This is a genomic window from Haloferula chungangensis (assembly GCF_042664875.1).
Classification (GTDB): domain Bacteria; phylum Verrucomicrobiota; class Verrucomicrobiia; order Verrucomicrobiales; family Akkermansiaceae; genus Haloferula; species Haloferula chungangensis.
In genome coordinates this window covers 1-230,686 of the sequence record NZ_JBHTBS010000002.1, presented here as the reverse complement: position 1 = coordinate 230,686, position 230,686 = coordinate 1, and the positions used below count along the sequence as shown (strand labels likewise).

At 58.9% G+C, this 230,686-nt stretch carries 158 protein-coding genes and 1 tRNA gene (1 of these 159 cut by a window edge); 76 read left to right on the top strand and 83 right to left on the bottom strand.

What is annotated here, in order from left to right:
* Window positions 1–27: the 3' portion of an HAD family hydrolase gene (locus tag ACFQY0_RS04885; RefSeq protein WP_379709783.1), read on the top strand. 582 nt of this gene lie to the left of the window's left edge; the window shows 27 of its 609 coding nt (coding positions 583–609); the start codon falls outside the window, past its left edge; it ends in the stop codon at window positions 25–27.
* On the opposite strand, the gene ACFQY0_RS04880 is transcribed toward ACFQY0_RS04885, so the two are convergent.
* Window positions 24–1,058: a glycosyltransferase gene (locus ACFQY0_RS04880; protein ID WP_379709781.1), complete on the bottom strand. Its 1,035-nt coding sequence runs from the start codon at window positions 1,056–1,058 to the stop codon at window positions 24–26. The two genes, ACFQY0_RS04885 and ACFQY0_RS04880, sit on opposite strands and share 4 nt — an antisense overlap.
* Window positions 1,059–1,106: 48 nt before the next feature.
* Window positions 1,107–4,535 (bottom strand): tetratricopeptide repeat protein, encoded by a 3,429-nt coding sequence (locus ACFQY0_RS04875; RefSeq protein WP_379709779.1) that lies wholly within the window; start codon window positions 4,533–4,535, stop codon window positions 1,107–1,109.
* Window positions 4,536–4,650: 115 nt separating this feature from the next.
* Here ACFQY0_RS04875 and ACFQY0_RS04870 point away from each other — a divergent pair, with 115 nt between their 5' ends.
* On the top strand, window positions 4,651–5,718 hold the full coding sequence (locus ACFQY0_RS04870; protein ID WP_379709777.1) for an ROK family protein: 1,068 nt from the start codon (window positions 4,651–4,653) through the stop codon (window positions 5,716–5,718).
* Here the strand turns inward: ACFQY0_RS04870 and ACFQY0_RS04865 are convergent.
* Window positions 5,691–6,263: a Uma2 family endonuclease gene (locus ACFQY0_RS04865; protein ID WP_379709775.1), complete on the bottom strand. Its 573-nt coding sequence runs from the start codon at window positions 6,261–6,263 to the stop codon at window positions 5,691–5,693. The two genes, ACFQY0_RS04870 and ACFQY0_RS04865, sit on opposite strands and share 28 nt — an antisense overlap.
* Before the next feature lie 152 nt (window positions 6,264–6,415).
* Here ACFQY0_RS04865 and ACFQY0_RS04860 point away from each other — a divergent pair, with 152 nt between their 5' ends.
* Entirely contained in the window at window positions 6,416–7,429 is a 1,014-nt protein-coding gene (locus ACFQY0_RS04860; RefSeq protein ID WP_379709773.1) for a glycosyltransferase family protein, read from the top strand.
* A 10-nt stretch (window positions 7,430–7,439) separates the two neighbouring features.
* On the opposite strand, the gene ACFQY0_RS04855 is transcribed toward ACFQY0_RS04860, so the two are convergent.
* Together ACFQY0_RS04855 and ACFQY0_RS04850 are read right to left on the bottom strand one after the other, a co-directional pair.
* Window positions 7,440–8,105 carry an esterase/lipase family protein gene (locus ACFQY0_RS04855; RefSeq protein ID WP_379709771.1) on the bottom strand — a complete coding sequence of 222 codons (666 nt, stop codon included), beginning with the start codon at window positions 8,103–8,105 and terminating at the stop codon, window positions 7,440–7,442.
* A 134-nt stretch (window positions 8,106–8,239) separates the two neighbouring features.
* Complete coding sequence (locus ACFQY0_RS04850; RefSeq protein ID WP_379709769.1) at window positions 8,240–8,665, bottom strand: hypothetical protein; 426 nt, start codon at window positions 8,663–8,665, stop codon at window positions 8,240–8,242.
* Between the two features lie 186 nt (window positions 8,666–8,851).
* On the opposite strand from ACFQY0_RS04850, the gene ilvB reads away from it, so the two are divergent.
* The 3 genes from ilvB to ACFQY0_RS04835 all read left to right on the top strand — a co-directional run bounded on the left by ilvB (window position 8,852) and on the right by ACFQY0_RS04835 (window position 12,226).
* The gene (ilvB, locus tag ACFQY0_RS04845) at window positions 8,852–10,579 is read left to right on the top strand and encodes a biosynthetic-type acetolactate synthase large subunit (protein WP_379709766.1); all 1,728 of its coding nucleotides are present in this window, start codon (window positions 8,852–8,854) and stop codon (window positions 10,577–10,579) included.
* 110 nt (window positions 10,580–10,689) lie between these two features.
* Entirely contained in the window at window positions 10,690–11,232 is a 543-nt protein-coding gene (gene ilvN / locus ACFQY0_RS04840) for an acetolactate synthase small subunit (protein ID WP_379709764.1), read from the top strand.
* 319 nt (window positions 11,233–11,551) lie between these two features.
* On the top strand, window positions 11,552–12,226 hold the full coding sequence (locus tag ACFQY0_RS04835; protein WP_379709761.1) for a hypothetical protein: 675 nt from the start codon (window positions 11,552–11,554) through the stop codon (window positions 12,224–12,226).
* A gap of 104 nt (window positions 12,227–12,330) precedes the next feature.
* On the opposite strand, the gene ACFQY0_RS04830 is transcribed toward ACFQY0_RS04835, so the two are convergent.
* Entirely contained in the window at window positions 12,331–13,368 is a 1,038-nt protein-coding gene (locus ACFQY0_RS04830) for a serine hydrolase (protein ID WP_379709758.1), read from the bottom strand.
* A 119-nt stretch (window positions 13,369–13,487) separates the two neighbouring features.
* On the opposite strand from ACFQY0_RS04830, the gene ACFQY0_RS04825 reads away from it, so the two are divergent.
* Complete coding sequence (locus ACFQY0_RS04825) at window positions 13,488–15,122, top strand: ABC-F family ATP-binding cassette domain-containing protein (RefSeq protein WP_379709755.1); 1,635 nt, start codon at window positions 13,488–13,490, stop codon at window positions 15,120–15,122.
* 12 nt (window positions 15,123–15,134) lie between these two features.
* Here the strand turns inward: ACFQY0_RS04825 and ACFQY0_RS04820 are convergent, their stop codons facing one another.
* On the bottom strand, window positions 15,135–15,521 hold the full coding sequence (locus ACFQY0_RS04820; RefSeq protein ID WP_379709753.1) for a hypothetical protein: 387 nt from the start codon (window positions 15,519–15,521) through the stop codon (window positions 15,135–15,137).
* Window positions 15,518–15,997: a hypothetical protein gene (locus ACFQY0_RS04815; RefSeq protein WP_379709751.1), complete on the bottom strand. Its 480-nt coding sequence runs from the start codon at window positions 15,995–15,997 to the stop codon at window positions 15,518–15,520. The genes ACFQY0_RS04820 and ACFQY0_RS04815 overlap by 4 nt, the downstream gene beginning before the upstream one ends.
* A 251-nt stretch (window positions 15,998–16,248) precedes the next feature.
* Here ACFQY0_RS04815 and ACFQY0_RS04810 point away from each other — a divergent pair, with 251 nt between their 5' ends.
* The 12 genes from ACFQY0_RS04810 to ACFQY0_RS04755 all read left to right on the top strand — a co-directional run bounded on the left by ACFQY0_RS04810 (window position 16,249) and on the right by ACFQY0_RS04755 (window position 29,498).
* Window positions 16,249–17,070 carry a hypothetical protein gene (locus ACFQY0_RS04810; RefSeq protein WP_379709749.1) on the top strand — a complete coding sequence of 274 codons (822 nt, stop codon included), beginning with the start codon at window positions 16,249–16,251 and terminating at the stop codon, window positions 17,068–17,070.
* A gap of 323 nt (window positions 17,071–17,393) precedes the next feature.
* Window positions 17,394–19,925 carry a M16 family metallopeptidase gene (locus ACFQY0_RS04805; protein WP_379709747.1) on the top strand — a complete coding sequence of 844 codons (2,532 nt, stop codon included), beginning with the start codon at window positions 17,394–17,396 and terminating at the stop codon, window positions 19,923–19,925.
* Complete coding sequence (locus tag ACFQY0_RS04800) at window positions 19,922–20,395, top strand: TspO/MBR family protein (RefSeq protein ID WP_379709744.1); 474 nt, start codon at window positions 19,922–19,924, stop codon at window positions 20,393–20,395. The genes ACFQY0_RS04805 and ACFQY0_RS04800 overlap by 4 nt, the downstream gene beginning before the upstream one ends.
* A gap of 48 nt (window positions 20,396–20,443) precedes the next feature.
* Window positions 20,444–21,316 (top strand): peptidyl-prolyl cis-trans isomerase, encoded by an 873-nt coding sequence (locus tag ACFQY0_RS04795; protein ID WP_379709742.1) that lies wholly within the window; start codon window positions 20,444–20,446, stop codon window positions 21,314–21,316.
* Entirely contained in the window at window positions 21,313–22,308 is a 996-nt protein-coding gene (locus tag ACFQY0_RS04790; RefSeq protein WP_379709740.1) for a HupE/UreJ family protein, read from the top strand. Before ACFQY0_RS04795 ends, ACFQY0_RS04790 begins: the two co-directional genes overlap by 4 nt.
* 485 nt (window positions 22,309–22,793) lie before the next feature.
* Window positions 22,794–24,338, top strand: coding sequence for a DUF1254 domain-containing protein (locus ACFQY0_RS04785; protein WP_379709738.1), 1,545 nt, complete (start codon window positions 22,794–22,796; stop codon window positions 24,336–24,338).
* A 69-nt stretch (window positions 24,339–24,407) separates the two neighbouring features.
* Window positions 24,408–25,913, top strand: a complete 1,506-nt coding sequence (gene cls, locus ACFQY0_RS04780) for a cardiolipin synthase (protein ID WP_379709736.1) — start codon at window positions 24,408–24,410, stop codon at window positions 25,911–25,913.
* A 381-nt stretch (window positions 25,914–26,294) separates the two neighbouring features.
* Complete coding sequence (locus ACFQY0_RS04775; protein WP_379709734.1) at window positions 26,295–26,678, top strand: hypothetical protein; 384 nt, start codon at window positions 26,295–26,297, stop codon at window positions 26,676–26,678.
* Window positions 26,679–26,798: 120 nt separating this feature from the next.
* On the top strand, window positions 26,799–27,452 hold the full coding sequence (locus ACFQY0_RS04770) for a discoidin domain-containing protein (RefSeq protein ID WP_379709732.1): 654 nt from the start codon (window positions 26,799–26,801) through the stop codon (window positions 27,450–27,452).
* Window positions 27,453–27,524: 72 nt separating this feature from the next.
* On the top strand, window positions 27,525–28,196 hold the full coding sequence (locus ACFQY0_RS04765) for a hypothetical protein (protein WP_379709729.1): 672 nt from the start codon (window positions 27,525–27,527) through the stop codon (window positions 28,194–28,196).
* 32 nt (window positions 28,197–28,228) lie between these two features.
* Window positions 28,229–28,816, top strand: a complete 588-nt coding sequence (locus ACFQY0_RS04760; RefSeq protein WP_379709727.1) for a PEP-CTERM sorting domain-containing protein — start codon at window positions 28,229–28,231, stop codon at window positions 28,814–28,816.
* A gap of 28 nt (window positions 28,817–28,844) precedes the next feature.
* Window positions 28,845–29,498, top strand: coding sequence for a hypothetical protein (locus ACFQY0_RS04755; protein WP_379709724.1), 654 nt, complete (start codon window positions 28,845–28,847; stop codon window positions 29,496–29,498).
* 39 nt (window positions 29,499–29,537) lie between these two features.
* Here the strand turns inward: ACFQY0_RS04755 and ACFQY0_RS04750 are convergent, their stop codons facing one another.
* Window positions 29,538–30,773: an alpha/beta hydrolase gene (locus tag ACFQY0_RS04750; protein WP_379709722.1), complete on the bottom strand. Its 1,236-nt coding sequence runs from the start codon at window positions 30,771–30,773 to the stop codon at window positions 29,538–29,540.
* A 231-nt stretch (window positions 30,774–31,004) separates the two neighbouring features.
* Between ACFQY0_RS04750 and ACFQY0_RS04745 the strand changes: the two genes are divergently transcribed.
* The 6 genes from ACFQY0_RS04745 (at window position 31,005) to aqpZ (ending at window position 43,282) form a co-directional block, all read left to right on the top strand.
* Window positions 31,005–32,156: an efflux RND transporter periplasmic adaptor subunit gene (locus ACFQY0_RS04745; RefSeq protein ID WP_379709719.1), complete on the top strand. Its 1,152-nt coding sequence runs from the start codon at window positions 31,005–31,007 to the stop codon at window positions 32,154–32,156.
* A 30-nt stretch (window positions 32,157–32,186) separates the two neighbouring features.
* The gene (locus tag ACFQY0_RS04740; protein ID WP_379709717.1) at window positions 32,187–35,312 is read left to right on the top strand and encodes an efflux RND transporter permease subunit; all 3,126 of its coding nucleotides are present in this window, start codon (window positions 32,187–32,189) and stop codon (window positions 35,310–35,312) included.
* 157 nt (window positions 35,313–35,469) lie between these two features.
* Entirely contained in the window at window positions 35,470–36,429 is a 960-nt protein-coding gene (locus ACFQY0_RS04735; RefSeq protein WP_379709714.1) for a choice-of-anchor A family protein, read from the top strand.
* Between the two features lie 795 nt (window positions 36,430–37,224).
* Complete coding sequence (locus ACFQY0_RS04730) at window positions 37,225–39,015, top strand: NHL repeat-containing protein (protein ID WP_379709712.1); 1,791 nt, start codon at window positions 37,225–37,227, stop codon at window positions 39,013–39,015.
* A 47-nt stretch (window positions 39,016–39,062) separates the two neighbouring features.
* Window positions 39,063–42,266, top strand: a complete 3,204-nt coding sequence (locus ACFQY0_RS04725; RefSeq protein ID WP_379709710.1) for a putative Ig domain-containing protein — start codon at window positions 39,063–39,065, stop codon at window positions 42,264–42,266.
* Window positions 42,267–42,562: 296 nt separating this feature from the next.
* On the top strand, window positions 42,563–43,282 hold the full coding sequence (gene aqpZ / locus ACFQY0_RS04720) for an aquaporin Z (protein ID WP_379709708.1): 720 nt from the start codon (window positions 42,563–42,565) through the stop codon (window positions 43,280–43,282).
* A 170-nt stretch (window positions 43,283–43,452) separates the two neighbouring features.
* Here aqpZ and ypfJ read toward each other — a convergent pair whose 3' ends face one another.
* Entirely contained in the window at window positions 43,453–44,331 is an 879-nt protein-coding gene (gene ypfJ, locus ACFQY0_RS04715; RefSeq protein WP_379709706.1) for a KPN_02809 family neutral zinc metallopeptidase, read from the bottom strand.
* Between the two features lie 528 nt (window positions 44,332–44,859).
* Here ypfJ and ACFQY0_RS04710 point away from each other — a divergent pair.
* Window positions 44,860–45,840, top strand: coding sequence for an HAD family hydrolase (locus tag ACFQY0_RS04710; RefSeq protein WP_379709704.1), 981 nt, complete (start codon window positions 44,860–44,862; stop codon window positions 45,838–45,840).
* A 47-nt stretch (window positions 45,841–45,887) separates the two neighbouring features.
* Here ACFQY0_RS04710 and ACFQY0_RS04705 read toward each other — a convergent pair whose 3' ends face one another.
* From ACFQY0_RS04705 to ACFQY0_RS04695, 3 genes are all read right to left on the bottom strand, one after another.
* Complete coding sequence (locus ACFQY0_RS04705) at window positions 45,888–47,183, bottom strand: hypothetical protein (protein ID WP_379709702.1); 1,296 nt, start codon at window positions 47,181–47,183, stop codon at window positions 45,888–45,890.
* An 8-nt stretch (window positions 47,184–47,191) separates the two neighbouring features.
* The gene (locus tag ACFQY0_RS04700) at window positions 47,192–48,505 is read right to left on the bottom strand and encodes a hypothetical protein (protein ID WP_379709700.1); all 1,314 of its coding nucleotides are present in this window, start codon (window positions 48,503–48,505) and stop codon (window positions 47,192–47,194) included.
* A gap of 287 nt (window positions 48,506–48,792) precedes the next feature.
* Complete coding sequence (locus tag ACFQY0_RS04695; RefSeq protein WP_379709698.1) at window positions 48,793–49,797, bottom strand: AraC family transcriptional regulator; 1,005 nt, start codon at window positions 49,795–49,797, stop codon at window positions 48,793–48,795.
* A 135-nt stretch (window positions 49,798–49,932) separates the two neighbouring features.
* Here ACFQY0_RS04695 and ACFQY0_RS04690 point away from each other — a divergent pair, with 135 nt between their 5' ends.
* Window positions 49,933–51,480, top strand: coding sequence for a DUF1254 domain-containing protein (locus ACFQY0_RS04690; RefSeq protein WP_379709696.1), 1,548 nt, complete (start codon window positions 49,933–49,935; stop codon window positions 51,478–51,480).
* Between the two features lie 226 nt (window positions 51,481–51,706).
* Window positions 51,707–52,510 carry a transporter family protein gene (locus tag ACFQY0_RS04685; protein WP_379709694.1) on the top strand — a complete coding sequence of 268 codons (804 nt, stop codon included), beginning with the start codon at window positions 51,707–51,709 and terminating at the stop codon, window positions 52,508–52,510.
* A gap of 23 nt (window positions 52,511–52,533) precedes the next feature.
* Here ACFQY0_RS04685 and ACFQY0_RS04680 read toward each other — a convergent pair whose 3' ends face one another.
* Window positions 52,534–53,604, bottom strand: coding sequence for a helix-turn-helix domain-containing protein (locus tag ACFQY0_RS04680; RefSeq protein ID WP_379709692.1), 1,071 nt, complete (start codon window positions 53,602–53,604; stop codon window positions 52,534–52,536).
* A 92-nt stretch (window positions 53,605–53,696) separates the two neighbouring features.
* On the opposite strand from ACFQY0_RS04680, the gene ACFQY0_RS04675 reads away from it, so the two are divergent.
* Complete coding sequence (locus tag ACFQY0_RS04675; RefSeq protein ID WP_379709690.1) at window positions 53,697–55,232, top strand: arylsulfatase; 1,536 nt, start codon at window positions 53,697–53,699, stop codon at window positions 55,230–55,232.
* A 188-nt stretch (window positions 55,233–55,420) separates the two neighbouring features.
* Window positions 55,421–57,964 carry a fused MFS/spermidine synthase gene (locus ACFQY0_RS04670; RefSeq protein ID WP_379709688.1) on the top strand — a complete coding sequence of 848 codons (2,544 nt, stop codon included), beginning with the start codon at window positions 55,421–55,423 and terminating at the stop codon, window positions 57,962–57,964.
* 11 nt (window positions 57,965–57,975) lie between these two features.
* Here ACFQY0_RS04670 and ACFQY0_RS04665 read toward each other — a convergent pair whose 3' ends face one another.
* Entirely contained in the window at window positions 57,976–58,179 is a 204-nt protein-coding gene (locus tag ACFQY0_RS04665) for a hypothetical protein (protein ID WP_379709686.1), read from the bottom strand.
* A gap of 197 nt (window positions 58,180–58,376) precedes the next feature.
* On the opposite strand from ACFQY0_RS04665, the gene ACFQY0_RS04660 reads away from it, so the two are divergent.
* From ACFQY0_RS04660 to ACFQY0_RS04625, 8 genes are all read left to right on the top strand, one after another.
* The gene (locus ACFQY0_RS04660; protein WP_379709684.1) at window positions 58,377–59,150 is read left to right on the top strand and encodes an SDR family oxidoreductase; all 774 of its coding nucleotides are present in this window, start codon (window positions 58,377–58,379) and stop codon (window positions 59,148–59,150) included.
* A 51-nt stretch (window positions 59,151–59,201) separates the two neighbouring features.
* A complete protein-coding gene (locus ACFQY0_RS04655) occupies window positions 59,202–60,482 on the top strand; it encodes an NTP/NDP exchange transporter (RefSeq protein ID WP_379709682.1) in 1,281 nt (426 codons plus the stop codon).
* A gap of 104 nt (window positions 60,483–60,586) precedes the next feature.
* Window positions 60,587–62,068: an alpha/beta hydrolase gene (locus ACFQY0_RS04650; RefSeq protein ID WP_379709680.1), complete on the top strand. Its 1,482-nt coding sequence runs from the start codon at window positions 60,587–60,589 to the stop codon at window positions 62,066–62,068.
* A 76-nt stretch (window positions 62,069–62,144) separates the two neighbouring features.
* Window positions 62,145–63,752, top strand: coding sequence for an esterase/lipase family protein (locus ACFQY0_RS04645; RefSeq protein ID WP_379709678.1), 1,608 nt, complete (start codon window positions 62,145–62,147; stop codon window positions 63,750–63,752).
* 245 nt (window positions 63,753–63,997) lie between these two features.
* Complete coding sequence (locus tag ACFQY0_RS04640; RefSeq protein WP_379709676.1) at window positions 63,998–66,019, top strand: DUF1549 domain-containing protein; 2,022 nt, start codon at window positions 63,998–64,000, stop codon at window positions 66,017–66,019.
* Between the two features lie 100 nt (window positions 66,020–66,119).
* Window positions 66,120–67,439, top strand: coding sequence for a DUF1501 domain-containing protein (locus ACFQY0_RS04635; protein WP_379709674.1), 1,320 nt, complete (start codon window positions 66,120–66,122; stop codon window positions 67,437–67,439).
* An 89-nt stretch (window positions 67,440–67,528) separates the two neighbouring features.
* The gene (locus tag ACFQY0_RS04630; protein ID WP_379709672.1) at window positions 67,529–69,097 is read left to right on the top strand and encodes a mechanosensitive ion channel family protein; all 1,569 of its coding nucleotides are present in this window, start codon (window positions 67,529–67,531) and stop codon (window positions 69,095–69,097) included.
* 65 nt (window positions 69,098–69,162) lie between these two features.
* On the top strand, window positions 69,163–69,867 hold the full coding sequence (locus tag ACFQY0_RS04625) for a 3-keto-disaccharide hydrolase (RefSeq protein ID WP_379709670.1): 705 nt from the start codon (window positions 69,163–69,165) through the stop codon (window positions 69,865–69,867).
* Window positions 69,868–69,973: 106 nt separating this feature from the next.
* Here ACFQY0_RS04625 and ACFQY0_RS04620 read toward each other — a convergent pair whose 3' ends face one another.
* A complete protein-coding gene (locus tag ACFQY0_RS04620) occupies window positions 69,974–70,756 on the bottom strand; it encodes a hypothetical protein (protein WP_379709668.1) in 783 nt (260 codons plus the stop codon).
* A 281-nt stretch (window positions 70,757–71,037) separates the two neighbouring features.
* Window positions 71,038–71,595 carry a hypothetical protein gene (locus tag ACFQY0_RS04615; RefSeq protein ID WP_379709666.1) on the bottom strand — a complete coding sequence of 186 codons (558 nt, stop codon included), beginning with the start codon at window positions 71,593–71,595 and terminating at the stop codon, window positions 71,038–71,040.
* 191 nt (window positions 71,596–71,786) lie between these two features.
* Between ACFQY0_RS04615 and ACFQY0_RS04610 the strand changes: the two genes are divergently transcribed.
* Complete coding sequence (locus ACFQY0_RS04610; protein WP_379709664.1) at window positions 71,787–72,800, top strand: NHL repeat-containing protein; 1,014 nt, start codon at window positions 71,787–71,789, stop codon at window positions 72,798–72,800.
* Between the two features lie 153 nt (window positions 72,801–72,953).
* Complete coding sequence (locus ACFQY0_RS04605; RefSeq protein ID WP_379709662.1) at window positions 72,954–73,802, top strand: FKBP-type peptidyl-prolyl cis-trans isomerase N-terminal domain-containing protein; 849 nt, start codon at window positions 72,954–72,956, stop codon at window positions 73,800–73,802.
* Window positions 73,803–73,884: 82 nt separating this feature from the next.
* Here ACFQY0_RS04605 and ACFQY0_RS04600 read toward each other — a convergent pair whose 3' ends face one another.
* Window positions 73,885–74,511 carry a polysaccharide biosynthesis/export family protein gene (locus ACFQY0_RS04600; RefSeq protein WP_379709660.1) on the bottom strand — a complete coding sequence of 209 codons (627 nt, stop codon included), beginning with the start codon at window positions 74,509–74,511 and terminating at the stop codon, window positions 73,885–73,887.
* Window positions 74,512–74,604: 93 nt separating this feature from the next.
* Between ACFQY0_RS04600 and ACFQY0_RS04595 the strand changes: the two genes are divergently transcribed.
* Together ACFQY0_RS04595 and ACFQY0_RS04590 are read left to right on the top strand one after the other, a co-directional pair.
* Window positions 74,605–75,585 (top strand): alpha/beta fold hydrolase, encoded by a 981-nt coding sequence (locus ACFQY0_RS04595; RefSeq protein WP_379709658.1) that lies wholly within the window; start codon window positions 74,605–74,607, stop codon window positions 75,583–75,585.
* A 259-nt stretch (window positions 75,586–75,844) separates the two neighbouring features.
* Window positions 75,845–76,165: a hypothetical protein gene (locus tag ACFQY0_RS04590; protein ID WP_379709656.1), complete on the top strand. Its 321-nt coding sequence runs from the start codon at window positions 75,845–75,847 to the stop codon at window positions 76,163–76,165.
* Here the strand turns inward: ACFQY0_RS04590 and ACFQY0_RS04585 are convergent.
* Window positions 76,152–76,517, bottom strand: coding sequence for a hypothetical protein (locus ACFQY0_RS04585; RefSeq protein ID WP_379709654.1), 366 nt, complete (start codon window positions 76,515–76,517; stop codon window positions 76,152–76,154). The genes ACFQY0_RS04590 and ACFQY0_RS04585 overlap by 14 nt on opposite strands.
* An 82-nt stretch (window positions 76,518–76,599) precedes the next feature.
* Between ACFQY0_RS04585 and ACFQY0_RS04580 the strand changes: the two genes are divergently transcribed.
* On the top strand, window positions 76,600–77,850 hold the full coding sequence (locus tag ACFQY0_RS04580) for a class I SAM-dependent RNA methyltransferase (protein WP_379709652.1): 1,251 nt from the start codon (window positions 76,600–76,602) through the stop codon (window positions 77,848–77,850).
* Window positions 77,851–77,962: 112 nt separating this feature from the next.
* On the opposite strand, the gene ACFQY0_RS04575 is transcribed toward ACFQY0_RS04580, so the two are convergent.
* Window positions 77,963–79,114: a phosphotransferase enzyme family protein gene (locus tag ACFQY0_RS04575; protein WP_379709650.1), complete on the bottom strand. Its 1,152-nt coding sequence runs from the start codon at window positions 79,112–79,114 to the stop codon at window positions 77,963–77,965.
* Window positions 79,115–79,216: 102 nt separating this feature from the next.
* Between ACFQY0_RS04575 and ACFQY0_RS04570 the strand changes: the two genes are divergently transcribed.
* On the top strand, window positions 79,217–79,819 hold the full coding sequence (locus ACFQY0_RS04570) for a class I SAM-dependent methyltransferase (RefSeq protein ID WP_379709647.1): 603 nt from the start codon (window positions 79,217–79,219) through the stop codon (window positions 79,817–79,819).
* A gap of 391 nt (window positions 79,820–80,210) precedes the next feature.
* Here the strand turns inward: ACFQY0_RS04570 and ACFQY0_RS04565 are convergent, their stop codons facing one another.
* Window positions 80,211–80,891, bottom strand: a complete 681-nt coding sequence (locus ACFQY0_RS04565; RefSeq protein WP_379709645.1) for a hypothetical protein — start codon at window positions 80,889–80,891, stop codon at window positions 80,211–80,213.
* 158 nt (window positions 80,892–81,049) lie between these two features.
* Window positions 81,050–82,180: a serine hydrolase domain-containing protein gene (locus ACFQY0_RS04560; protein WP_379709643.1), complete on the bottom strand. Its 1,131-nt coding sequence runs from the start codon at window positions 82,178–82,180 to the stop codon at window positions 81,050–81,052.
* A 407-nt stretch (window positions 82,181–82,587) separates the two neighbouring features.
* On the opposite strand from ACFQY0_RS04560, the gene ACFQY0_RS04555 reads away from it, so the two are divergent.
* Complete coding sequence (locus tag ACFQY0_RS04555) at window positions 82,588–83,898, top strand: CCA tRNA nucleotidyltransferase (RefSeq protein ID WP_379709640.1); 1,311 nt, start codon at window positions 82,588–82,590, stop codon at window positions 83,896–83,898.
* Window positions 83,899–83,934: 36 nt separating this feature from the next.
* Here ACFQY0_RS04555 and ACFQY0_RS04550 read toward each other — a convergent pair whose 3' ends face one another.
* From ACFQY0_RS04550 to ACFQY0_RS04530, 5 genes are all read right to left on the bottom strand, one after another.
* Window positions 83,935–85,497 carry a response regulator gene (locus tag ACFQY0_RS04550; RefSeq protein ID WP_379709637.1) on the bottom strand — a complete coding sequence of 521 codons (1,563 nt, stop codon included), beginning with the start codon at window positions 85,495–85,497 and terminating at the stop codon, window positions 83,935–83,937.
* Window positions 85,494–86,087: a chemotaxis protein CheB gene (locus ACFQY0_RS04545; RefSeq protein ID WP_379709635.1), complete on the bottom strand. Its 594-nt coding sequence runs from the start codon at window positions 86,085–86,087 to the stop codon at window positions 85,494–85,496. The genes ACFQY0_RS04550 and ACFQY0_RS04545 overlap by 4 nt, the downstream gene beginning before the upstream one ends.
* The gene (locus ACFQY0_RS04540; RefSeq protein ID WP_379709633.1) at window positions 86,084–86,917 is read right to left on the bottom strand and encodes a CheR family methyltransferase; all 834 of its coding nucleotides are present in this window, start codon (window positions 86,915–86,917) and stop codon (window positions 86,084–86,086) included. Before ACFQY0_RS04540 ends, ACFQY0_RS04545 begins: the two co-directional genes overlap by 4 nt.
* Complete coding sequence (locus ACFQY0_RS04535) at window positions 86,914–90,009, bottom strand: response regulator (RefSeq protein ID WP_379709631.1); 3,096 nt, start codon at window positions 90,007–90,009, stop codon at window positions 86,914–86,916. The genes ACFQY0_RS04540 and ACFQY0_RS04535 overlap by 4 nt, the downstream gene beginning before the upstream one ends.
* Before the next feature lie 222 nt (window positions 90,010–90,231).
* Window positions 90,232–90,639: a hypothetical protein gene (locus tag ACFQY0_RS04530; protein WP_379709628.1), complete on the bottom strand. Its 408-nt coding sequence runs from the start codon at window positions 90,637–90,639 to the stop codon at window positions 90,232–90,234.
* 414 nt (window positions 90,640–91,053) lie between these two features.
* Here ACFQY0_RS04530 and ACFQY0_RS04525 point away from each other — a divergent pair, with 414 nt between their 5' ends.
* The 3 genes from ACFQY0_RS04525 (at window position 91,054) to ACFQY0_RS04515 (ending at window position 94,189) form a co-directional block, all read left to right on the top strand.
* Window positions 91,054–92,160: an Lrp/AsnC family transcriptional regulator gene (locus ACFQY0_RS04525; protein ID WP_379709626.1), complete on the top strand. Its 1,107-nt coding sequence runs from the start codon at window positions 91,054–91,056 to the stop codon at window positions 92,158–92,160.
* A gap of 80 nt (window positions 92,161–92,240) precedes the next feature.
* Window positions 92,241–92,918 carry a response regulator transcription factor gene (locus ACFQY0_RS04520; RefSeq protein WP_379709623.1) on the top strand — a complete coding sequence of 226 codons (678 nt, stop codon included), beginning with the start codon at window positions 92,241–92,243 and terminating at the stop codon, window positions 92,916–92,918.
* 2 nt (window positions 92,919–92,920) lie between these two features.
* A complete protein-coding gene (locus tag ACFQY0_RS04515) occupies window positions 92,921–94,189 on the top strand; it encodes a sensor histidine kinase (RefSeq protein WP_379709620.1) in 1,269 nt (422 codons plus the stop codon).
* Window positions 94,190–94,295: 106 nt separating this feature from the next.
* Here ACFQY0_RS04515 and ACFQY0_RS04510 read toward each other — a convergent pair whose 3' ends face one another.
* Window positions 94,296–95,528, bottom strand: coding sequence for a glycoside hydrolase family 57 protein (locus ACFQY0_RS04510; protein ID WP_379709617.1), 1,233 nt, complete (start codon window positions 95,526–95,528; stop codon window positions 94,296–94,298).
* 20 nt (window positions 95,529–95,548) lie between these two features.
* Window positions 95,549–96,841: a glycosyltransferase gene (locus ACFQY0_RS04505; RefSeq protein WP_379709615.1), complete on the bottom strand. Its 1,293-nt coding sequence runs from the start codon at window positions 96,839–96,841 to the stop codon at window positions 95,549–95,551.
* A gap of 191 nt (window positions 96,842–97,032) precedes the next feature.
* On the opposite strand from ACFQY0_RS04505, the gene ACFQY0_RS04500 reads away from it, so the two are divergent.
* Window positions 97,033–99,513, top strand: coding sequence for a glycoside hydrolase family 31 protein (locus ACFQY0_RS04500; protein WP_379709612.1), 2,481 nt, complete (start codon window positions 97,033–97,035; stop codon window positions 99,511–99,513).
* A 10-nt stretch (window positions 99,514–99,523) separates the two neighbouring features.
* On the opposite strand, the gene ACFQY0_RS04495 is transcribed toward ACFQY0_RS04500, so the two are convergent.
* Both ACFQY0_RS04495 and ACFQY0_RS04490 read right to left on the bottom strand, forming a co-directional pair.
* Window positions 99,524–101,698 (bottom strand): sulfatase/phosphatase domain-containing protein, encoded by a 2,175-nt coding sequence (locus ACFQY0_RS04495; protein WP_379709609.1) that lies wholly within the window; start codon window positions 101,696–101,698, stop codon window positions 99,524–99,526.
* A 53-nt stretch (window positions 101,699–101,751) separates the two neighbouring features.
* Window positions 101,752–103,194: a phospholipase D-like domain-containing protein gene (locus ACFQY0_RS04490; RefSeq protein WP_379709606.1), complete on the bottom strand. Its 1,443-nt coding sequence runs from the start codon at window positions 103,192–103,194 to the stop codon at window positions 101,752–101,754.
* Window positions 103,195–103,336: 142 nt separating this feature from the next.
* Between ACFQY0_RS04490 and ACFQY0_RS04485 the strand changes: the two genes are divergently transcribed.
* Together ACFQY0_RS04485 and ACFQY0_RS04480 are read left to right on the top strand one after the other, a co-directional pair.
* Entirely contained in the window at window positions 103,337–103,648 is a 312-nt protein-coding gene (locus ACFQY0_RS04485; protein ID WP_379709603.1) for a Dabb family protein, read from the top strand.
* 19 nt (window positions 103,649–103,667) lie between these two features.
* A complete protein-coding gene (locus ACFQY0_RS04480) occupies window positions 103,668–104,066 on the top strand; it encodes a hypothetical protein (protein ID WP_379709600.1) in 399 nt (132 codons plus the stop codon).
* Between the two features lie 80 nt (window positions 104,067–104,146).
* On the opposite strand, the gene hrpA is transcribed toward ACFQY0_RS04480, so the two are convergent.
* The gene (gene hrpA, locus ACFQY0_RS04475) at window positions 104,147–107,842 is read right to left on the bottom strand and encodes an ATP-dependent RNA helicase HrpA (protein ID WP_379709597.1); all 3,696 of its coding nucleotides are present in this window, start codon (window positions 107,840–107,842) and stop codon (window positions 104,147–104,149) included.
* 413 nt (window positions 107,843–108,255) lie between these two features.
* Here hrpA and hpf point away from each other — a divergent pair, with 413 nt between their 5' ends.
* The gene (gene hpf / locus ACFQY0_RS04470) at window positions 108,256–108,843 is read left to right on the top strand and encodes a ribosome hibernation-promoting factor, HPF/YfiA family (RefSeq protein WP_379709594.1); all 588 of its coding nucleotides are present in this window, start codon (window positions 108,256–108,258) and stop codon (window positions 108,841–108,843) included.
* 361 nt (window positions 108,844–109,204) lie between these two features.
* Window positions 109,205–110,509, top strand: coding sequence for a BNR repeat-containing protein (locus ACFQY0_RS04465; protein WP_379709592.1), 1,305 nt, complete (start codon window positions 109,205–109,207; stop codon window positions 110,507–110,509).
* 407 nt (window positions 110,510–110,916) lie between these two features.
* On the opposite strand, the gene ACFQY0_RS04460 is transcribed toward ACFQY0_RS04465, so the two are convergent.
* Window positions 110,917–113,931, bottom strand: a complete 3,015-nt coding sequence (locus ACFQY0_RS04460; RefSeq protein WP_379709590.1) for a UvrD-helicase domain-containing protein — start codon at window positions 113,929–113,931, stop codon at window positions 110,917–110,919.
* On the bottom strand, window positions 113,915–116,644 hold the full coding sequence (locus ACFQY0_RS04455) for a PD-(D/E)XK nuclease family protein (protein WP_379709587.1): 2,730 nt from the start codon (window positions 116,642–116,644) through the stop codon (window positions 113,915–113,917). The genes ACFQY0_RS04460 and ACFQY0_RS04455 overlap by 17 nt, the downstream gene beginning before the upstream one ends.
* A 505-nt stretch (window positions 116,645–117,149) precedes the next feature.
* Between ACFQY0_RS04455 and ACFQY0_RS04450 the strand changes: the two genes are divergently transcribed.
* Window positions 117,150–117,782 carry a transposase gene (locus ACFQY0_RS04450; RefSeq protein ID WP_379709584.1) on the top strand — a complete coding sequence of 211 codons (633 nt, stop codon included), beginning with the start codon at window positions 117,150–117,152 and terminating at the stop codon, window positions 117,780–117,782.
* Window positions 117,783–117,902: 120 nt separating this feature from the next.
* Here the strand turns inward: ACFQY0_RS04450 and ACFQY0_RS04445 are convergent, their stop codons facing one another.
* The 8 genes from ACFQY0_RS04445 to ACFQY0_RS04410 form a co-directional block, all read right to left on the bottom strand.
* Window positions 117,903–119,084, bottom strand: a complete 1,182-nt coding sequence (locus tag ACFQY0_RS04445) for a cysteine desulfurase family protein (RefSeq protein WP_379709581.1) — start codon at window positions 119,082–119,084, stop codon at window positions 117,903–117,905.
* 132 nt (window positions 119,085–119,216) lie between these two features.
* Window positions 119,217–119,975 carry a tetratricopeptide repeat protein gene (locus ACFQY0_RS04440; RefSeq protein ID WP_379709578.1) on the bottom strand — a complete coding sequence of 253 codons (759 nt, stop codon included), beginning with the start codon at window positions 119,973–119,975 and terminating at the stop codon, window positions 119,217–119,219.
* Window positions 119,975–121,750 (bottom strand): BatD family protein, encoded by a 1,776-nt coding sequence (locus tag ACFQY0_RS04435; RefSeq protein ID WP_379709576.1) that lies wholly within the window; start codon window positions 121,748–121,750, stop codon window positions 119,975–119,977. The genes ACFQY0_RS04440 and ACFQY0_RS04435 overlap by 1 nt, the downstream gene beginning before the upstream one ends.
* A 5-nt stretch (window positions 121,751–121,755) precedes the next feature.
* Window positions 121,756–123,714 (bottom strand): VWA domain-containing protein, encoded by a 1,959-nt coding sequence (locus ACFQY0_RS04430; protein WP_379709574.1) that lies wholly within the window; start codon window positions 123,712–123,714, stop codon window positions 121,756–121,758.
* A 76-nt stretch (window positions 123,715–123,790) separates the two neighbouring features.
* Window positions 123,791–124,798: a vWA domain-containing protein gene (locus tag ACFQY0_RS04425; protein ID WP_379709572.1), complete on the bottom strand. Its 1,008-nt coding sequence runs from the start codon at window positions 124,796–124,798 to the stop codon at window positions 123,791–123,793.
* Window positions 124,798–125,415: a hypothetical protein gene (locus ACFQY0_RS04420; protein WP_379709570.1), complete on the bottom strand. Its 618-nt coding sequence runs from the start codon at window positions 125,413–125,415 to the stop codon at window positions 124,798–124,800. Before ACFQY0_RS04420 ends, ACFQY0_RS04425 begins: the two co-directional genes overlap by 1 nt.
* Complete coding sequence (locus tag ACFQY0_RS04415) at window positions 125,412–126,344, bottom strand: DUF58 domain-containing protein (RefSeq protein WP_379709568.1); 933 nt, start codon at window positions 126,342–126,344, stop codon at window positions 125,412–125,414. The genes ACFQY0_RS04420 and ACFQY0_RS04415 overlap by 4 nt, the downstream gene beginning before the upstream one ends.
* Window positions 126,345–126,444: 100 nt before the next feature.
* Complete coding sequence (locus ACFQY0_RS04410; protein WP_379709566.1) at window positions 126,445–127,458, bottom strand: AAA family ATPase; 1,014 nt, start codon at window positions 127,456–127,458, stop codon at window positions 126,445–126,447.
* 299 nt (window positions 127,459–127,757) lie between these two features.
* On the opposite strand from ACFQY0_RS04410, the gene ACFQY0_RS04405 reads away from it, so the two are divergent.
* Window positions 127,758–131,438 carry an Ig-like domain-containing protein gene (locus ACFQY0_RS04405; protein ID WP_379709564.1) on the top strand — a complete coding sequence of 1,227 codons (3,681 nt, stop codon included), beginning with the start codon at window positions 127,758–127,760 and terminating at the stop codon, window positions 131,436–131,438.
* A gap of 14 nt (window positions 131,439–131,452) precedes the next feature.
* Window positions 131,453–132,532, top strand: a complete 1,080-nt coding sequence (locus tag ACFQY0_RS04400) for a hypothetical protein (RefSeq protein WP_379709561.1) — start codon at window positions 131,453–131,455, stop codon at window positions 132,530–132,532.
* Between the two features lie 109 nt (window positions 132,533–132,641).
* Here ACFQY0_RS04400 and sucD read toward each other — a convergent pair whose 3' ends face one another.
* From sucD to ACFQY0_RS04360, 8 genes are all read right to left on the bottom strand, one after another.
* Complete coding sequence (gene sucD, locus ACFQY0_RS04395) at window positions 132,642–133,538, bottom strand: succinate--CoA ligase subunit alpha (RefSeq protein WP_379709559.1); 897 nt, start codon at window positions 133,536–133,538, stop codon at window positions 132,642–132,644.
* Between the two features lie 24 nt (window positions 133,539–133,562).
* A complete protein-coding gene (gene sucC, locus ACFQY0_RS04390) occupies window positions 133,563–134,747 on the bottom strand; it encodes an ADP-forming succinate--CoA ligase subunit beta (RefSeq protein ID WP_379709556.1) in 1,185 nt (394 codons plus the stop codon).
* Window positions 134,748–134,928: 181 nt separating this feature from the next.
* Window positions 134,929–136,296: an exodeoxyribonuclease VII large subunit gene (xseA, locus tag ACFQY0_RS04385; RefSeq protein WP_379709554.1), complete on the bottom strand. Its 1,368-nt coding sequence runs from the start codon at window positions 136,294–136,296 to the stop codon at window positions 134,929–134,931.
* A 42-nt stretch (window positions 136,297–136,338) separates the two neighbouring features.
* Window positions 136,339–136,752, bottom strand: a complete 414-nt coding sequence (locus ACFQY0_RS04380) for a DUF2721 domain-containing protein (protein ID WP_379709552.1) — start codon at window positions 136,750–136,752, stop codon at window positions 136,339–136,341.
* 832 nt (window positions 136,753–137,584) lie between these two features.
* Window positions 137,585–139,111, bottom strand: coding sequence for an RtcB family protein (locus tag ACFQY0_RS04375; protein WP_379709549.1), 1,527 nt, complete (start codon window positions 139,109–139,111; stop codon window positions 137,585–137,587).
* Between the two features lie 246 nt (window positions 139,112–139,357).
* The gene (locus ACFQY0_RS04370) at window positions 139,358–139,909 is read right to left on the bottom strand and encodes a GNAT family N-acetyltransferase (protein ID WP_379709547.1); all 552 of its coding nucleotides are present in this window, start codon (window positions 139,907–139,909) and stop codon (window positions 139,358–139,360) included.
* Between the two features lie 60 nt (window positions 139,910–139,969).
* The gene (locus ACFQY0_RS04365; RefSeq protein WP_379709544.1) at window positions 139,970–140,548 is read right to left on the bottom strand and encodes an HNH endonuclease; all 579 of its coding nucleotides are present in this window, start codon (window positions 140,546–140,548) and stop codon (window positions 139,970–139,972) included.
* Window positions 140,549–140,563: 15 nt separating this feature from the next.
* Window positions 140,564–140,637 (bottom strand) — tRNA-His (locus ACFQY0_RS04360).
* Window positions 140,638–141,216: 579 nt separating this feature from the next.
* Between ACFQY0_RS04360 and cls (ACFQY0_RS04355) the strand changes: the two genes are divergently transcribed.
* Window positions 141,217–142,647: a cardiolipin synthase gene (gene cls / locus ACFQY0_RS04355; RefSeq protein WP_379709542.1), complete on the top strand. Its 1,431-nt coding sequence runs from the start codon at window positions 141,217–141,219 to the stop codon at window positions 142,645–142,647.
* A 7-nt stretch (window positions 142,648–142,654) separates the two neighbouring features.
* Here cls (ACFQY0_RS04355) and ACFQY0_RS04350 read toward each other — a convergent pair whose 3' ends face one another.
* Window positions 142,655–143,209, bottom strand: a complete 555-nt coding sequence (locus ACFQY0_RS04350; RefSeq protein WP_379709539.1) for a DNA-3-methyladenine glycosylase I — start codon at window positions 143,207–143,209, stop codon at window positions 142,655–142,657.
* Window positions 143,210–143,350: 141 nt separating this feature from the next.
* On the opposite strand from ACFQY0_RS04350, the gene ACFQY0_RS04345 reads away from it, so the two are divergent.
* Window positions 143,351–145,177 carry an SLC13 family permease gene (locus ACFQY0_RS04345; RefSeq protein WP_379709537.1) on the top strand — a complete coding sequence of 609 codons (1,827 nt, stop codon included), beginning with the start codon at window positions 143,351–143,353 and terminating at the stop codon, window positions 145,175–145,177.
* A gap of 7 nt (window positions 145,178–145,184) precedes the next feature.
* Here ACFQY0_RS04345 and ACFQY0_RS04340 read toward each other — a convergent pair whose 3' ends face one another.
* The gene (locus ACFQY0_RS04340; RefSeq protein WP_379709535.1) at window positions 145,185–146,111 is read right to left on the bottom strand and encodes a calcium/sodium antiporter; all 927 of its coding nucleotides are present in this window, start codon (window positions 146,109–146,111) and stop codon (window positions 145,185–145,187) included.
* A 284-nt stretch (window positions 146,112–146,395) separates the two neighbouring features.
* Here ACFQY0_RS04340 and ACFQY0_RS04335 point away from each other — a divergent pair, with 284 nt between their 5' ends.
* Window positions 146,396–147,976, top strand: a complete 1,581-nt coding sequence (locus ACFQY0_RS04335; protein ID WP_379709533.1) for a glycine--tRNA ligase — start codon at window positions 146,396–146,398, stop codon at window positions 147,974–147,976.
* A gap of 89 nt (window positions 147,977–148,065) precedes the next feature.
* Here ACFQY0_RS04335 and ACFQY0_RS04330 read toward each other — a convergent pair whose 3' ends face one another.
* Complete coding sequence (locus tag ACFQY0_RS04330) at window positions 148,066–148,374, bottom strand: EF-hand domain-containing protein (RefSeq protein WP_379709530.1); 309 nt, start codon at window positions 148,372–148,374, stop codon at window positions 148,066–148,068.
* An 83-nt stretch (window positions 148,375–148,457) separates the two neighbouring features.
* Here ACFQY0_RS04330 and ACFQY0_RS04325 point away from each other — a divergent pair, with 83 nt between their 5' ends.
* A complete protein-coding gene (locus ACFQY0_RS04325; protein WP_379709528.1) occupies window positions 148,458–148,898 on the top strand; it encodes a 23S rRNA (pseudouridine(1915)-N(3))-methyltransferase RlmH in 441 nt (146 codons plus the stop codon).
* Between the two features lie 7 nt (window positions 148,899–148,905).
* On the opposite strand, the gene ACFQY0_RS04320 is transcribed toward ACFQY0_RS04325, so the two are convergent.
* The 3 genes from ACFQY0_RS04320 to ACFQY0_RS04310 form a co-directional block, all read right to left on the bottom strand.
* On the bottom strand, window positions 148,906–149,097 hold the full coding sequence (locus tag ACFQY0_RS04320) for a hypothetical protein (protein ID WP_379709526.1): 192 nt from the start codon (window positions 149,095–149,097) through the stop codon (window positions 148,906–148,908).
* 69 nt (window positions 149,098–149,166) lie between these two features.
* The gene (locus ACFQY0_RS04315; RefSeq protein ID WP_379709523.1) at window positions 149,167–149,964 is read right to left on the bottom strand and encodes a hypothetical protein; all 798 of its coding nucleotides are present in this window, start codon (window positions 149,962–149,964) and stop codon (window positions 149,167–149,169) included.
* 35 nt (window positions 149,965–149,999) lie between these two features.
* The gene (locus ACFQY0_RS04310) at window positions 150,000–150,785 is read right to left on the bottom strand and encodes a hypothetical protein (RefSeq protein ID WP_379709521.1); all 786 of its coding nucleotides are present in this window, start codon (window positions 150,783–150,785) and stop codon (window positions 150,000–150,002) included.
* A 140-nt stretch (window positions 150,786–150,925) separates the two neighbouring features.
* Here ACFQY0_RS04310 and ACFQY0_RS04305 point away from each other — a divergent pair, with 140 nt between their 5' ends.
* Genes ACFQY0_RS04305 through ACFQY0_RS04295 form a run of 3 tightly spaced genes read left to right on the top strand, consistent with a single transcriptional unit; the run spans window position 150,926 to window position 154,597 of the window.
* On the top strand, window positions 150,926–152,695 hold the full coding sequence (locus ACFQY0_RS04305) for an ABC transporter ATP-binding protein (RefSeq protein WP_379709519.1): 1,770 nt from the start codon (window positions 150,926–150,928) through the stop codon (window positions 152,693–152,695).
* 14 nt (window positions 152,696–152,709) lie between these two features.
* Window positions 152,710–153,786, top strand: a complete 1,077-nt coding sequence (locus ACFQY0_RS04300) for a TlpA disulfide reductase family protein (protein ID WP_379709517.1) — start codon at window positions 152,710–152,712, stop codon at window positions 153,784–153,786.
* 4 nt (window positions 153,787–153,790) lie between these two features.
* A complete protein-coding gene (locus ACFQY0_RS04295; RefSeq protein ID WP_379709515.1) occupies window positions 153,791–154,597 on the top strand; it encodes an alpha/beta hydrolase in 807 nt (268 codons plus the stop codon).
* Here the strand turns inward: ACFQY0_RS04295 and ACFQY0_RS04290 are convergent.
* A complete protein-coding gene (locus ACFQY0_RS04290) occupies window positions 154,594–155,379 on the bottom strand; it encodes a GYF domain-containing protein (RefSeq protein WP_379709513.1) in 786 nt (261 codons plus the stop codon). The two genes, ACFQY0_RS04295 and ACFQY0_RS04290, sit on opposite strands and share 4 nt — an antisense overlap.
* 162 nt (window positions 155,380–155,541) lie before the next feature.
* On the opposite strand from ACFQY0_RS04290, the gene ACFQY0_RS04285 reads away from it, so the two are divergent.
* The gene (locus ACFQY0_RS04285; RefSeq protein WP_379709510.1) at window positions 155,542–156,525 is read left to right on the top strand and encodes a phosphotransferase; all 984 of its coding nucleotides are present in this window, start codon (window positions 155,542–155,544) and stop codon (window positions 156,523–156,525) included.
* Window positions 156,526–156,593: 68 nt separating this feature from the next.
* Here ACFQY0_RS04285 and ACFQY0_RS04280 read toward each other — a convergent pair whose 3' ends face one another.
* Window positions 156,594–158,342, bottom strand: coding sequence for a sodium:solute symporter family transporter (locus ACFQY0_RS04280; RefSeq protein WP_379709508.1), 1,749 nt, complete (start codon window positions 158,340–158,342; stop codon window positions 156,594–156,596).
* Between the two features lie 345 nt (window positions 158,343–158,687).
* Here ACFQY0_RS04280 and ACFQY0_RS04275 point away from each other — a divergent pair, with 345 nt between their 5' ends.
* From ACFQY0_RS04275 to tmk, 5 genes are all read left to right on the top strand, one after another.
* Window positions 158,688–160,283 carry a chitobiase/beta-hexosaminidase C-terminal domain-containing protein gene (locus tag ACFQY0_RS04275; protein WP_379709506.1) on the top strand — a complete coding sequence of 532 codons (1,596 nt, stop codon included), beginning with the start codon at window positions 158,688–158,690 and terminating at the stop codon, window positions 160,281–160,283.
* A gap of 9 nt (window positions 160,284–160,292) precedes the next feature.
* On the top strand, window positions 160,293–162,287 hold the full coding sequence (locus ACFQY0_RS04270; protein WP_379709503.1) for an FG-GAP repeat domain-containing protein: 1,995 nt from the start codon (window positions 160,293–160,295) through the stop codon (window positions 162,285–162,287).
* A gap of 8 nt (window positions 162,288–162,295) precedes the next feature.
* A complete protein-coding gene (locus tag ACFQY0_RS04265; RefSeq protein WP_379709500.1) occupies window positions 162,296–163,936 on the top strand; it encodes an outer membrane protein assembly factor BamB family protein in 1,641 nt (546 codons plus the stop codon).
* A gap of 11 nt (window positions 163,937–163,947) precedes the next feature.
* On the top strand, window positions 163,948–167,502 hold the full coding sequence (locus ACFQY0_RS04260) for a PEP/pyruvate-binding domain-containing protein (RefSeq protein ID WP_379709498.1): 3,555 nt from the start codon (window positions 163,948–163,950) through the stop codon (window positions 167,500–167,502).
* 383 nt (window positions 167,503–167,885) lie between these two features.
* Window positions 167,886–168,458, top strand: a complete 573-nt coding sequence (tmk, locus tag ACFQY0_RS04255; RefSeq protein WP_379709495.1) for a dTMP kinase — start codon at window positions 167,886–167,888, stop codon at window positions 168,456–168,458.
* 113 nt (window positions 168,459–168,571) lie between these two features.
* Here tmk and ACFQY0_RS04250 read toward each other — a convergent pair whose 3' ends face one another.
* The 16 genes from ACFQY0_RS04250 to ACFQY0_RS04175 all read right to left on the bottom strand — a co-directional run bounded on the left by ACFQY0_RS04250 (window position 168,572) and on the right by ACFQY0_RS04175 (window position 203,591).
* Window positions 168,572–171,853 (bottom strand): type I restriction endonuclease subunit R, encoded by a 3,282-nt coding sequence (locus ACFQY0_RS04250; protein WP_379709492.1) that lies wholly within the window; start codon window positions 171,851–171,853, stop codon window positions 168,572–168,574.
* Window positions 171,850–172,746 carry a nucleotidyl transferase AbiEii/AbiGii toxin family protein gene (locus ACFQY0_RS04245; RefSeq protein WP_379709490.1) on the bottom strand — a complete coding sequence of 299 codons (897 nt, stop codon included), beginning with the start codon at window positions 172,744–172,746 and terminating at the stop codon, window positions 171,850–171,852. The genes ACFQY0_RS04250 and ACFQY0_RS04245 overlap by 4 nt, the downstream gene beginning before the upstream one ends.
* A gap of 3 nt (window positions 172,747–172,749) precedes the next feature.
* The gene (locus tag ACFQY0_RS04240) at window positions 172,750–173,349 is read right to left on the bottom strand and encodes a type IV toxin-antitoxin system AbiEi family antitoxin domain-containing protein (protein WP_379709487.1); all 600 of its coding nucleotides are present in this window, start codon (window positions 173,347–173,349) and stop codon (window positions 172,750–172,752) included.
* Window positions 173,350–173,516: 167 nt separating this feature from the next.
* The gene (locus ACFQY0_RS04235) at window positions 173,517–173,705 is read right to left on the bottom strand and encodes a hypothetical protein (RefSeq protein ID WP_379709485.1); all 189 of its coding nucleotides are present in this window, start codon (window positions 173,703–173,705) and stop codon (window positions 173,517–173,519) included.
* Between the two features lie 10 nt (window positions 173,706–173,715).
* Complete coding sequence (locus tag ACFQY0_RS04230; RefSeq protein WP_379709482.1) at window positions 173,716–175,374, bottom strand: UvrD-helicase domain-containing protein; 1,659 nt, start codon at window positions 175,372–175,374, stop codon at window positions 173,716–173,718.
* Complete coding sequence (locus ACFQY0_RS04225) at window positions 175,371–177,302, bottom strand: ATP-dependent nuclease (protein WP_379709480.1); 1,932 nt, start codon at window positions 177,300–177,302, stop codon at window positions 175,371–175,373. Before ACFQY0_RS04225 ends, ACFQY0_RS04230 begins: the two co-directional genes overlap by 4 nt.
* Complete coding sequence (locus ACFQY0_RS04220; protein WP_379709477.1) at window positions 177,299–178,681, bottom strand: restriction endonuclease subunit S; 1,383 nt, start codon at window positions 178,679–178,681, stop codon at window positions 177,299–177,301. Before ACFQY0_RS04220 ends, ACFQY0_RS04225 begins: the two co-directional genes overlap by 4 nt.
* Complete coding sequence (locus ACFQY0_RS04215; RefSeq protein WP_379709475.1) at window positions 178,671–180,245, bottom strand: type I restriction-modification system subunit M; 1,575 nt, start codon at window positions 180,243–180,245, stop codon at window positions 178,671–178,673. Before ACFQY0_RS04215 ends, ACFQY0_RS04220 begins: the two co-directional genes overlap by 11 nt.
* A gap of 325 nt (window positions 180,246–180,570) precedes the next feature.
* Window positions 180,571–183,081 carry a VWA domain-containing protein gene (locus ACFQY0_RS04210; protein WP_379709473.1) on the bottom strand — a complete coding sequence of 837 codons (2,511 nt, stop codon included), beginning with the start codon at window positions 183,079–183,081 and terminating at the stop codon, window positions 180,571–180,573.
* Window positions 183,082–183,084: 3 nt separating this feature from the next.
* Window positions 183,085–184,854: a BatA domain-containing protein gene (locus ACFQY0_RS04205; RefSeq protein ID WP_379709471.1), complete on the bottom strand. Its 1,770-nt coding sequence runs from the start codon at window positions 184,852–184,854 to the stop codon at window positions 183,085–183,087.
* Window positions 184,851–185,717, bottom strand: coding sequence for a DUF58 domain-containing protein (locus ACFQY0_RS04200; protein ID WP_379709468.1), 867 nt, complete (start codon window positions 185,715–185,717; stop codon window positions 184,851–184,853). Before ACFQY0_RS04200 ends, ACFQY0_RS04205 begins: the two co-directional genes overlap by 4 nt.
* A gap of 96 nt (window positions 185,718–185,813) precedes the next feature.
* Entirely contained in the window at window positions 185,814–186,800 is a 987-nt protein-coding gene (locus tag ACFQY0_RS04195) for an AAA family ATPase (RefSeq protein ID WP_379709466.1), read from the bottom strand.
* Window positions 186,801–186,825: 25 nt separating this feature from the next.
* A complete protein-coding gene (locus ACFQY0_RS04190) occupies window positions 186,826–188,517 on the bottom strand; it encodes a hypothetical protein (RefSeq protein WP_379709463.1) in 1,692 nt (563 codons plus the stop codon).
* On the bottom strand, window positions 188,514–197,240 hold the full coding sequence (locus tag ACFQY0_RS04185; protein ID WP_379709461.1) for a tetratricopeptide repeat protein: 8,727 nt from the start codon (window positions 197,238–197,240) through the stop codon (window positions 188,514–188,516). Before ACFQY0_RS04185 ends, ACFQY0_RS04190 begins: the two co-directional genes overlap by 4 nt.
* A gap of 403 nt (window positions 197,241–197,643) precedes the next feature.
* Window positions 197,644–200,130, bottom strand: a complete 2,487-nt coding sequence (locus tag ACFQY0_RS04180) for a DNA translocase FtsK (RefSeq protein WP_379709459.1) — start codon at window positions 200,128–200,130, stop codon at window positions 197,644–197,646.
* Between the two features lie 86 nt (window positions 200,131–200,216).
* Window positions 200,217–203,591, bottom strand: a complete 3,375-nt coding sequence (locus ACFQY0_RS04175; protein WP_379709457.1) for a mechanosensitive ion channel domain-containing protein — start codon at window positions 203,589–203,591, stop codon at window positions 200,217–200,219.
* A gap of 127 nt (window positions 203,592–203,718) precedes the next feature.
* On the opposite strand from ACFQY0_RS04175, the gene ACFQY0_RS04170 reads away from it, so the two are divergent.
* Complete coding sequence (locus tag ACFQY0_RS04170; RefSeq protein WP_379709455.1) at window positions 203,719–204,651, top strand: type I phosphomannose isomerase catalytic subunit; 933 nt, start codon at window positions 203,719–203,721, stop codon at window positions 204,649–204,651.
* Window position 204,652: 1 nt separating this feature from the next.
* Window positions 204,653–205,000 (top strand): EF-hand domain-containing protein, encoded by a 348-nt coding sequence (locus tag ACFQY0_RS04165; protein ID WP_379709453.1) that lies wholly within the window; start codon window positions 204,653–204,655, stop codon window positions 204,998–205,000.
* Window positions 205,001–205,069: 69 nt separating this feature from the next.
* Here ACFQY0_RS04165 and folD read toward each other — a convergent pair whose 3' ends face one another.
* Genes folD through ACFQY0_RS04150 form a run of 3 tightly spaced genes read right to left on the bottom strand, consistent with a single transcriptional unit; the run spans window position 205,070 to window position 206,843 of the window.
* A complete protein-coding gene (gene folD / locus ACFQY0_RS04160) occupies window positions 205,070–205,945 on the bottom strand; it encodes a bifunctional methylenetetrahydrofolate dehydrogenase/methenyltetrahydrofolate cyclohydrolase FolD (RefSeq protein ID WP_379709451.1) in 876 nt (291 codons plus the stop codon).
* Entirely contained in the window at window positions 205,942–206,619 is a 678-nt protein-coding gene (locus ACFQY0_RS04155) for a lysophospholipid acyltransferase family protein (RefSeq protein ID WP_379709449.1), read from the bottom strand. The genes folD and ACFQY0_RS04155 overlap by 4 nt, the downstream gene beginning before the upstream one ends.
* Window positions 206,619–206,843, bottom strand: coding sequence for a hypothetical protein (locus ACFQY0_RS04150; protein ID WP_379709447.1), 225 nt, complete (start codon window positions 206,841–206,843; stop codon window positions 206,619–206,621). The genes ACFQY0_RS04155 and ACFQY0_RS04150 overlap by 1 nt, the downstream gene beginning before the upstream one ends.
* A 148-nt stretch (window positions 206,844–206,991) precedes the next feature.
* On the opposite strand from ACFQY0_RS04150, the gene ACFQY0_RS04145 reads away from it, so the two are divergent.
* Together ACFQY0_RS04145 and ACFQY0_RS04140 are read left to right on the top strand one after the other, a co-directional pair.
* Window positions 206,992–207,768, top strand: a complete 777-nt coding sequence (locus ACFQY0_RS04145) for a DUF4328 domain-containing protein (protein WP_379709445.1) — start codon at window positions 206,992–206,994, stop codon at window positions 207,766–207,768.
* 48 nt (window positions 207,769–207,816) lie between these two features.
* A complete protein-coding gene (locus ACFQY0_RS04140) occupies window positions 207,817–208,278 on the top strand; it encodes an iron-sulfur cluster assembly scaffold protein (RefSeq protein ID WP_379709443.1) in 462 nt (153 codons plus the stop codon).
* A gap of 4 nt (window positions 208,279–208,282) precedes the next feature.
* On the opposite strand, the gene ACFQY0_RS04135 is transcribed toward ACFQY0_RS04140, so the two are convergent.
* Entirely contained in the window at window positions 208,283–209,308 is a 1,026-nt protein-coding gene (locus tag ACFQY0_RS04135; RefSeq protein ID WP_379709441.1) for a beta-ketoacyl synthase N-terminal-like domain-containing protein, read from the bottom strand.
* Window positions 209,305–210,549, bottom strand: coding sequence for a beta-ketoacyl-[acyl-carrier-protein] synthase family protein (locus tag ACFQY0_RS04130; protein ID WP_379709438.1), 1,245 nt, complete (start codon window positions 210,547–210,549; stop codon window positions 209,305–209,307). The genes ACFQY0_RS04135 and ACFQY0_RS04130 overlap by 4 nt, the downstream gene beginning before the upstream one ends.
* Window positions 210,550–210,616: 67 nt before the next feature.
* Between ACFQY0_RS04130 and ACFQY0_RS04125 the strand changes: the two genes are divergently transcribed.
* The gene (locus ACFQY0_RS04125; protein WP_379709435.1) at window positions 210,617–211,855 is read left to right on the top strand and encodes an AMP-binding protein; all 1,239 of its coding nucleotides are present in this window, start codon (window positions 210,617–210,619) and stop codon (window positions 211,853–211,855) included.
* A 316-nt stretch (window positions 211,856–212,171) separates the two neighbouring features.
* Here the strand turns inward: ACFQY0_RS04125 and ACFQY0_RS04120 are convergent, their stop codons facing one another.
* On the bottom strand, window positions 212,172–212,588 hold the full coding sequence (locus ACFQY0_RS04120; RefSeq protein WP_379709432.1) for a 3-hydroxyacyl-ACP dehydratase FabZ family protein: 417 nt from the start codon (window positions 212,586–212,588) through the stop codon (window positions 212,172–212,174).
* A 115-nt stretch (window positions 212,589–212,703) separates the two neighbouring features.
* On the opposite strand from ACFQY0_RS04120, the gene ACFQY0_RS04115 reads away from it, so the two are divergent.
* On the top strand, window positions 212,704–213,540 hold the full coding sequence (locus ACFQY0_RS04115) for a lysophospholipid acyltransferase family protein (RefSeq protein ID WP_379709430.1): 837 nt from the start codon (window positions 212,704–212,706) through the stop codon (window positions 213,538–213,540).
* Between the two features lie 271 nt (window positions 213,541–213,811).
* On the top strand, window positions 213,812–214,951 hold the full coding sequence (gene carA, locus ACFQY0_RS04110; RefSeq protein ID WP_379709428.1) for a glutamine-hydrolyzing carbamoyl-phosphate synthase small subunit: 1,140 nt from the start codon (window positions 213,812–213,814) through the stop codon (window positions 214,949–214,951).
* Between the two features lie 95 nt (window positions 214,952–215,046).
* On the opposite strand, the gene ACFQY0_RS04105 is transcribed toward carA, so the two are convergent.
* The 3 genes from ACFQY0_RS04105 to ACFQY0_RS04095 are packed head-to-tail and all read right to left on the bottom strand — an operon-like array spanning window position 215,047 to window position 230,624.
* The gene (locus ACFQY0_RS04105; RefSeq protein ID WP_379709425.1) at window positions 215,047–217,920 is read right to left on the bottom strand and encodes a S8 family serine peptidase; all 2,874 of its coding nucleotides are present in this window, start codon (window positions 217,918–217,920) and stop codon (window positions 215,047–215,049) included.
* A gap of 9 nt (window positions 217,921–217,929) precedes the next feature.
* Window positions 217,930–218,730 (bottom strand): PEP-CTERM sorting domain-containing protein, encoded by an 801-nt coding sequence (locus ACFQY0_RS04100; RefSeq protein WP_379709422.1) that lies wholly within the window; start codon window positions 218,728–218,730, stop codon window positions 217,930–217,932.
* Window positions 218,731–218,735: 5 nt separating this feature from the next.
* Window positions 218,736–230,624, bottom strand: coding sequence for a CARDB domain-containing protein (locus ACFQY0_RS04095; protein ID WP_379710589.1), 11,889 nt, complete (start codon window positions 230,622–230,624; stop codon window positions 218,736–218,738).
* Between the last annotated feature and the right edge of the window lie 62 nt (window positions 230,625–230,686).

The window sequence follows — 230,686 nt, the reverse complement described above, 5'->3', positions numbered from 1 at the left end:
GCCTCCGAACTGGACCGCGGACTTTAGTCCGCTCTGAGCACCCGCGCGTATACCGCCGAAACCTTCCGGGTCATCGCCTCAAGCGTGACCTCATTTGCCACCAACTCAAACGAGGGCTCGCACAGCTTTTTCAATCCCGGCAGATCCGCCATCGCGAGCTTCAGGCCGCGCACCAACTCAGGGATCGAGTGCGTTTCCATCATCACCTCCGGCGGCAGGAATTCCGCCGCGAATCCGACCCGTGTCGATAGGCTCGGCACCCGCATGTGCAGGGCTTCCGCCAAAGTGTATGGACCGCCCTCGTTTCGCGACGCCACAATGAAAAGCTCCGCACAGCCCATCAGGCCCACCGCATCATCCCGATGACCCGCCATCCACACCCGGTCGCTCAGACGATGTTTCGCGATGATCGCCTCAAGCTCCTCGCGCTGGTAGCCCTCTCCCACCAGCCACAACTTGAACCCCGGCACTTCCGCCATCGCTTCTAACAACAAGTCCATCCCCTTCGCCGGGACCAATCGTCCCACCGTGCAGAATACCGGTTCATCGCCATCGAGAAACGGTGGTTTTGTCGCCAGTGCCGCCTCCTTCGTCCCCGCCGGGGGCGGTGCGATCGAATTCCAGATCACCGTCGCCGGAATTCCTCCCAGCGAATCCTTCACCTGCGCCGATGCCGTGATCACCGCATCATAATCCCGGAAGGGCTTACTGCTGCTCTTGATGTTCTGGACCGTCGCCACGCGCTTCACTCCCGGCAAAAAACCGCGCAGCGACCTCACCATTGCCCCCGCCTTGTTTGCATGAGCATGAACGATCTGCGGATTCGAACTTAGAATCCGTGATCTCAAGCCGATCAAATTAAAGGGATTCATCCGCCCGCCACTCATGGGATGGGCGAGGAATCGTACCAAAGGATTGAAATACTCCCTCATCGTTTCATCCGCCACCGCACTCACCTCGTGACCCAGCCCGGCCTGACAATTTGCCAGCTCGATCACATTTTTTTCCAGCCCACCTTTTTCCCCCACGCTGGCCAGCACATGACAAATCCGAAACACGCCCCAAGCCTCGATTCCCGCCTGTGACCTGCCAAGCCTCAAAAAGGATCATTTCCTACGCTCATCCGCGAGTCGCTTCCCGAGTTCCTTCAGGTACCAACTTTCCCATTCCTTCCTCCGTTCCTCTAGCACCCGCTTCTCCACCGCTTGCTTCACGTTTCCATCCTCAAGCGTGAGTTCCTTCCCGCCACGACGATCGTGAACGCTCACGAGGAACCAATGGCCCGGTCCTTCGATCAATTCGGTCACTCCTCCGATCTCGGCTTCGAAAACCGGTCCCTGCAGCAACTCCACCAAATCATCCCTCAGGTTCCAAACCCGTGCTCCGACGTGGACCCGTCCCTCAGCCACCAGTGCTTCGGTCATCTCTTCCACCGACCGGCCCTCGATCAGTCCCTGGCGGATCTCCTCCAGTCGCTTCCTGGCACCATCGCCCTTCGCCACCGAAATAGTCGTCATCTCACGCTCCAGGAAGAGCTGGCGCAATTCCTCCTGATGAAGCGCGAAGTAGTCCTGCACTTCTTCATCTCGAGCCACACAACTGCAAACGATCTCGCTGAGAACACTCAAGTGCTCCTTTTCCTCCTGCGAATTCCCATCGCCCAGAATGCGGATCAGCTCCTTTTCAGCCGCCACCTGAGCAGACAATTCATGCTGCTTCTGCGCAACATGCTTGGCCACCGACTCCTCGTTCCATCCGCTCGCATCCTGTGCTTTCCACAGGTTTTCTGCTTCGCCAAACCTGCCTAACAGCCTCAGGGAATCAGCGTTCAGGATGCTATCAGAACTGTGGGGTCCGCCAACTCGCTCCGCCTCGATGAAGTTCCTTTGACCCTCTTCCATTCGTCCATGCACCAATTGCATCCATGCGAGTTCAAACCGGGGTGCCCAAAGCCCGGGTGCAAGCTCGATCGCCTTCTCAAATGACTCTTCCGCCAGATCAAAATCCAAATTCCGCAGGAGCAGGGAGCCAAGCAAGGCATGCAGTTGCCCCTCATCGGGGCGCTTCGCCAGCGCCTCTTTCGCAATCTCCAGACCCTCGTCAAAGCGGTCTGCCTTCTTCAAGAGAGCACAGAGGTGTTCGACGTTGCCGATGGTCGGATCCTCATTCAAGCGATAGGCCTTGAGAAACTGATCCGCCGCCTCGGAGAACTTGCCGGAATCCCGGTAAGCCCGACCCAGTTCGGCATGGAGCATTTCCGAATCAGGCTTCGCCTTGACGGCTTTTTCGAACTCAAGCGCCGCTGCTTCGTAATCTCCTTCCAGCATCAAGCGCTGCCCGATTGCCGCAGGGGATTCCTCCTCATCTCCCATCATTTCGGACAGCATCACCAATTTTCCCCCAGCTAGTTCCCCAAATTCACGCTCTCTGTTTAGGCGAACACAGGCGCGGAAGTGCTCACGCGCTTGTGCCAGTTGTCGCGTCTTCACGAAATGGAGGCCGAGGAAATAGTGCACCCTTTCGCTCTCTGGATTTCTCTCCAGCGATTCCTGCAACAGTGCCTCTATCTCCTCCGGTTTTCCTTCCATGAGCGCCGACAATTGAGCGCGACCCAGCAACACATCCCAGCGCCCAGGATCGACCCTCTCCGCATGATCAAAACACTCGCCTGGCCGCTTCAATTCATCGTTTTCCAGATAGATCACCCCTAAGACCATCAAAATATAAGCACTGTCGGGATACAGAAAATTGGCGATTTCCGCAGGCTCAATTTTCTCTGTCTCGCTTGCCTCTTGAGACATCTGCAAGGCAACCGCCTGCACATCATCCACCAACGTGAATTCCCGATGCGGAACCCCGAACCACTCATAGGTCGGATCCACCAGATAGCATTCATCCCCCAGAAAAACCGCAGCACAGGCGTGATAGACCGGGCGACCGGAAAAGTCGCGTTCAAGAAGGACATAATAGGCATCGAGCCCGACCTCCCGAGCCAGCACGATGAACAGTTTGGCATGCTCCTGACACGAGATGCGCAACTCCGGATCATCCCACGCTTCGAAAAGCTCGCGGGAAGTCCGAATGCCGCCGCTCCCCGGTCGTTGAGGACGAAAGGCCAGCGTTTCAAAAATCTTCCGCGCCTTCGCTTCATCACCATCGACGCCCTCCACCACCTTGCTTGCCCATGCTTTCATCTCAGGCGTCACCTCCAGTGGATCGACGACCATGGCCAGTTGCGACTCATCCAGTTTCGAAGCGAGAGCTTTCCACAATTCCCCGGTCGTATAGTCCCGCGGTCGCACCGCCTTCACCGAATTCGCTTCCAGCCGCTGTTCCACTCCATCGGCCATCGCTTGAATCTCGTCGATCATCCGCTGCGCGATGCCCACCTTCCTGGCTCCCCGGATGGATCGACGAAAAGCCTTCAAGGCCGTCGGGTAGTCCCCGAGTTGCTTGGCCACATGGCCGATATTCGCCTCATCGTTTATCAACGGAGGTTCGCCTGCGGCAAAGGTAACCGCACTCTGCAGACTGCGCTCCGCCGCCACCCGGTTCCCCAATCGCAATTGGCAGGAAGCGATCGTACAGGCCACCATCGGATCGCGCGGCTCCAATTCCTGAGCCTTCCGGAGAACCTCCATCGCCTCCTCGAGTTCATTCTCAGAGGCTATCAGAAAGCCGCCATAGATGCTCAACACCTCACTGTTAGTCGGCTCCAGTTCGAGGCAGCGCATGAACTCCTGCTTCCTGTCTCCGGGTGCCAGCTTTGCGATGTTCTGCCGGATGAATTTGATCCGTGCCAGATCCGGCTCCAGCTCCATGGCTTTCGTCATCGCTTCGTCCGCTTCCTCTGGCTTGTCCAGATTGAAGAGCACCATCGCCTTCAGAATCCAAAGTCGGCCGCAATCCTCATCGAGTGCGAGCCCTTGGTTCACCAGTTCCTCGGCATTCTCGAGATTCGTTCCGGTGGCATCCGCTTCGAGGAAGCGCGCCATCAGCGGGATCACCTCAGGATTGCTGGTCCACCGGACGTAGATTCGCTCCTCCGCATCCTTGTCCGGCTCAATTTTCAATCGGGCAAAGACCTCACGCAGCAGACCATCCCTCAACGCCCACCAGTCCGCGCCCTTCACTTCAAACTTCCCGCCTTCCCCGCTCGCGGTGTTCAGCAGTTCCGCATTCGCCGCCCAGCCCCCACCATCGCGTCGCAGTTCCCCAAACAAAATCCTCGGAGCTTCGACCAGCCTCCCGATCTCGATCGCTTGCTCCCGATCAGCCGACTCCTCCGGCTTCAGACCGAGCTGACGTCGACCATAGCTTGTCGAGCGCCATTGAACCCGATGTGAGACTGCGAAACTCCTTCTTAGCTCCTCCTTCAGCGTGAAGCCCATGCGCTTCAAATCAGGATCTCCCTCTTCCGTCGTGAATGCCAACACCCCCAGCACCGGTTGCGATGTCTCCTCCGACCTCAGCGCCGCACCCGGCACCACGAGCAACAGCACGACCCAAAACCAGACGGCCCATCCTTTTTTCATTCTCTCCAGTCTGAGTCCTCCCTGAACCACGTCAATCTTCCCTGCGAGGGGATACCGACACTTCCATTGGCACGGGACTTGGCAGCCATGAACTCCTCCCCTAGCTTTTCCGCCCATGAGCGACTCCCTTTTCCTCGGCATCGACAGCGGCGCCACCACCTCGAAAATCGCCGCGGTTCGTGACGATGGCTCCGTTTTTCCGAGTGAGCTCCTGCAGCGACCGACAGGGTCCGAGGGCGGTCCGGAGGGGGTCATCAGAGCCTGGATGAGAGCCATCGACGAATACATGGCCGAACACGGAATCAAATGGTCGCAAATCGCCGGCGTCGGCCTCGCCGTGCCGGGACCACGTCGCAGCTACGGCGTCCTCGACAGCGGACCGAACCTCCCCGACAGCTTCAACGGCTGGAACGTCGAACAGGATCTCATCTCCGCCCTCAAACAGGCATCCGGTCGGATGCTCCCGCTCGCCCTTGGCAACGACGGCAACATGGGCGGCGTCGCCGAAGCCCATCATGCCATCGGTGATCAAAGAGCTGGCGTCGTCATGCTCGCCCCTGGCTCGGGACTCGGCGGTGCCTACATCGATCCCACCGGCATGTGCCTCGATGGCGACCACCTCGCCGGCATGGAAGTCGGCCACATGGCCGCCCCGCTCCACTTGTTAGACGTCCCCGCCCTGACCTGCGGCTGTGGCCGCACATGGGGATGTTTCGAAATGTACACCGCCCTCGCCGGCCTGCCCGATCTCCTGAACCTCGCCCTCCCCCGCTACCCCGACCATGTCCTTGCGGATCCTTCCCTCGGAAAAAAGGAACGCGTTCTCAAGCTTCGCGGACTCGCCCAGGACGGCGACGCCCTCGCTCTTGAGCTCTTCGATCTTCAGGCCAAAGCCATGGGCCTGCTGGTCGGTCAGCTCGCCATGGCCGTTGATCCCGCCTGCTTCGTCATCGGCGGTGGTCTCATCGACCCCGATGCCACCACCGAAGCCTTCCGCAGCCGCTACCTTGGTGGCATCGAAAGCGCTGCCCTCGCATACCTCTGGCCCACCCAGCGCGAAACCCTGCGCATCGTTCCCGCCTCCCTCGGCGAGCAATCCCAGGCCATCGGCGCCGCCCACGTCGCCCGCCTCACCGTCAAAGCAGGATCATCGGTTCAGCCCTTCAGCTCCACATCGCGATAAAGTTCCGCAAATGGAATCGAAAGCGAGACTTCCGATAGATCGAGCACCGCATCGATCCCACCGATCACTTCGCGAACAAAGCTTTCCCCGACTCGCCGAAAGACCGTGACCCGCGCGAGGTCGCTTTCCGCAAGCAGATACACCTGGAGACTGGGAATCGTAATGTAGTCGCGGAATTTCTGCACCTCGTCGATCCGACGGGTCGAAGGACTGATGACTTCAAGAATTACCGTCGGATCATCCGTAAACTGCGCATCCCCAGCAAGCGGAGTGCAAATGATTGTCGCATCCGGATAATAAAACGCGCAATCTTCCCCGAGCTTCACCCGCACCTTGAAATCGCTATTCGTCGGACGGCAGGGCTTCCCCACAAGTTGGTTGCCCGCTTGGCAGAGAAAATTCGTCGCCACCGTCTGATGATTCAGCGATCCGCCCGACATCGCATAGACCTGTCCAGCGACATATTCATGCTTGATCCCTGAAATAAGCTCTCCATCGAGATACACCTTCTCCGCGATCAATGACTCGGAAACCGGCAACTCCATAGAGCAAAGCTAATCCACCGCCAAAAAATGAGCAAGCCGGAGATTCCCTGGCTCCCATCCCTCAAAGGTCTACTACACACATGAGGCGAAGCCTTCCACGCGACCGAACTTGGAACTTGGAACATGGAAGCGCACAGCCGTAGCCTCCCGACATGCGCATCGTCCACGCCGCCAACCTCCAGCTCGACAAGGACGGCGCGCACCTATGGAACCAGGACCAGAAAATCCACCACGGCCTGATCCGCCTAGGACACTTCGTCTACCCCTTCTCAATCAACGATCGCGCCCGCATGCTGTCGCCCACCGGCAGTAAGACCTTCGGCAAAGGCAAGACCAACAAGGCCCTCATCGAGACCTGCCGAAACGTCCACCCCGACCTCCTGATTCTCGGCCACGCGCAGTACATCAGCGCCGACACCCTCCGGGAAATCCGCTGCATTCTCCCCGAGATCCGCATCGGTCTCTGGTATGTGGACCCGCTGTGGGACGAAGAGCCCGTCCGCCACCTGCGCGAGCGCACCGCCGTCCTCGACGCCCTTTTCTGCTCCACCGGCGGCCCTCTGTTAGAAAGCTTTGCCACGGCGAATTGCCCGGCTCACTTCATTCCCAGCGCCGTCGATGCCGGCATCGAATGCCACCGCGCCTTCGAGACTCCCGACGAGGAAATCCTTCACGACCTGCTTTTCTTCGGTCGCGACAAAAACCAGCCCGACCGCCGCGCCTTTCTCACCAAGCTGCGCGACCAACTCCCTGATCTCCGAGTCGGTTTCTACGGCTGCCTCGACCAGCCGCTCATCATGGGCTGGGAAAAAGAGCAGGTCATCCGGCGCTCAAAAATGGCGCTCAACCTTTCGCGCCGTAACGACGTCGAACTCTATTCCTCGTCGCGCATCGCCGAGCTCATGGGCAACGGCATTCTCACTCTAACACCTCGCGGCGCCGGCCTCGAACAACTCTACGCCGAAGACGAAATCGTCTACTACGACGCCCTTGAGGACCTCAGCGAAAAGATCCGCCACTACGCCAGCGACCGGGATGCCCGAAACGCCATCGCCCAAAAAGGCTGGCAGCGGAACCACCGTGACTACAGCGGCACCGAAGTCGCCCGCATCATCGTGGATGCTACAGTGGCTGGAGCATCCCGCTCCCTCCCCCCCTCTCAATAAAAAGTCGGAGTCATCCTGCTGGAAACTCGAAGCGCTTCAGCAGATCTTTCCGCAACTTTGGAGAAAAGGTCATCAAAGGATGGAGTGGACATGGGATACAGATGTTTTCCGCAAGGCCCCAAACCGAACTATCAGCTGGAACGACGATCGCGTCCATCGGCGTTCTGTAGGAAACAATCGGCATCTTCCCCATACGGCTCTCACTATCTTGCAGAGCCTTTAAGAAAACACTCCCAGGCCGCATCTCCGCCGCGCCCTTTCCCCAGTGAAATTTCGCCATCTTGGTTCCATGATGCGGTGTAGAAATCGTCACGAACGCCTCACAACGATCCGCACCACCCAAATCCTGCAAATAGCAGCGAGCGACCAATCCACCCATACTAAAACCAACCAACAGAATTTCCTGTTCCTCACCAAACGCGGCATTCACCTCCTTCTTCAACTGCTCGGCCATCAAAGCCATTCCGGCACGCCCATCAGTCGGCTTGAGACTCGGAACGATTACTTCAACGCCCCGCGCTTCAAGGTCACGTCGAAGAAACCCGAAACATCGAGCCTCAGATTGCCAGATCCCATGAACCAAGACTGCATGGGTGACTTTCAAAGGATCAGACTCTGCAATGGAGTCTTGGACGAAAACCCCGAAAATCCCGAGCAATAGTATGACCCTAATCATCGGACTGAAATTGCTCTGACAGAATGGCTCATACAAGAAACAAGAGGCCCTCCTCGCGCGTCGTGAACAGACTAAAAAGCCTCAATCCTTCTTCTCGATGATTTTGAGAGAGCCCAACTCTTGGTTCACCATTCCTAATTTCCACCCATGCCGAGCAACTCCTTCGGCACCCCGTACTGCTCCACCCAGATGAGATAAAACACATCACTGTGGCCAAAGCTGTAATCCACCACGGTCCAGCCGTCGCGAGTCCTGATCCATAGCCCGACCGCATCGTCATTGGCATGCGGAGGATGCGTCACCGACTTCCCTTCGCGATCGACGGTTCGCCCGGTGAACAGCGCCCAATTCCGATACGCCTTCAAGCTCCCTTCAAAAAGCACCTCCTTCTTCGTCTTCGCCCTCAGCTTATCGAAGAGAGCTCCACGCAACTCCGAACCACGAGCCAGCTCGGTAGGCTTCTTATAGGGAGGATCGAAAATTCCATCCAAGACCTCAGCCGACGCCGGAGACACCAATGCAGCAAGGAACCAGAGCCATAAAACCGCGAACTTTCTCATCACCGCCACACTGCCCGGAGGTCCGCGAAGCGACAAGCCCCCGCTTTCAAACTCCAAACTTTCACAAAAATCGGCAATTTTCAGGCAAGACGACCATCGAAATTCAGCAACTTTCACATTAATCGGCAATTTTCAGATTGCCATTCCCCGAAAACCGCTCAACTTCCCGCCCCAACCCCAATCTTCATGAGCAAGGAACAACTCGACGGCGCCCAAGCGCTCATCAAAACTCTCGATGACCTCGGCATCGAGTACATCTTCGGCTACTCCGGTGGCGCAGCGATCCCGATTTTCGACGCGCTGGAAACGGTGAAGACGAAAATGAAGTTCATTCTCGTCCGTCACGAACAGGGCGCCGTTCATATGGCCGATGGCTATGCCCGTGCCACTGGCAAGCCCGCCGCCGTGCTCGTTACCTCAGGACCAGGTGCCGGCAATACCGTGACGGGCCTCATGACGGCAATGATGGACTCCGTTCCGATGATCGTGCTCTGCGGACAGCAGGTCACATGGATGCTCGGCAAGGACGCCTTCCAGGAAGCGGACATTTTCGGCATCACCATCCCGGTGGTGAAGCACAACTATCTCGTCAAGGACACCGATGCCCTGCCGCGGATCGCTCGCGAGGCTTTCCACATCGCCACCACCGGCCGCCCCGGCCCGGTGCTCATCGATGTGCCCAAGAACATCTCTCAGGGTCCTTTCAACGGCGACCTCAACCCAAGCTTCGATCTTCCCGGCTACGATCCCACAACAGCCTTCAACATCGATCCCGCACAGATCGCCGAAGCCGCTGAAATGATCAGCATGGCCAAGCGCCCTGTGATTCTCGCCGGTCAGGGCGCGATGATCGCACGTGGTGCCGAGGAACTCCTCAAGTTCGCCGAGCGTCTCAACTGCCCGGTGACCTCCACCCTTCTCGGAAAAGGCGTTTTCCCGGAAACCCACCCGCTTTCCCTCGGCATGCTCGGCATGCATGGCACCGCCTATGCCAACAAAGCGATGTGCGAGTGCGACCTACTGATCAACATCGGCTCGCGCTTCGACGACCGGATCATCGGCCAGGCCGACAAATTCTGCGCCAGCGCCAAGATCATCCACATCGACATCGACCCGGCCGAGATGAACAAGATGATCCGTCCGGATCTTCAGATCGTCGCCGATGCCAAAGCCGCCCTTGTGGAACTCAACAAGCACGCCGAAGCCCTGCCGACCAGCGACTGGCTCGCCAAACTCGACGGCTACAAAAAGAAATTCCCCCTCGCTTATAAGAAGCAGGGTGGTCTGCGCATGCAGCAGGTCATCGACGAACTCTATCAACTCACCGAAGGCAAGGCGATCGTCTCCACCGACGTCGGCCAGCACCAGATGTGGGCTGCGCAGTTCTATAAGAACCACGAGTCCTACCACTGGCTCTCGTCCGGTGGTGCCGGCACCATGGGCTTCGGCTTCCCCGCCGCCATCGGCGCCCAGCTCGCCTGCCCGGACAAAACCGTCATCTCGATCTCCGGTGACGGCGGATTCCAGATGACGCTTTTCGAACTTTCGACTGCCGCCATTCACAAGCTGCCGATCAAGATCGTGGTGCTCAACAACCACTACCTTGGCATGGTTCGCCAGTGGCAGGAGCTGTTCTTCGAAAACCGCGAATCCGGAGTCGACCTCGAAGGCAACCCGGACTTCTGCAAACTCGCTGCCGCCTATGGCATCCCGAGCGTGAACATCAAGCGCCCGGCCGACGTCACCAAGCAGCTTCAGAAGGCGCTCGACTACAACGACGGCCCAATCCTCATCCACGCCGAATGCGTGAAGACCGACAACGTCTTCCCGATGATCCCCGCTGGTGCCGCCCTCGAGGACATGCTCACCGAGCCACCGAAGCACAAGATGGCCAAGCCAACGGGATCCACCTGATCCTGAGACATTTGATATTAGAGATTGGATGATTTGGCTTTAGAGTTCGGCGCGAAGCCGGCTTTCCCCCAATCATCCCATCTCCCAATCCCCTAACTTCCAAGAACACCGTGTCTACCATCACCACCACCGATTCCCCACCTGCCGAAACGAAGCTTCCTAGAGGCTCAGGCCACACCCTCTCCGTGCTCGTCAACAACGAGCCCGGCGTCTTGATGCGCATCTGCCAGGTCTTCTCACGGCGCGCCTTCAACATCGACTCGCTCGTTGTTTCCGAAGGCCGCAGCCGCTGTTTCTCGAGAATGACCATCGGCATCACCGGCGACCCCGCCGGGCTTGATCAGATCATCAAGCAGGTCAGCAAACTTATCGACGTGATCCATTGCTTCGAGCACACCAGTGACGATGCCGTGACCAAGGAGATGATCCTTCTCAAGATCAAGTGCTCACCCGAGCAGCGCTCTGAAGCCCTTCAGATCTGCGAGCACTTCTCAGGCAAGACCGTCGACCTCACCCCGATTTCGATGATTGCCATGTTCACGGGCGACAGCATCAAGATCGACGCCGCCCTCACCATGTTCTCTCAATTCGAGATCATCGAGACCGTCCGCACAGGAAAGGTCGTCATGGCACGCGGCGAGCAACCGACCTGAGAAAGGCGAGGTTCTCAATATTTTAAAAGAAAAAGGCCACTCATTGAGTGGCCTTTTTTTGTTCTTCCAAGCAGCAAAAATCTCGAATGCCTAGTACATCACCAACTTTCGGCACCGCTCCTCCCAACCGGAAAAGCGATCCGGAACCGTCGGGCTCGAAAACTCAAGTTATCCAAACTTAATTAGCTTTTAGGGTATCTTCCCACTTCCGGAATGATCCCTGCTTGACGTCCTAGTGACGAATTCGTCTCCTTCAAGTAATTCGAAAAAGATTCGCCAGCAGCATAGATCTCAACCCAATCCCCTCGCAACGCGCCAAATGAAGTCCAAAAAAGCCTCCCTGCTTGGAGTAATTGCAGGCTCAGCCCTCGTCACTACTTCCCCCTCAGCAATTATTATCAGCCAGTATGTCGAGACCAATAGTGGAACGACACCGAAAGGCATCGAACTCTGGAACACAGGAGCGTCTACTATCGATTTCTCCGTTGATAATCTGATCGTCAACAAAGGTGTAAACGGGGATCCTCTGGAAGACGACTTTACACTCACAAGCGGAACAATGGCGCCAGGTGAGATCATCGTGATTGGAACGTCTGATATGGGCACCTATCTGGACAACACGTTCGGTAACGGGACCCAGGGAAGCAGTCCGGTTCAGTTCTTCAGCAAATCTTTTACTTTCAACGGTGACGACTCTCTGTCGATCCAAGTCGGTATCAATACCGAAGATATCTTTGGAACGCCTGGCACCGACCCTGGATCTTCGTGGTCGGAATTTGGTGTAAGCACTGCCAACCAAAACATCGGACTCAATCCCGGAATAACCACGGGGAGCAGTGGTTTCACCGATCCTTCAATCCGGTTTTCCACCGTATCCACGGACCCTTCTGGCGAAAACGGCCTTGAGGGTTTCGGCGTCGCTCCCATCCCCGAGCCATCCATCGCCTTGCTCGGTGGCCTTGGTCTACTCGCTTTGATCCGTCGCCGTCGCTAGGAATTTCCCCCTGCAACCATCTCCCCCTAACACTCCCCCCACCCACTAACGACCCCGATGGGCCATTCGGCCTGTCGGGGTCGTTACTTTTGAAGAGCATCCGCTCAGAGCACGGCCATCAGGGGCAGATCCTTCCAGCTTCTGGAGAATCCCAGGCGCGCCACCACCCTGCCCTCATCTGGCCAGATGAAGATCCGCTGACCGGCTGAGCCCACCAGCGACACCATCGAAGCGGGTTGCCGATTCGAAAGACAAGCATTCCGCCAGAACGAGGCATCCTTTGGCGGGTCCAGCACATCCTCGATCTCCACCGGCCGACCGCGTCCGGCATTCCGGTTCCTCCACAGACCACCGCCAAAGATTGGATTGGCCGACGAGCTTCTCGTCATCGTCTTAAAATCCCTCGCAAAGAAGCCCGCTGTATCCCGACCGGATAGCAAATCGAGCAAGGTTCTCCCAAGCCGCCCCAGATCCGTCACGCTCAGCTCCGCACCCGTCGAAAGAAAGAACCGCCCCTTCCCATCGGACCGCCAATCGCGGCTGTGCAATCCAATCGGCCGCATCACCCCGCGATGCAGGAATTTCTCCAAGGTCTCACCACGGGCCACGGTCTTGCGCTGCAGCAACTCCGCGAGCACCTCCCAGCAGGCCGGCCCATAGCGGAACTGCGCCCCCGGCGAATCCACCAGACGCAGACCGACCGCCACCTTGCCCTTGTCGGAAATATTTCCCCGATAGAGCGCCTTCGCCCCGCCTTCGAGACCCGCCGTCATCTGCAGCAGCATCTGCACGGTCACCGCTTCCTTGTCGCCATCTCCCTGCCATTCGGAAATCGTCAGCGCCACCTTCTCATCGGCGCTCAGCCAGCCTTCCCCAGCCGCCTTGGCACAGGCCAATGCCGCCAGCACCTTGGTGATGCTGAGAATTCCCCCGCTCTCCTGAGTCCGCCAGGATTCCTTCAAACTCCCCTGCTCCCAGGCCCCCCAGCCACGGCAGCCATTCCTTTGAATCACCGTGTCGATCGAGCTCAGGGCCTCGCTCGTCCACTTTCGTCCGGAGCCTCCTGACGAAGACGTCCCACACCCGCTCAGGCCCATCGCGGCTCCCCCTCCGAACACCCTCATCCATTCCCGTCTCTTCACAGCCATTTCCTACCCATCCGGCCGCCGATTCGCAAGCCCGTCCAAGCTTCCCGGCAAATCCGCACTCCTTCTTTGAAGTTTAGAGTTTAAAATTTCGGATTTCCCGCCTACCCCGCCGCGTGCTCACGATTAAGAAGCTGACCAAGACACTCGGAGGACGGACCCTTTTCCGCGATGCGGACATGACCATCAACTGGGGGGAACGCATGGCCCTTGTCGGCCCGAACGGCGCCGGCAAGTCGACCCTCTTCAAGATGATCCTCGGTAGCGAGGACATCGACAGCGGCACCATCGATCGCGACGAATATGCCATCACCGGCAGCCTCGCTCAGGAAGCGGGCGATCCGGGCGACGAGACCATCCTTGAAATCGCCATCGGCATCACTCCGGAGGTCGTCGGCTATCTCCGCACCATGCGTGAGTGCGAAGCCAAGGGTGACCACGCCTCCAAGGAATACGCCCACGCCCAGGATCAGTTCACCGCCCTCAACGGCTACCAGCTCGAACCGAAGGCCAAAAAGATTCTCGCTGGCCTCGGCTACAAACAGGAAGACTTCAACAAGCCCGCCCGCGAGTATTCCGGCGGCTGGGTGATGCGCGCCTACCTCGCCCGCCTGCTCGTCATGGAGCCCGATCTGTTGATGCTCGACGAGCCGACCAACCACCTCGACCTGCTCACCCTGATCTGGTTCCAGCGCTATCTCTCGAACTACCCCGGTGCCATCCTCCTTATTTCGCACGATCGCGACTTCATGGATGCCATTATTGAAAATGTCGTCGAGATCGACCCCGATGCCGCCGAGCTCATCGCCTACACCGGCAACTATTCCGACTACCTCGAACAACGCGAAGCGCGATACGAACAGAAGGTCCAGGCCTACCGCAACCAGCGGAAGGAAATCGAAGGCCACCAGGAATTCATCGACCGCTTCCGTCAGGTCGGTTCGAAAGCCGCCCAGGTCCAGTCGCGCATCAAGCTTGTCGAGAAAATCGACATCATCGAGAAGCCACGCGCGCCACGCAAACCCTTCAAGTTCGCCTTCCCTCAGCCTGCCCGCTCGAACCAGAAGGTCGTCGACCTTCAGAAAGTCGACTTCGCCTACGGCAATGAAAAGGTCATCTACAAGGGCCTCGACCTCACCATCGAGCGCGGCGACAAAATTGTCCTGGTTGGACCGAACGGCGCCGGCAAATCGACCTTGCTGAAAATGCTCTCCGGGCAGCTCGAAGTCACCGGCGGCACTCGCGAGGTCGGCTACCTCACCAAGATGGGCTACTATTCGCAGCACCGCAGCGAAACCCTCAACGTCGACAACACCGTCCTCGAAGAAGTCCTAGGTTCCTGTGACACCCTGCGCGAAGAAGACGCTCGCGCCATCCTCGGCACCTTCCTTTTCCGTCGAGCCGATGTCGAGAAGCGCTGCGGCATCCTTTCCGGTGGTGAAAAGTCACGTCTCAACCTCGTCAAGTTCCTCGTCGATCCCCCGAACCTCCTCCTCATGGACGAGCCGACGACTCACCTCGACATCCTCTCCATCGACTCCCTCGTCAACGCCCTCAAGAGCTACGAAGGAACGCTCGTCTTCATTTCCCACGACGTGCACTTCATCCGCAACCTCGCGGAAACGACCCTGCACATTGCCCGCTCCGAGGACGACAGCCACAGCGTGCTCACCCGATACACTGGCGGCTACGACTACTTCCTCGAGAAGTCCGGCCTTAACGACGACCGCAGCGCCGTCACGGCGGAGTAGGAAGACGCGCCTTCACACCAGCGCCCCCAAGAGCGCCAGCAGGAAGACTCCTGCCGACACCACCAAGCCTGCCGCAAAGATCAACTTCCGCCCCTGACCAATGGGCTCTCCATTTCTGAAGATTGCCCGGAAATACAGCTCGGTCAGCGGGCCCAGGAAGTAGGCCATGTTGGCCCCGATCCCGACCATCATCGCGCCGACGACTCCGACCCTCACCGGCATTTCGTGCCGTAGGACCATTAGCGACACGATGATCAGCCCTGGAAGCAGGAGAATCAGGTTGTAAATCCACCGCATCTTCTCCCAGGCCACGACCACTTCCCTGAGGGCGGACGGTTCGTGACTCGTCGCAGCGGGCTCACCGCTACTCGGAGGTGCGTAGGGATCTGCCGTCATCATTCTCCAAACCCTGCAGGCGGAGGCGGAGGAAGCCTCAAGCGATCACGCAGTAGTAAGGCTTCGTAGGATCGCCCGATCGCCTGCCCAAGTCGACCGGCCATCTCCTTGTCCTTATCTGAAACGGCGAACAAGATGGTATTGGGTTCATTGCCGACCCGGAACTCCGCACTATCTTTGAGCATAACTAGCGCCGCATCCGCATCCGCCACGCCCCAAAAGGCGACCAAATCAAGATCATCGATGACGGGTCTCAGGACCTCATAACGATCGAGCTTCTCATTTTCATTCGCTAGATACTCTTCAAGTTGTGACCCATTGAGTTCCCGAGTGAGCGTGAAAACCCTCGTCACCTCCCAGCGTTGGGCCTCAGCACGATTCTTTTGCCGTTTCCACAACTTGTAGCCTACAAAAGCTCCGCCGGCGAGAAACACAGCCAGCACGCCGACCCATAACCAAAGAGCACCTTTCCCTTTCACTCCGGCAGGCTAGCCCGTCCCGATCAGCATCCAAGCCCCAAGTCGGCCATCCCGCAGAGAATCCAGCCCTGATCATGGGGCTGAGAGCACAATCGATTCCGGGGCAATTTGCTTGCCCAGTCGGAAAAGCACGATTATAGCGCGCTCGCAACGGTCGAATCTTTCGATTACCCCCTCCCCCACTCCATCATTTGATGGCGATTGCTTCAGGAAGGATATCTGAAATTTTATCGGCTCTACCCCCAACCCCTATGAAAGCACAAACATTGTTCACCCTGGCCGCCATCGCCACCTTGCAGCACTCATACGCCGCGGTGAGCTGGGTTCCGGCCGGTCCACCAACAGTCTCAGCAAACTTTGCGAACTCTTCCGCAGCCGCTTCCGGTGGCTGGGATGAATTTGCCGGGACATTCACCCAAACCAATCTCCCGGGTGCAGACGGAGCCAATGGATTCATGATGCTCAAGGATACCGACGGCTTGGATGGACCCAATGATAATTTCACTTTCAGCCGCCAGGGACGGACTTCCACCTTTCCAGGAAGCTATGCAGTATTGACCTCCATCTACCTCGACAATACCTGGTCGGCGGGTTCCGGATTCGACTATTCCACTGCCATCAACAATTCCACCGGTGTCCACCTGCGGGATTTCGCCACATCCGTGGGCTTTGACGGCACAAATTTCTTCTTCGCCGCCAGTAACAACGTCGATTTCAATGCGATTGGTGCCCTCAACCCTTCCAAGAAGCCGATCAATCTGGGTGCCCTCAGTAGCGGCTGGTACAACCTTCAAACCGTGTTCTACGACGTCAATGGATTCCTCACTTCGGACATGAATCTCCTCGATTCGTCCGGTAACATCCTGGCCACCAAAACCATCACCACCCAGGACGCCATGAGCGGTGTCGGCGGCCACCGCTACGCGTGGATGACCGGAATCAGCACGGACAATGACAATCAACTGGCGATCGATAACTACCGCATTCAGAACATCCAGATCATTCCCGAGCCCAGCATCGCGTTTCTCGGCAGCCTCGCCGGATTCCTGCTCTTGCGTCGTCGCAGGGCTTGAATGCTTCAACTGACTTGAGCCCATCGCTGTTGCCCGTCGTCACCCTTGAGGGAAGCGACGAACAGCGATGCGACTCGGGTCGACTTCGACCTCAGATTTTGATCTGACGGCTCGTCAGCCGAGTTCCCAGCGGACTTCGCCATTTGATCATGCTCCAAACTCGGAGCCTCACCCAAAGAGGGGTCCCCACCGTGACCCCAGCTTTTTGAGCACGCCTCCCTTGAAAGGCACTCGCTCCCCTCTCGTTCTCTTCCGGACGACAAAAACCACCTGGCCTGACGCCTTCCGCATTGGACCTTCGTCAAACATGCTTCATCCTTGGCATGTTCATGGAATTTCCCGTCACCTCTGCCACCGTCCGCATCCTTCCAAACGGTCTCACGATCATCCTCGATCCGGATGATTCGGCGCCCGTCGTCTCATCCCAGCTCTGGGTCGAAACCGGATCCATCCACGAAGCCCGCCTGCTCGGCTCCGGCGTCTCCCATTTCCTTGAACACATGGTCTTCAAAGGTGGCGGAGACTTCGGCCCCAGCGACCTTGCCGAAACCGTCCAGGCAGCCGGCGGCCACTGGAACGCCTACACCTCCTTCGACCGCACCGTCTATTACATCGATGGCCCGGCGAGCGGACTGAACAGCTTCCTCGATGTCCTCGCGGCGATGGTCTTCCACCCGCATCTTCCGGAGTCCGAGTTCGAGAAGGAGAAGGATGTCATTCGCCGCGAAATCGACATGGGCCTCGATGATCCGGACGATACCAATCATCGCCTGCTATTCAACACCGCCTTCAGCCGTGATGCGCGACGCCAGCCCGTCATTGGCCACCGGCATCTGTTCGACAAGATCACCTACGACGACCTTCGTACTTACCACGCCACCCGCTACACGCCGGAGCGCGCGTGCCTCTGCCTCGCCGGCGATTTCGATCCCGCCGTCATTCTGGGAAAAATCGACGCCCTCTTTGCTTCGATCCCCCGCGGTTCAGGAGAGGAGCCTCTCATCCCCGTCGATCCCGCCCAACTTGGACCACGTCGTGGTCGCGATACCTTCGCCGTCCCCACCTCACGCATCACCCTGAGCTGGAAAATCCCGTCACTCGGTCACCCGGACATCCCGGCGCTCGATATCGCTGCCGCCATTCTCGGTCGCGGTCGCTCCGCCAGGCTCTACCGCAGCATCCGCGAGGAAAAGGAACTCGCCCTCGAGATCTCCGCCTGGTCGTGGTCCCAATCCGCCTGCGAAGGACTCTTTGCCGTCTCGGCAGAAACCTCGCCCGAGAAACGCGAAGCCCTGATCGCCGCGATCCGCGAAGAACTTGCCGCTTTCCCGAACTCGGCGCTTGAAGACGACATTGCCAAAGCCAAGCGACAGATCGCCGCCAGCCAGTTCCGCACTCTAACCACCATCTCGGGCCGTGCCAGCGACCTCGCGTCAAACTGGCATGAAGCGCGTGACCTCGATTTCACCCGCAGCTACCTCGCCCAGCTCGATGCGGTCACTGCGGCCGACATTCGCCGTGCCTTCACCCATCTAACTGACTCCGTCGAGACGCTGACCATCCTCGATCCCGAAGGCACTCCCGCACCCGCCTCGATTGCCGCCAGAAAGCGTCGACGCCCCGAGCCGGAAACCTTCACGCTCGCCAACGGAACCACCATTGCCCTGCTTCCTGATCCCAAGGTCCCGGTGATCGCTCTTCAGGCAGCCGTCCGCGCCGGAGCCGCTTCGGAAACCCCGGGCACCGCCGGCCTCAACCGCCTGCTCGCCTCCGCACTTCCAAAAGCGACCCGCCACCGCTCCGCCGCCGAACTCGCCAACACGCTCGAGTCCCTCGGAGCCGCCATTGGCGCGTCTTCCGGCAACAACTCGCTGCTCATTCAGCTATCTGGTCTCAGCCCCGATCTCGCCACCCTGATCCCCCTCTTCGGCGAAGTCCTCTGCGAACCGGCGCTGGACTCCGCTTCCATCGAGCGCGAAAAGTCCTCCCAACTCGCCAGCCTTCAGGAGTCCCTCGAAGACCCGCTCTCCGTCGGCTTCCGCAACCTTCGCAGTCGCCTCTTCGGCAAGAGCGGCTTCGGCATTCCATCGCTCGGCGATGAATCATCGCTCACCAGCCTCAACCGGCTCTCCCTCGCCGCCCATCACTCCCTCCATTTCCGGGGCCCCAATGTCTGCCTCGCCCTCGCCGGCGACTTCGATCCGGCCGAAGCAAAGGAACTCCTCACAGCCGCCCTTGATCCGCTTCCCGGCGGCGATGCCTGGCACCCCTCACGCTCCGAAGTACTAGATCCATCGGAACTCGTCGTTCCTCTCGATAAGAAGCAGGCCGTCCTCGCCCTCGGCTACCCCGGCTGCGCCGCCCTCGACGAGCACCGCCACGCCTTGCGCATGCTTCAGGAATGGAGCAGCGACATGGCCGGCCCGTTCTTCACCCGAATTCGCGAAGAACTCGGACTCGCCTACCAAGTCGGTGCCACGCAATTCCACGGCCACGACACCGGCCTGTTCGCCTTCTACATGGCCACCAACCCGGACCAGATCGAGCTCGCCGAGGAAGAGCTCCGTTCCCAGATCGCCCAACTCGGCAGCGAAGGCATCCCCGACGAAGCCTTTGAGCGCGTTCGCTCCACCGTCCTCAGCGCCACCGCCATCGAGCAGCAGGCTCCCGGCTCGATCGCCCGCCACGCGGCCATCGACCTGCTCTTCGGCCTTCCCGCCGATCATTTCCGTCAGCTCACCGGCATCTACGAGACCATCACACCCGATGAAGTTCGCACGGCAGCCCACCAACTTCTCGCCCACCGCCTGCCCGTCCTTATTCGGGTCCTTCCACCAAGCGATCCCACCGCATGAAACTCTGGCAAAAAATCCTCCTGTGTGTTGTCGCCGTCGAACTGCTTGGCAGTCTCGGCGGTCTGCTCACCGCCTCCTCCATCAAGGACTGGTATGACTCTCTAACAAAACCACCCGGCACCCCGCCGAACTGGCTTTTCGGCCCGGTCTGGACCATTCTCTACGCCATGATGGGCATCTCGTTTGCGCTGGTCTGGCATCATGACGAAAAAGGAGCACTGAAACGAAAGGCCTACGTCATCTTCGCCGTTCAGTTCCTCCTCAACCTCGCCTGGACGCCTCTCTTCTTCGGCGCCCACCTCATCGGAACCGCCCTCATTGTCATCTCTCTTCTCCTCGCCAGCATCTTCCTAACCATTCGCCGCTTTCGTCCGATCGATCGGACGGCATCCCTCTTGCTCGTCCCCTATTTTCTCTGGGTCGGATATGCGACCTATCTCAATGCCGGCTACTGGCTCCTGAACCGTTAGCCACTTCGCCTTGACCTAACCTTCTTCCACTCTGCCAAAATCACTCTCATGAAGCTTCTCCGCGACCCTCTTGTCGTCTTCCTCCTCATCGGTGGCGGCATCTTCCTGCTGTATTCCAAGCTCAATCCCGAGGAGTCCAGCGACGAGGCAAACGCCGATCGCATCGAAGTCACCAGCGACATCCAGAACATGCTGATCTCCGAGTGGAGCTCCCGCTGGAACCGGCCTCCAACTCCCGAGGAGTTCCAGGCACTGCTCGATGAACACATCAAGGAAGAGATTCTTTTCCGCGAAGCCACCAAGCTCGGACTCGATCAGGCCGACACCATCATCCGTCGCCGCCTCGCCCAGAAAATGGAGTTCCTCACCGCCGATGTGGCGAGCCTCGAGGAAGTCTCAGACGAGACGCTGCAGTCCTACTATGAGGAAAATTCGGCTAACTACCGAGTCGAACCCGAGATCGGCTTCCGCCATCTCTATTTCTCCACCGACAAGCGCAAGGACCAGGCTGCCAGCGATGCCAGCGCCCTGCTTCCTCCCCTGAACGACGGCTCCCTGAGCTTCGAGCAGGCCGTCGAACAAGCCGACCAGACCTTGTTGAGTGCCGAGTTCACTCCGACGGCCATCTCCCTGCTTGGCCGCCAGTTTGGCAAGGACTTCGCACCCGCCATTGCCGAAGCCGAAGAAGGCGAGTGGTTCGGCCCCGTCACTTCCGGCTACGGCCTCCACCTGGTGAAAGTCACGGAGCGCGTGGACGGACATCTCCCCGAGCTTGAAAGCATTCGCGAGGAGGTGATCAACGATTACCGCTACGATCAGCGCGAGAAGCTCAACAAGCAGATGCTCGATTCGTTGCTCGATCAGTATGAAGTCGTCATCGACGAACTCGTCCCCGAAACGGAGAACACTGAAGCGCCATGATTCGCCGTCTCACCCTCCTCGTCATCGCGCTCTTTTCGCTGGTCGGCACTCTCGTCGCCCACGAAATGCAGCCTGCCTACCTGGAGCTCAAGGAAACGCCGGAAGGCAGCATCGACGTCACTTGGAAAGTCCCTTACTACAAAGGTCGGCTCCTTCCGATCCATCCAATCTTTCCGGATGCGTGGCAAAACCTCAACGAGCCCACAGCCACGCCACTTGGCAACGCCACGCTTTCCCGCTGGCGGGTCAATCCCGGTGACACTCCGATCGACGGTGCCAAAGTCACTATCGAAGGTCCGCGCTCCCAACTCACCGACATCCTCCTCCGCGCCCAACTCAGCGATGGTCGATCCCAAATCAGCGTGCTTCGTCCCGAGGCACCCTACGTCACCATCCTCTTCGATCAGGAGGAAAAAGCACTGCTCTGGGATTACATCATCATCGGCGTTGAACACATCATCTTCGGCTACGACCACCTGCTCTTCGTCCTCTGCCTTGTGCTCATCGTACGCGACCGCTGGACGCTGGTGAAAACCATCACCGCCTTCACTCTCGCTCACTCCGTCACGCTCGGGATCGCCACCCTCGGCTGGATGGAGATCCCCGGACCGCCGGTCGAGGCCGTCATCGCCTTGAGCATCCTCTTCCTGGCCCGCGAGTTGCTTGTTAGAACCGACGAGAACCCCGGCCTCACCGAGCGCTACCCTTGGCTTGTCGCGCTCAGCTTCGGCCTGCTCCACGGCTTCGGTTTCGCCGGCGCCCTCTCCGAAGTCGGTCTGCCTGAAGATCAGATCCCGCTCGCCCTGCTGAACTTCAACATCGGCGTCGAACTCGGCCAACTCGCCTTCGTCGCCGTCATCATCGCGCTCACCGCCCTTACCCGGAAGATCACTCCGAAGATCAACGAAGCCGCCTTCAAGCCGGTTGTTTACGCCACCGGCATCATGGCCGCCTTCTGGTGCGTCGAGCGCATCTCCGGCTTCTGGTCCTGATCGGCGAAAGCTCGCCCCCCAAGGTAGCAGGGGCATTCCTGTCCTGCTCGCTTAGGCAAGACTCAAGCCCCACGAAGAACGAAGCGTTTTTTGAACAGGAGCAAGCAGAGGAAGCAGAGAGAAAACCCATTTTAATCCCCACAACCCAAGCTCCCCTTCTTCCCCTTCCTCCTGTAAAAAATCCATCGTCCAAGTCTTCGCAGTTTGAAACACGAGCGTGCAGAGCCAAATTTTGAAATCATGGTCCTCAGTTCAGGCTAGAATTGAGGTTCAACCATGACGATCATCACCAAGATAATGGGATTTCGTTGTCTTCATCCTATTTATCCCATCCATCCTGGTCCAATTTCTTCCCAAGCTTGATCGCCCTGAGAGTCCTTCCCAGCGATTCACCTTGCACCACGGATCATTCCCCTCTTTGAATGGATGCAATCGTCGGTTTCTCTAACAGAGCCCTGCGGTTTTCAACCACTATTCCGACCGTCATGAAATCCGCGTCCTTTATCTCCGCCGCACTTCTCGTCGTCGCCTCCGCCGAGGATCCCACTCCCGGCTACAATCACAAGATCCCGGACAAGATCATGACTCCGGACACGGTCGAAACCTCGATCGGCACCCTCGAGTTCTTCGATGGCATGCCGAAGCCGGAAACCGTCGACAAGCTCTACGACAACCTTCTGCTCATGCGTGGCACTGAGGCATTTCTCAACGGCATTCCCGCCACCTCGATCGAAGGCCTGCGTCTCGGACACCTTGATCTCGGAGCCGACTCGTCGAACCGCTTCATCATCGCCGAGAAACTTTGCGACTCGAACCCGCTGTTCCTCACCGCCAACACCGACACCGTTTACTGCTCGGGTTTTCTGAACTTGAAACAGGACGGCCCCACCGTTGTCGAAGTTCCTGCAAAATGCGGACCCGGAACGGTCAACGACGCCTACTTCCGCTTCGTCGTCGACATGGGAGCACCCGGTCCTGATCGCGGTCAGGGCGGCAAGTATCTCATCCTTCCTCCGGACTACCAAGGCGACCTGGAGGGACCGATCGGTGGCGAGGAAACCGAGATCGACGGCGAAAAGTATTTTGTTGTTCAGTCACCAAGTTATGTCAACTGGGTCATCCTCCGCGGCTTCCTTGTCGACGGAAAGACCGACTTCTCGAACGCCATGTTCAAGGAGGGCCTCAAGGTCTATCCGCTGGCAAAGAAAGAAACCCCACCGGCCATGGAGTTCATCAGCATGTCGGAAAAGTCCTTCAACACCATTCACGCCAACAACTTCGAGTTCTACGAAGAACTGCACACCGTGATCGACCGCGAACCGGTCAGTTTCCTTGATCCGGAAATTCGCGGCCTGTTTGCCGCTGCCGGCCTTGAAAAAGGCAAGCCTTTCGAGCCGGACGAACGGGAGAAGAAGGTCCTCACCGAGGCCGTCGCCATCGGCAACGCCACCGCCCGTGCCATCGTCTTCCGCAACAAGTTGGAAGGTGCCGACCTTTACTCAGAAAGTGCCTGGAAGACCGCCTTCGTTGGCGGCAGCTACCAGTGGCTGAAGGATGATGGAGTCGGAGGACGCAACCTCGACGCACGCACACTCTTCTTCTACGGAGCAACCGTCAACACACCCGCGATGGTGCTGAAGATGATCGGCAAGGGTTCGCAGTATGCCTATGCCGCGACGGGCAGCAATGGCGACTACCTCGATGGTTCGAAGTCCTACACGCTGAACATTCCCGCCAACGTGCCCGCCAAGGATTTCTGGTCCGTCGTGGTCTATGACCCGCAGACACGCTCCGAGCTGCAGACCAGCCAGCCTTTCCCGAGCCGCAACAACAAGCGCGACGATCTGATCGAAAACGCAGACGGATCGGTGACCCTTCACTTCGGACCCAAAGCCGCCGAAGGAAAAGAGAACAACTGGATCCAGACGGTTCCCGGCAAAGGCTGGTGGACAATTCTTCGCCTCTACGGCCCGCTCGAACCATGGTTCGACAAAACCTGGCGCCCCGGCGAGTTCGAGCTCGTTGAATGAGGAACCCCTGTCGCTTGCCGCGTCTCTTTCCTCTCGACATCACCGACCCTTCGGCGCGATGGCTTCAGGATGACGCTACGCGCATCCTGCAGGAACTGGCTGGCTCGGCATCCGAGACTCCAAAGGTCAGCCCGCTTCTTGAAACGCCATCGCCGCCGGATCACCGGCACCGTCGTTTTCGTCGCCCACCTCCTCGGAGCACTGACCTCCGTCCGAGCGATCATGGAAACCCGCACCTCACAAGGGGCGATCGCTTGGGCGATCTCGCTAAATACTATGCCCTACGTGGCGGTGCCCGCCTACTGGGTCTTCGGCCGGTCCGACTTCAATGGCTACATCACCGCCCGCAGGACCGAGCGGGAAAGCCTCAAACCCTTCTGGCGGAATTTCGATTCGACCCTTCGGGAGCGCTCTTTGGTTCCTGAACCTGGCAACTCAGGCACCACTGTCGTCGAGCGACTCGCGAAACTCCCCGCCACCTCAGGCAACCATGCTGAACTGCTGATCGACGGCGAGCAAACCTTCCCATCGATCCTCGAAGGGATCGCCCGCGCCGAGCACTACATCCTTTTCCAATTCTACATCATTCGCGATGACCCGACGGGGCGGGAAATCCGCGACGCCCTTATTCAGCGCGCCCAAGCCGGCGTCCGCTGCCTGGTCCTTTACGACGAATTCGGAAGCAAGCCGCCCGATGACTACCTCGCTCCCCTGCGCGATGCCGGCGTCCGAATCTTCCCCTTCAACACCACCCAGGGTGACGCCAACCGTTTCCAGATCAATTTCCGGAATCATCGAAAGATCGTCGTCGTGGATGGCCTGGAGGCGTGGGTCGGCGGTCTCAACCTTGGCGACGAATACAAGGGGCTTGATCCCGAGGTGGGGTACTGGCGCGACACCCACATCCGGGTCGAGGGACCGGTGGTCCAGACCGTTCAGGTTTCCTTCGCCGAGGACTGGTACTGGGCGGCCCGGGAAGTCCTCGAAGGACTGAACTGGGATCCGCAGCCGGCCAAGAACGGCGCGGACATGCGAATGCTCTGCCTACCCTCCGGACCGGTCGACCCACTGGAAACCTGCACCCTCTTTTTTCTCCACGCCATCAACACGGCCGAGCATCGCCTATGGATCGCCAGTCCCTACTTCGTCCCCGATGCGCAGTTCATCAGTGCCCTCCAGCTCGCCGCCTTGCGCGGCGTCGATGTCCGGATCCTGATTCCGGATGAGAGTGACAATGGCCTCGTGGATCTATCCTGCTGGTCCTACCTTCCCGAACTGCACGCTGCCGGAATCGAAGTCTATCGCTACGAGAAAGGCTTCATGCACCACAAGGTTACCGTCATTGACGACCGCTACTGCACCATTGGCACCGCCAATTTCGACAACCGCTCCTTCCGTCTGAACTTCGAAGTCACCATGGGCGTCGAAGATGAATCCTTCACCGGCGAGGTCATCCGCATGTTAGAGACCGACTTCTCCCATTCCAGAAAAGTCGTCCCCGGTGAATTTGGGGAGAAGAGCGCCTGGTTCCGCTTTTGGTCCCGCGTCGCCCGCCTAACTGCCCCCGTCCAGTAGACCCAATGACATGCGCCCTTACCCCAACACCAACTGCCGCCCCGACACCACATCGTAACTATGGAGACCCTAGTAGATCGAACTCTATCCACCATCCACCATCCACCATCCACCATCCACCATCCACCATCCACCATCCACCATCCACCATCCACCATCTACCATCTACCATCTACCATCTACCATCTCATCTGATGACTGAACCAGATGCCAGCACAGGAGAGAATCCCGTTGAGTCAACGGTGACATTCTGCTTCAAAAAAAGCCTTCCCAAATCAGCCAAAACCCCCAATGCTTCCATCACGATTTCCGTGAACTCCACTTAACTCGGAGTTCCAGTTCGACCTATTCTAATTCTCGCAACACTTATTACAGAATATCATGAAAGCGCCACTCCAGATCTCGCTCGTCCTGCTCGCTTCCTTTTCCGTCACCAGCTGCATCATCGAGGACCCGAATATGAACGCCACCCAGCTTCCAGGCCAGGCCCCATCCTACGGTGGCTCGCTCAGCGCTGAGAAAGGCAATGGCGCCGTCACCATTCGCCAAGGCGGACAGGTCGTGACCTCCGTCCGCACCGCCGCGCCAAACGTCGAGCAGACCAGCTGGTATGCCGGGCAGGAGCAGATCGTCGTCAAATCCCGTGGCAACCACGGCCCCGCCACCGTCGAGCTCTTCAACAGCCGCACCGGCGCCAAACTGGGCACCGTGATGGCCTACGAAGCCGCCAGCGGCCCCGCCTGGGCACGCAGCATGGCTGAATAAGCGTTTCGTCCCGTACTACCTCTTTCAATTTGGCCATCAACCTTGGGTTGCGCACGTCGCGCTTTCCACCTAGAAGCCGACTCCCTAACCTCCATGATTACAATTCCAAGATGCCCAAAGATGTTCGCGCTCCTCAGCGCGCTTGCCACCTGCCACGCTCAGGCCGGTGTGATTCTCATGCCGGATTCAGCTTACACCACCTCGATTGATGGCGGGACCACGCCCCCGATGGGAAGTCTCACGGGCTTCGAGGAATTCCAAACCGTCAATCAATCCGGGCTGACGACTCCCTACATGAGCGGAGTCACTGACTTCGACGCCTACATCGCCAGTGCTCCGACCCACGGGTCCAGTCTCGATTACAACTCCTGGAGAAGCGATCTTGGCTCCCCCACGGTGGGGTTCCTGGACTTCGATCTGGGCGCTACCTTTACGATCGAATCGATGGCCCTCTGGAACTACGGAGGAAACCATGAGCAGAATGTCGCGGTGTTCGATCTCAAAGTTGCCGACAACCCGGATTTCACTGGCGCCACCAGTTTCACCACCGACGTCGTCAACACAAACACGGGTCCATCAACCGCGGTCTTGCCTCAGGTCTTTTCAATCACCCCGACGGCGGGCCGCTATGTCCGCATGGAAATTCTGGCAAACAATGGGAGCCCGGACTTCACGGCAATCGGAGAGGTCGCCTTTGAAGTGGTTCCGGAACCTTCTACCACGGTCCTGATTGGACTCGCAGCCGGCCTTTTTGCAAGACGGCGGCGACCCTAAACCCATCTCGGCACCGTCCCTGCTTCAGGATCGAATCCAGTCTCCTGAATCAAACCTACCTATCCAACCACGATGAAATACAAACAGTTCCTCGTTCCCACCCTCGTCGCCGCCACGCTCTCCACGCTCTCCACGCGTTCCGATGCCGCAATCGTATTCAACATGTTTGAGCAGGGTGAGGACCTGGTCGTCACGGGAGTCGGGAGCCTCAACCTCGGATCCGCAACCCCAAGCTCCACCACAGCCCCACCGCAAGGCCCCCCAACGATAACCCTGTCGCCGCCTGCCGGCCAGATCAGCATCGGGGACTCCACTGGAGGGCAGGTCGACCTCTACGATATTACAATCACCGGACCGAGCAATTTCGGACCTGGTCCAGGAGGCGCTGGCGCTCCCGTCAACAGCATCGGAACGGCGATCTTTTTCAACCGCGCAGGCGAATTGATTGGTGTGCCTACGGGCTACGCGTCCGGTGGTGCTCTCGACGCGACCAGCACTTTCCTGGTTCAATCCGTTCAGGCCATTGACGCCGCCCCGGGAACCTATGTTTGGAACCTCTCAATTCCCCAGCCCGGTGGCGGCGCCACCACCGACACCGTGACCCTGAATATCGTCCCCGAGCCATCGGCAGCGCTGCTCGGTGCCCTTGGAGCACTGGGATCGGTGCCCTTGGAGCACTGGGATTCATCTGCCGTCGTCGCCGCGCCTGATCCCGCTTTCTTCCGATTCGCACGCTTCATCTAATTCCTCAGTCCAACCTAACAAAACAATTCACTATGAAGAATACACACTCGCTCGTCCCCGTTTTCGCGGCCGCCGCTCTCGGCCTCCTCGCCACCCACTCCGAAGGTGCGGTCACCTTCACGATTTTCGAAACTGGTTCGTCCCTGGTTGTGGACGCCACCGGATCGATCAATCTGGGGTCGGCGACTCCGGTCACCACTGTGACCTTCCAGACCATCCAATCCTCGGCGCCCGACGCGATTGTCAGTGCCGGGGATGAAACCGTCCAAGCCGATTTGTATGCCATTACGGTCGGCGGACCCGCCGCTTACGGCGTCGGGGGAGCCACATCCGATCCGACGATTTCGACCGGCACCCCGGTCATGCTCAATCTGGTGGTGGACCGTCTGGTGGTTCCAGCAGGCTACGTGTCCAATGCCTCGCTCAGTGCGACCACGACCTACTCAAACCTAACGCTGCAGAACCTTGGTGCGACCCCGGGTAGCTATGTGTGGACGATTTCCGCCGACGGGGGCACCACCACCGATACGGTGACCTTGAACGTCATCCCGGAACCGTCGTCCGCGCTGTTGGCGGGTCTGGGCGGCCTGGCACTGCTGCGGCGGAGACGCCGGGCCTGAACCCGGAAACCCTTCGAGAAATTCCACCATGTTCCGTTCTTTCTTCCATCCCGCCCTGCTCGTCCTCGGTGCCGTGCTCGTATCGACCGCCGCCGCCGACCAAACCACCACCAAACGCGTCGAGTTCAAGAAAGGCACGGACCACGCGGTTCTCAGCGGCAAGATCACCGGCCGGGAGACCGTACTCTACAAGCTCAACGCGAAGAACGAGCAGTTCCTGCAGGTCACCGTCCTTCCGGGCGGGGAGAGGGCCGACTTCAACATCTACATCCCGGGTCGTGGACCCGGCGATGAGGCCTTGTACACCTCCGCCAACGGAGGGATGAAATACCTCGGCCAGCTCTACAAGACCGGCGATCACACGATCTCGATCTTCCAGAACCGGGCCGCCGCCCGGCGGGGTGAAGTGGCCGATTACAAGCTGATGGTGCGCGTCACCGACGAGCAACCCGCCGAGGAAGAGGTCCCCGCGACCGGACCGGTCCCGCAGAAAGTAATCGACGACTGCCTCACCGCCCTCCGCAAGCAACTCGGCAACGAAACCGGCATGAAGGTCATCAAGTCGGAACGCGGCGAGAACAGCTTCATCATCGACGTGAAGGCCGAGAGTGCCGAGAAGCCATGGCGCTGCTACCACGACGGCACCAAGGTGACCGGCACCGAGTACCAAGGCGAAGGATAATCGCGCGCCGTCCTCGCATTTCGATTTGCCGGATTAGATCTACCATTGACCGTCGGTCAACCTACGGCCGACATCCGACAGGGAGTCCGAGTAGCCCGTTCCGAAGTACCACACCCGCTCCAGCGGCGTCGCCGTCAGTCCGCGCTGCTTCGCCCCGGCCCCGGTCCTCAGCGCCAGGATCAGGTCGCTGTTGACCCATGGATGCTGGAACCAGTAACGGTGCCCGGTGATATCAAATCCTCGTTTCAACTTGCCGTAGGAACTGTCGACCACCTCCAGTCTGGCCATCGTTTCCAAAATCTTCTTTTCTTCCTCGCTGAGAGCTCTCGGTTCCAGCCCGAGACGCGGACCTCCGCCCATCAAACGCGGGGCCCAGCGCAAGGCGCTGTCATCGTCCGACATGTAGACCAGCACCCGGTCGCTCAGGCCATGGATCGCCGGTAGCCGCTCGACGAAATCGCGGCGGGGCACATCGCTGGCGGCAAACACCACATTGCCGAGCCGGCAGCGCCGGCGAGCTTGACTCACATCGTTCCCGGCCAACTCCACCATTGCCCGCGACAAGACCCGTGCGCCAGCACTCCACGACACCACGTGGATCCTCCGTGCCGAGGTCCGCGCCGCGAGAATTTCCAGCGTCTCGGCCAGACGGGCGGCTGAACGACGCGCGTGGTCGACGTCGGCCCCGTCGATATAAGAGAAAATTTCCTGATGCGTCGGCCAATCAAAAGCCACCGGCGTGAAATCGCGCCCGGCGAAATGGCTCAACTCCGCAGCAAACGCGCAGGAGTGCTGAAAGCCCACCTTTGCCCCATGGACGTATAAAATCAGCTCACGGGTTTCGGTTTGATTGATCGCGCCATCCACTCTTGCTGCCCACTGAGCCAGCACGCTCTGCTGCCGATCGTCGCTTATTTCCTCATGGTCCACCAGCCGGACTGGCATTGGCTTGGGGCGCGGATGGGTGGTTGAAACCTCCACCAAGGTCTCCCAGTCGTCACCCGGTTCGCCAATTTCCATATGCGCCACCCCGAACCTCAGGGCGTCGCCAACTCCATTGCTGTAGTGATCCCCGTCTCGTTTGCGATTCGTCAAATAAAACACCTCCGTCGAGGTATGCCTGTCCCTCGCGGGCAAGTGATCAAAGGGCTTCACCTGTCCATCCAGATAAAGCACCGGCGTTGGCATCAGCCACTGCGGCTTCGGACCGCCGCAGGAAACGAGACAAACCATCACCAAAGATCCCATCAACGACCGCACGAATGTGCCCTCCATTCGAAGCATGGAAGCTTCTACTACCGGTCACCTACCCGCTCAAGCTTCCCTTCCCGGCAATCCCTTCAAGAACCAGCAGCCTCAAGCTCGGATGGTGACTTCAACTTCCTGATTGCCGAAGAGTTTCCGGGAATAAAACGATCGGGGTTGAATCCAACAGCCTGCGAGGGCTTCTTCCGAGGTCTTGACCGTCCCATTTGCCATTTTCAATTCCTGTTATCTGATTTCTCCATGACTTCCCCTAGAGCCCTTCGACCGCCTTTTGCTAAGATTCCGCGTCGAATCAGCCGGAAACTGAGCACCCAAACCCTCCGGATCTCTCTGGGACTTGGCGTCACATTCCTTTCCGCCTGCAAGGATGGCAGCGAAACCGCAGCCGCAGCACCCAAGCCACCGGCGCAGGTGGTGGTTTACAAAGTGGAGACCCGACCCTTCGCCGACACCACCACGGCCGTCGGCACGCTGCGCTCCAACGAGTCCGTGGAAATCTCCGCCGCCGTGACCGAACAGGTCGAAGCCCTGCACTTCGAAGATGGTCAAACAGTCAAGAAGGGCGACCTGCTGGCGACGCTCACCAGCCATGAGGAAATCGCCCAGATGGCCAATGCCAAGGCGATCCTCGCCGAGGAAGAACGCGAACTGAAACGCCTCAGTGGCCTGAGCGAAACCGGCTCCGTTGCCAAGGTCACGGTCGCCGAGCGAACCACCCGCGGAGTCCTCGCCAAGGCGGGCATTGACCGCATTCAGGCGATGCTCGACGACCGCAATGTCCGCGCCCCTTTCGATGGCGTGGTCGGCCTCCGACGCATCAGTGTGGGTGCCACCGTCTCGCCCGGCACGGTGATCACCACCCTCGACCAACTTGATCGCATGAAGCTCGATTTCACCGTTCCCGAGGTTTTCATTTCGCAGCTTGGAAAGGGATCCGCCATTTCCGTTAGAGCCGCCGCCTATCCCGACCGGACTTTTGAAGCCACGGTGGAAAACGTCGATTCCCGCGTCGACCCCGTGACCCGCTCGATCACCGTGCGCAGCATCATCGACAACAAATCCCACGAATTGTTACCCGGAATGCTGATGAGCGTGAACCTCCAGCGCAACCAGCGCGAAGCGATCACCGTTCCCGAGCGGGCGCTCGTGCCACTGGGAAAAAGCCAGGCGGTTTTTCGTCTCAAGGAGGACTCAAGCGTTGAGCGGATCGGGGTGCAAATCGGAGCCCGCGTGCCGGGATTCGTCGAAATCACCGAAGGCCTCAAGGTCGGCGATCAGGTGATCAGTGATGGAGTGGGCGGACTGAGCAACGGTGCCGCCGTCAAGGTCAGCGAAAGCTTCTCCGGACCAGCCGAGATGTTCAATCCGAGTGCTGACGCGGAAGCCCGCTGATCCCTCCATTTTCTCCCACTCTGATTCGCCGTGCTCCTTTCTGATATCTCCGTCCGCCGTCCGGTGCTTGCCGCCGTGATGAGTCTGCTGATTGTCGCTTTCGGCATCGTCGCCTACCAGCGCCTCCAGGTCCGGGAATACCCGGACATTGACCCGCCGATTGTCTCCATCGAAACGGTCTACCCAGGCGCCTCGGCCGCCGTCGTGGAACGGCGCATCACTCAGCTGGTCGAGGATCAGATCAGCACCGTCGAGGCGATCCACAACGTCTCCTCCACCAGCGTCGACGAGGTCTCAACCGTCGCCGTGGAATTCAAGATCGACCGCGACATCGACGCCGCGGCCAACGACCTGCGGGAGGCGATTTCCGGTCTGCTCGACGATCTTCCCGACGAATCCGACCCACCGGAAATCACCAAGCAGGACGCCTCCACCGAAGTGATGCTGTGGCTGAACCTGACTGGCGAAGGCATGACGCCCCTGCAGCTGGCCGACTACGCCGACCGCCACATCCAGGACCGGCTCTCGGTGCTTCCCGGCGTGGCCCGCATCCGGATCAGCGGTGCCTCACGTTATGCCATGCGAATCTGGCTCGATCGCGAGGCGCTCGCAGCCCGATCGCTGACGGTTTCCGATGTCGAGCAGGCACTCCGCGAACAGAACGTCGAGTTCCCCGCCGGAGCCGTGCAGTCGCTGGACCGCCAGTTCACCGTCCGCCTCGAACGCGAATTCCGCAGCGCCGACGACTTCCGCTCGCTGGTGATTTTCCGGGGGGATGACGGCTATCAGGTGCGCCTCGGCGAAGTCGCCCGAGTCGAGGTCGGCGGCGAACAACCGCGCCTGTCCTTCCGCGGCAACGGCGTGCCGATGGTTGGCGTGGGCATCATCAAACAATCCCGAGCCAACACCTTGGAGGTCGCCCGCGCGGCAAAGGACGAAGCCGAAGAAATCCGCAAATTGCTGCCGAGCCACATGCAGCTCCGCCAAAGTTACGACACTTCGGTGTTCATCGAGGCCAGTTTGAATGAGGTCAAAAACACGCTGCTCATCGCCGTCGGCCTGGTGATCGCGGTGATCTACCTTTTCCTCGGCAGCATCCGCGCCACGCTGGTGCCGGCCGTCACCGTGCCCGTCTCGCTCATCGGCACTGCCATCCTGCTCTACGCCTTCGGCTTCTCGATCAACGTCCTCACCCTGCTCGCTCTCGTGCTGGCGATCGGCCTGGTTGTCGATGACGCCATCGTCGTTCTGGAAAACGTCTACCGTCGTCTGGAGAATGGTGAATCCCCACTGGTTGCCGCCTATCTCGGCACGCGCCAGGTCGGCTTCGCGGTCGTCGCGACGACCCTTGTGCTCGTCGCGGTCTTTCTTCCGATTACCTTTCTATCAGGTGACACCGGCAAGCTCTTCACGGAGTTCGCCGTGACCATGGCGGTGGCGGTGATCTTCTCGAGTTTCGTCGCGCTGACCTTGTCCCCAATGCTCGCCTCGAAGGTGCTGAGCGCCAAGAATGCGACACGCAGCAACCCGCTGACCCGGCTGATGGACTTCCTTTTCCAGAAGCTAGAGGCGGCTTACCGCTGGCTCTTGAAACGCGTCGTGCGTGCGGCATGGCTGGCCGCTCTGCTGGTGATCGGCGTGCTCGGCGCGAGCTGGTGGTTGTTCAAGGAAATCCCTTCGGAATTCACCCCCAATGAAGACCGCGGGGCCTTCTTCGTTGTCTCGAAAGCCCCGGAAGGCGCGAGCTTCGGATACAGCGTCGGCATGGCCGCGGAAATCGAGGAACGCCTGATGTATCTCGTCGACCAAGGCGAAGCCGAGCGTCTGTTAGTGCGAGTGCCGCGGGGATTCGGCAGCGCGCTCGACTACAATCAGGTGGTTTCCATCGTGGTCCTCAAAGACTGGGCTGAGCGCCGCCCTGCCGATGACATCATGACCGAAGTGCGCCAGAAGCTCGCCTCACTGGAAGGCATGCAGCACTTCGTGATCATGCGCCAGGGCCTGACCCGCGGGCTCGCCAAGAAGGTGCAGTTCGTGATAGGAGGACCGGACTATGAGACTCTGGCGGAATGGCGCGACACCCTTCTCGAGGAAGCCGCCAAGAACCCCGGGCTTGTTGGCTTGGACTACGATTACAAGGAGTCGAAACCCCAGCTGGGCGTCGATATCGATCGCACCCGTGCATCCGATCTCGGCGTCTCGATTGCTGAAATCGGGCGCACTTTGGAAACCTTGCTCGGCTCGCGGCGAGTCACGACCTACACCGAGGACGGCGAGGAATACGACGTCATCGTCGAAGGCGATTGGAAGAACAAGCGCTCGCCCACCGATCTCGACGAAGTCTTCGTCCGCTCCGAGCGAAGCCGTGAGTTGATCCCGCTTTCGAACCTCGTGACCCTCACTGAGTTTGCCGATTCCGGCAGCCTCAACCGCTACAACCGGATCCGAGCCATCACCATCGAGGCCAATCTCGCCGAGGGCTACACACTCAGCGAAGCGCTGGATTTCCTCGACCAGGTCGCCGCAGAAAAGCTGCCCGGCGATGCGGTGATCGACTACAAGGGAGAATCACTCGACCTGCGCGAATCCAGCGATTCGGTGCTGTTCGTCTTCGGCCTCGCCCTGCTGGTGGTCTTCCTCGTGCTGGCGGCCCAGTTCGAAAGCTTTGTCCACCCCTTCACCATCATGCTCGCCGTGCCCGTCGCCGCCGGTGGCGCGCTCTTCGGGCTCTGGATTACCGACACCGCTCAGAGCATCTACAGCCAGATCGGCATGATCATGCTGGTCGGCCTGGCGGCCAAAAATGGCATCCTCATCGTTGAGTTCATCAACCAGCAACGTGCCGAAGGACTCGGCTTCGAAGAAGCCGTCGTCGAGGCCAGCACGCTGCGCCTCCGTCCGGTGCTGATGACCGGTCTCACCACCGTGATGGGCTCTCTGCCACTCATTCTAACAAGTGGCGCCGGCAGTGAGACCCGGATTGTCGTCGGCACCGTGATCCTCTTCGGCGTCGCCATCTCCACGCTCTTCACGCTCCTCGTCATCCCGATCGCCTACCGTCTGCTGTCGCGGAAAAGCGCTGAGCCCGGCGCCACCTCGCGTCGCGTCGATGAAGAACTCACCGCCCACCGCGCGGCCACTGAAGCCACCTCCTGAGTGCGCCGGCTTTCTGAACCTCGGGGCCTCAGCCTGGATGGCTGAGGCCGATCTCCTTGCCTTGATCCCTTGACAGCAAATCGGTGATATCTAAGTTTGCCGCACTGTCACCAGAAGTCACTTTCCCATCACCTTTTCGATCCCTGAAATGAATGCGATGAAGTCCCTTTCCTCAAGCCGCCTGCCACTTTGTCTTTTCGCTGCCGCTATTTTCCAGTCCGAAGCGGGTGCCACCACCGTGCTCGACCTGCTTTCCACGTGGAATGTCGCCGCCAACAACTACGACATGGGGGGTGAAACTGAAGGCCCTGTCTTCGTCGGAAACACCTTTACAGTGAATACAACTCAGCAGGTTGGATTCAACAACGCAGTCGACGCGAACGACTACGCGCTGTGGCTCAACAATGGCATCGCCGGAACAGGACAGGTTAATGTCCAATCCGGCAGCGTCGTTTCCCGGCAACCCGTCGATAGCGGCCGCTTCCAATTCAACGGAGGGGCAGGCACCTCCCTGCAAGAAGGGGACGCCGCCTGGCAAAACGCCCTCTCCGAAGTTGGGCTGAATTCGGGTGCCGAAGCACTCGGCATCTACGTCGACGCCTCGAACTACTGGGCAAGTTTGGAGGCGAATAGCACCGCCGTAGTCGACGCGAACAGTGCGAATTTCACCGCAACACCCGAGCTAGTCCAAGGTCACCAGGTGGCGATCTTCCACGTAACTGCCGAGAATTTTGTCACCTCAATCGGTCAATTCTCAGGCAGCGGTTTTGGAAGTGCGGAGGGGATCCTCATCAATGTCGCCGGAACCGGAGATTACACGATTAGCGGCAATTTCATCGGTGACTTTCAAAACAACGAATCGAAGGTTATCTTCAACTTTTACGAGGCGAACTCCGTTTCCTTTAACAGCCCGGTCGATGGTTCGATTTTCGCACCCAATAGCACGATCAATCAGACCGGCGGGAATGTGGAAGGTAACATCGTCGCCAGCAATTTTGTCCAACGGAATGGTGAAGTTCACGACTTCCGCTTTGATGGCTTCGCACCCATCCCCGAGCCATCGGCCGCCCTGCTCGGCAGCTTTGCTGGACTCCTCCTATTGCGACGGAAGCGCTAGCTTTGATCGAAGCTTGGCTTCTTCCTCGTCTCCCTCCAATCCGCATCCCCCTCCCGATGCGGAAATGAGTATGGGTATCGAGTCACATTCTCCGACCATCTGCCACCCGCTTTCTCGGATCCCTGGACTCGAGGTTGCGGGTGTTCCAAGTTCTCGTCTTCGATTGCTTGAAGAAAGGATCGCTGGGAGGTCAGCTATACCGGCGTGGCGGAGAGTTTTCGTGCCAGCGGAGTCACGGTGACCCCCTTGCATTTTTCATGAAAGATGAGATCGGGGAGGCACGGTCGTTATGCCGGATTTCATAGCAACCGAGCTTGCTCGGTTTCGGACTTCACTCTTGTCACGCTGGCATGGTTTCAGGAGCCGGCAGAGATCTTCGGGATGGAGATCGGCAAGATGGGCGTGCCCCTTCAATCACGATCGCTCCGCATGAGCCTACTCCCGTAGAGGGAGACCTCAACGAAGGGCTTGTGCTTCGGTTCGGCGCGCATTTTCAGGACCGAGAAGATCCGTTTGTTGACCCGTCTTCCAGCTGCCGAGATTACGTAGTTTCGGGGGTAGTCCTACCGGATTTTGAGCATCTAGCATTCTCGATAAAAGATGCCTCACAGACTTCAGACGGTGCGCGGCGTAGGCCATCATGCTGTTTGGCACCTGCCCAAGAAAATCCGCTCCCTGATTAAAACCGAATCACGCCATTCTTGAATCAGCCTCCATCAACCAAAAACTCATCTTCCACCAACTATGAATGCCCAAACGTTCCCTTTTTTCACCCGGCCAGGTAAATTTTTCCAATTGGCCACACTGCTGACGTTCACGCAGCTTGTCCCACTTCAGGAGGCCGCCGCACTCGCGCCGCAGGACTCCACCCACCTCGCATCAACTATCGAGAAATTGCCGGACGAAATAGCGTGGCATAACGTCAAAGTCGCGAATCAGCGGGTATACTACACAACCACTTACTATGGAGGAGCGGATGGCACGGGGAAGATTCGAGCGCGCAACTTCGTTGGCGATCTGGTCTTTGACCTAGCGGACCCGAAGGCTCGGCCAGACATGGGTTATGGTGTGTCCTCAGACGGACGGTTGTATCACTTCATTAGTACACCCCAGCAATATACACTTCGGGTCGCGATTGTCGCTCCGGACGGAACCCGCTTGGGAGATTTCGGCCCCACTGGCCAAACGGCGGGCACCTTCGATACCGGCAATGGCACTCCGCCTGAGATCACCGTGTCACCAGCCACGGGGAGGATCTATGTTAGCGACGAGAATGCAGGATCAGGATTCGATCCCGCGAAAAAGGGCTCAATCCGGGTGTTCGACAGGGACGGAAATTTCCTCCATGAATTCCAAACCACCGGAATTCTTGCATCCACTTTGGAGGGTTCCATTTCACATCTCTTGGTACGCGGTGACGCGCAGGGTAAGGACGAACTCTTCGTCGTCGACACCTACAGTGGCGGTAATGCCAACTTCAAGGTGTTTGGCGGAGACGGGCAGTTCCGCAGGCTGGTGACCGGGGGCATTTTTGGACCCGCTGGCGGTTCGGGTCCCTTGAATAAGGCGTTCCTTTGGGGCGATCGATTGGTGATACCTGTGAATGCCGGGTATAATAATAACAAGATACACATCGCTCCGGCGACGGTCACCGACGGCAGCGAGGTCTTGACGTCGATTTCGATCTCAACCTCGGTATATGTGGTGGGAATGCACGACTCGGGAGGGTGGATTGGGGTTGGAGGAGCCGGCGCAAGCGGAAACGGGAACGACTATGTCAGAGTATATTCCTATCCAAACTTCTCGAACTTCGACGCCGTCACGCGGAATGCAGTTCCCAATCCCTGGGTGCTCAGGGTGACTCAACGGCCCGGCAGCGGGATCGTCGACCTCGACTATCAGGTAGACGATCTGAATGACTCGAAGGTGACTACGGCGCTGATCGGCTTTGCGGATGGCGTGGCGAGCCTGAACAACGTGCTCCCCCTCAAAACCGTCATCGAGGGGACTGCCGGACGCATCGGGGCGAACCAGCCAAGCGGTGTGGTCCAACGGGTGACGTGGAACGCGGGTGCGGACTGGAATGTCGACTTCGGCACGCTGCGGGTGATGGCCTTGGCGCGCGACAGCCGCAGCCACTGGTTCGATGTCCATCTGGTCGAGATCCCTGCGGACGGACAGCGGCCTGCGGTAACCATCAGCCGCAATCCGTTACGCGAATCCGATTTCCTCGCCCAGTTCTTGTGGCTTGTCGCGACGAAGGATGCCTCGGTGGAACTAATCGATGGAGTGCTCTTCGGCACGAGCGGTGCGTATGACGGGGTTATCCTGGCGAATGGTAGCACCGCAACTGCGGTTGGCCGGGAGTTTCTGCTGAAGCGGGATGGCTTGCGGGTCGCGACTGCCGCGGAGATCACGCGTGCCCGGGAGGGCGCGACGCCGGGCTTCGAGGTGAAGTTGACTCCGCCGGTGCAGATGCAGCGCACCCATCCAGAAGGCTCGTTTCCTGATAAGATCAATGAGTTCGGCGTGGAGTCCGGCAGTATTGGGACGGCATGGTATGTCGTTAGGGAGAGCGCCAACTGAGCGCCGCTGATCTCAATTAACGGCAAAAGCCCAACTTGCGTCTCAACATGAAGAATCCACGAACCCATGGGGGCGGTGTTTCCCTGTGGCTACAGGCCCGTTCGCTCTTGCTGCTGGCGTGCATGGCCAGCCCTATGTCCGCAGAGGAGTTCGAGTTCCGAGAGAGCTCGAATCCCGCCGGCTTGATCCCGTCGTGGACAAGTAAGGTGGAGGGCGGGTCAAGCCAGCGGGTGCGGAGTTTTTCCCCGGTCTCGGGTAATTACCGATTTGGTTTCTGGACGATCAATGGCTCGCGCCAGGCCTTTCCAAGCGGCCAAGCCTATCTCTATCCGGAGGTCACGGTGAATGGTGCGGTCGATGCCGTCGCCCATTTCTTCCCGGTGAGCGAGGACGGCGACGGCGACCGTCTTGCCGACTGGTGGGAGTTCTGGATGTTTGGCGACCGCAGTCGCGGTCCACAGGATGACGAGGATGGGGACGGACGCAGCCACGAGGAAGAGTTCCGCAATGGCTTCAGCGCTCGCTTTCGCGATGATGTGAGGGCTGGTGGATTGTCCTCGCGTTTGTCGGCACCCTTGAGGTTGATCGTGCGCAATCGCTTGCGCTACACCCTGCGATCCGAACCGCGTGGGTTGACCTCAGCAGAGGGAGAGCTGACTCCCGGCGGAAGCTATACCACGCCCCATTTGTTAGGTGACCAAAACGGTTACACCTTTGTGGGATTCGAGGTCGACGGCCAGCCGGTGCGGAGTCCGTCCGGCTATTATCTCAATCGCATCACGGTCACTCCTACGGCGGATACCACGATCGTGGCACGTTATGTCCCGGCGGGTTCTGACAGCGATGGTGATGGAATCCAGGATGCGGTGGAATACCAGAACTTTGGGAATCTAACGTACGACCAGAGCTCGGATCCGGATGGTGATGGCTACTCGCTCGCCGCGGAACTGAAGCAGGGATTGAGCCTGATTGCCGTCGACCGCGTGATCAGTGGTGGGATTTCCGCGCGGCTTTCGGGTCCATTGGAATATGACCGCGTGCGATCGCGCTATGCGGTGAGCAGCCTTCCGCTCGGATTGGTTCCGACAACGACGGAAAAGGTTGTAAGCGGGAGCGAGCGGACATCACCCCATCTGAGCACAGGCTTGGTTTCGGGATATGCCTTCGGCTATTGGAGCGTCAATGGTCTGCGGGTGGCGGGTCCGGAGGGCATCGCGAAACGGCAGGTGAAAATGACGGTGAACGGCCCCACAGACCTGGTCGCGCACTTCTTCCTGCCAGATCAGGACGTCGACGGCGACAGCCTTCCGGACTGGTGGGAGTGGAATTTCTTCGGGTCCCTGGATCACGACGAAGACGGAGACCCGGACGGCGACGGCTGGACGATTGCAGTAGAGCGAAGACTCGGACTCGCGGTGGCGAACTGGGACCTGGTATCCGACGGCGGCATCTCTGCCCGGCTTTCGGCGCCGCTCAACTATGAAACCGGGAGCCGCAAGCGCCTTGCGGTACGCAGCTCGCCCTATGGCATCCTGGCCGCGCGGCAGCAATATCTCGCGCCGCAGTCGGAGGTGATCTCCGAACATTTCTACTTCACCCAACTCTATAGCGGATACTATTTCACCCACTGGACGCGGAATGGCGAGCGCGTGAGGGATGAGGCAGGCTCAAGCCGCAACCGCACGGTATTCTCCCTCGAGGAAGACACCGAATTGGTCGCTCACTTCGTCATGCCGGACGACGATGCTGATGACGACGGAATTGCGGACTATCTGGAATACCGCTTGGTCAATGATCTCGAAGACCTGGGCCCCAAATCGGATCTCGACGGGGACAGCTTGACCTACGCAGCCGAACGGCGACTGGGACTCTCACCGCTCTTGCTCGACTCGATCCACGACGGCGGAGTCTCGTCGCGCCTATCCGCTCCGGTGGCGATGCAATTCAGCATGCCGCCCCTGACGCTGGTTCCGGAGTGGTTGCAAACGGTGAACGGTGCGCCGGCGGGTGCGAGAGTGGGCGTGCTATCGCTATCACCTGCCATGCCCGGGCGGAGCTATCAGTTCGAACTCGAGTTAGGGCATGGTGGCGACGACAACAACCGTTTCGTCATCGTAGGAAACGAGTTGCGGTTGGCTGCCATACTGCAGGTGAGTGCAGCGGTTCTGCGAATCCGGATCCGGGCCACCGACGATCAGGGCGTTTCCCGTTCTTGGGCTACCACCGTGGCGGTGCTTGATTCATTGATCGCACCCATCGAGTTTCTCACGGTGGCGGAAGGGTCACGCGTGGAAGTGCGACCGCAAATCGCCGTCCCGGGAATGGCTAACAATGCGATGGTGATCACGCTCGTCTCCGCCCCTAAGGGATCTCAGTTCAACGCGGCGACAGGTATCTGGAGTTGGACACCCACTGAGGCCGACGGCCCGGGTGTGTTTGCGGTGACGCTTCGAGCCAACAACGGCTTGATGACGAGCGAGCGGAGCTTCCATGTCACCGTGACCGAGACGAACCTGCCCCCAACGGTCGAGCCCGTAGCATCGCAAAAGGCGGCGGTGGGCGAGCCGTGGTCACTGCAACTGGTAGCCTCCGATCCGGATCTCCCCGCCAACACGCTCTCCTTCTCCCTGGTCAATCCCCCGGCAGGAGCGACGATCGATCCGGCCACCGGTCGGGTGAGCTGGACGCCGGGGGTCGAGCACGCCGGGACCACGGTGCAGTTTCAGGCAAGTGTTCAGGATGGTTTCGCGAGTGCGACGATTCCCCTGGAGATCGAGGTGCCCGAGTCTGCGGTTGCCCATTACCAGGGATGGGTGCAAAGCGCGTTCAACGCGGCTCAGGCTTCGGATCCATCGATCAGCGGACCCGAGGCCGATCCTAACAACAACGGCATCCCCAACATCATTGAGTTCGTCGTCGGCGGAGATCCCTTGAGCGTGGAGAACCAGAATCTCTTGCCGACCATTGAGCTGATCAATGATCCCGGAGGTTCAATGCCGGCCGGTGAATACTTGTGCTTCAGCTATCGCCGGGTCCCTGCCGCCGCCTCGCTGGATACGGGAATGGAATTCAACTCCGACATTGGCGGGACATGGACTCAGGCAGCTGACACTCCAGGTGTGGTCGAAGTTGTCACTCCCAATTTCTTCTCAAGCCCCAAGTTGGCGGATCGAGTGGATGTCTTTGTCCCAACCGCCAAGCACGCTTCGAATGGTCGCTTCTTCAGCCGACTGCGTGTCGAAACTCCGTGATCATCGGCAAAGCCTGCTAAATTACCCCGCATCGAAAGCGGCGTCTTCGAGTTCCAGCCGGTGTTTTCCTTTCCCATCGATGAACCCCTGCGTTCTTAAACCCTTCACCAGCCGAGGTCTTTGCTCATCGGGCTATAATTTTCGTCATCACTACCAAATCTCAGCCACAGTTCGGCAAATATTTGGTGGCGACGCCACAGAAAGACCTCCCAAAGCACCATGAAACATGAACTATTGAGGCAACGGTTCGGAGGGAGTGCTCTTTCGAGCCGTTAGCTCACTATTAGAACAATATCATGAGAAACAAACTAATCGCCGAATTCTTCGGCACCTTCTGGCTCGTTTTCGGTGGTTGCGGCAGTGCCGTGCTCGCCTCAGCCTTTTTCTCGATCGAATCGCAGACACCCATCAACCTCGGAATTGGCTTGGTCGGTGTCGCTTTCGCTTTCGGTCTCACCGTCTTGACCATGGCCTATGCCATCGGACATATCTCAGGGTGTCACCTGAACCCGGCCGTCTCCATCGGCCTCGCAGTGGGCGGCAGGCACCCGTGGGGCGAAGTCGGCCCCTACATCGTCGCGCAGGTTCTCGGTGGTGCAGCCGGTGCCGGCGTGCTGGGAATCATCGCCAGTGGCCAGGAAGGCTTCGCCTTCTCAGACGGATTTGCCGCCAACGGATATGCCGACCACTCGCCAGGCGGCTACACCCTGCTCGCCTGTTTGGTTGCCGAAGTCGTGCTTACCTTCTTCTTCCTCCTCATCATCCTCGGAGCAACCGACAAACGCGCCCCCGCAGGCTTTGCGCCGATCGCCATCGGCCTCGGTCTCACCCTGATCCACCTGATCGGCATCCCGGTCACCAACCTCTCGGTCAACCCTGCCCGCAGCACCGGACCCGCTCTCTTCGTCGGCGGCTGGGCCCTTCAGCAGCTCTGGCTCTTCTGGGTGGCACCGATCGTTGGCGCGGCTCTTGCAGGTGTCGTGTATCCCCTCTTCGCTGGAAAAGAGGCCAAGTAATCACATCCCAATTTCTTGAGTTTACCAAGGGAGGCAGGGCCACGAATCGTGGCTCTCGCCTCCCTTCTTCCTGGCTGGGAGAAGGAGCCTACAACTCCCTCCGGCAAACGGACTTACATCCTCCTTCGCCGAGGCTAAGGTGGACAGGAAGCCCGTCGCCCTACTTCCGATCAGAGATCCCGGTAAGGCATTGAGAAGGTATCACCATCCTCGATCTTTCCGCTCTTCAAGCCCTTCATGAACCAGCGCATCCGCTGCTCGGAGGTTCCATGGGTAAAGGAGTGTGGGACCACGTGACCCTGCTGCTTTTGCTGGATCGCATCGTCACCGATGGCATTTGCCGCGCGCATCGCCTCCTCGATGTCTCCCTCCTCGAGGTATTCCCTCGAATGATTCGCCCACACGCCGGCGAGGTAGTCCGCCTGAAGCTCAAGTCGCACCGAGTATTCATTGTAGTCGGGCTGCCCACGCTTTGCCGCCACCTTTTCGGAGATCCCCAACAGCTTCTGCACATGATGTCCGACTTCGTGCGCGATCACATAGGCCTGCGCGAAATCTCCGGGCGCATTGAAGGTCCGCGCCAACTCATCATAGAAACTCAGATCGATATAGATCTTCTGATCCGCCGGGCAGTAGAACGGTCCCATCGCCGCGCTTCCCACACCGCATCCCCCCGTATTCACCCGGTCACGGTAAACGGCCATCGATGGCAAGACATAGTTTCTTCCAATTCGGTCAAACTCCTCCGTCCACACATTCTCGGTATCTTTCAGGACCACCTTCACGAATTCGAAGCGCTCCTGCTCTTCGGGACTCTGCTGCACCGGACCTGATGTCGTCGTCGATCCGCCACCTAACAGCATGCTCGGATCCACGATCCCCATTTTCCAGGCGATGACTCCGATCACGACCGCAACGATGACACCCTTGAAGCCAAAGACCCTGAGGATCATCGTCAACAAACCAAGCCCTCCGCCTCCGCCTCCGGAGCTCCTCTGACCCCTGACATCCTCCACATTGCTACTCTGGCTCCGTCCTTTCCACTTCATAAGCTGTGTATAGTGAATTGAAATACCCCTCGGATTCTCATCGCGGGAGCCTGACCCTAAGCGAATTCCCCCTGCCTCAACAATCTCCAATCCTCATCTCCGGGTGACTTTTCGGTTCGTTCCAACTCCCTTCCTTCTGTTAGGTCACGATGCGGACCGACCCACCCACATTCTTTTGATTATCAGCCTCTTCGCCAACAAAGCCGGGGGCAAGAGCTCAATCGTCTGGCACCTGGACACTGGTGACGATCCGTGAGTCAAACCAGAAACTTCATGAAGACCCCCATCAAATACGTGCCGCGCAAGCTGCAGAGCGAGACCTAAACGGGTCCGACCACCATCTCGAAGTACCAGCGCTTCAAGGGGGTTCGTGAGCGAGTTCACAAGGACGCTGTCAGCATCCCGGTCCCGACCGGAAACTGATCTTGTGATCCGATACTGAACCACGCAGCTTGTCCATGCCGGACGAGCTGCGAAATCAGAACCGAATCACCGGTTTCACCCGTCCACCACAAACCAACCATTACCATGATTCCAAGCACACTTCGAAACATTGCCATTTCGAGCGCCCTTGTCCTCACGGCATTCGCCGCCGATCCGCTACCTTCGTGGAACGAGACTGACAGCAAGAAGGCCATCACCGACTTCGTTGAAAAGGTCACCAAGGAAGGATCTTCCGATTTCGTCCCCGTTCCCGAGCGCATCGCCACCTTCGACAACGATGGCACTCTCTGGACTGAGCAGCCGATGTATTTCCAACTCTTTTTTGCCATCGACCGCGTCAAGGAGATGGCTCCAGATCATCCGGAGTGGAAGACCAAGGAACCCTTCGCCTCCCTTCTCAAGGGCGACATGAAAGGCGTCGCTGCCTCCGGCGAAAAAGGCATTCTCGAGATCGTCGCCGCCTCCCATGCCGGTATGAGCACCGATGAGTTCGAGAAACTCGTCACCGCCTGGCTGGCCACCGCCAAGCACCCGAAGACCGGAAAGCCCTTCACCGAGATGATCTTCCAACCGATGCTCGAATTGCTCGAGTATCTTCGCGAGAACGACTTCAAGACCTTCATCGTTTCCGGCGGCGGCATCGAATTCATGCGCCCCTGGACGGAGAAGGTCTACGGCATCCCGCCTGAACAAGTCGTCGGCTCCAGCATCAAGACCAAGTTCGAGATGAAGGACGGCAAACCCCTTCTCATGCGCCTGCCGGAGGTCGACTTCATCGACGACAAGGTCGGCAAGCCCGTGGGTATCAACAGCCACATCGGCCGCCGCCCGATCTTTGCTGCCGGCAACTCCGACGGCGACCGCCAGATGCTCGAGTACACCCAAGGTGGCGACGGCGCGCGCTTCATGCTGCTCGTCCATCACGACGACGCCGAGCGTGAGTATTCCTACGGAGCGGACTCCAAGATCGGCACCTTCAGCGACGACCTCGCCGCCGAAGCCAAGAAGAGCATGTGGACCGTCGTCAGCATGAAGGACGACTGGAAAATCGTTCATCCGGAATAGGCCATCCTTCAGCTTGTTCGACACCCAGGCTCCAACTTCGAACCAGCTCAGTCGATCCCCTGCGTCGCCGCGAAGTTCGCGGCGGCACCTTCGTCCTTCTTTTTCCACTCATTGTAGACTTGCTTGATCAGGCGATCCCGCGGACGTCCCTCAGGCAAGGTCAAGGCCCACTGCGCTGCCGCCTGAGGTTCATAGGGTGCCACCGTCTTTGCATAGGACTCAATGGCGGCCGTTTTAACCGCCCCTTCCTGCGCATCATTGAGCCAGTTGCCTGCGGCTTGAAAATCGTTGTGGGTCCACTGAACCATCATCTCCGCCGCCTTGCTTGAGGCTTCTTTTTCGGAAAGGTTTTCGTCCACCCAGCCGAGCCAATTCCCGGTATCTTCAAGGGTATGTTGATAGGATAGCTCCGCGCTGAACGACTCAAGTTCCTCCTCATTCAGCTCTGCCTTCTCCAGCCATTCCTGAGAAGTATCAAAGCCGCTTTTCTGAAGCTGCTCGCCCAGCGATTCCAGCACGCTCTCCTGCAATCCGCGCGATTCCCCGTCGAGAGCCCGCAGGCTTTCCAACAATTGGAGACGCTTCTCCGAGGTGTCCGCTGCGATTGCAATCCCGTCGGCAGCTTGTGACTTATCCTTAATCTCAAGTTCCTTCATCAGCGTGATCGCCATGGCAGGATCCTGGCGGGCCGTTCCTGCGATGAGCGCTGACTTGATATCATCCGAGATGAGATCAGGCTTACTCTTTCCATGCTCACGAAGCCAATCGATTGCCGCAAAAGGATCCCGTTCTGCCAGACGGCTGAGCGAAGCCTCGATCACCTTCTCGTCCATCCCTTCAACTCCCTGCCCGCCCGACGCGCCGGCGTAAAGCGCCAGCACCACTTCGGGGCTTTGATCGGCAAGCATCATGATGGAGAAGCCGATGATTCCCTTCCGCATGTCATCGCCGATCTCGGTGCTTTTTTCGAGCGCCGCAATTACCCCCTGCAACTGCCCTTCATCTAGATCGAGGAAACGGCTGATCATCTCCATCGTTTCCCTTTGCATATCCTCACCATCCCCACCTCCGTCTTGCTGCCGATCCTCCAGCTTTTTGAGAAAGGCAATGAGCTCCGTCGCAAACAACCTCATCTCAGCCTCGCGATCCTTTTTCTCACGATCCAGCGGCCTCCTCAGAGCAAGTCCTTGCCCAGGCCCTTCAGTGGAAAGTCCCAGCTCGATCGCTTCATCGACGAGCAGGCGATGTTCGATGGTGACCCTCTTCAGCTCCTCGTGATTTCGCCAGCCGAACAAGGCAGCCACCGCGATGATCAGAAGCGACACAATGATGGAATACTTCATGACGGAGGCTATTTCTGGTTGATCGATTCACCCCGCCCATCCGAAGGCGGCGAAGGATCCGAGCCGCCCCTGAGGGTGCCTAACAGCTTCTCCCGTTCGGCCTGATCACGAACCTGAGCTGCCAGGGATCTCACCAGTTCACGGGGCTGTTGTCTTTTCTGGCTTTCCCTAACAAATGAGACAAGCAGGTCATCGCTGGCGCCTTCTGAATGCAATTCTTCAACAATTCTCGCCCGGTCATCGAAGCTCGACGTCTCACCCCAGACATTGGCCAGCGACTTCCCGGTGATCGCATCGGCATTCTCGGGTGATTGAGTTGCCGCCCAGGAACGGATATCATCCACCGCCGTCCGATTGATCCTGCCCTCCCGCGAAAGTTTCTGGATACCGCTCTCCGCTGCCCGGGTCACGATGGCTGCCTTTTCTCCTTCGCTAGCATCGATTTTCAAAATAAAGCCATCCACCTTGTCGAATCCCTTTCCCGCCAAATGGGAAACCGTGGAATGGTAGGCCTCGCCCTGATCGCCCTCAGGCACCACCGCTCTCACCAGGTCGGCAAAGCTTCGATAAGAGTCCTCCTTCAATCCCGACAGCATCCCCAAATTGAAGACCTGCTTGCGCTGGTCCTCCGGCAAGGCCTCGATCCGTCGTCTCGCATCATCAGGATCACTGCCAAGCAGATGACGAAGCGCCACCGCCTCAAAGCGGAGTCGAGAATCACTTTTCCCATCCAATTTCCTGCTGTCGAAACTCCCCTTGGAGATTTCGGAGTCGAACCATGCCAACGCTGCCGCAGGGTCCTGCTTCTGCCACTCCTTGTAGGCATTCGAAAGCTCCCATGACATGCGGTTCCCCTGCTCACTTGCTTCGACAAGAAAGCGGTCGAGCGCGGCCTTGGGATCCTTCTTCACCAGCATCTCGACGAACACACGATTGAGAATGTTCCGCACGTCCTTTGAGAGATCAAGCGCATCGATTTTCGCAAGTTCAGCAAGGAGCTCATCGCCACTCAGGCTCATCAATGTGGTCTTAAGTTCCAACATCGTCCGCATCTCCGCCGCATTGCCGCGTTCGCTTTGTGCGATCTTGCTGCCGAGCTCCTTCCAATCAAACTCGCTCCCGTTTGCCTCCTTTTTGTCTTTCAGTCGACCCACCAGGGATTGATCCGCACCGCCCCTCATGCTTAGCCTCGTCATCTCGATCCTCTCCTGCAAGACCTGCATCTCGGACTTGAGTTCGCCGATCGACGAACGTTGCCTGCCCAGTAAAACACCGGCAACCGCCATCGCGGTCAAAGGAGGAATGAGGAACCGGACATTCATGGGTCAAAAGCGCTCCAACTTAACCATTACGATATCTCGCGTCCAATCCATTCCCTGTGAAAGCAGGGCGACCTCGCTTTGAAGCGGCTTGGAAGACCGCAAATCCTCATGGGAACTCCGGCTTCAGCCCAATGCCTTTGAGGATTCGATGTTCGGATCGTGCATCTCGATCCCGGCAGGGATCATCGCTTGTAGCCCCGGGTCGAGGAGCCTTGGCGACGACCACCCGGGGACCCGCGTAGAGGAATCAATTCAACCCCGGAAGCGGGTCGCAGCGGGCGCGGATGTCAGTGGCGGATCAGTGGAGCGACCTGCGCCTTTGCTCTTTGGGGAGGCTGGCGCAACGTGGCGGACGGCAATATCCCGAAGTAATGCCGATACAGTGCGGAAAATCTCCCCAGTTCGTGAAATCCATAGTGCGTCGCGATCGACGCGACGGTCCGGCTTGAGCCATCCGCCTCGATCAATTCCAGACGGCACTGTTCCAGCCTGCGCAGTTTGAAGTAGGTATTGGGCGGCGTGCCGAGGCACTGCTTGAAGGTGTATTCAATGGTCCGCCTGCTGATTTTGAGCGAATGACTGATCTCAGCCACGCTTGCCGAGAAGGCGGACTGCTCTGCCATGAGCAGAACCCTTTCGATCACACCGCCACCCCGTACCGACGGCCGGAGGTTCTCGACAGGCAGAACGATCGCATCAACCAAGGGCGAGACGATGTCCGCAATCCCGAACTCACAGATCCTCGATTGCTTCGAAGCCGCGAGATACGACCTCCATCGAGTCAGCAGATGAGGGATGCCATCTGGCCTGACGACAATGAACCGGCCGCCCTTCAAGACCTCGTCTGAGACAAGTCCCGTGAGGTTGAGGAAGATTTCGCGGAAATCGTCCTCGATCATCGCCAGTGTCGTGACCACCTCCCCAGGTTCGGTGAGCAGGTCGAGTTCATCGCCCGAACGCGCGTAAGGAAGCCGACCGCTGAGCAAGGGCCCGCCCCACCAGCGACCACCGATCTCCGGTCTCTCCGGGATTCCAAAAACGATCATGCCCGGCAGCAGTGAACCGACCGCCTGGAGCCGCTGCGCCCAGGATTCCCGGTAAAGAACAAACCGATCTCCCGCCAGGTAGTCAATTGCCGCCCCCAGAGGCCCAGCGCTGAGTTGCACAAATGAGGCATCCCACGAGCTGCCTAACGCTTCCGAGTATTCGCCAAGCCCGGCACCTCGGATCGACCCACGCAGACAGCGCTGCGCGCCGCGCTGAATCGCCACGTGATTTTGCGCAGACTGCATACAGCAAAGAGCCATCACCTGTCATACTCCCCCCTGCAAGCCGAAAGTCCGACCTCGGGTGGATGGCCAAGCTCCTGATTAAGCGGTCGAGAAGGCCATCAATTAGAGATCCCCATACCAAAGAAAACAAACGCCATGAAACCAAACACCATCGCCCCGACGGCTTTCGCTGCCGTTGCTTTCAGCCTAACATGCGGTTCTGCCTTGGGGCAGGACACGCCGGGCTACAACGAAAAGATCCCGGCCAAGATCATGACACCCGACAAGGTCGAGACCAGCATCGGAACGCTCAGATTTGCCGATGGCATTCCCGATGCCGAAACCACGCAGAAGCTCTACGACAACCTCGACACGCTCCGCGCGGTCGAGACCTTCCTCAACTTCATTCCCGCCACTTCCATCGAAGGGCTACGTCTGGGCCAGATCGCGCGAGGCGCCACCGAGTGCCACCAGGTGCTGATTTTCCAGGACTTGTTGGATTCCAATCCGCTGTTCCTCACCGGCAACACCGATACCGTCTATTGCCTCGGATTCCTTGATCTCAAAAAGGACGGACCGACCGTCGTCGAAGTCCCTCCGGGTTGCGGACCTGGCACCTGTGATGATGCCTTCTTCCGCTTCGTCATCGACATGGGGATTCCCGGTCCCGATCGCGGGCAGGGAGGCAAGTATCTCATCGTGCCTCCCGGCTATCAGGGCGAGGTGCCCAAGGATAAAAAGGACGGAGGCGATTACTACGTCGCGCACTCACGGAGTTATGTGAACTGGGTGCCGCTTCGCGGATTCCTCGTCGACGGCAAGCCCGACGCCGCCGTGAAGATGTTCAAGGATGGAGTCAAAATTTACCCGCTGAGCAAGGCCGACAATCTTCCGGCCATGGAGTTCATCGACAGCTCGAGAGCGGATTTCAACACGGTCCACGCCAACAGCTACGAGTTCTATGAGGAACTCAACACCGTCATCCAGCGGGAACCCATCGGATTCATCGACCCGGAGCTCCGCGGCATCGCCGCCTCCATCGGCATCGTCAAAGGCGAGGCATTTGCCCCCGACGCGCGGATGAAGAAGATTCTCACCGACGCGGTGGCCCTTGGCAACGGCACCGCCCGCGCGATCGCCTTCCGCAACCGCGATCCACGCGCAAAAATCTACGAAGACAGCCAATGGACGACCGGCTTCATCGGCGACGACTATCGCTGGCTCGATGGTAACGGTCTATCAGGCCGCGATCTTGATGCCCGCACCTACTTCTTCTACCTCGCCACGGTGAATACGCCGGCGATGGCCATGAAGATGGTCGGCAAGGGCTCACAATACGCGCTCGCGTTCGTCGACAAGGAAGGCGAGCCATTTGATGGATCGAAGAACTACAAGCTCCACATTCCGGCGAACGCTCCGGCCAAGAATTTCTGGTCGGTCGTCGTTTACGATCCGCAAACCCGCTCCGAGCTCCAAACCAGTCAGCCTTTCCCCAGCAAGAACAACAAGCGCGATCACCTCGTCGAAAACGCCGATGGCTCGGTCGATCTCTACTTTGGTCCCAAGGCCCCCGAGGGCAAGGAAGCCAACTGGATCGCCACCGAGCCCAGCAAAGGTTGGTTCACCGTCCTCCGCCTCTACGGCCCGCTGGAGCCGTGGTTCGACAAGACCTGGCGTCCCGGTGAGGTCGAACTCGTCAAGTAGTTGCCCGCCTAATTCAGCTGAAAAACTCCACGGGCTGCTTTCACATGAAGGGAGCCCGCTTTCGCTTCCGAACTCTCACTCAAATCTTCTCCGACATGAATCCGATTCACGCCAGGCACTCGTCCCCACCGCTCCACCGCAGGAGATTCGAGAACAATCGCGATGCCTAGTGTTGATCTGATCTCGACTCGATGCCCTCTCTCAACTACTCACAACGAATACCACCATGATCACCCGTTCCACCAAACACCTGCAGGCCCTCGCCCTGCTCACCATCCCCCTCGTCTCCACCACATCGCTCCACGCCGAGGATGCCGAGCTGGCCAAAAAACTCGCCAACCCGGTCGCCGCCATGATCAGTGCTCCGGTCCAGGGCAACGTTGACTTCGGTGTCGGCCCTGGCGACGGCACGCGATCCGTCACCAACATCCAACCGGTCGTTCCTTTCGAACTCAGCGAGCACTGGAACCTGATCTCGCGCACCGTCCTTCCGGTCATTGATCAGGATGGCATCGACCTACTTGACTCGACCGACGCCTTTGGCCTGGGTGATACCTTGCAGACCTTTTTCTTCTCGCCCAAGGACCCGAATCCTTTCATCTGGGGTATTGGCCCGGCGATCTATCTGCCCACCGCCACCGACTCCCGCCTCGGACTCGACAAATGGGGTGCCGGTCCCTCTCTTGTCGCCCTCAAGCAATGTGACGGCTGGACCTACGGCGTGCTTGCCAACCACCTCTGGGACTTCGCCGGAAATGGGAGCCAGAGCCTGAACTCGACCTTCATTCAGCCATTCCTCAACTACACCACCAAGAGCGCCACCAGCTTCATCCTCAACTCCGAAAGCACCTACGACTGGCAGACCAGCGAGTGGACCGTGCCGGTCAATTTCATGGTCGCCCAGATGGTGAAATTCGGCGACCAGCCGGTTCAGTTCTTCGGCGGTGCCCGCTACTATCTCGACAAGCCCGCGAACGGCCCGGAGTGGGGTCTGCGTCTCGGCTTCACCTTCCTTTTCCCGAAGGGATAGGATTGCGACGAGATCCGTTGCGCTTAGCGAGCGATGCCGACGATCGTCACGGCGCCTCGCTTGCGCAGCGTCTCGGAGGGCAACTCCCCGAAAAGCTCGCGGTAGCGCACCGCAAATCGCCCGAGCTCACGGAATCCCAGACCGAGCGCGATTTCCTTCACGCTCGATTCTCCCACTTGGCCGATTTCCAATCGGCGCTTCGCCTCGTTAAGTCGGCGCAGCTGAAAGAAGCGGTGCGGCCCGATGCCGATGCTTTTTTGAAATGCCGCCTGCAGGGTGCGGGGACGGACATGGAGCTCCGTGCATAGCGTCATCACGTTCGGAAAGATTTTCATCCGGTCGTGCACCTCGATCGCCCGCTGCACCAGCTGGCGCTTCCCGCCGGGCGTCATGCCCTCGGCCGGCCCATGATCCAGGATCGCCAGAGCGGCACCGAGAAGCAGGCGATCAAGCTCCTCTCCACTGACCATGTGTCTCCCACGCACCGCGGCATCAATTGTCTCCGCCAGTTTCCCCGACAGATGGCGCAGGGAGTCATCGTGAAATTTCATCATTCGATGCTCCCGACCGAACTCGATCGACCGGATGGCTTCATCGGAGAAGTCTGCTTTCACCAGCGCCTGCTGCAACTTTGCATGCTCGAGCACCATCACCATATGCCGGTGGCCGGGGGCAAAGCGCACGTCGATGAGCTCGCCACTCACGCTGCTCGGAACCAGCGAGCCTTCCCTTTCCTGGCCCCACCAGCGCGTTCCGCGTTCCATCACCGGAATCGCCAGGGCAAATTTCTGCTCTTTGAGCGAGCCTAACGCAAAGGTCCCCGAGTCGTAGCATTCGCGGTAAACGATGCTCGATGGGGTCGCCGCGAAATCCACTTCCATCCGCGTTTCGCCTGCCTCCAGTTGGGTGAACTCCAATTCATACAACTCACTGAGCGAGCGACCGTGAGACTCAATATTTCCCTCCAGGCGCCCGCTCAGGACTCCCGGGGTGATCGCTTCTTCGGCTGACTTGCTTGACTCGCTCTCCGCTGCCACCCGCGGATCATCCCGTTCGATATCCTGCGCGTCAACACCCCTCTGCGCATTTTGCATACCCTGCACCCTTGTCATATCCCGCTGTCAATTCAGGGTGGCTACGGTGAAGGGATGATCCATCCCTGATCCACTTATCCATCCATTAACATATGAAAGCAAACATCGGAGCGCTCCTGCTCTTCGCAACCGTCGGGCTTTCGGCTGCTCAAGACGCCGAAAAACCCAACATCCTCGTGATTTTCGGGGATGACATTGGAACCACCAACGTCTCCGCCTACGGCTTGGGGATCGTCGGCTACCAGACGCCAAATATCGACCGCATCGGCCGCGAAGGCGTGATCTTTACCGATTACTACTCCGAGCAGAGCTGCACCGCCGGTCGTTCAACCTTCATCACCGGTCAGTGCACCTACCGCACCGGCATGTCGAAAGTCGGCCTCCCCGGTTCGCCGATCGGCCTCCAGAAGGAAGACCCGACCATCGCCGAACTCCTCAAACCACAAGGTTACGCGACTGGCCAGTTCGGTAAGAACCACCTCGGTGACCTCGATGAGTTCCTGCCAACCGCCCACGGATTCGATGAGTTCTTCGGCAACCTCTATCACCTCAACGCCGAGGAGGAGCCCGAGCAGTTCAACTACCCGCAGGATCCGGAATTCAGGAAGAAATACGGACCGCGCGGCGTGATCAAATCGTCTTCCGACGGCAAGATCGAAGACACCGGCCCGCTCACCAAGAAGCGGATGGAAACGGTTGACGACGAAACCTCCGCCGCAGCCATGGATTTCATGGAACGTCAGGTGAAGGCCAAAAAGCCGTTCTTCTGCTGGTTCAACGCAACCCGCATGCACATGTTCACCCACGTTCGTCCTGAATACCGCGACAAGCCGGGTCTCACCGCGCGCACCGAGTATGCCGACGGCATGATCGAGCACGACGGCCATGTGGGCACGCTTCTCAAGAAGCTCGACGACCTCGGCATCGCCGACAACACCATCGTCATCTACACCTCGGACAATGGCCCTCACAAGAACTCCTGGCCGGATGCGGGTCTCAGCCCGTTCCGCTCGGAGAAGGAAACCAACTGGGAAGGCGCCTTCCGCTCTCCTGCGATGATCCGCTGGCCCGGCAAAATCAAGCCAGGTCAGATCTCCAATGAGATCGTCAGCGGTCTGGACTGGTGCCCGACCCTGCTCGCCGCCGCCGGCAATCCCGATGTCAAGGATCAGCTCCTCAAGGGCTACAAGATCGGCGACATGAACTACAAGGTGCACCTCGACGGCTACAACATCCTTCCTTACCTCACCGGCAAGGAGAAGGAGTCACCGCGTCGTGAATTCATCTACTTCAACGATGACACCGAACTGGTGGCCATCCGTTTCGAGAACTGGAAGCTCGTCTTCCACGAACAGCGCGCACCCGGCACACTCCGGATCTGGGCTGAGCCGTTCACCGATCTGCGCATGCCGAAGTTCTTCGACCTTCGCGCCGATCCTTATGAACAGGCCGACATCACCTCGAACAGCTACTACGATTGGGTCCTTCGCCGGACTTACATGATCGTTCCTGCACAGCAGATTGCCGCGAAATTCCTTAGCACCTTCAAGGAATACCCACCGCGCCAAGCTCCCGCCTCCTTCAACCTCGATTCCATCATGAGGGAGATGAACGAAGCGAAGAAGTAAGCCAGCCTTACAACTGAAGCAATTCCCTCCGGGTGGGTCCAGCAATGGGCCCACCCGGTTTTGTTTTCCGGAGGTATCGAATCGTTCTCCAAGCCGATCGACCCGCGATTGCGGCACTCTCAACTTTACCCGCCGCTCGACCACTCCCACTCTCGCCGCAGCCAGCCACGGCCAGCCCATTTTCCCACATGAAAAAGAAGACCGCCAAACGGGCGGCCCGCCCATCTCCGAAGTCCACCTCCGTGGAAACAGCCCCGCCTGTTAGCCGTCTGCGACTGCTGTCTCCGGCTGCGCTGCTCTTTGCCTCCGGATTGGCGGCGCTCGTCTATCAGATCCTGTGGATCAAACAACTTTCGCTCGTGGTCGGGGTGGACGTCCATGCCGTGAGCACCGCGGTCAGCGCGTTCTTCGCCGGACTCGCGCTCGGCAGCCATGTCTTCGGCCGCCGCGCCGACCGCATCGCCCGCCCGCTGCGACTCTACGCCTTGCTTGAAGTCGGCGTCGCCCTGCTCGGCGTGGGAGCTACCCTCGCACTTGCCCACTCCGCCTCGCTCTTCGCGCAACTCGAACTCCGCACCGGCCCGCTTGCCTGGCTGCTGCCATTTCTACTCGTCGGGGCGCCCGCCTTTCTGATGGGCGGCACACTGCCGGTGCTCGTCCGTTCCCTGGCTCCAACAAAGGACCAACTCGGCACCGCCGGTGGACGCCTCTACGCCGCCAATACCGCCGGTGCGATTGCCGGAGCCTTGCTCACGTCCTTCTATCTGATTCCCGCCTTTGGGGTCATCGGCTCGTCGCTATTTGCCGGGGCCATCAACCTGCTCGCGGGCCTCGCTGCTTTCCTTCTCGTCCAGAAATCACAGCCGCAGGCGGTCGAAAGCGATCAGCCCCCGACTTCATCGAAAACCCTGGCGCTGTGGCTCTACGCCGTCGCCGGCGGCATCGCCATCGGCTACGAAGTCATCTGGTCACAGGCCATCGTCCAATGGACCAGCACCCGGACTTTCGCCTTCGCGGTGGTGCTCGCCACCTACCTGCTCGGACTCGTCCTCGGCAGCGCGTTCTTCGCCCGCCGCGCGGATCGATCCCGCGATCCGTGGAGCACCTTCGGCCTGCTGATCGCCGCCGCCGGTGTGACCGCCTTGCTGGCGCTGGTCCTTTCGGGCGAATGGCTGCGGGATTTCCAGGGCGTCGTCGGCGACTGGGTCTTCAAAATGACCACCGTCGAAAGTCTCGCCCGCGCCTCCGCCTTCGTCGCCGCCGCAGGGTGGTTGGTGCTGGTTCCGACCATCCTGTTAGGTGCCGCCTTCCCCGCCGCGCTGCGCTTGATCGTTGATCCCGCCAGCCCGGGAAAAGACACCGGACGGATCGTCGCCTACAACACCGTCGGCGGCATCGTCGGCACCCTGATCACCGGCTTCGTGATCGTGCCCTGGCTCGGCGTCGAACGCGCGCTCGCGCTGATGGCCGTGGCCGCTGCCGCCGTCGGCATCATCGCGGTGCTCCGCGGCAATGGCGTGCTGGCTTTCGGCCGTCGCGCGACCCTTGCCTGCGCGGCCGTCGCCGTGATCGCCGCCCTGCTGCTACCCAGCGACCACCTTGCCCGACTGCTCGTCAAATCACGCGGCGGCGAAGTGGTTTTTCACGAGGCCAGCAGCGGCGGAACGGTCGCCGTGCTCGAACAAACCAAGGGCACCAACCGCTTTCGGCGACTCTACATCTCGGGCGTGTCGAACTCCGGCGACTCGATGACTTCTCAACGCTACATGCGCTTGCAAGCGCTGCTGCCGCTCATCATCCACCGCGGTGAACCGAAGTCCGCGCTGGTCATCGGTCTCGGCACCGGCATCACGGCGGGCAGCCTGCTGCACTACCCCGACCTCGAAAAACGCGTCTGCGCCGAGCTGCTTCCGGCGGTCGTCCGCGCCAGCGAGGAGTTTTCGGGAAATGCCGATGTCGCCAAGGACCCACGCATCGACCTGCGGGTGCGCGACGGTCGACGCGAGCTCCTGCGCAATCCGGAAAGCTACGACCTGATCACCCTCGAACCCCCACCACCTTCCGCCGCCGGTGTGGTGAATCTTTACTCGAGCGATTTCTATCAGCTCGCCGCCAAACGCCTCAACCCGGATGGCCTGGTCGCCCAGTGGCTGCCGCTGCCGACCCAGACCAACGACGACAGCCGCTCGCTGGTTCGCAGCTTCCTCGACGTCTTCCCCTACGCCTCCGTCTGGACGACCGAGCTGCACGAAATGCTGCTGATCGGCTCGCTCACGCCGATGGAACTCGACGTCACCCGCATCAGCGAGCGCTTCCAACAGCCCGAAGTCGCCACCGCCCTCAGCGAAGTCGGCATCCGCACGCCCGCTCAACTCCTCGCCACCTGGGTGACCGATCGTGCCGGCCTTGAACGCTACGCCGGCGACATCCTGCCGACGACCGATGACCAGCCGCGCATCGAGTACGGTCCCTGGGTCGTGCCCGGCGAATTCACCCACTCACTGATCGCCCTCAATGACGAATACGTCCCGCCGCCTCTGATCCATGCCGACGCCTCGCTACTCGCCGAGATCGAGCGCGACCGCGAAATCCTGCTGCGTTTTTACGAGGCCGGAATCTACGGCTACCAGCAGGATCCCGAAAAGGCCCGCAAGGCCCTGATCTGGGTCATGCGCCGCGATCCGGATAACCCGTATTTCCGCTGGTTCACCGGAGCCGGGCCTGGCGAATGATCTCGGCGGTCTCACCAGCCGAGCTCGCGTTCCCTCTCCTCGACTTCCTGCTCCTTTTTCTGCTCGCTCTCGAACGGATTCTCCACGACCGGCTTCTGATAGATCACCTGACCGGAGCTATCGGTCACCGTCTGCTCCATCAGGCAGCCACTGACTGACAGGCCGCTCACAAGTATGATTGAAAGGCCAGCCGCCTTGGTGATGATCATTTTCATGAGCCCCATCGCATAGAGATCTTCCCCGGAACTCAAGCGTAGAGAAAAGCATGGCTTCAGGCCTCCATGGCATCACTCCGCGTCCCTCACAGTCCACGCTTGTCCCCGGTTCCAGACCTTTCCAAAGCGGATAGCGCATCGGCTTCGTAAGAAATGCCTCAGTCATTTCGTAAGCTGCGCCCCAAGCACACTCTGCCATGAACCTGAAATCGACCTGGACTCTAACATTACTTTTCACGATTTTCTCGATCACACTCCCTGCAGGAGCCGCCGAGGATATCAAAACAGTGCTCATCACCGGAGCCAACCGCGGTCTTGGCCTGGAATTTGCGAAGCAGTTCTCGCAAAATGGCTACAAGGTGATCGGCACCGCCCGTTCACCGGAAAAGGCAACCGAGCTCAAAGCCACCGGAGCCGAGGTCCTCAAGCTCGATGTCACGAGTGAAGAAGACATCGCCGCCGTTGCGGAAGCGCTGAAAGGCAAGCCGCTCGACATTCTTCTGAACAACGCCGGCTACTTCGGCCCGACGCTTTCCGTGGGAAAGGGAAACGCCAAGATCAATAATATCACGAGACAGGAACTGCTTGATTGTTTTTCTGTCAACACCATGGGGCCGATTTTCCTCACCCAGGCGTTGCTTCCCAGCCTTCAGCTATCCAAGAGCCCGAAGATCATCAACATCTCCACACGCTCCGGCCAACTCAGCACACCAAGAAGCAAGGCCTGGGGATACAGTGTGAGCAAGGCCGGAGTCAACATGGTCACTTCGAACCTTCACGGCGAACTCAGCAAAAATGGCTTCATCGTCATCTCCCTCGCGCCCGGCCACAACCAAACCGACATGGGCACCGAGCGCGGCCAACTCAAGCCGGAGGAAAGCATTGGAAAGATGATCCCACTCATTGAAAACCTTACCACGGACCAGTCCGGGAGATTCTGGTATTACAATGGCAAGGAACTTCCCTGGTAGGCCGAGCGCCCTGATCTAACAAACCCATCAACTGCTCCCCCAAGCCTTCAGATGAGCCACAAGCCTCTCTTTACCCAGCTTACTCAGGTTGAGCCTTCTGAAATCAAGGGGGCTCTGACCTCCTTCCTCTTCATCTTCCTCCTGATGGCTTCATACACCATCATGAAGCCGGTGAGGGACGCTCTTCCCAGCGACTGGGGAGATGTAAGTTTGGCGCGGCAATGGACCTACACCTTCATCGTCTCCACCATTGCGGTCTCGCTCTACAACGTCATCGCATCGAAAATTTCCCTGATGCGCCTTGTCCCCGGGGTATTCATATTCTTCGCTGCGACCTTTTTCGGCATCTACCTGGCCTATCAATTCGGTGTTCGACCAACGCTGTTAGGTAAAGTCTTCTACGTCTGGAGCAGCGTCTTCAGCTTGTTCCATGTCTCGGTCTTCTGGAGCTTCATTTCGCAGCACTATACGAAAAGCGAGAGCAAAAGGGTCTTCGGCTTCATCAATACGGGTGCCAGCGTGGGCGCCATCGTCGGACCCTTTCTCATCATCCGGCTACCCAGCAGTTTCAGCGTTGAGAACATCCTCGTGATGACCAGCGCCGTGCTGCTTCTCACACTTCCGCTGATCAGGATCCTCAACAACTACTTTCAGGATAAAGAGAGCGACGGACAAAAAAAGATGGTCCTGAGCTCCAATCCCTTCTCCGGGTTTCAGGAGTTGCTCACGCACAAACGCCTGCTGGGAATCGCCGCCTTCCTCTTTCTCTTCACCGCAATCAGCGCATTCCTCTATTCCACCCAGAAGAACCTGCTTGCCGAATTTGACGAAGAGAAGCGGAAGCAGATGCTCGGTTACGTCGAACTGGCCACCAACTCTCTGACAATCATCATCGGCATTTTTGCCACCAACCGCATCGCCAAGAGGTTTGGAATGCCGACGGCTCTATCGATGATTCCCTTCATCGTCGCACTGCTGATTCTTCTGCTCAGCATGAATCCGGCAATCATGCTGGTTCTGCTGCTTCAGGTGCTTCGCAGATCCGGCAACTACGCGATTACCCGGCCGGCTCGCGAAATCCTCTTCACCGCCGTCGATCGTGAAGCTCGCTTCAAGACCAAGCCAATCATTGATGTGGCCGTCTATCGCGGGGGCGACGTCTTCTGGATCTGGATCGTGGCGCTCTTGGGGGACGGTTACTTCAATTTGGGAACCTCCGCGATCCTATGCATCGGAGCGGCCGTGTGCATCGTTTGGGGATTCGTGGGAGTTTATATCGGCCGACAACACGAGCGATCTGAAGCCACCGAGGAGCCATCGCCAACACACTGAGGAAAGGTTTCCCCATCGCCTCTCAATTCTCGCCGATCGACGATTGCACCGACCCTCTCAGCTTCGCCTTTCCGTCCGGCTCCGGCCATGCTACGCCCCCCTGCATGAAGAAGCTCGCGAAGGAGACGGTTACCATCATTCGGCGTACCCTCGGCTACGGACTGCTCGTCACCATCGCCTCGCTGGTCTCGATCGCCGTCTACGTACTCAACCAGCGCTCCGACCTCAGCATCTGGCACGAAGTCGACCTTGATGAGGAATTTGAAGCTAAATCCGACGTCACCGATTTCGCCGGCTACCTCGAGCTTGAGGATCGCCTTTTCGCCCAGCTTGAGGAGGAGGTCTATCAGCAATTGCCACCCGGCAATGCCAGATCCATCAACCGCTACCAGAAGGGCAGCATGGTGGATCCCACCAGCATGTCCACCAACTGGAACCGCAGCTTCGAACTCAAGCAGGCGGAGCCCACCGCAGGCGTCCTCCTTCTCCACGGACTGTCGGACTCTCCCTATAGTCTGAAAACCCTCGGCGAGTCCCTGCATGCCTCCGGAGCCAGCGTCATCGGCCTGAGGATTCCCGGCCACGGCACCGCCCCCAGTGGCCTCGTCGAGATCACCTGGAAGGACTGGGCAGCCGCCGTAAAAATCGCTGCCAAACATCTGAAAGGCAGCATCGGCGACAAGCCGCTTTATCTCGTCGGCTACTCCAACGGCGGAGCCTTGTCCGTCGTCTACGCCCTCCAAAGCCTCAACGACGAATCGCTCCCAATTCCCGACGGCCTCGTCCTGCTCTCCCCTGAAATCGGCATCTCGCGCGCCGCCGGGCTCGCCGTCTGGCAAGGCCGCATCGGTCACTGGCTCGGACTTGAGAAGCTCGCCTGGAACTCCATCTCGGTCGAATACGATCCCTTCAAATACGGCTCCTTCGCCGTCAATGCCGGCGATCAGGCGTATCGCATCACCGCCGAGATCGACAAGCAGCTCGATAAAATGTCGAAAGCCGGAGCACTCGCCAATTTCCCCAAAACCCTGGCTTTCCAATCTGCGGTCGACGCCACCGTCTCCGCCCCCGCTCTGGTCACCCGTGTCTTTGAACGCCTTCCCAAGAACGGTCACGAGCTCGTGCTCTTCGACATCAACCGCGTCGAACTCATCGAACACCTGCTCAGCAAGGACCCGGCCGATGACCTCGACAAACTCCTCAACGGTCCCCAGCGGAACTTCGCCCTCAGCGTCGTCACCAACGCCCCCGACAACGGCAGCGCGACCTTTGACGTGCAGATCAAACACCGCGCGGCAGGACAGTCGGAAATCACCTCGGAATCCACCGACATGAGCTGGCCCGACGAGGTCTTTTCCCTTTCGCACGTCGCCCTTCCGTTCCCCGAATCGGACCCGCTCTACGGCACCGGGGATGGAGGAAAGACTCCAACGCTGGGCAACCGGGCTTTGCGAGGAGAACGCGGCACCCTGCTCATTTCCCCCAACGACATGCTCCGTCAGAAATGGAATCCCTTCTACCCCTGGCTCGAAAAACACAGCCTTGAATTCATCAATCTGGTTCCCAAAGTTCGGCCCGCACCCTAGGCCTTCGAGCGCAACCTCTTGACACTCTCCGTTCGCCAACAATTCTTCCCCCAAATCGCCACCCGGCACGATGTCCATGATCCGTCTCCACCTCACTCTGCTCCTCTGTCTCACCCTCGTCAGTTGCTATGCACCGATCTACGTCCACGAGGTAAAACCGGACCGGCCCGCATCCGTGGTGGTCAGCGAAGCCTCGCTCAAGGCCGCCTCAAAAACCTCGAGAAATGCCCCCCTGGATCAAGCCGCCGCCACCCTGGAAGACGTCCGCATTGCCTATGATCGCCTTGCCGCCGGCGATTCCAGCGCGCTGCACGAATACAACTACCTGACCGCACGCTTCATCGAGCAGATCAGGGAATCCGGCGTCAAACCATGGATGAATGAAGTCCAGCTCGCCGGGCCAAGAACCCGCTTCGTCCTCCGCGGGGAGCAGCCTTCCGACCTCAATGCCGAAAAGCGCGATTTCATTGCCTCCGACTCCATCGAGTTCGCAGGATCCCTCGCCCAGAAGCCGTCGATCGAAGTCGGCGCCGGCGCCCCCTTCCTCGCGCTGCTCAGCGCTCCCCCCACCGAGAATGAATCCTTCGATCAGAACATGCGCTATCGCAACATCACGGCGCTCATTCATTTTCAAGGTAACAAGGCGACCGTCGAACTCAAGGACCCCTACGACGTCGATCAGGTGACCATCGGAGGTCATCGCTACCCGCTGCATGCCGACTTCGGCACCAACGTCTCTTACGCCCTCTCCACCACACGCGTCGACAAGCTCGGTCTGGCCCGACTTCTCAATCCCCAACGTTTCAGCAACACGTGCCGTCTGACCCGTCTCCAGCCCTACGATCCGGACCGCATCCCCGTGCTGATGGTCCACGGCCTCCAGAGCACCCCCGCCACCTGGGTGCCGATGTATTTCGAGCTCATGAAGGATCCGCAGATCCGCAAAAAGTATCAGTTCTGGGTCTTCAGTTACTCCAGCGGCTACCCCTATCCGTACTCCGCCGCCCTGCTCCGAAAGGAGCTGGACCGCATGAACCGTGCCTTCCCCGGCCACAAGGACATCGTGATGATTGGCCACAGCATGGGCAGCCTCTTGACCCGACTCATGATCACCGACGTCGATGACAAATTGTGGGTCAGCTACTTTGGTGAGCCGCCTTCGGCGACCAAAATCACGGGTGAAAGCCGTCACATCCTCGAGGAGTCCCTGATCTTCAAATCACGCCCGGAAGTCTCCCGCGCCATCTTCTTCTCCGGTCCCCACCGGGGGAGCATCATCGCTACCAGCTGGATCGGCAGATTTGGAGCCAAACTGGTCCGCGCCCCCGCCTTCATCGCTGATGCCCGGGACTCCATGGTCAGCATCGCCAGCGCCGACCCCGCCGCTCTCGTCCTGAACCGCGCCCCAAATAGCATCGACACCCTTGCGCCGAACAACCGCTTCATCCTGGCGATCAACAAGCATCCGATCGACAGCCGCGTTCCCTTCCACTCGGTCGTGGGTGACCGAGGAAAGGGCGACACCCCGGACTCCAGCGATGGCATTGTTGCCTACTGGAGTTCCCACCTCGACACCGCGGTCTCCGAAAAAATCGTCCCCTCCCATCACAGTTCCCACCAGAACCCGGAAGGCATTCAAGAAGCCCGTCGCATCCTCCGCGCACACGCGGGTTTGAAAAACTAGGTATCCTGATCTCAGCTCTGAGTTTTAAACCACCGATGCCCAGTCCCCCAACCATCTCGGCCTGGGGCAGCCTGTGGTGCTTGGATGGCCGGTCCACGGTGGCCGGGAATCCTGTCGGCATCAGTTGGTGCGGACCCACGAAGCTTGCCGTCACATTTGAAACGGCTTCGTGAGCCTTTCCCCCTCGGAAACTTTCCGAGCGCTTGAAAAGATTCCCTCATTCATCCGGTAACCATGGGCTACGGATGAAAGCACTCCCCTTCCTGCTACCCCTTTCGCTGCTGATCGCTTCTCCGACCAGCGGCCAAGCGCTTTCCCATCAGCAGGCGCAGCAGGCCGCTGACCGCATTGACTCGCTCCTCAACGCCGACCTCCAAAAGGCACACCTCAAGCCCAACGGCCTGATCGACAACGCCACTTTCCTCCGCCGCGCCTACCTCGGCATCATCGGCCGCATTCCCACCGAGGACGAAGCGCGCCGATTTTACGAAGAAGGCTCCGCCGACAAACGCGCCAGGCTCGTCGAGGAACTTGCCGCATCACCCGGCTTCGATTCGCACCTCTTCAACTGGGCCGGCGACCTCCTGCGGCTCCAGACCAGGCAGGAACAGTTCGGTCTCGGCTGGCACGTCTGGCTGCGTCAATCACTCGCTGAAGACAAGCCATGGAACCAGACCGTCGGTGAAATGCTCAGTGCCACGGGCCACGCCGCCAGCAACCCCGCCGTCGGCTACTATCTGCGTGATCGGAACATGCAACTCGATAACTTCAGCAACACCATGCAGGTCTTTCTCGGCCGCCAGATCGGCTGCGCTCAGTGTCACGATCATCCCTTCGATGAGTGGACCCAGTACGAGTACTACCAAATGGCCGCCTTTGGTGGCGGCTTCACCTATCGCAGTCAAGATGTCGCCAACACCATCAAGCGGGTTGGCTCAGACCTCCATGGCTCGGAGGGAAAAGGAAACTTCAAAGGCAGAAAGACCGCCGCCCAGGCAAAGAACAAACAAAGAGAGGCCCAGAACCGCAATCGCAAGCTCGGCAACCAGCTCCGGCCAGTCTTTAAGGACTTCAATAAGAACGCCATTTTCGACAATCCAAAGCAGCAGCTTTTCCTCCCCGAAGACTATCAATACAACGACGCGCAGCCGAAGGAAGTCGTCGACCCTGAAACGCTCTTCGGCACCCATCTGGAGAATGTCGCACCAGAGGACCGACGCCAGGCCTTTGCGGCCTGGGTCACCGCCGATGACAATCCCTACTTCACAAAGGTCATCGTCAACCGCCTCTGGGCTCGCACCTTCGGACACGGATTGCACGACCCCATCGATGACTGGAGTTCCGATAGCGAGCCTGCCCATCCGGAGGTTCTCGCTCACTTGGAAACCATCATGAAGGACGTCGGCTATGACCTCCGCCAGTTCCTCCGGGTTCTCTATCTAACCAAGCTTTTCCAGCGTGAGTGTGAATCCGAAGAACCCGCCCTCGGCGTCCCTCACCTCGTCCGCGGTCCGGCACTCCAGCGCATGAGTGCCGAGCAACTCTATGATTCCTTCCTCGTCCTCACCCACGGTGATGTGGACGACACCCAGCTCAAATCTCACGCCAGCAAATGGACCGCCTACCGCGAACAAGTCGCGAATCTTCTCAATGCCGATTCCCGGGACCTGATGCGTCGCGCCGAATCCACCCGCCAAGCTGAACAAGAGTTCCGGGACGCTCAAGCCAAGGTCCGTGAAGCTCAGAAGCAGCTCGCCAGCGCGAAGACCCAAGCCGAGCGTAAGCAACTGCAAGCAGCCTATCAGGAGGCCCGCAACGAACAGAGCGAAGCCCGCATGCAGCGCGAACCGCTCAGCATGATGAACATGATGGGTCAAGGCATGCAGAAGCGTGACAAAGGCTTCATCGCCCGCGCCTCGGAGCAGCCCGCTCCCTTCAATCCCAGCACGCTCGTTCGGGAGTTCGGCGGTTCCGACCGGGAGACCCCATCTTCCAGCAATACCACCGCCACCGTTCCTCAAGCCCTCGCCCTGCTCAACGACCCCAAGACCGACATCGCAGCCAACAGGAAGAGCCCGCTCGGGAAGCGACTACTCCAATTGGACTCTCCGAAGGAACGCCTCGAAACCATTTTCCTCACCCTTTACTCCCGCGAGCCGAGCTCCGCCGAGATCGAGCGCTTCACCCCCCTCGCAGCCAATCCCGAAACCCTGCGCGACCTCACCCGCGCCATGCTCACTTCCAACCAATTCATCTTCATCCAGTAAGCAATCCGGACCGCGCGTTCAGCAAGTCCACTCTAACACCTTTCCTAAAACTTGGCGCTCTTGGCGTCCTGGCGTTTCAAAAACCTCAAAGATTTCCACCATGAACCCGAATCAGCTCAACGAAGTCTCACGTCGCGAATTCCTCGCTCGCACGGCACGCACGTGTTTCGGGCTCACCATTGGTGGTTCCGCCGCCAGCCTCTTCAGTCCTCAAGCCCTCGCCGCCGATCCAGCCGTGATCAAAGCGGGGGGAGGAAAAGCCAAGCAGGTCATCTACCTCTACATGTCCGGGGGTATGACCCACATTGACACCTTCGACCCCAAGCCCGATGCCCCCTCCGAGTATCGCGGACCGACCGAGGCCATCTCCACCAACGTCGATGGCATCCAGCTCGGTCATTGCCTGCCGCTGCTGGCCCGACACATGGACAAGGTTGCCCTGATCCGCTCCCTGAATACGACCCAAGGTGCGCATGCTGAGGGAAAATACCTGATGCACACCGGCTACGCCCCACGCGGCACCATCAGCCATCCCTCCTCCGGCTCATGGGTCTCGAAGCTCGCCGGCGGCATCAATGATACCCTCCCCTCGTTTGTCCTCATTGGCGGTGGCAACCGCCACCCCGGCGGCGGCTTCTTTGAGCCTCAGTTCTCCCCGCTTCCCATCGGCGATCCCGCCCAGGGGCTCCGCAACGTCAAACGACGCGGCAACACCGACGACGAATCCTTCCAACGCCAGCTCACCCTACGCGAGGAACTCGACCACGACTTCGACACCAAATACCACAAGGGTCAGAAGTCGGTTAGAGCCTATACCGAAGTCTACGACTCCGCCGTGAAGCTCATGAAAAGCGAAGACCTCGAAGCCTTCGATCTCTCCAAGGAAAGCAAGACCACCCGCGCCGCCTACGGCAACCAGCGTTTCGCTCAAGGCGTGCTTCTCTCTCGCCGCCTCATCGAGAGAGGCGTGCGCTTTGTCGAAGTGGAATACGGTGGCTTCGATTGGCATGCCGACAACTTTGAGCAAATGGAAGATAAAATCCCGGTGCTCGACCAGGCACTCTCCGCTCTTTTCACCGACCTGGAGTCGCGCGGGTTGTTGGACAGCACCCTCATCGTCGTCGCCACCGAGTTTGGTCGCTCCCCGAAAATCGTCGCCGACAAAGCCGGCCGCAACCACTACCCCAAAGCCTTCTCCTGTCTGATGGCCGGCGGCGGGATTCGCGGCGGTCAGGTTTATGGGGAAACCGACAAAACCGCCTCCAACGTCATCAAGGATCCCGTTGGCGCCGCTGACTTCAATGCCAGCATCGCCTTCGCCCTCGGGCTCCCCCACGACCTCCCTGTCATGTCACCGACCCGCCGACCCTTCCGGATGGGTGGACTCAAAGGACTGCCTATCACCTCGATTTTCTCCTGAGGATCGCGATCACCGGTGGCCGGGATTACGGCGATCCCACCCCACCGGCGAGCTTGACTCCATGGGAATCCAAGCACCATAGATCGCTTGTGATTCGGTTACACCTCGTCGTACTCTTCCTGTTCCTTTTCAACGCTCCACTTTTCGCAGAGGATCGTGCGGACAAGGAGAACACGCCCGAGCCCGCCGAGCTCGTCGTCTGGCAACGCGACATCGTCACTTTCCGCGCTTCCATCGCCACCCTCAGCCCTACCATCCGGCGGGACACCGCTCTACGCCGAATTCAGGAGCTTCCCGAGTTCTCCCTTTACGATCCCGTCACCGCCCAGTCGGTCAAACTTGGTGACCTGAATGGTGTTTCATTCCTTTCCGGAAAGCGGCTCCTCTTCACCTTGGTCGAAGGAGATATCAATAGTGCCGATGGAGAGACACTCGAGGGCCTCAGCAGTAGCGTCGTCACACGGCTGGACGCGCTTCGCATCGCCCGGCTCGAGCAGCGCAACTGGAAAATCAACCTCAAGGGCTTCGGCATTTCCGTCCTCGCCACCCTCGTCCTCGCGGCCTTCCTCTACGGGCTCCAGAAGCTCAACCGCATCATCCGCCGATTCTTCGTCCGCAGCACCTCCAAGCTCTCCACTCTCAAGCAACGCGACCTCGACCTCCGTCCCGCTTTTCTGCAGATTTCCCGTCGAATCACCGCCATCCTCATCTCCGTCATTGGCATCGGTGCCTGCTACCTCTGGATCACCGCCGTTCTCGGCCAGTTCCCCTTCTCCGCCCCTTGGGCCGCCGTTCTTGGCAAGCACGTGACCCACCTCGGCGGCGAATTTTTTTCCAGCGTCCTCGCATCCATCCCCAACCTCCTGATGGTGGTGCTCATCTTCTTCCTTACCCGTGGAACCGCCCGCATCACCACTCAGGTGCTGCGCAGCTTTGAAGGAGAGACCGAGAGCGACAGCGCCTTTGCCAAAGACACCGCACGCGCCACCCGCCGCATCGCCTCCGTCCTCATCTGGATCTTTGGCCTCGTCATTGCCTACCCCTACATCCCCGGATCGGACTCCGATGCGTTCAAGGGTGTCGGCGTCCTCCTCGGTTTGATGATTTCGCTCGGCTCCACCGGTCTCGTCAATCAGCTCATGAGCGGATTCGTCGTCCTCTACTCGGGCGCGGTCCGCACCGGCGAGTATGCCCGCGTCGGCGATGTCGAAGGCGTGATCACCGACATTGGTCTGCTCTCGACCAAAGTGCGCACCCCGAAGAACGAATACGTCACCGTTCCGAATGCCGTCCTCATTGCCAAGGACACCTTGAACTACTCCCGCCTGGTCGATGACCAGCGCACCGAACTTTGCACCGCTGTCACCATTGGTTACGACACACCCTGGCGTCAGGTTCACGAACTTCTCCTGCGTGCCGCCGACCGCACCCCGGGAATCCGGGAAAACCCCGAGCCAAAAGTTGTCCAAACCGCCCTCTCCGACTTTTACGTCGCCTACGAACTCCGGTTTGTTCCTGCCGACATCACCCGCAAGGGAGCAGTGCTTTCCGATCTCCATCAGCGTATCCAGGACGCATTTGCGGAAGCCAAGGTCCAGATCATGTCCCCGAACTTCGTCGCCCAGCCCGAGGCCCTCGTGCTTCCTCCGGAGGAGTAATATCCCGGGTTGCTCCGTTTGTTTCCAGTTTGACACTTCTCTCAGGACCCGTAGGTCTGGGAGAGATGAAGACCCTTACGACGCTTTCGTGCACGTTTCTGATCCTGCTCAGCAGTTTTGTCTCGGCTGAGTCCGCTCAGGACGACTCCGAACCGAAGCTGAAGGGAGACAAGGTGATTACCCTGATCTCCGATCAATCTCTGAAAGGCTGGCAGGTCCCCTCCTCGCGGTGGTCGATCAAGGACGGAGTCATTACGGGCGACACCAAAGGAGAAAAACTCCAGACTCCCGAATGGATCTACACCACGGCGAAGTTCGCTGACTTCGTCTTTTCCGCTGATGTTAGATTGAGTGGAGGACCGAGGGCGAACTCGGGGATCTACTTTCGGGTGAAGCCCTTCACCTTCAAGCGAGGCAAACCTGGAACCCGTTATGAGGCGCCCTCCGGATACGAATTCGATGCGGGACTTGCGAGCAGGCACAACGGCTCACTTGGAGATTGGTATGCCCGCCCTTCACTGAGAATCTCCGCCGATCAGAAAGTCATGGAAAAGGTCTTCAAAGCGCAAGACTGGAACCGCATGACGATTCGCGCCAAAGGCAATCGAATCGAGTACTGGATGAACGGCACCAAGATCATCGATTACACCGACAACGATCCCAAACGATCCAAAGAAGGGCTGATCGGTATCCAGATGCACGACCAACTCGAAATGAAGGTGGAGATCAGAAACGCCCTCCTCATCCCCCTCGTCGATGATCAGGGCTGAGCTTCGGGATCGCCCCGTTCCACCTAACGAAAGAAGGGCAGCAAAGTTGCTGCCCCTGTTTTAATCGATGGAGAATGTGAGGATTTCAGATCCCCTCGGCACCCACTCAGAAGCGGAACATGATTCCAAGGTTCGGGCCGTAGGTCTTGGTGTTGTAGAGGAAATTGTCGTCCCGGTAGTCCACGCCAATGCCGCGATAGGCCAGAGCGATCGATGAGTGCTCCGTCATGTGATAGGCAATACCGCCAATGAGCTGCCAATATTCGTCCGACCCTACGCCAAAGCCACCATAAGAGGCACTCCCAAAGACCGACCAGTTGTCAGCAAAGCGATGTCTCGCACGGAGACCCACGATGGGATCAATCCAGGTTTCGGAACCTCCAATCGTGCGGGAGACCGGTGGACGCAAGGCAGGGAAAGTGGTGAAATCGACGTCCACATCGAGACTGGTCACCGCCAGACCTCCAAAGATGTCGAAAACCGTCGACTCATCCTCATAGAGTTCAAAACCGGTGGTCAGCGTGCTCATGAACTGCTCCTGCTTGAAGCCGAGATACGAATTGGGACCCGGGTAGGATGAGGATGACATCTTGAGCCACATGATGTCGCCATTGATCGACCAGCGGTTTCCACGCGCCTCGAAGCTGGAAAAGAAACCTCCGTCGAGGGATTCGAGGATCTCTGAAAATGGAATGTCCACCGTTCCGACCACGGGTCCCACGCCGACCGTTCCATCCATGCCCATCATCGGGCCATAGATGGCGAGGCGGAATTCCCAGCCGTCCGATGCCGAAGGCGCCGGGGTAAGGACAGGTTCGACATCGGGAGTCCCGGCAAAGGCCGGAGCAGAGAGAAGGGCGACAGAAGTAAGGACGGTGCGGAGTTTCATGAATCGAGCCAGTTGACTATCCCCGTCACCACCGGATATCAACTGGAAACCGTGCCGTCGAAAGCCCCAAGGGTGCCGATCGAGCGAATCACGAGCCACGTTCGATGCCCCTGACATTCTGAGCGGGACCTTCCGTTGAAAACAGGGGTCTTAAGCTCAAGGTGCCGTCACGGGGGAGTCGTCGCTTCAATCAGAACCTGCGAGAACCCGCCTCAAGTGAGCTTCATGGGCTCCCGCATTGCCCGACATCCCGACTGCCAAAACGACCTTCTCGCGAGGTCTCAATTCCAGCTCCTTATATCATCGGGCGTATTGAGCTTTCCGTCCTTTCCCGGACTGTACGCGGCCACCCCCTTGCCGCGCAGCATCACATTCTGGTCACCATATTGAAAAACCAGCGAATCCTCCTTCTTCGCATTGAGGATCACCATGTAGGGATTTCCAAACGGGTCATAAATTGCCTTCACACGATCATCTGGTCCGTAAACCAACCCCCCTTTGCGATCCTTCGCTTCTTTACCCTGCAAGAAGACGATCGAACGCAGATTCTGAAGATCCCTTTGAGATTCTTCCGCACCGGTCAAAATTCCCAAGAACATCTCACCCGCAGGTCCGTCACTAGGGATCTGAACCGCTCCTATGTCGGGCAAGCGATCGTATTCCATCTGAAAATTCTCGACGGCCTTCACCAGTGAATTGACCAACACCAACCCTTCGATTCTTTTCGCTCTATCGACGGCACGTGTCGAATCGCTGAAATACCAGACGGCGACGAGAAGCAGGAGGATGCCTGCGACGAGGACCCAGCGTCCCAACGACCTTTTCTTTTTCTCAGCCATAACAGGAACCTTACCCTCCCTGTCAACCCACCGGGACCTCCGAATCCCCACAGATGAAGACCAAGGCAAACGGAACCGCTTCCTCGACATCCCCAATCCCCGCCGTCTGCTCTCACTTTGAAAAAAACATCGATCCCACCCCGAATTTAGAGTTCCCCCTACCGCAAGCCCTCCCTTTCACTCTTCTCAACATGAAGCCGATCATCCTTCTTCTCCTCCCTAGCCTCGCGTTCGCCCATCCGGACAATGGCACGGCTCCAGGCAAGGGTCCCGAGTCTCCCGTCCGCACCGGCAATGGCACCTGGACCTATGAGGCCGTCCCGCACTGGGGCGAACTCCCTGATGGCAAGCCCATCGGCCCGACCCACGGCGGGGTGGTCGTCGACCCAAAAAGCGGCCTGATCTACGTCTCAACCGATGCCGAACACGGCGTCCTTGTCTATCAACCCGACGGCAAACTCGTCAGGAGTTTTTCGCCTGAGTTCAAAGGTTTCCACGCCATGGACATCGCCGAGGAAAATGGCAACACCGTGATCTACGGTGCCCAGCTCAGCGGCCCGAAACCATTCCGCGTCGTCAAACTCGACACCGACGGTAAAGTACTTCTCGAAATCTCCAAAGCCACCAACGGTCAGATTCAGGGCGGTTGGAAAGGACTGACAGGTGTCGCGGTCGCCCCCGATGGTTCGATCTTTTGTTCCATGGGATATGGGGCCAACTTCATCCACAAATTCGACGCCAAGGGCAAACACCTCAAGAGCTTCGGAGGGAAGGGCAAAGGCAGGAAGGTCGCCACCACCACCAGCCACAGCCTCAAGGTCGATCTCCGCTACGGCACGCCTCGTCTGCTTGTTTGCGACCGTGAGAATCGCCGTCTTTTCCACACCGACCTCGAGGGCAACTGGATTGGCGAATACGCCACCAACCTTCGTCGCCCCTGCTCGGTTTCCATCCACGGACATCATTGCGCCGTCGCCGAACTCGAGGCCCGAGTGACGATCCTCGACAAGGCCGGCACACCCGTCGCTTTCCTTGGCGACAATCCGGACAAAAGCCAGTGGGCCAAATTCCCCGTGCCTCCCAACGAGATGAGTCTCGGTATCTTCACCGCACCCCACGGACTGTCGTTCGACAAGGAAGGCAATCTCTATGTCGAGGACTGGAACAAAACCGGCCGCGTCACCAAGTTAGTAAAACTCAAGTGATCCGAAGATAGGCTCAGCCATCGCAGGCTTCGTCAAGGATTCGGAAAGGCGCGATTTCCCGAAGAGAGGCACCTTTCTTATGACATCGGGCCCCTTCATCTCCCCTCACTCCCCTCTTGCATCCGCAGGATTCGCCCCTAGCCTCCTCGCGACATGAAACCTCAAATCATCCCCGGCGTCCTGGCTCTCAGCCTTGCTGCGTCACTCGCTGCAACCGCCCAAGACGAAGCCGCTCCCGCCGCGGAAAAACCCAAGGCTGTTTCTCCCCCAGTCGCCGTGCCACCCCCAGCCGCTCCTCCCATGGATCCGGCTGAAATGAAGACCCAGTCGTCCTACGGTCTCGGCTACCGCACCGGTGGCGAATTCGGCCAGCGCTGGGGCAGCTTCGGCGTCACGACTGACGACATCGACAACGCCAAGTTCCTGGAAGGATTCATGGCCGGCTTCCAAGGCGATGAGCCAGGCATCGATGCCGAAAAGCTTGGCGCCGCCATGCAGGCCCTCGGCAACATGCTGCAGGAGCGTGAAAAGGCCCTCGGTGAAAAGAATGCCAAGGATGGTGCTGCTTTCCTCGAAGAAAACGGCAAGAAGGACGGCATCGTCACCACCGACAGCGGACTCCAGTATCAGATTCTCGAAAAAGGCGGCGACACCAAGTATGCCGCACCCAAGGAAGGCGAAGCTGAAAAGCAGTTCCTGGTGAACTACAAGGGTTCGCTCATCGACGGCACCGAGTTCGATGCCTCACCGGAAGGCCAGCCGGTCCCGATGACACTTCAAGTTGTCGAAGGCTTTAAGGAAGCCCTGACCATGATGCCTGTCGGTGCCAAGTGGAAGCTCTTCGTTCCCGGCAAGCTTGCTTACGGCGAGCAACGCCGCTCCGCCGACATCGGCCCCAACCAGACCCTCATCTTTGAACTTGAGCTCGTCTCCATCGAGGACGCGCCAGCTCCCCAGCATCCGGGCGGCATGCCATTCCCGATGCCTGGTCAAGGGCAGTAAAGTCCTTTGCGACCACCAGCGGGTCTGACAGAATCCCATCAACCCCATGCCTTTAACAGGGCATGGGGTTTTTCTTTGCCCCTCAATTCGCCAACAACGGCTTCACCGCTTCGTCGCTCCCCTTCCAGCGATCGATGAAAGCCGGCTTCATCTCCACCTGGATCGAATCGTTCGCTCTCAATACGATGCCCTTGTGAGCGAGTTGCTTGAAGTCGATGCAGTACTGCTTTCTGCCTCTGAGGAGCAGCATGTTGCGCCCCGCATACTGATCCCTTCCGCCCGCCGCATCCAGCGCCTGAATCACCGTCATCCCCTGCCGGAATGGCACCTGACCCGCACGTTTCACATGGCCGCCCACGCTCACGATCGCCCCGTCCTGCACCACACCCTTCTTCGCCACCACATCGATCGCCGGCGATGCATAGATCCCGCCATCCTTGTAGGCTTTTTCCACCGCTCGTGCAAATCCACCAGGACTCAACCCCGCCGCCTGCACCAGATGATCCAGCAGAGGCATGCTCACCTTTCCATCATCACCAACCGTGTACTCACCGTTGATCTTTTCCTGCTCCACCGCTCCCACACCTCGCAGTGTCAGCCGGAACGCATCACCCGGATTCAGCGTCTCCGCCGTTGCCGCAAGACCCAGAGCGAACCAGGTCGCCACCATCCATCGTATTATCAGCATCTTCATACGCTCGAAATCCATGCCGATATTTTTACTTTGTGTCAAAAAGTTAATTCCATGATCCCGCAAACGAGGCATTGCCTTAGCGGAATTGCTGGCGATACTTCCCTTGAAATGAAACGGCAGATCCCCCAAACATGCCGGCTGATTCGACTCGCCACAGGACTCCTGTTCGCCCTTCTGATCGCGAACTGCGCGCCCTCGTACACCCTCGTCAAGCATAGCCCCAACGAAGAGCTACGCCACGAGACCTTTCAATACCGCAAGTGGCTGCGCAGTGGCAGCAAGCCCGACACCGTCATCATCGCCCTCCACGGATTTTGCGGCGCTTCGATCGACTACGAGAACCTCGCCAAGCACCTTCTCAAGAACCAGCCCGAGACCGCCGTCTACGCCTACGAAGTCCGCGGCCAGGGACGTGACCCTTTGAAAGAGCGCCGTGGTGACATCGACGACCCCGCCAACTGGTCCACCGACCTCCTTGCCTTCACCCAGCTCGTCAAGAAAGAGAACCCAGACGCTCGGATCGTCTGGTTCGGCGAGAGCATGGGCTCTCTAATCGTCTCCCACACCTACAACGACATGGTCAGCAAGGGCGGAGCCGCCCCCTGCGATGCCATCGGCGTCACCTCACCGGTCGTCGCCATCCGTGGGGATTTCCCCACATGGAAAAAGGAACTCGTCCGCGGCTTTTCGAAACTGGCCCCCGGCGCACGCGTTTCCATCGATGCCCTCTCCGGCGGCGAACCCGTTCAGATGACCGAGGACTCGATTCACTCCGAGCAGTCCGAAACGAACTCATGGCACGTCGACAAGCACACCTTGCGACTTCTCGTCACCCTCGGCGACATGATCGAGACCATGCCCGAGTGCGCCTCCCACTACCAAGTGCCCACGCTCGTCCTTCACGGCGGACAGGATTTCTTCACTTCGCCGGACGACGTCAAATCCTTCGTCTCCCAAGTCCCGGCGTCCACCGACCTCACTCGCAAGTACTATCCGAAAGGCCACCACCTGCTAATGTATGACTCCATCAAGGACGAAGTGATCGAGGACATCGCCACCTGGCTCGACGAACTCCGCGACCAAGGCTGAGCCCTGAAAAACCATCTTGGCGCTCTTTGCGCCCTGACATTAGAGACTTCAGTCGATTCAGCCCCCTGATTCTCCAATTTTCGCGTAATTCCGCGCGATTCGTCTGCTGCATCCATGGCTTCAGTGTCGGAGGGTTGCCCCCACTATCACCAACCCCGTCTCTCCTTGGCATCCTACTGCCACACGAGCCCCCCACCAACGCGAGACAGGCTCATCACTTGCCAAGCTCTTCCTCCCGCGTCAATCTCTCCGCCTGTCCATGAAGTTCGCTCCACTCTTTGCCATCGCAGTGCTGACACTCGGCTCCTGCGCGCCCAAGGCCATCGTGCTCTCCGAAGGATTCGATCTGAACCTTTCCAACCAGCAAAGTGCTTCATCGGAGGCTTCCAGCGAGAACAGCGCCGAAGTTCCGGCACCACCGCAGGTTCCTGCGAACTTCAAGCCAGACGACGGACTCCTCGATCCCTCCGGCCTCACCGCCATGCCGCAGGATCGGGACATGAAGCCCGCCGTCGAGGAGCCCACCAGCAACGCCGTGATCGCCAAACCGCCGGAACAAGCGAAGCCTACCAGCGAATAATCACGCGGGATCCCGCCCGAAACGACGCGCGGTAGGGGCGATGGAATCCCGAGTAAAAACGCGGACTGAAGCAGCCATAGCGCCCCCGAACGTAGGTGCCGGTCGTCCACCCCCAGCTGCGGCTCCCCCAGTCGCCTATTCCGTCGTAGAAAGGGTCGGTATTTCGGTAATTCATCCGGTCTCGCCTCTCGATCTCCCGCTTCCTCCACTCCGCCACAAAGGGCTGCTCGGTCGGCACCGCATCCGGACCTTCCACCAGCACCACCTTTCCCTCGGAGTCATACCAGGTCGTCTCATCCACCTCCTCCGCCATCAGCGGCAGGGCGAAAACGAGCATCCAGAGCACCTTCATTTATCCAAGCTGCCATCAAGTTCCCGCTCTCGCAAGTTCACTTCCCGCTTGGAAGCTTCCCAATCTCACCTAAACCCATCCCGTGCCGCGACCACCCAAAAAGTTTCACCCTCATCCCTTCGAGTATCACCAGGAACTCGAAGTCACGATCGATTCCCTCACCAACCTCGGCGACGGCATCGCCCGTGTCCCCATCCCTAGCAGCGAAGACCCCACGCAGTCCACGGATTGGGTGGTCTTCGTCCCCTTCACCCTCCCCGCCGAAAAGGTCCGCATCCGCGTCTTCCGCAACGACAAGAACCACTCCCGCGCCGACCTCCTCGAAGTCCTCGAAGCCTCACCCGATCGCGCCACTCCCGCCTGCCCGCTCTTCGGCGAGTGCGGCGGCTGCCAGTACCAGCACTTCACCTACGACGCCCAGCTCGCCTGGAAAACCCGCCAGGTCGCCGAGCTCCTCGAACACATGGCCGGCATCACCCATGAAGTCCTGCCCTGCCACCCTTCGCCAAAACTCTGGAACTACCGTTCCAAAATCACCCCCCACTTCGATCGGCCCAAAAACGACGTCATCGGCCCCATCGGCTTCCTGCCAAATGGCCGACGCTCCGGGCAAATCGACGTCGTCCAGTGCCCGATCGCCATGGACGAAATCAACGCCGCCCTCCCGCGCCTCCGCGATGAAACCCGCCAGCGTGCCAAGTCCTACAAGAAAGGCGCCACCCTGCTCCTCCGCGCCACCGATGGCCGCGTCGAAAGCAACCACAACGCCGTCGCCACAGAAAAGGTCGGCAAGCTCACCTTCGACTTCCTCGCCGGCGACTTCTTCCAGAACAACCCCTTCATCCTTCCCGACTTCACCGGCCACGTCGCCCGCGAAGCCTCCGCGGGAAATACGAGGTTTCTAGTAGATGCCTACTGCGGCTCCGGCCTCTTCGCCCTGACCCTCGCCGAGCACTTTGAAAAAGTCGCCGGCGTCGAAGTCAGCGAAACTTCCGCCGACTGGGCGCGTCGCAATGCCGAGACCAACGGCATTACCAACGCCACCTTCCTCGCCTCCTCGGCCGAAGCCATTTTCAAGGACATCCAGTTCCCCGCAGCCGAGACCGCCATCGTCATCGACCCGCCGCGCAAGGGCTGCTCGCAGGAATTCCTCGACCAGCTCATCGCCTTCGGCCCCGCCCGCGTCGTCTACGTCTCCTGCAACCCCGCCACCCAGGTCCGCGACCTCGCCATCCTCACCGAAGCCGGCTTCAAACTTGAAAAAGTCCAACCCTTCGACCTCTTCCCCCACACCCGCCACTTGGAGAGCGTCATGACCCTCGTCCGCGCCTAGTTCAAATTTGGACTGCGGTGGCAGAGTGAGTCTTCGAACGGCGACACCGCTTTCGAGCGACCTGCGATGGACTTCGACCACAAGAACTCATCAACACAGAAATTACCCGGCGTCACCCATCCGAATCTCTCGCACCACACGACAGGGTTTTCACTCTATCAAGCACACACGCCTCCATCTCCCCCATCTTCCCCTCAAGCTCCGCCACCAACCTCAACTGCGCCCGGCACCTCTCAAGGTTGTGTCCCGCATGGTGGATCTTGAAATAACGATCACCCTCCAGGTGATCCGTTAGAAAGCGCATCGCCACCTCCAGCGTGATCAGCTTCGCCGAGAACGCCAGATTCGTCACTTCCGAGTCATTGAGAAACCCACCCGCGCTGCTCAAATAACCATCCACCAGCGCCTCGAAGATCGGCATCCTCACCACGATCTTCGAAAGCTCCGTTTCATCCTCCTCCGCCGGACTCACCGCCGTCCGAACGAGATCACCGAAGTCGTAGAGCACTGAGCCCGGCATCACCGTATCGAGATCGATCACGCACACCGCCTCATCGCTCGCCTCGTCGATCATCACATTGTTGATCTTCGTATCGTTGTGCGTGATCCGCAGCGGAATGTCGCCACGTCCTAACAAGTTTAGCACCCGATCCACCTCCCCCTCGCGTTCCCGAATGAACGCCAACTCCTCCCCCACCTCAGCCACTCGTCCACAAGCATTCTCCTCCACCACCGCCATCAAGTGCTCGTAGCGCGATCGGGTATCGTGAAATCCCGGAATCGTCTCCACCAGCAACTCAGGCGAAAGATCACTCACCAAATCCTGAAACGCCCCGAAGGCCCGCGCCGCCTGATACGCCTGCCCCTCATTCTCCACCACATCATAAGTCCGACAGCCCTCGATGAAATTGTAGCAGCGCCAGATCCCGTCCGCCTCATCCGGCACCCAGAACCTCCCATCGCGACCCGGATAAAGCGCCAGCGTCTGACCACTCACATCCTCCTTCTTCCGCATCACCCGCTCGTTGATGTGCCGCGTCACCCGCTCGACATTCCGCATCACCCCCATCGGATCCTTGAAAACCGACGCATTGATCCTCTGCAAAATAAATCGGCGCACCTCCCCGTCCTCCGTCTCGAATCCCACCTTCCAGGTCGAGTTGATGTGCCCTGTCTCGATCTCCTCCGCGCTCGTCAATTTTCCTTCAATCGCAAACTTCAGTGCAATTCCTGTGACCGCTTCGAGACCAATCAATGACGACATGCCCGGAGCATGAAATCCTCACTCAGGAAATCCAGCAAAGAGAGTTCTTCAAAACCATCCTATTCATCCGATCCATCCTGGTCCAAAAACCAACCCGTCAAAATGCTCCCTGCCAAACCCTTCAGCTACCCCGGCATCGACGGCGATATCGCACGCCTCTCCAAGCTTCTCGCCATCGGCCTGCAGACCGCCACCTGGAATCCGCCCGAAAGCCCCGCCATCCTCAACCTCGCCTGCGGCCGTGCCGATGAAACCGGCACCCTTCTCAGCCACCTCGCCCCCACCGCCAGCCGCCTCTTCTACCTCGGCATCGACCTCCGCGCCCCCGAGATCAATGAAGCCCGTTCCCGCTGGATCCCCACCGCCCCGCTCGGCTGGGACCTCGACTTCCGTGTCGGCGATGCCTCCCGCACCGACCGCATGAAGCAGCTCCCGCCCTTCGACTTCATCTTCATCCGCCACCAGAACTTCTGGAACGACGCCCCCATCTGGACCGACCTCTACGCCAACGCCCTCGCCGCCCTGAAACCCAACGGCCTCCTCGCCATCACCTCCTACTTCGATCGCGAACACGCCCTCGCCACCGCCTGCCTCAAGCAACTCGGCGCCGAGCTTCTAACAAGCATCCGCCACCCCGAAAGCCGCCCCCTAACCGACGCCCCCGGAAAATCCGTCGACCGCCACCTCGCCATCTTCAAAAGGTAGCTCCCAATTGGAGCGCGGACTTCAGTCCGCTTATCAAGCCAAGCGACTCTCCATCCCGGGCGGACTAAAGTCCGCGGTCCAATTCACCCCCCAAAAAGCGCGTCCACCAGCGTCGTGCTCCTTCTCCCCGGCATCACATTAAGCTCCATCTGGTTCATCGTGTAGGCAAAGCTCAAGCCTAACTCTGGATCGCCAAGGCATGGCTCCCGCCCGCCCCTGGATGTCCGGGAGCTTCTGTGTAAAAGGTGTCCATTTATACGGACGCCCTCGGAAAATGCGTCGACCGCCATCTGGCGATCTTCAGAAAGCAGAATCGCCCCGATGGATGGCCCCACCAAGCCAGCGAAAAGGAGGGAACAACAGCGTATTCAATGAAATCCACTCTCTTTCCCTAACCTTCTAACTCGTTGGCCTGATTCACAAAAAACGTGCGCTGCCTATCGGTCAAAGGCTTCAACCATTTTGTTTCATCGAGCCACCTACCAATCACAACCTTCAGCTGATCCAAACTGACCGGACTGTAGCGCTGTTCACTCCACTCACAATTCTTGATACAATAGTTCAGATACATCCTACTTGTTCCCTTTATTCCTTCCATACAATACCCATCGGTCACTAGGATGGGAATCCCGTCATAAATTTCGATCGGCGAAAGATACCACCTTTCCAAACTTTTTTGGCCCATGTATACAGGCCGACCAAGAAGGGGCGCTTCAAAATCCTGTTTACGTTTGGTAGTGAAAAGCATCCGGCAGAAAATTATAATCTGATCTTCGTGATTTCCCGAATCGGCCCAAGACTCCAGAATTCTGATCGCTTCTTCCTTCCCCATCATTTGAAGGTGGGCCGCTACAGCGATGTAAGGAGCAACCTTGTAGTTCCAGCCGATTTCATTGCACGGACCGGACATCCCCCCATTCACAGGAAGATTCAGCGGCATAGAATCACCCACATAAACATCATCAGTACTAACCACCCTCCCTGATTCCTCGACAACATCCGACTGCTTTTGATCACAGCCGCAAGCCAACAGTACCAGCGGAAAAGCCATTCGATGGTAAAAACGTCTCATCGCTTCATTTGGCCTCAAAAATCAATCGACGTAAAGAGCCTGATCACCCACCTAATGCAACCTCCCCAGCATCACATCGATCAGGATCATGCGATGTTCTTAAGATGATCGTAGGACCTACCGAGATCCATCCAGAACCCAAACGTCAAATTTCAGTTCTAAAGTTTCCCAAAAAGCGCGTCCACCAGCGTCGTACTCCTTCTCCCCGGCATCACATTGAGCTCCATCTGGTTCATCGTGTAGGCAAAGCTCAGCCCCAACTCCGGATCCCCAAAGGCATGGCTCCCGCCCGCCCCCGGATGCCCGAATGCCTCCGCATCCGGACCGTAAAGCTCTCTCTCCTTCGTCCCATCCGCATCCACCGGATCAAGCTGACACCCCGCCGAAAACGCCGTCGGCTGAATCAGCACCTGATCATCCCCCTCCACTCGGCGGGTTGCCAGCGCCTTTCTAACAGACTCACTCAACGGACTCTCGATCGCGCCAATCGCCGCCTGATAAAACTTCGCCAACGCTGTCGCCGTTCCCACCCCACCCGACGCCGGAAAGCCCGCCGCCCAGGCCTTCGGATCATTCATCTCCTGCACCGAGCGCAATCCCCTCGGCGAACCAAAAGTCCGACGCGTCAAACTCCCCTCGCGATTGAACTCGTGATAGAACCCGCTCGCAAAATCCCCCGCTGATGCCTTCCCGGGATACAGCTCCGCCACCCGTGCCCACTCGCTTTCCGGCAGGCCGATCCAAAACTCCAAGCCCATCGGCTGCGCGATTTCCTCCCACCAAAGCTGGCCCAAAACTTTACCCGTCAGCCGTCTAACAGGTTCATCCACCAGCGTGCCGAAAGTCCGCGCATGATAACCATGCCCCTGACCCGGCCGCCATGCCGGCACCTGCGCCTCGATCGCCGCCACCACCTCATCGTGTTCCCAGATGCTCGCCGCCTGATCGAGCGCCGAGAGCCCGCATTGATGCGAAAGCAGATCCCCGAAACTCGCCTCCTCCACCGGGAACGCCGGCCACACTTCCCTCACCATCGTTTCCACCCCGAGCCCCCTCTTCTCCAAAGCCAGCAGCAGTGTCGCCGCCGCCAGCGGCTTCGTCGCCGAATACACCGGCACCAAAGTATCCTTCGTCCAAGCCCGCTTCTCGCCCTTTTCGCACCACCCTTTCCCCAACGATAGAATCTCCTCGCCCTTCCACCAGATGCTTACCGAAGCGCCAATCTCACCCCGCGTGCGAAAATTCTCCTCAAAGGATTGTACAACCGTTTCGAATTCCGATGCCCCCATGCCCTTCGCTAAGCCCGACCACCCTCCGATAAAAGCCAAATTCACCATTCACCCCGCTCAAGACGGCCGAGCTGCGGGAAAACCGGACCAAGATGGATAGGATGGATAGGATGGGTGGGATTTTGGGATTGCTGATCCGATTCACGAAGGAGTTTCAAGCGTCTGTGATGATTGTGGCATTTCAGCTGATTAGATTTGTGAATTTCATCCAATCCATCCAATCCATCCAATCCATCCAATCCATCCTATCCATCCTATCCATCCTATCCATCCTATCCATCCTATCCATCCTATCCATCCTGGTCCGAAAATCACCCGAGACCTAGTAGTCTGACCATTTCCAAAAATCTTCATTCTCCATCCGTGCAATCCGTGTAATCCGTGGTTCAGCAATTTCGCGAAAGCCCATGACCCCACGCCAATCCGCCACTGAACTCGCCCGCCAGCTGCGTGAGGCCGGGCATGTGGCGTATTTCGCCGGTGGCTGCGTGCGCGACCAGTTCCTCGGCCACGAACCGAAGGACTTCGACATCGCCACCTCCGCCACCCCAAGCGAAGTCCTCGCCCTTTTCCCGAAAGCCAACGAAGTCGGAGCCCACTTCGGGGTGATCATCGTTCGTCACGAAGGACACCACACCGAGATCGCCACCTTCCGCACCGATGGCTCCTACAAAGACGGCCGACGCCCCGAAGCTGTCACCTTCTCCACCCCGGAAGAAGATGCCCAGCGTCGCGACTTCACCATTAACGGACTCTTCCAAGACCCTGACACCGGTGAAATCATCGACCACGTCGGCGGTCTCGCTGACCTCCAAGCCGGCGTCCTCCGTGCCATCGGCGACCCCGTCGCGCGCTTCACCGAAGACTCCCTGCGCCTCCTCCGCGCCATCCGCTTCGCCACCCGCTTCGGCTTCGCCATTGAGCCCGGCACCTGGCAGGCGATCAAGGATCAGGCTCACCTGTTAGCTCGCATCTCGCCCGAGCGCATCCGCGACGAATTCTCGCGCATCATCACCTGCCCGAACCGCGCCAATGGCCTCGACCAGCTCGTCGACTCCGGCCTCATCGAGCAGTTCATGCCCGAAGTGCTCGCCCTCATCGGTTGCGAACAGCCCCCCGAATGGCACCCCGAAGGTGACGTCTACGTTCACACCCGCATCATGCTCGGAATGATCGGACCCGATGCCCCGCTCGAGCTTTGCCTCGCCGTTCTGCTCCACGACATCGCCAAGCCTCCGACCCAGACCTTCGACGAAGAAGCCGGCCGCATCCGCTTCAACGGCCACGACGCCCTTGGCGCCACCATGTCCGAGGAAATCCTTCGTCGCCTGAAGTATCCGAACCATGTCATCGAGGAAGTCGCTTTCATGGTCTCGCGCCACATGCAGTTCATGAACGTGCAGCAGATGCGCACCGCGAAAGTGAAGCGCTTCATGTCCGCTCCGACCTTCCCGCTCGAACTCGAACTTCATCGCGTCGACTGCGCCTCATCCAATGGCTTCACCGACAACCTTGAGTTCCTCATCGAGAGGCGCGAAGAATTCGCCGCCGAGCCGCTCATCCCTCCACCGCTGATCACCGGCGGGGACCTGATCAATGAGGGTTTGACCCCTGGTCCTCGTTTTAAGGTCATTTTGGAAGCCGCCCAGACCGAGCAACTTGAAGGTCGCCTCATCGACCGCGAACAGGCCCTGGCATGGTTGAAGGCTCAGTTATGACGCCACGTTGATCTTCGGAGTTCGTCGGAGGAGCACCTAACAGATAAGCGAGAGAAACTGCCTCAAATCCTCAGGCTCAACCGGCTTCACCGCATGACCGTCAAAGCCCGCTTCCTTTGACCGGCGCTTGTCCTCTTCCCGTCCCCATCCACTCACCGCGATCATGATCACATCGGGGTCCAGCTTTCGGATTTCTTCGGCTGCCTGGTAGCCATCCATCTTCGGCATGCCGAGATCCATGAAAATCATCTCAGGCTTGAACTCGCGCGCCACCCTCACGGCTTCCTCTCCATTGTAAGCCACCCGCGTTTCCATTCCCTCGAGATTGAGAAACATCACGATGATGTCTGCCGTGCTTTTGCCGTCGTCCACGACCATCACCTTGGCCGGCGCGAACTGCCGGTTCTCCGGCCGATTCAGAATCACCGGTTTCTCTTCTTTCCTCTGAACCAATGCAGGTAACCAAATCCTGAATTCGCTGCCCTTCCCCAGACCCTCGCTCGTTGCCCCGACCCCTCCGCCGTGAAGCTCCATCAGATTCATCACCAGGGTCAGACCGATACCCAAACCTTCCTGCCGCGAGGAATCCACCTGTTCGAACATCTCGAATATCTTCGGAAGATTTTCCTCAGAAATCCCCTCACCATTGTCCCGCACCGTCACATAAGCGTTCCCGTCCCCATCGATTCCAGACTTTACATCGATCTTGCCATTGGGCGGCGAGTACTTCGCTGCGTTTGAAAGCATGTTCGAGACGACCTGAAAGAGTCGGTGTCGATCACCCTCCACCGCCAGGGAATCATTCTCGCTCACGAAGCTTAGTTCATGCCCCCGGCTGTCGATGAAAGTCCGGGCCGACTCCATCGCCTCCGTGACCACCTCATTGATATCCACCCGCTCCATCCTTAGCGCGATCTTGCCGGTGTTGATTCGGGAAACATCGAGCAGGTCGTTGATGAGATGAACCATCTGCCCAATCTGACGGCGCATCATCTCCGCCAAGTCTACAATCTCCTTCGGGCAGTTATCCGCCGTCACCATCATTTCGAGGCCGGTCAGGACCGGTGCGATTGGATTCCGCAGTTCGTGAGCCAGCACCGCCAGAAAGCGGTCCTTCTGCACGCCTGATTCCGCGAGCTCCGCATTCTTCCGCTCGAGCTCCTCGTTCGCAGCCCTCAGCCGCGCCTCGCTTTCGCGTAATTCCTCACGCCGTTTCGCCAGCTCGAAAAATGTCGTCGCCTTGTTCAGCAGGATTTCCGGGTCGATGGGCTTCGGCAGGAAGTCCACGGCTCCCGTTTCATATCCCCGGATTCGCCGCTTCTGATCCACCGTCCCCGCCGTCAGGAAGATGATCGGCACATCCCTTGTCCTCTCCGTCCCACGCATCAGCTCCGCCAACTCAAAGCCGCTCATCTCCGGCATCTGCACATCCAGAAATGCCAGTGCCACCTCGTGCTCTAACAAAATCTCCAGAGCCTCCCGTCCGGAACGTGCCATCAGCAATTCAAGCCCGGGTCTCTCTAACAGACCCGCCAGCGCCACCAGATTGGCATCCAGATCATCGACAAGTAGAAATTTGATGGAACGGGTGGATGTCATTTCAAAATCAGGGGAAATTCGTTTGCGATAAATTGGGCGATCTCGTCCAGACTCAGGCTTCGTGCATCCTGACAGGCTTCGAGCGCGGCCATTGGCATTGCCATCCCTTCCGCGGTTTCGGGGTCCTGGACGAGGGTCGCGCCTCCAGCGGATTCCACGGCACGCAGCCCCAACGCTCCGTCCTTGCTCGCACCTGTTAGAACCACTCCCAGCAGGCGGTCACCCCAGGCGTCTGCTGCCGTCTCGAAGAGCGGATCGATCGCCGGACGTGAGTAGTGCACCGCCTCTTCGTTCGAGAGTGAGACGGTACAATCGGGGTCGACCAGAAGATGGTAGTCGGAGGGCGCAAAATAAATTGTTCCCGCCCGAATCGCCTCGGTGTCCTCAGCCTCCTTGACCGGCATCCGGCAGCGCTCGCGGAACAACTCAGGCAAGGCAGACCTCCCATCTGGCGGCACATGCACCACCACCAACACCGGCAAGGGATAGTCATCCGGCAGCTCCGGCAGAATCCTCAACAAGGCTTCCACTGCACCGATCGAGGCTCCGATCACCACAGCTCCAACATCCTTTCCTTTTTCGACCTTCATTCCGTGCCTTTCTGGTAGATACGTTCCTTGGCTTCGAATTCAGAAAACTCCGCGACATGATCGTTGAAACGCAAGGTCTCGCGGGATCCCAGACCGAGGAACCCGCGCCTTACCAGCGAATCCTTGAACAATCCCACCGCTCGGTTCTGCAGGTCGCGATTGAAGTAGATCATGACATTGCGGCATGAAATGAGGTGAGTCTCCGCAAATACCGCATCCGATACCAGACTGTGATTTGCGAACACGGTCCGTTCACGCAGGCTGCGATCGAACTTGGCCCTGCCGTATCCCGTCGAATAGTAATCGGAAAGCGATGTCTTGCCACCCGAGAGGCGGTGATTTTCGGTAAACTGGGCGACCCGATCCATCTCGTAGACGCCTTCCTCGGCCTTCCTCATCGCTGCCTCATTGATATCTGTGGCATAGAACATGGTGCGCTCTTCAAGACCCTCTTCGCGAAACAGGATGGCAAACGAATGGAGCTCTTCACCCGCGCTGCAACCCGCGATCCAGACCTTGAGCGAAGGGTAGGTCTTCAAATGAGGAATCACCCGCTCCCTCAAGGCACGGAAGTAGGACGGGTCGCGGAACATGTCGCTCACCTGCACCGTTAAAAAAGGCAGCAGCTTCGAGATCACATCCGGCTCATGTAGAATCCGGTGCTGGAGTTCAGAAAGGCTTGCACAGGCGAAGTGCTCCTTCGCCTTCATCATCCGGCGCTTCAGCGATGCCTCCGAATAGCCGCGAAAATCATGATGATACTTCCTGAAGATCGCCTCGGTCAGGAGCTTCATCTCAATCTCCTCGGTTGCGGAAAGGTCGCTCTTCATCGCGGCATCCAGACTCGAATTAAGGACAGCAGCTTATCGACGTCCAGAGGCTTTGCGAGATAATCGTTGGCCCCGGCGGAGATGCATTCCTCCTGATCGCTCTTCATCGCCTTTGCAGTGAGGGCGATGATCGGAAGCTTCTTCCACTTCGCCTGCTTGCGGATCTCCCTCATGGCCGTAAGGCCGTCCATCTCGGGCATCATGATGTCCATCAGCACCAGATCCACCTTCCCTTCAGGCTCCGCATCGGACTTCTCCAGCATTTCCAGCGACTCGCGGCCGTTGCGTGCGATCTTCAGCTGGACCCCGCGTCCTTCAAGCAGGCTCGACAGTGCGAAGATATTTCTAACATCGTCTTCGACCACCAGGATTCGCCGCCCCTCCAGAGCCGAATCACGATTACCGGCCTTCTCCAGCATCTGCTGTTTTTCAGGGGGAAGCTCCGAAACCACCTGGTGCAGGAACAGCGAAACCTCGTCGAGCAGACGCTCATGGGATTTGGCGCCCTTGATGATGATCGACTTCGAATACTTCCGCAGCCGCTGCTCCTCTTCACTACGCAGCTCTCGCCCGGTGTAGACGATCACCGGCGGAAACGAGTAGGTATCGCCTTCGCTCAAGGTCTCCAACAGAGAAAAGCCCGTCGCGTCGGGCAGACTGAGGTCCAGCACCATGCAATCAAAGGTGGTGGTTCGAAGCTGCTCCAGACAGTCCGCCGCCGTTTCCACACAAACCGTCTCGACATCGCGCGATCCGAGCAGGCCGCGCATCGCCTCCTGTTGGGCAAAATCGTCCTCCACCACCAGCACGCGGCGCAGGGTCTGCGTGAAGCGCGTCTCCAGTTTCCTGAACGCCTCCACCAATTGTTCGCGCTTCACCGGCTTGAGCATGTAGCCCACCGCCCCCAGTGCCAGCGCTGTCTGGGTGTAGTCACTCCCGGAAACCACGTGCACGGGAATATGCCGGGTCCTCGGATCACCCTTCAATCTCTCAAGCACAATCAATCCGGAATTATCCGGCAATCCCACATCTAACACCACGGCATTGGGAAGATGGTCCGAGGCCAGAATCAGGGCTTCCTCCGCCGTGGTGGCGATCAGGCATTTGAAGCTCATCTCACGCGCCAGGTCATACACGATCTTGGCGAAGGTGATGTCGTCTTCCACGGTGAGGATCACGCGGTCCGATTCGATCAAGACCTCCCGATCATCAGGCACGCTTCCCATCTCCACCACCTCGGGCTCGCGCTCTTCGGTCTCCGTGATCGGCGCTTCCTGCGGGGTGTCACTGATCTTGATCTCTTCCTCTGCACCTCCCTCATACGTCACCGGCACCACTACCGTGAAAGCGCTGCCCCGACCCGCTTCGCTCGATAGCTGGATCTCCCCGCCCAGCAGACGCGTCAGATTTCGGGAAATCGACAAGCCGAGCCCCGTTCCCCCGTACTTCCGGCTGGTCGTGCCATCGGCCTGGAAGAAGGGGTCGAAAATGATCCGTTGTTGCTCCGGGGTGATGCCGATGCCCGTGTCGCTCACGACAAAGCCAACCCGTCCCCCTGGCACGGGACTCACCCGCACCATCACTTTCCCGTTCTCGGTAAACTTCAGCGCATTCGAAAGGAGGTTTTTCAGGATTTGTTCGAGACGCTGCGAGTCGCTCTCGATGCTCTTGGGGACACCGGGCTCGATTTCCATTCGCAACTCGAGCGATTTCTTGGCGGCGACCGGTTCAAAGGTATTTCGCAACCCCTCCACCAACTCCTCGACCTCGATCGGCTCCGGATGGATCTCCATGTGCCCTGCCTCGATCTTCGATAAATCAAGCACATCATTGATCAGCGTCAGCAAATCGTTGCCAGACGACTCGATCGTCTTGGCGTACTTCACCTGCTCTTCAGAAAGATTGCCGGAGCGGTTCTCAGCCAACAGCTTGGCAAGAATCATCGAGGAGTTCAGGGGCGTCCGCAACTCATGCGACATGTTCGCAAGGAAATCCGATTTGAAGCGGCTTGCCTGCTCCACCTCGCGAGCCTGACGCTCGAGTGTCATCTTTGCCTCCAGCAAATCCTGCTTCTGCTTCTCCAGGAAATTCGTCTGCTCCTCAAGCTGCGCATTGATCTGCTCCATCTCGGTGTGCTGGAGCTCCATCCGCGCATGCGATTCCTGCAAGGCCCGCGATTGTTCCTCGAGTTCCTCGTTTGAGACCCGCAGTTCCTCGCTCTGAGCCTGCACCTCCTCGGATTGTTGCTGGGTTTCCTCGAGGTAATCCTTCAGTCGCATCCGGTATTTCACCGCCTGCACAGCAGCCCCTAACGATTCTTCCACCCGATCGAGGAACATGAGGTCTGTCGACTCCGTGGCCCCCAGGAAACCAAGCTCCACCACCGCGGTCACCCTCTTGTTGTGACGGATGGGAATGATCAACACCTCCCGCGGTGACACCTCGCCGAGACTCGACTTCGCCCTCAGAAAGTCAGGCGGCAGATCGCTGGCGTGAAAGATCTTCTCATCCTTCACCACCTGCCCCAGCAGCCCCTGACCTGGCGCGAAGCTTTGTGGAACGTCGCCCTTTTCCACCCCATAGGTTGCGCAGCACTCGAATCCCTTTCCTGCTCCGATATACATCGCGCCGGTCGAGGCGCCCAAATGCGAGCTCAGCATCTGCAGCACATTGTCGCCCAACTCTGATAACTCCTGCTCACCGACCAGACATTCCGCCATCTGGGCCTGACCTTCCTTGAGCCACGATTCCAGACGCGATTCGACCCGGACATTGATCAGACGGTAGCCAATCGCCGTCATCACCCACAAGGTCACGATTCCCAAGCCGCGATTCCAGCCGACAATCTGGTAATTGGTTCCCTCTGGTGCGGTGAAGTAGTGCACCGTGATCAGAATGCTGGCAATCATCGCCGCAGCGGGCGCGCTCGCCGGCTTCAGCGTCCAGAACGTCAAGGCAATCGGAATCGAATACAGAACGAAAATGGCATAGCCCAAAGGCAGGAGGAAATCGATCAGCGCCACTACCACCGTCAGTGCCGCCGCAGCTGGAAGAATGAATCGCTCGGAGCGGCTTTCGAATCGTTTGGTCATTCAGATTTAAGTTGCTCCACCCTCAGGCAGCACCATTCCCCCGTCAAGTCCCCCGCCGCGCCCTGATGGCCCCGCCGCCGAGCGTCCCGGCGCCGCCTAACGGAACCCATAGGGGAGCTTCACGAGCTCAATGAAAAGGGCGTTGCCCAGCCAGGAGGTGGAGATTGACCCTTCATTCCTTCACGATACTCTGTAAGCAGCAACAGCGAGGGACCAGGAGTTTCACTCCCTCCAAACAATCCCAGGCTTCTTCCCCTCAACACCAGGATAAATAACGATCATTAGAGCCGGGTATTCTCCCGGAGGTTTGAACCCGCTTGGAATTGGCATGCCATCCCATTCAATCTCAATGATGTCCTCCTTGGGGTAGTCCTTCATCAACCCGAATTCAAACTCAACGGGTGGGTAAGCTTTCCCTTCCTCCAAATATAATCCGCCTCCGTGCAACGCGAAACTACCGGGCTTTACACCACCAAACGAGTATTCTCGTCCGTTGAATCTAACCGTGATCGCACGCGTATCGAGAGTCCCATCGTTTCGAACTCCAATACCGCATTCCATCTCCGTTCTAGTGGATGGCCTACACGAAGCCATCATCACTACAAAACTGGCCAGCCAAAGGGTTTTCATGTTATTCTATTCTTCCCCGTTTTACGGGACGCCTGAATGACCTCCAAAAGCAGTCACCTGTGGCTTCGAACCGTCAAGCGTTGCCCATGACGCTCGTGCAATATCGACCGAATTACTCGCATTGCCGATCAGAAAACTCTACCAGCCCAAACTCTCAATTTGATCCCGGCTCCAGCAACCGCGCCCGATATCACCAAAAGCCGAGGAATCACGTGAGCCAAAGAGCCCGTTTCGCGGAAATCACCTCAACAGGAGCCCTCTACGCGGGAATCACGTGAGCCCGAGGGCCCTCTACGCGGGGATCGCGTGAGGCGAAGCCTTTTACGCGACGCGACGCGACGCCACCGCATTTCCCGCCCCAATTCCCGCAATTTCCGCGTGGCGGCCCCGGCAATCTCCTCCTAGCTTCCCGGCATGCAGACCGTCCCCGTCGAACACAACGACCCGATCAACGCCAAAATCCTCGCCGTTTCCGAAGACCTCGTCGCCGGATTCCAGGAAAAGCCCTTCCACGTCATCGCTGAAGCCAGCGGCGTCGATCTCGACACGGTCCTCGAACGCATCAAGGCCATGCAGGAAGCCGGCGTGATCCGCCGCGTCCGCCAGACCCTGCTCGCCACCAAGCTCGCCCACGGCGCGCTCGTCGCCTGGCGCCTACCGGAAGAAAAGCTCAACGCCGCCTTCGATTTCATGGCAAAAGAGGACCCGTTTTCCGGCCACGTCGTGATTCGCTCGACCGATACGGAAGTTTCCGGCTCGGGCTACCGCCTCTGGACCACGCTCAAGGTGCCTGTCGGCGAGTCCCTTGACCACCACGCCACCGTTTTGAAAAACCTTGTCGGCGCCGACGAATACCTCCTCATGCCGGCGAACGGCGTCTTCGCTCTCGGGGTCGGCCATGTTCGCCGCAAAGGTCTCGAACCCGGTGCCAAACTCGACGAACCCGCCGTCATGATGACCACCGTTCCTGCGGATCTCACTGACGAGGAATGGAAGGTGCTGCTTTCGCTGAAAGAAGAACTCACCCTCGACGAGATCATCGCCGACCCGTGGACCGGTCGCGCCGAGGTTGCCGGCGTCTCCCGCGAGCGCTTCTGTGAGGTCGCCCGTTCGCTCAACGAGAAACAGGTCATCGGCCGTTTTTCCACCTTCCTCGAACACGTCAAACCCTCCTCGACCGGCGAACGCGTCACGCGCTTCAACGGCCTCTTCCACTGGGCCGTGCCGAAAGGACGCGAGCAGGAAGCCGGCAGTGAAGTCGGCCGTCACCACTGCATGACCCACGCCTACTGGCGCGAGGGCGGACCGCAGTTCGGAAATGTCAACATCATGGGCGTGGTCCACGGCACCGAAAAAGACAAGGTGCTCGAGCACAAAGCAGCCATCGACCGCCATCTCGAGTCGGTCGGCATCCCCGTTTCCTACACCAACGTCTTCTGGGGAGGTCGCTCGGAAATCAAGCCGTCGGAGATTTCGCCGAAGATCTACGCAGAGTGGCACGCCAAAGTCGCCGTCCAGTAGGAACTCGCTGCCGATTGCGACAATTTCGTCACGGATCACCCGTTTGACTCGTGACACATTCGCCCTAATCAATCGACCGAATGCAGCGAGTTCTGATCATTGAAGACGAACGAGACATTGCCGATCTGATCGGCTTCAATCTCGAGCGGGCCGGTTTCGAGGTTTCCAAGGCACATGATGGCATCGAGGGCGCCAGCATGGCGCTCCACCAATGCCCGGATCTGGTCATCCTCGATCTGATGCTTCCCGGAAAGGATGGCTTCAAGGTCTTTAAGGAAATCCGGAGGGACGCCCGCACCCGCGAAGTTCCCGTCATCATGCTCACCGCCCGCGCGCAGACCGAGGACCGCATCAAAGGGCTCGAGGCCGGTGCCGACGACTACCTGACCAAACCCTTCTCACCCAAGGAGTTGATGCTTCGTGTCCAGGCTGTCTTGAAACGCTCCGAGGCCGCACCAGGTTCCGTGTCCTTCGAATACGGCCCCTTCCGATTCGATAAGAACGACCTCAAATTCTACCTCGATGGCGAACCGGTCGATCTGACCTCCACGGAGTTCAAGCTCCTTGTCTTCCTCTCCGAGCGAGCGGGCAAGCCCCAGGACCGCAACGACCTGCTGCGTACCGTCTGGGGCTATAGCGACGATGTCCACAGCCGCACGCTGGACACTCACATGAAGCGACTCCGTCAGAAACTTGGTGAACATGCAGCGATGGTTGAAACCGTACGCGGGATCGGTTACTGCGTCTCATCCCTCTGAGGATGAACGAAACTCTCGCCAATCTATCCATTGCCGCAGCCCTCGCGGCATTGTTTGCCCTTGCTCTCGTGGCACTTCGCCTGCGTCGGGCACGTCGCGAGTTCAAACAAGAAGTCACCACCTGGAAATCGCGTCTGGACCTCGACCTCAAGCAAGCACGCAAGGACCGCAATCAGCTCCTCGATGCGCTCGACGAAGGATTCCTGCTGGTCGACTCGGATGCCACGATTCTTTTCGCCAACAAAGCCGCCCAGCAACTCTTCCGAGGCCGCGAACTGGTCGGACTCTCCGTCCAGGAAGCCTTTCTCGATCGCCGCATGACCGAAGCCCTCACGGGCTGCCTGGAAACCGGCGAAGCGAGCAACAGCCGTATCATTCTCCCCCAACAGGCCTCCCCCCTCGGCGACCTCGAACAGCGAGGCGTCAATGCCTGGGTGATCGATGCCGCCCGCGTCCCGGGAAGCCCGAAGGAAAATCCAACGACCCGCGTGGTCATTCGTGACGTGACCAGCGAACACCAAACCGAGCAGATCCGAAAAGACTTCGTGGCGAATGCATCCCACGAACTGAGGACCCCCCTTGCCATCATCAACGGCTACCTGGAAAACCTGCTGGACGACGGCCTGTTAGAAGATCCTGCCATCACCCGGCGTTTCCTCAGCGTCATGCGCAAGCACTCCGAGCGGATCGCGCGGATCGTCGAGGACATGCTGGTCATTTCCCGACTTGAGTCCGGTGAAGCCGCAGCGCTCACCGTGAAACCCTTCAAGGTCCGTTCCTGCATCCAGGACGTGCTCGAACGTCTCGAACTCGTCATTCAGAACCAGCAAGCCCACATCGTCATCGAGATGCCTGATGAAAAGCTGATCCTCCAGGGTGACCGCTTCTACTGGACCCAGGTGCTCTTCAATCTCGTCGAAAACGCCCTCAAACAGAACCCGCGCAAAGGTCTGACCGTAACCATTGGCTGCGTTCGCGAAAACGGCGTGACCCGCATCTGGATCGCCGACAACGGTATCGGCATTCCAAGCGCCGATCTCGCCCACATTTTCCGTCGCTTCTACCGCGTGGAAAAGCATCACTCCCAGGATGACATCAAGGGCACCGGACTCGGACTCTCAATCGTCAAGCGCGCCATCGAAGCACACGGCGGAACCATTTCCGTCACCTCCACGCCCGGCGATGACACCCGCTTCACCATCGAAATCCCCCTCGATGCGGAAGCCCGCCTCACGGATACTGATTCAGAGGAGTCCCTACCCGCCTCCTAGATCCCTGGCGCCCGCGGGGAGGGTCGACCTTCTCAGATCAAATCCCATCCCATCAGGCGCAGCGCGTCCCTTCCCCCAGCGTTGTCTGCTGAGGAGAGCCCCGAGCCTAAACGATCTTCTTTTCGGCATCGTTTTTCACAGGTCCATTTGTCGCCGCCTTTTCCCGGATGCGTGCCAAGCGGACCTGCAAATCAGCCAGCGTGTTCATGAAATAGATGTAGGCATCGTACGCCGATCCGTAGGGTGAGAAATACTGATGGACGCCACCATCGGTCCCTCCCTTCGTCGACATCCAGTAGAAGTGATCGGATGTCTGAAGCTTCGCCCACACATGGGTCAGGTCCTCATCCTTTGCCTCGATCACTTCCTTTTCCAGCTTGTGAATCTTCCCGATCGCCTCCTGCTGCATCACATTCCCCATCCACGCGCTCAGGTCGCGCTCGCCATCCGCCCATGAGGTCGGCCAGTGGCAGTCATACACCTTCGAAGCGCGGTAAAGATCGACGACTTCACTGGGAGTCACCCAGCGGATGTCCTCCTCCATGATCGCTTCCGGCAAATCCCTCCAGAACTCGAAGATGCCGGTATCCTCCCACTGGTGTTCGCCAATCGATTCGTAATCCATGAAGAGGTTCACCACATCACCCTCTGCCTCCGCGATCCACCTCGCGAATTTTTCCGGGGTTAATGGCCACTCACTCCAGTTCCTGTCGGAGAAACGGAAACCGACATCATCCGAAAGACCGGGATTCCGGAGAATCGTCTTCACCTGCGAAACCTCCGGGCTTCGATACAGGAAGTTCGGGGACTTGCCATTAAGCGACCAGCCGACGCCCTCTGCCAGGATCCCGTCAAATCCCATCGTCTCCGCCTGCGCCGCCACGGCATTGTTATAGATCAACTCGGTATTGCGGAACACCCGTGGGCGGACTTGAAACACCTCCTCCATCAGGTCGAGGTGCAACTCCACCTGGCGTTCGAATTCCTTCTTCGAATGCAGATAGGCCAGCGAATGATAGTAGGTCTCGGCGAGGAGTTCGACGTGTCCTGTCGCCACCAGACTCTGGAAGGACTTCAGCACATCCGGCCGATGCGCCTTCATCTGCTCGATGACCGTGCCACTGATGGAAAGGGCGATGCGGAAGCTGCCTTTGTGCTTCTTCAGCAATTCCTCGAACATGGCGTTCGCCGGCAGATAGCACTTCTCGGATACCTTTGAGAGCACTTCCGCATTCAGCAGATCGTCTTCATAGAACGCATGCTCACCGATCCGAAAGAAATCGTAAGGGATCAGGCGGTTCGGCTGATGCACCTGGAAGTAGAGGGATACGTCCGGCACTGAGGCTGGTGGTTTGACTTTCAAGGAACAAGTTCGCGATAGACTTTCACCACCTTCTCGGCCGCCGCATCCCAAGTCGACGACGCAATGTCCTCGGCCGCCTGACGCACGACTTTTTCCCGCAGCACTTCATCGTTGAGCAAGTCACTGATGTGCTTTGCCATCAACTCGGTATCCCAGAAGTCCGCTACCAGCGCTCCCTGAATGACCTCCGCACACCCGGATTGCTTCGAAATCACCGCCGGTATCCCGAACTGGGCAGCCTCAAGGGCCGAGAGACCGAAGGGCTCTGATACCGAAGGCATGCAGTAGACATCGGTCATCGAGAGCAATTCGTTGACCTTCTCCTTGTTAAGGAAGCCCGTGAAATGGAAATAACCTCCAAGACCCCGGAACGCCCCACTCTCGATCAAAGGCCTCAGCCTTTCCCCCGTTCCGGCCATCACGAAGCGCACGTCCTTGTTCTTTTCGAGCACCTTGCTCGCGATCTCGAGGAAAAACTCCGGTCCCTTCTGAGCGGTTAGACGACCCAGGAAGAGGACGAGCTTCTCGGGAAATTTCTTCTTCGTATGGAAAACATCCACCGGGTCGGCGCCATTATGAACCGGACGGATCTTCCCCGGGTCGATCCCATAGTGGCCGGCACACACATCACCCGTGTACTGGCTTACCGGAATGACCCGGTCCGCTTCCTCCATTCCGTATTTTTCCACCTCATAGATCCATCCGCGCGCGTCCGCGCCCGCCCGGTCATATTGTGAGGCATGGACGTGCACCACTAGCGGCTTGCCTGTGGCTTTCTTCACCTCGACACCCGCGAGATAGGTCATCCAGTCATGGGCATGGACGATGTCAAAATCCTGGAGCATCGCCAACTTCGCCGCCACCTTGGAGAACTCGATCACCTTCATTGCCAGATCACCACCGTAGAGGTCATCCATCTTGAAACGATCGAGCTGAACTTGCGTCGTCCTGGCAAAAGCCACTTCGCCCCCCGGCTCCATGCGGATCCTTTCGACAGTGGTTTCATCGCTGGAATAGGGGTCGAGGTGAATCGGCACCCGCTCGATTCTCGCGAAACTCTCATAGCGGTATTTTTCCTCGGTCGTCAGAAGTTCCGTCGCCTTGAGGTTGTTGAGTCCGGTCAGGGAAAAACCTTCAAATTGCACGTCGGGTGCGCTTTTTGGCACGATCACGCTGAGATCCACATGTTTGGCCAGCGCCTTCGAGATCCCGAGACATGCGATCCCGAGTCCACCATTGATCAACGGAGGAAACTCCCAACCAAGCTTCAAAATTCGCAACCGTTTCATAGCGAAGAGAGATAATACGCAGCCAAACCCTTTAACCTCGATTCCACCATAGCAACCCCTGAGCATCCGCTGCGCCAAAGTCCAGAGAATTTGCGAGGATTCACGTATCGTCACGCGTCCCCTTGCTCTTCACCTCCGACTCTGGAGCTTGGCACGATCCACGCTCCACTTTAGATTAACCCACACAGTCCATGGCTTCCGAAGATTTTTCAGGCAATTACATGGAGAAGGCGCGCACCACCAAAGGTGTCGCGGACTTCTCCCCCGGTAGCATGACCGAGTTCCGCCAACTCGGAAACGGCGTGTTCGAGTTTCTCACCGACAATGGCGTGCTCCTTCGCGTCTCGCTTGTCGACGATGGTGTGGTGCGTTTTCGCTTCACCCCGGAAGGGCGTTTCGAAAGGGACTTCAGTTACGCCCTCGATCCCGATTTTCAGCCGGAGGTTCCGGTTCACGAAGTCGTTGAATTCGGCGATGGTGTCGCCATCAAAACCGGCAACCTTTCGATCCGGATCAATCGCGGCGGTCTGAAAACGACCGTGACTGATACCAATTCCGGCGTGATTCTCAGTCAGGATGAAAAGGGCTATCACTGGCAGGAGAACAAGCAATATGGTGGCGAAATCGTCAAGATGAGCAAGGTCTGCCAGAACGGCGAATACTTCTACGGCCTCGGCGACAAATCCTGTGATCTCAACCTGCGCGGTCGCCGGTTTCAGATGTGGGGTAGCGACACTTATGCCTACACCTCCGACACCGACCCTCTCTACAAAAACATCCCCTTCTACATCAGCCTCTGCAAGGGCTCGGCACACGGCATTTTCTTCGACAACACCTTCCGCACCAGTTTCGACCTCGGCGCGGAACGTCCGGAAGTCACGTCGTTCTTCTCCCAGGGCGGTGAGATGAACTACTACTTCATCAACGGTCCCGAACCACTCGATGTTATCCGACGCTACACGCGCCTAACAGGCCTGGTCAACATGCCGCCGCTATGGACGCTCGGCTACCATCAGTGCAAGTGGAGTTATTATCCCGAGGCCGTTGTTAGAAACATTGCCGATGGCTTCCGCTCGCGCCGCATCCCCTGCGATGCGCTCTATCTCGACATCGACTACATGGACGGCTACCGCTGCTTCACCTGGGATGCCGAGCGGTTTCCTGACCCGAAAAAGATGGTCGCGGATCTGGAGAAAGACGGGTTCAAAACCGTCGCGATCATCGATCCCGGCCTGAAGATCGATCCAAATTACCCTGTCTGGCAGGAAGCCTACGACAAGAACTACTTCTGCCGACGTCAGGACGGCGCCCTATTCAAGGGCTCCGTTTGGCCGGGACTCTGCCATTTCCCGGATTTCACCAATCCCAAAGTTCGCGACTGGTGGGCCGGACTGTTCCACGATCTTATCGCCGAGACCGGGATCCGCGGCATTTGGAACGACATGAACGAGCCCGCCGTCTTCGAGGAAGGGACCTTCCCGCGCGATGTCCGCCACGATTACGACGGCAACCCCTGCTCTCATCGCAAGGCGCACAACATCTACGGCATGCAGATGGTCCGCGCCACTCAGGAGGGCCTGCGCCGCCACAGCAATGGACGTCGGACTTTCTCGATCACTCGATCCGCCTACGCCGGCACCCAGCGCTTCGCCTGCGCCTGGACCGGCGACAACGTCGCCTCATGGGAACACCTCAACATGGCCAACCTCCAGTGCCAGCGGCTCGCATCCAGCGGAATTTCGTTCGTCGGTTCGGACGTCGGGGGCTTCATCGAAACACCGACTGCCGAGCTTTACCTGCGCTGGGTCCAGCTCGCGGTATTCCATCCCTTTTTCCGAACGCACTCGTCAGGAGACCACGGTGACCAGGAGCCATGGTCCTTTGACAGGAAGACCACGGAGCTCGTGCGCGACGCCATCGAACTCCGCTACCAACTTCTCCCGACCGTCTACACGACCTTCCGCCAGTACGTCCGCGATGGCACTCCGATGCTCCGTTCGCTGCCCTTCGTGGATTTCAACAATCCCGATGCTTACTGGCGAAGCGCCGAGTTCTTCTTTGGCGATCACCTCTACGTCGTGCCGATCATGGCCGAAGGCGAGGAGGGACGATTCCTTTACCTGCCGAAAGGTGACTGGTTCGCTTACCACGACGACTCTCATCCGAAAGCCGTCGCTAAAGACATCTGGATCGAATGTCCGCTCGACCGCATCCCGGTCTTCGTCCGCAGCGGTGCTGTGATTCCCCACTGGCCGGTTCAGCAATACGTCGGCGAGGTCGAACACCCCGAACCCGAACTCCGGATCTGGACGAAGAACGGTAAGGAAGTCAGCGAATGGTACGAAGACGAAGGCGATGGCCAGGCCTGGAAAGACGGCGGCTTTCGCGAGTCAAAGATCCGCCTGGAAGGCGGGCCGGGGAATCTCTCGCTCCACCGCGAATGGCAAGGCCGCTACGAGCCCGGCTACGAAACCATTCACCTCACCTTTTGCGGCATCGACAGCGAAGAAGCCGACATTCGGGTCGTCATCGACGAGCACGAACAGCGCGCCGTCCGCGGCGACGACGGTCGCTACCGCGTCAACACCCATCGCAATTTCTTCTCCGTCAAACTCGAGTGGAAACCCGCGAAGAAGGCTTCCCCAAAAAGCATTGGCACCCCAGGAAAGTGAGTAGGATGTCTCAATCCTTCATCAACTCCTTGATCTTCGGCTCCATCGCCTCGGCCCACATCTCATAGCCAAGCCCTTTCGGATGGAGGCTGTCCGGCATGGTCGTCTTCGGAAGGATGCCGTCGTCATCGAGAAACACGTCCGTCAGGTCGAGCCAGTGGATCATCTCACCATCCGCCATCGGTTTGATGAGCTCGTTGACTCCCTCATTGATCTTCCTGTGCTTCCCATCGGGTTTCTCATCCCGGGGAAAAACGGAAAGCAGCAAAATCTTCGCATCGGGATTCCGGTCACGCAGCAGATCGAGGATCAGGCGAATCCCAGACGCCGTCTTTTCCGGCGCATCCTGGCGGTGCCCGGTGTTGTTCGTTCCAATCATCAGCACGAACAACTTGGGGTCCACATTCTCGATCTCCCCGCTCAGCAATCGCCACAGCACATGCTCGGTGTGATCGCCCGAGAATCCGAGATTCAGAGCCTTGCGATCCTTGTAATACTTCTCCCAGGTCGCCTTGCCAGCTCCCTCAAATCCCTGGGTGATCGAGTCTCCGATGAATACCATATCGTAGCCGCCCTTCTTCGCCTCCAGCCGTTTGGCGGCATGACGATCCTTCCACCATTTCTCACCTTTTCGGTTTGCAGGCAGGGTCGCCTCGTTCATTTGATATTCCGAACGCAGATTGTCATAGAGCTCCTTCATCTTCTCCAGAACCGGGGCGTACTCCGGGTCGTCGTGCACTGATTTCATTTCCTGAGGATCCTTTTCCAGATCGAAGAGGTTCCATTCGTTTGTCCCTGGGAAACGCATCAGCTTGTATCGCTCGTCCCTTACCCCATCGTGCGCCGCCACCTGATGGGTCTGCTCGCCACTATAGAAGTAGTAGATTCCCTCACGCCAGTCCTTCGGCTTCCCGCCTGAGGCATTCAGCACCGGCAACAGACTTCGTCCTTGAATCGTTTCAGGGATCTCCACACCAGCGATCTCGAGAAAGGTCGGCGCGTAGTCGATATTCTGAATCATCGTCCCCGAGCGAGATCCCGGCTTCACCACCCCGGGCCAGCGAACCAGGAAAGGCATGGCCAGACTTTCCTCGAACATCCAGCGCTTGTCATACCATCCATGCTCACCAAGATAGAAACCCTGATCGGAGGAATAAATCACGATGGTGTTATCCCGCAGACCGTTTTTGTCGAGATAGTCCAGCACGCGGCCCACCCCCTCATCCACCGCCCGGATGCAACGCAGGTAGTCTTTGATGTAGCGCTGATATTTCCAGCTGGTGATGCCATCTCCCTTGAGTTCACCCGACTTCACCTTCGAGATCATCTCCTGATTTCGCGATTCATAGGAAGCATCCCAAAGCTTCTTCTGCTCATCATTCATCCGAGTGTATTCCCCATTCGCCATGCCGCTCGCGAAGCTCTCAGGAAACGGATTCTCGCCATGAATCTTCATGTCGTGAGACCAGTGCATGTCTTTCGCGATCGACATCTTCTGTTCCTTCAATGTGACGCTGCGACCGGAGTAGTCATCAAACAATGTCTCCGGTTCAGGGATCGTCTCTCCTTCGAAGAGGTCATAGTGACGGGGTGCCGGACTCCAGTTCCGGTGCGGTGCCTTATGCTGGCACATCAGAAGGAACGGCTTGTCCTTGTCCCGCTGATCAAGCCACTCAAGGGCCCGATCCGTGATCAGGTCCGTGCAATATCCCGTGTAACGCTTCTTCGTCCCGTCCTGCTGAAGAAAGTCCGGGTTGTAGTAACTCCCCTGCCCCGGGAGGATTTCCCAGTAATCAAACCCCTGGGGATCCGAAACCAAATGCCACTTGCCGACGATCGCCGTTTGATATCCCGCCTTCTGGAGCAACTTCGGAAAAGTCGTCTGGTTGCCGTCAAAGGCCGAGTTGTTGTTATCAAGATAGCCATTCACGTGGCTGTGCTTGCCTGTCAAAATCGCCGCGCGCGAGGGACCACAGATCGAGTTACTGCAGTACGAGCGGGTGAAAATCGCGCCCTCGTCCGAGATCCGATCGAGATTGGGGGTCGGTGCAATTTCCTTCAGCGGTCCACCATAGGCAGAAATCGCATTCAGCGCATGATCGTCCGAGAAAATGAAAAGAATATTTGGCTTCTCGGCGGCGAACACCGTCGAGCAGAGGAATCCAAGAAGCAGGAACTGACGCATGGAGGGGATTACGCCCTCCACCCGGCGCCCTTACAAGGGAATCCGTCAGCGGATTAAAGTTGATCAGCCACCGATTCGACGAAGGGCGCCATCGGCGACTCCGTATCCTCCAGCTTGACCCGTTTCGAGCGACGGAAATCAGGAAGAAAGATTGAGTCAGCCAGATCCGCGACACTTCGCTCGTCGGAGAATGCCAGATTCAATTCGCGATTGAGCCTCATGCTCAGCACATCGAAATTCGCCGAGCCGACCGTTGCCCACCCATCGCAAATCATTGCTTTCAAGTGAGTCATCACCGGGTAGTGATAAACTTTCACCCCCGCCGAAATCAATCCGCGTGCCGTTTCCAGATTCGAGAGTTCCATCAGCCGGGAATCATTCTCCAACGGAAAAATCACCCGCACGTCCACTCCCCGCCGCGCCGCATCCTGAGCTGCACGAGCGAGATCATCAGACGCAAAGTAAGGATTTTGAATCCAGATTCGCTCCCGACTCGCCCGCATCGCTGCGATCGAGGCCTCGAGGACTTCCGAGCGCCCTGATGGGGCATCCGTCCTCAGAATCCGAAGCGGCACGTCATTACCCACCACATCCGGCCACTGAATTTTTCTTCCCGGGAAAAGCCCCGCCAGATCTCCCCACGGTCCCGCCTTCCGCCAGGCCGACTGGAACTCGCGTGCCAGACTTCCGACAATTGGCCCCTCCACCTTCAGCATCAGGTCATGCCACTCCGAGTAGTACTCCCGGCCGATATTCATCCCACCCAGAATCGCCGTCTTGTCGTCAAACACCAACAGCTTCGTATGGTCCGCCACCAGCCATGGATTCAAGGTCCGCCTAACAGCCACATTCGAGCCATCCTTCAGACAGGCTTTCATATCCTCCGGCGGCAAAAAGCCATCCGGAGCCGGTGTCAAAGGTGGCGCCATGATCGCCGTATTCGTCCCCATGTCGTCGAAAAGCACCCGCACCGGCACCGTCGACGACTTCCTTGCCAGCTTCTGCGCGTAGCGCACCCCAATGTCGTCATTGTCAAAGATGTAGATCTGCACATCCACTGACCGACTCGCCTTTTCGAGCTGGCGATCGAACTCCCCGAAAAATCCCGGCCCATCCACCAGACACTTCACCCGGCCCAACTCACGCTTCGGCAGGCCCTCGCCATCAAGAAATCGTTCGAAGGCCTCGGTTCCCGGCTGCTCCTCCGGCAACTCCATCAACGACATGGAGACCGGTACGTTCCCCACCACAACCTCGCGCGAGCGGTGCCAGAACATCGCCAGCCCGGTCCTTGTCGAGGTCACCGGCTGACGCAGCGTCGCCACCACCGTCGCCCGAAATGCCGTCTGCCCGAGATTCGCCGTGGTCGTCAATGAGTCAGTCGCCGGTGGCAACCCTTCGAGTGATTGAGCCCCACGTTCCACCATGCTGCCACAACCGAGCAACAAAGCACCACCAAGTCCCACCCATGCCATCCGAAGCAGTCGACCAACCATGGCGCTAGGCTCGTCTCAAAACCACTCAAGCGCAAGGTCCGGCCGGATCCATCATCCATGAAAATCGATTGCCGCCACTTGCCACCATCGGCGCCACCATCCCACCCTTGCTCTCCAGCGCTCATGCCGCTAACACTCGGGCATGGAACATCACGTCTACTTCTGGTTGAAGCCCGAACATAAAAACGACAGCGACCGCGCCGCCTTCGAAGCCGGCCTCGACGCTCTTTTCAAGATCCCCCAAGTTGAAGGTGGCATCTGGGGAAAACCCGCCCCCGTCATGGAGCGTCCCGTGATCGACCAATCCTGGGACTACGCCACGTCGATGCGCTTCAAATCCGTCGCCGACCAGGATGCCTATCAGGTCCACCCCGACCACGACAAGTTCATCGCCAACTTCAGCACCTGGTGGGAAACCGTCCAGGTCCGGGACTTGCTTTCCAGCCAAAAATAATTCTCGTCGTCCCAGTAAGATGTTCGGTCGCAAATCAAAGCCGAACCCAACGATCTGGGTCGATGGTATAGTGCTAACATTCGACTTGAAGCATTCCTGGTGGACCTTCACCTATCGAGGTCTCGACTTTATTAGCTACGAATCAAGATTGAATCTACCTCTTCAAGAAGAACTCGATTCGATTCTAGCCAACGTGAGCTCAATTGAAGGTGAGATGAAGAGTCGCATAGCGACCTACTTTCAATCGACTCCGGAAATCAAAGCGAGTAGCGGTCAATTGACTCATGTGAATATCGCATCCTTCGCGGATAGCAACACCGTTGGCGTTTTTTGGACAGGAGATGCCTCTTGGGGAGACATGGCCGTAGAATTTACTATCCGCGAAGAGCAAATTATCGATGAGACTTGGGGGGACTAAATTCAACGCCCCCTGATCCACAGCATCAGCTTGGCGAACTTTGCGCCTTGGCGTTTCGATTCTTCACTGACTTTCACTTTTCACTCGCCACTTGGGGCCCGCCACTTCTCCAACACCTTCTCACTTACCTTTTCCCTCACCCCCACATCCGGGGCAAAAACCGAGATCCGAAACTCCTCGAGCTTCCATCCGTAGTCCCACAGCCCCGGATCCTCGGGGCGGCGGATCAACTCTGCATACCAGGGCTCCCAGTACTTCCGCACCCGATCCATCTTTTCCAGATCCTTGACGATCGGCAAACTCTTCAGGCGCCCAAGCCGCGACTGAATCCCCTTCAGGTAGCGCTCATAATCGATCACCCGCGCATAGCCCGAGCGCCACGCAAAGCGCGAGCGGAACAACCAAACAAGCTGCTCCTCCAAATCATCCGCGATCTCACCCAAGTGCCGATCGTTCCGGTTTTCATGCAGCCACTCGCGCACCAGCTGCATGCCATCAATGCTCGCATCAAGGGCCGCACCGATCTTCGTTGCCGCCTCCCACCAATTCCCTCGCGCCACCTCGGCGCGCCTGGAGAATTCCTCCTCCGTCGAAATCCTTCCCTGGCCCAGCGCCCCTTCCGCTGCCAGCGCGATGATATCCTCCATCGGACACTTCATCTTCGGCAGCTCGACCTTCGCCATCAACCCCAGCGGCATCCGCTTCCTCACATAGGCCACCTGCTCCGGCTGCGCCATCATCAGCAATCGCGCCACACCCGCCCGATGCGACTGCGCCGCGTCTTCCAGCCTGGAAAATGCCCGTGTCCCGACGCTTTCCAGCTCGTCCACCAGGGCCGGATAAGCCACGCCAGCCGACGTTTCCGCCTCTTCCGGCACTTCGCCCGGCCACTCCATCCAGCCACTCTGCTCCCACTCCTCGTTCGCCGCTTCCTCGAAGCGCTCCTGCACCACACTCCCCAGCTGCAGTTTCAGCGCCGCCACATCCGTGCCAAATGCCAGCTCCTTGCCATCGTCGTCGCAGACCCAGACCTTGGTAACCAGATCATCCGGCATCCGCGCCACATCGAAGTCCTGTGGCCGCACCTCGAAACCGCTGACCTGACTCAAGTACTGCGCCAGCCGTACTTCGTAAAAACCATCCTTCTCCCGATCACGCCACTCGTCGGAAAATTCATCCGCCCGCCCTGCCACCGGTTGACATTCCCGACGCAGATCCTTCGGCAATGATCGGATCATCCACTCCGTCCGGTACCACAGGTCTCCCGGCACCCCCCATCCCGGCAGCCAGTCCGGCAGGCCGGGCAACTGATCCACGTGCACGCCGAATGTCACGCCATCATCCCGCTCACCCGGCGCACAGCGATAGTAGAGCGCATACTCCTGGTCCCCGTGCCGCATCCCATCCGGATGCCCGGAAAGATCAAAGTCCTCGAGGTCCTCCAACACCACATCTTCACGCGTCGGAAGATTCGCGTCCTCATGCTTTGCCCGCCAGCGATGGTACGCCTTCGCCGTGCACATCCCCTCGGGCAGCCGGCTTTCGAAAAACTCCACCACCGCCTCATCGCTCCACAAACCGCCGCCACGACGCAGCTTGTCCTCGATCGACTCGATTTCCTCTTTCAACTCCGCCAGTCGCGCAATCGCCTTCGACTCCCCCTTGACCCCGCCCTGCAGCAGCCCTTCCCGAATAAAAATCTTCCGCGCCGCCACTGGATCGATCCGCCCGAAATGCACCCGCCGTCCAGCAATGATCGGCAGTCCTCCACAGATCACCGACTCCTTCGCATACACCGCCCCCTGATTTTCATCCCAATGACCCTCGCTGTAGCGCACCCGGCAAAGATGCGGTGCCACCTGCTCGACCCATTCCGGATCAATCTTCGCCACACGACGCGCCCACAGCCGCGTCGTCTCCACCAGCTCCATCCCCATCACCCAGTCGGTCCGCTTTCCTCCGAACAAACCCGACCCCGGAAAGACCGCAAAGTATCCGCCGTTCGCACTGCGGTAGCTCTTCGATTCCCGGTCCCACAAACCAAACTGCTTTGGCGCTCCCGCCAAAAGCGAGCGGTGAAACGATGCCGAATCGACCTTTCCAGGCGTTCCCTTCTCTCCCACATCCCACTTCAACTCCCTTTTGAGCAGATCCCGCAGTTCATCATGCACATTCGCCCATTCCGTGACCCGGCGGTAGTTCAAAAACCTCACCCGACAGAACTTGCGCAGCTTGTTCCCCTGCCAGTTCCGCCCCTTCCGGAACTCCTGCAGATCCGTCCACAATCCCAGCATCCCGAGGAAATCACTATCCTCGTTCCGCCACTTCTCATGCGCCTTGTCGGCCTCCTTCGCCTTCTCCGCCGGGCGCTCCTTCGGGTCATTCGACTCCAGCCCCGCCACCACCGGCAGCACCGCCGCCAGCACCCCTTCCTCGTTCGCCTCCATCAGCATCCGCGCCAGGCGGGGATCCACCGGCATGCGCGACATCGCCCAGCCGCGTTCTGTTAGATTGCGATGCTTATCCAGCGCTCCCACCTCCCGAAGAGCCCGGTACCCCTCCGAAATCGCCTTCGATGCCGGCGGATCGAGAAATGGGAACTCCTCGATGTCCGGAAGCCCCAGCGACTTCATTCGAAGAATCACCCCTGCCAGGGAACTTCGTCGTATCTCCGGATCCGTGAACTCCGCCCGTTCTTCCAGTTCCTCTTCGGAATAAAGCCTTACACAGACCCCTTCTCTAACACGTCCACATCGCCCTTTCCTTTGACGCGCACTCGCCTGCGACACCCCCTCGATTTGCAAGCGCTGCACCCCGCGTCCCGGACTCCATCGGCTCACCCGCGCCAGACCCGAATCCACCACGCAGACGATTCTTGGAATCGTCAGCGAGGTCTCCGCCACATTCGTTGCCAGCACGATTCGCCGTTTCGGTCCCGGGTGGAAAACCCGTTGCTGATCATCCAGCCCCAGCCGCGCGAAAAGCGGCAGCACCTCCGTATTCGGATAGCGTCGGCCCTCCAGCGCATCCGCACACTCACGAATCTCCCTTTCACCCGGCAGGAAAACCAGCACATCACCCAGCTCGCCAACATCGCCCAGCCAATCCGTCGCCCGCAGCACGCCATCCACCGTATCCTCATCCTCCCGCCCCGGCATGAACACCTCCTCCACCGGAAAGGTCCGTCCTTCCGCTTCAATCACCGGCACCGGAGGAGCGGCTTCCAAGCCACCCTCAAAAAACCTCGCAAACGCCCCCGCATCCAAAGTCGCCGACGAAATCACCAACTTCAGATCCCTGCGCTTCTCCAGCAGCCGCTTCAGGTAACCTAACAGGAAGTCAATGTTCAGCGAGCGCTCATGCGCCTCATCCAAAATCAGCGCCGCATAGCCGCGTAAATCCGGATCCCCCTGCGTCTCCGCCAGCAGGATCCCGTCCGTCATGAACTTCACCCGGGTCTCCTTTGTCGTCCGATCCTCGAAGCGCACCTGATACCCCACGAATCCCCCCAGCGGCACCTTCAACTCCTCCGCCACCCGCTCCGCCACACTCGCCGCCGCGATCCGCCGCGGCTGCGTGCAGCCGATGATTCCCTTCACGCCCGTCCCCACCAGCGCCTCCGCCACCATCTTCGGCAGCTGCGTCGTCTTTCCCGAGCCCGTCTCGCTCACCACCACCACCACCTGATGATCACGGATCGCCGTCACGATATCTTCGCGCCGCGCCACCACCGGAAGTTGTTCCGGGTAATTCCAATCTGGTAGACCCACAGCCATCCCTGCGCGGAGTAAACCCGCCCCCAGCTTCCCCACAAGCCCGAACCCATCCTCAAACGCCAGTTTTCCCGCCCTTTGCGATCAAGCACTTTTCCAACCAGACCACTCGATTCATGCTCATCGATCACCTCTTGCACTGAAAACTTTACGCTGAAACTAGAGCTTCCACCGCCTAAATTCACCGAACCCACTCTGTTCCATAAACTTCCGTGTATTCCGCGTATTCCGTGGTTCCCCATCGGACATTCCTCGTGTTTCCACCCCAAACACACCCAAACCCCCGAAACTCAAGCGATGCCACAGATTCCTCAAGAACGGCGTGGCGTTTCGACGGATTCTGGTTCAGCTTACTAGGTGGATAAGGACGGATAAAACCGCCATCCATTGGACCCCAAACAACAAGCAATAATACGATGCAAACTGAAAACGTAAACCTGCCCATTACGGTGACCGTCCGTCACGAAACCGTGACCGACTCACTGCGCGAATACGCCCACAAGAAAATCGAAGGTCTCCATCTCGACTACCCGCGCATCATCGAAGCCAAAGCCATTCTCGACGTCCAAAAAAACCGCCACATCGCGGAAATCATTCTCTTCTGTGCCAACCACATCGTCATTGAAGCCCACACCGAAGGGCCGGACATGTATGCTGCCATCGACGAAACGATCGACAAGATTGCCCGCCGCATGCGCAAGCAAAAGACGCGCCTCCTCAAGAAGCGCCGTCCCCACCGTAACGAATCGATCCGCTACATCGACGAGAGCTACTACGATGAATCCGCAATCGATCACCCCGAGGAATCCGAACACGATCCCGAGCCGTTCATCGTCCACACCGACAACTACCGCATCCGCACGATGTACAAGGAAGATGCCGTCATGGAACTGGAGCTCACCGACCGTCCCTTCGTCCTCTACAAGAGCGCCCGTAAGGATTGCCTGACCATCCTCTACCGTCGCAAGGATGGCGAATACGCCGCCATGCGCCTCGATTCCTAACAAGAGTCGCTGCCAGCGCCTGTTTCAAAGCCGGAGCCTCCCTCGAGGCCCGGCTTTTTTTTGGCTCTCCCATCTCCACGGTGAAGGAACCGCGTAAGGCAAAGCCATCGACGCAAGCATCCCTCATCCACTCAACTTCCATTCCAACTGCTCACTGCTCACTGCTCACTGCCCACTGCCCACTGCCCACTGCCCACTTCTCACTTCTCACTTCTCACTTCTCACTTCTCACTTCTCACTTCTCACTTCTCACTTCTCACTGATCACTGATCACTGATCACTGCTCACTTGCCTTTCACTTCACACTCGGAACTCCCTCTTCTCCCGAAAGCTCACCCCCTCTCCGAAAGTATCCCTCCCCATGATTTTCCGCCCGCTCGCCGCCCTGCTTCTGGCACTCCCGGCACTCGCCGCCGAACCGAACTTCCGCGTCTCCACCGTCGCCGATAACGGCATGCCGAAAAACATCGTCGCCAAAGGTGCCTCCTGGAACTTCGGCCCGGGTTCCCTTTGGACCCACAAAAGCTGGCAATATGCTGCCTACTGGGACGACCAACGACAGGTCTCCGTCGCACGTCGGGAGCTGCCCAGCGGCGACTGGTCCGTCATTTCCCTCCCCGGCTACAAGCGCAGCGAAAAAGGAGACCGCGGCAAGGGCGGAAAGATTTCACGAGGCTTCGGCGACGGGCACGAAAAGGTCTCCCTCGGTATCTCACCCGACGGCGTCATCCACCTCTCCTTTGATCACCACCTTTCCACCCTCCGCTACCGCAGCAGCAAACTCCCCGTTGCCAACGATCCATCCTCCCACCCCTGGACCTCCGATCTGTTCGGCCCCGTGGAAGACAATCTCGGTGGCCCGAAAATCACCTCCGTCACCTATCCATCATTCACCAGCGATGGCAGCCGCTTCTTCCTCTACCTCCGTCTCGGTGGCGGCTCAGGCAGCGCCAACTCCCACCTCTTCAACTACCGAGCGGGCAAGTGGACCATCAACACCGAAGCCGAAAGCAAGATCATCGACCTCAATTGGTCGGGCGGCGACGGCACCGTCAACGCCTACCCCTTCGGACTCGTCATTCATCAGGGCCGCATCCACCTCAGCTGGTGCTGGCGAGACACCCCGGACTCCAGCACCTGCCACGACCTATGCTACGCCTACAGCGATGATGGCGGCTCCACTTGGAAAAGCAGCGACGGCAATCTCGTCGCCAAGCGCGGCAAAACCTTCATCACCGCCGACACCCCCGGCATCAGTGCCTGGCCGATCCCCGCAGGAACGAAATATATCAATGGCGGCTCCATGAGCGTCGATCATAGCGGTCGGGTCCATGTCCTCGTCCGCGGAGAAAACGGGGATCCCGCCTACTTCCAGCGCGATCCCAAGTCCGCCGAATGGACCCGATCCAAAGCCCCCGTCCAGGGCAGCTTCGTTCGCGGAAAAGCGAACACCCTCTTCGTTCTCAATGACGGAACCCTCTATCAACTACCCTCAGCCCCGTCAGCCCCGTGGAGAAAAATCGCCACCGCCCCCGAGTCACTCTTCCGCAACTGCAAGCCCGGACGTGACGACTACCGCCCCGCCCATGACGCCTGGGTCTCCACCATCGGCCAGCAGGGCAAAAAGATCAGTGTCGTCGACTTCCCGCTCAACCCGGTAGAATAAACTCGAGGCCAAGGTTTTTTTCAGAGCCCTCCACACCCACCCAACCACCCCGCCGCTTCACGAAAATCATCGCGTGACGCGCTGCCATCGACCCGACACTCCCCAAGTCCAATCGCGTGAGGCGCAGCCTTTTACGCGACGACCACCCCGGGCCCCTCGCCCCCTCTACCGCGAACGAGCAAGCACACTCCTCGCCACCCCTTCAATGCCCTGAAGGGGCTACATATCATAGCCCGGGGTCGAGGAGCGTCAGCGACGACCACCCCGGGGTCCCCACGCCCCCTCTACCGCGAACGAGCCAAAAAACTTCCCACCACCCTTCCACTTTCCCGAAGTTCGACCTCTCCCGCACCGCCTCGCTCCGATCGCCGACTTCCTCTCGCCGAGGCAACTAGCCTCTACTGTCATTACACTTCCACCACCCTCCCCAACTTCGTCGACACCAACAAACACCTCACCTCCGCTCCCGGATAGACCTTCAACATCACTTTCTGATACGCTTCCATCTGCCCGCTATAGCGTTCCACCAACTCCTCTTCCGACGTCACCGCATCGGTCTTGAAGTCGATGATCTCGACCGACTTGCCCTCATCAAAAACATGCAGTCGGTCGATCACCCCGCTCAGCCACTTCCCATCAAGGATCGCTTCCACCTGCTGCTCCCGATACAACCGAGCATCCCTTCCGCTCCGCTCGAACAAACCACGCACTTCCGCCTTTTCTAACAAAGACTTCACCATCGCGCCGGCTTCGCTCTCCGGCAGTAGTGACTCCGCCTCATCGACCCACCCGAGCGTTTCAAAGGCCGCGTGCACCTCGCTGCCAAACTTCATCCCGGTCGGTGAAAGCGCGATCTTCACCGCGCCTTTCTTCTTCTCACCACTCGGCGTCGTCCGCGCCCGCAGCGACTTTGCTTTCGCCAACACCGGCGCGACAGCCGAGATCCGGATTTCACGCGCTTTGACCTCGTTTAACCAGGACTCATCCCCCACTTCGTCAATCACCCCGGCCTCGCGACCATCGCTGCCACAGGCCGCACGGATCAACTCCGCGGGCGACGACCAATTCGGTTCCTTTCGCGAGGTTGGCACTTCAGGCAACAGCACATAGAGCCCGCGCTTCGCCCGAGTCAGCGCCACATAGAGCAAACACATTGCTTCATACTGCTGAGCCTCACCCCACCGCGCCTCCGCCTCCCTCAATTCGGGACGCTGCGCCCGCACCCATTGCGCCGGCGGCTGAAGCAACCAGTCCGGCCCCACAGCAATCTCAAACTTACCGGCATTCGGCACCTGCTCGTCGCTGATTTCGGGAAGCACTACCACATCAAAGCCAAGTCCCTTCGCCTTGTGCATCGTCATCACCTGGACCGCTGCGGATCCCGGTTCCTGCGAGACCTCCAGCTTCTCAATCGCCGACAGGGCTTCTCGCGGTCCCCCGCCGCCATCGGCATCGAAGGCCTCCAGCGCGCGGATCACATCCATCGCCCGTCCATGACCAAACTCGGAGACCGTGTCACGCAGCGGAGAAAGCAGCCCTTCGAGCATCCCTCCGAATCCCTTGGACTCCACTTCCGTCAGCAAGCCTTCCCATCGTGCCTGCCAATGCACGCCGTAGCGTTCGCCGATCACGCCATCCAGCGGCGACATCGCCACCACCCCACGCTCAAATCCATCCGCCGGATCCGCCAACCACGCGATCAGTGCCCGCAGCGCCACGCCCACCGCATGATCTTCGGTCGGCCGGCGCCGACCTTCCTCGATCACCTGAAAACCTGCATCGCGCAAACGATCCGCCAGCTCGACCACCTGATCGTTTTTCCGCACCAGCACGCCGCAGCTCATCTCGCGCACGTCGACACCGATCTCCTTCAGCAGCTCGACCACCCGATCATATCGCGCTTCACTCTCCTTGCCCTCGCAAACCTCCACCCGCGTATAGCCACTCAGGGTTGGATTCGCCGGTTCATGATGCTCCCAGCCCAGTGCCCAACGCGTCGCCATCGACTCACCGAACAGCTCCCGAATCCCCGCCTCATCGCCACTGACCCGGTTCACCAGATCCAGCACTGCTCCACACGAGCGCCAGGAAACCGGCATCGATTCCTGACTCAGCCCGCCCTGATAGCGGTCGCGAATCTCATCGAACAACTTCACTTCACCCCCACGCCAGCCATAGATTGCCTGCTTGGCGTCACCTACGACGAACATCGTACCAAGATTGTCGCTTGCCGCCTCGTCGACCCATGGCATCAAGCCCTGCCATTGCGCCACGCTGGTATCCTGAAACTCGTCGAGCAGCCAGTGGTCGTAGCGCGCATCCAGCCGGAAATCCACCGCCTCGCGACGCAGCCGTCCCGATTCGCTTTTCAGCCATTCACCCATCAGCACCTTGATGTCATCGAATCCCAGCAAACCGCGTCGACGCAGCTGCCGTTCGCAAATCTTGTCGAAGTCACCGACCAATCGCAGCACCGCCCGCGTCCGCTCGACCGCCGCCGACAGCTCACAATCCACCAGCAACTTCATCAGGCCCTTCAGCCGATCCTCAAAGACGGGCCCCATCACAACTTCCTTGTAATGCTTCAGCACCAAAGCGCCGCTGCCCTCCCACTCCAGCATCCCCTTCAGGAAACCGCTGGCACTTCCCAGCGATCCGCTGCCGATCGTGTGCGTCTCGAGAGCCGTCAGCGCCTTTTCCATCGCTTCGTCTTGGCCTTTCCGTGTCCACTCCACATCCCGAGATGCCGAGCGCAATGCCTTCACCAGCTTCGATTTCTCCGCTTCCCAGGCATCCACCTCCGGCAAATTTCCAAAGGTTCGCGAGATCCCATCGAGCAACTGTGGCCCGCGCTCGCGCCACTTGTCCTGCCAGCCGTTGAAAAAACCTAACAGCAACTCAACCACCGCCTTCTGCTCGCGCCCCATCGTCGCCCGACGGAACGCCGCCAGAAACTCCTCGGCATTCTCATCCCACAAGGCATTGCCGACCAGATCGCCCAGCAATTCGTCCAAGCGAGCACGCCGCTGCGGACCTTCGAGCAACTCGAAGTTCCCACCGGTGATTCCCAGCTCATACTGGAACCCTCGAACAACCTTGGTGAAGAAGCTATCCATCGTTCCCAGCGCCAAACGCGGCAGGGATCGCACCACCTGCTCGAGCACTGTCATCGGATCGAAAGCACCACCCACCGCCTGCTCGACCTTGCTGCGTTCTCCATCGTCCAGTGCCGCATCCGCCAGCTTTTCCAGCACCGCATCCGCGAATTCGCCTGCCGCCTTGCGGGTGAAGGTCAGCGCCACGATCCGCTCGGGATCAATCTCGCCACGACCGACCAGACCGATCACCCGGTTGCTCAGCTGAAAGGTTTTTCCCGAGCCCGCCGAGGCCCGGATCATCAAATTCTTACTCAGGATTTCCATCGCTCCACTCGTTCGGGGTTTTCACCAGGTCGACAAGCTGACGGCCCACCGCCAGCGCTTCAAAATCATCATGCTTCGTTTTCTCCGCCGGCGGCCAGAACTCGCCGGCCTTCATCTGCTCCAGCACCCAGGCGGCACAGGCTCTTGCTGATTCCCGCTGCTCTTCATCAAAGGGGCCCCACCAGTTTTCTCCCGACTCTCCCTCGCTACTACCAAGAACATAGTAGCCCAAGTCGCTCACCTCCCCGAGCGCCACCGCATACAGCGGCACCTGAAGATCCCTCCAAAGGTAGTCACTCGCCTTCTTCGCCTTCCCGATCACCAACGACACCCGCGTGTCAGCGACCTCCTCGAGATGGGATGGAATCCGCGTCGCCGCCGTGATCTTCGTGAGATGCGAGGAGAACACCTTGTGGGTGCTCAGCTTCGCGAAGGTTTTGTAGTCCAGGACACGGATTGCGCCATCGCGTTCATCGATCCGGTCGACCGTGCCTCGCACCTCCACCCCGGCGATCTCGATTTCGAAAGGCTTCTCCACCGCCTTCACCCGCCAGCCCTCGACGTGCTGCACCGCCTGCCATTCGGAAAACCATCCCAGCCGTTGTTTCAAGCTCTCGCCCTGCAAGCGCGCCGCCAAGGGCACGCGCTCGCCAAAGCGCCGCGCCAACTGCGTCTCGACCTGCAACTCGAAGTACTCGCGCAAGGCCTCGACCTTGTTGAACTCCCGCGCCTCCGGATCATTCCCCCAGGTTTCCAGAATCTCATGCGCCACATTGCCGAAGTCGCGCGCGTTCCACTCGACCCGTTCCGGCTCGCTGCCACGCATGCCGAGACCGTGCTTCAGGTAAAAACGAAACGGGCAGCTCAGGTAGTCTTTGAAGGCCGAGACCGACAAACTCTGCTTGCCATCCTTCACCCGCACCTCGCGACGCTCCGGCTTCCATTTCCAATCGATCTCGAAAGCCACCCCCGCATCCGGCGGCTCGACCCCGGCGAACAACTGCTTCACCCGCTTCGCCAGTTCCTCGCCTTTCGCCGCCAGCAGCAGGCGCGAAGGCAATAGGGCATCGCCGTCGCCGCCCGACTTCGCCAGCAGCAAGTCCACCCGTCCATCAAGGCGCCGCGCTTCGATCGCCGCACGCAGCACAAAGGCATCGCGTGCCCCGCGCAGCGCCTCCGTACCCAGCCCGAGCTGCTTGCGAGCCCCTTCCGGCAACCATGGATTCGCACCGGCAGGCGCTGGCACACGGCCTTCGTTCAATCCACAAAGCACCAGGTGTCGACCATCGGCATGCAGCAACTCCAGCCACCCCTGCACATCCGCCACTCGTCCTTCCGGAACTTCGGCGGTCGCCCCTCTGAGTTCGCCCAAAACCAGATCCAGCCAGAAGGTTGAGGGTCGTTTGCTGCGACTCACCGCAACGCCCAAACGATCCACGAGATCCCGCAGATCCGTCCACTCGCCCTCCCCATCAACACGCTCTAACAACGCTGCCATCGCCTCTGGAAACGGCTGACGCATGAAACCATTCCGCCAGTTCATCAGACTGCTCAAAGTCTGCGCCGCCAGTTCCGCAAGCTCCACATCCTTTTCGCGAAGCCCATCCATCGCCGCCACCCGCGTGACGTCATCACCATCGCGAACCAACCACCCATCCCGAAGCTTCGAAAGCGCGTTGACCCGCTGCGCCCGCTTTCCACCCACCAGCGCCGAGGTCGACGAGGATGCCAACAAATCGATCGCCTCCGCCGCCTGGGGCCTCTGCAAAAAACGTCGCCAGGTTTTCAACCAGGCCCGCGCGCCTGCACCACTCACCGCGCCTGGATTGTGCACTTTCCACCCTGCCGAATGAAAGGCCCGGACCAGTTCACCGGTTGTTTCTTCATCCGCACAACCCAGCGCCAGCTCGTTCGACCCGGTGCTTTCGTTCGCCACCAAGGCCACCGCGCGTTGGGCCTGATGACGGGCGTGCGCTGTTAGTTCGACACCACCGACATCCGGCCAAGGCAGCTCACGCTGCTCCCACGCTTTCTGCAGCGGTCGACCCCAATCATCGAACTGCTCTGCCTCATCCTCAGGCGCCGCCACCAGACAAGTCACTTCGGCGTTCTCCAAGCGGCGCACCAGTGAGTCCGGAAAATCCCAGACTCCGGCAAAGACGATTCGTCCTTCAATTCCCGGCGCCTCCGCCAGCAATCGGTTCTCACCCACCACGCGCCATTCCCACAGTACCTGATCGCGTAGCTTTGCCAATTCCGCCAATCCCGCCCAGCGCTCAGCCTCGATGGTCTCGCTCAGCCACTTGGCCGCCGTGGAAATACTCAGTGTGTTTTCCCGCAGCGAGCGCTCCAAATCGACCATCGCCCGAGCCAGCGCCAACGACCATCCCGGCGCTTCACCCTCATTGGGAGCATCGCGGAATACGGCTTGGTAAGCCGACCAATCCGTCACTCTTTCCAGCGCCTCCACCCAGGCCGCCACCTCCACCGCCCGGCCCGCCGAACCTTCCGGCATCAGCAACTGGCCCGGCGTCACCACCTTCGGTGCCAGACATGCCCCCTTCTCCGCAAGCGCTTCGCGCAATCGCCGGCCACTTTGCGCCGTCGGCACCACCACCGTCATCTCCGGAAGCTCCACGCGACGTTCCCAAAGCCATTCCACCGCCCGCCCTAACAGCGGCTCACTCCAACCCAGAAACACACGACGATCCATTGGCGACAAACCTGATGTGCCACACCGCCCTGCGAAAGCAAATTCCCCCCAAGGAGCGGTGGTTTGCAACCACCGACGGAGCCCCAGCCGAGCAACTCCAGAGATCACTCCACCCCTCAAGCCTCCAACAAACCCAGCCTTCGGGGATTGCAAATCCCCGCTCCTTGCCCTCCAAGGAGCGGTGGTTTGCAACCACCGGCGGAGCCCAAGCCGACCAACCCCAGAAATCACCACAACCCTCAAGCCTCCAACAAACCCAACCCTTCGGGGATTGCAAATCCCCGCTCCTTGCCCTCCAAGGAGCGGTGGTTTGCAACCACCGGCGGAGCCCAAGCCGAGCAACCCCAGAGATCACCACAACCCTCAAGCCTCCAACAAACCCAACCTTCGGGGATTGCAAATCCCCGCTCCTTGCCAACCCCAGAAATCACCCCACCCCTCAAGGCTCCAACAAACCCAACCCTTCGGGGATTGCAAATCCCCGCTCCTTGATCACGCTCACTCTATGACTTGGGATGCGCTTCGCTATTTCAACGAGCTTGCTGACACCACCGTCACGAACAACCGGCTCCCCCATTGGAATCAAAGCGGCGCCAGCTACTTCCTCACCTTCCGCCTCGCCGACTCGCTCCCGTCCCATCTTCTTCACGAACTGAATGAAGAAAGGACCGCATGGATCGCCAAGCACCCCCAGCCGTGGGACCTCAAGACCGAAGCCGAATATCACAAGATATTCTCCGTCAAAGTCGACCGCTGGCTCGACGCCGGTTACGGCGAATGCCTACTCAAGCAAACACTGAACGCTGAAATTGTCTCATCAGCATTCCACCACTTCGACGCCGACCGCTACCTCCTCCACTCATTCGTGGTCATGCCGAACCATGTGCACGTGCTCGTCAGCACCGATGAGCTTCAAACCGTTGCCACCCTGATACACTCGTGGAAAAGGCATACGTCGCGCGAGATCAACAAAGCTCGGAATACGATCGGCCGTCCTCTTTGGCAAAGAGACTATTTTGACCGAATCATCCGCAACGCCCGTCACTTCATCCGCGTCGTCCGCTACATTCGCAGCAACGTCCGACAGTATCCACCTGCGATTCACTACGAATCGCCGTGGGTTCGAGAACTTGAGTAACAAGGAGCGGTGGTTTGCAACCACCGACGGAGCCCCAGCCGAGCAACCCCAGAGATCACCCCACCCCTCAAGCCTCCAACAAACTCAACCCTTCGGGGATAGCAAATCCCCGCTCCTTGATCACGAATACACCACCACCGGCCCCGTGCTCCCGCCCTGCACCCGACGCAGCTTCTCTACCGATTTCGCCACACACGCCGCCGCCTTCTCGACCTCATCCATCGTATTGAGCGCCGAGAAGCCAAACCTCAGACTGCTCTTCGCCTTCGCATCCGAAAAGCCCATCGCCTTCTGCACATGCGATGGCTGCTGCTTGCCAGTCATGCACGCACTTCCGGCTGAACAAGCCACCTCCATATCATCCAGCAAAATCAACAAGCCCGCCGCCTCGCATCGATCGAAGGAGAGATGCGTCGTTCCCGGAAGCCGATGAATCAGGTCCCCATTCACCGTCACCCCCTGAACCATCTCCACCAGCTTCGACTCAAACGCATCACGCAAGGACACCACCGCTTTCATCCTCAAATCCAGGTCTCTCATCGCCAGCTCCGCGGCCTTCCCCATTCCGACAATACCGGCCACATTCTCCGTCCCGCTCCGACGGTCCTTCTCCTGGCCACCGCCACGGACCATCGGTTCAAAACGACACCCGCTTCTAACAAACAAGGCCCCCACGCCTTTCGGGCCATGAAACTTGTGCGCACTGAGTGAGAGAAAATCCACCGCCAGCTCCCGCACCTTCACCGGAATTTTCCCGACCGCCTGAATCGCATCCGTATGAAAGGCCAAGCCATTTTCGCGCGCGATCCCACAGGCTTCGGCCAGCGGTTGAATCACTCCCGTCTCATTGTTCGCCCACATCACCGAGGCAAACCCGCCACCTTCCTTAGCCGCCTCACACGCCTTCCGAAATTCATCCAACTCAAGCCGCCCCCCAGCATCCACGCCGCAGCGATCCACCGCATAGCCAACTTGTTCAAAAGTCTCCACCGGTTTCAGCACCGCGCTGTGTTCAATTGCCGTCGTCACCACTCGGCCCGTCTTGCGTCCGACCAAGCGCGCCAACCACTTCAACGCCATGTTCGTGCTCTCGGTGCCTCCACCGGTAAAAACGATTTCATCCGGGCTCGCACCGACAAGCGCCGCCACCTGCTCACGTGCCGCCTCGATCGCCTTCCGGGCCTCCTTTGCCCCCCGATACGACGCGTTGGGATTGCAGGGGTTTTCCGTCATCCACGGCATCATCGCCTCCACCACCTCCGGCAGCATCGGCGTCGTCGCATTCGCATCCAAATAGATCACGCCGCCAAGCTAAACACTTCCCTTCTCGCCCGCAAGCCACGCAATCAAACGTCCCAAGAAGCGATTGATTCCAGCCACCGGGCAAACCCGGCGAGCCACCCTCGATTCCTCATCACGTTGGAAGCAAACCCATCAACCCTCGGAGCCATCAGCTCCCTGCTCCTCGACGGGAATCACGGGCGCCACTTCCTCCTCATGCACCCATCCCTGCAGCGAGCCACTCGATCCTTCCACCCAGTAGAAATGATTCTCCACACGACCGAGATGGACTTCCCGGCCTGTTGAAAGCGTTCCACGGGAGTCCGCCTTTTCGAATGGCGACAACTTCACCGTCGCCGGATCGGCCAAAATGATTCCACGTGGTCCGGACTCGTCTTTATGTTTCAGAGGCCCGAGCACCAGCTTGAGCAGAACTCCGCTGAGCAAAAACACCACCATCGCCCATCTCGCCTTCTTGCCGTAGCGAACCATCAGAAATGCACAAACCGGCCAGAGAATTGCAGTTAAAATCACAAGCATCGCCTGCCGGTCGGGCGAGACATTGGCAAAGAATCCCCACCAGCCATTCGGCTCGGCTTCGGAAAACACCGCGACCTGATCCTGGGCCAACTTCAATTTCGAACGCAGGCTCAAATCCCCGGGGTCCAGAACGAGCGCCCGCTCGAATGCCAGAATGGAACGGCCATAATCCTCCAACCGGAAGTAAGCGCTGCCCAAATTGTTGAGCACCGACACTCGCGGCCCCTCATTCTCGAGCAATTCTTCATAGAGCGACACCGCTTCCTCGAACTGACCGCTTTCATAAAGGCGATTCGCCTCATCGAAGGATTCATTCCCCTTGGCCAGCGCGCCCAGAAACAGCATCAGCACGATTGCACAAAACAGCTTCATTACGCAGCCTTCCTCCTTCCTTCTTCTAACAGCTTCTCCAAACCCCGGTCCAGCCTGGCCTTCCATTCCCGCAGTTCACCAGCGGCATCCGACCGACCGGAATAATCGATCCGGTCGGCCTCCTTGAGGATCTCCATGAGCTCGTCGTCGTCGAGATTCTCAAGATCCGCCGAGGTAACCGCCTCCGGCCGAATTCCCGTCCTCTCGGCCACGCGGATCCGTATCGCATCGCGCGCCGCCATGAAGAATGCCAGTTCGTCACCGCCATGGATCGCACGCTCCGCCGCCGCCATTGCGTCACGGATCGCCGCCTCGTTCGCCATACGAGTCAGTTTTTCGTGATCAACCGCCCGCCGAGCCCAGGCACCATAGCCGAAGATCCCCAGTGTTAGAACCATCGAGCCTCCTAACAGAGGAAGAAACCATCCCCGATCTTCGATCGGAACATAGGACTGAACCCGCCCCAGATCCGTCCGAAGCGGGGCGAGCTTCGGATCCTCTGATTCGACCTTTTCCGCCTCCTTCACCTCCGCGGCCTCGGCAGGCTTGGCCAATTCTCCGGTGATCGAGACCGTTTGAGGGTCGGACACGGCGCTCTGATACTCGCCTTTCTCAGGATTGAAGTAGCTGAAACCGAAGCTCAGTTGCCCCTCCCCCGGAACCAGCGGCACGGTGTTGAACTGAAAGCGCTTCGACCCTGCGAAAGCCGCCACATCACCCGCCGAAAACTCGCTCGTGCCATCGTAGACCTTCCAATTTTCCGCAGGCAGAGGATGCGGCTCCTTCAGCAACGAGAAATTCCCCTGCCCCTTCAACACCGCCTGCACCCGGACCGGTTCGCCGACTTCCAGCGCGCCTGGCAAGCTCACTGACTCAAACTCAAATTTCCCGATCGCCCCGGTGAAGTCGTCCGGCCGCCCCGCTTTCGGAAGCTCCACCACATCGAGTTCTGGAGGATTCTCGGTGGAGAGCACCACATCCTTCTGGATCATCGGGGCAAAGAAATCATCCAACATCGACCGGCGTCGTCTCGCCGATTGATCACGGATTCCCACCCGCGCCTCCAGCCCGAAGCTCGCCGGATACTTGCCCGCCTTCGTCGCCGACAGCCCCCCAAACCATGTCACGACCCGGTAGCGCTTTCCATTCACCACCTCCGTCGACTGCTGCGGCTCCTCTGTTAGATTATGGAGCGTGAAGGCCGAACCCTCGGGTCGCGGCGGGCTATTCAGGGAAACCTGCGTCTCCATGGGAAAGAAGGCGCGGATGCGAACCGGTGCGATTTCGCCCGGGTAGACATGGTCACGCTCCTTGGTGGCCAGCTGAAATGTGAGATAACCAAAGTCTCCCGCTTCCGCCTCGGTCTCCGCCGTATCCTCCTTCTCGCCCATCCCTGCAGGCGCGCCATTTGCACCCGGCCTGACGTTTAACTTGAAGCTCTCCGTCCGATACTCCTCGCCATCGACTTTCACCGTTGCCGGTGGAATCTCATACTCCCCGGCCTCCATCGAGCCGACAACGTAGGTGAACGACACCGAACGGCTCATCTTGCCGTTTACGATTCTCATCTGATTGGATTTTCCTCGCTGATTGATGATCAGATTCTTCACCTTGGGAAACGACGGATTGTTCTCCGGGGATCCTCCTTCCACGACAATTGTCAGCATCACACCCTGACCGGCCTCTACCGAATTGTCGGAGAGTTCCGCGCTGACTTCTGCCGCCTGCAGCGTGCAGAGCGCGAGCATCACCAGCGCGATCAATGACCGAAGCATGAACATCACCATGTTTTCTCCTTAGCGTTACGAGCCTTCCTCCGCTCGGCATTCTGTTCCGACAAGGGTGCCGGCACCACGATCCGCTCGTCATTTGCCAGCGACTCCAAGAGGCGGATCGCCTCCTCCCTCGACATCTCGCCCTCTTTCCGAGCTTCACTCATCGGCTCACCTTCCCGGGCTTCCTGCTCATCCTGACGGGCCTCGCCCGGATCGCCCTCGGCAGGCTGCTCCGGCTCCCCGTTAGACTGATCCTCCTGACCCTTCGCGCCCTCATTTTCCTGCTCCTGTTCTTCCTCACCGCCCTGCTGATCCTGCTGATCCTGCTGATCCTGCTCACCCTGCTGTCCGTCCTCTCCCTCCTGTTGCTCTCCGTTCTCACCGGATTGCTCCTCTTGCTTCTGCTCATCGCCGTCCTGCCCCTCTTGCGGTTCCCCATCCTGATTCTCTTGCGGCTCCCCATCCTGGGAATCTTCAGATTTCTCCTGCTCGTCCTGGTTCTGCTGCTCGTTCTGATTTTCCTGCTCCTGCGGTTGCTGCTCCTTCAGTTCCTCGAGCTTCTTCTTCACGAAGTCGCGATTGAACTCCGCATCCTCGTCCGCCTCATTCAGCGCCAGCGCATCCTCGAACGCCTTCACCGACTTCTCCCAGCTCTCGATCGTCTTCTTCGGGTCCTCCTGCATCAATCCCTGCCCCACGCGATAGAGCGAATTACCAAGGTTATAGTAGGCCTTTCCCTGAACCTCAAGATCCGAGGTCGAAAGCGAGGCCTTCAACTTCTCGGTCGCTGCCTCATATTCGCCATTCTCATAAGCCGTCGTGCCCTCGTTGTAATCGGCCACCACATTCGAGCGACCCTCCATCATCGAGATCCCCCACGCAAACATCACCGCTGCGACCGGATGCACTCGTCTCGCCGCCGAGACCAACTCCTTCCTTTTCCCTTCACGCTTCCGCTCACTCATCACCGTCTGGATCAATAGCATCAAAATCGCAAATCCCAATGGCCACTGGAAACGCTCAAGCGGAATCTGCTCGAGCTTCTGTGCCAGTTCGCTTTTGGGAACCAAAGCCAGGCGCTGCTGATAGATCGAGTCCAGTCCTTCAGCTCCACGACCTAGCGGCACATAGAGGCCACCGGTCGCCTCCGCAATCTTCTCCAGGGTTGCCGAATCCAACTTTGTTCTCACCTCCTCGCCATTTTCATCCGTCAAATAAGTCTGCCTCCCATAGCGATCCCGCACGGGAATCAGCTGACCATCCGCCGCACCCACACCGACCGTGTAAATCGTCGTCCCCAGCTCCGCCGACTCTTCAGCAGCCTTCAATGCCGCTCCTTCCAGGTCCTCACCGTCAGTGATCAGAACCAGCAGTCGTTGATTGTTTCCCTCCTCATCAAACAAGCGGTCCGCCTCCTTGATCGCGCTCGCCAAATCCGTGCCCGGCCGAGGAATCAAGTCCGTGTTGATCGAATTCAAAGACTCCCGAAAGGCATCGTAGTCCAGCGTCAACGGACACAGCGCAAAGGCGGTCCCGGCAAACGGAATCAATCCCACCCGGTCCCCTTCGAGCTGCTCGATAAAGTCAATCACACCCATTCTCGCCCGCTCCAGGCGGTTCGGTGTTAGATCCTCCGCCAGCATGCTGCGCGAGGTATCCACTGCAAAGAGAATGTCGATCCCCCGACGCTTCACTTCGCGCCATTCGTAGCCGAACTGCGGGCGCGCCGCCGCCAGTGCCAGAGCCATCACCGCCACCAGCCACAGCACCCGACGCGTCCAGCGCAGGCCCGACGACCACCCGGCCACCAGCCGGGAGTGAAAACGTGGGTGTGCCAGTTTGACGAGATCCGCCCGTCGCCGCCGATCCGCCCGCAGGAACAGCAGCACCCCAAGCACCACCAGAACCACCCCAACGGCGATCCAGATCGGCTGTGCAAATTGAAGTGTCTCTTCGTTCATCATCTTAAAAAATACTCTTACTCATCCTATCCACCTGTCCACCATAGCCTTGGCGACGGTGGGCCTTGGTCCAATAATCTCACGGTAAATGCCTGAATCGGGTCTCACCCAAAACTCTTTCCAACAAAATCAAACCCAGCCCAGGAAGTAGCGCAAACAGGAACAACTCCTCATAGTCTTCATACTTCTTCATCGTCCGCTTGGTCGTCTCCAACTCGTTGATCTCATTGTAAATTTCCACCAGCGAGTCTGTATCCGTCGCACGGAAATACTGCCCACCGGTCAGTTTGGCGATCTCCCGCAGTGATTCCTCATCGATCTCCACATCCACCATCCGCATGTGAGTGCGGCCAAACATGTCACGCATCGGCATCGGCGCCTGCCCCTGGGTCCCCGCGCCGATCGTATAGATCTTGATCCCGAGGGTCTTCGCCGCCTCGGCCGCCGTCACCGGATTGGCCGCGCCTCCGTTGTTCACGCCATCCGTCAAGAGAACCATGATCCGCGACTTCGCATCAGAATCGCGCAGATGATTCACCGAAGACGCAATCGCTGAGCCAATCGCCGTGCCATCCTCGACGCGGCCGATCTGCACCTCCTTCAGACGATTCTTCAACCAGTCGTGGTCCAGCGTCAACGGACTCACCAGATAGGGTCGGCCGGCAAAGCCCACCATTCCAATCCGATCTCCCGGCCGCTCGCCGACAAACTCTTCCACCACGTTTTTCACCACTTCCAGACGGTTCATCGCCTGCCCATCGATCTTGAAATCCATCGCCTGCATCGACCCCGACACATCAATTGCGAGCATGATATCAATGCCGCTGGTCTCCACCTCGGTCCGCCCCTTGCCCAGCTGCGGACGCGCCAACGCCACAATTGTTAGAGCCAGGCCTAACAGCAGAAGACTGAGAAGCAGCCCCCCCATGCGCGACTTCGGGCTTCCACCGACACCACGGGCATCTGAAATTGACGGCAGCCTCAGGGCCACCGCCCGACCCGAGCGGCCACGCAAAATCGCGATAAGAGGCAAGACCAGAAGCAGCCACAGCCAGAGAGGATTCGCAAATTGGAAGCTTGTCTCCACTACGCCGCCTCCTTTCCATCGTTGGGACCATCAGCAGGCGTCTCCACGAACGCGCGGGCCTTCGCCACCAGCTCCCCGCGATCTCCAACGCTTAGATCCGCACCGGCAAACTTCGCCATGTCGCATGACTTCAAAAATCCACGCAGGGGTTCCATCCGCGAACTGAGCGCCTCGTTTTCCTTCCGCGAGAGTTCCAGAAGAAATTCCTCGGTCGTCCGTTTCGGTGCTGCCAGACCGAACTTCCGCTCGATGAAACTGCGCACCACCTGACTCGCCGCCAGCGCGAAATCGCCCGCTTCCAACTCCGTTCCCTCGCGGCCGAGCTTATCCAGCTCACGCTTCGCCAGATCCTCCGCCGAAACCTCCGGAACCGTTTTCCGTTTCAGCAGCCAAATGAGCACTCCAATCACCAATAAGGCCAGCAAGCCGCCGAGAACATAGAGCCCCCATGGCGTCGCCGGCTCCACCTCAGGAACCGCGATCAATGGCTTCGGCCCCCGGATATCCTCCTCGGCACCTTGGCCAACAGCCGAAGCTACCAATCCAAGCCACATCACCAACACGGACCGCGTGGCGCCGCCGCGCTCCACCTCCCCAGCATGCACCCATACCTTCACTTCCTCGCCCTCCTCTTGTTGAAAAAATTCATCAATGCGGGCACCCAGTCGTGCCCCGTCGCGAACTCCAGAAAGTCGACACCACTCCTTCTAACAGCAGCGCTGATCCGATTCCGGCGATTCACTGCCTCCAATCGATATGACTCCCGAACCTTCGCGCTTCCCGTATCGATCTGAACCATTTCCCCTGTCTCCGCATCCTCGATCCGCAGCACTCCCACATCCGGCAAGTCTCCCTCCAGCGGATCATTCACCCCCACGGCGATCACATCATGGTGACGCCCCGTCACGCTCAACTTGTGTTGAAGCTCCTTCTCGTCGCCGTGCAGACGGAAGTCCGAAATCAAGAACACCACGGCGCGCCGCTGCATGATGCGGTTCACGAAATCCAGCGCTCCATTGATATTCGTCCCGCGTCCCGTCGGCTGAAAGAACAGCGCCTCTCGGATCACCCGCAGAATGTTCGAGCGACCCTTCACCGGAGGGATGTAAAGCTCCACGTCGTCGGAAAAAAGCACCAGGCCGACCTTGTCGCGATTCCGGATGGCTGAAGCCGCCAGCACTCCGGCGATTTCCGTCTGCAGCTCCCGCTTGCTCGCCTCGCTTGATCCGAAATCCGAAGAAGCACTGACATCGATCATCAGGATCATCGTCAGTTCCCGTTCTTCGGTGAAGGTCTTAATGAAAGGCTCTCCCGTGCGGGCCGTGACGTTCCAATCGATCGTCCGCACATCATCGCCGGGCACGTAATTCCGGACCCGATCGAAGTCCATCCCGCGTCCTTTGAAGACGCTCGCGTAACTCCCCGCCAAATGATCATCCACCAGGCGTTTGGTACGGATATCCATTCGCCGCACGCGCCCCATGATTTCGGACACCCGTGCTTCGTTCTCCTCGTCTTCGCGAATCTGTCTCTTACTCTTCGCCATTCAATTACGTTCGGAAGGACCAGGGTGGATAGGATTGATTGGATGCCTGAAATTCATCTTATCCTGATCCTATTCATCCCATCCATCCTGGTCCGAAGATTCAGGGAACGGGAATCTCATCGAGGATCTGCCTGATGAAATGCTCTGCATCGAGACCCTCGGCCTCCGCCTCATACGAAACCGTCACGCGGTGTCTCAACACATCCGGCGCGATCGATTTCACATCATGCGGCGTGACATAAGCCCGGCCATCCAGGAAAGCCCGTGCCTTACCTAACAGCGTCATCGCAATCGATGCCCGAGGCGAAGCCCCGACGCGCAGATAAGGACCAATCTTCAATCCAAAGTCATCCGGCCTCCGCGTCGCGTGCACGAGGCTTACGATGTAGCGCTTCACCTTCTCATCGAGATACACCCGATTGACCATCTCCTGAGCCTTGCGGATCACATCCAGTGTCACCACCGGGGTCGGACTTGGCATTTCCTGAGTGCTGGCCGCCACATCGATGACCGCCATTTCCTCATCCATGCTGGGGTAGTCCACGAGCACCTTCATGATGAAGCGGTCGAGCTGCGCTTCGGGAAGCGGATAGGTTCCCTCCTGTTCGAGCGGGTTCTGAGTGGCCAGCACGAAGAACGGGCTCGCCAGCTTGAAGCTTTCTTCACCGATGGTGACCTGCTTTTCCTGCATCGCCTCCAGCAGTGCGCTCTGGACCTTTGCCGGGGCGCGGTTGATTTCATCGGCCAGAATGAAATTCGCGAAAACCGGACCATGCTTCACCTGGAACTGCGCCGCCCGAGGATCAAAGACCTGAGTGCCGACGATATCCGCCGGCAGCATGTCCGGCGTGAACTGAATGCGGTGAAAATCGGCATTCACCAGTTGCGCCAAAGTCTTCAAAGCCAGCGTCTTTGCCAGTCCCGGCACCCCTTCGAGTAGCACGTGCCCCTTCACCAGCAGCACCGAAATCAGCCGATCCACCAGGTCCTGCTGACCGATCAAATACCGCCCGATCTCCGCCCGCAGAGGATAAACCCACTGCGACGCCTCCTTGATCTCCTGCTCCGTCAAACCGGTCGCACTCGCTTGCTCCATTTCCATACTCGAACTCATGAAATTCCTGTTCGGATTACAACCCCACGAGCGACACAAATTCGTCGCCTTGCTTCAAAAACTTGAAAGAACGCGACTCCGATCCTGACTCCGATCCTCAAACTTATGATCCCCCCTCCCCCGAGATGTGGGTCCATGCCTAGAATTCCCGAATCCAAAGTCTCCAGAGCCTGAAAACCAAGTCTCCATCCAGAGATGGAAATCGGACTTGCCACCCCACCATTCTTTCTTCCTATTCATATTTAGGACCGCGTTTCTCGCGTGACTCGATTCCAACAAACCCGCCCATTCCCCCTTTCGTGAACCTCTACATCTGGCTCGCCCCTCTACTCGCTCTAACACTTCCTCAGGCATTCGCCCAAACAACCCTGCCCGTAGATGTAACGCCAGATTCGGATTCGCCGCCTTCTCTCGAAGCCGCCGACTCCACAGAGTCCCTTATCCTTGTTGATGTCATCGACGGAGTTCTGACCATTATCGGCGGTGATGCCGACGACTCACTGTCAATTACGAGCCCATCCCTTCCACCGGTCTACACCATCCAGCTAAGTTCGCCTGGCACGATCATCACCAGCTCACCAACTTCTGTCGTTATCCGGGATCCGGCCACAGCATTGGTCCGAGCAACTCAAGTCTCCTCAATTGAGGTGATCACCGGTGAGGGAAATGACACCATCGAATTCGACACTCGACAGCTTCGAACTCCCGCACCGATCTTCCCCATTTCCAGCTTCGATTTCGACGGTCAAGACGGCAATGACAGCCTCAGCCTCATCTTCGAAGAAGAACAGGTCATCAACTTCACCTCGACAGGCCCTGGCAACGCGGAACTCTTTCAGGAAACCAATGGGAACATCTATCGCCTCAACAATATTGAGGGAGGAATCAAACTCCCCGTGTCACCTCTTGTGGCACTACTAAATTTCCCGATTCCGACTCACTCAATAACCCTGACAGATTCTACCGAACCAGGAATCACCAGCTACACCTCCCCACACAGTCCGACGCTCCACCTGAAAAACCCCATCGAAGACATCTCGCTCACCAGCAGCGATGGTGATGACTCGATTTTCATCAACAGCGTCGCCCCCGATGGGTTCCCCTCCTTCGGCATTTATACAGGAGACGGTCGCGGGGACTCCATTACCATCGCCCCGACTGCCAACCTCGTCCCACAATCCTCCAGCCCAGTCGCTCTGGTGGCCGAGACCGTCAACCACCACGGATCCCTCGACATGCTCTCGTCACCTGGCAATGGATCCATCCATATCACCGCCGACGTCGTGAACTTCAAAGGAGGTATTTTCAGAGGAAATGCAACATTCCATCTACTTCCTCACGACGCCTCCACCACCATCGGCATCGGTGACGGCAGCAGCGGCAGGCTAAACCTCGACGCCAACGACCTCTCTTCCTTCACCGATGGATTTTCAAGCATCAGCATCGGTTGGCCGGATGTCGGCACCGGTGATATTGACATCCGCCCATCGACCTTCACTGATCCCATCGAAATCCACGGCGGAAATATTTCATGCTTGGGATTGGATGCCGGAGCCAACGATGTCCGCCTTATCGCTCCCAGTCGTACCATCCAAAACGGAGGAGACGGAGATGCCGTCATCGCCTCCGAACTCCACGCAACTGGCATCCTGAGCCCGGGCGGCACGGGCAACATCAGTATCTTCAATCAGATCGGCGACCTCGCCCTCCCCACCGAATCCTCAGCCGAATTCGACATGGAAGCCACCACGAGCGACTCGCTGGTCGTCACAGGGCGGATCAATCTCGGAAGCGCCGGACTTTTCATCAACAACCCCACACCGCTACCCGCATGGACCACCTCGATCCTGATTTCAAACGATGGCACCGAGCCAATTAACGGCACATTCGCGGGAATCACGGAGGGCGTGATCGTCCAAGCAGGAGGACAGTATTTCAAGCCCACCTACGTCGGCGGCGATGGCAATGACTTTGCTCTCACTGTCATCGAACCCATCGTCACCTTCGACCGCGCCACATACACCTACGGCGAAGACGGCGTCCCCACATCGGCTCAAGTAACACTGAAACGCGACGTCGCCGCCGGTGACTCCATCGTCAATGTCACATTTCCCGGAACCGGAACCGCAACTTCAGGCATCGACTATAACTCCACTCCCATCCCGGTCAGATTTACGGGAGACGAATTGACCAAAGCCATCACCCTCACGATCAATCAAGACGAGGTCGTGGAGCTAGATGAGGCTTTCGAGATCGCACTTGTTCCCGAGCGCAACGCCACCATCGGCATTCAAGACTCCGCCACCATCACGATCACCAACGATGATATTACCACCATCATACTCTCCGGAGACGATGTCATCGAGGGCGACTCAGGAAATCCGGTGATGGTATTCCTTCTTCAGATGGACCAAGAAGTCGATGTCCCGGTATTCGCTGAAGTCAGTAATACGGCTGGATCCGCAACCGCAAACGTCGACTTCATCCCGGCTCCTGGAAGATATGAAGTCACCACCGCCGGAACCAGGATCGAAATACCCATCGTTCCAGACAATCTTGCAGAGTCCAATGAGAGCATCCTAGGCGCCCTACAAGGGCGTTTCGTTGACGCATCTGGACGAAGCTTCCGTTTCCGGAACGATGTAAACGGCTATTTGTTGCTCTATTCAATCATCGACGACGACTTCTCACCCCTCGCCTTCGACGACGGCCCTTACGAGGCTACCGAAGACCGAACCCTGAGCATCCCGAGCGAAATTGGCGTGCTCGCCAATGACTCGGACAAAGACGATGGTAATGGCCCAGGGGGGCTAGCCGCCGTCCTGAAATCCCAAGCTCCCCATGGAACCGTATTTCTCGAGTCAGATGGGAGCTTCAGCTACACCCCGCGAGCGAACTTTTTCGGCCCCGACTCATTCACCTACGCCGCCAGCGACGGCAGCAACGAAAGCACTACGAAAACGGTGCGCATTAATGTTTCCGAACAGATCGACATCGCTCTCGGAGTTGATGTCCTTCAAAGCCCCATCGTCGCCGGTGGCGATGACTTCGACGTCTTCCGCGTCACTGTCACCAACCATGGCCCGAGCAATGCTAGCGGACTTATCCTTCAGCAAACAACATCACTCCCGCCCGGGGTGAGCATCATTGACGAGGTCGAAAGTACGGGATCCTTCCAGCGAGGCACGGGAATCTGGAACCTCAACCTCACCGAAGGAGCTTCCGCCACTCTGACCCTGAAAGTCCGTGCCACCTCATCCGCCACCAGCGGCCTAGGCGCGATCCCGATGGGCTTCAGCTTCTCCCAAGCTGACCAACCAGAAGTCAATCCCACCAACAACACCGCCAGCGCCAGCGCCTCGATCATCAGCGCGGACGACACCGGCACGACGATCACCGTCGCTCCCGAGGTGGAACTACAAAGCGGACTCTTCGTCAGCAAGGTAACCGTCAGCAACGACAGCGCGACCCAGCCGATTCCCGCCTTCCGGCTCTATGTGAGAAACCTGCCGGGCGACGTTCAGGTCTACAACGCCCAAGGCACCCGTTCCTTCGGCAATCCTCCTGAAAACCTCCCCTACCTGCTCTACAACCACGGGCTCGCCGCGAATGCCAGCGTGACTCTAACCGTCGAGTTCTTCCGCGCCTCACTCGATCCGGATTTCACGCCGCAGTACGAAATCGAGCTGTTGCCGTTCTCAGAAACCGAGCCCGTCGCGGCAGGAGGAGGCATTCCAGTGACTCGCAACGAAAAGCTCAGCAACGGAGACTTCCTGATCGAGATCGCCTCGACACCGGGTGCGACCTATGCGGTGGAATACAGCCACGACATGAGCACCTGGAAACGCGTGACGCCCACGGTCATCGCTCCGGCCAATCGTTTGCAATGGATCGACAACGGTCCCCCGAAAACCGAGAGCCACCCCTCGTCGACTCCCAATCGCTACTACCGTTTCGTCCTCATCAGCGGTGCACCTTAAGCCCCTTCCGAATCATGACTTCCCGCCTGACAATCTTTGCCCTGCTCACGCTGCCCGCCCTCGCCGGGGATCCGCCGAGCGACGCCAAGTCACCGATCATTCCCGCTCCGGAATCCCGCAGTTCCTGGCGCATCGGTGCCGGTGCCATGTGGCGGAATATCGGTGAACTCTCCGTGAATCCAAATCTCCAGAACGGACCGTTCGCCAATCGCTTCTTCATTCCACCCACTGGCGCTGGTCCGGAAAACGCCTACGCCGACCGCACTTACGACGACGGCTACGTCAACATCGGTGCCGCCACCGCGGCCAGTGGCATGACCACCAACTGGGGCTACCAGAACGGGAGCCAGGTCAGTGGTGGATCGCTCAACTACACGCTCTCGGGTGGCAGAGCGACCAGTCTGCCAAGCTTTTCCCACGACGATTCGGACAGCGTGGTAGCGCCCTACCTCGAGCTCAGCTACCTCCGGCCGGTTCAGCCGAATCTTTTCGCCGGCTTCACCGCCAACCTCGCCATCGCCGGTCTCGACGGCCAAACCGCCAGCACGATGACCAGCTCACCGGTCAGCATCGTCGATAGCTACGCACTGGGCGGCGTGATCCCGCCGACCGCGCCATACTCGGGAGACTACTTCGGCCCCGGACCGCTGATCAACAACCAGCCGACCAACCGGACTTTGGTCCAAGGAACTCCTGTTGCGGGCGGAAGCTACCTCTTCGGTCACGACACGGATCTCTACAGCCTCGCCCTTGGTGGCGAGCTCGAATGGCATCCAGCGGAGTCCTGCTACATCGGCTTCGGCGCCGGTGCGGTCCTCAACCTCGCCGATTGGAGTGCCTCGTGGAGCGCCCCCATTCCAAATGCCAACGCAATCGGAAGTACTACGGTCATCGGAGCAAATAGCGACCAGGAATTCCTCTGGGGTCTCTATCTGAAAGCGTCCGCCGGTTATCAAATCACCGAGCAGTGGAGCGTGGAAGGCTTCCTCCGCTATGACTGGAACCAAGCTCTTGAAGGAGTTGTCAGTCCGACCGCCTTTGAACTCGATCTCACCGGCCTGAGCGTCGGCATCGGCGTCGGCTATCGTTTCTAGGCGAGCTATCAACGACCAGTGGCATGACCATCCCGGTCATGCCACTGCCGAAAAAACGGCGCAGCCCTCTCGAGCTGCGCCGTTGAAAATTAGTCGCGAATCGGAGGGTTTACTTTCCCCAACGCTCAAGCAGCGTCTTGGCCATGTCACTTGGCGTCTCGGCCACCGCGATGCCGCACTCGGCGAGGATCCGCTTCTTGGCTTCCGCCGTGTCGTCTTCGCCACCGACAATCGCACCGGCATGACCCATGCGGCGTCCCGGAGGTGCGGTCGCACCGGCGATGAATCCGGCAATCGGCTTCTTGCAGTTGTCCTTCGCCCAGCGAGCGGCTTCCGCTTCCGCGTCACCACCGATCTCACCAATCATGATGATCGCTTCGGTCTCAGGATCGTCGTTGAACATTTTCAGCACATCGATGTGGCTGGTGCCGTTGATCGGATCACCACCGATGCCGACGCAGGTGCTCTGGCCGTAACCAAGCTCGGTCAACTGGAACACCGCTTCGTATGTTAGAGTGCCCGATCGGGAAACCACGCCGACATTGCCGCGCTTGTGAATGTATCCTGGCGCGATGCCGATCCGGCAACCGCCGTGGCTCTTTTCGCCGCGACCCGGTGTCACGAGCCCCGGGCAGTTCGGGCCGATCAGTCGGCTCTTCGAACCTTGCAGAGCGGACTTCACGCGCATCATGTCCATCACGGGAATCCCTTCGGTGATCGCAACGATCAATTCCACACCAGCATCCGCGGCTTCTAGAATCGCATCGGCTGCAAATGGAGGTGGCACGAAAATCGCCGTTGCGCTCGCACCGGTTTCGTTCACAGCCTGGGAAACGGTGTCGAAAATCGGCACCTGGTCTTCGAACTTCTGTCCGCCTTTTCCAGGAGTCACCCCCGCGACCAGCTTCGTGCCGTAGGCGAGCGAGAGTGATGCATGGCGTGCGCCGAAGCTGCCGGTGATGCCCTGAATCAGGACCTTGGTGTTTTCATCAATGAGAATGGCCATCGTCTTAAGTAGTTGGATTCAGTTTCAGGCGGATACCGCGGCTACGATTTTCTCAGCACCGTCGGCCATGGTCGTGGCGGCCACGATGTTCAGGCCGCTGGCAGCGAGTGTCGCCTTGCCAGCCTCGACATTATTGCCCTCCAAGCGGACGACCAGTGGTAGTGGCAGACCGGTTTCCTTCGCCGCAGCGATCACGCCTTCGGCGATCACGTTGCAGTCCATGATTCCGCCGAAAATGTTGATCAGGATGCCCTTCACGTTCGGGTCCCCGAGGATGATCTTGAAGGCGGCTGCGACCTGTTCTTTCGAAGCTCCACCTCCCACATCGAGGAAGTTCGCCGGCTCACCGCCGTAGTGCTTGATGATGTCCATCGTCGCCATCGCCAGACCAGCGCCGTTGACGAGACAGGCAATGCTGCCGTCGAGACCGATGTAGTTCAGATCAAACTCGGAAGCGGCCACTTCGCGTGGATCTTCTTCTTCCGTGTCGCGCATTGCGACGATCTCGGGGTGACGGTAAAGTGCGTTGTCGTCAAAACCAAACTTCGCATCGAGCGCCAGCACACGACCATCAGGCGTGGTCACCAGCGGGTTGATTTCAAGCATCGAGCAATCGCACTTGATGAAGAGCGAGTAGAGGTTTTTGAGAAGCTTGGCGAACTGCTTTGCGACATCGCCGGACAATCCAAGACCTGCCGCCAGCTTGCGGATTTCATAACCCTGAAGCCCCAGCAACGGATGCACGAACTGGCGCATGATTTTCTCAGGCGTGTCGTGAGCCACATCCTCGATGCTCATGCCGCCTTCGGTCGAAGCCACGATCACCGGCTGTGAGGTCGCGCGATCGAGCAGGATCGCGAGGTAGTATTCGTGTTCGATGTCGACCGCCTCCGCGACCATCACCTTGCGCACCAGACGGCCCGCTTCGCCGGTCTGAACCGTAACGAGGGTTTCGTTGAGCATCTTACCGGCAAACTCGGCAGCCTGCTCGGGCGATTCGATGAGGTGGACACCCCCCTGAAAGCCATTTTTGAAGTGGCCCTTACCGCGGCCACCGGCGTGAACCTGTGCCTTGATCACCAGCTTTGAGCCGGCGAATTCCTTGGCAGCCGCAGCCGCCTCTTCGGGCGAGGACGCCACCTTCCCTTGCGGGCTCGGCACCCCGTATTGATCGAAAAGCTCCTTGGCCTGGTATTCGTGGATGTTCATATCGAGGAAAAATTACGCGCGAAGCTGTTCTCCCCCTCCCACCCGGTCAAGGAAAAGGCCTAATCAAGCGGATATCCTGCCAAATTGTCCTCATTTGTCCGGCTCATACCCCGGAACGTTGGACAGCGGCGGCCTGCGATCGCATTCCAAACCACCGACCGACGACTCCGGCGATCGAGCCTCATTCTTCCTCCACTCGCTTGCTCACCAGCTCCCCATCCTTGAGCTTGGTCACCAGTATCTCTCCCTCCGCCACATCGTTCCTCGAGCGAATCACCTTCCCCTCCGCCGTCGTGGCGATGGAAAAACCCCGCTCAAAGGCCGACACCGGTCCGAGCGCCCGCAGCATCCCCGACAGCCTCTTCACTCGTTCCTCTCGATCGTGAATTTCATGCGTCGCCGCCCGCCCGAGCTGAACCCGTAGCCGCTCGATCATCTCCAGCCGCAACTCGATCTGGCGTTCCGGCCGCTGGGCCTCCAGCGAGCGCTTCAGCGACTTCAACTGCGACGCCCGATCGCGCCAGTCCGCCTGCACGGCAGAAACCAATCGCGTCCGCAACTGATCCACCCGCATCGTCGGCTCACGCAACAATCGCTCGCCGCCCTTTGAAAGCACCCCGCGCCGCGCGTTTTCTAACAATAGCCCGAGGCGTTCAATGCGCTCGCCGACCCGCCGCGACAAACGTCGATTCAGAATCGAGAGCCTCATCTTCAGCTCCTCGCCATCCGGCACTGCCAGCTCCGCCGCGGCACTGGGCGTCGGTGCCCGCAGATCGGAAACAAAGTCCGCGATCGTAAAATCAATCTCGTGCCCGACTGCCGAGATCACCGGGATCGGACAATCCGCGATTGCCCGGGCCACGATCTCCTCATTGAAATTCCACAGGTCCTCCAGCGATCCGCCACCGCGCCCGACGATCATCACATCGCACCTCGGCGTCCCGCCCTCAGCCGCGCCCATCTGGCGGATCGCCGCCGCGATCTCCTGCTCCGCCCCTTTTCCCTGCACCCGCACCGGCAGCAAGACGGGCTGCACCCATGGAGCTCGCCGTTCCAGAACGTTCAGGATGTCCTGAATCGCGGCACCGGTTCCCGAGGTGATGATCCCCACCACTTTCGGAAATCCCGGGATCGGCTTCTTCCGTTCCGGTGCGAAGAGCCCTTCCGTCTCGAGCTTCTTTTTCAGCGCCTCGAACTTCGCCTGGAGGTCACCGACGCCTGCCCGCTCGACTTTTGAAACGATGATCTGCAGCTGACCCCGCGCCTCGTAGACACTCGGCTCGGCAAACACCCGAACTTTCGCCCCGTCCTCCAGATCCGCCGAACCCCGCTTGTTCCGCGCGCCGAACATCGCACAGGAAATCTGGGCCCGCTCGTCCTTCAGCGAGAAATACCAGTGACCGCTGGACTGCTTTCGCAAGTTCGACACCTCACCCTCGACCCACTGCTCGCCCAGTTCGATCTCCAGCAAATTCTTCATCCGCCGGACCAGTTGCGTCACGCTCAGCGCCTTCGGTCCTGCAGGGTTGGTCGAGGAAAAGAGATCCACGCGCCGAATCAAAGCGATGCGCCCCCCGGACTCAATGCCCAATCACTTCCGGTCCTCCAATTCACGCAGCATGATCCGCAAGGCTCCCCCCGAGATCCAGACCTCGACCATCAGACTGGCGAGCGAACCGCCCATCAAGAGCAGGGCCGCCCAAAAGGCCGACTGAGCCAAACCTTGCCATCCGGCCATCACCGACACCATTGAGCCGACACAGAGAAAGAGACTCACCGCCCCGAGAAATTGCATCCAGCGGATCAAAATCAGCCGTCTTCTCAAATTCGCGATCTGCGCCATGAGCGTCTCGTCCTTTTCCTCCTGCCAATCGCGATAGAGTTGCCGGATCAGCGCTGCCAGATGAAGAAAGCGGTTCGTGTAGGAAAGAAACAGCAAGCTGATCGCAGGAAAAAGCAGGGCAGGGGTGGAGACATCGAGCGCCATGGCCGTGAACCTACTCACTTCGATCTCTCTTCGCAATGGGGACGTAGGGAGTGTCCGCCTCCCGGCTAAGCTCTGAAAGTTGAATTTCGATTCGGAAAAGTACAGGAGGCTCACCATCACAAAAAAGGCGCGGATCTCTCCGCACCTTCTCATCTCTTCGTATTCTTCGATTCCATCGTTGAGCTCCTTGCGGTGAAATCTCCGTAGCGCTCGATCTTTGGCCTCCAAACGATCCCGCTTCCAATTTCGGTGACCTTTGAGATAGTCCATTCTTCCCCACCCACCGTTCCAATCAATCTCATCCTCGACCTCAGCCAGGCGAGAGTGAACTTCGGGGAGGTGAATTTTGCGGCACCTCACCCAGAAGGGCTCCATCCTACTAACAAGTAGCTCGGGATAGCTAAATTCAATCCGGCCACCCCAGCCAATTCGTGCAAGGTCCCGCAAGTGCTCAACACCCTCGATCTTGCGATAGCGTGAAGTCTGGAAAAACTTCACCACATCCGGATCCTTGCACAAGCGGAGAAGGCTATGGGCGTGGAACCCGCGGATGACGTGCTCCACGGGCAGCCTCTTCCCCACCTTCCAATTCCAGGCCCTGAAATCACGGAACCTCGACCAGCCTTTAACTTGAATGAGAGGCAAGGCCCGACTCATCACGGAGAAGTCACGACGCCGGGTCGCTTCCTCACTCCACTCGAACCACCTCGTCCATCCGCGCTGATAAGGCTCATCGATGGGTTCTGAACCCGCTGCCTGAATCTTAGCGTTGAGCTCTTCTCTCTCGCGATCGAGAGACAGTAGATGTCGATCGATCTTCCACCTCTCCACTCGTTGTTGGCGCCGGTTTTTACCACTCATCATGCAACTCCTGTCTCGTTTTCCTTCGATCCTTCCGGTGCTCGATTTGCCGCTTCTGCTTCGGTGTCAGCTCCTTTTCGCGCAGCCATGGCTTCGGCACATCGCCAGCCATGATGCAGCCGAGCGGACGAATCTCAGCCACCACCTCGGCCAAACCGAAGTGCGCGATCTGTGCCTTCACCGCCCTCGCATTCTTGTAAGCAATCGGCGTCTCGCTCAGATCCGGCTGACCACAGAACCAGCGCACATCGAGACCATCCGTCCCTTTCTCAATCGCATGACGACGCGATGCCTCATCGCGAAACTGCTTTCTCAAAGCCGTGCGCGACAGGTTCCGCCCCGCACCATGCGGCGCAAAGGAAAGGAACTCCTCCTGATCCGCACCCAGCACTAACAGAATCGGCTCCGCCATGTTGAGCGGGATCAAGCCGAGCTGCGGACGCCCGTCGGGATCCTTCCACGCCGGAGTCGCCCCCTTGCCATGGAAGAACATGTCGCCACGCTGCCAGACGAAGTTGTGCTCGTTGCCCACTTCCGCCACCGCGCGACTTCCAATCCGCTCGAGGAAGCGACGATGAATCGCCCGGTGGTTCGCCTTCGTCCAGCGCGCGACATACTGAAGCGCATCCCAGTAGTCTCTTCCTTCCGGAGACTGCGCATCGATCCACGCGGCCGCCGCCGGTATATGCTGACCCTTGCGAGCCACATGCTTCAGCGCCACCGCCTGGCCACGTTTGTAAACATGCGCTCCGAGACTCCGCGAGCCGTGGTGAGTGACCAGCACGCGATACTTTTTCGGCGAGAGCGAATCCGCCAGATCCCCATGCCGAGTCAAACGCAGCATTGCCAGCATCTCGGGTGTCACGTCCACCTCACCCATGTAGGCAAAGTGATTTCCATCGCCCTGATCCGCCAGATGGGCATGCGCGCGATCCCGCATTCCGTAAAGAAAGCGGTTGTTCCATACATCCTCATCCAGCACCGGGTCATCGACCAGGTCATCGAGATGGCGGTGCCCCGGCCCGAAGCGGGTGGATGTCACCAGCGCATCCATCTCCTTGCTCACGCTACTACGTTCCTCGTAGAAGGTCGCAAACATCGAGCAGCAGATATCCGCCGAGTGGGCCGAAGGAATGATTGCATTCTCGACCGCAATCGCCCCGCCCACCGGAATATCAGCCGTGGCTTTTCCCGCCGGACAGGCATCCGGCATGATCGCGCCGCGCGCGATTACCGGAGTCTTCAGCAGCTCGGTCATTTTCTTCCGAACCACCGCCACATTGACCTTCTCTTCCTTGGATTCCGGAAGGATTGCCTCGGAAAACCTAATCGCCTTCTCACGCATCACCGACTTGGGAGGCGGCGGCGCAAAATCGCGTTTCAGCAGCTTGAGTGCATACTTCTTATCCGAGATCCCACGAGCTTGATACTCGTCGATCTTTTCAAACATGGCCTTGAATGCCGGACCCGGATCATACCCGGCCGCAATCAAGTCCTCTGACGTCAATAGTTTCATTTTCTACAATTCCAATTGTTCAGCAGCGATAAATTCTCACATAAGGAAACGAAGGTAACGAAGTTGGGATTCAAACTCAACTTTGCGACCTTCGCGCCCTTTTGTTAACTACCAGGCACTTCAATCTCACTGCATTCCAAACAGAAGGCCGCAACGTGCGCGAAGCCCGTTTCCAGATCCCAATTTGAGATCCACGCAACCCAAGCTTCGTTGACTTCGTCTCCTTCTGTTCAAAATCCTGGCTTCCTATCTTATGTTCGCCGCCCTCCAGTCCTCGTCGATCAATCCGTAATTGACCCGATCGAAGAGCTGCTCGTTTCGCTGGCATCGCAGTTTCTGCGTGCCTTCATGCACGAGTCCCGCCTTTTGCATTACCCGACCCGAAGCCGGGTTATGGGCAAAGTGGCAGGCCTCGATCCGCCTCAGGCCGCGGTCTTCAAATCCAAAGCGCAGGATTTCGCTCAGCGCTTCGGCTGCGTAACCATTTCCCCAGAACGGAACACCCAGCCAGTAGCCGAATTCCGCCCAGGGAGCTTTTTCATCACCATGAAGCCCGATGCAGCCAATCAGCTCACCGCTTTCACGCAAGGTGATCGCGAAGACCTGATCTCCCTGCCCGGCATCATCAGCCGTCACCCGCTCAAGCCACTCAATGGCATTCGCGAGTGCAAAAGGATGAGGAATCAAGGTGGTCATCTCGGCCACCCGACGATCGCTCACCCACCGTGTGATCGCCTCCGCATCCTCCATCCGTATCGGACGGAGGATCAGGCGATCCGTTGTTAGAAGTCTGTTCATGAAATTGAAATGGATTGATTTGAAGGAAGGGAGGCTCTCACCTCCCTTCCCGGTTGTTGGTTACAAGAAGTGCTTCCAGTCCTCGATGTTCCACGAGTTGCGGATGCGCATCGTTGCGGGAACCGCCTGCGGAGCCCTGGGCACCGTCAGCAGTCGCAAACCCGCTTCTTCCGGGGTGAGCGATCCCTTGCGGGTATTCACCTTCCGATCGGCGAGCACGCAGTTCTCCCAGCAGTCCATGCCACCCCGCGAGCGCGGCATAATGTGGTCGATGTTTCCCTCGCCTGGCTTCAGGTCTCTACCGGTATATTGGCAGCGACCGCCATCGCGCTCCCACAGACCTCGAAAACCGAACACCGGAGCGATCATCGGCACCTTCGCATAGCGCGTCAGCACGATCACCGTAGGAATCCGGACATTCCCCGAAGGCGTTCCGATCACCGCCGCGCCCTTGGGAATACCGAGGGCCCTCCAGTCTTCCCACTCAAAGGGCTGGATGGACTGACCATCGATTCGCAAGGCCCGCGCGCTTCCCGTGGCCAGATGACCGAAGGCAACGATCGGCGTGACCGCATCGATCGCCAGCCAGTGGCGGTTCAGTACGAGAACGGAAGAACGATGAAGAAGGGGAACAGTCATGAGAATTGAGAAAATTGGGTTGGCCTACCGGATTCGAACCGGCCCCGCTGCGATCACAACGCAGGGTGCTACCACTACACCAAGGTCAACATGGGGAGAAAATCCACTTCGAAGGCGTAACTCTTCCGTCGCATTGAAGATATGCTTTCCGAACAACCGGATCATGCATTCGATCAAAACCTCCACGGGAGCCGTCCGCCCTCCAAGCGGAGGAGGATCAGAAATGTGATTCGCTATTTGTCAGTTGGCTGGGCCCTATCGGCCTGGATGATGGAAAAATAAAAATGGATTTGAGGAAATGAAAGCGATGCCCCTGAACACAAAAAACCCCGCTTCCATGTGGAAAGCAGGGCGCCTTGAATGCTTGTTTTAAGCGACTTCGGGTCAATCGATCAACCCTACCCTGTTTTCCGGTGATTTTGGATTCATGCCGAGATCATGACCTTTTTCGGTCAATGTCTCGAAACCACATGAAATCCAACAAAACATCAGATCCATCCCGTCAACTGGACGGACGATCTGACTGATGCTGGACTCTTGATAAAACATGGCTTTGGGAAGTTGCTGCGCGGGAGATAGACTTTTGGAGCAATCCAGTCAATATATCATTCGGCCTTTTTTCAAAAGAGTCGGCTTCCCCCCCACTGGGGCCCTGCTATGCTTGCTTCGTGATCAATCCAGAATGGCTGCCTTATTTTGCCGGTGGTGGTTTAATCCTCCTTCACCTGATCGGCATCCTCCACATCCTTCATGCCTTGATGCATGTCAGGACCTCGCAAGGTACTATCGCTTGGATTGTCTCCCTGATCGCCGCCCCGTGGATTGCCATTCCACTCTATTGGATCGCGGGTCGTAAGCGCTTTTCTGGCTACGTCAGGGCGCGGCGAAGCCAGGACGCCGATCTTCGAAAGCTATCCGAAGACATGCACCGGCGTCTCAGGCATTACGGTGTCAAACCCAATGATCCCTTTGGGCGGGCGGCGGAGTTGCTGATCGGCCTACCCTTCACCCGAGGAAACGAACTTGAGCTCCTGATCGATGGTCAGGAGACCTTCGATGCCATTTTTGAATCCATTTCCTCCGCCCAAGACTACATTCTGGTCAATTTCTTCATCGTCAAAAGCGACCGGGTTGGAAACCGCTTCAAGGACGCCCTCATCAAAAAGGCCCAAGAGGGAGTGCGGATCTACTTCCTCTTTGATGAGGTCGGATCCCACAAGCTTCCGAGGAAATACCTGCGTGAATTGAAGGATGCCGGTGTCGAGTGCCACTCCTTTGGGGCCAACCGTTTCTGGTGGTCCCGACTCCAACTCAACTTCAGGAATCACCGCAAGATCGTCGTCGCCGATGGTCGTGAAGCCTTCATTGGCGGGCTCAACGTCGGGGACGAATATCTCGGTCGTGACAAACGATTCGGAGCCTGGAGAGACACCCATTTGAGAATCCAGGGCCCCGCCGTTCAGGCCATCCAGCTAGCGTATCTGGAAGACTGGAACTGGGCTGCAGATGGGTTTCTCGATCTGCACTGGAACGGACACGCACAAACCGCAGATCAAACGGTTGCCATCCTTCCAACAGGTCCTGCCGATCTTGCGGATTCATGGCAACTGGTATGCGCCGAAGCGGCCAACACCTCCACCAAGCGACTTTGGATCGCCTCACCCTACTTCGTTCCCGACGGAGGTGTTCTAACAGCCTTGCAGACCGCCGCACTGCGCGGTGTGGATGTGCGCATTCTGATTCCGGAGAAAGCCGACCATCTCCTGGTGTGGCTGTCAGCGTTCACCTTCTTCGAGGAAACGCTCCCATATGGCATCAAGCTGATGCGCTACAAACGGGGATTCCTTCACCAGAAAGTCATGCTGGTCGACGATCGATACGGTTTCGTCGGCACTGCCAATCTCGACAACCGTTCCTTCCGCCTGAATTTCGAGATCACCGCCCTATCGACGGATGCCGCCTTCATCGACGAGATCACCCACATGCTGGAAATCGACTTCGAGCATAGCAAGGAGGTCAAAATCGAAGATCTAACAGAGCGGCCATTCTGGTTCCGACTGGGCTGTCGTGCCGCGCGGATCATGGCCCCGGTCCAATGAGGACCGACTAACCGCGCCTCCAGCAATCCACCGAGTGGTCATCGACCATGCCAACCGCCTGCATGAAGGCATAGGCAATCGTCGGACCGAAAAAGGTGAAGCCCTGCTTCTTCATCGCCTTGCTCAGCGCCTCGGACTCGGGTGTCTTCGCCGGATAGTCTTCCATGACTTTCCGATGGTTTACGATCGGCTTTCCACCCACAAAGCTCCACAGCCACTCGACCGCACTTCCTTCGCGCCTCTCGAGTTCAAGCCACGCCAGGGCATTCGTCCGGACGCCAACGATCTTGCCCCGGTGCCTGACAATCCCCGGATCCAGCACCAGTTTTTCCAACTGCTTATCCGTCATCCTTGCCACCGCCTCGGGCTCGAAATCGCGAAAGACTTTCCGGTAGTGCTCCCGCTTCTGAAGAATCGTCCACCACGAGAGGCCCGCTTGCGCTCCTTCCAGGCAGATCATTTCGAACAGATATCGGCGATCGCGGGACGGCACACCCCATTCCGAATCGTGATACTGCTGGTAAAGTTCAAGCTCGGGGGGCAACCACGGACAGCGATTCATCCGTGACACTTTGATCCCTCCCCGGCCGGCCGCAATTCCTTAATCACGACCGATCACATCCGGCTTGCACTGCCCATGCGCCGATGATCCAGTCCGCCCGCTGGCAGCGCAACGAGTCTGAACCCCAATCCCGTATTCATCATGGATGGATTCACTTTTGAAATCGGACTCACGCTCATCCTGGTTGGGCTGATCCTCATCGCATTCCTTCGCGAGTGGGCTCCTCCCGACGTCATCGCACTGACTTCGCTCGCCGCAGTCGTCGTCTTCGGGCTGATCCCGATGGATCGGATGTCCGAGGTCTTCAAAAACGAAGCACCTCTCACCATTGCCGCGCTGTTCGTCATCGGCGGGGCTCTGGAATCATCCGGCGCGGTCGATCTCCTCGGCAAGCTGCTGCGTAAGCGAATCAAGGGCGGAACCCGAAGCGCGATCTTCAGCTTTTCAGTGGTAACCGCATTTTGCAGTGCATGGATGAACAACACCGCGGTCGTCGCCATCCTCCTGCCAGTGGTGCTGGGCTTCGCCCGATCAAAGGACATCGCAGCCGGGCGCCTGCTGATGCCGCTCTCCTACTCGTCGATCCTCGGTGGCTGCTGCACGCTCATCGGCACCTCGACCAACCTGCTCGCCAACGGCGTGCTCACCGGAATGGGCGAGAAAGCCCTGAGCATGTTCGAACTGGCTCCAGTCGGCATCCCGCTCGCCATCGCCGGCATCATCTTTCTTACCATCTTTGGACCGAAGCTGATCGCCAACCGCGCCTCTGCCGCCTCCGAGCTCACACCGGAAAGCCGCTCGGCGAAAATGTACCACGTGCTGGTTTCCTCCAGCTCAGACCTCATCGGCACCCGCTGGATCGAGTCGCCCATGGCCGCGGCAGAGGCCGGTATCCATGTTGTCGAGATTCGCCGCGACGGACACCGCATCACCGCTGGTCTTGATGAAATCATCATCGAGCGCTTCGACCGCTACCTCGTCACGGTCCACGGCGGCAATGCGGGAGGCCCCGAAAGGCTCTTCGCGAGCCTCTCGCTCGAAATCATTTCCGAGGTCAAGGGACTGGTCACCGAACTCGTCATCGAATCCGACTCGTCGCTCGCTGGTCGATCCATGGCGGAGGCGAACTTCCGTCAGCATTACAATGCCGTCGTACTCGCCATTCATCGAAATGGAAACAACATCACCAGCCAGCTCGGATCCCTCGTGATCGAACCAGGCGACACCCTGCTGGTCGTCACCCCCGCCTTCAACCTCGGTGAACTGAAGGCCAGCAAGGATTTCATTCTGACGGATGCTCCCGCCCGCAGCACCCCACTCCGTCCCGCCGCCGCATGGCTCGCCGGCAGCGCGCTGGTTGGCGCCGTCATGGTGTCCACACTCACTGATCTTCTGAGCGGCCCCTTTCCTTTCATCCCGAAGATTCCGATTCACTTCAGCACCTTTGTTGGTGCGCTGATCCTCCTGTGGTCGCGCACCCTGACCCCTCGCCAAGCCTATCAAAGCATCGACTGGCAGGTGCTCTTCATGCTCTACGGATTGCTAGGCCTTGGGATGGCCATGCAGACCACCGGCACCGCTGCTTTTCTCGCCGATTTTCTCGCGCGTTCAGCCATCGGCTGGGTCCCTCCCGACGTCCTCCCCTACGTGCTCCTCTGGGCCGTCTTCCTGCTCACCCTGCTGCTCACCGAAGTGCTCTCTAACAACGCCACGGCGGTCATGATGATTCCCATCGTCGTCCCGCTTGCTCAGAGCATCGGCGTGGAGACGCGTCCCTTCGTGATGGCCGTGGTGCTCGCTTCATCGCTCGCCTTTGCCCTGCCCATGGGCTACCAGACTCATCTGATGGTCTATGGACCCGGCGGTTTCCGATTCAAGGACTTCCTCAAGGTCGGCATTCCGATGAACTTTATCTGCTGGGGAGTCGCCTGCCTGCTCATCCCGCTCATCTGGCCCTTCGCAGTTTGAAAGCCGCTCAGCCTTTCGGCCAAAGAAGCGCCAGATAGATGCCGTAGCCCGCCAGCAGGATCAGACCTTCGCTCCGGCCGATCTGACGACCACTCCACATGAAGGGCAACAACGCGATCGCCGAGAGCAGCAGCGCCCCCTGATCCGTCCAGCTCAAACCCTGCGCGTGAATCGGATGGATGATGGACGCCAGCCCGAGCACGAACAGGATATTGAAGATGTTGGATCCGATCACATTTCCCAGAGAAATGTCGGAGTGCCCGCGGATCGCCCCGACCACTGAGGTCGCCAACTCAGGCATCGATGTCCCCGCCGCAATGATCGTCAGGCCGATCACCGCTTCGGAAACTCCCCAGGTGCGCGCCATGAAGACCGCATTGTCGACGAGCAGTTGCGAACCGAGCGCCAGCACTCCAAGTCCCGCCATCACGAACCCGATCGCCACCCAGAGCTTCATCGGTTTGGCATCATCGGATGGCTCGGAATTTTTTCTCGCATCCCGCACCACCCACCAGGTGTAGATCACGCTGGAAAGAAACAGCAGGACACCTTCCCAGCGCTGGATGGTCGAATCCAGCAACACGAGTATCCCCAGAACCGTGACCCCGAGCATCACCGGTGCATCACGCCTCATCGCCGTCGCATTCACCGCAATCGGCTTGATCAGCGAGGCCAGCCCGAGGATGACCGCGATGTTGAAGATATTGGATCCGACCACGTTCCCCACGGCTATCCCCGACTGCCCGATGAAGGCCGCCTTGACCGACACGATCAGCTCGGGCGAGGAGGTGCCGTAGGCAACCACGGTGAGACCGACCACCAGACTCGTCAGCCCGAGCCGCAGAGCCACGCCCACGCCACCCCTTACCAGCAGCTCTGCTCCAACGAATAAGAGCACAAAACTCAACAAGGTCAGAAGCGCTGCACTCAACATGGTCGGATCATCCCTCCTTCATCCCCCGAACGCGATTGAGAATCGGAGCGAGCTTTCCACTCGACGTGGGGCGGCGCGTTTCCGGAATTTGTTCTGGCTGCTGCGGCTCGATGAGGCGCCTGGCAGAGCTCCGGCGTGTGACATCGACGGGATTTGAGAGACGGGGAAATTTGGACGAATCAGCCTGCCAATCGACTGACAATCCCCCGACTCGCTCATTCCCGCCTTGCCCAGCCTATGCCGGCCTGATTTCCTCCCGGCCCACCGTATTTCCCCTATAAATCATGGCCAATAAGGATACCACCGACCCCATCCGCATGGAGAAAATCGTCTCCCTTTGCAAACAACGCGGCTTCATCTTCCAAGCAGGTGAGCTCTATGGCGGTCTCAACGGTTGCTGGGACTACGGTCCGCTCGGTGCCGAACTCAAGCGCAACCTCAAGGACTACTGGTGGCGCAAGACCGTCCAGGAGCGCGACGATGTGCTTGGCATGGATGGCGCCATCCTGACCATGCAGCAGGTTCTCAAGTCATCCGGTCACCTCGACGGCTTCAGCGATCCGATGTGCGACTGTCTTCTTTCCAAAGCCCGCCTGCGCGCTGACCAGGTTCCCGCTCAGGATGGCACCGCCGTCTGGTATTCCGGTGCCAAGCTTGAATCCTCCGGCTGGAGCACCGAGCGCCCCTTCGCCGTGCTGGTGGCCCCCGACAAGGATCCCGCATCCGCGAAAAAGGTGGCTCGCCAGTTCTACGCGCAGTTCATGCCGGACAAGAAAGTCTCACCGAAGGAACTCGAACTCATCGAGGATCGGCAGGAACAGGTCACCGGCGTAACAAACTTCAATCCGGAGAACGGATCGCTGCTCACGGAAGCAAAGGAGTTCAATCTGATGTTTAAGACGAAGATGGGTGCCTCCGCCTCCGAGGACGACCCGAATGCCACCGCCTTCCTTCGTCCGGAAACCGCACAGTCGATCTTCTGCCAATACAAGAACATCCTCGATTCCAACCGCATCAAGCTGCCTTTCGGCATCGCCCAGGTCGGCAAATCCTTCCGCAACGAGATCAACCCGCGCAACTATACCTTCCGTAGCCGCGAGTTCGAACAGATGGAAATCGAGTTCTTCTGCCGACCGGAAGACGGCATGCGCCTCACCGAAGAGTGGCTCGAAGCCCGCCTGAACTTCTACGAAGAGATCGGCGTGCCGCGCGCCAAGCTGCACATCCTCGATGTGCCGGACGGCGAACGCGCGTTCTATTCCGACAAGACTTACGACATCGAATACGAATTCCCCTTCGGCATTCAAGAGCTCGAAGGAGTGGCTTACCGCACCAACTACGACCTGCGTGTTCACCAGGAAGGCTCCGGTCGCGCGCTCGAATACTTCGACGAAGATACCAAGGAACGCTTCCTTCCACACGTCGTCGAGCCCTCCGCGGGCTGCGACCGCACCGTGCTGGCGATCATCTGCGAAGCCTTCGACGAAGAAGAGCTGACCGACAGCAAGGGAAAGAAGGATGTCCGCACCGTGATGCGCTTCGTTCCTCGCATGGCTCCGATCAAGGTCGGCATCTTCCCGCTTCTCAAGAAGAACGAAGAGCAGGTCCGCATCTGCCGCGAAATCCAGAAGACCCTCCAGCCATGGATGAACGTCTTCTACGACGACGGTGGAGCCGTCGGTCGCCGCTATCGCCGCCAGGATGAGATCGGCACGCCATTCTGTGTGACGGTCGACTTCGACACTCTCGGTGAGAACGATCCGTCCACCAAGGGCACCGTGACCATTCGTCACCGTGATTCCATGGAACAGGAGCGCCTGCCGGTCAGCGAACTGCTGGCGTGGCTGTTAGAGCGCGTGCGATAAGAGCCCGAAGGGTGCTCTCGTCTTACCGCTTGGCACCCCGACGGAGAGATCAGAACAAAGGGCAGGACAAGGACGTCCTCGCCCTTTTTTCAATCGTGTTCCGGCACGGGAATATCGATCGCGCGCTGGCTTTCCCAGCGTGAGATCGCGTCGTCCTTGTCGACATCGTAGTGCTCCATCATGGCGTCGATTTCTTCTTTCGTGACACCCGACACTCCCGACTCGCGGATCCCCTGCTCCGCCTCCTTGCGCGTGATCTTGCCGTCGGCGTTGTAATCGAAGCGATCGAACTTCTCCTGCAGCGCCATCACCTTCCGCCCATGGGCAGCCTCGGAATGAGGATCGGGCACCGGCGTGCATGCGGCGACACCTAGAACAAAAGGAGAGAGATACTTCATTTCTCCGAAGTATCTTTCGCTTCAGCGGCCGCGCAAGCCGAATCCATTGGCCAAACTCGCTTCCCTGGGTTGGGATCACCCGCGTGCGCATCCGCATTCTCGTCGCAGGAAAACCCGCCCTCGCCTACGCCAAGACCGGCGTCGCCGAGTATCTCAAACGGCTGACCCGTTATGGGAACCACGAGCTGATTCACCTCAAGGCGGGTGACTCGGATAGCGTTTCCCAAGCTTTGCTGGAGCGTTCGGAGGGCAGCTATCGGATCGCGCTCGACGAGCGGGGCAAGAACCTCGGCACCGCAAGCTGGGCGCAGTGTTTCGAAAAGCTTGAACTGCGAGGAGACATCAAGGCCGTGTCTTTCCTGATTGGCGCCTCTGACGGGCACACCCAGGCGCTACGCGATCAGGCCGACGAGGTCTGGTGCCTTTCCAAGCTCACCCTGCAGCACGAGCTCGCGCTGGTCGTCCTGCTAGAGCAAATCTACCGCGTGGCCACCCTGAGAAAGGGCGAGCCCTATCACCGCTGAAGCCGAGTTAACGACGCGGTTGGTTCGGCATCATGCCAAGCGCACCAGCACCCTGACCCGGCAGCGGCTGGTTCCAGGCTTTCTGGTTCGAGCTACTTGGCGGCGCGACTGGCTGCGGATTCAAGTCCGGATCTTCCGTGGAGCAGGAGCAAAATGGAAGAAACCCGATGGCGGTGGCGACTAGAATAAGCGTGCGCATGCGGTGAACATAAAAAAACCTCCGCAGCTTGCAAGCTTGCGGAGGTTTTGAAATGGGAAAGACGTCCGATTAGTTGGTCGCCGTATTGGCGAGGATCACACGATCACCCGGCTGGATGCGAACGCCGGGAGCGACCGTATCCCAATCGATTTCACCGATGGTCTGAGTGGCTTCGATGCTCGAGGGCTTAACTTCAGCGATCGAACGACCTTCGCGCTTCACGATGAGGCGGGTCTGAGGCGTGAAGCCGGTGTTCTTGCCAGCACCGATGACGACAAAGCCCCAGTCCTGATCGACGGCTGTGATGACCGACTCCATGGCATTGCGGGCGAAGCGGGCATTGCGCTCTGACTTGCGTCGGGCAAGGCGGGCAATCTCTTCACGGTTCTTGGCAACCGCCTTCTCCGCACCTTCGATGGTGGTTTCAAGCTCACCGATGTCCTGGATGAGAACCTTCTTCTGGTCTTCCAGATCAGCCACTGCCTGATCGATGCCATCGACACCACCCGGGATGTCGAGATCTTCAAGTTCCTGAAGAACCTTTTGAACTTCGGCGAGGTCCTGAGCTTGCTCTTCGAGCGTTCCCTCAAGATCGGCAAGTTCCCGCTGGAGGGTGGTCTCATCCGACTTGAGCTTGTCGATGTTCTGCTCGACCTCAGCCTTTTCGCTCTGAGCGGTCTTGAGGTTGTCGGACTCAGTATTGAGTTCCTTCTGAGTCTTGTCAGCGGTGGCGGAGACCGTCTTGTTGTCCTGAATCAGCTTCAGGCGAGTCTGCTGCTGTTCTGCCATTTTCTCCTTATTCGAGTTGGAGAAGAAGGCAGCGCCGCCGATGGCGAGAAGCGCGATAACGTAGAGAAGGGCTTTCATTGAATCTTTAAAGTTAGGTTGGGCCTAGAGCTGAATCAGTTCGCTTCTGCAGGGGCGGAAGGCTCGGCAGGAACCACCTTGTCACCCACCATCAGGGTGGTGTCTTCAGCGAGCGAGTTCGGCACCACATCGGCCGAGGCACGATTGGATTCCACCGAGCGGACGCGAAGCTCAGCGATCGGCTCGCCACCGCGAACCACGTTCAAAGTTGATCCCGAAACGATGCCACCGTTGTTACCAGCGGAAAGTGTCACGAAGCCCCATGGACCGAAGATCGAGCTGATGCGGGCATTGCCGAAGGACTTCTTGCTGGAAATCTTGCGAGTCTCTTCGTTGTAAGCAGTCACCGTGCTCTGAGTCGATTCACGCTGAGCGAGGAGATTGGTGCGCTGGGATTCCTTGGCGGCCTTCTCATCCTCGAGACCCACGATGTCTTCCTGGAGGCGCTTGATCTTGCCAGCCAACTCCTTGAGCTCACCAGCTTTCGCGGTCTTCTCCTTGATCTCGGCGATCTCAGCAGCCTGCGATTCGCTTTGCTCTCTCTTGGCGGAGATATCCTTCTTTACCGCATCATTCTTGGCGGTCTGCTGCTCTTCTTCCTCTCTCAGACCCACCGTGGCCTGCATCGTCTCGTTCTTTTCAGCGATGGTATCGTTGCGCCTCTTTTGAAGGCCGGCGAGCTTCGTTTGAGTCGTTGCCAATCGAGTTTCGGCGATCTTACGATCGTCGATTTCTTTGGTATACGCCTCTTTGTTCTTGAGGGCGAGGAAGGCGGAAGCCGCCAGTAGGACTGCTGTGAGGATGGCAAAGATGTTGGCCATGGAAGTTTTTTAGTGAAAGATTGGGTCTTGCTTGGGGGCGAACCTAGAGAGCCCCGGCAACACCCGGCAATCCTTAATTTTATCATGATGACGCTTCACTTTACAAAGTATGGTCGCTGTCCCATCGCTTCCTCCGCCAAATGAATTCCGTCCTTCGCGTTTTCGCCTACCTGCGTCGCTACCCTGGCCTCGCCACCGCCCAGTTTTTCTGCGCGACCCTGATGGCGGTCTCCGTGATTTTTTTCCCGGAAATCGCCAAGATCGTTCTCGATAAAATCGTCCCCGATCCCTCACGCCACAAGGAATTGCCGCTCTGGGTGATGGCCGCACTCGGAAGCTTCCTGTTAAAGGATGGCCTCAATTGCGCGCGGATCTTCGTCAACAATCACTTCGAGCAAAACGTCATTTTCGACATCCGCTCCGACCTCTATCTGAAAATTCAGCGACTCCCGTTGAACTGGTTCGACTCACGCCGAACCGGCGATGTTATGACACGAGTCGTTGAAGACGTCACCGCGATGGAGCGGGTTTTGATCGACGGAATCGAGCTGGGCCTTGTCGCCGGTATTCAGCTGATCGCCGTGGGAATCGTCATGTATATTGCCGATTGGCAGGTCGCGTTATGGGCCACTCTGCCGATCCCGATCCTTCTCATCGGAGCTTGGGTTTACTCGAAGGACGCCCGCCACCGCCACAAAGCCGAGCGCAACGCGACCTCGGCACTCAATTCCTTTCTTCACGACAACATCGCCGGCATCCGGCAGATCAAGTCCTACGCCGCGGAGGCCGAAGAACACCGCAATTTCAACAAGCTCTCCGGCAAGGTCCGAGCGGCGACCCTCTACCTGATGAAATGGTGGGCAATTTACAACCCCAGCATGTCATTCGCAGGCATGCTCGGCTATGTGCTGGTGCTCGGCTTCGGTTCACAGGCGATCATCGAAGGTCGCATGACCAGCGGAGAGCTCTTCCAGTTCATTCTCCTGCTGAGCCTGTTCTACGAGCCCGTTTCGAAACTCCGCCAGCTCAACCAGATGATCTTTTCCTCGCGCGCCGCCGGCGACCGGGTCTTCGAAATCCTCGACTCGGAAGACGAAGCGAATGCCGCGAGCGGTGACAGCTTGCCGGAAAACATCCGCGCCCACGTCAGATTCGATTCGGTCTCCTTTGCCTACGGCGAGCAGCCGACGCTCAATGAGCTCAATCTCGAAGCCGCACCCGGCGAAACCATCGCCCTCGTCGGATCGACCGGTGCCGGGAAGTCGACCGTGCTCTCCCTGCTCAACCGCTTCTATGAACACAACAGCGGCACCATCACCATTGATGGGGTCGACATCGCCACCCTCTCGAAGACCTCGCTGCGCGCCAATCTCGGCTACGTCACTCAGGAGCCCTTCCTCTTCAATGGCACCGTCCGCGAGAATCTGCTGCTCGCCCGTCGCGACGCCACCGATGAACAAATCTGGGCGGCCCTCGAGGCGTCCAACGCCGCGCCCTTCGTCCGGGCACTACCCAAGCAGCTCGAAACCAACGTCGGAGAACGCGGCGTGAAACTCTCCGGTGGAGAAAAGCAGCGGCTTTCGATCGGACGCGCCCTTCTTAAGAACGCCCCGATCCTCCTGCTCGACGAGGCCACCGCCTCGGTCGACTCGGAAACCGAGCGCCTGATTCAGGAAGCCCTCGACGCGCTGATGAAGAACCGCACCGCCTTCGTCATCGCCCACCGCCTCTCGACGATCCAGAACGCCGACCGCATTTACGTCCTCGAGCACGGTCGTGTCATCGAGCGGGGCACCCACGAAGAACTGCTTGCCCGGGACGGAAAATACGCTGACCTCTGCCGCAAGTCCTTCCTCGGCGAATCTGCTCCCGAAGCACCGACGAACGAAGACAAGAGCCGCGAACCATGACGCTTCGATCCCCAATGAAATCCATCACCGCCACCTTCTTTGCCCTTCTGCTGGCGCTGCCCGTCCACGCGCTCTCACCCGGTGATCAGGTCACGCCCGATGCGATCGCCAAGGCCGACTTCATCAAAGGCGAGCCCATCAAGACCTGGGAACCCGGCAAGCCCTACATCATTACCTGCTGGGCCAGCGGTTCGACGGCCTCGGTCGCCACGCTGCCGATGCTTCAGGACCTTCAGAACATCTACGGAAAGAGGGGCCTCCGCATCATCGCCATCAATGTTGGCGAAAACGACAGGGAAAAGGTCGTCGCCTACATGGAGAACCAAGGGAAGCGGATCACCCACTCCGTGGCCTTCGTGCCCTCCGGCGATACGTTCCAGACGGAATGGGTTGATGCCGCCCAGGTCACCAAACTTCCCTTCGCCTTCGTTGTTAGAGACGGACGTTACATCTACGGAGCGCATCCGGCTAAGCTCAATGGCGAACTCATCGATGCCTTCCTTGCGGGAGGGCAGCAGCAGCAGGACGCCCTCGACAAAGTGGAACGGGAAAAAGTCACCGAAGGCATCATCGGCGATCAGCTGAAGGCCTACTCCACCGCCCAAGCCGCCCAAGATGCCGACGCCATGGAAAGAGCCATCGCCTCGATCGCCACCACCCAGCCCGACTTCGTCCACATTCCCCGGATGATCGTCGACGTCGCGCTTGTTAGAAAGGACTGGTCCAGCGCCATCGCCAGCCTGAAAGGCATCGACAACCCGCAGCTCGCCCTGATGTCCGCCGCCCTCATTTCGCGCCGCTACGACACCTCCGAAGAGCAGCCCGCTCCGGAAGTCTACGAAGCCGTCGCCGAAATCCTCGCCGCCAACATGGCGGATGACGCCAGCGTCAAGGCATCCCTCGCTCGCGTGCAGTGGAAACTCGGCAAGAAGGAGGAAGCGCTGGCCACCGCTCACCTCGCGGCACTCAAACCGGGTGATCATCCCAAAGCTCCTTTCGATGATTTTGCCAAAAGCTTCGAAAGCGACTCTCCCCAGAGCCTCGAAGACCTCATCACCGCGCTTCAGGAGGCGGTTAAACCCAAGCCCTGATCTCATGGAGAAACGTCCGCGCCCGTTCTGGATCCGCCTCGTCCGCGGATGCCTGATCGTCTACGCGGCCGTTTGCGTCTATTCCTGCACCATGGCGGATCGCTTGATCTTCATGCCGCAGCGGCCCGCCTATACCAGGGAGGCTCCGAACCTGATCAGTCTTTCCACCCGCAAGGACGAAATCCTTCCCGCCTTCTATTTCCCTGCCCGAGTCGGCAAGCCCACCATTCTCTACTCCCACGGAAACGCCGAAGACATCGGTGGCTCCATCGAACTCTATCAGGCATGGCGCCGCGATGGCTGGGGCGCCCTTGCCTACGATTACCCGGGATATGGGCATGCCACCGGCAAGCCAGGCGAGGCCTCGTCGCAACGTGCCATCGAAGCCACCTGGCACAGCCTAACAGACGAGCACGCCATTCCCCCAGCCGACATCATCATCGTCGGCCGCTCGATCGGCAGCGGACCATCGGTCTGGCTGGCAGACCGGCACAAGGCTGCCGCCCTCGTCCTGATCTCCCCCTTCACCTCGAGCTTCGCAGTCCGTTCCCCTGCTCAGTGGATTTTTCCGGGAAACCGCTTTCCCAATCTGAAGCGCATCCGCCAAATCGACACGCCTCTCCTCGTCATCCATGGGGAAAGCGACGGCATCATTCCGGTTTCCCACGGTCGCACCCTGCACGAAGCCAGCCCGGCGAAAACCAAACGCTTCGTCGGTCTTCCGGAAGCCGGACACAATGACCTCCAAACCTCCGAGATCACCGGGCCGATTCGCGAATTCATCGCCGAACTCCGCAGCGATCCGCACTAGGGTGCCGACTCGGACGGCTCGAGCCGGGGCACGCTGGGACGGTGCAGCTCATACCTGCTGAACGGCTCATCCAAGGTCCCGGATTCCTTCGCCTCGGCGATTTTTCCGGCGAAAAGGAAGGCCGCAGCAATCGCCAACACCGGACCCGACCAGTAGATCGCCGCCAGGAATTTGCCGATCCCATCGAGTTTCTTCGTGGCATGGTATCCCGGCGGACACGCAAACAAGCGATAGCCAACCCACCAGTTCAGAAGCGGCACAAAGATTCCCAGGAACCACGCTCCGCTCATCGCAAGATTCTCGAAACGTTTCACAACGATCACAATCAGCAACGAGAATGGGATCAAAAACACCATCAGCTCCACCCATGGCACATAGGCCTCATCGATGAGGGGCTCGAGCTGAGGCATCAGCAGACCCGGCCCGGTCATCATCAAGACAGGCAGCACCACCACCCCGAGAAAATACGCCAGACGTGACACGCCCGGCATCCTCGGCTTCATTTCATCTTCGCCCGCATCATCATAGCCCTCACTAACAGGCATCGGGTCACTCGCCACATCATGATCCACCAGCCCGCCCTGACGCTCGACGCCCGGCGCCTTGAACAAGCCTTCAACTTCGCCTGCCGGCTTCCATTCCTTCAGCCCTCCACCGATCACCATGTCCGTCCGCGGCTCCAAGCGTCCGGCGCTCGCAGCCTCCATCATCCTCGCAAAAGTCACCGGCCCGAAGCGCTGCCCGCTTCGCGACACATACCACTCGTCTTTCTCCTCCGACATAGACGATCGTATATCCTGATGGATAGCCGAGGTCAATTTCCAGCTCCGTCGTCTTCCGCCGCTTGAATCACCCGTCATTCGGCGCATCCTGCCGATCCACCTCGTGAGAGGTCGCCAAGACCGCGGCGAAAGCCCTGATGGCGAAACCCTCTGGAAACCATCATGACGAATCTCAATCTCAGCCCCCACTTAGAGGCCACCATTCTCGCCACCACCTCCGCCTCCAGAGTGCAGGTCACCGAAATGATCCAGGAACTCTGGAGCGGCTACGGAAACATCCTCCGGCTGGAACTCGACGGCGAAAGAACGGTCATCGCCAAACACGTCCGCGCTGCCGATTCAGGAAATCACCCGCGCGGCTGGGACACCGACGTCTCCCATCAGCGCAAGCTCCGGTCCTACGAAGTCGAGTCCGTCTGGTATCAGAACTGGAGTCAGCAATGCGATGAGCACTGCCGCGTCCCGCGACTTCTCGTTTACCAGCAGCACGACTCCGAAACGCTCCTTCTCCTCGAAGATCTCGATGCCGCCGGCTACCCCGTCCGGCTCAACTCGGTGAACGACCGTCAACTGGACGCCTGCCTCTCCTGGCTCGCCCATTTTCACGCCACCTTTCTCCACGCCGCGCCTACCGGACTCTGGAAAACCGGCACCTACTGGCACCTCGAAACCCGCGCCGACGAACTCGCGGTCCTCGATGATCGCCCTTTGAAAAACGCAGCCCGCGAAATCGATCTCAAACTCAAAGCCGCCACCTACCAGACCCTCGTCCACGGCGACGCCAAGCTCGCCAACTTCTGTTTCTCGGAAGACGGCCAGCGCGTTGCCGCCGTCGACTTCCAATACGTCGGGGGAGGCTGCGGCATGAAGGACCTCGCCTACTTCCTCGGCAGCTGCCTCGATGAATCCGCCTGCGAACAGCGCGAAGCCGAACTACTCGACACGTATTTCACCGCCTTGCGTCTGGCCCTCGAAACCAAGCACCCTCGCATCGACCCTTCCCCTCTCGAATCCGAATGGCGCGCCCTCTTCCCCATCGCCTGGACCGACTTCCACCGCTTTCTCAAAGGCTGGAGCCCCGGGCACTGGAAGATCAACACCTACAGTGAGCGTCTTGCCCGGCAAGTCATCGCCAGCCTTTCCTAACACCACCCAGCCGAGCATCATCCGGGGACACCATCGGCGAGAGCTTTCCTGCCCACGCGGCACCGGTCTCAGCGAACTCGATGACTTCTCCAGATCAACAGTCCGACCACAATCATCACCCCGCCACAACCGAGGAAGCACAGTCGCCCACTGATCGGATTGGGAATCGCCATGAGCGCGGCCACGAACACTCCGTAGATCAGGCAAAGCTTGCCGATTGAGGCGGCAACCGCGCGGTTCTCAGGCGTCTCGGCCCCCTCACTTCCATCCATCGGCTTCTTCAGTCGGCCAAAAAATTCGTCCAAGGTCGCCATGTACTTCTGATCCGTAGGGTCGTAGAAGAAGCTCGTCCCAAAGAACCACAGCGTGCACAAGCCACCGACAAAGATCACCGTGCCAAAGACGTAGAAAGTCGTGACTTCCTCGACCATGAATGGTCCCTCCATCCCGGGTAGCCACGCGAACATCTCCGGTTTGAAAACAAACTTCACGGTGAACGACGCCGCCATCCCCACCAGCACCGTGCTCCAGGCTGCCCAAGGCGGGGTCTTCCGCCAAAAGAGCCCGTACAGGAGCGGAATCGACATCGGCAGGCCGAGACTGATCGCCACCTGCGTCATCAAATCGAAGAGCTGCATTTCACGCATCGTCTCCCAAGCCATCGCACTGCCAATCATCACCATGCCGAACACTCCGGTAGAGAGCTTTGAAATGATGAGCAGCTTCTTCTCGGGACACTTCGGACTGAGAATCGGCAGGTAAAAATTCCGCACGAAAATCCCGGCTCCTTGATTCAATCCGGCGTCCATCGAAGTCAGCGTGGCGGCGAAAATTCCACACAGCAGCAATCCCAACATTCCGGTCGGCAGCACTTCGCTCGCCGTCAGCAGAAACGCACCTTCCTCCGGGAATTTCAGCTTGTTGAAGATCTGATCAATCTCATTTCCATGCCGAATCGCCGCCACCGTCGGCGGCACCAGCCACATCAGCGGACCGATCAGGGTTCCGATGATCGGAATGATCAGCGTCATGCGCGCGTGGCGATCACTCCGGGTCATCAGATACTTCGCCGACTTGTCGATCGAGTTCTCTTCGAAAATCTTGGTGAACATCAGGCCGAGAAACCACAGCACAATGAATTGAGGCCGCGCAAACTGGCTCCAGTCCTTGTGCGCGGGCGGAGCCTTTTCCAGCATCCCGGATATCCCACCGATGTCCGGCTGATTGAGCGCCAGCACCGCCACCAGCGTCGTCACCGCCACGACCATGAACATCTGCACGAAGTCGCTCGCCACCACCCCGAAGGCTCCCCCTAACATCGCCAACGTGACCACCATGCTGCCGAGCACGACAATCACCGTCGTCGTCTCCACATCGAAGACCGCCGCCATGAAAACGGACACCGCGTTCAGCGTGACCCCGCCGAACACCAGCATGAAGGGCAAGCGTGCCCAAGTGAAGAACACCTGCGAACCCTGCCCGAACCTGAGCCTAACAGCCTCGAAGGGAGTGACCACCTGCATCCGGCGGAATCGATAGCAGGTAAAGAGCAGCAGGATGATGAAGGGAACGAGGATCGAGTAGTAGAGGAGAATCGAATACGCCCCCGTGTTGAACATTTTCCCTGCCGCGCCGGTGAAGGTCCATGCGCTGAAGCCCGCCATCCACGCCGACGCACCCGTCACCCACCACGGCAGCGCCCCACCAGCCCGAAAATAGTCCGAGGTATCCTTCGAGCGTCTCGAAAAGTAGACCCCCACCCCCCCGATGAAGAGGAAGTAGAAGACAATGTTGATGTAGTCGTAAGGGGTGATCATTCGTTCACTCCCGGTTCGAACGAATTCGGACCGGCATGAGGGTAGAACCTGCGGCAGTCCGTAGCGTATCGAAAATCCCGCGGATTGCTAATCATGGAACCCCGGAAAGATCATTTTCTTATCAGATCACCTGCAAAATCCCGCGATTTTTCCCTCAGAGCAAATCACCAGTGTCACGATCTGAGAGAATCGGCTGATCCGTCGCGTTCTCACTCCTCGTCCGAGGCCTCCCGCGACCATTTTCCTCATTCGATGTACCCTTTGTCCCTGCTCGTTCGTCTTGCTTAGGAACAACCAAGTGCCCTCCCCAGGAGGCCCCAAAACCACCATCAAGCCCACGATTCCATGACCCTTCGAATTCTCCGCGCCGGAGCTCTGCTGCTCACAGCGCTCTGTTTCCAAATCGCTGCTGCCGTCGAACCCCTCTACAAGACCGAGACCTGGCCCGATGCCCCAACTCTCGTCTGGGCAAAGCCCGGCACCACCGGTGATCTGAGCGATGCGAAGAACTGGCAGACCGAGGACGGCAAGCCCGCCAAGTCGGCTCCCGACCGCGATACCGACGTGATTCTTCCCGAGTCGAAAAAATTCTACGAAGTCCGTGGCTCACGCAACACCCAGGTCCGCCACGCTCTGGTGAAAAGCGGCGCCCGTCTCGGCGGTGGCCACCGCAACGAGCTCGAAGTCTGGGGCAACCTCAAGGTCGAACCCGGCGGTCGCGTGCTCTACATTTCCATCCGTGGCAACAAGCACACTTACATCGACATCATCGACGCCGAGTTCCCCACCAAGGAGAATGGCAAAACGATGGCCCATCCCTCCACCCGCGTCGCTCCCGAGAAACAATGCGCCGCTCAGATTTCCCACAAATTCCAAGTCGCCAAAGTCGGCACGGCCTCGGTCGAAGTGCTCGGCAATCTCGGCATCAGCGATGAAATCATGCTCCAGCGCGGACGCATGATCGTCAGCGGCGACCTCCGCTACAGCGGCATCACCAACAAGGGTGCTCTGGAAATCTACGACGGCGGCATCCTCGAAATCCAATCAGGCGGCCGTGTCGCGCCCTTCGATCCCGAAAACCGCAAAGCCGTCTACAACATCAACATCTACCGCAACGGCACGATCCAGGCAGGCTCCCCCGAGCGCCCGCTGACCAGCGACGCCTACCTGCTGCTCGGCTACGGCAACAACGATCAACCCGGCCGCACCGGACTCTACTCGGCCCTCGGCTCGATGATCCGCGTTTACTCTGCCGACCCACAGAAGGCGCGCCTCGTCGTCACCGCCAGCTCCGCCATGCCCGAGTTTTACAACGGCAAGGGCCAGCTCCTGACCGATCCTGACAAGAAGGCTTCCGGAAAGAACGGCATCGCCCTGCAGCTCGCCGGCGACGTGCAGTTCGACAACACCGTCTTCGACTATGTCTCGGAAGGCGGCATCGGTCTCGCTGATCCGAAAGTTGCCGACACTTGGAAGAACGTCAGCTTCGGATCCCACAATGCCGGACCGAAGACCAAGCTCATCTCCACCATGGAAGCCGATCCGAACTCGTATTACCACGCCCGTGGCGACATGAAGTCCGAGTTCGCCCTCACCGAAAAAGCCATCGCATCGATGGGCGAGTATCTCGAAGACGCCGACCCCTTCCTTCTCCAAACCCTCCCCGAGAACACCGAAATCAAATCGGTCGGCCGCGGCAAGGAAACCATCAAGACCCCCATCGCCAAAGTCTTCACCGAACCCGTTTCGGTCACCGTGAAGTGCAAGGTCCCCGGCGCGAAGATCCGCTACTCAACCAACGGCTCGGAACCCGACAAGAATTCACCCGAGTACCTTGGACCGATCAAAATCGACAAGACCACCCGCCTGATGGTCAAAGCCTACAAGCTCGGCGTAGGATTCAGCCCGACCTTCTCGACGACCTACGTCATCAAGCCCTGATACCTTCCGATGTTCCCCGTAAAGAAACTCATCCTCGCCGCGCTGTTAGTCACCGCCAGCGAAGCCCCCGCCGTCATCAACGTCGGCCTGCAACCTGCCGACCTCTTCGAAAGCCGCTACGACCGGGTGCTCATCCTGACGATTGATGCGATCGACACCACTGCAGGAACCATTTCCTGCAAGGTCGATAAGGCACTCAAAGGACAGGCTGCGGCAAACGACATCACCCTGAAGTTCGATCCCAGTCTGAACGCAGTGCTCGCCGGAGCCGTCGCCGATGGTGACATCAAAGTCGGCGATCCCGTCGCCGTGTTCGCCGGACGCAAGCGCCGCAGCGGTGATTTCATGCTCTACGCCAATGCCTTCTACCTCGGCAGTGCGACCACTCCCGGGGAGTGGAGCATCACCGCCACCAGCGCCGAAATGGCCGGCTCCGATGGCGAACAGATCGGGACCTTGGCCGGCACCTGGAACGGCTCGACCGAGCGCCTTGTCCAAATGCTCGAAGACATCGCCGCCGGACGCGATCACTTCCCCCGCAAAGCCTACGTCCGCTTCAAGGAAGACCAACTCCTCACCAAACTCGATGGCCCGGTCAACGCCGTGGCCGCCTTCGACCTGGAAGGCGACGGCGACGAAGACATCATCGCCTGCTCGTCAGAAGGCGACCGCATCTTCCTGCAGACCGACCCGATGAAGTTCATCGATGCCACCGAGCACCTCGGCATTGAAAGCTCGAGCGTCAGTTGCGCCATCGCCGACGTGGATGGCGACGGCCTGAACGACCTCCTGACAGGCGCGACCCTGCACCTCGGGAAGTTCGAGAACAACCGCTTCGGCTTCAGCAAATCCGACCTTCTGCCCGAGTCGCTTTCGGAAAATCTCAAGACCGCGACCTTCGCGGAGATCGATGGCGACGGCTTCCCCGACATCCTCGCAAGTATCGTCGGCGGAGGTGTTAGAGTCTTCAAAAATCCCGGAGAAGCCGGTGGCAAGTTCACCGACGTGAGTGAAGCCATGGGCCTCCTCAAGCCGGAATGCGGCGCAGGATCGAACGGCTATGTCACTCCAGGCGACTGGAATGGCGACCACCGCACCGACCTTTTCCTCGCCTCCGGCCCCGGCTATTTGCTCGTGCAAAATGATGCCGGTCAGTTCGGACCCGTCCATCACGGCATCGATTTCAAGTTCACCGTCGGCATCGACGAAACACCGGGCATCACCGGCGCAGGCGTGTTCCTTCCCCTCATCGAGCCGGGCAAACTCGAACTTCTCGTGCCGATGGAGGAAAGCTGGCTGATCGTGCACAACGACAACGGCAAGCCGACCGACATCACCCGCTGGGGAAATGAGATCAGCGAGGGCTCGAACGATCACCTTTCAAGCATCGCCGAAGACCTCAACCTTGATGGCCACGTCGACTTCTTTACCGTCAGCCGTGCCGACAATGGACACAACCGCTTCATCATCAATCGCGGCTACGGCTCCTTCATGCTCGCCCCGACCCACAAGCACTACGAGCACGTCTTCAAAGGTCCTGCCAACGAACGCGGCGGATACGCATCCGCGACCGCCGACCTCAATGACGACGGGGCACCCGACCTCGTGATCGGCAATGCTCATGGCGAGGTCACCATCATCCTCAACGACACCCTGGAGGCCAGAACGCCCATCGAACACCCACCCACCGAGATCGCCCGACTCGAAAAAGTCCGCCTTCTCCAGGTCCGCTGCCTCGGCCGCAAAGGTCTCGTCGGTGCGAGCGTGCAAGTGCTCGATGCCAATGGCCGCACCGTCGCCCGTCGTGATATCGGCTCCAATGTTTCAAGCGGTTCGCTCAGCTCGGCCCGCGTCACCCTCGCCATTCGCGAGCCCGGAAAGTATCAGCTCAAGGTGCGCTTCTCGGACGGTCTGGAGAAAATCCAGGAAGTCGATTTGAGCGAGCAAGCCCGCGTCACCGTCGATCTCGAGCGCGGTGATTCCGTCGAAAGCGACGAGTTCTAACACCCTTCATGATGCTTCTTTTCGATCACCTCGGCGTCGTCCCGATCGTCGTCAATGCCGGGGCCGCCCTGCTCCCCGCGATGCTTGCCGGTGCCGCCTCATTCGTCGCCCTGCTCTTCAAACCCCGCGAACTGCTCGCCGCCTGCAAAGCCCGGCCCGCTCGGGTCGCCGCAATTGTCGGGATCATTGCACTGGTCACCGCCGTGATCGTCTTCTGGCCAGCGCCCGCCACGGATTCCGATGCCCGCAGCGCACGCCGCGGCGGCGCGGCTGGCGAGGAACCATCAGGCGGAGCACTCGCGCCGGTCACGGTCGACTGGACCCGCGTCGCCCTCGCACGCATCGAGGCGATGAAGCGCGGCGACCTTTCCTCCGCTCCCGTCGCCAACACGCCGAGCCAAAGTGAGGACCAGGCCTTTGTCTTCCGCGGCGGACTCGAGCGCATGGGGAGCAATGGCGCGGACATCGAAGGCCCTCTAACACTTGCGTGGAGCTATTACCCGAAGTGGTCCGACAACGGCGTCGAACAGGAAGACCGCGACGCCATGATCCTGAGCAGCCCGGCCATCTACGGCGATCGCGTTTACGGCGCGTCCTGCACCCTCGACCCGCCCGACAGCTTCGGCGCGATCTTCTGCCTCGATGCCGCCACCGGCAAGCAGCACTGGACGGTCGACAAAGCGGACGGAGAACTTTTCAAAGGCTTCTTCAGTTCCCCGGCCATCAGCGCCGACGGCAAATACCTCGTTGTCGGTCAAGGCCTCCACCCCGACAGCAATTGCCGCCTGATCTGCGTGGAAACCGCCACCGGTCGCGTCGTCTGGACCTACCAAGTGGAACTTCACATCGAAAGTTCGCCCTTCATTGATGGCGATGTCGTCTACGTCGGTGCCGGAGCCATCGAAGACCCCGAAACCCACAAACCCACCAGCCACCCCGGCTTCGTTTTCGCGGTCAGTCTGACAGACGGCAAATTGCTCTGGCGTCAGGACGTCAACGACCCCGAAAGCTCACCCGCTGTTAGAGATGGCAAACTTTTCATCGGCAGCGGCTTCAATGGCCAGGCGATCGTCGCGCTCGATGCTTCCACTGATGCGAAAGAGCGCATCCTTTGGAAAACCGACACCCCCTACCCGATCACCGGTGCCGTTACCTTGATGGATGATCTTGTCATCGCCGGCGGCGGAAACGGCGACTTCGTCTACCGCGATCCGAATCCCGCCGGCGTCGTGCTCGCACTGAATGCCAGCGATGGCAGCGAGAAGTGGAAAACCACCCTCCCCGATGCTGTTCTTGGTGCCGTCGCCGCAGCCGACAAGTTCATCTGCCCAGTCGCCAACGGCGAAGTCATCGCGCTCGACCCCGCCAACGGCGAGCGCCTCTGGTCCACCGCGATCAGCAACAACGCCCCGGTGCTCGGCTCCGCCGCCGTCACCGAGAAAAGCGTCTACGCGGTCAGTCAGAATGGTTACCTCGCCCGACTCCATCTCGCCGACGGCAAGGAAGTTGAACGGGTCTACCTCAACTCGACCGACAAACCCGGCGAGCAAGGCCTTTGCATCAGCTCGCCGATCGTCTGGAACGGTCGCCTTTTTGTCGGCAGTGAAACCGGCGGAATCCGCTGCTACGTGGGAGGTCAAAGCAAGTGAGCTCCCTACCGATGATCATCCCGCTCGCCGAGGCCGCCACGCTTGAGCTGGCCGGAGGAAAGGCCGTCAACCTCGCCCGCCTGATCTCCGCCGGACTCCCGGTGCCCGGTGGCTTCGTCGTCACCACCGCCGCCTACCGCCAGGCCAGCGGCGATTGCGAGATCCCGGCCGACATCGCCGCGCAGATCCGTGAAGCTTACGAACGCATGGGGTCGCCGATGGTCGCCGCGCGCTCCTCGGCCACCGCCGAAGACATGCCCGATGCCTCGATGGCCGGGCAGTATGAAACCTTCCTCAATCTAACAGGTGCCGACGCACTTCTCGATGCGGTCTCGCGCTGTTGGAAAAGCATGCGCAGCGAACGCCTCCGCGCCTACCTTCGCGAGCAGGGCATCGTGCCCGAAAGCGTCGCGATGGCGGTCGTCGTCCAGGAGCTCGTTCCCGCCGATCTCGCCGGTGTGCTCTTCACCGCCGATCCGCAAACCGGGTCGACCGACGACATGCTCGTCGAAGCCGCCTGGGGTCTCGGCGAAGGCGTCGTCTCCGGCACCGTCCAGCCGGACCGAGTCCGCCTGCGCGCTTCCGACGGCCAGGTGCTGGATTATCACGTCGCCGAAAAACTCACCCGACTCGCCCCCGGCGGACAGGATTTCGAAGAGGTTCCCGAGAACGAAAGGCGTCGCGCCTGCCTTCGTTCGGAAACGCTGCACCGACTCTGGGAACTCGGACGCCAGGCGGAGCGCCACTTCGGCGGACCGCAGGACATCGAGTGGGCGGTGGTCAGTGGCGAGGTCCGGATTCTCCAATCGCGGAATATCACCACGCTGCGCGAAGCCGCACTCCGACACGGTCGACCGGCCGCGATCCGCAAGCAGCTTGAGCAAGCCATCGCGGATGGCCACGGCCCGTGGGTTCGTCACAACATGGACGAAACCCTTCCCAATCCCACGCCTCTAACATGGAGCCTCATCGGCCCCTTCATGTCGGGCGACGGTGGCTTTGGAAAAATGCACCGGCTCGTCGGCTTTGAGCCATCGCCCGCCGTCGCCAATGCCGGTTTCCTCGATCTGATCGGTGGCCGCCTCTACATGGACTGCTCGCGCATGCCCGAGATGTTTGCCGCAGCCTACCCTTTCGCCTACGACCCCGAACTCCTCCGCACCAATCCCGATGCCGCCCAGCAGCCGCCGACTTTGGTCAAAGGCTCACTCAAGGCCCAGGCCGAAGCTGCCAAGCTCGGAGTCAGCGTCACCGATAACCTGCGCAAGCAGGCCGTCGACCTCGACCAGCGTTTCGACAAGGACTTCATCCCCGCCGTCACCGCGTGGTGTGCCGCTCAGGACGCTCGCGATCTCAGCGCGCTCAGTGATGCCGAACTGATCACCTTCTGGGACGCCGCGTGCAGCACCGTGCTTGATGACTTCGGCGTCACCGCGTTCCTGCCAAGCATGATCGAGGCCCTGGCCACGGCCGATCTCCTCGCCTTCCTCGAAGAACATGCGTGGGACGACGACCCGGATTCACTCCTTCATCAACTTGTCGTCGGCCAGTCACCCGACCAGACCTTTCTCTCTAACATCCGTCTTCAGGAGCTCGCTCAAGGAAAGCTCTCGCGTGCGGATTGGCTGAAAGACTTCGGCGATCGCGGCCCCGGCGAATTCGATCTCGCCAGCCCGCGCTGGAACGAACGACCGCAAGACCTTGAAGCTCTATCAGCACGCCTCGCCAACGAGACACCGCTCACCGAGCTTCACGAAAAGCGCCGCAAGGAAGCGGACGAGGCCCTCGAAAACCTGCGAGCCTCGCTTTCCCCCGAACTCGCCGATGAACTCGGCGGCTACGTCGACCTGGCTAGCCGCTACGTGCGCTTCCGCGAAGACGGAAAGCACTACCTGATGCTCGCCTACGCGCGCCTGAGAAAGATCGCCCTCGAATTCGCGCGGCGTCTTGATCTTGGCGGCGAGATCTTTTTCCTCGAAGCCGATGAGATCAGCGAAGCCCTGCTCACCGGATTCGTCCCAATGGATCGCATCGCGCATCGCAAGCACCTGCGAAATGCCGACAAGTCCCTTTCACTTCCTCGAGTCATCGAAGAAAGTGATCTGGCGACGCTCGGCCTCCCCTGCATCGCCTCGGATGCCACCGCGTGGGCGGCCCATCCGCTTTCGCCGGGCACCTCGACCGGTCCGGCGCGCATTGTTCACTCACCGGATAGCGCCGGCGATCTTGGCGATGACTACATCCTCATCTGCCCATCCACCGATCCCTCCTGGACGCCGCTCTTCATCGGCGCTTCCGGGCTGATCCTCGAACGCGGCGGCATGCTGTCCCACGGCGCGATCGTCGCCCGCGAACTCGGACTGCCCTCCGTGGTGCTCGACGACGCCACCCAGCTCTTCAAGGATGGTGAAACCCTCACCCTCGATGCCGTCGGCGGTCGAGTCATCCGTGGTGCCGCCGAAACGGCCTCTAACAACTCGGAGAACACCAGCATCGAACGCGCCCTGCAACCGCCGCCGCCCGGCAAGCGCGAGCGGCAATCGAATCGTCGCGGCCTGATCTTCGCGCTGCTCTGGGCGGTGTTTCTCGCCGCCGTCTGGTTCCTGCCGCCCGCGATCCTCCAGGACCCGATCTTCGGCGCACTCGATGTCATCCTCTGGCCACTCGTCGCCACCATCGGCATGCCCGGCACCGTCGCCGTCATTGCCGGTTTCTTCGCAATTCTGCCGCTCGTCCTGCAAAAATTCTTCACCGACAACGAGCGCCTGATGGCCGCCCGCGACCGCTCGGCGAAACTCCGCAAGCTGGCGCTCGATCTACCAAGCGACAGCCCGCGCCGCGAGGCCATGAACATGCTCGCCGCACCGGTGACCATGCGTGTGCTGAAAGCCGCGATGACCTCGCTCGCCTTTGTCCTCGGCCCGATGATGCTCGTCTTCCTCTGGCTCCCGGCCCGACTCGATCCGGCATCATGGAATGCCGAAACCGGCCAAACCGTCACCGTCCTCGCGGAGGTCAGCGGCGACTGGCAAAGCCCGCTCGAACTTCGCGTCCCGGAGCCCCTGAGCATCGATCCGATCATCCCGGCAACGCAAACGCTGCCACCGATCCGCGAGACCCTCGAGGAGCTCCGCGCCGAATGGTCGCAGGCATCCGACACCAGCGAATACCCCTGGGAAATCCAAGCCGCCTCCGACCATGTCCGCGAAGTCATGCTCGGCAGCCTGAACCGCTACCTCGCCGGCGAAATCCCCGCTCAGAAACTCTCCTGGCGCGTCGTCGTGCCCGAAGGCGCCGAAGGCCATCACCTCGTTTCCCTGCACAGCGATGGCAGTGAATCCGTCCCTCTAACACTTGCTTTTGGAAACGCCAAACCACCCGAACTCGCCGAGACCCTCCCGAGCTCCGGACCCATCAGTCTTCTCAAGGTCGTCTACCCCCGCGCCCTCGTGCAGAACAAGTTCTGGGCTCCCTTCGGCGACTACGACTTCGGCTGGCTCGGCGTCTACCTCCTCGCCTACCTTCCGATCATGATCATCGCGAAAAAGCTGCTGAAGGTGGCGTAAGCCAGCTCCTTCTGGATTTTGCAGCATCGCCCTTTGTCGCTTACTGTTTCAGCACGACGAAGGTATCGGACCAAGATGGATAGGATAGATAGGATGAAGGCAACGAAATCCCATTATCTTGGTGATGATCGTCATGGCTGAACCTCAATTCTAGCCTGAGCTGAGGACCATGACTTCAGAATCCTCCCCACCTGTCCCGCCATAGCCTTGGCGACGGAGGATCCTATCCATCTTGGTCGGAAAAATTTTAGCTGGAGCCGATTCTCTCCCTAACTAGATCGACCTGTCATCGGGAGTCGATTTTCACCGTGGTTTGCTCGCCCTGCCCGATCTAATCGCCGATGCGGGTTGCCAAGCTTCGGCTCTTCTTGCTTTCATCCGCCATGTTCATCGTCCTTGAAGGCATCGACGGCACCGGCAAGTCGACCCAATGCCAGTTGCTCGCAGATTGGTTCCGCGAGCAAGGCCGCGAAGTCGTCACCAGCCGCGAACCCACCGACGGCCCCTGGGGCAGCAAGCTGCGCCAGTCCGCCGCCACCGGCAGGCTCTCGCCCGAAGACGAACTCGACTACTTCCTCAAGGACCGAAGCCAGCACGTCGAAGAACTCATCAAGCCTTCGCTCGAAGCCGGGAAAGTCGTGATCCTCGATCGCTACTACTTCTCGACCATGGCCTACCAAGGTTCCCGTGGATTCGATCCTACTGAGATCCGTCAGAAAAACGAAGCCTTCGCCCCCATCCCCGACCACCTCTTCATCCTCGATCTCGACGTCGACACCGCCCACTCCCGCATCGGAGGCCGCGGCGACAGCGCCAACGAGTTCGAGAAGCGCGATTCCCTCCAGAAATGCCGCGACATCTTCCTCTCCCTAACAGGTGAACCTTTCGTCCACCTGATCGATAGCCACGGCACCCTCGAAGACGTCCAAAAGGCCATCCGCGCGGTGCTCGCGTAAGGAGCAGCGACATTCGTTCGCCGGCCATGTTGTGGCCTGTCCCAGCACATCGACGGAGTTCACGGGCTCTTTTTCCGACGGTCGTGCGAAGCTCTAGCAGAGGACTCCTTGGTTCACCTGCCCTGATACTTCTTAAAATTCTCCGCCTGTTCGAAGATCTCCTTATACACCTCATCCTTATCCACCGGCGGATAACCATGCTTCGCCAGTAGGATGATCAAATCCACCTTCAGCTCGGCCTTGATGTCGGCGCGCTGACTCCAGTCGGTGTATTTCGCCTTGTCGTCGACCACCACCTTCACGTCCTTCGCCAGCGCGATCAGCTTGTCCTCCGGGTATTCGAAGTCGTACTTGTGCGCCAGCGTCTTGAGGATGTCGTAGAAGGACTTCTCTTCGAAATCGATGCCCATCTCGCCGAAGGATTCCTTCTCCTGCTTCAGCGCATGGAAAAGCTCGACGATCTCTCCGGCGAAGTCGTCGAGCACATTGCTGACAAGCACGTCCTGCTCATCCCGCTCGTTATACTTGTTCACCAGCGCCTGGAACTTTTTCGTGAAATCCACGCCCTTGACCTTGTTGACCTTCTTGAAGTCCTCGATCGCCCGCTTGAGCAATTGCTGCAGCAGCTTGATCTTCGTGTTCGGCAGCTTGATCTTCTCGATCTTCGCCAGGTAGTCGTCGCCGAAGATATCGATCTCCGACGCGCCGTCCTCGCCGAGCTTGAAGATCTCTTCGATCCCGTCGCTCTGCAGCGCCTCGGAAATCATCTTGCGCACCTTGGCATTCATCTGCGCGCTGTCCGGCGCATCGCCCTTGGTCAGCTTGGCGACGATGGCCCGCACCGCGAGGTAAAAGTGGATCTGGTCGCGCTCCGTCTCGCTGAAGGCATCGCTGCCGCTGCAGATGTCGTAGGCGGCTTTCAGGCGCTTCACTAAAAACATCACCCGCTTCTCGATCTTGTCGGTCAGCTGCACGAACTCCGCCGCCTTGTTCAGGCAATCAAGCTGCGCGATCGGTGTTCCGCTGAAATAGGGCGTCGTGTCGAACTGGTGGAACACCCGCCCGAGCAGGTCGAGGTGGTCCTTCACCACGATGATCGAGGCCTCGATCTCCTCGATGTTGCTGCTGTCCGCTTTGGAATACTGCGCCAGCGCCATGTTCATCTGCTTCTTGATGCCGATGTAGTCGACGACGAGCCCCTTCTTCTTGTTCTCAAACTTCCGGTTCACCCGCGAGATCGTCTGGATCAGGTTGTGACGCTGGATCGGCTTGTCGATGTAGATGGTATCGAGAAAGGGAACGTCGAATCCCGTCAGCCACATGTCCACCACGATCGCGATCTTGAAGTTGGACTCCGCCTTCTTGAACTGGGTATCAAACTTCTTCCGCTCGTCCTTGTTGCCTAGCAGATTGTAGAGCGTCTTCTCGTCGTCCTTGCCGCGCGTCATCACCATCTTGATGCGCTCCATCGGCAGAATCTCCTTCTTCGCTTTCTCGCTCAGCTCCACGCCCTCGGCACAGACCCGCACTTCCGCCCACTCCGGGCGCAGCTTGATGACCTGTTTGTAGAAGTCATAAGCAATCTGACGGCTGCTGCTCACGAACATCGCCTTGCCCGCCACCGTCGATCCCTCGCTGACGCGCTTCTCGTAGTGCTCCACGAAATCCGCCGCCAGCGCTTCGATGCGCTGCGGGTCGCCGAGGATCGCGCCCATGTTGGCCATCGTCTTCTTGCTGTCTTCAATGGCATACTCGCTCGCGCCGGCCTCGGCGCATTCGTCGTAGTATTTCTCGATCTCCTCCAGCTTGCTGTTGTCCAGGATCACCTTCGCCGCCCGGCCTTCGTAAACGATCGGCACGGTGATTTCGTCCGCCACCGATTCGGTCATCGTGTAGCTATCCACCACCTCGCCGAAGACATCCAGCGTCGCATCGATCGGCGTGCCGGTGAAGCCGACGTAGGTCGCGTTCGGCAGCGAGTCGTGCAGGTACTTGGCGAAGCCAAAACTCCGCTTCACCCCGTCCTCCGTGATCTTGAGCTTCTGATCCAGATTCACTTGGCTGCGGTGTGCCTCGTCCGAGATGCAGATCAAATTTGCGCGCTCGGTCAGCAGCTCGGTGTCCTCAGTGAACTTGTGGATCGTCGTCAGGAACACCCCACCGCTCGTCCGCCCTTTCAGCAGCGCCCGCAAGTGCTCACGGCTTTCCACGCTGATCACCGACTCATCGCCGATGAAGCCCTTGGCATTGGTGAACGTCCCCGAGAGCTGGTCATCCAGATCCGTGCGATCCGTGATCAGCACGATCGTCGGGCTCGCAAGATCCACGCTCTTCATCAGCAGCCGCGCCAGGAAAAGCATCGTGTAGCTCTTGCCGCAACCCGTCGCGCCGAAGTAGGTGCCGCCCTTGCCATCGCCATCCGGCTTCATGTGCCGCAGGATGTTCCGATACAGCTTCGTCGCAGCGTAATACTGCGGGTAGCGGCAGAGGATCTTCTCCTCCTTGCGCGAAACGTCCGGCAGGTAGACGAAGTTCCGGATCACATCGATCAGACGCGTCTTCTGGAACATCCCCCGGATCATCGAGTAGAGCGAATTGATCCCGTCCACCTCGACCAACTCACTGCCATCCGTCTTCCGCCACGCGTAGTAGAACTCATAGGGCGCGAAGAACGATCCCGCCTTGTTGTTCACTCCGTCGCTGATCACGCAGAAGGCGTTGTATTTGAAAAGCTCCGGGATATCCCGCTCGTAGCGCACCCTCAACTGCGTGTAGGCATCGTAGATCGTCGCATCCTCACGGATCGCGCTCTTGAACTCGAACACCACCAGCGGCAGCCCGTTGATGTAAAGAATCCCATCCGGAATCCGCTTCTCGAAGCCGATGATCTCCAGCTGATTGACGATCTTGAAAATGTTCAGGGAGGACGTCGCTCCCCCCGCGTCGTAATCCTTCTCATCCTCCGCCACGATCGTCGGCACCTCTCCCGCCTTCGGCTCGCGGAACGCCACCAACTCCGAGTAATCGATCAACTGAACGTAGAGATCCTTCTGCGTGTGGTCCTCCCGCTTCAGCAAAAAGCCATCGGCGACCAGCTTCATGATCTGCTTGTTGCTCTCGTAAAGATCCGCCGCCGGGTAGGCCTCCAGCCTTTTCACCACCGCCTCGATCTCCACCGGCGTGATTCCATCCGCTGCGTAGCGCTTCGCCAGGAATGCCCGCAGGTCCTCCTTGATCAGAACTCCTGGGAGGGATGGAGCTCCAGCTCCGTCCTTGGTCGAGGAAACGCAGCTGGAGCTACGTTCTCCCAGCGCCTCGCCCAGCACATGCGGATAGCCCTCGGCTCCGAGGAGTTCGATGATCGCGGCTTCAAGTTGGGCTTCGGTGAATTTCATGAATCGCTTGAGGGTGATTCCCAACGCCCCTTCGGTGTCCAGACAAGCTCGGAAACCACTTGTTTAAGGACGGGAAGAAGGAACTTCGAGATGTCTGCGATGACCATAGATAGATCGATAAGTGGCAATTTTCCTTTTCGGACGAAGGCAGACCACTGCTCGACCTTTTGAGCATCGCAGCTGAACTCGGTGGTGAAACACATCGGACTCTCACTCGGGAGAGGGGTCGAGCGTCGAGAGAATGTGTTGATCACTGCTTCGGTAAGAGTGCTTCCATCGAAGCCGTGATGGGATTGCAGCCAATGCAGATCGTAAAAGTCCTTCATGCGGCTGTTGTTGATCCCGAGCGCCACCGCCGCCTCAAGCTTCTCGGCGACCACGGTCTCCATCGGATAGGTGGAAAGAGGCACTTCCTGATAGTCGAGGACCGCCTGCCACTTCTGGGTTCGTACTTCGGGGGTAATGATGTCTCCAAAGCCGATGTCAAACTGCAGGGGGATTCTCACTCTTCCGAGCTGGCAAGTGATCAGCACCCGCACGCCGCCGTAGCTGTTCTCATCGCGAATTGCCGCCGCACGGATATCCTCCCACTGAAGGGCGTCGTCCTTCTCCGGCGTAAGCTGGCAGATCTCAGTGAAAATCTCTTTCAGCGCTTCGGGATCATGATCGCCAAAACTGAGGAAATCGGCATCCCGGGTCGGGCGGTGTCCCTCTTCGTTCAAAAAACGAAACAGCTGGGCCCCTTTGAGGACAAAGCGATCCGCGTAGTCACTCTGAGCCAGGCGCGCAAAAAAGCGACTGAGGGCAAATTGCTCCAGCAGCGAGGCATAATGAATGCCCCTTCGGCGCCCCTCGTTCTTGAGTCGGTCCTGGAGTGAGGCGACGAGATTCATGGTTCAGACGAGAGCATCGAGGTAGGGACGGATCACGCTAGCGACCCGCTGAATTCTGGCAAAGTCCATCACTTCAACGGGCTTCAGACCTCGTTGCAGAACATCCTTGAGTGCTTCCAGGCAGACATCGAGACCGACCCGGTTCCGGTATTTGAAACAATCGACCACCGTACGCGCCGGATTGGTCATCCGGACGGGAATGTCATTGAGAGTATGGATATCGACTCCCGCCGAAAGGGAAGCGGCCACGCTACTGCGAACCACTTCGAGCGGTGGATAGTCGATCCTTGGAGTCACCGCATTCTGCTTCAGGAGAATCCAAACCGCATGGGGCTGTTGGGTTCCGATCTGATGAAACTGCAGCGCGGAAAGAAGCGTGATCACAGCTTGAGGAACCCGAGCCGCCACTTCGGAGAGGCTCAGGTTCTCGTCGAGCTCCGCCTCGGGATGGTGGTAAACTCCTCGCGACAGCCGGATTAGCTCACCCGCCTTCACCGCCTGCGAGATCACCGTGCTGCTGATCCCGGCCTCACGCAGCCGCTCCTCACGCAGTAGGCGTGACTCCACCGCAAGGCGGAGGAGCTGGGATCGTTGGTTTTCCATATTTCAGTAACCTGCCCGTAAGTTACTTGTTTTTAGAAATCCTGGCGAGCTTGGAGTTTGCCGCCGGTCGATCCGGTCTTGGAATACACCCGGGCCCCCTGGTTGCCGAAAGTCCGCGCAGAGGACTTGTTTCCAACGCCTTGCATACCCAGCGATCAAAATATTCTTCACAAGTTGAAGGGGCTTTTTGTGAAAGAATGACGGTTGATTGGAGCGACCTCAAAGTCGACTTCCTGCGGCTGGCGCCCTGTCGCGCCGTCAGGCGGGTCAATCGCCTCACCCAACACGTGCGGGTAGCCCTCGGCTTCGAGAAACTCGATGATGGCAGATTCGAGTTGGGCTTCGGTGAATTTCATACTTGGTCAATTAGGAATCACCACCGACATGGGGTTCTACATATCCGAGAAAATCGCTCTGAGCGTTTCTGTTCGTCCTCCAGGCTCCTTGGTGCCCGTCCGGTCGTTCACGATAGGCACTTGTTGTCACAACCAGCTGCTCCTTCGCCCGAGAAATGGCGACGAAATATGCGCAGCTAGCCGCTTCTTGATCACCCCAAAAGGTTTCTTTCTCAACGCCCTGAACCACAACAGTGTGGAACTCGAGTCCCTTACACTTGTGAATCGTGAGAATTCTTACTGCGTTGATCTCCGAAAGACCCTTTAGCGCTTGAACGCATTCTTGAGGGGGATCAAAGCAATCTTTGATTTGGTCCTTAGTCGAATTGACTAGGGCTTCGAAGCGAGCTTTGTCCTCGTAGTCTACTGAGAGACTTGTAACACCTTCGTCTCCCAGTTTGTGAAGCAGAGCTTCTACGGAGAGCCAAGCAGCATCAAAATCACCCGATCCATTGAGCACTACCTTCTGAGCTTGGATGAATTGATTCCAGTCCCGAGCCCTAAAGTCGTCGGTGTCGTCAAACTCTTCGGGAGAAAGGGCTGAAGTCAGGCGCTCCCACGAATCAGACTCACCAGAGCCAAGTAAAACTATCAAATAGTCGACGGCGATTTTGAAAATTGGTTCACAGACGAGATCCTGTGTCTCCTGCTCATTTCGAAAGGGAATTCCTTGTTCGGTAAGCCGAGCCATCAAAGAAGCAGCATACAAATGAGGCTGCATCTTGCAGAGAACGGCAATTTCCTTGAGAGGGATTCCGGATTCGCGCCAAGTGATTATTGACTCAGTGATCCACCTGGCCTCTTCATCGTCGTTCTCAAACTCTTGGATGGAGACGATACCTTCATCCCCTTGAAGCGCTTCATCATCAATAGCCGCTTCAGTATCCATGTCCTTAACCATGCTGTTGTGGACACGCCGAATTCGTGGGAGTGACCTGAAGTTCTGATACAGGTTTAGCGGTGTTGCTTTGAATTCTTTCTCGAACTCCAGAAAAATTCCTTCAAGAGCACCAGCCCACCCCATGATAGTTTGCTTTGTGTCTCCAACTGCGACTAATCTAACTTGGTGCCCAAGAAAAGCATGTCGTATCAGTTCAAATTGTGCATCTGTGCAGTCTTGAAATTCATCAAGAAAGACATCGGTGTATGTCTGGCGGATTGAGTTTCTTGCCACAGGGCAGTTTCTCACGATTTCGTTAGCAAGGGGAACTAGGTCTTCAAGTTTGATTTGAGTGCGAGGTGCTCGGTAGTCACGATCGATCGTGTAGTTCTCATCCAACGCGTCGTCTCCCGATAGAAATGGCCTAAAAATATCGATTAGACGTTTTGAGAAGGCATGGAATGTGTAGCTATCCAATCTTGATGAAAGTTCTCTTCCGCAGCGCTTGGTGACTCGGTCCTTAAGATTCTCGCTCGCATCTTTCTTGAATGAAATCGCCAGTATTCGCTTGGGGAAATTGCAGGTGTTCGTGCGAAGGAGAAAGTCTGCGCGCTGGGCCAGCATTTCCGTTTTGCCCGCTCCAGGACCAGCAGTGAGAGCAATGCTCCCGCTCTGAGCAGTAGCAGTCGTGAATGCGTTCGGCTCGAGTTCGAGTCCTCCGGACGGCACCCAATTGGAGGTCTCGATCATTCGTAAACCTCCTCTAGCTGTTTGCGAATGCTCTCAATCAGACGGCCATATTCCTCGGGCAAATCCTCAACGATTGTTTTCAGATCCAGATTTGATAGAGCGCTAATGTGAGCGGCTGGCTTGCTACCTACCTTAAATAACTCGTGGTAGGGCTCGAAGAGTAGTTTGTCCTCAGCGCTATACCATTCATTGTAAATATGGGCTTTTCCTAAAACTGATTTGCAAGTTGTATCATCCGGTTCAGACAAGGTCGACTTATCAATTCCGTAAGCCTCGGGGAAGCTCCGTATCATCGTGAAGTCGAGATCTAGTGGCTGCGAATAGAAAATGTTATTCTTCGCCATATGATCGAGCCACGACTTCTCAGTCGCTCCTCCGTTTAGAATGTTGCCCGCATTCCATTTGGTAAGTTTATTGGTGTCGTCGATCCCGGGGTTCTTTCCAATTGCGGCTAGTTGGTCAGCAGCATACTTGATTCGACCCCAGCCTCCTTGGTGTCGGCAAAGGTCTAGGTCGAGCAATGTAGCATGGGGTATTTCGAGATCGTTAAGCAGCTTCCACATGTAATTCACGTGGCGGCCTCCTAACTGCGCGATTGTAATCCCATTCTCATCCAGTGGCAGCCCGGCTGCCGCAAACACCTTCGGTAACACAATCGCTTCGCTTGCGCCTTCGCCCAAGACGACGAATCGCCCAAAATAGACCTCAGGATTGGATAGAATCCCCTCTCTAATATACTTGTAGGCATCAAGCTCCGATTCAGGCGGCAGGCTAATCTCTTTGACTGCTGTGATCCTGTTTTCGCCAAGCCGTGTGTGCCTAATGCGCTCTGGCGGCACTCGGTGCAGCATGGATGGCGAGTGAGTGGTGATGACGGCCTGAGCGTCCGGTTTTTTCGAGACGTCCGCGAGCAGCGCGTTAATCCTCCCCAAGTAGTGAGGCGATAAGCTGTTCTCAGGCTCCTCGACGGCGATGAGTGAGAAGACTGGCGGATTCAGCTTTTGGATGTCGATCGTTTGGGTGCCTTCTCGTTGTGCGGCGATTGCAGAGCGACTTACCTCAATGAAGGAGGCTACGAGCGAGAGATACAGGAGTGATTTTTGGCCATCGCTTAAGAGCGAGTAATCCACCTCATTCGACGCATGTGCTGGGTTGAATTCAATCGAAACGTGATTTCGGATTTTCTCAAGAGTTTCTAAACCAAAAACAAAATTTGCGTCTTTGAAATGGGAACCTTTATGGAGCTTCTTCCATCCAGACGAGAGTTGAGTGTTGGCGGTGCCTAAACCAACATTTTTGGTAATGAGCTCCTTGATGCTCTTTGCTATTCCGTCGAATTCAGCGTCTTCCTTGCTCCAATCAATTGCCCGAATGATTCGACCCAACAATGAGGTGGTGCTTACTTGAATTTGGTCATTTGGATCACGCTTAGCAGGGATGTAGTGGACCGAAATGTAGTTGCGCTCTGAGCGAGAGACCCGTTTCAATTTCTGGTCTCCATTTACCTCTTTGCCAACTACGTAGAAAAAACTCTCTTCAATATCCCCGTCGACTCCCATCGTAGCTTCAAGGCGATACCTGATTAGAACCTCGCCGTCCTCCTGAAGCCTCATGTTGTTGAAGCAAAGAGGCAAAGTATTGGATTCTGCAGAATCGTCAGTCGCTTCCGGAAGAGCGAAATCTGCCTCGATGAAGAGACTCCTTTCTTCCGGTTCGTCGGTTTCGTCGTATGGAACGTGGAAATCGTCTCGCCGTAGTTTCCGAAGTGCAGGCGCATTCGCAAACATCCTCGCCAACGCCTCTAGAATTGCGGTTTTCCCCGATCCATTTGGGCCAATAATGATCGTAGCCGAGTCAACGAAGGTGACTCGTGTCGGTGTTTCACCGAAGCACTTGAAGTTCGAAATCCTTAGTTCCTTTAGGTTCATGAATCGTGGGACGTGGTTGGCTGGAGCCCCCCTGAAATGAGCTTTGGGAGGAGCGTGTTGCGGAGTTTGGTGAGCGTCTTGGTGGCGATGCGGTTCTCGTAAGCTCGTGAATAGATCGATGAAACAGCCGCGTTAAACTGTTCCAGCACAGACGTCGTCGGCCTGAAGACCATGAGTCGCTTCATGTCTCCAGCTGTGAAGTGTCCAAGGCCTGTAGTTTGCTTGTCCCTGGCGATCTCAGCGAAAGTTGAGCGGAGAAATTTGAGTTGGTAGTAGACGAAGTGACGCTCGGACTCGTCGTGGAGACGGACATTGAAGATGTGCTGGTTTAGATAGCCTGGTCCGTCTGTCCAAATGAACGTGTCGATGGAGGTGTCCGGGTTGCCTGACCAAGAAAGCAGGATGTCACCATCTACGACTCTGTATTTATCGCCCTTGTTGATGGTGGTGAATTTGGTTTGACCTGTGATTCCCGCTTTCACCTCCGCAATTTTGATCACTGGTAAAGCATCCTCAGCGTCAGAGAAGTCTGCTCCCTTGTAAGCAGCTCCGTTGACGAAGTCCGCGATGTCGTAGAGAGGCTGTGTTTCCCAGCCTTCTGGAATCCAACCCATCTCCTCGGTGAATTCGAACGCGGCGGGGAAGAGGGATTTGGGATCAGACAGGGTTGGGTGGTCGACGGAACCCTGTTGGCTGGTGCCCATGGAGAGGGCTTTCTTGCGGACTTCGGCGCGGGGGGCTAGTTCGTCGGGGATGGGATTGCCGGCGGCGAGGGCATTGTCGATCACCGGGTCAAAGTCCACAAACCAGCTTTTGAAGAGCGCCTGCGCCATCCCTTCCAGCGTCGCATTCATCCGCCGATTCAACTCAATCTTGTCATCCAAGGTTCTAAGAACATCGATTATTCTCTGCTGTTCTTTCAGAGGGAGGCACGGAATTTGAACAGCTTGGATTCTATCAGTGGGAAGAACTCCTGTTCCATGGCCTGCTTCCCCAACCAAGTCTAAGATTTCAGCGGTTCTTCCTCTAATTGCATAGGCAAGGAAGTGAGGGAGAATTTCATCGTTTGCGACGAGAGCCTTAAGATCTTGGTTGAAAGTCACGGGGCGAGTTGTGATTCCTATCCGGAATTCACTTTTAAGACTCATCCCTCTGACGACGAATAGGATCGTGTCCTTAGGGACTAACTTGGTGCCGTTTCGGGATCCTTCTTCTGTAACTTTGTCTTCAGAGTCAGAAACAAAGAAGTCTTTGAGACTTTTCGCGCTAATCCAAGGAATGTCACCACCCCAGTATTCGGCAGTTCCTTTACGTGGGGTCCCGCCTGAGTACCATGTAGCACAGTCTTTTAGGTCTTTTGTTTTCCATTCACTTCCCATACCCCAAGCCCTCCAAGTTTTTCCGAATCACTTCATCCAGCTTTGCTGACTCCTCCATCTGCGCGTAAAGCGTCTGGCTCATCTCGGTCATCTTGGTCTCAAAGGGAATGCCATCATCCTCCAAGGCGGCCGCGCCAACATACCGCCCCGGCGTGAGCACGTAGTCGTGCTTGCGGATGTCCTCGAGCGTGGCGGATTTGCAGTAGCCGGCCTCGTCTTCGTAAACGCCGTCTTTCTTTTCACCGCGCCAGGCGTGGTAGGTTCTGGCGATGCCTGCGATCTCTTCGGCACCAAGCTCCCGTTGAGTGGTGCTGATCATGGAGCCAATCTTGCGAGCATCGATGAAGAGTGTCTCGCCTTCGCGGTTGCGGTAACCGCGTTCGCTGTCGGCCTTTTTGTTTTTGGTCAGGAACCAGAGGCAGACGGGGATCCCGGTGGTGTAGAAGAGCTTTTCTGGCAGAGCGATCATGCAGTCGACGAGGTCGTTCTCGACGAGCTTTTGGCGGATCTCGCCTTCGCCCTTGGTGTTGGTCGACATGGAGCCGTTGGCGAGGACGAAGCCGGCGACGCCGTTTTCGGAGAGTTTGGAGACCATGTGGAGAATCCAGGCGTAGTTGGCATTGCCGGTGGGCGGGGTCTCATAGCCGTTCCAGCGTCCGTCGTGGACGAGTTCGTCGGGGCCGCGCCAGTCCTTCAGGTTGAAGGGGGGATTGGCCATGATGTAGTCGGCCTTGAGGTCGGGGTGCTGGTCCTTGAAGAAGGTGTCGGCGGGAACGGCACCGAGGTTGGCGGAGAGCCCGCGCACGGCGAGGTTCATCTTGGCCAGCTTGTAGGTGGTGGCGGTGAACTCCTGCCCGTAAACCGAGATGTCGCGGGTGTTGCCGTGGTGGCTTTCCACGAACTTGAGCGACTGCACGAACATGCCGCCCGAGCCGCAGCAGGGGTCGTAGATCTTGCCTTTGTAGGGCTCGATCATTTCGGCGATCAGATTGACCACGCACTTCGGGGTGTAGAACTCGCCCCCCAGCTTGCCCTCGGAGGCGGCGAACTTGCCGAGGAAGTATTCATAGACCCGGCCGACGGTGTCCTCTTCCTTGTCCTCGACGGTGTCGATGTTGTTGATGGCATCGATGAGGGCGGCGAGCTTGCTGCCATCCAGCCCGAGGCGGGAGAAGTAGTTGTCGGGCAAGGCGCCCTTGAGCGAGGCATTGCTCTTCTCGACCGCGGTGAGGGCGGAGTCGATCTTGATCGCGATGTCGCCCTGCTTGGCATGCTGCTGGATGTAGGACCAGCGGGAGGTCTCCGGCAGGTAGAAGACGTTCTTCATGGTGTAGAACTCGACCATGTCGACGTAGTCCTCCTTCCCCTCCGCGACCAGCTCGGCCCGGCGCTCCTCGAACTTGTCGGAGACGAACTTGAGGAAGATCAGCGAGAGCACGACGTGCTTGTATTCCGCCGACTCGACGCTGCCGCGGAGCTTGGTGGCGGTTTCCCAGAGGGATTCCTCGAAAGATTTGGCGGGCTTGGCAGCGGCCTTTCTGGCCGATTTCTTTTTAGCGGGCATGTGGGGGTGGAGAGGAGGAAAGGAAATCTCAGGAATGATGCGGGGGAGCCTGGGACAAGCCGGGGGGCCGGTTAGATTCCCTTGAATGTTCCGATAGTTAATGGACCCAAGTCATCCCTGACAAGCGCCGAGGAGGGCAGGCGGATCAGAATGACGAGGCAGATCGAAAGAGGGGCGTATTGCCGGTTGCTGCTGCGTCCAATGGCATCATGGAGGCCCGGCCGAGTGGATCGTGTCGAAGCATCTGATCGAATGCAAAGGGTACGCTCACTTGCCGAAGAGGGAACCGTCGTTCCCCTTTCCGCCCTCCCCAAAGTCCACCATCTCAAACCCTGCGCAGGGCGACGCCGGTGATCAGCAGGGCGAAGGCGGCGAGAACGAACCAGTGCGAGACATCGCGATAGACCTTGGCCTCGACGAGGCCATCTCTCGGCTGGGAAGGATCGAATCCCGCGAGCGCTCGCAACTCGGGGCGCACTTGACCATCCAGGCGGTATTCAGCCGGGTAGTCGCGCTCCCATCCGAGGGTTTTCATCAATCCATGATCGAGATCCCGGAGGCTGAGCGTGACCCGCTCGCGACTGCGGAGGTCCGCCTTTGCGAGGTAGCGGCCCACCCCTGTCTGGCGGACCTTCACCGCTACATCCTTGCCGTTTTCATCTTTCGCCCGCACTTCCCAGTTCACCCGATCCACCGGTCGGTCGGACTCATCGCGCCGGGAAATGCCAATCATCCAATTTTCGCCATCAAGAGTCGGCGTCGCGGACAGGCCGGCGGATTGCTCTTTCCTGACGATTCCCCGAAAGACCTGTGCCCAGAAGGCCGGGCCTCGTCCCCAGCCGAGCCACTCCCCTCCCCACTTCTCTGTTAGATCCGAGGTGAAGGCCAGACCCGTTCCAAGACCATAGCGACCGATCGCCAGCAAGGGGTCTCCTGTTTCTGCGACGAGCAACAAGTTGGCGGTCGGCTTCGGTTTGCTCATCACGTAGCCCAGCACAAAGGGCAGCTCGGCCTCCTCGTAGCCGGAAAGAACCGGATGGTCGCCGTTCACCACGCTGGAATAGAGATCTTCCTTAATCGCGGATCGGGAGGCCTGCATGGTCTCCTTGGTGAAAATCTGCGGCATATTCGCCGGATCGTCGGTCTCGTAATAGCGTCCGCCGCCCTCCTGCGCGATCACTTGCATGAGATCTTTCGCGGCACCGCTTCCCAGTGCCACGCTGGACACGGTCATCCCCTGGGCCCGCATGTCACGGACCAGGCCGGGGAAATCGTTATCGGGGGTTTGGCCATCGGAGAGCACGATCATGTGTTTCACCTTCGCCACTGAATTCTGAAGAAGCTCCCGCCCTTTCACCATTCCCGGATAGGCATCCGTTCCGCCGCTGGCTTCCAGAGTCTCAATGGAATTGATCACCGTCCCGCGATCCGCCGCACTGGTCATGTCGAGCACGACCTGGGTCTGCTCGTCGAAACCCACCACGGCGATCTGGTCCTGGGCACTGAGCAATTCCGCAGCCGCCTTGGCGGATGCGCGGGCCAACTCGATGGGTGCGCCCGACATCGAGCCGCTCTTATCAATCACCAGCACCATCGCCAGGCTGGGCTTCTGCTTTTCCTTCTCGTAGCGCGAGGTCAGAGGCAGGGTCTCTTCGATGGGAGTCCGATAGTAACCGCCGAGACCAAAGGAATTCTCGGATCCGAGCATCGCCACTCCTCCGCCGAAATCGGAAACATAGCTTCGCACCATTTCCATCTGGCGCATGTTCAGCGAAGTCGCCGCGACATCCGCGAAGACCAGGCCATCGAATTCCAAGAGCTCGGCCAAAGTCTCGGGCATTCCCTGTTCGCCCCGCGTTTCGAACTCGAGCCCCTGCTTTTTCATCGCCCGCACAAACGGCCGCATCTCCTTCTCATTGCGATGCAGCACCAGCAGACGCGGTTCGCCTTTGACCGTGACTGTTGCGGCGACCCGGTTGTTTACGGGAAACCAGTCGTCTTCAGGAATCAACTCCGCCTCCCAGCGGCTCTCGCCCGGTGTGGTCATCTCGACATCGAGGACGGCGATGCTTTCCTTCCCCGCTTCCAGCGATACCGGCGTTTCGGCAACCGCCACGCCGCGATGGAGAATCCGCGCCTTCGCCGTCATCGTGCGATTGGCGCGCATCTTCAGCCGCATTCTAACAATCTCTCCGCGGTAGGCGATGCTTGCCAGCGGTTCGAGTCCCACCAGCGCGGCCTCGGGGCGTTGCAGTCCTTCCATCTTCCGGAATCGGACTTCCACGCCCTCGGCTTCGAGAATCTTCAGCGCCTCGTCCAGGCCACCATCGGTCGCAATCCCATCCGAGTAGACCACCAGGCGGCGGGTCAGACCGCCGGCAAAACTCAGCCGCGACCCCAAAATCGCCGAGCGCAGACGGCTTGCATTGCGCGCAGCCGCATCGGCTGTCCCGGCATCGACTTCATCGGCAAGCGTTTCCAACTCTTCGCGGCTGGTCCGGAGCAGCTTCGATCCGAATCTCAGGATCGAGAGCTTGTCATCTGACTTGAGGCCATCCGCGATGACCTCCACCTCGTCCGCCGCCTGGCGGATGGATTCCGGGTCGACCGATTCGGAGACATCGACCAGCACGACCACATGCAGGTCTTCCCGGCCCGACAGGGCATACGGCCGACAAAGGGCCAACACGAGCAGCAGCAGAGCCAGCAGACGGAGACCATGGGCCGCCCACTTCAAGGCAGGACGCCGGTCCACCAGGGACTTCCGCCACACGATCCATGCCGCCGGCAAGACCAGCAGCAACAGCCAAAGAGGAGTGAACGTCGTGAACTCCATAACTCAGCCAACCTTCCTCCGGTGATAAAGCATTTCCTCGACCATAACCGCGACCGCTGCCGCCAATAACAACCATGCCGCAAGCGGCCATCCGGAAGCGGGCTCCAATGCAAGCTCGACCTTGCTTCCCCCGCCGGCACCCGATTCTCCTGGCGAAAGCACGCCCGCGCCAAGCCGCCATGTCGTCGAACTACGAGACATCTCGTAGTTTCCGACATCGTCCACAGCCAGGACCGGCACAGGATCCCTTTCGACCGCTTCCTCATCACGTCCCTGATAGACGATGGAGGCCACTTCACCCGTCCCGGGGATCACGACATCCGACCCCGTTGGAACTGCCGAGGGGAAATCGTCGCTCCGCCCCATCAGCAATGCCGTGGCATCGTGCACCAGCACCGGAAACCACGGCGAAAGGAAGAAGTCGTCGAGTGAGGGGTCGAGGTTGATGACCACCGCCTTTCGCCCCTCAGCAGTTGCCGTGTAGAGCAGCGGTGTGCCGTCGACATGTTCCAGCACCACCACCGAGCCCTCCGGCACGGTCAATTTCCGGGCTCCCTCGAAGGTCAGGAGCGCCGGATCGATCCTTGCCACCAGGGGATGGTCCTTTCTAACAATCTCTGGAGGTCCGGGCGGCAATACATCTCCGATGGATGTCCAGAAAGCGGATTCACCCGATGGCGAGAACACGATCGACACGGGAGTCTCCGGCGGAGGCCCTTCTGCCAGGCCAAGGTGGGCAAAGTCATCAATGGGCTCAAACAAGGAGTCGGCCCGCGCAAAAGCCGAAACCACCTGCTGGAAGAAGAACGGATTCGGACTGCCCACCTGGACCGGCACCGGTTGGGGGGCATTCAAGCCGAGCGGCGCGAGATTGTCCGCAGCCAGCGCGTCCTCCAGATTCATCCTCAGCAGCCATGCTCCCGGCGCCACGCCATCGACCTGGATCGACTCACTCGCTTCCCCTCCCGGAGGCACTTTCATGGTAAAGAGCCGGGCGACTCGACCGCTCGCTACCTCGACCAACTCAAGCTCGACCTCCTTTTCCTCTGAGAAGCCCGAAAGCATGGAGACAAACAAGCTCGCTTCATCGCGGCTCGTCCAACGCAGGTCAGCTGCGGTAATCCCGGCATTCTCATCATCTTCGCCCACGATCACGGTTTCCACCCCGGCCGGCACCTCTCCCGAGCCCGAACGACCGTCCGTGAGAAAGAGGATCCGCACCCGGGACTCATCGTCGTCCTGGACCTCGGCGAGCAAGGCAAGTTCTTCCAACACGCCGGGATCGAGAGGCAGATCGGAGGCCTCGATGCCCTCCAGCGCATCCCTGAGCGGGCGCGCGTTTCCGGTGAGATGCACCTTGTATTCCAGCCTGGTATCCGCGGTCGCCAAGGCGGCACGCTGTGATCCTTCGAGCGCCGCGATCCATCCCGCGGCCTTCTCGATGGCCTCAGCCATGCGGCTTTGCTCCGCGCCTCCCTGCATGGAAACCGAGCGATCCAGAACGATCAGCAAATCCGGATCCCTGTCTTCGCCAAACTGAGGCTTGGTCAGGGACGCCACTGCTGCTCCGAAGGCGAGCGCCATGATCAGTAGTGACAACAAATTCCGAAGTCGCTGGAACAACGAGCTCGCCGCCTTCTGTTGGAAAACCTGCTCCCACAGGAAGAAAGCATTCACCTGCTGGCGTCGCGGACGGGTGCGGATGAAATAGACCGCCACCAGCGGAATGAGAGCCAGCGCCGCCCAGGCAAATCCAGGAGCTCCGAAATTCATGCGACGAGCCCTCCCTTCCTCAACATCGTCTGGATGACGAATTCGAATGGTACGTCATTCGTCGTACTTGCCAGACCGATCCCGCGTCTTGCGCAGTCTTCCTTGAGTTGATCGTTCCACGCCTGCATGGCCTCCCGATAGAGCGCTGCCTCCTTCTCCCGGATCGTCACCCGCTGGACTTCTGAGGTTTCCACGCACTCGATCTCAAGATCGCCAAGCCACGGGCATTCCAGGTCCTTCGGATCATGAACCTGCAGGGCGAAGACGTCGTGACCGCTCCACTGGAGGAATTTCAGCCCGTCATCGAAGCCTTTCGGAAAAAGAAAATCAGAGATAACCAGGACCACGCCCTTCTTTCTCCGTCGTGCCTGAAACGAACGCGCACAGACGCTGAAGTCGGTGTCATTGCCAAACGTCGTGCATTCCTCGAGGCTGCGCAAAAAGCTGAACGACTGGGAACGGCCGCGCGCCGAGTCAACAATCGTCGTGAGATGATCCGCCATTCCATGCACCACCACCCGGTCCATGCCGTTGAGGCCGATGTATCCGAGCCCGGCAGCCAGACGCTTCGCATAATCGAGCTTCGACTCCATCGAGCGACTGCAATCCAGCAGGACATAGACCGTCGTATCCTCCTCGATCTCAAATAGCTTGATCAGCAGCTCATCCGTCCGGGCATAAATCTTCCAGTCGATCGCCCGGTAATCGTCGCCGAAGTTATACTGCGCGTAGTCCGCGAAGGTGATGCCCGTTCCCCGACGCTTGGTCCGTCGGTCGGCCTGCAGCGAGCCTTTCAGTACTCGCCGCGCCAGAAGATTCAGCGCATCAAGCTGACGTATGAACTGGGGATCTGTTAGGGACATGGAATGATCGGCGGCGATGGAGGGAAGGGAGTATTCGAAGCGGGATGGGGCGTCATTGGCCTACCTGCCCCGTTGGATTCGCCCAGTCTCAGGTCTTCACTTTTTCGCCACCGCGATGGCATCCTTGATCATGGCGTCGGGCTTGACCCCTTCCGCCTCACCTTCGAATGAAAGAATGAGGCGGTGCCGCAGAGCCGGCAAGGCGACGAGGTCCACGTCCTCGCGGGCCACATGATATCGACCATCGAGCAAGGCCCGTGCCCGTGCTGCGGCAAGCATCGCCTGCCCGGCACGCGGAGAGGCACCGTGGCGCACGTACTGATTGACGGATTGAGGAGCCCCCTCGCCCGGGTGCGTCCCGCGCACGACCTTCACCAGGTAGTCCAGGACTTCCGGAGCCACCGGCACTTCGCGCAGAGTCGCGCCCATCCGGAGGATGTCCTGTCCGTTCGCTACGGCCGCCACTTCCGGACGTCGGCTGCCGCCTGTGCGATCAAGGATCTGCTTGAACTCGTCATGACTCGGAAGTGCGACTTCCAGTTTGAAGAAAAACCGGTCGAGCTGGGCCTCTGGAAGCGGGTAGGTGCCATCATTTTCGATGGGGTTCTGGGTCGCCATGACAAAGAACGGCAGATCAAGCTGGTGGGTATGATTTGCAACAGTTGCGCGCTTTTCCTGCATCGTCTCGAGCAATGCCGACTGGGTTTTTGGCGTCGCACGGTTGATCTCATCGGCCAGCAGCAGGTTGCAAAACACCGGACCGCGTTGAAACTCCAACTCGCGCCGACCCTCACGATCCACCAACACCTGGGTGCCCACCACATCACTTGGCAGCAGGTCAGGAGTGAACTGAATGCGTTTGAAGGAAACATCCATGGCCTGGGCAATCGTATTCACCAGCGAGGTTTTCCCCAGACCGGGCACGCCTTCGAGCAGCACGTGCCCGCCACAGCAAATTGCGATCAGCACATCCTCGATGATCTCGGTCTGACCGACCATGAAGGTCGATACCGCTCCGCGGATCTTCCCGAAGGTTTCCTCAAAATGGGCCACTCCGGCCTCGGCTTCAGCAGTTGCAGTCATATCAAATCTTCTATCTCACAAACATTCACTCGTCCTCCGGCTTCGATGCGGCCGACTGGACGTTTTCAAAGTAGTTTCTCACTCCGAGTTTAAGGCCTTCCGGAATATCATCCCGCTGGACGAATGACTCCACCTGACGCGCGAAGTCACGTTCCTTCGCGGTTCCCCGGCGTCCTGAGACTCCGGTGCCGCTCTCCGCCTCCTCCACGGCACTCAGTGACGGTCCACTGCCATGCTGGCCTTTCAACTCGGTCATCGCGCCGTTCTTCTGCGAGTCATCCTTCTCCTGGCGCTCGGACCAGGACGACCCCCTCCCCGCTTCGCGTCCTCCCTGACCTTGCGCCAGCCCGAGCATCTGCTGTCCCTGCATCATGCCCTGCGCCTGGGCGAGGCCTTGGCGAAGTTGATCGAGTTTCCCCATCGCCTGCTGCTTGGCATTCATCCTCCGAAACTTGCCGCGCAATTGGTCGAGCTTGCCATTGAAACGAGCCATCGGCCCATCGAACTCGCCGTCCTCGAACTCCGCGTCCGGATCGATCTCGATCTCCTCGAGCGCTTCCTTCAACTCGCGGGCGGCGTCATCCAGCTCGGCCATCAAATCCTCGAGTCCCTCCTGCTGCTGACCATTCCCGCCCTGCCCCATCTGCCCTTCGCCGCCGCCGGGATTCCCCTTTCCTCCGCCAGCCGCCTTACCCGCACCCCCGCCTGCTTTGGCCGCACCCTGACGTTGCTTGCCGGCTGCCGCGAGTCGCTTGGTCGTCGCCCTCATCTTCGCGAGGTCCTTTCGGGCTTCTGCCAACTTCCTCTTTCCCTCCTCGTCTTTCTTCAAGTCCTTCGGATCGATCTTCTTCTGGGCCAATTTCTTCAGCATCTCCTCGGCATCCTCGAGCTCCTTCGCTTCCAATTTCTTTCCAAGCTGGCGGGGCTCCGTTTCCTCCGCTTTGCCCAACTCAACGGCCGCCATATCGAGCGTTTCCATATCGCGTCGCTGATCGAGGGCCCGAGCCGCCTCACGCATCTTCTGCTCGATCCTTGCGAACTGCCGGGTCGCTTCCGTACGATCGCCGTTCTCATCTATCTGCTTCACCAGCTTGCGAAACTCGTCCAGAGCAAGCACCTCCTTCTCGCCCGCAGCGACGATATCCTCATCGAGCTTCTCGATCAGCTCTTCGAGATCCTTCTTCGCTTCGGCCACCCGCTCGGCCATTTCAGCTCGTTCCTTTTCCTCAGCCAGCACCGCGGGCGATGGCGGAAGGAGACAGAGCCACAATGCCGCTCCTGCCAGCACCCCACCGAGTACCGCCCGTCGTTTCGGAAATGCTTCATCGATCGTTTCCGGTCGGCAATCCTCCAGTTTCGGGGCAAGCCGGGACCACTGCAGTTTGCGCTCTGATTCGGACCCGGAGTCCTCGAGGAATAGTGCACTAACAAGCCCGTCCTTCAGTCCGAAGTGACGGTCCGCAAGTTCCGCCGCACGCACCCGATCCATGCGCCCGTGGACATAAAATGCCAGGCCGAGGAATACCGCCATTACCGTCACAACGACGGGGAACGACGGAGGAACCGATTGGCCGCGAACAAGCCACAGCAATGAGCCCAGCAGGACAACGACGGCAGCGCCCAGCAGCGTCGCCACCGCCACCCGCTTCAGAAGCAACGCGTGGCAGCGCTGTCTAACCGCATCGATCAATGCGTGAACTGGCTCGGCTTCTTTCATTCCTTATCAGCGGCCCAGCTTTTCTGCATTCGCCCGTAGCGGTTCTTCCATGGATTAATCAAATCCTTTCGATTGATGGAATCAAACATCTCTTGCGCCATCTTCTTCTTACCTTGTTTGTAATAGAAGTCGGCGAGTTGCATCTGGACGGATCCATGGAATGCCTTCCATTCGTCCCCCTGACTCGCATCCAGCGCCTCTTTGAACTTCTTCTCACAGAGTTCGAAATTCTTCCGCTGATTCGCGAGTCGTGCCTCGTAGCTTGCAAGAACCGCCGTCCCCACACCATGAGTCTTTCCGCGCTCCTCCTTCATGACCTTCTGCAGAGGTTTCTCCAAATGGGTGTCCTTCAGCCAGTTCAGCCATTGATCGTCCCGAGGAAGCATGATCTCAAACTCGGGACGGGTGAGTATTTCCCTCAAAAACTGGTAACGTAAGCCACCGTCAGGATCGCTTCGAATCGCCGTGTAATCCCGACACGGATGAAGCATCGCCACCGGATCCGTGGCCCAGCCTTGAGCTTTCATGTGCTTCTGAGCCTTCTCCGGAAGGCCTTTGATGAATTCGTCGAATTTCTCCGGAGTTCCGGCGCTCGCCCACATCATCTTGGCGATGGTCATCGGAAGGTGGAACTCAGGGGATAGATCGAATGAGGGTTGCGCGATGGCGAATCTTGCCAAGTCCGCAAAGATCGGTGCGCCATCCGCGAAAGCCGTTGTCTTCTGCTCGGCGACGGCCACGTAGGTAAGATAGGAGGCCCTTTGCACGAAGTCTGTAAACAACTCCTCCAGTGCCCAGCTCCCACGGCTCCCCCCTCCTCCGTTCTTAAAGCCATCGAGGACGCTGCTGAGCAGGCTCACATCGCCATTCATCACCGCATGCATCGCGGCGTAGGCATAGAGGGTGATGGCGTCGTTCGAGTTCTTGTATTCCTTCGTGCCTGATTTGGCCGCAATCCGCTTCTGCAAGATCTCCGAGAACTCCTTGTCCTTGGCCCAATTGATCACGGCGTCTCCGAACAAGGCATTATCCGATGCGAAGCCAACGCAGGAAGCCAGAATCTCGACGGTTACCTCGTCGTTGACCGATTCCATCTCAGCCAGATTCTTCAGCACCTCGAGTGTTTGAGCACGGTACTTCGGCCCCACTTCCGAGTAGTTCACACGCTTATCGCCACGAATCTGCATCAGCATGCCATCGACTCTCATTTCAAGAAGCGGATCATCGAGGAAGCGCTTGAACTCCTCCATCTTCTGATCCATTTCCTCACTCGCCAGCACACCATTTTCCCAGTGCCCAAAGCTCACGGTTGGGGGAGGCATCAAGCTCTTGGCGCTCTCGAAATCATCCATCATCGCGAAGCAGAGCGCCACGCCAAAGTCACCCGCCACCGCCGCGCGCAGCCGAGCCAGGATCTCCTTTGATATTGCTGAACGTCCGAAGATCGAGGCCTTGAGCACATGTTCCGCCAACTCCGTCGGGATGGCCGAATGCCCGGCAGGCTTCGGTGCCTGCGAGTTCTCCCAGAAGGCCTCGACCACTCGTGCAACCGCCGCTTGACCGCGCTCATCACCCGGATTGCGTGCGAGCACACCGAAGACCAGTTGGGAAAAGGGATTCACCACGCTGCGTTCCCCACCGGCATACACCTCGAAGAGTTCCGCAATCGCCTCATAAACCTCGGCATCATTCAAAGTTGCCTGAGTGAAGTAACCCATGAAGTAGAGACACTCCAACCTGACGATGAATGGCAGTTGCTCATCCCGCAAAAGCGCGGCGACCTCCTTGCGCGTCTGATGACGGCCCTCGGGGGTATCTTCTGGAGCCGCGATCACACCGACGACGGTCTTCGTATAGTCCCTCCAGCGCGATGGCTTCCGGGCGTTGAGCATTTTCACATAACTCTCCTTGCGACGCCTGTCGATATTCGAGCCCTCTGCGAGGCCTGCCATCAGACCGACGTAAACATGGTCGGCAAGGTCCGGATCCATCGACTCCACCACATCGAGCATTTGTTCAAATCGGGACCATAGGTAATCCTTTGTCTTTTTCGCGCTTACATCAATCTCACCAACCCATGATTGAACAACTATCTCGTGGATTCCGTCGCCGTGACGCCCCGCGAACGACAGTCTTTCCGCGGACTCGCTTTTCGCGATCGCCGCGAGAAACGCAAAGCGATTCCGGGCATCGGCCTCTCCCCGATTGTTATTCTTGAGAAGCCCTTCGAGCACCTCGTCCCGGCGGGAAGTCGTCAATCCGCTACTGCTGTAGCGGGAGAAACTTCCACCGCTTTTCAGTGAGGTGGTGTAAGCCTTTTCAGCTGCCACGAACAAGGCCACCGCCTTATCAATCGAAAGCGGAATCAGGGCGAGCAAAGGAGCTTCAACGAGTTCGAAAGCATCCTGATCCCTGCCTAGCCCCTTTCCGAGTTTCACGATCAACTCGTCCGCCTCCTTCATCGCCTGCTTCGTCGCTTCCTCCCTCTTCTCTTCCACCAGATCACGCAAGTCCTCCGGCAGTTTTGATAGATCTCCCTGGGGAAGCCAGTCTGCGGCGATCCGGACCATTGCCGACTGCTTGTCGGTTAGTGTCACCCCCTTGTTCTTTACCGAGGCGAAAGCCTCGACGACACGACCACTTCTTGCCTCGCCACTTTCCATCGAGGCAAGAACCATCATCGCTCCGAAGCGACCCTCTTTCCTGTTCTCCAGAGCTTCTATCAACTTCGCCTGCTCCTTGGCCTCAAGTTTCACCCCTTTACCAAACTCGTCGAGCATCACGTGATGCGCCAATACCACCTGAGTTCGGCCACCAGACGAACTCATGTTGTAAGTCACGAGTGCCGGGGGTGTCCACTCCTCCATTTCGCAGAGCAGGCCCGCCTTATCGAGGAAAGTCACTGCCTCCTCCGCGGTCTTAGCATGCTTTTTCTGAACGATATTGCGGAAGCTATACTCGCTGGAGTCCACCGGTAAACCTGCGTAAAAGAAAGCCGCGTAGAGGCGGAGCAATGCCGATGGATCAAGGCTCGACGATCCTGAAACGAGCTCCTCCAATTTGTTGAGCGTCTGCCATTGATTCGGGTTCGACATGACATCATCCCATTTCGGATCCCTGCCCAAGGTCTTTTCCGACAAGGTCTCCACACCATCGATCAGTTCGGCTCTGGTTCCATCCGTAGCCAAGGATTGAAGCACGATCGTTCCCAGCTGCCAGGTTTTCTCATCGAGATCCTCGCCCTTCTTCAGGTCCGGCAACTCTTTCAGACGTGTGAGGAAAAACGGACCCACTCCATCAATATCCGAACTCCGCCGAATCATCGCCCGTCGGATCCCATCAGCATCCTCCGAATTGAGCTTCTTCATCTCATCGGCCGACCAGAACTCCTCCAGAGCCTTCAGGTTATCGAGACCACCCAGCTTGGCGAGCATGCTCGCGAGTTCAGGCTTCCTTTCACCCAGCTTTTCAAGATAGGCAGGCGGAAGGATCTTCTCAGCCGGCTGATCCGCCATCCGCTCACCGAGCCATCGCCACGTGGTCCATTCATCAAGATCACTCCCCGAGCTCGAACCACCGTTGCCGGTTCTCAGCATGAATACGCTTCCATAGCGATTCCCATCCCCTTCCTGAATGGCGACTCGGGCGATCTCATCGAGTTTTTCATCGGCGATGCCGCTTTCCTTCCAAGCCATCATCAACCGGAACGCAGGCTCCGCGAGATTTTCATGCCGCGCCATCGCCATGCCCAGGCGACGCGCCAAGTCCTCCCTCTGCTTGACGAGCTCCTCGCTAACGCTCTCGCTCGACCGCTCTGATGGATTGATAAGACCGGGAAGTGAGAGCTGATAGAGCGATTCGAAGAAGTCCTTCGAATAGTAGCTGACCCAGCTCAGATTTGTGTGAGTGAGATCCTCGTTCTCCTCCAACCAATAGGCGGTTCGCTCGATAAAGTCGAAACAACGGGTGGCTTCCTTTGCACTAAAAAATCCTCGCGCGGACTTCTGCACGTGAAGCGCCAGCTGGTCACCATTGAGCGCTGCGACATTCAACAACTCCGCAGCCCGCTTCACATCAATCGATTCTGCGAATGCCAGCCTCAAGGCGACATCCGTATCCTTCGGGCGTTCCTTCAGCATCTCTTCAAGCAACTTCACCCGGACATCGTCCTCTCCCAGCAATTCACAAATATCCACGAACTCCAGCCGCTTGCTGAGGCTCTTTGAGGCGCCCGGGTTGGCAAGTTCAAGCAGTGCCTTCCCGCCCTTCTCACCCAGGGCCCTCTTCAACTCTTCAAATTTGTCCTGATCGTACCAACGGTTTCCCTTCAGCTGTCGATACGTCTTCAGGGCTTCACGTGCCGCCGCCTCATGTTTTCCACTGGCGGAAAACTCCCTCACTCGATCTACCGGATCCGTGGCACCTGATGATCCCCGGTTCTGACTTGCCTGCGCCATCCGCGCCCCCGTGAGAGGCGTCGTCGTAGCAAGGTTTTGCTTCGAACCGGCATTCAGACGTTTCGCCAACTCGGTGAGACCCAGCATCTCCGCACGGGACGCCACTTCACTTTCACCCTCACGGCCCATCAGGGCCCGGCACCGCAAAAGCAGGGCGTTCAACTCGTCGCGCTGTTCCTTCCGCACTGACTCACTGAGTTCGTCCGTCGCGATCTCGAACAAGGCGAGGTCGAGCCCCTGTGACAGGTTGGCCTGTCCCGCCGCCAGCTTTCTGGCATCTAACAGCAGCACAAACTTCTCATCAACCTTCGATTCCGAGCGACCCTCGAGCTCGACGAGTTTCAACAGGGCCATGTCCAAACGCTCCGGGCCTGATGTGTCCGCCTTGAATGCCTTGGCCACGGCCTCCTCATCACCGGCCCTCAGGGCAAGCCAGGCACGCATGACGGGGGAATCGAATTCATCGATCACCTTGAGCAATTCCGATGCCTTCGGAGCCTCCCCCAGATTCTGTGCTTCGTCTTCATCCTCCGTGACGCCGCTGATTGCCCAGAAGAACCAGTCTGGCACCCTTTCCAGCGGCAGCGTCTCGAGACTCCAATCCGACTGCCGGCGATTTCCATAGAAACCCCGAATCTGATTCATGGAGAATCCCTGCGCCATCAGTGCCCGGAGTTGCTGATGGGAAATGCCTGCGATTCCACCACTTCGTCCCTTGTTGGTCTTGATATGATGGTCCAATTCCTCGTTCAGAACCTTCGCCCAATCCGGATCATCCGCTGTTACCGCCAGCATCTGAATTCGGATCAGTCCTCTCATCTTCGGCTCCCCCTCTTCATCACGCTCATCCAGCCACTCCTTCATCCGCTCCTTGATTTGGCTTGCCGTGGTCTCCGCCAATTCCTCCAGATCGAGAAGGACCAGCATATCCGTCGCGACCCTCACTTCGCTGGGTTGCTTTGCTTGCTTCAGATAGTCATCGGCTGCGGCAAGATACTTTTCGCTGGCTTCCGGTTTCTCCGGCTCGGCCGTGAGCAGCATCTTTGCCGCGACATAACGCTGTTCGGCGGGCAAGCCGTCCAACTCGAGAACTTTGCGGAGAATCTCCGGTTCCAAGCCTTTCTCAAGGTATCCCGCGTAAACCAGCGCGAACGTCACCACGGAGACCTCATCGGGATACTTATCCAACAGATCCGGAAGATTATCCCTCCAAGCGTTGGTGGTCAGCAGATGGGCCATTTCCAGCTCACCTTCGGAAATCCCCTCGAGTCGACGGGCAATCGTTTCCGCAGTTCCGCCGCCCAACTTCTCCTTGAGGCCATGCAAATGGGCCAAAGCCAGACTTTGCGTCATCTCAGGATCATCCGGGAGGCTCATGGGCTGGCGCATGCCCTGACCCCGTTGCTGATTCTTCAACCGAAATGCCTGGGAAAGACGCATCATTCCCTGAATCACCGCCGGCTGCTGAGTTATCCACTGCATCTGATGGTTGGCCGACGGAGTGATGCCCTTCAACTCGCCTTCAGCGCCTAACAGATCAATGAAAAGTGGAACGGCTTCCACTTCGCGGCCGTCCTCCTCAAGCAGCGAGGCCAGCAGATAAGTTGATCGCCAATCGGCACCGCCAGCGAGTCCTTCGCGCAGCAGGGTGATGCCCTCTTCGTAAAGCCCGCTACCTGCCAGCGAGAGCGCCATCTGCTCCAGCTCGCGAAGGTCCACCGATTTCCCGCCCGTGATCGCCCGAAGGTGGGACAGGCCTTTCGAGATCTCTCCCTGACGCAGGCAGGCCTGCACCAGCGCCCGCCGAACCCGGTCATCCTTATCAAAGGGCAAAGCCTCCTCAAGCATCGCGAGCACCCGGCCCGGTTCGCCCGACTGTTCATCGAGACCGGCAATCTGCATCCTCAGGTCGAGATCCTGCGGCTGAATCCTGACAGCCTCCAGAAGCAGGTCGCGACGCTTGTCTTCATCGCCCATCCGCCGGGCGAGTTCCGCACGACCTAACAGCGGACCGACCGACTTGCGGTTGGCTCGCGATTTTTCGATCATCCGCTCTTCCAACTCATGGGTCCGCCCGCTGACCACCGCCGCTTGGGCCAACTGGGTCGCCCAGCGCGATTGTTCGACGACGCTCTCTGATTCATCATAGAGACGCCACCAGATTGCCTCGGCCTCCGCATACTCGGCGCGGTCGCCATGCAGACCTGCCAGATTCGAAAGCAGATCGGCATCGTTGTCGAATCGGGCCGCCGCCTGACGCATCTCCCGCAACGCATCATCGACATCGCCCCGGCTACGCATCAGTCCCGAGCTGAAAACCCAGGCAGCCTTGTCACCCGGAGCACTTTGTTTCCAGCGTTCGGCCGTCTTGAGAGCATCGTCCCACTTGCCTGCGCGCTGCTGCAATGAGGCAAGCTCCTTCAAATACGAAGCACTCCGCCCTTCATCCGTATCCGCCAGACGAGTGAGCACCTCAACAGCCCGATCCAGCTCACCGCGTCTCTCTAACAAAGCCGCATGAAATCGCACGAGTGTCGCGTCGCCTGCCTTCTCAAGCAGCTCATCGGCTCCGGAAAAATTGCCATTCTTCTCCTGTAGCTCGGCCAGCAGGCAGGTATCGGCGGCACTCGCCCCATCCGCGCCAAGTTTCTCGATCATCGCATCGACCTGCCTGGCCTCCTCGATTCCCCGCGCCGCCAGGCCGACCGCTTCGCCCAGTTCCCGCGACCCCTGAGCCAGACGTACCAGCTTCATCCCGTCGGCCACGGTCTCCGCTGATTTCCCGACAGCCATCGAAGCCTGGACCAGGGATGTCAGATAGCGGCTTTCATTCCCGAATGACTCACGTCGACCACTGAGCAATTCATAGGCCCGCTCCGATTCGCCGAGTGCCGAGATGGAGGAACCCGAGCGCAGCACCGTATCCAGATCATCGCTGGCGCCCAACTCGGCCAGCAACTTGAGCGCCTCGTCCTTTTTCCCTTTTCGCGCAAAATAGGAGGCGAGAATCTCCTTCGCTCCCGCACCTTCAATGCTTTCTAACAGCGCCACACCTTCCTTCTCAAACTCATATTCCAGCATCAGTCCGGCCACGCGCAGATCACTCGCCTCACCTCCACCCATCAATTCGCGGGCCTTCTGCAGGGCTGCCAGCGTTTCAGGCCGGTTCTGCTGGGTCTGCCGCAATGCCGCCATCTGCAACCACAATCCCGCATCGCCCGCCTGCTGTTCGATCAGCTTCTCCAGCTCGGCCACGGCATCGTCGAGACGTTCGCCATCGACCAGCATGCGGATGAACTCCGCCCGCAGTTCGTGCTCACCTGGCGACCGTTTCAGCACTTCGCGAAACCGGCCAATCGCCGCATCCAGTTCCCCTTCGGCAGCCTCCAGCTTTGCCAGTTGGCGGTGAATCAGCAGTCGCCCGCTATTTGCCTCCGACAATTTTTCCAAATGAGCCTTCAGATCCGCAGTCCGCTGATCCTTGCGGAAAAGTTTTTCAATCTGCGCCAGCACCTCCCGCTCCAGCCATGACCCCTGTCCGACCTTGGCGAGCACCTCATCATAGGTCTTGAGGGCCTCGTCCACCTTGCCTGCCATGCTCAACAGGTCTCCCCGACGCATTCCCCGCAAAGCCTTTTGATAGGGGTCCTTGGTCAGCTCCAGCAACTGATCCATGAACTTCACCGCCTGCTCCGCGTCCCCTTCGCTCGCCGCCAGCTCGACCAGGTCTTCCAACAAATCCTCGTCGCCCGGGTTCGCCTTCAAGGTCGCATTCCATACCTCGACGGCGCCCTCCATGTCTCCTGCCCGGAGTTTCGTCCGGCCAAGCATCTTCGACGCCTGAATGGCGACGCTTTCATCCTCCGATTTGCTCGCCGCTACGAGATCCGCGAGCGCCGCCTCGAAATCCAAGCGACGTGAATTCAGCCGTGCCCGCTCAATCCGGAGCAGGCCGTCCCCGGCCTCAGCCTCCAGCGCTTTCCCGAGCGCTTCCAGAGCCTGATCGTCCTGCCCTTTTCTCAAATAGTAGTGCGACAGCAGGGTCCATCCCGCCGCATCCTTCGCTTCGGCCTTCAGAAATGCCTCCAGCTCGTCACCCGATTTTTCATCCAGCCACGCCCCTTGGAAACGGTCGAACAAAGTCGCCTGATGCGGCCTCTTCAGCAGTGCTGAATGGTACTTCGCAGCAGCAGCGGGAACAGCGGAATCGTCCGCCAGCACCGGCGAACAGAAGAGGGCGAGGACAAGAGAGAGACGACGAACCATAACTTATGCCAAATATAACACCTCATTTCGCAGATTCGTTTGGGAGTGTCGCCAAAAAAACACTTCCTTCGGCCTCATTAAGTATTTCTGAAACCCAGAAAACCAGCAACCACCTCGATAAACCGCTCTCTTCCTACGACTTACGAAAATTCTCCGAATCATCCCACGCCGACGGAAACTCGCGGCATGAAAGATCGGCCGGCCTTGAGCGACTTGAGTAAAGAAACCTCAACTTCGAGAAACGATGCTCGAGGAAAGACCAGCCATTAATGGGTCAACATCGGCGAAACTCCAAGCCTTCTACTAGGATCCCCGTAACTGCGTCATGCATTGAATTTCATGCTCGGGCTCCAGCTGAGGCACCCGGACATTGCGAGGGATCCACTTGAGTGCGTTCGCTCCCCTATTTGACGTAAACCTCGCGTGCCTTCGCTCCGTCACCGGGTCCGATGATGCCGCGCTGTTCGAGGATGTCGACCATCCGGGCGGCGCGAGTGTAGCCGAGACGCAGACGTCGCTGGAGCAGGGAGGTGCTGCACTTCTGTTCCTGACGTGCGACGTCGATGCACTTGATGATGAGTTCTTCATCGGCATCCGAGACATCATCCTCGCCATCGTCGAAGGCACCGCTCTCGATCGACTTCTGGATGTCTTCTTCGAACTTCGGTTCGGCCTGACCCGAGCAGTGGACGACGAGTCGCTCGACCTCTTCATCGGAGACGAAAGCACCCTGGGCACGTTCCAGTTTCGCGGAGCCGGGTGGCAGGTAGAGCATGTCACCCTTGCCGACGAGTTTCTCCGCACCTTTTGAATCCAGAATCACGCGCGAGTCGAGTTGCGAGGAAACCTGGAAGGCCACGCGACAGGGGATGTTCGCCTTGATGATGCCGGTCACCACATCGGCACGGGGCGTCTGGGTGGCGATGATCAGGTGAATGCCCGCCGCACGTGCTTTCTGGGCGATGCGCGCGATGTTCATTTCGACGTCCGCGGGAGCCGTCTGCATCAGGTCGGCGAGCTCATCGACGATCACCACGATGTAGGGGAAACGGTCCGGCATCTCATCTTCATCGGGAATGAGGTCCTCTTCGTCGGCTTCAGGACCGAGGTCACCGGCTTCCAAAGCAGCGGCGATGGCATCGATTTCTTCCTGATTGACTTCTTCTTCCTCCACTTCCGGTTCGACTTCGACCTCTTCCTTTTCAGGGCGGACGCGGCTGTTGAAGCCGTCGAAATTCCGGACGCCGCACTTGGCGAAGATGCGGTAGCGCTTTTCCATCTCGTTGACGACCCACTTGAGGGCGGCCACCACCTTGCGGGGATCGGTCACCACCGGCACGACGAGGTGCGGCAGCTTGTTGTACATCTGCATCTCGACGACCTTCGGGTCGATCATGATGAAGCGCAGTTCATCCGGTCCGAACTTGAAGAGGATCGAGGCGATGATGGAGTTGATACAAACCGACTTACCCGAACCGGTGGCACCGGCGACGAGAAGGTGAGGCATCGCAGCGAGGTCGCCGATGACCGTCTTGCCGTAGACATCCTTTCCGAGGGCCAGCGGGATCTTCTTCTTCGCCGAGCTGAATTCGGGATCCTGCAGGAGTTCCCGCAGCGGCACGGCGACTTTCTCGGAGTTCGCCAATTCGATACCGACGGTGTCTTTCCCGGGAATCGGCGCGAGAATGTTGATGCGCTCAGCACGGGTGGCCCGCGCAATGTCGGCTTCAAGCTGGGAGATTCTTGAAACCCGCAGACCTGCGCTCGGATAGATCTCGTAGCGGGTAATCGTCGGGCCACGGGTGATGTCGCCCGGCGAGGTATCGATGCCGAAGGAATTCAGGGTGTCGACGATCGTCTTCTGGGTCGCCATCAGAATCTCGCGGTTGGCTTCCGGTGATTCCTCGGTCTCCTCGACTTCATCGAGCATGTCGAAGCCGGGAAGCTCGTAGTCCTCAAAGCCCGCGACGGAGAGCGAAAGGTGCTCCTGGCTCTTCCGTTCGAAGGGTTTGGCTCCTGGCTTCGGGGCATTGATGCGGCGCTGAGAGGCATCGATGATCTGAGGTGCCGGTATTTCCCGAAGCGGCAACTCGGCCTGCGGGCTTTCGGCCTCCTTCTCGGCTTGTTTGGCGGCGGCTTTCTCTTCCCGCTCCTTGCGGCGTGCCTCTTTTTCCTTCTCCCGCTCACGGGCTCGCATCTCATCCTTTTCTCCGGCGACCAACCTCGCTTCGCGGTGTTCCTTGAGCTTCTCGACACCGCTGCCCGCCAGCGAGAACGTTTCCCTGAGAAATTGAACCGGGCGCTGACCCACCAAGAGGATCAGGGAGACCAGGTAAAAGCAGGCGCTGAGAATGATCGTGCCCCACTTTCCGATCAGGGGAATCAGCAACCCTCGAGGAGGCGACATCGAACCGTCTGCCATCGGCACCGCCGAAGATCCGGCGAGGATCACCCCCACCACGCCACCCGGCTTCATGATCTGACCTGGCTCGGCAAAGACCGCCTGCATGAACGCAGCACCACTGATCGCCAGCACCAGAAAACCCACGATGGTGCGCGGCCATAGCCGACCATCAAAAACCAACTTCACCACGCCAAACCAGATCAAGGCAATCGGCACCATGAAGCCCGCCTTCCCGAGCAGACCAAACTGGACCATGCCCAGCAGCGCTCCGATGCTCCCAATGAAATTTTGCCGCGGCAGCGTCGCTTCCGTCCCGTCCGCAATCGTCGATCCGATCTTCCACACCGGAAGATCACTGCGGGTGAACGAAACCACTGCCAAAAACAGCAGCAAGCCCACCGCAATCAATATGATCCCGATGATCTCATTCGACCATTTTGACGGCTCGTCCTTCTGGCCTCGCTTGCGATTATCTCCCTTCCCCATCGTTTTTTGTCGCGAAAGCATCCCCCGCCCCCCTCAAGTGAGCAAGATTGTTTTCAAGATACAGATATTTAGTAAGACCTTAATAATCAAGCTTTCGGAGCAGACTCCCGCTTTGTGAGGGCCAAAATTGAAGGATCGATCCCTTTCAGATGGATATCCTGCTGTGGGAAAGCGATCTCGATCCCAGCCTCCTTGAAGCGTTCATTGATCGTCTCGCAGAGCTCAGTTTTGACTTTCAGGCGGTTGTCCATATTGGGCAAATAGCAGCGTAGGGTCAGGTTCAGCGTGCTGTCGGCAAAGGCTTCGAACGACGCGGCCGGCTTGGGTTCATCGAGCACCAACTCGTGGGACTCGGCGATTTCCATGAGGATCTCACGAGCCACCCGCGTATCGCTTCCGTAGGCCACGCCCACCGGAATCACCAGTCGGTTGACTGGCGAACTCAGCGTCCAGTTCATCAGCGATCCGGTGATGAACTCCTTGTTCGGCACGATGAAGTCCTTGCGGTCCCAATCGGTGATCGTCGTCGCCCGCATGCGGATCCGGGTGACGGTTCCGGTCACCTCACCGAGACTGATGACGTCACCAATCCGGACCGGACGTTCGAAAAGGATGATGATCCCGCAGACGAAATTAGCGACGACTTCCTGAAGACCGAAGCCGAGGCCGACACTCAGAGCCGCGGCGATCCATCCGAACTGTGACCAGTCGAGATCAAGGATTCTGAAGACCACCGCGAGCGAGACGGCTGTCACCAAGTACTGGCACAGCGTCGTCAGCGCGTAGCGCGTTCCCGATTCGAGACCGCTGGAGCGGAGGCCGGCGAGATCCATCAGACCGGGAAGATTCTTGATCACCGAGAGGGAAATCGGAATCAGCACGGCGAGTTGAGTCACTGAGAGCCAGTTGAAGCCTTTTTCGCTGAGGGCCACCTCTGTTTCACGATCTACCGGCAGCGTGCTTGACCAAAGAAACCAAACAGCGACCACGGTGGCGATGCCCACGGCAACACGCAACAGGCGCCGCGTCTGGGCAATGACATCATCGAGTTCGAGTTCCTCCTCGGTGACCTCGAGGAAATCGGGAGTATCCGTCTCCTGTTCGGATTTCTCGGCCAGTTCTCGCCGTGCCCTACGGGCTTCCAGCGCTTCGGCCAGCGCGATTCGTCGCTCCCGAATGGTGAACCAACGAACCAGAAGCCCATAGATCACCACGCCAGCTAACAGGATGCGGAGTGTCACCTGGAACTCGATGCTGAGGATCAGCGCGGTCCAGAGATAGCCCATCCAGGCAAGGACCATCAGGGCCAGCGGACAGCCCACCAGCAAGGGATACCAAAGCCACCGCAATTTCCAGAACCAGCTCTGATGCGACTCATCGAGCTCGCTTGAAAACAGCCCTTTGGTCGGGCTGAAAAGAAATGCCGCGACGATGATCATTGAGATGTGGGCAAGCACAATGAAGAGACGACCGGCACTGTCGAAATGCTTGGCACTTTCCTCATACAGCATCGTGCTCGCGAGCAGGGAAAGGGGTCCGTAGGTGAAGATCAGCCACCACGCTGAACGGCGCAGCACTTTGCATGATCTCTCCCTCCAGTTGAGATGAACTTCCCCGAGGCCACCCGGGCGGCAGAATTCGAGGACAATCAGCACCCATAACAGAAAGAGGGTCATCCACAGTATCCCTTCTCCAAAACCAAGAACCCAGTCCGACTCCTTGGGGTCGCCCAGGATTCCGTGGCCGATGAAGCCGACGACCAGCGGTAGCGGCAACGCAAGGAGAACGCTGTAGAGGAGGGCGCGGAGCGTATGGGAATAGCGATCGGTCGAAATCTTCCTGATCCGCTTCCCGCTGTGCTCCACCGAATGGATCAGTCGAGGGCGGAAAGCCAACAGGACCGTGACCACCAGGGCCACCATCCATGTTAGAATCGGCTGCCGGGTCGGGATCGACTTCAGTGCGGCGGCAAAGTCACCGAGGTTTTCAGGACTGAATGTCCAACTCACCGCCGCCGGAATATCCCTCATGACTTCCGAACCGATCAGTGGCGAACTTTTCTGCCAGAACAATTGCGCGGACAGGTATTTCCGGACCTCGACGATGAGGTTTCGATAGGCGCGCTCGTCCGTCTCGAAGCGTGCCGACTCGCGCACCAGCTCCGCATAGTTCTTGCGCAACTTGCTCAGCAGCTCGCTGCGGATCGCGAGCAGTTTTTGCCACGAAGCATCCCCCTCGTGCTCCTTTTTCAGACCTGACTGCTCGCGCTGCTTTTCATCGATCTGAAAGCTCTCCAGCATCAGTTGGCGGACCTCGTTTTCATGAGCCTTGATCTCCTTTGAAAGCGGCCGCGGATTCGGCAAAAGGCGCATCTGCCGCATCAGTACCTGGGAAAAACTCCCATCGACGGCACCTAGCTTCACCTGGTCCTGAATGTTCTGGTAATTCTGCGAAACGGAATCACGTCGCTTTGCAAGATCGCGGTGATTGCGGTTGATCTTATCGAGCCCCTGCCCCGAGGATTTCAGTTTATCGGCAAGGATTTTCAACTCCTGAGACCTTGCCTCCCATTCCTCATCCTCTTTCCCGGGCGGCTTCGGCAAGGCACTGATCCGCGTTTCCAGATCCTTGGTGTCGACCACCATCTGGTGCTTCAAGCGCTCATCCAAGGCGGCCGAATAGGCGCTGAGATTCTCCTTCTTGCGCTGCAACAGATCGCGCTGGGCCAGTCTTCGTGTCTCCCGCACCGATTGGCTCAACTGCTCCTGGGTGAGCATGTCCACCTCGCTCGCCAACACCTCTTTCGCGGCCCGCGCCGCCATCTGATCCGCAATCTTCGAGAGGGATTCGTCGCTCCCTGCCGAAAGCCCCTTCAACCTCGCCTCCGCATCCGCCAGCTCGATCCGCGCCTTCGGCAATCGCGCCCCGATTTCCACCGGTCGACCACGAACCCGGACAAGCTCGTCCGACGCCCTATCGAGCTGACCCGTGAGGTCGGCCAACTCCGCCCGCGTGGCATCGATCACCTTCCTCAGTCCCTCCACCCCCAGCGTGAGGTCGACCTTTGAAGCATTGGCGGTCGAGGGCAACCTCTCGATCTCCTTGTGGATCTGGACCACTTCGTCCGGAGCTACGACCAACGAATCCCGGAAGTATGCCGCGGAACTGCGGTTCGTTTCCGCGACTTTCAGACGAGCTATCACCGTCCCAAACTTTCCCTTCAGCGATTCCTGCGCCGCCGTATCGAGACCCGAACTCTCGATCTTTGCCATCTGGGCTTCCACGTCCGAGACCTCCAAATTCGAGTTTCCCGCCACTGATGGATCCTCAGCGGGGGGCGTCGACGGAGCTGGGGGAGCTGCGGGAGGCGTCGTCCCCTGACCCATCACCACACCCGACATAAAGGCCAATGCGGTCAACCCAAGCAGGGTCGCCCGCGTCAGCGTGTTTCTCACTCTCATCACTTCGGAAACCTATATTCGACCAATGCGAGGAGCGCCACTGAAACCCACCGCTCCCCCCACCCGCAAAAAAAACATCCAGTGCTTGGGATGGACTCCCCCATCCAATTCATCCACACTCCCCGACATGGAACCAATCGTTTTCACGCCCCTCTACATGCAGCGAGTCTGGGGCGGCCGCAGCCTTGAGAGTGCCTATCACCGAAGCCTCCCCGATGCCGCACCTTATGGAGAATCCTGGGAAATCAGCGATCGCGAAAATGAGCAGTCTCTGGTCGTCGACGGCCCCTATGCCGGGAAATCCCTTCACGACCTGTGGACCGATCACCGCGATGTCATTTTCGGCACCGGCCTTCCGTCATCCGAGCGATTTCCGCTTCTCATCAAGGTCCTCGATGCACGCGACGATCTCTCCATTCAAGTCCATCCACCGGCTGAGCTCGCCCCCTCCCTCGGAGGCGACCCCAAGACCGAGATGTGGTTCATCGCCGATGCCGACCCCGGCTCGAAGCTTTATGCCGGACTGAAAAAGGGCATCACTCGTCAGGACTTCGAAGCCGCTCTGGCCAATGGCAGCGTCGCCGACGTCGTTCATGCCATTGAGCCGAAGAAAGGGGAATCGATCTTCATTCCTTCCGGCCGACTTCACGCCATCGGTGCCGGATTCCTGATTCACGAGATCCAGCAAAACTCGGATACCACCTATCGGGTCTTCGATTGGAACCGCGTCGGACTCGACGGCAAAGCCCGCGAGCTCCACGTCGAGCAATCGATGAAGAGCATCGACTTCGACGACTTCGAGCCCAGCATGGACGAAGCACGCGGAACGGTCGTCGCCGAGTGTGAGTTCTTCAAGGTCGAGAAGCTGATTCTCGCGCCCGGCGATCAGATCGGCAACGAGTCCGCTGATCGATTTTCAATCATCTCCGTGGCCGAAGGTTCGGTCGTTTCCCCATCGGGACGCGAATTCGGGAAGGGAGACTTCTTCCTCCTTCCCCGAGGAATCACCCAGCTTACCTCGACCGCCCACACCACCCTGCTCCGCACCACCATTCCCTGACATGAAAGCACTCATCGCCATCCCCCTGGGTTTCCTCGTCGCTTCCTGCAGCAGCACCGCATCGCGAACGGACCCACAAGTCGTAGGACGCAAAATGATCGGGCTTCAGGAGAAATTCGACCTCATCGATACCGATGGCGACGGCTTCCTGACTCGCTCCGAGATCGTCGCGGGATTCAGCACCGTCGGGGTGGTCGACCAATCTCCCGAAACCGTTGATGCCATCGTCGATTTCTATGACTTCGACAAAGACGGCAAACTCACCCTCCGCGAAACCCAGTCCGGTGCCGTCACCGGCCCCGAGGCTCTCATTCGCGAATATCGGGAGAAGAAAGCCGCCGCAGAGTAGTACCAAGCGTCCCGGTGGGACCCTTTCGTCAAACCGTGGACTTCAAGTCCACGGCCCGCTCCCCCGCTCTCAGCTCGAAAGCTGCTTTGCAGCCTTGAGCGTATTCTTCATCAGCATCGCGATGGTCATTGGTCCCACGCCACCAGGAACCGGCGTGATCGCCGCGCACTTTGCGGCGACCTCCTCGTAGGCCACATCGCCAGTTAGACGATAGCCTCGCTTCTTCGTCGCATCGTCCACGCGATTGATTCCGACATCGATCACCACCGCGCCGTCCTTGACCCAATCGGCCGTCACCATTTCCGGACGACCCACGGCGGCAATCACGATGTCCGCCTGACGGCAAATTCCGGGAAGGTCGCGGCTGCGTGAATGCGCCACCGTCACTGTCGCATCCGATCCCTTGGCCATCAGCAGCAGAGCCATCGGCTTGCCGACGATCATGCTTCGACCGATCACCACGGCATTCGCACCCTTCGTTTCCACATCTGCTTCCTTCAGCAAGCGCATGCAGCCTGCAGGCGTGCAGGGCACGAAACCACTCGAATCTTCCAGCGCCAGTTTGGCGACATTTTCCGGATGGAAACCATCGACGTCCTTGCGTGGGTCGATCGTACGGATCACCGCTTCTTCGTCGATGTGCTTGGGTGGCGGGCTCTGGACCAGAATCCCGTGAATCGCGGAATCGGCATTCAGCTCCTCCACCACCTTGATCAGTTCCTCCTGAGTCGTTTCCTCGGGAAGCTCGATCTTGCGCGAATAGATCCCGAGGTCTTCACAGGTCCTCGCCTTTGATCCGACATAGACCTGCGATGCGGGATCGCTCCCGACGAGCACAACCGCCAAGCCAGGAGTGATGCCATTGGACCTCATCTCCGCCACTTCGCTCCGGCATTCTTCAAGAACTGCCGCCGCCACTGCCTTGCCATCAATCACCTTGCTCATGCTTCTTCGGTAAAATCTTCAGCGCCCGCACGCAAGACCGACTCGATCCGCAAACGCCATTCTTCGAACTCACTCTCTGAAAGCTCGGCGGGCACCGCAAGCGCCTCGTCAAAAATAACGCGCACCTTGCTGAATGGCTTCGGCACGTGAAATCGATCCCAGCTCTTCAGTTTCCACGCCGAGCTGAACTCGACATGGACCGGAATGATCGGCGCGCGTCCCGCCTCCGCCAGCTTCACCGCCCCGGGCTGCAGCACGTAGCGCGGACCACGCGGACCATCCGGCGTCAGACAGATATCGAGGCCCTCGCGCATTGCCTTCCTCAAGGCCACCAGCGCCGCCACTCCCCGCCGCGACGATGACCCGCGCACCGCTCCAATCCCAAAAACACCGACCGCTCGCGCCAGCATGGCTCCATCATGGCTGGCACTCGTCAGAACCACGGCCCGGCGATCGGCGCCGCAAAGCTTTCTCCATGCAGCTGGCACCGTGAAGATGCGATTGTGCCACAGGCAGTAAATCACCGGCCCGGGGAAGGTCCCCCTCTTCCCGATCCCACAACGATCAAGGTACTCGAATCTCAGCGTCGCACAGAGCCCCCGCATCAGCCATCCCGCCGTCTTGCCAATCAAGGTCGCCTTCCGGCTCTCGCGAATCTCAGTGGACTTGGCCATCAGCGGAACCCTCCCGTCTGAAGTGGGTCGACCAGCCAATGCTGGCGGGCTAACAGCTTCTGATAGAACCCGTGGCATCGGTGATTCATTTGACAGCGGGAATTGCCCGATCGCCCGATCCGGACATGCGGGGCCGAAGCCTCATCCGTCAGCGCCGCCGCCTCCAGATCAAACGCCACCACGCGAGTGGCTTCCCGACCGATTTTGATTCCCAGAAAATGCATGCTTCAACGAGTGAGCCGCCCCAGCCTCAGCACCAGCCCGCCGCTTGGCAAGCTCCGCCGTGGACGCTTTCGCCCTTCGCCTGTCATTCCTCTTCACGGGCATCCTAATTCCTCGACAGCGCCCGCCCTATCTGCCTTTCCCTATGATATGTCAGATCAAAGTCAGGATCCATCTCTGCCCGAGACCAACCCTTACCAAACACCGACTTCGATTCCGACACCCCATGTCCCCAGCCTCGCGGAAGGTCAGGGCCCCTACGGCCCCTTCATCAACACCCACACCCTTTCACGCGTGGTGATCGGTCTGGTCATCGCCTCGACCGTGATCGAAATCCTGATGATGCTCATCACCGCCGCAGAGCTCAACGTTCTAAAGTCCGACGGCAGCGGCAGCTATCTCGAAGGCCTCACCCATCAATGGATTCCGCTTGCCCTCAGCGGCTCCGCGATCCTCTTCCTGATTCTCTACATTGCGACCATCGTTGCCTTCGCCAGATGGATCATCCGCAGCTCGAAGAACGCCTGGCTCTTCTCCCGGCAGTCTAATCAATTCATCACAACGATCACCCCCGGATGGGCCGTCGGTTATTACTTCATCCCCATCATCAATCTCTGGAAACCTTACACTGCCATGCGGGAAATCCGCGACGCCACCGATCAAGGCATCCTCCGTGGTGTGCTGCCCTTCTGGTGGACCACATGGGTCGCCAGTGCGATCCTCGGACAGATCTCGTTCCGTCTCGGCAACCGTGCCGACACCATCGAAAAATACATCAGCAGCTCGGTCTTCGATCTGGTGGTGCTTCCCTTGAGTCTCGCACTGAGCGTCCTGGCCATCATCCTTGTCCGAGACATCACCCGCGCCCAGCTTGAGCGCAATGGCAGCCACCGCGGTTCCGGCGCTGCGGAAACTCCCGCACTTTAGTTTCCATCTCCGGCTTGCTCCCTCCGGGAACTCGGGCATCTTCCCCGCATGAGCGAATTCGAAGAGAAAGTCCGCGACGCCCTTTCCAACCCTCAGAACCAGGGCGAAATGAACGATGCCGATAGCGTCGGCACCGTAGGCTCGCCGGATTGCGGCGACATGCTGCGGATGTGGCTGAAATTTACGGAAAAGGACGGCCAGAAAGTCATCGACCGCGCCTCCTTCCAATCCTTCGGCTGCCAAACCGCCATCGCCGTGGCCTCCATGGCCACCGAACTCCTCAAAGGCAAAACCGCCGAGGAAGCACGCAATCTTTCGGCCAACGAACTCACCGGAGAACTTGGTCCGCTCCCACCGATGAAAATCCACTGTGGCCAACTGGTCGAAGGAGCGCTTCGCAGTGCTCTCGACGGCTCACCTGCCGACGCACCCACTCAAGATCTCGCGCCCACGCTCTCATCCGAGATGCAAAAGCCGAAAGGTACGATAAAAATAGTACCACTCGACTGATCGTCTAACGGCCTAACAAACATCCACCTGCCTGTTCGTTCCCGCCAAGCGACGTCACCATCGCTTGCTCCGCCTCACCCGCCTTGAGCATTTCCACGGCGGCGACGAGCTGCAAACTGGCCGAGGCTCCCAGGGCATCACCGAGCAGCGACTTCGTTGAAATCCGCGCACCTTTCCAGTCGCCAAACACCGCGTCTTCAATCGCATCGACCCACGCGACCCCGATCCGGCTATCCGCCAACAGGGTGCTTTCCTCATCGACGGAAAATTCGCCACGCAGTTTTCTCAAAGCTTCCGTCCGGTCGCCCAGCTCCGAATAGCTCACCGGATCAGGAATCGCCAACAAGGTCGGCCCATTCCCATCCAACTCCAACACCACCGCGCCCGCGCCTTCGGAGGGCGTGATCTCGGCTGACCTCAGGCCGACTGCCTCCGCACTCAGCCAGTCAATTTCTTCCGGCGCCACGACCACGCACACCTCACAATCCCCGCGGAGCAGCCACTCGGTCGCCACCTCGAGCGCGGTGAAAATTTCGGCACCATCGCCGACCAATGTATCGTTCGGCGCCATCGATCCGAGGATCGCGGAGAGATGGCTGGATGGCGCGTTGTAAACCGTTTCAGGGAAAAGAATCGGACTCGCAAAGGCCGGATCGCCCAGCACCTCGCCGTAAAATCGATTCGAGTAATTCACGCAGCCGTTCATCAGCGAACAGATCACGCCGACCCGGATCTCGCCCGCCTGAGCCGCCGCCAATCGCTCTGGTCCCAGCGCTTCAAATGCCGCAGCCGCCGCAAACTTCCCGATCGGACTCGTCCGCCTCAAGCGTGGGTTCTTCGGCAAAAGTGACTTGTCCATCAACTTCGGCACCCGCGCGACAGGCGATGCAATCAGTCGATCGTCCGCCGTCTTTCGCTCGACCATCGAGTCTTCCGCCTTCACCCCGCTGCGCAGCATTTCCATCAATGCCGCCACGCCCCATCCCGCAGGAGAAACCGCCCCCGTGCCACTGATCGTAACCCGGCTCACGCGCCCACCTCCTTCCGGAAAATCAAAGTCGCATTCGCACCACCAAAGCCGAACGAGTTCGTCAGCACGGTATTCACTGTCGTTTCCCGCGTCCCGCGAAGCAGGTCAAAAGTGCAGACCTCATCCGCCTCGCGCACGTTCAGGCTCGGCGGCAACCATTGGCCCTCGAGCGTCAGCAAACAAATCACCGATTCCACCGAACCCGCACCACCTAACAGGTGACCGATCGCCGACTTCGTCGAGCTCACCTTGATGTTCGAGACATCCACGCCCGCCAACCTTTGAATCGCACGACCTTCCGCGATGTCATTCAGCGGCGTGCCGGTGCCATGCGAGTTGATGTAGTCGATCTGCCCCGGCTCGATGCCCGCCATCTTCGTCGCGGCGCTCATCGTCATCAACGCGGCATCACCCTCCGGATGCGGCTGGGTCAGGTGATGAATATCCGTTGCGGCCGCATAGGCCATGATCTGCGCAAGCGGTTTCGCGCCCCGCGCGATCGCCGACTCCAGCGCCTCCACCACCACAAATCCCGCCCCTTCCCCAATCGCCAATCCATCGCGAGCCGCATCAAAGGGCCGTGGAATCCCACTCGGCGAAAGTGCCTGCAGCGAATCGAAGCCACCGAAAACCATCTGGCTCAACGCATCGTACCCTCCCGCCAGCACCCGGTCCGCCTTTCCCTCGCGGACCATCTGAAAGGCATGCCCGATCGCATTCGCACCGGAGGCACAGGCATTCGAAATGATCCGTATCGGCCCGTGAATCCCCAACGCCCTCGCCATCGCCGTCATCTGCCGCTGCGGCTGGTAGCTCTCGACCCGCAAAAACTGCCCGCGCTTGCTGCAACCTTCGACCGCTTGATTGTAGTAAGCCTCGCCAATCGGCATCGCCCCGGCCGAGGTTCCGATCATGATCGGCATCGCCCCCTTCAGCCCCGCCTGCTCCAGAGCCTCGCGAGCCGCCGTTAGAGCCATCCGGGTCCCACGATCCATGCGCTCCCACTGCTTTTTGGGAAATCCCGCCATCGCAGGCATGTCCGGCATCAGCGCCTGACCGGCCGTGCCGACCCGCTGGCGCGAGACATCAAACAGGTCGACTTCCCGAAATGCCGTCCGCCCCGCGCGGAATCCCTCGGCATTTTCCGCCCATCCGCCGCCCATCGACGTGTGGATTCCCGCACCGGTGATGACGACCGGGCGAGCTGGGATTGAGGGGAGTTGATCGGAACGATATGCCACGGTCTGGGAATTCAGGCTGGCCGACATGCGGCCCTGCCAGCTAGTCAACGGGCAGCGAGCTTGTCAAATGCTGCTTCTACGCTGGAACAAAACCTTGGAGAAATTCCGTGATCAGCCCGCCATCTTTGATGGCGAGCGCGTCTCCTCCTTCTCGGACCTCGCCGAGTCCCTTGCCGCTCTTCCTGCAGCCACCGGCCCCATCGCCGCCCAGGGTTCCGCCCATCAGATCGCCCTCGCCACCCTTCAAGGCTGGCGCGATGGCCAAGCGATTCTCCCTCTTGAAAAACCCGGCCTCCCCGAGCTCGGTCCGATCCCCGAAGGCGTCGCCCACCTCAAGCTCACTCCCGGCAACGAAGGCCAACCCCGGACCGTCCGCTTCACCGCCGCTCAGATCGCCGCCGATGCCGACCGCCTCGTTGCGGCGATGGACCTCACCCCCGAGATTCCCAACCTCGCAACCATTTCGCTCAGCCACTCCTACGGCTACTCCAGTATCATTCTGCCGCTGCTCCTTCACGGCATCCCGATTCAAACTGTCGAAGTCCCCTTTCCCGCCGTGGTGACCGCCGCCTGGAAAAACCACAAGCGAGTCATCGTCCCTGCCGTTCCCTCGATGTGGCGTGCCTGGCATCGCTCCGGGATATTAAAGGATGCCCCCATCGCCCTGGCCATCTCCGCGGGTGCTCCGCTCTCGCTCGAACTCGAAACCGCCATCTGGAACGACTGCGGCCTCAAGCTCCACAACTTCTACGGCGCCTCCGAATGCGGCGGCATTTCCTACGACCGCTCAAGCAGCCCCCGCAGCCACCCCGACGACCTTGGCGAAGCCCTTCCCGGCGTCGATGTCACGCTCGATGCCAGCGGACGCTTCATGATCCGGAGCTCATCCGTCGCTCTCGGCTACGATGACTCCCGTAGTGACGAAAAGCTCACCGCCGGCAGCTTTCTCACCCCGGACCACGGCCACCTCGACGGCCCTCGTCTGCTCCTCGACTCACGCGGCGGCGACACCATCAACGTCGCCGGTCGCAAGCTCGGCCCCGGCCGCATCGAAGCGGTTCTCCGCGCCACCGGTTTCATCGAGGACGTGCGGGTCTTCGGCATCCCCAGCCACGACCCCGAACGTGTCGATGAAGTCGCCGCCTTGATCACCACCGACCACTCAATCAGAGACCTCTCAAAAGCCGTAGCCGACACCCTCGCCGGCTGGGAAATCCCCCGCCACTGGATTACCGATCCCGAGCCTGGCGACTGGCAGCTCACGCGTCAGTCCCTCCGGAAAAAGCACGCCGGCCTCGCGAAGTAGCGTCTCGAAATTTGGACTGCGGTGGCAGAGTGAGTCTCCGCCTGCCCGCCGTAGCCTTGCGCGAAGGAGGGAGCGTCGACACCGCTTTCGTGCCACCTTTCCACTCCTCTCCCCAAATCAAGTTCGCTTGACGCTAAAGACTCCATCTCCCCCCTGCCTTCAATCTGCGTCCATCCCGTTCATCTGCGGTTAAAACCCTCTCCATCCTGAAACGTTAAAAAGCCCTTCCAACGACAGATAAAATCGAGCTACGTCCCCATACGGTCACGCGGCGGTGTCGCCGTTCGTTGACTCACTCTGCCACCGCACTCCAAATTCATTCCTCCCCGCTCAACATGATTTTTGCCGTTGCCAGCTCTCTCCCAGCCGTCGACACCCGGCCACTCACCTGAATCATCCCCCCAAGCCTTCCCTCAACCGTCGCCTCGATTTCCAACAACTCCCCCGGCACCGCGGCGCCCAGAATCTTCGCGCCGCGCACGCCGGTCAGAAGCAGATTTTTGAGTGCCGCAATTTCCGGATCACTCTGCGCCACCACGCCCCCGAGTTGGGCAATGGCCTCAATCAAGATCACCCCCGGCATCAGTGGATTCCCGGGGAAATGCCCGACGAGGAAGGCCTCATCCCCTTTCACCAGATATCGGCCCAGCGCCTGCTTTCCCGGCTCCAATGAAACCAGTTCATCGACGAATCGGAATTCAGGACCATGGGGGAGCGCGTCAAGTTTGGACATAAGTCTCACTAACTGACCAGCTTCCGAACTGGCCACAGAAATTTCATCGAATCGATCCCAGCGCACTTCGCCCTTTCACCAACCCGAGAATTCCCTATCCTTTCGCTGTCCCGCCATGCCTCCCATCGAACCCAGCATCGTTCGAGATTCCCGCTCGATTCCTGTCGCCACCCGCTCCTGGTGGTGGTGGCCGCTCGAAACCCTCGCCATGGGCGGCGGGATTCTCTACTGGGGCGTTTTCGGCCTTCTTTTCACCCTGGTCTCCCTGCCGCTGCGGATCATCCTCCCCCGCCGCCGCGCGCAAATCCTCGGCCGCAGCCTGCTCCACCGCGCCTTCCGCGTCTTCGTCCACTACTTGCGCATCACCGGACTTGTCCAGGTCGACCTCAACTCGCTGGCACCTCTCCGACAGAAATCCGAGCCGATCATTATCGCTCCGAATCACACGTCGCTGTGGGATGCCGTTTTTGTCATCGCCTGCCTGCCACAGCCAATCTGCATCATGAAGGAAAGCATTCTCTGCAACCCCTTCCTCGGAGGTGGCGCCCGGCTCGCTGGCTACATCCCGAATAGCTCGCCCGCTCGTCTCGTCCGCAAATCCGCCGAGTCCCTCAGCCACGGCGGCCAGCTTCTGCTCTTTCCCGAGGGCACCCGCACCCGTCGCGACGCCCGCTGGATCAACCCCCTGCGCGGTGGCTGCGCCCTCATCGCGCGACGGGCCAAGGTCCCCGTCCTCCCCGTTTACGTCCGCAGCAATACCCGCTTCCTCGAAAAAGGCTGGCCCCTGTGGAAGCGACCCGACTTTCCCCTGAAGCTCTCCTTTGAGCTCGGAACCGCCGTGGTTCCCAAGGAGAACGAAAGCGCCAAAGCCTTCACCAACCGTTTGAGCGAGACTTACATCCACAACCTCTCCCGTCCGCACAAGCTGCGCCGCCAGATCGAGGTCGAGTGAAAGTGATGCGTCAGGGTTCTTCGGGCTTGCGGGGTCAGGATTCAGGGGCCACTAGTCAGAAGGACAAAAGGCAGGATCTCCGCAGCACCTGACTTTCCGTCCCCTCAATCCTGAGCCCAGATCCACAAAGCCCGCAGCACCACATCCGCTCAGCCCCAACCCGCAATTCTCCCTATTCCGCCATCGACAAGCCGCTCTCCCCGCTCCTAACCTCCGGCGCAGCGCGCCCGGGGGCGGATTCGGAACCTCCAGGCCCGCCCTACATCGTCCCATGAAAGCCATCCTCGCCCTCGAAGACGGCCGCCTTTTTGAAGGCCGCGCGTTCGGATCATCCGGCACTACCACCGGTGAAATCTGCTTTAACACCTCGATGACGGGGTATCAGGAGATCATCACCGACCCCTCCTATCGCGGTCAGATCGTCACCATGACCTACCCGCAGATCGGAAACTACGGAGTCACTCCGGAAGATGCCGAGTCCTCCTGCCCCCACGTCCGCGGTCTCGTCATCGGCGAGCTTTCGCCCGTCGCTTCAAACTACCGCTCACGCCAGACGCTCGCCGACTACTTCGCCGAGCACCACATCATCGGCATCGAGCACATCGACACCCGCGCGCTGACCAAGCACCTCCGCTCACTCGGAGCGATGCGCGCCTGCATCAGCACCGAGCTTTCCGCTGAAGAAGCCATCGAAGCCGCCAAGGACTCCGCGCCCATGGAAGGCAGCGACTTCGTCAAAGAAGTCTCCACCACGGAAAGCTACACCTGGGACCAGGACTCCCGGCGTTTCACTCTGCCAAACGTCGTCACCGAACAAGCCGACAACTGGCTTCCCCTCCCACCGGTCAAGCACCGCATCGTCGCCTACGACTTCGGCATCAAATACAACATCCTCCGCCGCCTGCGTCAGGCCGGCTTTGAAGTGGAAGTCGTTCCTTCGACCACTTCCGCCGCCGATGTGCTCGCCAAGAAGCCCGACGGGGTATTCCTCTCGAACGGTCCCGGCGATCCTGCCGCGCTCGGCTACATCCACGAGGAAGTGAAGCAGCTCGTCGGCAAAACTCCGATCTTCGGTATCTGCCTCGGCAACCAGATCCTCGGCCACGTCTTCGGCGGCTCAACCTACAAGCTCAAGTTCGGCCACCGCGGAGGGAACCAACCCGTCAAGGACCTGCGGTCCGGAAAAATCTCGATCACCTCGCAGAACCACGGCTTCGCCGTCGATGGTACCAAGCTGCCTGATTCCATCGAGGTCACCCACATCAATCTCAACGACCAGACGGTCGAAGGGATCCGCCATAAGGAACACCCGATCTTCAGCGTTCAGTATCACCCTGAAGCCGCTCCCGGCCCGAACGACGCCACCTACTTTTTCGATGAGTTTTCCGCACTCATCGATTCGACGAAATAGTTCCTCGTCCATCACGACTGCCAATACCGCCAAAACCGGGAGGAATTCAGCCACGGATTTCTTCCTGGCGGGCTTGGTCGCCTCGAAGTCTCCTTTCAAGGCATCGGCGGACGGACCGCCCTCAAGCGCAGAAACCCCCGGTCGGAAGCGGGGTCGATCAGGATCTCGGCACGCAGGGTTCTCAGCGAGTGAGTCTTTGAAATTTCGTTGATCGCAATTCCGTCGGCCGACCAATCACCGTTCAAGGTAGTCGAGCTCTCAACGATCATGCGCACGTCCGATCGAAGTCTCGATTCCTCAAAGACCAGGGCGATCGACTCGTCACCACGCTCCAGCATCGGTCTATCAGCCGGCGGATCACTCGAGGCACCTGAGGCGTATCTGATTAGATTCGGCAAGCCGTGCTCATCTCCGCCTTCGAGACCCTCCATCCACAACTCGAAGCCCCCGTTCTCACCCACGCTCAACTCGAAGCCCTGAGCAACCACACCGCCTGCTTCATTGAATCGCTCGATTTCTACCCGAAACACCCCCTGCTCATCGGGATCGACCATCCCGGAAATCCGTCCGGTCTCCGAATCCAGAACCAGCCCCTCAGGCAGAACCGCCGCATCCGCCAGACGGAAGGAAGCGGGAGCTGCGAGCACGAGGCCACTTTGATAAGCAAACGGCTCTCCGGCTTCCGCGAGATAGCCCGGACGATCGAGAAGATTCACCCAGGGGCTGAATGCCATGGCCGATCCTCCCTGACCATCGCTGGCGCTCACCCTGCAGCGCCATAGTTTCCCGGATCGTGCGGGCTCTGCCGCCAATGTGCGCGAGACCTCGCCGACTGCATCATCGAAAACCAGCCCGTCCTCACTGAATTGCCATTGATAGGTGAATGTTAACTCGTCGCCATCCCCATCAACGGCATCCACCCTCGCCACCCGCAGGTCCAGATCATCATACATCTGGCCCAGCCCGTTCAGATGGACGGCCGCAATTTCGGGATCCTCATTCGACTCGAACGCGCTGCCATGAATCGTCAGATCCACCGAGTTCAGGGTCCCGCCCGTTGTATTTCCCACGCTGCTGCGGTCGGCCACCCGAATCATCCACGTTCCCCCTGCATCCTCACCCCAATGACGCACCGAACTGAAAGTCCAATTGCTGTAGTTGTTGTTCAAGTCGGTATGAACTTCGGAAAGCTGACTGACGGTGCCCTGCGGCGAAATCACCTCGATCTTAAGATTTCCTCGTGAGCTGTGAGAAATATTGACCTTCACCGTCACGTGTTCGCAACGAATCGAAGGCATCGTAAAGGTCTGCGACACGCCGCTACTCGCACCCTCCGGAATCGTCACACCCAAATTCGAAACGCCCTCCCGAGCAGACGAAGGCTCTGTTAGATTAACCCAGGCTTCTGACATCTCAACAGCAGCCACGGCGTCAATTTTGCCGGCTCCGAGGCGCGGATGAAACCAGAAGCCAGCCCCATTGACGATCCACTCGGGATCGTTCGGGCGCAACTGGACCGCCGAGCGCATGAGAATTTCCTGAACGTCCCGCCAGCCAAGTTCTGGATTCTGCTCGAGCATCAGCGCCACCACGCCTGAAACCAGCGCCGTTGCCGAGGATGTGCCTTCAAAGTCATCGGTGTAGTCCCCCGGTCCGAGGCCCTGAGCTCCGATTCGATCGGTCGTCGTCACCCCCAATGCCGAACTGCTGCCACTCGATGGAGCACTGATCAAAACGTTCGCGCCTCGCTCGCTATACGGGGCCGGCTGACCGAGGCTATCGCTGGCCCCCACCGCGATGGTATGGATCGAATTCGCATATCCATCGTAGTTCGAATTGTCTCCGAACTCCCCTCCATTTCCCGCCGCCCAGACAATGATCGATCCGCGACCATCCCGGCCGTTTGCCGTCGCAGACTCCAGAGCTGCTCGCGTCAAGGAACCCGGTCCCTCAAGGTTGCTTCCGCTATCGTCTGGTCCCCAACTGTTACTCTTGATATCGATGATGTCTTTTTTCCAAGCCATCGCCTGAGCTTCCTGCAGATCGGTTGTTGGACCGGCAATCAGGCGCAGCCCCACGATCGACGCCTCCGGCGCGGCTCCACAAATCCCAATGCCGTTCCCACCGCGGGCGGCGGCGACCCCCGCGCAGGCCGTCCCGTGATAGTCGCCGGCCTCCGCCGAAGGGTCGGCATCATCACCATTCCAGTCTTTCCCGTGCTCGGCATCGATATTCGGCATCAAATCCGGATGAGTGGTTTCAATCCCGTCATCGACAATGGCGATTCGGACACCCGCCCCCCGGAGTCCCGGACCATCGGGAAACTCCCACAAATCGGCGATGTTCGTATCCGAACCGCTGACGGCCGACCCCGAACGGGCAAGGTACCATTGTTTGGAAAACAGGGCATCATCAGGCGAAGACCGGCTAATATGCTGCCGAGCAAACAGCGGCTCCACATCCTCCACGCCGGGCAGCTTTTTCACCTGTTTTACCAAAGCCAGGGCCGCCAGTGGATCGCCGGCCTCAGCCGTCATCCAGCCCCGAGCGAAGTCCAGGACCGGCCCGGCTTTCAAGCCCAAGGCCTTAAGACCGGCTTCGTCCCGCGTTCCAGCGAACCTCACACTCATTTCCCGGGTCACAATTCTCCGGATCCCCTCCGCTTCCACAACAGGCAGCGCTCGATCTTTGTCCAGGCGTTGCCGCAATTCCGCTTCGTCACTTGCTGCTTCGAACCGCACATACCTTCGGCTAACCGGCTGGTATCCCAGATCGAAACGCAGGGGCCAAACCATTCCATCACGGTCATCCCCATGGAAAACCTCGGCAAGCGCCGGTCGTGGCTGTCGCTCATGAGTGCCGGGCTTCGCTGCGATCAGAGAAAGCCAATCGGCAATATCATCTCCAGCGCCAGAAAGCCCGAGCCCGATGAGCGCCGCCAGCCAAGCGGCGCCCTGCTTGCCATTCATCGACATAACTTACCTCCGGCGACGCAAGCAACCAAGCATCGCGGTGGCAGCCAACAGGAGATGAACCGATGGCTCCGGCACCGGGACCGCCACCCCAAAGGAGATCTCATCACCGACCCCACTTCCCAATCCCTCCGGCACCGAAAGCAGAAGACGTGGATTCTCACCAACAAGAGGTGAAATACGGAACAGCGCGTAGCCCGATTCCCCTTCTGATCCGGGAACGGTCGAAAGTGTCGACAGGGACTCGTTCCAAGTCAGCGCTTGGGTGTCGACCTTCACACCATTCGACCAGCCGATCATTTCGACCAATTCGAAAACTCCGGAGCCGGAATCCGTCATCGCTGTGGTGATGACCGAATTCGTAGATCCTGCATCACTGGCATACAAACCCCCGACCACAAGAATCAATTCGACGTTCGCCGGCACCGTCATCTCGATCTGATAATTTGCCGCCCCGGACTGGGGAACGACGCGAACGTTGACGAGCGACACCTGGGGGACCCCCGCCATCGAATCGGAAAACGCCGGCGGAGTGCTCCATCCTGAAGCGGTCAGCGTGGCCATGCTCGGATATCCCGGAAATGGGATCCCTTCTCCCGGCGCCGTCGACAGGGACCCGGAGACCACCGCTCCTCCGCCATCATCAGTCAGGCTGAATGATGATGGCGTGGCACCTGGCGCGAGCTGAAGCCAATCGACGATGGTCACCGCAGACGCCACATTTCCGATACCGAAAAGCGCCACCACGAAGGGCGCAACCATCAACTTGGGGCGCATCATTTTCATTGGAGTCACTTGGGTATTCATTCGGTTTACTGAGGTCGTTTGAGGCTCTCGACACGGTAGAAGTAACCATCCGGGAGACCGGAGGGATGATACTCAAAGATATCAAAGTCGATCGACTGGGTGTTAGGATCTCCATCATCGTCCCCTTCGGCATCAATGATCGCATTGTAATCCGTTGGAGGAATGGTCTGCCATTCGCCATCAAGATCATCGTTCTTCTGAAGCCGCAAATTGACGAATCCTTCCGATCCCGTCCGGCGATGCAGTCGCATCTTCACCCGTGCGAATGGATCCATTCTCTCTGTCGACAGCTTGAGAGGCACCTGATCCGGTTTGAGCGGATGAGTCATCAGTGCCATTTCGTGGACGTTCTCCCGGCCATCGCCATCGGGATCGGCATCGAGCCCGAGCAGGTCCAGGTCAAATCCGTCCGGCAGCTCACCAAATTCATCGGCCACCCAAGACCAGTAGAGATTGTCGTCTTCGACGCGAATGCGAACGGTCGAATTCGCTGTCTTGCCGTTTGCCGTCGCAGTAACGGGAACCAAGTAGGTGCCGCTTTCCACACCCGATGGATTCCAATTGAAGGAGCCGCTGCCACTTCCCTGATCCGAGAAGGAAGCACCCGGAGCAGCGGCCAAGGTCGCCGCCAGTGAAATTGAATCACCGTCGGGATCGCTTGCCTGCACACTGAGAGTGTAGCTCGCTCCCTTCACCCAAAGGACAACGGGCACCTTTGTGAAGACAGGTGGCTGATCGACAGAGCCATCAGCCGGCGGCACCGTGACTGAGAAGCTGAGAAGCGAGCTCTGCGAGGGCGTTCCCGAGTCACTGACTCGGACATTCATCGAGTAGACCTTGTCTGCCTGGTCATTGCTTGGTGACCACGTGATGATCCCGGTGCTCGAATTGATGGAAGCACCCGCCGGAGCGTCTTCGAGGGAATAACTCAGCGTCTGAAGCGGGAAGTCCCGGTCAAGCGCGTCGGCGTCCACAATAAGGACCCCGCCCGCATTGATCGTCTGAGAAGCAATCGGCTGGATCGTCGGAGCATCGTTGACGTCCTCAACGGTGATGCTGAAAGTCTGATTTGCGACGGCGGGAGGAACACCCCCATCCGTGGCAACGGCCACGACACTGATGGACTTTCCTCCATCGGTCTCACTCGTATTCCAAGTGATTTCCCCCGTTACGGGATTGATCACGATTCCCTGCTGAGCCGCTCCCACGGAATAGCGGATATCGCCGCTGTTCCCGTCAGGATCAGTGGCTCGGGCCGCCAGCGAGAAGAACTCTCCCTCCTTGATCGTCTGGTTCGGAATGGGCGTGAGGATCGGTGGCAGATTGTTGTTGGCCGCCAGCGTGGTCGCTTCGGCGGTAGCAGACTTCGATTCCTTGTTGCCCGCATTATCATAGGCCACCGAGTAGAAAGAATAGGTCTCGCCCGGAGTCCCCGGGTAAATCGCACCCGTTTCCCGGATCTTGCTCTTCCAGAGGGTGTAGGGACCGCCGTTGGATGAAACGAAGATGTCATAGAAGGCGACCGCCTGGTTGTCGCTTCCACTCCAGAAGACTGGAATCTCAGCAGGACTGTCCCCTGCAAATGCCGTCACCGTGCTCGTCGGAGGCACGCTATCCAATGGACCCACTGGAGCGTAAGTGAGGGTGTAGACGCCACTGCTATCTGTATCGGCCAAGTGAACGACATGCTCATAGATCGGACGCCGGCCCTGCCCGATGAAGGTGCGGTCGGTTTGCCATGCATTGAAATCGAGCGGCAGCACCCGGCCATCGGCGCGGGTCACAGCGGTGAGACGGTAGTTCCCGGCCCCCGGATCAGGAAGTCGGATGTAGGACCAGCCCGAGAACGCTCCGACATCGAGCTGGATGCTCAGATTCGAAGGTGTGAGGGTGCCGGTGAAGTTTCCGGATTCTCTCACGGTTACCACGTCCGTCCCGCCATCACTGTAGTGAATGGTGTCAGGGTAGTCATTCACATCCAGCACATCGTTGACGAGGAAGTCAGGGGCCGCATCTGCACCTGACCGCTGATCGCGAACCACGCGGATCATCTCGTGAATCTCCACGTTCTTCAGCAGGGAGATCCGCGAGTCACCGAGTCCCGTCACGTGCTCGAAGGTCGCGTTGTAGTCGATGAAGAGACCCTGCAAGGTCGAGGTCATCAGGAAGGTGGCGATCTTGCTCGAACCGGGTGGCAATTCACCGAAGTTTGCCGTCAGCGATGGACTGAGGTTCTGCCCGTCCACTTCAGTTCCGATGATCTTGAAGTCCACAAACAGACCCTTTTCGTTTTCGACGATCTTGGGCTGTCCCGAAATGATCTTCAGATCGCGCGCGGACCCGAAGCCGCTGTTTTCCACCAACACCGCCAACTTGTAGGGAATCGCCGGCTCGATGATGTCGGTGTAAGGGTCATCACTGAAGACGTCACGCTGATGGAAGTACTTCAGGCTAAGCGAAGCGTCCGGGCGGACGGTGATCGGCACGTTTTCCACCGGGATGTTGAAGGTCTGACCGTCCTGGACGAAATGAATCACGCCACCGACGGTGTATTGCTTTTCCTCCGTCAGCGCCGCCGTATCCCGGGGAATGAGCGTCCACTGCACCGAGCCACTGGTGGAAGCGGGCAGTTCACCGCTGCCATCAATGGCCGCGAGGTTGCTGAGCCGGGTGACTTGAATATTGAAGAGGTCCTCGGAAGGCAGGCCTGATGGATCACGGACCTGGAGGTCGAAGCCAATCTCGGTCACTTCTTCGTCATCACGCTCATTTTCCAAAGTGAGGGTTGCTTCGAAGGCCGTTCTTGTGAGCACCAGATCCTGACTGATCTCAATCTTGACGCGCGAGCAAACCCCGCCACCCCCTTCGGCAACTGCCTTCTTGAATTCGTTGAGCGCTTCGTAGGATTCCTCCATCGGATCGGCGTATCCGCGTTCGCGACTTGCATCGTAGGCCGCGACCATCCGGTTTGCCGCATCTTTCAAACGTGAATCGGGAATGAAATCGATGCTCTGACCATCAGGCACATCTTCCACCTCAAAAATCCCCTGGTCGGCGTAATCAAGCGTGCGATTCCAGCGCGCGACAATCGCGGCAAGCTCGGCCTGTTGTGCAGAATCCAGTGCGGAGGCGAAGGCGCCAAGGTCCGCCATCTCATCGGCGGTAATGCGGTAGGCCTCCGCGCTTTCACTCGAAGTGGCATCCGAGAAGCGCTCCGCCCACAGAAGCCCTTCCGGACTCGAGGTGGCAACCACTCGACTCTGAGTTCCGTAGATTACGCCATAGTAATCCAACAGTGTCTCGGCGCGCGAGAGGGCACCCGATGTCTCGGAGGCATACTGACGGGCATCGAACCCGAGAATGATCAACCATGGCTGACCCAGAGGAAACAGCAGGGGGTCGGTGATCTCATCGCGACCACCCGCCACCACCGGTGGAGGTCCACCGCCGGGGCCACCGGGACCGCCTGGCCCACCGGGGCCTCCTGCGCCACAACCTGAGAGGCCATCGATACACTGGACGATGGCAATGAGCTGGCCGACCACTGGAGTCACCTTCCCGGCATCGCCTAAACAACCCAACACCGCGTTGACGCAATCCTTGACAGCCCCTCCCTGCGAACCACCCGCAAAGACGGCGCCTCCTGCACTCGCCACGCATTTTCCGGTACCATAGCCGCACCCGACTCCAGGGATGAATCCGATCACGCACTCCAGAAGAGCCTTGGCCACACACGGGTCGCAGATGTCGAGCGATGGGAATGAGATCCCCGGACCACCACTTGCGGTCCCAGACCCGCCTCCCGGACTACCCCCACCCCGATTGAAGTAGCCGCCATGGAAGCCGATGTAACCACCACCAGAACCACCCGAGCCGCCGCAATTACCAGCCACTCCGCTGATCGCAGTCGGAGCGCTCTTTGATACCTTTTGTGGACCGCATGGATAGTTGTATTGGAAGCTTCCACCAGCTCCACAGGGAACGCTGATGCCACTCCGCGGCATCTTCACGGTCTTCATGGGGCCGCTATTTCTCAGTGAGCGACCACCACCACTCTGCAGCAGCACCACGTCTCCATTTTCGTCAAACACACCGACCCGCTGAATCGTCACAGGGACCACCAGAGAGCTCTTGGCCGGGATCGTTCCCACATTGGTCACCAGGGGCGTGAAGGTATAGAAGGGATGCTCGGAGAAATCGAACTTGCCCTCATTCGCACCGATGAAGCCCTGGTTGGTCAGCGTCAGGTTGACCACCTTCGTCTGACCAAGCTGGGTGAGATCGGCCACATCGATCCGTCCCGGCGAAATCGTCACCACCGGTGCCGGCACATTGGTTTCAAACGTCGTCTCAACGGTAATCCGATAGGTGTCCTCGATCTCGACTTCTTCAACCGTCCACGAGTAGTTCACCAATTGCTTGGAAACAAAGACCCGCAGGAAATTGTCCGTCCCCGCATTGACGTAAAAGTTATTACTATAACTGTCGTGGCGCTCAGCGGTGACATTGATCTTGTACCAACCTTCCATCAGATCTGGAAAGAGAACCTCGCCTGACTCACCGGTGGTTGCTTCGGCCACTTGCTCGGATGTGATGGCATCGCGAACAATCACCCGTGCACCTTCCAGCTTCGGAGCCTCATCGGTGAAGTAGAACAACTCGTCCACCACATCCACCATGAGATCCCCCCTGAGGTCGGTGACCACGCGGAAACGATAAGGGACGCTCTTCGACCCTCCATTGGCGGCATTCAGCGCGAGGTTGCCCGTATACAGCGTCAGCGGGACATCCGCATCGGGGCATAGCTGAAGCGATACTTCCGCACTTTCGCCAGGTGCCAGCGAGGCCACCGGGTTGGCGGACACGAGCTTGATCCAGGCAATGTCCGGCAACAGCACCTGAATGGAACCTGTGGCGAGTCCCCCGGTGTTGGTCACCTTGAAACTGACCATCGTGCTCTCGCCGCGCAGCGCCGAGGAGTTCAGGCTGGACGGTTCCAGGGTCAACACCGGCTTGAGAAGGTCGGCCCTGATATCCAGACCTGCGCTCATGCTCACGCCTTCCGTAACATTCGCACTCAACTGGAAGCGACCACTTCCCGAGAAACCAGCCGCCGCCGATATGGTCAATGGCACCATCACTTCGTCGAAAGCAGGCACAGTCGTCTGGCCAACGTTGGGAGTCACCGTCAAGCCGGAGGGCAAGTCACCGAGGGTCACGCTCAGTCCGGTCAGATCACGCGAGTTCGGATTTCGGATGACCGCATTGGCCACCACTGTCTCTCCCTCGTTCAGACGCACCACGGCTGGCGGATCGACGCCCATGGTCAGAATCTCGAAGGTATCCTGTTGAGGGGCACTCGTCACTCCGGGATGCGCCGCACCGATCGTATAGATTCCTCCCTCGTTCGGCAGCGGCCGGAAGGTGGTGGTGAACTGGCCGGCGGAATTCGTCACCGCCGAGATCACCCGCTTCGTCCCGCCCATCTCGATGTGGATGTTGACCAGCACGGATGTGGCTGGCTGTCCGTTGGTCCTCGTCGCCGATCCTGAAAGCACAATCGGATGGTTGGTCGGAATCACCGTGGTTTCCGTGGCAACGGTTGCCGAGTAGGCAGCACGCACCTGCAAAGGTGTCAGCAGTACGGTCGTGTTGTTCGTCTCGTTGATTTCATCGACGTCATTGCCAGGATCGACGGTGACGATGAGGTAGTAGTCACCGATTTCCTGGGGTGCAAAAATCGAAACACTCCTGCCGTAGCCACCACCCGCTGCGACCGTTCCCGACTGCTCGACTTGCCTGATCAGAATATCGTCACCGCTCAATCCGGTGTCTTTCGAAAGGAATACCCGTTCGAAGTAAGGGGCATCAGTGGCTACGGAGCCAAAGTTCTCCACCCGGTAATCCACGCTCACCTGGGATTCACTCAGCACCGTGGCCGGTGCGGCAAGAGATCGGGGAACGAGATCCGCCTTGCTTTCGTCCGACACCGAGATCGAGACAAGGGCATCGGTATACCCCGCCGCAGCGGCACGTAGCGCCACTGGGTTGGTGCCATTGCCCCCAGCACTCGCAGGTGCGGACACCGGGACCGTGATCTGGGTCACGTTGGCGGGAAACTGAGCGGAAGCCGCAAAATTCACGGTCCCAGCGGGATCTTGACTCAGGGACACATTGAGTGCCTGAGCGGAATTTCCACCGCTCCGCTGAAGCGTCAGGTTCATCGACTGCCCCTGAATCAGCAGCGGCCTTGCTGCGCTGAAGGTGAGCGACGGACCATCGTCATCACGCACTTCCAGATTCACTGGACCTGCGCTCGAAACCGCGGTCGTCTCCACTAGGACTTCCGCCCGGATCTGGGCGATCAGATTCCCGTCACTGATGTCGTTGTCCGTGACACCAAGGGTGAACATCACGCTGCTCTGACCACCCGGAACGGTCACGTACGACGGGACACTCACCTTCGCTTGTGAACTCGTCAGATAGACCCTCAAGGGAAGCGATCTCGCCGTGTCCAAGGTCACCCGTCCTGACACCTGGCCGGCATTTTCCTGAACCGATGAAACGTCGAGCTCGAGACCAATGATCGGATAGGGCGAGTCCGCCAGGAAAAGGGATGCCGTGGCGCTCCGGTATTCCGGAGCCTTGGCCGTCACCGTGATCACCGGAAGCAGCTGGATGATCGAATCGATCCGCGCCCGAAGCGGGAAGGTCACGCTGGTTTGACCGGCAGGGATTACCACTGGAGGCACCGCTTCAATCCGGTCCGGACGGCTGTTCGTAATCTGGATCGAGAGATCCGAGCTCGATGCCGCGGGGATCGTCAGAGTTCCGGTGACCGATGATCCCTCGGTGACCGTGTTGGCATCAAAGCTCAGCCCAATCTGGGGAAACTCGCGCACCCTGGTGACACTAACGGATCCCGAATCAGCGCTGTCTCCCGCCCGATTTCGAGCGACAGCTTTGAAAATGCTATCCCCTTCCGGGACCGTCGCACTGAAGCTCAACATCCCGGCATTTGAGGCGTAGCCGGAGAAAACAAACACATTGTTGCGGAAGATCCGCACATTGGAATTTGGAAGGGATTGAATGGACAGCGCGACGGTCGGATCCTGAACGCTTGTTCCCGTGGCCGGAGAAACAATCTGAGGCGCGGGTGGCACGGCGAGTGCGACGGAGACAGCACGTTCGGACTCCGACCAGGTGCCGGTGACGTCGTAGACGCGGACGATCACGGAATAGGCCCCATCAGGAATGCTTTCGATATTCCAATCTGCGCTCAAACCATTGCCGGGCTGGAGGTCGCGACCGATCAGCACCGGACTGCCCGCGCCGCTGGGACGATAGAAAAACTCTGCTCTTTCGATGCCTTGATTGTCGGTAGCAGTCGCGCTCAAGACACCTCGGCGAATGAGGGTCGCCCCGTTCTCCAGGCCGCCTGCGTTCCACTGGAATGCGGTGATCGCCGGGGGCTCGGCGTCGATCACATAGTCCCGGGTTGTGATCTCACTATCATAATAACCTGCCTTGGTCGCACGGGCTTTGACAGTGGAAGTCACACCAACTTCAAATGGCCCACTATAGATCGGCGAGCTGGTGGTTGGCTCATTGCCATCGGTGGTGTAACGAATCGTCGTTCCGCTAGTCGCACTGGAAATCGTCACGGTGACGGCGGATGAGAACGTGCCGCTGGCTGGAGAAATCGTCGGCGCGGCAAGCGGCAACAAGGGGTCCACGCTGAAAGCAAACGAGTTGTCCTGATTCATCACCCGGTCGTTGGTGTCCCTTGCCAGCGAAATTCCGAGCGTGAAGCTTCCTCCATGGGAAGAAGTGAGGACCAGCGGCCCGCTGCGCCAGGTGCTGGCATTCAACCAGGAACCTGCAGGCACGAGCGGGATGCTCGTCGCATCCCCGCTGGAAAGGACCAACGAGGGCTGGACGGACGGATCCATCGGGCGGTCGAAGGTGACCGTAAAGCGGGTTTCCACATTGACCGGCAGGACGCTCGTCGAGTGATTGGTCGTCACCGAAGCCACCACAGGTTTGAACGGCCGGGTGGTGTAGACCGCAACGTAGTTCATCGTCGCGGGGTCGGCAGTAGAAACCGTTTTCACCAACGGATTGCCCGTTCCTAGGTTCACCCCATTGAGCTCGAATCGTTGGAAGACATACTCATTGTCACCGTCAGGGATCGTGGCTGGAGCCACGAGTTGAAGCGTATCTCCGTTGTTGTAGTTTCCAGTGCCGGGTATCACCGCAATCCCGGCGGGCTGAGTCGCCACCGTCACCGCATGCACCATGTTGAGCTCGCGGAAGACCGCACGGAGGGTGCGGTTTCCAGTGGCGCTGAACTCCAAGGGATTTTCCGTGCCGATGACACTTCCGGATTCCTCCCACGCCTCGAAGGCATAGCCGGCACTAGCTGTGGCCAGAAGGGAAACGGTCGAACCAAGTGAATGATTTCCTCCACCACCGACCGTGCCCGCGCCCGCAGGAGTCACCGAGGTCGCGATAAAATACTGCGGCAGGGTGAACACCGCCACCAGCTCGCGATCCCGATCCGCAATGAAGGTGTACGAGGCTTGCGACGACACGAACGAGCCGTTCTCCGTCCAGTTGACGAAAGTATAAGGAAGCGTCGAGGTGTCCGGAGTGGCGACAACGGTCACGGGCAAGCCATCACGGATGGAGCCCCCGCCGCTAACCGCCCCACCTGCTGCGGGAGAGGCGGCGACCTGAATATCGTGGTACTCGAAAATCTGGAAGTGCGATTGGGCGCTGTTCTGTTCGGCGCGGGCATGTCCGTCCGCCCCGTATTCATAAAGCAGATTTGCCGGATCCGCCGTGGCCGTGATGGTGTAATAACCAGGCACCTGGGTCGCCACCTGCTGCGTCTGAGGGAAAACCGCATCCGCATCCAGAGCCGCCGCACTCGTCGACGTGACGTCAGCGAGAACCTGTCCGGTCGTGACATTAATCACCTGCAAGCGGGTCTCGAGGCCCGCAGGTGCGGAGGCTGTCCCCCGGTTCGCGAGATCCCAGGAAATCTCATAGTTTCCGCTGCCATCCGGCCCCGTGACATTCAGGTTCTCGATCACCAAGTCCGGATATGCCTTGAGGGCGACTGGGAATGTACTCAAGGTCGCCGTCGTATTATCTCCTTCAAACAAAGCCTCGTCGACCGCATTGGACGAATCGGCCCTCACCATCAGGTAGAAGTTGCCGGGCAATCCATCAGGCAGGACCACATTCTGGGTGACCTGATATTGCTGTCCCGCCGACAGCGCTCCATTACGAGGGACCAAGGCGAGCTGAATGTCGTCAGCATCCCCATAGACGGTATTGCTCGATATGACCACACGGTCGGACCACGATGAGGTTCCGGTTCCCAGGGTGCCGACGTTGCTCACCCGATAGGATATGGACATGGCATCACCGGTCCTGAGCGTCGTCGAGGTAATCTCATCCAGTTGAGTGACGCGAAGATTCGGGAAATTGATCGACGAGGTCGGCACCGATCGGGCGTCAAACACATAGTCCCCATTGATTCCCGCACTGCCAATGCTAGCGCGAATCAGTGCATAGTATCGGCCGCTGGTCGTAATCTGTATCTCCGCGCTGTCGTCGCCCGCCACACCATTCACCTCGCCCTGCAGATGCCCAGCGGCGGAGTAAAGCGAGACAATGGGCGACAACACGCTTCCCGCAGGACGACGAACTGTTAGAAAGACGGTATTGCCCGGCTCGATGATTCCTAGGTCAAAGTAGTCGAGTTGGGAGTTGCTGCTGATGAAGCCGGCCACAGACGCTGTCGCAATCCCGTTCACATCCCCGAACACCACCGGATCGGCCGCGGCGATGGATCCGTTGTCCTCGCTCTCGTAGAGCATGCCGCGCAAAGCAGTGACCCGGAAGCGGTACTCGCTCCGGACGGCGTTGTACTCGGAAACCCGAAGCGTGTAGGCGCCGGGCTTGGTCAGCGTGACCGGCAGATTGGATTCCAGGTCTCCGTTGTTCAGAGAACGTTCGAATACCAGAGCTCCATCAGGATCTATCAGGCGCCACAGAAGGCGCACGCCCGAAGACTCAAACGGCAGCGCGGCTTCAAAGCTAAGCACATCTCCCGCCTCGGCGGTGAAACTCCAGTAATCCTGTTCGCCACCACTGAGGAGCGCACCGCGCCCATTGGCAGTCAGGTAGCCGCTGACACTTTCATCAAACACCAGATGGTTCGCCGTCGCCGAGGAATTGTTCGGTTCAACCTCCGATGCATATCCCTCGGGATTGATGAGTGAAAACTCATGAACGTAAGCGGTCGGGAGCGCGTTGCCCGACTTGTCGAGCAGCCCGACACCTACGGTGAATCGATATTTCCCGGGAGGCAACGGAGCTCCGGGAACGCTGTAGGAATTCGAAAGTCCCGAAGTATAGTTTCCAGGCACAACGTTGAAGTCCGCATCATCCGAACTGCCAAACAAGTCGTCTGGACCTGCATTGATCAAGCTGTAGTTGGCGACATCATTGACGGTCGCTGCGAGCATGTCTTTGTTGAACGACAGCGTAAAGCTCCCGAAAAAGTCCTGGCTCGTACCAACTGGCAGCGTGTCGGAAACGATCGCGGGCGGGACGGTGTCGATCAGGCCGATATCGAGGAAATACTCGGCCAGCAGGCCGCGGCTGGCGGTGTCGCCCGTCACTCGCAGGTAGTAGGTCGATTCATCACCCGACCCAAGGTCGTGGCTGAAGCTCGTGCCGGCCTGGCTGGAGACTTCCACGGTGCCGGTCTTGAACAAGGTCACGGTCGGAGTCAGCGTGGAGGTCGTGGGCAGGCGCAGCGTCGCGTTGACCTGCGTGCCGGAGGCAAGATTGCCCAGCGCATACCAGTCGCCACTGCTGTCACCTCCGGCCAGGTAGCCGCCGAGGGTGGCGGAGAGCTGGTTGCCTTGCAGGGTGAAGGTGACCGGATCAGATTGGCTGAGGTTGTTGTTAGACTCACTCTCAAGCTGGGTGCCGGGAGGCATCAGGCTGACCCGGAAACGATACTCGCCGAAGTAGCTCGTCCAGTTGCTGATGCGCACATAGTAGACACCATCGCGCGGTATGGTCAGACCGGGAGTCTCGTCCTGCACACTGGCGTAGACGTGGGTCAGCCGATTGCCGCTTTCATCGAATACCTCGATCAGCTCGCGGCGATCGCCACTGAAGGCGGAGTTGTCCACCGCCACACTCAGCAGCTGCCCGCGCTTGGCGGTAAACGACCAGTTATCACGGTCGTTGCTGTCAGTGAGGTAGCCGCGCCCATAGCCGTGAAGCACGCCATGACTGCTATCGTCAGCAGCGAGCAACGCGGTGGGCAGGCCTCTGAAGACATTCAGGGTGCCCGCATCATAGGCGGCAGCCAGCAGGTCGATGATCCCATCGCCATCCAGATCGCCGGCGCTGAATCCTGTGACTCGACCGAAATTCCGGCGCGTCGAGTTGAAGCCGAACGTGCCGTCATGACGATTCGTCGCGATGGTGAAATGATCATTGCTGCCAAGCAGGAGGTCGGGCGCTCCATCATCATTCACATCGGCGGTCTTGAGGAAATGATTGTAGTAGGCGCCGTAGCCCAGCGCGGTCACCACGCGCGGACCGAAGGTGCCATCACCATTGCCCGGCAGCACGGCGAACTCATTGCTGCTGTAGTGCATGACGGTCGCCAGATCGACATTTCCATCACCATCGAAGTCTGCCGCCGCGAAGCCTGCGGGATCGTAGCTGCCGCCCAACTCCGTGAAGGAAGGAGCGCCAAAGCTGCCATCCCCATTGCCCAGCCAGAGCGCGGCGCGCCTGCCGTTTTCCATGTCGCCCACCACAATGTCCGCCTTCGCATCGCCGTTGAAGTCCGCCACCGCCAGCGCCCAGGGCCGCACCCGCGGGCTGAGCGTGTCACCGAGTTTGCTCTCCGTGAAGC

What these genes read in the sequence shown, in the direction of transcription:
- ACFQY0_RS04875 (WP_379709779.1), bottom strand. Translation starts at nt 4,535, where the DNA reads ATGAAAAAAGGATGGGCCGTCTGGTTTTGGGTCGTGCTGTTGCTCGTG.
- ACFQY0_RS04870 (WP_379709777.1), top strand. Translation starts at nt 4,651, where the DNA reads ATGAGCGACTCCCTTTTCCTCGGCATCGACAGCGGCGCCACCACCTCG.
- ACFQY0_RS04865 (WP_379709775.1), bottom strand. Translation starts at nt 6,263, where the DNA reads ATGGAGTTGCCGGTTTCCGAGTCATTGATCGCGGAGAAGGTGTATCTC.
- ACFQY0_RS04860 (WP_379709773.1), top strand. Translation starts at nt 6,416, where the DNA reads ATGCGCATCGTCCACGCCGCCAACCTCCAGCTCGACAAGGACGGCGCG.
- ACFQY0_RS04855 (WP_379709771.1), bottom strand. Translation starts at nt 8,105, where the DNA reads ATGATTAGGGTCATACTATTGCTCGGGATTTTCGGGGTTTTCGTCCAA.
- ACFQY0_RS04850 (WP_379709769.1), bottom strand. Translation starts at nt 8,665, where the DNA reads ATGAGAAAGTTCGCGGTTTTATGGCTCTGGTTCCTTGCTGCATTGGTG.
- ilvB (WP_379709766.1), top strand. Translation starts at nt 8,852, where the DNA reads ATGAGCAAGGAACAACTCGACGGCGCCCAAGCGCTCATCAAAACTCTC.
- ACFQY0_RS04835 (WP_379709761.1), top strand. Translation starts at nt 11,552, where the DNA reads ATGAAGTCCAAAAAAGCCTCCCTGCTTGGAGTAATTGCAGGCTCAGCC.
- ACFQY0_RS04820 (WP_379709753.1), bottom strand. Translation starts at nt 15,521, where the DNA reads ATGATGACGGCAGATCCCTACGCACCTCCGAGTAGCGGTGAGCCCGCT.
- ACFQY0_RS04810 (WP_379709749.1), top strand. Translation starts at nt 16,249, where the DNA reads ATGAAAGCACAAACATTGTTCACCCTGGCCGCCATCGCCACCTTGCAG.
- ACFQY0_RS04805 (WP_379709747.1), top strand. Translation starts at nt 17,394, where the DNA reads ATGTTCATGGAATTTCCCGTCACCTCTGCCACCGTCCGCATCCTTCCA.
- ACFQY0_RS04800 (WP_379709744.1), top strand. Translation starts at nt 19,922, where the DNA reads ATGAAACTCTGGCAAAAAATCCTCCTGTGTGTTGTCGCCGTCGAACTG.
- ACFQY0_RS04795 (WP_379709742.1), top strand. Translation starts at nt 20,444, where the DNA reads ATGAAGCTTCTCCGCGACCCTCTTGTCGTCTTCCTCCTCATCGGTGGC.
- ACFQY0_RS04790 (WP_379709740.1), top strand. Translation starts at nt 21,313, where the DNA reads ATGATTCGCCGTCTCACCCTCCTCGTCATCGCGCTCTTTTCGCTGGTC.
- ACFQY0_RS04785 (WP_379709738.1), top strand. Translation starts at nt 22,794, where the DNA reads ATGAAATCCGCGTCCTTTATCTCCGCCGCACTTCTCGTCGTCGCCTCC.
- cls (WP_379709736.1), top strand. Translation starts at nt 24,408, where the DNA reads ATGACGCTACGCGCATCCTGCAGGAACTGGCTGGCTCGGCATCCGAGA.
- ACFQY0_RS04775 (WP_379709734.1), top strand. Translation starts at nt 26,295, where the DNA reads ATGAAAGCGCCACTCCAGATCTCGCTCGTCCTGCTCGCTTCCTTTTCC.
- ACFQY0_RS04770 (WP_379709732.1), top strand. Translation starts at nt 26,799, where the DNA reads ATGTTCGCGCTCCTCAGCGCGCTTGCCACCTGCCACGCTCAGGCCGGT.
- ACFQY0_RS04765 (WP_379709729.1), top strand. Translation starts at nt 27,525, where the DNA reads ATGAAATACAAACAGTTCCTCGTTCCCACCCTCGTCGCCGCCACGCTC.
- ACFQY0_RS04760 (WP_379709727.1), top strand. Translation starts at nt 28,229, where the DNA reads ATGAAGAATACACACTCGCTCGTCCCCGTTTTCGCGGCCGCCGCTCTC.
- ACFQY0_RS04755 (WP_379709724.1), top strand. Translation starts at nt 28,845, where the DNA reads ATGTTCCGTTCTTTCTTCCATCCCGCCCTGCTCGTCCTCGGTGCCGTG.
- ACFQY0_RS04750 (WP_379709722.1), bottom strand. Translation starts at nt 30,773, where the DNA reads ATGGAGGGCACATTCGTGCGGTCGTTGATGGGATCTTTGGTGATGGTT.
- ACFQY0_RS04745 (WP_379709719.1), top strand. Translation starts at nt 31,005, where the DNA reads ATGACTTCCCCTAGAGCCCTTCGACCGCCTTTTGCTAAGATTCCGCGT.
- ACFQY0_RS04735 (WP_379709714.1), top strand. Translation starts at nt 35,470, where the DNA reads ATGAAGTCCCTTTCCTCAAGCCGCCTGCCACTTTGTCTTTTCGCTGCC.
- ACFQY0_RS04725 (WP_379709710.1), top strand. Translation starts at nt 39,063, where the DNA reads ATGAAGAATCCACGAACCCATGGGGGCGGTGTTTCCCTGTGGCTACAG.
- aqpZ (WP_379709708.1), top strand. Translation starts at nt 42,563, where the DNA reads ATGAGAAACAAACTAATCGCCGAATTCTTCGGCACCTTCTGGCTCGTT.
- ypfJ (WP_379709706.1), bottom strand. Translation starts at nt 44,331, where the DNA reads ATGAAGTGGAAAGGACGGAGCCAGAGTAGCAATGTGGAGGATGTCAGG.
- ACFQY0_RS04710 (WP_379709704.1), top strand. Translation starts at nt 44,860, where the DNA reads ATGATTCCAAGCACACTTCGAAACATTGCCATTTCGAGCGCCCTTGTC.
- ACFQY0_RS04705 (WP_379709702.1), bottom strand. Translation starts at nt 47,183, where the DNA reads ATGAAGTATTCCATCATTGTGTCGCTTCTGATCATCGCGGTGGCTGCC.
- ACFQY0_RS04700 (WP_379709700.1), bottom strand. Translation starts at nt 48,505, where the DNA reads ATGAATGTCCGGTTCCTCATTCCTCCTTTGACCGCGATGGCGGTTGCC.
- ACFQY0_RS04695 (WP_379709698.1), bottom strand. Translation starts at nt 49,797, where the DNA reads ATGCAGTCTGCGCAAAATCACGTGGCGATTCAGCGCGGCGCGCAGCGC.
- ACFQY0_RS04690 (WP_379709696.1), top strand. Translation starts at nt 49,933, where the DNA reads ATGAAACCAAACACCATCGCCCCGACGGCTTTCGCTGCCGTTGCTTTC.
- ACFQY0_RS04685 (WP_379709694.1), top strand. Translation starts at nt 51,707, where the DNA reads ATGATCACCCGTTCCACCAAACACCTGCAGGCCCTCGCCCTGCTCACC.
- ACFQY0_RS04680 (WP_379709692.1), bottom strand. Translation starts at nt 53,604, where the DNA reads ATGCAAAATGCGCAGAGGGGTGTTGACGCGCAGGATATCGAACGGGAT.
- ACFQY0_RS04675 (WP_379709690.1), top strand. Translation starts at nt 53,697, where the DNA reads ATGAAAGCAAACATCGGAGCGCTCCTGCTCTTCGCAACCGTCGGGCTT.
- ACFQY0_RS04670 (WP_379709688.1), top strand. Translation starts at nt 55,421, where the DNA reads ATGAAAAAGAAGACCGCCAAACGGGCGGCCCGCCCATCTCCGAAGTCC.
- ACFQY0_RS04665 (WP_379709686.1), bottom strand. Translation starts at nt 58,179, where the DNA reads ATGAAAATGATCATCACCAAGGCGGCTGGCCTTTCAATCATACTTGTG.
- ACFQY0_RS04660 (WP_379709684.1), top strand. Translation starts at nt 58,377, where the DNA reads ATGAACCTGAAATCGACCTGGACTCTAACATTACTTTTCACGATTTTC.
- ACFQY0_RS04655 (WP_379709682.1), top strand. Translation starts at nt 59,202, where the DNA reads ATGAGCCACAAGCCTCTCTTTACCCAGCTTACTCAGGTTGAGCCTTCT.
- ACFQY0_RS04650 (WP_379709680.1), top strand. Translation starts at nt 60,587, where the DNA reads ATGAAGAAGCTCGCGAAGGAGACGGTTACCATCATTCGGCGTACCCTC.
- ACFQY0_RS04645 (WP_379709678.1), top strand. Translation starts at nt 62,145, where the DNA reads ATGATCCGTCTCCACCTCACTCTGCTCCTCTGTCTCACCCTCGTCAGT.
- ACFQY0_RS04640 (WP_379709676.1), top strand. Translation starts at nt 63,998, where the DNA reads ATGAAAGCACTCCCCTTCCTGCTACCCCTTTCGCTGCTGATCGCTTCT.
- ACFQY0_RS04635 (WP_379709674.1), top strand. Translation starts at nt 66,120, where the DNA reads ATGAACCCGAATCAGCTCAACGAAGTCTCACGTCGCGAATTCCTCGCT.
- ACFQY0_RS04625 (WP_379709670.1), top strand. Translation starts at nt 69,163, where the DNA reads ATGAAGACCCTTACGACGCTTTCGTGCACGTTTCTGATCCTGCTCAGC.
- ACFQY0_RS04620 (WP_379709668.1), bottom strand. Translation starts at nt 70,756, where the DNA reads ATGAAACTCCGCACCGTCCTTACTTCTGTCGCCCTTCTCTCTGCTCCG.
- ACFQY0_RS04615 (WP_379709666.1), bottom strand. Translation starts at nt 71,595, where the DNA reads ATGGCTGAGAAAAAGAAAAGGTCGTTGGGACGCTGGGTCCTCGTCGCA.
- ACFQY0_RS04610 (WP_379709664.1), top strand. Translation starts at nt 71,787, where the DNA reads ATGAAGCCGATCATCCTTCTTCTCCTCCCTAGCCTCGCGTTCGCCCAT.
- ACFQY0_RS04605 (WP_379709662.1), top strand. Translation starts at nt 72,954, where the DNA reads ATGAAACCTCAAATCATCCCCGGCGTCCTGGCTCTCAGCCTTGCTGCG.
- ACFQY0_RS04600 (WP_379709660.1), bottom strand. Translation starts at nt 74,511, where the DNA reads ATGGATTTCGAGCGTATGAAGATGCTGATAATACGATGGATGGTGGCG.
- ACFQY0_RS04595 (WP_379709658.1), top strand. Translation starts at nt 74,605, where the DNA reads ATGAAACGGCAGATCCCCCAAACATGCCGGCTGATTCGACTCGCCACA.
- ACFQY0_RS04590 (WP_379709656.1), top strand. Translation starts at nt 75,845, where the DNA reads ATGAAGTTCGCTCCACTCTTTGCCATCGCAGTGCTGACACTCGGCTCC.
- ACFQY0_RS04585 (WP_379709654.1), bottom strand. Translation starts at nt 76,517, where the DNA reads ATGAAGGTGCTCTGGATGCTCGTTTTCGCCCTGCCGCTGATGGCGGAG.
- ACFQY0_RS04575 (WP_379709650.1), bottom strand. Translation starts at nt 79,114, where the DNA reads ATGTCGTCATTGATTGGTCTCGAAGCGGTCACAGGAATTGCACTGAAG.
- ACFQY0_RS04570 (WP_379709647.1), top strand. Translation starts at nt 79,217, where the DNA reads ATGCTCCCTGCCAAACCCTTCAGCTACCCCGGCATCGACGGCGATATC.
- ACFQY0_RS04565 (WP_379709645.1), bottom strand. Translation starts at nt 80,891, where the DNA reads ATGAGACGTTTTTACCATCGAATGGCTTTTCCGCTGGTACTGTTGGCT.
- ACFQY0_RS04560 (WP_379709643.1), bottom strand. Translation starts at nt 82,180, where the DNA reads ATGGGGGCATCGGAATTCGAAACGGTTGTACAATCCTTTGAGGAGAAT.
- ACFQY0_RS04555 (WP_379709640.1), top strand. Translation starts at nt 82,588, where the DNA reads ATGACCCCACGCCAATCCGCCACTGAACTCGCCCGCCAGCTGCGTGAG.
- ACFQY0_RS04550 (WP_379709637.1), bottom strand. Translation starts at nt 85,497, where the DNA reads ATGACATCCACCCGTTCCATCAAATTTCTACTTGTCGATGATCTGGAT.
- ACFQY0_RS04545 (WP_379709635.1), bottom strand. Translation starts at nt 86,087, where the DNA reads ATGAAGGTCGAAAAAGGAAAGGATGTTGGAGCTGTGGTGATCGGAGCC.
- ACFQY0_RS04540 (WP_379709633.1), bottom strand. Translation starts at nt 86,917, where the DNA reads ATGAAGAGCGACCTTTCCGCAACCGAGGAGATTGAGATGAAGCTCCTG.
- ACFQY0_RS04535 (WP_379709631.1), bottom strand. Translation starts at nt 90,009, where the DNA reads ATGACCAAACGATTCGAAAGCCGCTCCGAGCGATTCATTCTTCCAGCT.
- ACFQY0_RS04530 (WP_379709628.1), bottom strand. Translation starts at nt 90,639, where the DNA reads ATGAAAACCCTTTGGCTGGCCAGTTTTGTAGTGATGATGGCTTCGTGT.
- ACFQY0_RS04525 (WP_379709626.1), top strand. Translation starts at nt 91,054, where the DNA reads ATGCAGACCGTCCCCGTCGAACACAACGACCCGATCAACGCCAAAATC.
- ACFQY0_RS04520 (WP_379709623.1), top strand. Translation starts at nt 92,241, where the DNA reads ATGCAGCGAGTTCTGATCATTGAAGACGAACGAGACATTGCCGATCTG.
- ACFQY0_RS04515 (WP_379709620.1), top strand. Translation starts at nt 92,921, where the DNA reads ATGAACGAAACTCTCGCCAATCTATCCATTGCCGCAGCCCTCGCGGCA.
- ACFQY0_RS04505 (WP_379709615.1), bottom strand. Translation starts at nt 96,841, where the DNA reads ATGAAACGGTTGCGAATTTTGAAGCTTGGTTGGGAGTTTCCTCCGTTG.
- ACFQY0_RS04500 (WP_379709612.1), top strand. Translation starts at nt 97,033, where the DNA reads ATGGCTTCCGAAGATTTTTCAGGCAATTACATGGAGAAGGCGCGCACC.
- ACFQY0_RS04495 (WP_379709609.1), bottom strand. Translation starts at nt 101,698, where the DNA reads ATGCGTCAGTTCCTGCTTCTTGGATTCCTCTGCTCGACGGTGTTCGCC.
- ACFQY0_RS04490 (WP_379709606.1), bottom strand. Translation starts at nt 103,194, where the DNA reads ATGGTTGGTCGACTGCTTCGGATGGCATGGGTGGGACTTGGTGGTGCT.
- ACFQY0_RS04485 (WP_379709603.1), top strand. Translation starts at nt 103,337, where the DNA reads ATGGAACATCACGTCTACTTCTGGTTGAAGCCCGAACATAAAAACGAC.
- ACFQY0_RS04480 (WP_379709600.1), top strand. Translation starts at nt 103,668, where the DNA reads ATGTTCGGTCGCAAATCAAAGCCGAACCCAACGATCTGGGTCGATGGT.
- hrpA (WP_379709597.1), bottom strand. Translation starts at nt 107,842, where the DNA reads ATGGCTGTGGGTCTACCAGATTGGAATTACCCGGAACAACTTCCGGTG.
- hpf (WP_379709594.1), top strand. Translation starts at nt 108,256, where the DNA reads ATGCAAACTGAAAACGTAAACCTGCCCATTACGGTGACCGTCCGTCAC.
- ACFQY0_RS04465 (WP_379709592.1), top strand. Translation starts at nt 109,205, where the DNA reads ATGATTTTCCGCCCGCTCGCCGCCCTGCTTCTGGCACTCCCGGCACTC.
- ACFQY0_RS04460 (WP_379709590.1), bottom strand. Translation starts at nt 113,931, where the DNA reads ATGGAAATCCTGAGTAAGAATTTGATGATCCGGGCCTCGGCGGGCTCG.
- ACFQY0_RS04455 (WP_379709587.1), bottom strand. Translation starts at nt 116,644, where the DNA reads ATGGATCGTCGTGTGTTTCTGGGTTGGAGTGAGCCGCTGTTAGGGCGG.
- ACFQY0_RS04450 (WP_379709584.1), top strand. Translation starts at nt 117,150, where the DNA reads ATGACTTGGGATGCGCTTCGCTATTTCAACGAGCTTGCTGACACCACC.
- ACFQY0_RS04440 (WP_379709578.1), bottom strand. Translation starts at nt 119,975, where the DNA reads ATGAAGCTGTTTTGTGCAATCGTGCTGATGCTGTTTCTGGGCGCGCTG.
- ACFQY0_RS04435 (WP_379709576.1), bottom strand. Translation starts at nt 121,750, where the DNA reads ATGCTTCGGTCATTGATCGCGCTGGTGATGCTCGCGCTCTGCACGCTG.
- ACFQY0_RS04430 (WP_379709574.1), bottom strand. Translation starts at nt 123,714, where the DNA reads ATGATGAACGAAGAGACACTTCAATTTGCACAGCCGATCTGGATCGCC.
- ACFQY0_RS04415 (WP_379709568.1), bottom strand. Translation starts at nt 126,344, where the DNA reads ATGGCGAAGAGTAAGAGACAGATTCGCGAAGACGAGGAGAACGAAGCA.
- ACFQY0_RS04410 (WP_379709566.1), bottom strand. Translation starts at nt 127,458, where the DNA reads ATGAGTTCGAGTATGGAAATGGAGCAAGCGAGTGCGACCGGTTTGACG.
- ACFQY0_RS04400 (WP_379709561.1), top strand. Translation starts at nt 131,453, where the DNA reads ATGACTTCCCGCCTGACAATCTTTGCCCTGCTCACGCTGCCCGCCCTC.
- sucD (WP_379709559.1), bottom strand. Translation starts at nt 133,538, where the DNA reads ATGGCCATTCTCATTGATGAAAACACCAAGGTCCTGATTCAGGGCATC.
- sucC (WP_379709556.1), bottom strand. Translation starts at nt 134,747, where the DNA reads ATGAACATCCACGAATACCAGGCCAAGGAGCTTTTCGATCAATACGGG.
- ACFQY0_RS04375 (WP_379709549.1), bottom strand. Translation starts at nt 139,111, where the DNA reads ATGAAACTATTGACGTCAGAGGACTTGATTGCGGCCGGGTATGATCCG.
- ACFQY0_RS04370 (WP_379709547.1), bottom strand. Translation starts at nt 139,909, where the DNA reads ATGAACAGACTTCTAACAACGGATCGCCTGATCCTCCGTCCGATACGG.
- ACFQY0_RS04365 (WP_379709544.1), bottom strand. Translation starts at nt 140,548, where the DNA reads ATGACTGTTCCCCTTCTTCATCGTTCTTCCGTTCTCGTACTGAACCGC.
- ACFQY0_RS04350 (WP_379709539.1), bottom strand. Translation starts at nt 143,209, where the DNA reads ATGAATCGCTGTCCGTGGTTGCCCCCCGAGCTTGAACTTTACCAGCAG.
- ACFQY0_RS04345 (WP_379709537.1), top strand. Translation starts at nt 143,351, where the DNA reads ATGGATGGATTCACTTTTGAAATCGGACTCACGCTCATCCTGGTTGGG.
- ACFQY0_RS04340 (WP_379709535.1), bottom strand. Translation starts at nt 146,111, where the DNA reads ATGTTGAGTGCAGCGCTTCTGACCTTGTTGAGTTTTGTGCTCTTATTC.
- ACFQY0_RS04335 (WP_379709533.1), top strand. Translation starts at nt 146,396, where the DNA reads ATGGCCAATAAGGATACCACCGACCCCATCCGCATGGAGAAAATCGTC.
- ACFQY0_RS04330 (WP_379709530.1), bottom strand. Translation starts at nt 148,374, where the DNA reads ATGAAGTATCTCTCTCCTTTTGTTCTAGGTGTCGCCGCATGCACGCCG.
- ACFQY0_RS04320 (WP_379709526.1), bottom strand. Translation starts at nt 149,097, where the DNA reads ATGCGCACGCTTATTCTAGTCGCCACCGCCATCGGGTTTCTTCCATTT.
- ACFQY0_RS04315 (WP_379709523.1), bottom strand. Translation starts at nt 149,964, where the DNA reads ATGAAAGCCCTTCTCTACGTTATCGCGCTTCTCGCCATCGGCGGCGCT.
- ACFQY0_RS04310 (WP_379709521.1), bottom strand. Translation starts at nt 150,785, where the DNA reads ATGGCCAACATCTTTGCCATCCTCACAGCAGTCCTACTGGCGGCTTCC.
- ACFQY0_RS04305 (WP_379709519.1), top strand. Translation starts at nt 150,926, where the DNA reads ATGAATTCCGTCCTTCGCGTTTTCGCCTACCTGCGTCGCTACCCTGGC.
- ACFQY0_RS04300 (WP_379709517.1), top strand. Translation starts at nt 152,710, where the DNA reads ATGAAATCCATCACCGCCACCTTCTTTGCCCTTCTGCTGGCGCTGCCC.
- ACFQY0_RS04295 (WP_379709515.1), top strand. Translation starts at nt 153,791, where the DNA reads ATGGAGAAACGTCCGCGCCCGTTCTGGATCCGCCTCGTCCGCGGATGC.
- ACFQY0_RS04290 (WP_379709513.1), bottom strand. Translation starts at nt 155,379, where the DNA reads ATGTCGGAGGAGAAAGACGAGTGGTATGTGTCGCGAAGCGGGCAGCGC.
- ACFQY0_RS04285 (WP_379709510.1), top strand. Translation starts at nt 155,542, where the DNA reads ATGACGAATCTCAATCTCAGCCCCCACTTAGAGGCCACCATTCTCGCC.
- ACFQY0_RS04280 (WP_379709508.1), bottom strand. Translation starts at nt 158,342, where the DNA reads ATGATCACCCCTTACGACTACATCAACATTGTCTTCTACTTCCTCTTC.
- ACFQY0_RS04275 (WP_379709506.1), top strand. Translation starts at nt 158,688, where the DNA reads ATGACCCTTCGAATTCTCCGCGCCGGAGCTCTGCTGCTCACAGCGCTC.
- ACFQY0_RS04270 (WP_379709503.1), top strand. Translation starts at nt 160,293, where the DNA reads ATGTTCCCCGTAAAGAAACTCATCCTCGCCGCGCTGTTAGTCACCGCC.
- ACFQY0_RS04265 (WP_379709500.1), top strand. Translation starts at nt 162,296, where the DNA reads ATGATGCTTCTTTTCGATCACCTCGGCGTCGTCCCGATCGTCGTCAAT.
- ACFQY0_RS04260 (WP_379709498.1), top strand. Translation starts at nt 163,948, where the DNA reads ATGATCATCCCGCTCGCCGAGGCCGCCACGCTTGAGCTGGCCGGAGGA.
- tmk (WP_379709495.1), top strand. Translation starts at nt 167,886, where the DNA reads ATGTTCATCGTCCTTGAAGGCATCGACGGCACCGGCAAGTCGACCCAA.
- ACFQY0_RS04250 (WP_379709492.1), bottom strand. Translation starts at nt 171,853, where the DNA reads ATGAAATTCACCGAAGCCCAACTTGAAGCCGCGATCATCGAACTCCTC.
- ACFQY0_RS04245 (WP_379709490.1), bottom strand. Translation starts at nt 172,746, where the DNA reads ATGAATCTCGTCGCCTCACTCCAGGACCGACTCAAGAACGAGGGGCGC.
- ACFQY0_RS04240 (WP_379709487.1), bottom strand. Translation starts at nt 173,349, where the DNA reads ATGGAAAACCAACGATCCCAGCTCCTCCGCCTTGCGGTGGAGTCACGC.
- ACFQY0_RS04235 (WP_379709485.1), bottom strand. Translation starts at nt 173,705, where the DNA reads ATGAAATTCACCGAAGCCCAACTCGAATCTGCCATCATCGAGTTTCTC.
- ACFQY0_RS04230 (WP_379709482.1), bottom strand. Translation starts at nt 175,374, where the DNA reads ATGATCGAGACCTCCAATTGGGTGCCGTCCGGAGGACTCGAACTCGAG.
- ACFQY0_RS04225 (WP_379709480.1), bottom strand. Translation starts at nt 177,302, where the DNA reads ATGAACCTAAAGGAACTAAGGATTTCGAACTTCAAGTGCTTCGGTGAA.
- ACFQY0_RS04220 (WP_379709477.1), bottom strand. Translation starts at nt 178,681, where the DNA reads ATGGGAAGTGAATGGAAAACAAAAGACCTAAAAGACTGTGCTACATGG.
- ACFQY0_RS04215 (WP_379709475.1), bottom strand. Translation starts at nt 180,245, where the DNA reads ATGCCCGCTAAAAAGAAATCGGCCAGAAAGGCCGCTGCCAAGCCCGCC.
- ACFQY0_RS04210 (WP_379709473.1), bottom strand. Translation starts at nt 183,081, where the DNA reads ATGGAGTTCACGACGTTCACTCCTCTTTGGCTGTTGCTGCTGGTCTTG.
- ACFQY0_RS04205 (WP_379709471.1), bottom strand. Translation starts at nt 184,854, where the DNA reads ATGAATTTCGGAGCTCCTGGATTTGCCTGGGCGGCGCTGGCTCTCATT.
- ACFQY0_RS04200 (WP_379709468.1), bottom strand. Translation starts at nt 185,717, where the DNA reads ATGTCCCTAACAGATCCCCAGTTCATACGTCAGCTTGATGCGCTGAAT.
- ACFQY0_RS04195 (WP_379709466.1), bottom strand. Translation starts at nt 186,800, where the DNA reads ATGACTGCAACTGCTGAAGCCGAGGCCGGAGTGGCCCATTTTGAGGAA.
- ACFQY0_RS04190 (WP_379709463.1), bottom strand. Translation starts at nt 188,517, where the DNA reads ATGAAAGAAGCCGAGCCAGTTCACGCATTGATCGATGCGGTTAGACAG.
- ACFQY0_RS04185 (WP_379709461.1), bottom strand. Translation starts at nt 197,240, where the DNA reads ATGGTTCGTCGTCTCTCTCTTGTCCTCGCCCTCTTCTGTTCGCCGGTG.
- ACFQY0_RS04180 (WP_379709459.1), bottom strand. Translation starts at nt 200,130, where the DNA reads ATGGGGAAGGGAGATAATCGCAAGCGAGGCCAGAAGGACGAGCCGTCA.
- ACFQY0_RS04175 (WP_379709457.1), bottom strand. Translation starts at nt 203,591, where the DNA reads ATGAGAGTGAGAAACACGCTGACGCGGGCGACCCTGCTTGGGTTGACC.
- ACFQY0_RS04170 (WP_379709455.1), top strand. Translation starts at nt 203,719, where the DNA reads ATGGAACCAATCGTTTTCACGCCCCTCTACATGCAGCGAGTCTGGGGC.
- ACFQY0_RS04165 (WP_379709453.1), top strand. Translation starts at nt 204,653, where the DNA reads ATGAAAGCACTCATCGCCATCCCCCTGGGTTTCCTCGTCGCTTCCTGC.
- folD (WP_379709451.1), bottom strand. Translation starts at nt 205,945, where the DNA reads ATGAGCAAGGTGATTGATGGCAAGGCAGTGGCGGCGGCAGTTCTTGAA.
- ACFQY0_RS04155 (WP_379709449.1), bottom strand. Translation starts at nt 206,619, where the DNA reads ATGGCCAAGTCCACTGAGATTCGCGAGAGCCGGAAGGCGACCTTGATT.
- ACFQY0_RS04150 (WP_379709447.1), bottom strand. Translation starts at nt 206,843, where the DNA reads ATGCATTTTCTGGGAATCAAAATCGGTCGGGAAGCCACTCGCGTGGTG.
- ACFQY0_RS04145 (WP_379709445.1), top strand. Translation starts at nt 206,992, where the DNA reads ATGTCAGATCAAAGTCAGGATCCATCTCTGCCCGAGACCAACCCTTAC.
- ACFQY0_RS04140 (WP_379709443.1), top strand. Translation starts at nt 207,817, where the DNA reads ATGAGCGAATTCGAAGAGAAAGTCCGCGACGCCCTTTCCAACCCTCAG.
- ACFQY0_RS04125 (WP_379709435.1), top strand. Translation starts at nt 210,617, where the DNA reads ATGCTGCTTCTACGCTGGAACAAAACCTTGGAGAAATTCCGTGATCAG.
- ACFQY0_RS04120 (WP_379709432.1), bottom strand. Translation starts at nt 212,588, where the DNA reads ATGTCCAAACTTGACGCGCTCCCCCATGGTCCTGAATTCCGATTCGTC.
- ACFQY0_RS04115 (WP_379709430.1), top strand. Translation starts at nt 212,704, where the DNA reads ATGCCTCCCATCGAACCCAGCATCGTTCGAGATTCCCGCTCGATTCCT.
- carA (WP_379709428.1), top strand. Translation starts at nt 213,812, where the DNA reads ATGAAAGCCATCCTCGCCCTCGAAGACGGCCGCCTTTTTGAAGGCCGC.
- ACFQY0_RS04105 (WP_379709425.1), bottom strand. Translation starts at nt 217,920, where the DNA reads ATGAATGGCAAGCAGGGCGCCGCTTGGCTGGCGGCGCTCATCGGGCTC.
- ACFQY0_RS04100 (WP_379709422.1), bottom strand. Translation starts at nt 218,730, where the DNA reads ATGAATACCCAAGTGACTCCAATGAAAATGATGCGCCCCAAGTTGATG.